This is a genomic window from Haloarcula salinisoli, from assembly GCF_019599405.1.
Classification (GTDB): Archaea; Halobacteriota; Halobacteria; order Halobacteriales; family Haloarculaceae; genus Haloarcula; species Haloarcula salinisoli.
In genome coordinates, this window is sequence record NZ_RKLQ01000001.1 from 1,542,810 (window position 1) to 1,732,736 (window position 189,927).

Sequence of the window (189,927 nt, forward strand, 5' to 3'; positions counted from 1 at the left end):
CGTGGGCGAAAAAGGCGCGAATCGCCGCTGCCGATTCGCGTGAAACCGCGCCTGCGGCGCGGTACGTTACTGGTAGTCCACTTCGCCGTCGCCCTCGCCGATCCAGGCGCCCCGGTCGGGCTCCCGTGATTCGAGCGGGTCGATGTCCTTGTACCACGGGACGTTTTTGAGTTGCTCCTTGTCGTAGGCGAACTCGTCTTTCGTGTCCGCGGTGAACTCGAAGTTCTGGGTCAGGAGGATAGCGTCGACGGGACAGACCTCCTCACACAGTCGGCAGTAGATACACTGGCCGATGTGGAGGTTGTACTGCTCGCCGTTGCGCTGGTCGTCCTGGACAATCTGGATGGTGTTGTTCGGGCAGACGTTCTCGCACTGCCGACACCAGATACACCGCTCCTGGCTGAACTTGTGGACGCCGCGGAAGCGGGGGCTCACCTCGGGGGCGACGTCAGGGTACTCCACCGTGAACGTCTCCCCGTCGAGGGCGTGTTTCATCGTCGTCGCCATGGATTTCATGATGCCAATCATTGGTATGTACCTCCAGTGGTCGCAAACGCGGCGCTCATCAGGCGATCACCCCGACGATAACCGCAGTCAGCAGCAGGTTCGCCAGCGAGAGCACGAGCATCCCCTTCCAGCCGATCTCGATGAGCTGGTCGATACGCACCCGTGGGACGGCCGAACGCGCCCACTGGGTAAAGAGGAAGACGCCCCAGATCTTGATGAGGAACCAGACGATGCCCGGCAGCACCGGACCGGCTGGTCCCCCGAGGAAGATGGTGGCGATAATGGCCCCACCGAGGAAGATGTGGATGAACTCGCCCAGGTAGATGAGGACGAAATACACCGAGGAGTACTCGGTCTGATAGCCGGCGACAATCTCCGTCGGTGCCTCCGGGATGTCGAAGGGGTTACGACCCACTTCGGCGAGGTTCGCAATCATAAACAGAGCGAACGCAAAGGGGTTGACGAAAGCGTACCACGACGGAATCGGGCCGACGAGCGTCTGGCTCTGGGCCGCGACAATCTCGCTCATCTGGAGCGAGCCGGCGAAGATGACCACGGAGGCCCCTGTCAGAATCAGGGGAATCTCGTAGGCAACGTTCTGTGCGACCGCGCGGAGCCCGCCGAGGAACGAGTACTTGTTGTTCGACGCGTAGCCGGCCATCACGAGCCCGACAGAGGCGATAGAGGCCGTCGCGAAGACGTACGCGAGGCCGACCTCGGGGTCGGCCAGGTGGATGCCGTTGCCCATCGGGATGACGGCGAACCCGAGCAGCGCGGAGCTGGCGATGACGAGCGGGGCCAGGTCCCAGGCCGGGCGGTCGACGCCGTCGGGAACGATGAGCTCCTTCGAGAGGAGCCGGACGGCGTCGGCCGGGATGATGAGCAGGCCGGCCGGGCCGACGCGATTGATGGCGATTCGGTCGGTGAACGCGGCCGTTATCTTCCGCTTCGCCCAGATCACCAGGGCCGTCTGGGTCAGCATCAGGCTGCCGATGAACGCGGCACCGATGAGGCTCATCAGCACCAACACGGGGACGCTGTTGGGGTCCAGACCAGCTAGTTCGGCCAGTGTCTCGGGAAGCGGTGCCGACACCGGCGCCATCAGCGGTCCACCTCCCCGAGCACGATGTCGAGGCTGCCCAGCGAGGCAATCATGTCAGGGATGTACTCGCCCTGGGACATCTCGGGCAGCGTCTGCAGGTTCGAGAAACACGGACTGCGAATCTTGAACCGGGCCGGCTTGTCTGTACCGTCCGAGCGGATGTAGATGCCGAGTTCGCCTTTCGCGGCCTCGACGGCGCGGTAAATCTCTCGGTCCGGGTCCGGGCGCAGCGTCCGGGGGACGTTAGCCTGAATCTCCCGGTCGTCCTCGGGCCACTGTTCGAGCAGGTCGACACACTGCTCGATGATGCGGGCCGACTCCTCGACCTCGCGCATCCGCACGAGGACGCGGCTGAAGTTGTCGCCGCCGGTCTCCGTGACGACGTTCCAGTCCAGTTCGTCGTAGTAGCCATAGGGGTCGTCCCGACGGAGGTCGTAGTCGACGCCCGAGCCGCGGGCGACGGGGCCGGTCGCCCCGTACGACTTGACCTTCTCCTCCGAGAGGACGCCGGTGTCCACACACCGCATCTGGAAGATTTCGTTGCCGGTGATGAGGTCGTGGTACTCCTCCAGCTTGTAGGGAAGCTCGTCGAGGAAGTCACGGACCTTCTCGAAGAACTCCTCGCGGGGCTCGGGCAGGTCCCAGGCCACGCCACCCAGCCGGAGGTAGTTGAACATAAGCCGCTGACCGGTGAGGTCTTCGAGGATGTTCTGGACGACTTCTCGGTCCCGGAACGCGTACTGGAAGACGGCGGTGAAGTCGCCGAAGACGTCCAGCGCGAACGTCCCGAGCGCGAGCATATGCGCCGCGATGCGACACAGCTCGGCGGACATCGTCCGGATGACCTGGGCGTACTCTGGGACCTCTATCTCCGCGAGGTCCTCGGCCGCACGCGCGTAGGCCCACTCGTTGAGGATACCCGCGGAGACGTAATCCCAGCGGTCGGGGTAGGGCATAATCTGGTGCCGGTAGGTCCCCTGCTGGCACATCTGTTCCTCACAGCGGTGCAGGTAGCCGATGTCCGGGTCGATGTCGGCAATCTGTTCGCCGTCCAGCACCGTCTTCACGTGGAGGACGCCGTGCGTGGCCGGGTGGTGGGGGCCGATGTTGACGAACATCGTGTCCGGGTCGTCCTCACTTCGGTGGTCGTCCTGCAGCGGGTTCGCGTGCTCTCGCAGCGAGACAATCTGGGGCTGGCTCTGGTTGTAGTCCTGACCGAGCGGGTGGCCCTGCCAGGTGTCGGGCAGCAGGATACGGCGGAGGTCCGGGTGGTCGTCGTAGTCGATGCCGACCAGGTCGTAGGCCTCGCGCTCGTGCCAGTCGGCGGTCTCGTAGACGCGGGCGCCCGACTGATTGTGCGGGTCATCTTTGGGCGAGGGGACGACGATGGACAGTTCCTGTGTCGGGTCGTCGTACTTCCGCAGGTGGTAGATAGACTCGTAGCGGTCGTCGTACTCCTGGGCCGTGACACAGGCACAGTGGTCGAAGCCAGCCTCGGTCTTCAGCGTCGAGAGGACGTCCTGTACTTCGTCGGGTCGGACGACAAAGCCCTCGGCGTTGACGTGGGTTTCGCGGTCTATCACGTGACCGCCCAGCAGGTCCGCCAGCGCGTCGTAGTCCAGCCCGTCGTCGGTGACGCCGATTTCAGTCGGTGTGGAGGGTTTCTCTAAGCTCATGGCGAATCGTCCCAGTTGTACCGCATCACGAGGTCGTCCTCGTCGATTTCGTCGGCGAGGTGCTGGACGAGTTCGTCCTGGTCCAGGTCGCCGAACTGTTCGAGCTCGTAGGGCTTGACCGTCACCGGCGAGGACTCGCCGTTGGCGATGCGCTCCTGAAGCTTGGCGACGCCGTAGACGAGCGCTTCGGGTCGCGGTGGGCAACCGGGGACGTGGATGTCGACCGGGATGACCTCCTCGGCGCCCTTGACGACGTTGTACCCTTCCTGGAACGGCCCGCCGGAGATGGTACACGACCCCATCGAGACGACGAACTTCGGCTCGGGCATCTGGTCGTACACCCGCTTCATGCGCGGGGCGAACTTCGAGACGATGGTCCCCGGGACGATGATGACGTCAGCCTGTCGCGGCGACGCCCGTGGCACACCTGCGCCGAAGCGGTCGAGGTCGTGTTTGATAGCGTAGGTGGCGATCATCTCGATGCTACAGCAGGCGATACCGAACTGCAGCATGAACATCGAGGAGCCACGGACCCAGTTCATGAACTGGTCGAACTTGGTGAGGATGAACGGCGTCGAGCCGAACGCCTCACGGAGCGTGGAGTTGAACCGGTCGTCTGTCCCCTCGCCCATCCGGGCTTCCTGGGTCGATACGTCCTTCACTGCTGGTGGTGTCTGGTCACTACTCATACGTGTCTGCCCCCTTCGTGGCGCGCGAACTGCGCACCCATCTGACTGCACCGTTGCGCCATGCCCAGCCGAGTCCGACGGCGAGGATACCGATGAAGGCGACCATCGGCAGGAGCGCTCTCGTCATCCCGACCGCGCTCACGGCGTCGCGGTAAATGACCGTCCACGGGAAGATGAGGACGGTCTCGATGTCGAAGACGACGAACAGCAGCGCGACCATGTAGTACTGGATATTGAACTTGATCTTCTGGCTGCTGCCAGTCGGCACCTCGCCGGACTCGTAGGTGGCGGTTTTGCCTTGTTCGGGGACGCTCGGTCGCAGCAGGCTCGAGACGACCATCATAGAGATGGGTATCGCGAGGGCTACGACGGCGAGCGCACCGATGGCAATCCATGGATTACTCATTCCGGAATCTCCTATCGTGCGAGGGTTAGGAGTACTCGCATATAAGGGTTGATAACCGCCACGGCGGCGGAATTCGGGCGCCTCGGAAGGTGACGCCCGTCTGTGCGACAACCCCCTATCAGGACCCCAGGAGTGAGGCCGTAGTATTATTACTCGCCGGCGTCCCAGTACTGGTCTTTGAACCCGGGCGTCCCGAGTTCGTGGAGGTCCCGTGAGACCTCGCCGACATCGGTCTGGAGCCCCCGATGATAGTCGACGAGCCGGTCGCGCAGTTCGTCGTGTTGTCGGGAGAGTATCTGGACCGCCGTCAGCGCCGCGTTGAACGATTTCCCGGCGTCGACGGCCGTGATGGGCGCGCCCTGTGGCATCCCGATGACTGAGTCGACGGACTTCTCCTGGACGGGAACGCCGATGACCGGCAGCGGATAGGCGATACTGGCGGTCATGTTGGGCAGGTCGGCCGACTTGCCGCCCGCACCCGCGATGATGACGTCGAGGCCGCGGTCCTCGGCCGTCTCCGCGTAGGCGTACATCAGGTCCGGTGTCCGGTGGGCCGAGCAGACGAACGTCTCGAACGTGAAGCGGCTATCGGGGGCATCGGTGTAGTCGGTCTGCTCCTCGAAGCCGAGTTCGTCCGCGAGCGCGGCGTAGGCGCCCGGTCGTTTCCCCTTCCCGCCGGCCATCGTCGGCAGGTCCGAGTCCGAACCCATGATGATGCCGACGTCGGGCGTCTCGTCGTTCGGACGGTCCATCTCGGCTTCCTCGTGAAGCTGGTCGATTATCGACTGCACGCTATCGGCGGTCATGGTCGGCCATCCACGCCGGCCGCACCTAATGCAAACGGTTTCGGCTGGCACCGGTCTGGAAAGGAAAACGCTCTTAGCCCGGAGTCACAACCCTGCGTACATGAGCAACGGGGACGACGAGACGGCGGACTCAGAGGCCGCCGACGAGGAAACCAGCGACGTGCCTGACACGACGGTCACCGCCGAGGAGCTCCAGGAACGGCTCGACGAGGCCAAACAGGAACTCGAAGCGGCCGAGACCGAGGCCGCTCTGGACGGCGTCGAGGAGCGCCTCGACAGCATCGAGAGCGACGTCGAAGGGCTCCCGGAACCGGACGAGGACGACGATGAGGCCGAGGACCCGGCCGAGGAAATCGAATCGCGCCTCTCCGACCTTCGGGACGACCTCGAAGCGCAGCGCGGCCCATACGCCGAGGACGTCGTCGGGATTCTCGAAGACGCACAGACGACCCTCACCGACAGCGAGTGGACCGACGACGGCGAGGAAGACGCCCTCGCCGCCGTCGAATCGTTCCTCGCCGAGGTGGCCGACTACGCGGAGGCCGAGGCCGGCGACAGTCCCGCCGACGCGGCCGACGCACTGGGTACCGTCGCCGAGGTCATCGAGGCAGAGTCGCTCGACCCGGACGCAGACGATGACAGTATCGCCGAGCTGCTGGCCGCTGCCGAAGGACTGGAAGAGGACCTCGAAGCCGCCGAGGTCTGGGGCGACCTTACCGTCCAGGAACAGCTCGACGCCAAGGGGTTCTACGACATCCTGACCAACGAGAACCGGAAGGACTTCCCGCCCGAGTGGAACGCCGCCAAGCTCCACGCCAGGGAGGGCAACCTCGAACTCGTCCTCTATGCGTTCGACAAGCTGGGCTCGGACTTCATGGAGGAGTACTTCCTCGACATCTTCTACCATCTCGGCAGCGACGCCGAACCGGCCTTCGAGAAGATGCACGAGCTGGCCCAGAAGCGCAACAAGGGTCCAATCGAAGTGCTCGGGAAGATCGGCGACGACCGTGCCTGCGAGACGCTCCACGAGTTCATCGAGGACGACGGCGACCCCGCGCTCCAGAAGGTCACGCTCCGCTCGCTGGGCGCCATCGGGAGTGAAACGTCGGTCCAGCCGGTCGCGAACCGCCTCGCGGCGGAGAGCGACGAAGTCCGCTCGGTTGCGGCGCGCGCGCTGGGCCTGCTGGGAGACACCCGCGCCGTCGAGCCCCTGGCCGACGTCCTCGAAGGGGACGACAGCGACGAGGTCCGGGCCTCTGCCGCGTGGGCGCTCCGCCAGATCGGTACCGAAGAGGCCCTCGAGGAGGCTGCCAAGTACACCGACGACCGCGCGTATCTCGTCCAGTCAGAGGCCGAGAAGGCAGCCGGCGCGTAAGCCAAATCCTTTTGAACCAGGGCGGGGCCAGCCCCGCCGATGCAATTTCGCCGTCTGCTCGTCGCCGTTCTCGTCTGCTGTGGGCTCGTGACCACCGGGTTCGTCGGCCCGCTCCCGGCCGCTGGCGACACCCCGGAATCACTGGCCGGGCCGGCTACCCTGGCCGCGGAATCGTCCGGGACCCAGAACACCCGCCCGGCCATCCACGCTATCTATCCGGACCCCGTCCGGGGCGGCGACCGCGGCGAGTTCGTCGTGCTCGCGCTCCCGAACGGCACCGCGCTCGGTCGCTTTGCGCTCACCGACGGCGACACGTCGGCGGCGCTCCCGAACCGAACGATGAGCGGCCGGGTCGCCGTGACCGACGCTCCAGAGAGCATCCGGAACCTCACTGACTATCCCGTCGTCGGGGTGGACAGCGCGCCGGCACTCGCAAACGGCGGTGACAGCGTCCGACTCATCCGGAACGATACCACCGTGGCGAACGTTCGCTACAGCGACGTCGAGGAGGGGGAACTGGGTGTCGTCGATGGGTCGTCGTTACGCTGGCGACCGCTCGGTGCGACCGACCGCCCCGTCGTCACAGGCGGCCCCGGCACAGTTCGGGCGTTCACGCTCCCGGACGCGCCGCAGGCTCCGCTCGCGCCGATACGGAACGCGTCCGCTCGTGTCTACCTCGCCGGCTACACGCTCACTTCGGAGCGGGTCGCCGACGCACTCATCGCCGCACAGCGGCGGGGCGCCGAGGTTCGGGTGCTGTTGGAGGGCGAGCCCGTTGGCGGGCGTACCCGCGTCGAGGCGAGCACGCTGGACCGACTCAGCGAGGCCGGTATCGAGGTTCGGGTCCTCGCCGGCCCGCGGGCGCGCTATCGCTACCATCACGCGAAGTACGCCGTCGCCGACGACCACGCGGTCGTCCTGACCGAGAACTGGAAGCCAGCGGGAACGGGCGGGAAGAGCAGTCGCGGCTGGGGCGTGACGACGAACCAGTCCCGGGTCGTCTCGGGGCTAGCCGAGACCTTCCGGGCTGACGCCGGCTGGCGCGACGCCGTGGCGTGGGCGGACTACCGCGAGGGGCGGTCGTTCCAGCGCGGGGAGTCGGCAAACGGCAGCTACCGGTCACGGTTCGACGCGACGACGGTCCCGGTCGAGCGGACCGAACTACTGGTGACACCTGACAACGCCCAGCGCTCGCTCGTCGCCGAAATCGACGCCGCCGACGACTCAATCGACGTGATTCAGCCGACCGTCGGCGGCTGGGAGGAACCCCTCATGCGGGCGCTCCGGCGGGCCGCGAAACGCGGTGTCGAGGTCCGGCTCCTCCTGAGTTCGGCGTGGTACGTCCGCGAAGAGAACCGGAAGACGGTCGAGCGGTTCAACGCGTGGGCCGACCGGACGGACTCGCCCCTGACGGCGAAAGTGGCTGACTCGGGGGACCGTTACGCGAAGATACACGCGAAGGGCGCGATAGTCGACGGCGACCGCGTCGTCCTGGGGAGCCTGAACTGGAACGAGCAGGCCGCGACGGTGAACCGCGAGGTACTGGTCGTGTTACACGGCACCGCCGTCGCCGACTACTTCGGGCGCGTGTTCGAGCGGGACTGGAACGGTGGCAAGCCGTCCCTCCCGCTGGGCATCGCGGCCGCCGTTCTGGGGGCACTGGTGGTCGCCGGCCTGGCCGCTCGGCGGGTGCGATTCACGGCCTAAGGTCCCGGGGTGTCCTGGGGGTTTCAGGCATGACAGTATAGCGATTGAAACGCAACAGACCTCGAATCCGTAGCGTTGTGTGAGTCCAAGTCACAAGGGGTACAGAGGTCCCAGCCTCGTCGACATCCCTGGTCGGACTGACCGGTATCGATGTTCAACCGTTCGCGTTCCGGTCCGTCGCATCCGCTCTGCAGTTCCGACTACAACTGTCACCCCCTGACAGAGACGGGCAAATGATAGCAAACCCCCGTGTCTGCGTCGAAGAGATGGGATCGCGGGGATGTGGGTATTTGCCAGGAGTATCGGGCACGGGTCAATAATTCCGGCCGATACGCTTGGTCCTTCGATTTCGACGCCACAGAATGGTAGTTACTCTTCTGACGAGCAGGTCTATTCTTACGACCGTGTTTACCCATATCAGTCCAAGATAGAGTAAAATTCCGAAAGCTAACGCTACAGAGACCGCAAGCAGAATAAATTCTGTGCTGCTAGAGTTGATAAAGTATCGGTACGCCTGAATTTCAGGAAAGGCCCACTGGAGGAACAGCCTGGTACTTATCGAATAAAAGGCGTAGATACCACTGATGAACCCGACAGCGGTCGTCATAGCATCGACAAAGTTGACACTTGAAGTCGTTCTAGTCGATGGCTTTCCGAGCGCTGCTAAGGCAACGTGAATTACTGCTGTTGCTCCGAAGAAGGTAATCAGGCATGGGAGCACAACGCCGCTCTCGATGACAACACGCGTTTGATTGACGTAGGCAGCGAAGATACCTTCATGAAAGGAAAGGTACCCTCCTAGGAGTGTGGCACCAACAATTATCAGAAGACCGGTCACGTAGAGCCACAGCGACTCGACGGTCTCTTCCGGCACGTTAGGCCTTGGTTCACGGGTATTAACGCTCACGTCTGTTCCTCCTCACCTAGTTCCGCTGCTATGACATTCAGGTCAGTGGTACTCCCGAGTGGTCCAGACTCGAACCGCCGTTGTTCGACTGCATCTCGAAAAAGACCGGACGCGGCGCCGAGAGATGCCCCGACGACCAGGCCGACCGGTCCACCTAATAGGGTCCCAGCAGCACCACCGGCCAGTACTCCCGCAACCAGTCGTCCCTCAGAGATGCTATCGACTTTGACATCGTCCAGCGTGAATAGCTCGTCATCGATTGCGAACTCGGTGCCGAGTATCGATTGCACTTCCTCCCACGTTTCCGGTTGGTCTTCAAATTCCAAGTATACTCTTTCGTCCGAACCTTCGATGAACAGTTGCATGACGTCCTCTAAAGGCAGTACGCAACCGGACATGATATATTGGTAATACTATATGGTTTTCAGGATCGTCGATTTTAAAGACGTTTACCCAGCACGTATCCCACGTTTTGGGACCCGTTTTCAAGACAGCAGGACTCAGAAGTGGGCCGCGGTGTTTGCCGAACTCAGCGAGGTTTAGGGGGCAGAACTACCGGTTCAGACGTCGTCGGGCAGCGCCGTCGAACTGGCCAGTTCCTCGTCGATTTCGGCGTCTGCCATCTTCTCGACCAGCGCGTCGATGACCTCGCCGCGCATCCCTTTGACGAACTTGATGGAGCCGACGACGAGGTGGCCGCCGCCGCTCACGCCGCCGCCGTCGACCTCCTCGGTCAGTTCCGTCACGTACTGTGGGATGTCGAGCCGGACGCCGTCAGACCGGAGGACCGCGAAGTCGGGGCCGTAGCCGATAGTGATGACGGGGTCGCCGGTCTCGGCGACCTTCGCGTCGTGAATCTCACCGGTCGTCTTCCCGGGTGCGGGGTAGGTAAAGCGGTAGGCGTGGTTCTCGACGTCGATCTGGTAGAGGTGGGCGCCGTTGTCCAGGCGTTCGTGCTCTACGTGTTCCATCGCGGCGTCGAGTTGCTGGTCGACGTCGCGTTCGGCCTTCTGGGCCAGCTGGTCGACGAGCTCGGTGTGGCGCTGTCGGTCGTCACAGTCGACGTTGAGCACGTCGGTGATGAGCTGTTCGCCCGAGCTGTAGCGCAGCCAGTGGGTCGCATAGTCGAGCGCCTCACCGATGTCGCGCAGGTCGCCCTCGTCGTACCCCTGCTCCTCTGCCAGCGCGAGATAGTCCGGCATCGCCTCGCCCTCTGAGCGGTCCGAGAGCCCGGCGACGGCGGGGACGTGCTGGAGTTCCTCGGAGAGGTCGGGCGCGATCATCCGCGCCAGCTCGACACACATCATCCCGGTCGTGATGCGGTAGTCCTCGTCGTGGAGGTAGGGGTTGACGTGCTCGGTGATGAGCGGCTCGACGGCCTCGGGGTCCGGGTGGTGGTGGTCGACGACGACCACGGGGATGTCGTAGTGACGGAGGTTCCGGTAGGCCGGCGTGTCCTCCTCGGTGGAGCCGTTGTCAAGCATCAAGACCATCGGGAGCTTCTGGCCGTGCCGGGTGCGGTCCTCCAGCGCGAAGTTGAGGTCTCGGGTGACGTCCTCCATCTCGTAATAGGGTGCCTTGCTCGGCAGCCGCTTGAGGAGGTGCTGGGGCGCGTCGCCGTCCTCGTAGTGGTCCGCGATGAACCGTTCGAGGGCGACCTGCAGCGGCACGCTCGCACAGAGGCCGTCGCCGTCGGCGTGGTGGCGCATCCGGATGGGGCGGCCCTCGAGGACGGTCTTTCGGAGTTCAGTGGCGACTTCTCGGAGGTCCTCCCACAGCTTCTCGAAGGCAGGCCACTCCACGAGCGGCTCGATGTCGGCGGGCTCGGCCGCCGCCTCGAGGGCGTCGTCGAGGGTGGCTTCGACCGCGTCGGCCGCCTCGCCGTCCAGTCGCGTCAGCGCGTCCACTTCCACCTGAACGCCGCCGTTGCGTTCCTCGGCCCGGCCGGAGACCCGGACGATGTCGTCGATTTCCACGTCGGGGTGGGCACGGACGCCGGCCTCCTCGAAGGCGGCACACGGGACGACGCCGGTGCCGTCGCGGACCTGGAAGATGGTCGGCCCGCCGGTCTGTTTAATCTGGACGACCTGTCCCTCGACGACGACGGTATCGCCCGTCGCGTCGGCGAGTCCGTCGACGTCGGCTGCGGTCCCGTGGGCGACGTGTTCGGTCTCGAACTCCGTCACGTCGACCTCCTCGAAGCTCATGTCGCCGTCCGAGCGGACCTCGCCCAGTTCGACGACGAGCTGGTCGCCCTCCTCGTAGGACCCCTGGAGGTTTGAGTCGTGGACGAGCCCGGAGACGGCGTCGGAGAGGTCGACGAAGACCCCGTAGTCGACGACCCCGTTGACCGTGGCCCGGTAGCGCGAGCCGACGTCGACGTCGTCAGCGGTACAGCCAGACGCTAAATCGTAGACGATGGCTCCCCCCTCGGGAGCCTCGGCACCGTCGTCGGTGCCAGTTGGCGAAGACATTTGCCGTCACTTCGATACTCGCCGGTTTGTACTCTTCGAAATCGCTGGCTAGCAAACGCCGGGTTCAGTACTGTCGAAACGGCCACTGTGGACGACAACCGCCAGAAAGCCCCCGGACTCTCAGCTCCCGCGGCTCGCTGCGCGCCGTAGGTGCTTGCTTCGCCGGGGTTCGCTGAGAGTCCGGCCCCTTTCAGTCCCACCCGTAGCCGGTTGGTCAGCCGGCATGGGTGGGGCTGAAAGGGGCGGCGGGCTGAACGAAGGCGGACGACGCAAGCACCGGAACGAACGTAGTGAGTGAGGAGCGCAGCGAGTCCCCGATTTCAGCCCGCCGGGGCTTTCTGGCGGTCCAACGGCTGAGTGTGACTCGTGTCAGTAGTATTCCGTCCGAGTCCTAGAGCGGAACCCTTAGAACCGGTCCGAACTACCCACCGAACATGGGGCTGTTTCGCTCGGGCGAGATTCTCGGTATCGCCGAGTCGGCACTGGACTTCGCGCGGGCCGCGTCCGAGGACACGCATCCGAACGAGTACATGGGACTGCTTCGGGGCGACAAGGCCCGAAAAGTCGGCCTGGACCGGGATGGGACCGTCCTGACGGACGTCCTCGTGATTCCGGGTACCGAGTCGGACCCGGTCAGTGCGACCCTCAAGACGAACATGGTGCCAAACGACATGCGCGCGGCGGGGTCGATTCACTCCCACCCCAACGGCGTCCTCCAGCCGAGCGACGCCGACCTGGCCACCTTCGGCCGGGGCGACGTCCACATCATCGTGGGGTATCCGTACGGACCCGGGGACTGGCAGGCCTTCGACAACGACGGCGAGCCGGTCGACCTGCCCGTACTGGACATCGACCCGCCCGAAGAGACGTTCTTCGACTTCGACCAGCACGACATCGACCAGGAACTGCGCGAGGAGGAGTGGGATTCGTGACCCCCGTCGTCGCGCAGGGCACCTTCGACCTGCTCCATCCCGGCCACGTCCACTATCTGCGGGACGCCGCCGAGATGGGCGAGGAGCTACACGTCATCATCGCCCGCTCTGAGAACGTCACGCACAAGGCGCCACCGGTGGTGCCCGACCAGCAGCGCCGGGAGATGGTGGCGGCGCTGAAACCCGTCGACGAGGCCCACCTGGGCCACCCCGAGGACATCTTCGTCCCCATCGAGCGCATCGACCCGGACGTCATCGCGCTGGGGTACGACCAGCACCACGACGAGGAGCGCCTGCAAGCGGCGCTCTCCGAGCGCGGTATCGACTGCGAGATTCGCCGGGCGAGCCCGCTGGACAGGGACGACCCCGAGCGGCTGCTCTCGACCGGGCGTATCATCGACCGGATTCTCGAAGAGCGGACCGACTAGTCGGTCCCGCTGGGGGATTGCTGCTGTGGTGAGGGACTCCCCGTCGAATTCCGTGGCGATTGCGTCCCGGTCGGCTCCCGTTTCGTAGGCGTCTGCGTCGGTCCCTCGACGGTGATAACCGCCGTCGAGACGGTGGTCTGTCCCGAGTCACCGGCCCTGGCTTCGACGGGAAGCGAGTAGTCTCCGGGCGCGGCTTTCGGGCCTATTTCGACGATGAACGACCCCGTCACCGTGCCGATGGGGGGCTCCCACAGTAGTTCCGGCGGGTACATCTCCCGGACCGAGGTCGGTCCGGGGTCGAAATCCCCCTGTGTCACCTGCCAGCCCGATGGGAGGGCGTCGACGCGGTACGTGAGTACACCGAGGCCTCGGGCCGTCAGCTCGACGCCGACAGCCTGCCCGGGAACGCCCTCGGCCCCAGTAGTCGTCAGTCCGAAGTCTCGTTCCGTTCCCTCGGCAGACCCGCCACAACCGGCGAGTGCGAGTGTGCCACCGGCGACCAGCGACAGCACTGCACGTCTGCTTGGCATACCAACCGTTCCGTATCCCACGGCAAAAACAGTTAGCTTTCTAATATTATCCTGCTCGGACGCCGCGTTGCTGGCCGTGCTCTTCGTCTCGATACCGGTCCCGTTCTTCGGCGACTCCTATCGCTGTCATCGCTACCGGGCACTACGGTAACACGGCTTTTCGACCGGAATTTACTTTATTTGTCTTTTCGGATGGCGAATTATATGCAAGACTGGGGGGGAACGTCGACGAAACGAGCCACCGTCGACGACGTGGAGTCGAAGTCGTACCGGTACATGGAGTGGGCGCTGATGACGCCGATCGCGTTGCTCGTCTTCGTCTCCATACCGTTGTTATTGATGGGGGGTCTGATCACGTTGGGGTACATCACCGGTTCAGATGTTTTGATAGGCGGTATATATATCGGATTTGGAACTATTTTGTTCTTCAGTTTATTTGTACTTCCCCTCCTCGCGATTGCACTGCTTGGGGCTGGGGCACTGACCACCGGTATTGCCGTCTACTCCGATGCCAAAACCCTCGAAACCGTGGACATCGACTGGCAACCAGACCCGGCCGTGTTCGGGCTCGGTACATTTTTCTTTCCACCGCTTGCCTTCTACTACCTCTACAAGCGTCACGAACACGTCGCCGACTGGGTCGATACCGGACGGTGGGGCGCTGTCGCCGCGGGGAGTCTGGTGCTGTCGACGCCGCTCATCGGTACTGGACTGGTCATCGAGATAGCAACTTACTGGTTTCCACACGCGCTGTTTCCAATCGCGCTGTTGCTTGCGAGCCTCGGTGTCATCCTATTGGCCCCGTTCCCGTACGCCATCTACCGCGACTCGACGTACGTTCGTCTGAACTCCAGCACGTGGCACCCGAACCCCGGCCTGACGCTCTCGCTGGCGTTTGCCTCCATGTTCCTCCTGCCCCCCACCTATCCCCTGTTTGGCGGGTGGTATCTGTACAAACGGCGAGAAGCCCTTCGGGCGGCCTGACTCCGCCGAACAACGAGTCGGCGTTAGATAAGGTCGTGTTCGGCCAGCCGGTCGACTGCTTCTTCGAGTCGCTCCTTGCTGTTGGCATACGAGATGCGAGCGTAGCCGGGCGTGCCAAAGGCGGTGCCCGGGACGGTCGCGACCTGTGCCTCCGAGATGGCCTTGTCACACCACTCGGTGTCGTCTCCATCCGGCGCTATTTCGGGCATCATGTAGAACGCGCCCTGGGGTTCCGGGACGTGGACGCCGTGGTCCTCGAACAGGCCCATCAGGAACTCCCGTCGCTCGGCGAAGGCCTGGCGCATCTCCTCGACTGCCTCGTCGGTGTTCGTGATAGCCTCGACGCCGGCGTGCTGGACGAAGTTCACCGCACAGGAGACCGAGTGCGAGTGGACCTTCCCGGCTTGGGAGACGAGCTCCTCGGGTCCGGCGAAGTAGCCGAGCCGCCAGCCGGTCATCGAGTAGGCCTTCGAGAAGCCGTTGAGCGTGACCGTTCGGTCTTCCATCCCATCCAGCGTCCCCAGCGAGACGGCTTCGACGCCGTCGTAAGTTATCTCCTTGTAAATCTCGTCGGAGATGACGGTGATATCGTGCTCGACGGCGAGGTCGCGGACCCCTTCGAGCGCGTCCTCGGAGTAGACCGCGCCGTGGGGGTTGCCCGGTGAGTTGACGACGAGCAGTTCCGTCTCGTCCGAGACGGCCTCGGCGAGGTCGTCGAGCGCTCCTTCGAGCTGGAAGTCGTGGGCCGCGGTGTCGACGCGAGTCAGGGTGCCGCCGGCGAGTTTCACCATCGCCTCGTAGGAGACCCACGCCGGGTCCAGCAGGGCGACCTCGTCACCGTCGTCGATGACGGTCTGGAATATCTCGTAGAGGGCCTGCTTGCCGCCGGGCGTGACGATGACGTTGTCAGCGTCGTACTGGGTCAGCCCGTCGTCGTGGAGCTTCGCCGCGATGGCCTCTTTGAGTTCCGGGATACCGTTCGAGGAGGTGTACCCGGTGTGGCCCGCATCGAGGGCGTCCTTGGCGGCGTCCTTGATGTTCTCGGGCGTGTCGAAGTCCGGTTCGCCGACACTCAGGTCGACCACGTCCTTGCCCTCGGCCTCCAGCTCGGCGGCCTTGTTGCTTATCGCGAGTGTCGCACTCGGCTCTACACGTCCGACCCGTGAAGCGAAGTCCATAGTCATAGTTTTGCGAGTTCGATGGCGCTCGTGACGGCCGACCCACCTTTGTGGGTTCGGGCCTCGGCTTCGTCCTTGCTCATGCCCGGCCCGATGATGCCCAGCGTAACGGGAGTGTCCCGTTCGAGGGAGACGTCTGTCAGCCCCCCAGCGGCGGCCTCGGTGATGACCTTGTCGTGGTCCGTGTCGCCCTCGATGACGACGCCCAGCACCGCGACGGCGTCGATATCCTCACGCCGCGCTAGCCGGTCGGCCGGAAGCGGCGTGTCGTAGGCCCCGGGGACCGAGAGCGTCTCGGCGATGGTCGCGCCCGCGTCCTCGGCGGCCGCGCGTGCCGACTCGTGCATCGCGTCGATTACGTCCCCATGTTTGTCGTACTGAGCGACGACCAGTCCGAGCTGCACCATACGCGGTGTGGGGACACTCGGGCGTAAAGAACTACCGTTCCGTGTCGGGAAACCAGAAAGATTCTAATCCTCGCTCGTCTTGCACCCGGTAATGTCTACGTCGTCCGGGGTGGTATCTGCCCTCCAGCAGTTCCGTCGCCGTGGCCAGTCCTGGCTCGACAGCGACGACCACGCGACGGTGAAACTGGTCGTCGCGATTACGCTGCTCGGTCTCGCGCTTCGTGTCGTCTCGCTGGGCTACCGCGTGGCCCACTTCGACGAGGGCCGGGTCGCGTACTGGGCCTGGCACTACGGTGATACGGGTAACTTCGCCTACCGCTACATCATCCACGGCCCCTTTATCCAGCACGTCGACCGGTGGCTGTTCGGGCTCATCGGGCCCTCGGACTTCGCGATGCGGCTGCCCGTCGCCGTCGTGGGCGGCCTGCTCCCCCTGACGGCGCTGCTCCTGCGGGAGCACCTGAACCGGAGCGAAATCGTCGCCCTGGCACTCCTGTTCACCCTCGACCCCGTCATGCTGTACTACTCGCGGTTCATGCGCAGCGACGTCCTCGTCGCGGCCTTCATGTTCACCGCCTTCGCCTTCCTCGTTCGGCTCTACGACACGCGGAAGGCCCGCTATATGTACGCGGCCGGCGTCTTTCTCGCGCTGGGCTTTGCCTCGAAGGAGAACGCGCTGGTCTACGTCGTGACGTGGCTCGGCGCGACCGGGCTCTTGCTGGCGAAGATTCTGGTCCTCCCAGACGGCTTTCGTGACGCGGCGACCTTCCTCGCCGAGGCACCCTCCCCGTCACGGGTACGCGACCGGCTCGTCGGTCGGGTGAAAGGCGACGTGGGCCGGGTCGTCGGCATCGTGCGGGGCTTCCGGGCGCGCCACGACGACGCCTGGCTCACCGCCGGCGCCTACGTCGGCCACATCGTCCTCGCACTGGTGGCCTTTGGGTTCGTTTCGCTGTTCTTCTACGCACCCCGTGGCGCCGGCATCGACGGTATCGAGAGCCACCCGGCTATCGCCGCGAGCGCGCCCGGCTACATCGGCTTCTGGGAGGGTATCACGAATCCGGCGCTGTTCCCGCAACTACTCGAAACCACTGTCGACCGCGTCGTAGACCAGTGGAGCAACTGGCTGCCCTCCGGCGAAGGGGGGTCTTCGGGGACGGGAGGGGAGTCTTTCTGGCCGTTTAGCGGTATGAAACCCTACGATACGTATATGAAGCACTTCTGGCCGTCGACCGCTGCGCTGGTGCAGGGGTCGCGTGCGGTGGCGGCACTGGCCGGCGTGGGCTACCTCCTCGACCGGCTGGGCATCACCACGCCTCGGCACCTGATTCCGTTCTGTTTCTACGCCGGTTTCGTCTCCATCTTCGGTTACCCGCTGGGGACCGACATCGGCGCGCCGTGGCTCGCGGTCCACATGGTCGTCCCGCTGGCGGTCCCGGCAGCAGTCGCGCTGGCCGCCGTCGTCCGCTGGGGCAGCCAGTCGCTGGCGACGGATGACCTGCCCAGCTTCGGCAGCGCCACGCTCGTCCTCTTTGCACTCTCTGTACTGGTCGCACAGGCGGGTGTGGGCCAGGTGTACACCAACACCACCGAGGACTCGAACCCGATGGTCCAGTACGCCCAGCCGAACGCGGAGCTCAAGGGTGAACTCCGCGAGATGGACCGGCTCGCGGCGGCCAACAACGGTTCGACCGACGTGGTGGTCTACTACGGCGAGTCCGGCAGCCAGCACGACCGCTACAACGCCTACGTCGGCCCTGACCGGAACAGCTGGGACGAGTCCTACCGGAACAACAAGCCGACCTGCATGATGTGGTACAACTCCCTGCCGCTGCCGTGGTACTTCGCCGCGGGCGATATGGACGTCGACTGCGAGAACAGCGAGCGGAATCTCGAATCGCTGGCGGACCAGCGCACCTCGCCGGTCATCATCACCCAGAACTTCGACCCGACGGTGCCCGAAGAAGAGCTACGGGCCGCCGGCTACGAGGGTGAGAGCTACCGGCTGCGCACCACCGGCGACCGGAACGTGTTCACGGTCTGGACGAACGAGGACGCCGTCGACAACGGGACGGCGGACTGACAAGCGCCGTCGACAACGGGACGGCGGACTGACAAGCCCCGTCGACAACGGGACGGCGAACTGACAACCGCCGTCGACAACGGGACGGCATAGTGCGAGCGGAACTCGAAGACTTAAGCGGGCCCCAGCGATAGAGCGTCGTATGACACGAACGTCGCCCGGCCCGACCGTGGGCGTGGTTGGCGGGGGGCAGCTCGGACGGATGCTCGGGGAAGCCGCGGCGCCGCTGGGCGTCGAGGTCGTCGTCGCCGACCCGACGCCTGACTGCCCGGCCGCACCGGTGGTGCGCGACCAGCTCGTCGGCGGGTTCGAGGACGAATCGACCTTCCGGGAACTGGCCGAGCGCGCCGACGTACTCACCTTCGAAATCGAACTGGCCGACCCGGACGTGCTCGAAGGGGTCGCCGAAGAGACCGACACGCCGGTCCATCCGGCGCCCGAGACCCTGCGGACCATCCAGGACAAGCTCGTCCAGAAGCGCCGGCTCGCCGAGGCCGGCGTGCCGGTCCCAGAGTTCCGCGGTGTCGACACGGCCGAGGAGCTTCGCGAGGCCTGCGACGAACTGGGCTATCCCGCCATGCTGAAGGCCCGCACCGGCGGCTACGACGGGCGGGGCAACGTCCCGGTCGGCGGTCCCGACGAGGTCGAGGCCGCGATGGCCGACATCGCCGGGCCGGCGATGGTCGAGGAGATGGTCGACTTCGAGCGCGAACTCGCGGTCATGGGCTGTCTGGGTGACGGCGAACGGGACACGTTCCCCGTCACCGAGACCGTCCACCGCGAGGAGATTCTCAGGGAGAGCGTCGCGCCGGCGCGAGCGAGCGCCGAGGTCCGGGACCGGGCCCAATCGGTCGCGATGGACGTCCTCGACGTGATGGAGGGCCGGGGCGTCTTCGGTATCGAGCTGTTCCAGACCAGCGACGACAGGATTCTGCTCAACGAGATAGCCCCCCGCCCCCACAACTCCGGGCACTGGACCATCGAGGGCTGTCACACCTCCCAGTTCGAACAGCACATCCGGGCGGTACTTGGCGACCCCCTCGGGACCACCGAAATTCGAGACCCAACGGTGTCGGCGAACATCCTCGGCGACGTCACCGAGCGCCAGGACGCGGTCATGCACGGCGAGGAGACGGCGCTCTCGACCGCGCGCGCCCACCTCCACTGGTACGGCAAGCGCGAGGTGTACGAGCTCCGGAAGATGGGCCATCTCACGCTGACCGGAGACGACAACGACGACCGCGCCACGCTGCTTGGGGACGTTCGGGACCTGCGCGACGGACTGACGTTTCAGAGCGAGTGAGACGGGTCGTTCCTCGAGCGAGGACAACAGTATCAGCCCGCACCGCAGAGGCCTGGTGATGGCTTGACCAACAGTCGAACGGCCCCTGATTTATTTTCCCGGATGTGATTTATTTTTTCGCCAGAGGCGAAATTTTTAAATCGGCGGTCGTTTATGGGTGTATTCAGATGCATGGAGTCGTGATGACAGGGCTGCGCTCGTTCGTTATCGAACAGCACGACCGCAGCACCTGGGAAGCAGTCAAAGACGCCGCGGGTATAGAGCGGAACCAGTTCACACGGATGGATGACTATCCCGACGAAGAGTTTCTGGGCATATATCAGGTCCTTCTGGACGAATCAGAGGCGACTGGTACGGAGCTCCAGCGGGAGTTCGGCCAGTTCCTCTTCGCCGAGATGGCGGAGATGTACGGCCGAATCTATTTCGACGACGAGTGGGGTGCGCTAGACCTGATAAACAACGTCGAGGAGACGATTCACCAGTCACTCAAGGCCCGCACCGACAGCGGTTTCACACCGCCGGAACTCGAGACGGAGCCGATCGGTGACGGCGGGGTAGCCGTTCTCTATCGGTCCGACCGGCAGCTCTGTGAGTTCGGCAAGGGGCTGCTGATGGGGACCGGCACGCATTACGAGACAGAGCTGACAATCGAGGAGCCACAGTGTATGAAAGACGGTGACGATATCTGCCGAATCGAGGTGCATCAGAATGAGTAACGGGAGAGACACGAATTCGAACGTGGTGACTCGTGGACTCGGTGCGCTTCGCGACGCGTTCACGGGTGGATCCGACGACGCCGAACAGACACAGACAGACGAAGACACCGCTCGAACCGGAGGTGACGAGCCGACCGCTCCCTCCAAGCGGACAGCCGAGGAGTACGCCGACACCATGCAGCAGTGTGCGGACGGTGACCTCACTGTTCGCATGGAGGGGCGAGGCGAAGACGAGGCGATGGACAGAATGGCAGATGAGTTCAACGAGATGGTCAGCGAACTGGAGAAGACGACGGACCATCTCAAATCGTACGTCGGCGAAGTCGAGGGAGCCGGTGTGGGCGTCGAGGAGAGCAGCGACACGGTCCGCAGGGCCAGCGATAACGTCATCGACTCCATGCAGACTATCTCCGGCGATATCGGGGCCCAACGCGAGCAGCTGCAGGCGGCATCCGAGACCATAGACGGGGTCGTAGCGGCCCTCGAAGAGGTCGCTGCGAGCCACCCCGACGCGGACATCGAGCCCCAGATAGCCCGTCTCGAAGAACAGGCCAGCGAGATTCGGGACGCCGCCAATATCGGTGAGGGGGTCCAGACCGAGACCCAGGTCGTCGGCGCAACGGTAGCAGAGCAGTCAGCGGAGCTCAACGACGTCTCCAGACGAGCGAACGACCTCCAGCGGTACGCCACGCCGCTCAGTGCCATCCTCGACCGGTTCAAGACGAACTCGGAAAACGAATCGTCCCTGTCGAACGAGAGCGCGGCGGTCGAGGAGTAGAGAAGCTACTTGCGGTACCGGTCCGACGACCGAGTCACGAGAGGTGTCCTGCTGCGGTGTCGTACGATAGGCGAATCGTTCCGATGACGATTCGAATGCGGAGCCACGTGACCGGGCGATATCGCTGTTTGCTCGATAATTCCCACGGCGAGATATGTCACTCAGGGTGGACGGCACCGAGCAAGACCGAGCGGCATTTGTCCGTCCGGAACCGAGCGTGCGTATGGAGCGACGGGCTTTCCTCCGGGCAGCGGTACCGACGGCAGCCGTCGGATTGGCTGGCTGTATCGGAGGCAGCACACCGACCGACTACGACGTGGGCATGGGTGCAAAGGAGTTCCGACCCGAGACCCTAGAGGTCACGGCCGGGACCACGGTCACCTGGCTCAACACGAACAAGCAGGGCCACTCGGTGACGGCCTACGAGAGCGAGCTCCCCGACGGCGCCGACTACTTCGCCTCGGGCGGATTCGACAGCGAGAAGGCCGCAGAGGACGCCTGGGGCAACAGCTCCGGCGGGACGCTGTTCGAGGGCCAGACGTTCGAACACACCTTCGAGGTGCCCGGGGAGTACCCCTACTTCTGTATCCCACACGAGCGGGGCGGGATGGTCGGCTCCGTCGTCGTGACCGGCGACCGGTCGACCACCGAGACGAGCAGCGCCACGAGGCCGACGGACGGCAACACGACCGCGCCGAACTGAGGGGGTTCGACAGCGCGGCCGCTCAGCGCTCGACAATAAAAAGGAAACTATCCGTCCTGAGCGGTTAGGCTTCGACGTCGACGTCGTCTTCGTCGACATCGACGGCCGTCTCCTCTTCGGCGGCGACTTCCTCTGGTCGGGCTTCGAGCGTGGTCTTCTGGATTTCGACGCGTCGGAGCGGGTAGATGTCCTTGGCCTCACCGTAGATGGCCGAGGAGAGGCGCCCCTCGACGACGCTGTCGATGACTTCCTCGAAGGTCCGGTCCTTGACCGTCTCTTCGACGAGGTCGATCATCGTGCGTCGGATGGCCTTCTCCTGGGAGGCGTCGGCCCGCTTCGTCGTGACGGCGACCGGCTGAATCTGGACGCGGTAGTCGTCCGTCGTCAGCACGGTGATGAAGGCCTCGACCTTCGAGGAGCCACGGCGGACGAGCGAGCGCAGGTAGTCCCGCGTCAGCTCGTGCTTGATGAACTCGGTGTAGGCCGTGTCGGATGCGACCTCGTTGATCTTGAACGTGAGTTTGGTGTTGTTCTCGCTGGCGTCGTTGTTCAGTTCGCCCAGCGTGGTCTCGATGGTGCGGCCGAGCACCTTGTCCGGTTCGTCTGCTGTGGTCTTACCGAGCGTCTCCCGGTCGAACTGCTCGGGAGCCTGCACGGTGTACCACCGTTTCTGCTGTTTGCGCTTGGAAACGCTTCGTTCACTCATGGTTGGATTGTGTTGTGTCAGTCGTAAGCTGTGCTGCGACGCGGAGGTTGACGACGTAGTCGTCGACGGTCGACTGGAGGCCGCTCGTGTTGTCGCGCTCGATAGTGGTGACCACTGTCTCGCCTTCGACGCGGGTGGTCATCTCGGCGGTGTTGTCCGGGCGGACGGCCGCGGCGATACGGTCGGCGCGGTCGGGCGAGCCGAATTCGGTCTCGAGTTCGGCTCGTCTCATACTGCCTCCCGGAACGCTTCGATGAGTTCCGACGTCGGAACGTCGAACTGTGCGCGGGCGCGGTCGCCCTGTCCCACCGTCTCACCGGCGATGTCATCGGTCGCGGCCCGCATGGTCGCGGCGACATCCCGGCCGTCTGTGGCGCGGGCGGCCGCCTCACCGTCGGTGACGACGAGGGCGACCGGCTCGGGCGCTTGGAAGTCCGCAACGAGGCGTGCGACGGTGCCCACGGGCATCGCGTCGCCGCGGGCGACGAACAGGCCGTCGTACCGGCCCGTGGTCGCGTCGGCGACGGCCCTGTGAGCGTCGCTGGCGTGTGTTCGCCAGGCCGAGAGCGCGTTCTCGCGAACGCCCTCGTGGCCCAGGGCGAGCGCGATGCCCGTGCCTGGCGCCTCACGGGCGACCGCGTCGAGCACGTCGGCGTAGCCGCCGACCGTCTCGAAGGGGCCGCCGGCGTAGGGGTGGAGTCCCCGAGCGACGGCGTCGGTCGCCCGCTCGGGAGCGTCCTCGGTGACCGCAAGGGCGACCATCGACGCGACGCGCCGGTGGCCGTCGTCGGTCAGGTCCGCGCTCGTGGTGGACGGGAGGTCCAGTTCGGCGAGGGCGGTCCGTGCCGCCTCGGCGTCGCCGGAGAACGGCCCCGACAGCAGTGTCGAGTGGGCCAGTCCGTCGGCGATATCCGCGACCGGGACGGCGAGTCCCGGGCGGCGCTCGAGGCCAGACCGCTCGGCGGCGTCGGCCACGGTTCCGTCCACGTCGCCGCCGGCGATCGTGCCGGCCAGCGCGAGGACGGGGTCGGGGCTGGCGCCGAGCTCGCGGGCGACGGCGAAGGCCGTCGCGGCCGGCTGCGCCGAGAGCGTGTGGTCGGCTGTGGAGTGGCCGGCACCGAGCGCGACAGTCACGTCGGCCTCTGTGGTCCGGTCGGGGTTGGCGAAGGGGCCGACGACGCTCGCCTGGAAGGGCGTGTCGTCGGCCGTCAGTGCCCGCGCCAGCACGCCCGTGCCGGCCAGCGAATCGCCGGTCGCGTCGCTGACGAGCCGCACGAAGGCGGACTCGTTGAGCGCGGCGGCGAGGTCACTGGGCGAGGGGGCTGGCGCCTGGTCCCGACCGGTAGCCGACATTACAGGAGCTGGACAGCTTTCTCGTAGCTGTAGGTGAAGTCCTCGTCGAGCTCGTCACCGCGGTAGTAGTCGACGAGCCGGCGAATCTTCGACTGCGTGTTCTGGAGCGCACGCTTGTTCTGGTGGTCGCCGGGGTTCTCGTCCATGTGGTCGCGCAGTCGGACGGCGCGTTTCATCAGGTTGCGGAGGTCCTCGGGGAAGTCCGGTTCGGCGTCGTTGTCCTCGAGAATCTCGGTGACCTTCTTGCCGGTCGCGAGCTTGACGTTCGGCACCGGGGTGCCCTGGACGCCTTCGTCGCGCAGTTTCAGGCCGATCTCGCTTGGCGAGTGACCCTGTTCGGCGAGTTCGACGACGCGCTCCTCGATGGCGTCTTCCTCGACGTCGCTCCACTCCGGGGGTTCGTCTGCCGCCGGCTTGTCCGAGTCGGACGAGCCGCGACGGCGTGTGTGCATTCGTGCCATAGTTTTCGTTGGAACCGCACGAACCGCTCGTCGCTGCCGGTAGCGAGGCGTATCGGCTGTAGGACGATTCCTACGATGCCAAACACGGCCGCAATCCCGAGCCGTGGAATCCCACGGCGTGTCAGATTTGCGGTCGTGCTGTTCCCATGGGATGGTCGTTGGTCCCGGGATTAAACCGTTTCCATCTCGATGTCGGACACCCGCCAGCGAGGCAGTATATATATCTACTGGCCATTATGCGTCTCGATAGAGAGTGTGTTTTTATACATAACCAACCTGATTTATAATATTAGTGCTACGTGGTGTGTCGGGTCGACGAGGGCAGAGCAGCCCGATAGCGCTGGTGCTAATCTTCGCACTGGTCATCGGTGCGACGACGGTGATGCTGGTGGTCGGCGGACTGGCCATAACGGACACGCAAGACCAACTGAACGCCCAGTCTGCCGAGAAAGCGATGACGCAACTGGATTCCCAGGCGTCACTCGTCGCACTGGGCCAATCGCAGCGTCAGGTGGTCGAATTCGGCACGGCAGGAGACGGTGACTACCGTCTGAACGAGACCGCCGGGCAGATGACGATTACGCACAGAACCCGGAGCGGCACCGATACCATACTGCAGAAAGACCTCGGCAAGGTCTACTACGAGGGCGGCGGCACCGAAATCGCGTATCAGGGCGGCGGCGTCTGGCGGTCGGACGGCGACGGGAACGCGGTGATGATCTCGCCACCGGAGTTCCACTACAGGGATGCGACCCTGACGCTTCCGGTCGTAACGGTCGATGGAGAGAACTACCTCGGTGACAGCGCGGCCATCACCAACAACGACACCCAGAAAGCCTATCCCGTCGGTGACGACGTGAACCCGGTGGACTCCGGACTCGTCACCGTCAGCGTCCAGAGCGAGTTCTATCGCGCGTGGGGGAACTACTTCCACGAGCGAACCTCCGGCTCAGTCGACTACGACCACGCCAACAATACGGCTACGGTGGCTCTCACCGTTGAGACCGAGGAACAGACGGTCGACGCGGGGGTGATCTCCGGCGGAACGGGGACCACAATCACGTACAAGAATAAAGGTGATTTCGATAGTTACAATTCCTCAGTAGGAGATTACGAGAGTTCAAACGGAGAGCGGGGCGCTATCTACACCGCAGGAAACATCGAGCTGAAAAATAAGGTGGATCTCCGGGGTAGTCTGATAGCAGAAGGCCAAATTACGTTTCAGGGGTCCAAGCAAACGATTACCGGAGACCTGGAGTACGTGGATGGAAACTTCGATGAAGCGAACGAAGGCGAACACGTCGAGGGGACAATATCGAAAGGGGCGGATGTTCCTGAGACCGTCGCGGTCGATGGTCTAATCGACGAGAAAGAAAGCGTTCTCACGTCCGACAACGACAACACCACCCATCCAAATACTATCGAGACTCTCAACACGGAATCGACCCGTACCTGTAACCCGTGTAATCTGACGGCAGGAGGATATTATCTGGAAAGTTTCGAACCTGGCTCCGGACAGACTGTGTACCTGAAACCGGAAGATGGAACGATCGATATGTATGTCGAGGGGGAGTTCGCTCCGGCAGATAACGTTCATATCGAGGTAATCGGAGACGGACGTGTCAACGTCTATCTCGACAAGGACCTGTCCCTCGGTAAGAACACGACGATAACGAACGACGGGGACGACGCGTCACAGTTCTGGATATATATGAATCCGGACCGTGACGCAGAGCTTCAGGGCGGGAGCAACGACCCCGATAACGTCGATTACACTGGTGTTATATATGGCCCCGGCCGTGGCGACCAGGCTGGTGTCGATATCAGTATCGACAACAACGACGATATTTTTGGCGCTGTCGTCGGTAATCTCTACGACGTGGCCAACAAAGGGAATATACATTACGACGAAGCTCTCACCGACACTACCGCGATTGCGGGGGGCGAGACCACGCGCCCCTCCCTGACCTACCTTCACATCTCGGAGAACAGCGTCAACGTCACGTCCGACTGAGGCCGGCGACACGCACGCCCAATCGGCGACGAACAGTTTCTCGACCCGGCTATCAGCGGTGGTAGTTCGGCCAGCGCGCTTATTATGCCCTATTTCGTTTACATACCTAATGCTACTCTGTTCGGGTCAGGGTGACCAGCGCCAGCCACGGGCACAATCCGGCCCACTCGGATTTCTGCTCGTCTTCGCGCTGGTCATCGCGGCGACGACGCTTATCGTAGCCCTCGGCGCGGGGGCCATCGGGGGGACACAGGAGACACTCGACGAGGAACGGGCCGAGAAGGCGATGACGCAATTCGACTCCCAGGCCGCGCTGGTCGCGCTCGGGAACTCTCAGGTCCAGCGGGTCGACCTCTCGTCGGGGCGAGCGAACTCCTACCAGGTCGAGGACGACGCCGGCCGGATGACGCTGTCGTACACGAACCAGACGAACGGGAACGAGACGACCATCTTCTCGAAACCGATGGGCCGAATCCGCTACCAGACCGACAACGGCGACAACATCGCCTACCAGGGCGGGGGTGTCTGGCGGTCCGACGGGAACGGCAACGCCGTCATGGTGTCACCGCCCGAGTTCCACTACCGCGACGCCACGCTGACATTGCCGCTGGTCACGGTCGGGTCCTCCGGGACCATCGGTGACCGAGCCGTCATCTCGAACGCGAAAACGACGCGGTACTTCCCGAACGGGACCAGAAACAGCGCCTACAGGAATCCGCTGGAGAACGCCCGCGTCGAGGTCTCCGTCACGAGCGACTACTACCGCGCGTGGGGGGAGTACTTCGAGACGCGGACCGACGGCCAGGTGGAGTTCAATCACTCGGCGAACAAGGTGACCCTGGCGCTGGTGACACCGCTGGAGAACACCAAGATCACCTCTGCGACGGCGAGCCTCTCCGCCAGCGGGACCTTCGAGATCAACGGTGCCGCCGGGAATCTCTGTGGCGCGAACGTCTACACCAATAGCTACAACTCCACCGGGACGGACAAGGGCTACTGCACCCAGGAGTCGGACGGCGACACGACCGGCGACGGGGACATCGTCTACGGGGGTGACGTGGATATCAGCGGTGGCGCCGGTGGCGGCTCCGGCGGCGACCTCCGTGGTGACGTGACCTCCGGTGGCAAAGTGTACGTCGGCAACGGCAACGGGAGCCCCGACATCGACGGCAATATTAGCCACACTGATGGGTGCGATAAATGCGAGGAAAACGACAAGATCACGGGGGAGCTAAACCAGATCAGCGGAATCGACAAGGCGCCATCGATCAACGGCATCGTCCAGACGCAGGTCAACGAGAGCGAGAAGAGCAACGACAACGCGGGCGCACCGATTACTGACGATACGCTCAATTACACCGCCGGGAGCGTCGAACTCTCCGCGGGCAGGTACTACCTGGAGGACATCACCGTCGCGAACGAAGACACAGTGACGCTCAACACCACCGAGGGCAACATCTTCATCGGTGTCCGTGAGAACGTCGAGCTCGCCGAGAACGCCACCATCGAGGTAGTCGGCGACGGTACCGTAAGTGTCTACGTACTCGGAGACGGCGGCCACGCGAGCCAGTTATCGATGGCCGCTTACAGCGAGGTCACGAATGCAGGCGACGATGCGCCCCAGTTCCGCATGTTCGGGCAGGACGACTTCACCGCGCGTATCGGTGACGGTGGCGGCGGGACCAATGGCCTGGCGAAGTACGTCGGTGTCATCTACGCGCCCCCAGGGACCAGCGGGACCGGGACTGTTACGCTGGAGAAAGGGACCATCTACGGGGGGGTACTCACCGGCACGACGACCATCGCCAACGGGAACGGCGGCTCCATCCACTACGACATGGCGCTGCGGACCACGCGTGTGCTGACCCAGAGCGAATCGATCATCCGCGTGACCTACATCCACGCCTCGACGAACGAGATACAGGTCGAAGACGGGTGACCCCGGCGGCTCTCTGTCGCCGTCCTCGCCGGACCAGCGCGCCACCATCCAGGTAGCGTCGACACACCTGACGCCGTCGTGGTCCCACAGCCCGTCGCTGGATGGGTTTCTGCGGCCAGGAGAGACTTAGCGGCCCTGGAACGCAAAGAGTCGAAGCGCAAAAGTGTGACAACGGGGCACCAGTCCGCAGGTAGCTGTCGTAGGAGCCGGCTGGTAGCGCCGTCAGGACTCGATGTCGACCTCGATGTCGTGGTAGACCACGTACGTCTGGTCGATGTTCCCAGAGTCGGGCACGGTACACTCGACCCCGGACGCCTGACAGTCGAAGCCAACAGACTCGAAGTAATCCCGCCAGAGCCCTGGCTGGGCGGTGTTTTGCAGCTCGACGGTGACGTCCTCAGCCGTGCCGTCGTACGCTACCGACGTGTCCTCCTTCTTCGTGCGGATGAGCACCGTCGACCCGCTGTAGACCTGGCGGTCGGGCCGGTTGAGACCGACCACAGAGATGAGGACGCGGTCCTCGGTGACGACGAACGGCGGGTCGGAGATTCGGAGCCCGCCGCCGTTGGAGGTGCGAAACACTGCCCCCGCTTCGTAGACGAGGTTTCTGCCCTCGTCACCGGTGTAGACGAGGGGGCGTATCTTCCACGACCGGTCCAGCACTGTGTCGGTCGAGTTGCGCACCGAGACGCGCATCGTGACGTTACTACCCGTTGCCAGCCTCGCCTGCCCGAGGCTGATCTCCGTGGCGCGGCTGGGCGCGTCGCGCCGGTGGACGTCGGCGACGTTGTCCGACAGCACGCTGAAGGCCTTCTGTGCGTTCGCCATCTGCTCGTCGTTGCGCGTCTCCTGGAGCGTGCTCAGCCCGCTCACGGAGACGATACCAACGGCGGAGACGACGAGCGCGAACACCAGCACGTAGCTGACCACCTCGCTGACAGCGCGCTCAGACATTGCGCACCTCCAGATGGTCGGCCCCTTGATCGTACCGAATCTGGATGTCACCACCCCTTGCTGAGGTCGCGCCGAGTGGGGTCTCGACTGTGAGACCGATTCGGACCGTCACGTCGGGCCGAGTTGTGTTCACCACGAGCGTCTGGTCGCTTGGCACCAGCGTGAGTTCGTAGCTCGCGCCGGTCACCCTGTTCGAGAGGGTCCGGTTCAGGGTGATTGTCGGGTCGTCCGAGTCAGCGGCCCTGACCAGCCGGTCCGAGCGTTCGACGTCAGCGGCGATTTGCTGGCCGACGACCCTGAGTTCGTCTCTGATGACCTGCTCGCGCTGGCTGTCGACGTAAGTCCCACCGGCGGTAATCAGCCCGGTGATGAGCAGCGTCGCGATAGCCAGGGCCAGCACGTAGCTCAGCGTCGTCGAGACCGCACGCACGTCAGACATCTGGCTCACCCGGGGCGACCCGAACGTCTGTCTCGTAGCGCAGGTCGGTCGTGAGATACGTGTACTCGACCGTCACGTCGTAGAGGGCCGTACTCGACTTTGGACCGTCGGACGCATCCGGGAGCAACTCGAGGTCGCCCCCATCGTAGACGACCAGCGAGAACGTCCCCGTTATCCCGTCGGCTTTGTCGAAGGAGATGTCGTAGCTGTCGTCCGTGCCGGGGGTCACCCCAGTCCCGGCACCGAAGTGGAAGTTCTCGCCAGACGGTGCGGTCCGGAGTGCGTCACACTCCTCGCCGTCGATAGTCCCACCAGTCACGTCGATTGTAATGCCCGTTCCCGGACTGTCTCTGGTGACCTCGCAGTCTTCGACGACAGTGGTCCCGCTGTCGTTTTTGAGCGTCCGGACGTGGACGGTGTCGCCGCCTGCGTCCCAGATGCGGGCGCGCCAACTGTTCTCGTCCCCGCTAGCGGCGCTGTCTTGGACCCGTATCTCGAACGGGTCGCTGGCGTCCGCAGTGATGGTGGACGCTTCGATGACGAACGCTCGCGTCCCGTTGGCGTCGTCGACCCGAGAGACGTTCCCGACCAGCTGGTAGCGTTCGTCGCCCGCCGCGTTCGTGAAACTCGAGTCGTTCGCCCGGTAGATGCGTGCGCCCTCTTTTTGCGACCCCGACTGATATGCGACGTTGACGACCCGTCCCGAGCGCGCAGACTGTCGCCCGGTCTGCTGAGAGAGTTGCCTGACACTGGCCTCCACCGCGCCGGTGAGGTCGGATTGGGAGCTGTTATTGTTTCGGTTTGCCGCTTCGATGCCCTCACCGACGTTTTCAGTTACGTCTGCCCGCATCGAGAGCGCGCCCTCACTGCCCGCTGTCTCGCCCCGGGTCGCCAGATTCTCGGTGAAGATGGCCGAATTGACGATGAGCGCCATCGCCACGAAGATGACCGCCAGCGCGAACGCGGCGATGAGGAGTATCTGCCCGCGGTCGTCCCGGCTCAGATTCGCCATGCAACCACCTCCACGCGCACTGTGTTGTAGAGGTTGTCCCCGGTGTCGGGCATCGGGTAGGTCATGTTCTCCGTGTTGAGCCGGGTCGAACTCGGGGTGCCGTCTGCATTGTACAGCGGGTCATCGTCCCACAGCGTCACGGTGTGTGTCGCCGTGACGGCGTTGTCCGTCGGAACACCGCTGTAGACGTACTGACGAGTGATGGGCCTGCCGTCGGCGTTCTGGAACCGGAAGTAGACGTTGTACGCGATACCGTTGCCGTTGAACGCCCGCTCCAGCATCGCCCCGAACCGGTTGTCGGGCGGACCACTCGTGTAGAACCGCTGGACGCCCGCGTTGTGGTAGCGCGACGAGCTATTGTTCCAGTAGAGGACTGCCGGTTTCAGTGCCCCCACCTCTGCCGCCGAAGCGAGAACCCCCTGGCCCGTTTCCCCCTGCTGATTCTCGATATGCTGGCTGGACGTACTCGCCGACAGCGGCGTCACGGCCGTCATCTGTAACGCGAAGATGAGACTCGACAACATGAGCAGTCCAGCGACCGTCGCCTCCAGTGTGTGTGCTTGCCCTCGCATCTTACCACATCTCCACGAACAGCGTCACGTCCTCGCCGTCGATTGTGACCACCCGGACCGACGTGACCGACGGTTGTGACGTCGGAACTGGGTTACCCCGTTCCAGGACCGTATCGCACGACCCATCCGACGACTCGACGAGTCCAGTATCGGGCTCGGTACTGTCCCAGCAGAGTGCTTCCTGGCCGTCCCCACCAGCCGTGAGATTCCCGCGGAGACTCACGTTGACCTGCTGGTACCCACTACTCAGACCGAGCTGTGTTCTGAGTGACCCACTGGAGAACCGGCAGTCCGACGGGCTGGATCCATTGAAGAACGCCTCGGTGCAGTAACTGTCCAGCACGTACGGCTCTCCCGGCTCCGCCAGGGCACCCTTCGACAGCTGGTCAGCGACACGATTCGACGTGACTGTCTCGTCCTGTGCGCTCGCAGTGAAGGGCGCGAGGATACCGGGGATAAACAGGAAAATGAACAGCAACACGGCTAGAAAGACGCTCACGCCGATTGCGAAATCGAGTGTGGTCTGTCCACGGTCGCTGGTCCGTCGGGAAGACCGACGGTCCTGTGGCTCGTCACCACACTGCGTACCCGTCTTTGTTGACCCGTTAGTACCCAACAACGCTTAAAAAAAGGACTGTCGTGTAGGTTATTATCTGTTGTGGCCGACGCAGTGGCTGTCCCCGGCGTGAACCGCCACCCATCTTGGCGAGCGTTGGGCCTGACGCTATCGTCGCCCAGTCAAAATAGCGCCACAATCCGTCGGTACGCCACTACCGACAGCACAGTCTCTCACTGTGTTGTCTTCGTGGCTACCGGTCGATGGTAACCCACGAGATATAGCCCGGTTTTACTTCCAGAGGACATATCGGAGACGTATCACGGAGGTTACGGAAGCAAAGTTACAGTTGCTGAGTGCTCCTCAGGCCAGATCGAAGATATTGACACTGGTGTCGATCGGATTCGTGGTGGGATCGAGCTGTGGCTGCCAGATGTCGACGCTCCTGGTCTCGGAGTCGTCACGAGTGCTCACCTCGATCTCGTCGACCGTGGGATTGTTCGCCGGGTCCCACGTGAGCGAGAACTCTTTGCTATCGCCCGGCCCAAGTGTGATATCCTCGAGTGCCAGTATCTGGTCCGACCCGGACGGCATGAGCGACACGAACTGGGTGTCCTCGACCGGGCCCCGATTGGTGATGTTCACCTGGACCGTCAACGGGCGTCCAGCGGCAACTCTATCACCCTGCCCGGTCGGGAACTCGATCGGCTCGACCTGGAAGTCGGGACCCTCGCTCTTGTTGACCGTGATATTGAACGAGCTCGCGTCGGCCACCGTCCGTAGCGTGATGTTTCTGTCGTCCGAGTCGGCGTCGCCGTAGGTCGTCTCCCAACGCAGGGTTATGTCTTCGCTCTGCTGCTCCCCGAGGTAGAGGTGGGTATAGTTGAGGATGGTTCCGTTCTCGTCTTGCAGGAACACGGTCTGGTTCGCCCCGATGCCGTCGTTCGTTATCGTCGCGGTGAACTCCACGTCGTCGAGTTCATCGACTTTCTTCGGGGCGGCTGAAGCGTCCTCTATCAGGAACTCCGAATCTTCGAGTTTCCGGACATCCAGCGGATCGGTCTTACCGAAGTCCTCTGTACTCACCGTGATTTCCGACTCGGTGAGATTGCTCGTGTTATCGCCCGGTCGGGTCTGCCAGTCCAGCTCGACGGTCGCATTTTCGTTGCCATCGAGGGCGAGTTCCGTGCTGTCTACGGGATTGCCCTCCGGGTCACGCAGGACGATGCGCTGTGTTTCGTCGATGTCCTGGGTGTTGTCGATCGTTGCGTTGACAGTGACCGAGTCGCCCTCGGTGACGTTGTCGGGCGCCTCTACCGATTCGACGATGAACCCACCCTCGGACTGCCAGGCGAAGATCGGGAAGCCCTCGTTGGTAATATTGCCTGTCTTCGGGTCGATGTCGTAGACCGGTTCCCAGATGTCCCAGTCGAGATTTGCCATCGTTCCCTCGGCGTCCTCTTTCGTGACGCCCGGATACTGGTCGTACCACGATTCGGGCTTGTCGTCCGGGAGCACCTGTGGCCCGGTCATTTCGTCGGCGTCGAGGTCGATGCTGTTGTCGTTCACGTTGTCACCGCCGTCGCCGACCGTCGGGCCGTCGGAGTAGACACTATTGTAGATAGTGTCTTCGGTGCCACTCGTCTCCCCGATTCGGCCGGCGATGCCGCCGACCTGCAAGGGGACGGTGAACTGCTCCCGCCCAATATCGTCGTCGTCAAAGAGCGCTCCTATGTCACCCTCCAGCGAGAGGTCCCCGTCGGCCCAGTACATCTGGCTGAGGTCACTGGGGTTGTTCGATGTCCACCCGGCGATACCTCCGACAGAGGACGGGCCGCTGACGTTCGCTCTCGAATAGCCGACCGAGAACTCCGTGTCATAGCCCATGCCGCCCAGGATACCACCGATACCGAGGTTCGGGCTCCCCTCACTGTCCTGCCATGGGTGCTTATCGCTGTGGTCGCCGACGACAATCGGTTCGTTGCCGGTAACCGTCGCCGTCGAGACGAGCTGGTTCGTCAGGTCGGCGTCGTGGCCGTGTCCAACGATCCCGCCCACTTGCTGGTACTTCGATTCGACGTGGCCGCTGACCGAAATGTTCCTGAACGTCCCACCGCCCCCACCGGCAACCCCGCCGACGACGGTCATTCCACGGACGTCAACATCGACGAGTTCGACGCTCTCGACAGTCGAACCCTCTCCGAGGTCGTCCGGGCCGGAGAACTTATCCGTAATCGCGAAGAGTCCGACGAACGCGGTGTTGTATCGGTCGATGGTCAGCCCCTCTATCTTGTAGCCCTGACCGTCGAAGGTCCCGCCGAAGGCATTGCCTCCAGCGCTACCGGCGCCCTCCTCGCCAATCGGGTCGAAGCCATCGCCCCCATTCCAGTGTTCCGTGCCGTAGGCGTCGATGTCGTTTTCCAGACGGTAATTCTTGTCGAGACCCTCCTGCTCGATACACTGGAGCTGGTCGACCGTCTCGATGAGGAGGTAACCGTCACTGTCCGTGTCGTAATCGACGTCGCTACAGTCCGGCCCGTCACGGACGACGACGATTCGCTCGGTCGCCTCGTCGTCCCTCGTCGAGACGGCGAGTTCGCCCGTCAGCGACCCGTTCCGGACAGTTACGTCGAAGGTCACGTCCTCGCTCTCATTGCCGGCAATCGTCGCAGCGGTAACACTACTGTTCTCGATATCCAGGGCTGAATCCGCCGCTGGTTCGAGGTCGGCGGTCGGGGTTCCTGCGACGTCACCGGTGTTGTTGATCGTCGCAGTCACACTGACCTCCTTGTCGAGGTCGCCCTCGTCGATATCGTCCGGGGCATCGATATCGGTGACCTCGAATTTCGCCTGGGTGTCGAAGGGCGTGGTGTCACTGTCGTCTGGGCTCCGGACTCGTACCTTGTTGTCGCCACGCTCAAGCTCGACCGGGCTGTCCCAGACCATCGTCACAGTAGTATCATTACCCTCGCCGACGAACACCTCTCTCGCATCGACGATCAGGCCGTCGGTCGTCTCCGTGTCCGCAACCAACAGGATTTGCTGTTTCCCGCCACCGTCACCACTGTTGGTCACGTCGACCGTCACGTTGAACGGTTTGCCCTCGCCAGCGGCGTCGTCGGTCCCGGTGATGTCGACCTGGAACTCCGGTGTGCCCTCTGCTTTTATCCTGTGGGTGTCGTTGGCGTCGAGGGCCTGCACTTCGAGTTCCTCGTCGAAGTCGGAGACTGGCGCGATCCAGGATAGTGTCACGTCTGTCACGTTATCTGAACCCGGCCCGGCGGCGTCGAGTCGGTCGATTTCCACCACGTTGACCGGTACCCCGTCCCCATTGAGGAGCGAGACTTTGGTATCTAGTACCGGAGCGTTCCCGTTGTTGCTGATTGTCGCGTTCACCTGGGCCTCGGTCCCGGGCGCCACCTCGTCAGGCGTCTCAGTTTCGTTGATATCGACGCTCAGATCGGTGTTACGGGCCTCTATCGAGAGGTTTGCCTCGTCGATGTCCTGGTTACCGACCCGTGCATAGAGCTTCGTTTCGTTCTCAGAGGCTGCGGTCCAGTTCATTGTCACCGAGACGGTCTCGCCCGTGTCGATGTCGCCATTGCTGATCGACTCGTTGGTCCTGAAATCGGCGACCCGCACGTTTCCGTCATCGTCCTCGACGAACAGCCCGACAGCGTGACCCCTCGTCGATTCGACCGCTCCGACGTTCTCGACCTCGACCTCGACGGTCTGGCGCTCCCCGACGACGGATTCGTAGTCGTCCTGCGTGAGGTTGATATCGAGGTCCGTCGGCATGTACCTCTCTGAGTTTTCGAGATTCGAGGCACACGTCTCGAGCTGTTCGAATACGCCGTCGACCTGTGAGCCGATGCGGTCGTCGGTGTATGCGACCACACAAATGCGAGTGTCTGCGTACGAACTGTTGAACGTGTACTCCTCGCTATCACTCCCGGACTTCTTGTAGGACTCTATCTGTGGTGGGTCCTCGGAGTCGTCCCAGCGCGGGGCTGCCCTCGAGCTGGGACCGCCCTCGATGGAGTTAGATATCTCCGTGACGTTTTTCCACTCGCCGTTTCCGCTTGGCGGAGTAAGGTCGTTGTTGTTCTGGGTGTGGATGACCCACTCTTCCCTGGACTCGTCGTAGAAGGCCAGTTGCTGTCCCTGATTCGCGTTCACATCCTGTCCGGAGATATTGAACGAGTTCTCACCGGTCCGTTCGATGGAAGAGTTTGCGCGTGGGTCGAAGCCTCTGGGAGCCTCACTCGCTGGGCCCACGTAGACGATCGGGTCCGGATAGGTCAGGAAGTCGGTCGTCCCCGTATCCTCGAAGGTCAACGTGACCTCGGTATCGTCAGCATCCATATCAGCAGGTTTCGGACTGACGGTCACGTCGGACAGCTCTTCCTCGGCGTAGGTTGCCCAGCCGAGGGCGTACTTGCTCTCGATGGTGACGGTGATGTCGACCGGAACGGTATACTCCGTGTTTTTGATATTCCAGGCGGGTGAGAGTTCGTTTCGAATCTCTTCCGACCGTTGTGTCGAATCTGCGACGTTTCGTCGGGCGACGAGTTCGTTACCCTCGTTGATACCCCTATTGCCTTTGAGAGTGGCGAACTGGAACGTGAGGAACTCTCCAGCCCTAGAAAGCGGTGGATTCGACCGAACGACCGCGTACGATGGCGAGGGGTACTCCCAGAAACCCCCACCCTGATAGACGAGTTTCTCGCCGTCGCTACTCTTGTACACCACCGCACCCAAATCTTGTTCGTAGCGGGTGACGTTCTTCTCGGTCAGATTCCTATACTCGTCGACCGTTTCGACTGTTATCTCGACAGACCCCTCCGATTCGTTGAAAGAGAGGTCAGAACCCGACCCCTCCGGGAAGCGCAAAGTCGTTTCGGACGACACCTCCGAGTTGTAGAGCCCGGAGAGACGGTCGTCCATCTCGTGGAAGGAGTCCCTCGTCAGGCTGTCTTGAGATTCGTCACTGATCGCCTGCAGGGCAGCACCCGCCAGTGCTACCGTCAAGACGGCACCGATAATAGTAATCGAGACCATGAGCACAGTCCCGACCAGCTCGGACTGTGCGCGATCTCTATCTTCCCAGAGCCCCATGATTAGGGTTAATAAAACACCGAAGCACATAATTATTACGGGTCGTTTTACATAATATAGAGCGCAGTCGAATACGGGACCGTATGGTCTCTGTGGCGGCTATCTACCACCATGTCTCACCTCAGGAGAGGTCGATGACGACGTGTCTTATGAGGAGCGACTCGTCGGCCTCCGCTTCGTATCTGTACGTACCGTTTTGCTCCCAGCCCGCCCGGTCCAGCGAGCGGGCCCACTGGTCTGGGTAGGCGGTCGCCGAAACATCGACCTGTACCGTGGCGCTGTCGCTCCCATCGAGGGAACCGTACCACTGTTGCTGTGCAGTGACGTTGGATTCGGCTACGATTCGGACTGTCTGGCCGGCATCTCTCGCGGGAGCGTCCTGTGGGACGTCGCCACGTGGATCTATCCCGTCTCCCTGTCTGGAACTACTACCACTGATGTCGATGGTGCCGCTTCGCTCACGGAGTGAGACGATAGTCACAATTACCGTCCCGTTGTTGGCGTACCATCGCGGTTCTCTCCGGAAGGTTCCGCCGTCGGACCGAAAGACAGCACCACTCTCGTACGCGAGCGTGACGTCCCGGTTCCCTCGCGAGACCCTGTGTTGCAGTGAGTTGATCTGGTAGGTGTCGTTGATACTGTCGGTGTCGACTCCCGTCCCTGTTACGTTCACCTGCAGTGAAGACTCCGTGACCCCGATATTCCCGCCGTTGAGCGCGAACTCCAGTTGGGTTATCGGAGCACCCTCCTGCAGTTCACTGAGGTCCGCAGCCGCCACCTCCATCGCCCGTTCGGAGGACTGGACCTGTTCGTAGTCGCGCAAATCGGTCAACTGGTCCAGCCCTGCTGTCGCGACCAGTGACCCCGACGCGATGACCACGGCAAAGATGAGCACGAACGCGAGCACGTCCGAGATACCGCGATCGTGCAATGGCAGACGTTTCAGGCCCCGAGACGCCCCGCACACGGTCGATTGATTACTGCGGTCACGTTTCATATCAGCATCCCCCAAATTTGATCGTCCCGTTCTGGCACTTGCTCATTTCCGGACTCGTACCCCTGGCGCTCGATTCCGCGACGCTGATACTCTTGGGCACTGGGTATATCGCGTCCCCGGTCAGCGCCTGTGATTTTATCCGGAGCGTCCAGGAGAACGCGTCGAACCTGCCGGCCCGCTGCTGGAAGGAGATCGTGTAGGTACTGCCGACGAGTCTCGATGGGTACTCGAGCTGAACTGTCGTCTCGCTGCTGGCAGTGGATTCGTGGATACGGTCGAGTCTGTCAGCCTGTGAGAGGACGTCCGCCCCGATTTCGTCGGCCTGTTGTCTCGCCACGCGCTCCTGCTGGCTTTCCAGCAAGCCTCCGGCACCGATTATCAATCCCGTCGTCAGAAGCGTCGTGATTCCGATCGCTATCGTGTAATTGAGCGTTATCGAGACGGCTCGGGAATCACTCCGGATCATGGGCTGGACTCCCCGTACAGGCGGAAGGTCGATCTGTGTGTGATGGATGGGTCGGTGTACTGCACGCGAAATGCCGGGTTGACGACAACGCCGTCGTACTGTTGTTGCCAGTCGAACGTATTCCCTTCTATATCAGTATCGATGGCCTCTACGCCCGAAATAGTGTACGTACCCTCGGCCTGGGAGCCGTTCTCGAACGTGAGGTTGAAAGTGTCCGGAACCCCGAGATCGAACTCGCCACAGATATCGGTGGCGTTCGACACCGTCCCGACGCCGCCAGTCGCATCGACTCGAATCGGGTACGCCAGGTCACAGTCCACGCCGGCGCCTTCGACACCGTCGTCGTCGAAGGTCAGTTTACCCCCACCACCCTCTACAACGACTTCGAACGGGGGGTCGGAGGCGTCTGGTCCATCGGTCACGTACATACTGAGTCGTGGGAGTCCATCGGCGGACTCGAGTACTGTCCAGTTCTGCTCACTCGGACTGTACCCCCTGTGCGTGAAATTCTGTGTACTGTTGTTCTGTCTGACCAGCATCCCCTCCTGGCTTCGACCCTCGACGTAGCTTACGCTGACAGCCGCCCCCGATTCGGAGGCAGACAGCGCGGCGTTGAGCTCACTGGTGTTGTTGACAACGTCGCCAAACGGGTCGTCGGGACCGCCGCTCTCCGCTGCGTAGGGCAACGCTTCGCCGGTCCGGTTCATCGACGTGTGGACCTGGAACAGTCGTTCCATATCGTCGGCGGCCTGCCCCTCGACACGCTCGATGTCACCGAGATTCGACGCCTGTCTCTCGGTGTTTACGTTCGCCGGGGCGTGCAGTGTGTTCAGCAGGACGACTGTCGTCAACACGGTGACCGCAAAGAGCACCGACATTATGAGGATCATCTGCCCCCGAGAACGTGTCGTCACCATGCGATTATCTTGACCCTCACTGCGTTGTAGACGTTGCTTACACCGTCGAAATCGGGATGACGGTCGATGTAGAACTGGTCATCTTCGGCGAGCGTCTGTCTGTCGGGGCCCCCAACGCATCTGTCACCACTCGTCCGACGGACCGGGTCGCTATTGTAGAGGGTGACCTGGCGGGACGCCGAGACGGCCCCACTTGGCGGACTGATCTCACCGGCGGGGTAGAGCCGGTTACGCACCAGGCTGTCGCCGTCCCGGTACTCGGCGAGGACGACGAACTCGTTGTTCTGTGCGAGCGTCTGATTCAACAGCACGCCAAACCCTGTGAGTGGATCGTTCGGGTTGGCGAGGCCGGGATCCGGCTCACCGGTCGGCGTCGCACAAGTAACAGTCGTCCGGAGTGCGTCACGGTCTGCGGCGGTCGCCAGAAGGTCCGAGACCTCTGTTTCGAGTCGGTCGGCCTGGGCGTCGTCGCCCCCCGTGGCGAGCGGTGCGATGTCGACGGCTTGCAGCGCCAGCACCACGGACGACAGAACGATTATTGCCCCGATGACCCCTTCGAGCGTGAACGCCTGGCCGCGCGTCTGACCGTCCCCAGTCATCAGCTCCACACCCTCACGATGATTCGGCAGCCCACCGCGCAGGCTGGCTCGCGTGTCGCGACCGTCCGGACACTCGTCGCCGTCCCGCCGGTCCCGGCGAAAGTATCCCCACCAGTAGTGACCTGCACACCCGAGCCAGTCTGTACGGTTACGTTGACCCGTTCACCGTCCGGTATCCCGGCGTTAGCTCTGAGCGTCCCGAAATCGTTTTGCAGTGACGCCTCCAGTTTAGTGCGATCGAGGATCCGTTCCTCGCCAGCGTAGGTGTGATTCGTGACGATGTTTTCTGCCAGCCGATCGGCCATCGACTGTTCGTCCGGACTTACCGCCGGCTCGAACGGGTCGAAGACCGCTGGAACGAGGGCGAACGTCCCCAAAATTGTAACGAGCACGAGGCTGATTCCGATCAGATAATCGACCGGCGTCTGTCCCCGCGAACTGCCGGTCTCGCTCCGGTTGCGTCTGTCCCTTCCAGACCGGGACGGTAATCGACCGCTCACCCAGGATCGGGCCGCAACACAGAGTTTGCCTCCGTTCGATGGTAAATTATCTATCATATTCAGTATCGCTGGAAACCGAGGATAAGCCGTCTCGAGGAGCCAACCCGCGAGCGAATTTCCGAACCCAGATGCTGATATCGCGTTCTCGCCGTAGCGGGTGCTGGCTGGATATCGACGGAGAAGCGGTGGCTCTCGTCGCTGGAAACTGCTATCGACCGGCCGGACGAATCGTCGCTCTCGCCACCGTCTACAGTGATTCTGTCCCGCTGGACGGGAGTCTTCAAATGGCCCCCTTTTGCCACCCCAGTATCTCGGAAGATGCCAGAACTGCCACCGGTGGCATTGATCAAACCCACACCGGTGTACCCAGCAATCCCAGCTCTGCTGTTCGACATAGTTTTCACCTATTTTCTATGGGATATAAATCTTTGGTAGAAAATATTACAATACGGAGAGTGGCTGATTCTACTTGCAGGGCGGTGGTGAACGGATAAACGCATGCTGCTTGCACCACTCTATTCCTGATGTCGTGAACGGAGCAAATCCGGTCAAGTGGATACGGACTCACCATCCATACCTGGGAAAGTTTGGGTCGCCGTCCCGCGGTCACCGAAGCTTCGATGGGTTTAATAAAGGCCGTCGGATATCCACTATTGCAAAGCGGGCTCGTAGATCAGGGGTAGATCACTCCCTTGGCATGGGAGAGGCCCCGGGTTCAAATCCCGGCGAGTCCATTTCCTTCGCTCACACCGTTCGCTCAGTCATGGGCTCGCCGACCATCGCCAACGCTTCGCGTTCGCTCAGTCCCGGCGAGTCCACTCGTATTGCGCCGCGAGCAAACTAGCGAGCGGCGCGAATCGTCCTCTCCGCCCGGATTTGAACACCTGGAACTCACAGCGCCAAGCGGAGCGAGTCGCCAGCGCCGCTGAAATCGCGGCCCCTAGCGGCTGGGCTCTCGGTCAGTTGGAACTTCGAACAGGCGAGGTGAAAACGGCCCGGTGTGGCTATCTCACCCGACAGCCATCCAGACGACCAGCGCAATCGTCGAGAGGATGACGGCGAATTTCACGCCCGCCAGCAGCTTCACTTCGCGGATATAGCCGGCGATGAACGACGACAGCAGCGCCTGTAGCGTGACCGCGTGGAAGAACAGCATCGACAGCGCGTTGGTGTCGATGGCCCCGCCGAACTGGCCACCGCCAGCGCCCGACCCTCCGGCACCGCTGGCCTGCTGGGTCAGCCCAGACATCACGTCGAGGAACTGCGTCTTCAGCAGTGCCATGACTCCGAGCAAGGTGAGGTAGGTCATGATGATGATGACCGTCTGCATCCGGGTTCGGGACTTGCGCGAGCGGTCGATGTCGTCCTGGTTTTCGGCGGCCTGGGCCGCCGTCGAGAGCACGTCCTGAATCTGACTGGAGGCCTCCTGGGCCTCCGCGATGAGCTTGACCGTTCGGGCCATCCGCGGGACGTGGTACTTGTTGTTGAACTCCCGCAGGGCGTCTTTGAGGCTGGTCCCGTAGTTCACCTTCGCGTGCATCGTCTCGAACTCGTCGGAGAGCTTGCCCGCAGAGGTCTCGGAGACGACCTTGATAGATTCGAGTAGGGTCATCCCGGTGTCGTTCGCGGAGGCGAGCTTCCGGAGGTTCTCCGAGAGGTTCCCGATGATGGCCTTCCGCGAGCGCTGGTTCCACTCGTAGAATACCGCGAGCGGGATGAAGTTGATGTACATCGGGACGTAGACCCAGAAGAACGTGCCGCTGACGGGGTTGGCTTCCATCCCGCTGATACTGAGCGGCGCTTCGCCAGCGACGATGCTCACGACCAGTGCCAGCACCGAGAGCGGAATCGTCAGTCCCAGCACCAGCATCGGGTGGTCGCGGAAGAACAGGTGGGGCTTCTTGAGTATCTGGACGAGTTCGTAGGTCCCCTCCCGGCCCTTGATGCGGTCGAAGACGCTGTAGGTCCCGGTGTAGGACTCGATGAGGCCGAGGTTGAACACCGCGATACCCTCGTCGACGACGACGTCTTCCTCGTCGGAGTTGGGTCGGAGGTAGCCGTCGCCGATGGCGTCCTGGGTCACCGTCGAGACCAGGACGAGGAAGGCGATGCCCGTCAGCGGGATGAGTCCGTAGACGGTGCCGTAGATGAGCATCTGCTGGGCGTTACCCATCATCGTCATGATGACGAGGATGATGATGAGCAAGAGCGGGAACAGCGAGAGGGTCATGTACATCTCGCCGAACAGCTCCAGGGTCTCCAGCATCTTCTCCTGTTCCTGCTTGGTCGTCCGCATGTGCTTTTCCTTCTGGTCTTCCAGGAAGGAGGTCATGTCCCCACCGGAGTTGATGATAGAGAGCATATCGGTGAGGAACTGCGACAGCTCGCCAGAGGGGGTCTGGATAGCCTGGTTGCGCACCGCAGTCCGGTAGTCGGTATCGAAATACTCAGTCTCCAGCACGATGGATTTGAACTCCTGGGCGACCTCACCGTAGGTGTCTTCGGCTTCGCCCATCGCCTCGAGGATTTCGAGCTGGTTCAGCCCACCGACGGAGAGGGCGTACATGAACGAGATAGCGTCCGAAAGGAGGATGTTGATTTCGCGTTCACGCGCACTGGCACGGAAGTAGGGTATCGAGACGAGCGAGCCAAAGCCCACGCCGAAGCCGATGGCTCCGAAGACCACACCGGTCACGAGGATAATGAAGGGGAGTTTCAGCGTGTCGATAATCGTCAGCAGCGTCTCGTTCTGTATCGTGATACCGATGAACGTCGGCGCGCCGCTGCCCGCGAAAAAGAGGCTCACCGCGATAAAGCCAAGCAGGCTCCCGACGAGCCAGAGCGCGACCCCGGCGATGATACCGACCGCGAGGGCTCGGGCGAGGAACATCTCGACGTTGTCGGCCATCCGGGCCTGGGCGAGTTTGTCCTCGACGCTATTGACGAACTCCCCTTCCTCGTCGAACAGCCGCTGGTAGGCCGGGTAGAAGGCATCGCCCAGGGCGCCACCGCTTGCGAGCTCCTTCTGGCGCTTCGTGTTCTGTCGCTTGCTCTGCGTGTCCAGACTCATCCACTATCGGCCTCCTTGCCGGCCTTCGGGACGAACTGGCCGAACTCCGTCACGTCGTCCTCGGTGTCGGTGTCTTCCAGCGCGTTGCCGTCCATCAGCGCGGAGACGATGTCCGGGGTGTCGCCGCTCTTGAACTTCCTGAACAGCGGCCCGGCGTTGTCCAGGACCTGTTTGGTCTCCTCGACCATCTCGGGCGGCGCGTCCGGTCGCGGGACCATCTCCTCTTTCTCGGGGTCGATATCTATCTTGACCGACTCCATCTCCCGGAGGTCCTCCAGGGAGCGCTCAAGCTGGTCGTTGGCGATGAGCGTCAGGATGGTCTCGGGGTCGTTGATAAAGGCCTGGATGGTCGCAGCGACCTCCGTGTAGGAGTTGAGCCCCTGCTCGATGAGATGGGCCAGGACGACTTTCCGCTTGAACAGTTCCTCGTCGAGTTTCTCCTGGGTCCACCCGCGGTCGAACTTGATCTCTTCTAAGGTGTTGGAGTTACCCATCTGGATGTACTCGTCCGTCTCTGCACGCCACTCGTAGACGTCCCGAACGTTGATCTCGTCGTTCTCGGCGGAGTACTCGTTGATCTCCGTGAGCGATTTGTTCCGGCGGACCTTGCTCCCGTCGACACGGGTCTGGGTCTGGATTGAGACGAGGTCAAGCGCCGTAAACAGCGTCTTCGAGACGTTGATGGGCTCTGTCGTGAACCGCTTGATGACCTCGCCGACGGAGTCGGCGTGGAAGGTGGTGTAGGTGGTGTGGCCGGTCGACATGACCTGGAACAGCGTCCGACCCTCCTCACCACGAATCTCACCCATGACGATGTAGTCTGGACGCTGGCGGAGCGCGGCCTCCAGCAGGTCGAACTCGTCGACGTCACCCTGGTCGTCGTCACCGAAGGATGGGCGAGTGACGCTTGCGACCCAGTTACGCTGGGGCAGTTCGACCTCGCGGGTGTCCTCGATGGAGACAATCTTGGAGTTCGACGGGATAAACAGCGAGACTGCGTTCAGGCTCGTCGTCTTCCCGGATGCCGTACCACCGGCGAAGATGAGGCTCTTGTTGTTCTCGATACAGAGCCAGAGGAACGCCATCTCGTCCAGCGAGAAGGTGTTCCAGTTGATGAGGTCGATCGGGGTGAACGGGACGTCCTTGAACTGACGGATGGTGTAGTTGGTCCCGTGGTCGGAAACCTCACGACCCAGCGTCAGCTGGGCACGCGAGCCGTCCGGGAGCGTGGCGTCGATCTGTGGCTGACGCTTGGAGATACCCTTCCCGGACCGCTGGGCGAGTTTGACGACGAAGTCGTCGAGCTCGGTCTCACCGTGTTCGACGTTCGAGATAATCTGCTCGTAGTCGGTGTGGTAGACGAACACCCGCGAGTTGTACCCGTCACAGGAGATGTCCTCGACGTTGATGTCGTGTTTGATGCCGTCGATGAGCCCGTAGCCGATGAAGTCCCGTTTGAGCGTGTACAGTAGCTTCTCGACCTGGTACTCGTTGAGCGTCGACGGGTCGTCCGCGAGGATAGCTGGTTCGGGCCGCACCGCGAGCCCGTCGAGCTGTCCAGTCACCTCCGGCACAGTCGTCTCGGTGTCGTTGAACATCTCCTTGAGCCCGTCGAGGAACCCGCCGCCGCCCGAGCTCGTCCCGGCGCCCGCACTGATGGAGTCCTTGTAGAGATCGTACCGCGAGAGGAGCTGTTCGGCTTCGCGCTGGATGACCTGTGCCCGGTCGGCGTTGGACCCTTTGACGATGACGTCGTCTTCGGAGTACTTGATGGCCGTCCTGAGTTTGCCCGAGAGGAAGCCCTGCAGGTCCTCTTCGATGGGGTTGAGATACGGTTCGATTACGTAGTACTTCTTCTCGTTTTCCTTCCGGGACTGGAAGATGATGGCGCAGGCGTACGGTTTGTTGACCCAGTACCGCTCCAGTTCTTTGAAGTGTGACTTCTTCGAGAGCGGCACGGCCTTCTCGAGGTCGTACCGGTTGACGACCGTCGTGTGGCCCTCCTGCGTGGAGAAGAACTCGTCTTCGTCTAGCTCGGGGTTGACGTCGACGGTGCGTTCGTCGACGAGTTCGTCCAGCTCGGAGGCCAAGTCCTCGGCTAGGGAGAGCCGGTTCTCCGTCTGCTCCGGCTCGAAACCGAGATACGACTCGCCCTCGAACGGGACGACGTTCCCCTGGTTGTCCCGGGGCTGGTCGCCGTTGTTCCACGGCTTGGCGCCGTCCTCGTAGTAGTACTCCTGTTTGAAGTGCTCCCAGGTGTACTCCCCCTTGGCGACGGGTGTCGTCTCCGGGTCGATGTACTCGGCGAACGGTTGGTTGACGCCCTTTGCGAGGCCGGCCGCGTCCTCGAGCTTGTCCGTGATGGTCTCGGGGTCGAACCCGAGATAGTCGGCTCGGTCGAACGGACCACCATCGTGGAGTTCACGTCGGAGGTCCTCCCACGTGTACTCCCCCACTGTCGCAGTCCGGTCGGGTGATGCGACCCCGTCATCGGTCCCGTCCGCACCTGATTTAGTATCCTCTATTGCCATTGTTGTTCACTTCACGCCCTGTGTAAAAAAGCTACTCGCCGGTTCGGCGCTGTCGTCCACACCGGTCAGTACGGAGTAGTGAGACACAGTATGCCCGTGTATCAACAGCAATCTTACTTAAACTTTCGCCACATATATTGCAGATGATAACTGACTGGGTCCGAGTTACGTTGCCAGTGGCTGTAGCGTGGTTACCAGATTAGGAGATGAACGACTCGATGCGGTTCATCGCGGTCTTGAGGTCGTCCAGCCCGGTCGCATACGAGACCCGGAGGTGGCCGTCACCGCCCTCCCCGAAGGCCGTACCGGGGACCACAGCCACTTTCTCTTCCTGCAGGAGCGCCTCGGCGAACTCGTCGGCGTCGTCCCACGGACACTCCGGGAAGGCATAGAAGGCACCCGAAGCGGGGAAACAGGAAATACCCATGTCCTCGAACCGCGAGAGGACGTAGTTACGACGGCGGTCGTACTGGGCGGTCATCTCCTGAACCTCGTCGAGGCAGCTGTCCAGCGCCTCGATGGCGGCGTGCTGGGCGGTCGTCGGTGCCGACAGCATCGTGTACTGGTGGATTCGGTTCATCGCCGTGATGGCGTCCTCGGGCCCCATCGCATAGCCCAGGCGAAAGCCCGTCATCGCGAAGGCCTTCGAGAAGCCGTTGAACACGATGGTCCGCTCGCGCATCCCGGGCAGTGTCGCGATCGAGGTGTGGTCGTGTTCGTAGGTCAGATCGGCGTATATCTCGTCGGCGAAGACGGCCAGATCGTGCTCCCGACAGAACGCCGCCACCTCGCGGAGCTCGTCGCCCGTCATCGTCGCCCCGGTGGGGTTGTTCGGGTAGCAGTAGACGAGCGCGTCGGCCTCGGCCGCGCCGGACTGTTCGAGGACCTCGCGGGTCAGCTTGAACTCGTCCTCGACGCGGGTGGGCACGTCGACGACGTCGACGCTCGCGAAGGTCGCTCCGGGGACGTAGGAGACGTAGCAGGGCTGGGCCACGGCCAGTTTGTCGCCGGGGTTCAACAGCGCGCGAAAGGCGAGGTCGAGCCCCTCGCTCGCACCCGCGGTGACGACCATCTCCTCGTCGGGGTCGTAGTCGAGGTCGTGCTGTGCCGACTCGAAGCGTGAGATGCGCTCGCGAAGCTCGCGTTTCCCCTTGTTGGCCGTATAGGAGGTCTGGCCACGTTCCAGCGACGTAATCGCGGCTTCACGGGCCGCCCACGGCGCGGAGAAGTCCGGCTCACCCACACCGAGCGAGATGATGTCGTCCATCTCTTCGGCCAGCTCGAAGAACCGGCGGATGCCCGACGGCGGCACGGCGTCGACCCGGTCGGCTGGCTCCAGTGTCATGGTGAGACCGACAGCCTGTCGTCGTCGTCGTGGTCGTCGAACTCCATGCCCTGCTCCTTGTAGGACTCCATGATGTAGTGGGTTACCGTCTGGGTGATTTCCGGGATGGGCGCTATCTTGTCGCTGATGAAGTGTGAGACCTCCCGCATCGAGTCGCCCTCGACGGTGAGGTCGAAGTCGTAGTCGCCGCTGACGAGCCGCAGCGAGGTCACCTCGGGGAACTTGGCGATGCGGTCGGCGATGTCGCCGTAGTTTGTCTCGCGGTCGAGTGCGACGTTGAGTTCGACGGTCGCCCGGACCCGCTCGCCGTCGGTCTTCAGGGCGTCCCAGTTGACGACGGCCTGATAGCCCGTGATGACACCGGCCTCTTCGAGCTCTGTGACGATGTCCTCGACCTCGCTCTCGGTGAACTCGGTCATGTGGGCGAGGTCCTCGGTAGTGTAGCGGGCATTTTCCTCCAGCAGGTCCAGAATCTCGCGTGGGCTGCTCATACAGAGGAGCGGGTAGTATCCGACAAAAGCCTTGCTCAACGCTGGCAAACAGTAACAGTGTGGGCAATCGAAACGGACGCGAGTTTTAATTGGGAGTAGTCCAACGAGTGGACAATGTTCGACGACGCGAACGACGAGCCCGAGACCGGCTGGGGCCACGTCGCTTCTCACGACGACGCGCCGGCCGTCATCGACACGCTCCTGCGGCTGGACCCGGAGACCACGTACACGAAGACCGAACTCAGCGACGAGGCCGGGGTCGCCCTGAAGTCCCTCTATCTCGACGGCACCCTCGACCACCTCGTCGAGATGGGCTTTCTGGAGAAACACGCCGACGAGGGCGAAGAGGCGCTGTTCAGCGTCGACACCGGGACCGATGTCTTCGAGGCCGCGGTCGCGTTCGACGACGCAGTCGCGGCCCGGCTGGACGAGTAGCAGCGAGCCCAGCCGGCTGCCCGCGCCGACGACGGAATCCGACCGTTCTTTGTCGGGGCCGTCTAACCACCGCCAACAGTGGTCTCGCAGTCCCGACTCGTCGTCGGCCTCGTCGGCGGCTCCCACCTGGTCAACCACGCCTATTTCATGCTGTTGCCGCCGATTTTCGGTCCGCTACGGGCAGACCTCGGTCTGACGGACGCCCAGCTTGGCATCGCGCTCGGGGTCGTCGGCGTCGTCGTGACGGCCCTGCAGCTACCCCTGGGGTCACTCTCGGACTCCCGGGGCCGGACGCCGGTGCTGGCAATCTCGCTTTCCTTCGGCGCGCTGGGAGCGCTCCTGACTGCCACCGCACAGAGCTACGCGTGGCTGCTCGGGGCGAGCGTCGTCACCGGGATTGGTATCGCGGGCCACCACCCGGCACACTACCCGCTCATCGGCGCGGCGACGACGGCCGAGACGCGGGGACGGGCCTACAGCGTGCACGGCTTTACCGGGGCGCTGGGCTTTGCCGCGCCGCCGGCCATCGTCGCGGCGACGGCGACGCTGGGTCTGGACTGGCGGCTGGCCATCGGTGCCATCGCCGCCGTCGGCACCCTCTATGCGGTCGCCTGCCTGCTGGCATTTGCCCGCTACGTGGACCGGGATATCACGCATCCGTCGAGCGAAGCGACGCCCTCCACAGCGGAGTCTCCGACAGCCAGTGACCCGCCTTTCACAACACGCGTTCGTCGGGAACTCCACCGGCTGCTTGCCTCGCCGCCCATCGTCGCACTCACGGTCCTGTGGTTTTGCACGTCGGCCGCGGGATGGGGTATCAAGCAGTACACCGCGACGCTGCTGTCGACGGGCTACGCGATTCCGGACTCGACTGCGAACTTCGCCGTCTCGGCGATGCTCACCGTCGGCGCGGTGCTCATCTTCGGGGGCGGCTGGCTCACCGACCGCCACGCGCCGGGCCCGGTGCTCGTCGGGGGCTACGCCGCACTCGCCGCCGTCGCCGGGCTGCTGGCGATTGGGTCGCTTCCGGTCCTCGGAGCGCTCGCGCTGGTGCTCGTCCTCTCGGCAACTGTCGACGGCAGCCGCCCCGCGAGAGCCGCCCTCGCCGACGCGCTTTCCGCCGAGGACTCCGCGGGCAAGAACTTCGGGCTGCTGACAATCGGTATCTCCGGCGGCGCTGCCGTCGCCCCGCCAGTGCTTTCGGTGGTCGTGGGCCGCTTCGGCGTCGGGGCGGCCTTCTGGGCCATCGCCGGGCTCGGCGTCGTCGCCATCGGACTGACCGGAGTGGTGCTATCGGTAGGCGGGCGGGCCGTCGCGAGGGACCCACAGCCCGGCGATTGAACGGGCCGGCCTCACCGTTTCGGTGTCGTGTTTGGTCACGAAAATCGAGTGCTAACAGCCAGAATGCCCCGACTGGCTCTGTGAGTCGATAGCTACTAGACTACCCACTGGCTGGCAGCCACGGACTTTTACAAGCCGACCGTGTAGGTTCACACACCATGGTCTCACTCGACTCCGAATCCGACGTGCTACAGCGCGGTGACAGCGCGCCGGCCTTCGAACTGGCGGGGGCCGACGGCGAGCTGTACGCGTTAGAGGACTTCGCCGTCTACGAGGCGCTGCTCGTCGTGTTCACCTGCAACCATTGCCCGTACGCCAAGGCCAAGATACCGGAGCTGAATCGGTTGGCCGAGGAGTACGACGACCTCGCCGTCGTCGGCATAAACTCGAACGACCCACAGGAGTACCCCGACGATTCCTTCGAACGGATGCAGGAGATCGTGGCCGACGGCACCGTGGACTACGACGCCTACCTCCACGACGCAGACCAGTCGGTCGCGGCCGCCTACGGCGCCCGCTGTACGCCCGACCCGTTCCTCTTCGACAACGACGACGGCGACTTCCGACTGGCCTACCACGGCCGCCTCGACGACGCCCCCAGCCCCGACGACGACCCAAGCGTTCGGGAGATGGCCGCCCACGTCGAGACGCTACTGTCCGGCGACGAGATAACCGCCGCGGAGAAGCCCTCGCGGGGCTGTTCCATCAAGTGGATGGACGGCAACGAGCCCGAGTACTGGGAGCTATAGCACGGCGGTTATGTCTGCCCTTCTGAAAAGTATTCTAAACGGAAACAACGACCGTTGTAATTTGCTGGGCAGGTTTATGTATCAGCCCATCGTCTATAATCATGGACTATGAAGAAACTCATCAACGACCCGGACGACGTGGTCGACGAGATGCTGGACGGAATGGTGGCCGCCTACCCGGACCAGGTGCGTCGACTTCCTGACACGAAGGTGCTTGTACGGGACGACGCCCCTGTTGACGGGAAAGTGGGCATCGTCAGCGGTGGTGGGAGCGGCCACGAGCCGACCCACGCGGGCTACCTCGGCGAGGGGATGCTCGACGGTGCGGCGGCCGGCGAAGTGTTCACGTCCCCGACAGCGGACGAACTCGAGGAGCTGGTGGGGGCGGCCGACAGCGGCGAGGGCGTCCTCATGGTCATCAAGAACTACGAGGGCGACGTGATGAACTTCGAGACCGCCGGCGAGATGGTCGAGATGGAGGGGACCGACGTGGCACAGGTCGTCGTCGACGACGACGTGGCCGTCGAGGACTCCCTGTACACCTCGGGCCGCCGTGGTGTCTGTGGGACCATCCTCGTCCACAAGGCCGCCGGCGCGAAGGCCGCCGAGGGCGCGGACCTCGACGAGGTCCAGCGGGTCGCCCAGAAGGTAATCGACAACGTCGGCACGATGGGGATGGCGCTCACGTCGTGTATCACACCGGAGAAGGGCGAGGCGACGTTCGACCTCCCCGAAGACGAGATCGAACTGGGCATCGGTATCCACGGCGAACCCGGCGTCGAGCGCACCGACGTCATGAGCGCCGACGAGATCACCGAGGAACTGACCCAGAACGTCCTGGAGGACCTCGACCTCGACGATGGCCAGGAAGTGATGACCATCGTCAACGGGATGGGCGGTACCCCGCAGATGGAGCTGTTCGTCGTCAACCGCAAGCTCCAGCAGATTCTGGGCGACCACGGCCTGGAGACCTGGGACGCCTGGGTGGGCGACTACATGACCTCCCTGGACATGGAGGGATGCTCTATCACGGTCTGTGCGGTCGACGAGGAGCTAAAGGAACTGCTCGGTGCGCCGGCCGAGACGCCGGCGCTGACGGTGAAATGAGCGACGAGGGCGAGGCGGTCGTCGCCGCGGTCGCGGCGGTCGCGGACCGACTGGAGACCGAGCGGTCCCACCTGACGGACCTCGACTCGGCTATCGGTGACGCGGACCACGGTGGGAACATGGCCCGCGGGTGGGCCGCCGCCGCGGAGGCCGTCGCCGAGCTCGACGACCCCGAGCCGATGGCCGTCGTCAAGACCGCCGGCAAGACACTCCTCTCGGAGGTCGGCGGCGCGTCGGGCCCGCTGTATGGCGGTTCGCTGGTCTTTGCCAGCCCCGAACTCGAAGACGGGCTCACGGCCGAGAGTAGCGTCGCGTTCGCGGAGACCTATCTGGAGAAAGTACAGGACCGCGGCGACGCCCGCGTCGGCGACAAGACGATGGTCGACGCGCTGGTGCCGGCGGTCCACACGTTCAAGAAGTCGGTCGAAGTCGACGATATGGAACCGGTCGCGGCGCTTTCGAAGGCCGTCGCCGCCGCCCAGCGCGGCGTGGACTTCACCGTCCCCATCCGGGCCTCGAAGGGCCGGGCCTCGTACCTTGGCTGGCGCTCGGTGGGCCACCAGGACCCCGGCGCCACCAGTACGCTGTACATCATGGAGGAGTTGCTCGACGTGGCCACGGCGTACGGCGAGGCCCCCGAGGAGCTACCTGACCACGCCGAGTCGCCGACCATCCCGGACGGCGAGGTGACCGAGGACTGATGGTCGGACTCGTCGTCGTCTCACACAGCCAGACGGCCGCCGACGGCATCGCCGAGGTGGCCGGCGAGATGGGTGGGGAGACGCGTATCGAGGCGGTCGGCGGTGACGGACAGGGCGGCTTCGGTACGGTCGCCGACAACATCGAGGCCGCTATCGAAGCGGCAGATGACGGGGACGGCGTCGTGGTGCTGGTCGACCTCGGAAGCGCCGTGATGAACGCGGAGGTCGCTATCGAGACGAGCGACGTCGAGGCGGTCATCGCCGACGCGCCGGTACTGGAGGGGACGGTCAACGCCGCCGTCACCGCGACCAGCCCGAAAGCCACCGTCGAGTCGGTCCGCGAGCAGGCCGAGGCGGCCCGCGGTGTCGAGAAGCTCTAGGTCTCCCCGTCTTCCGGCGTCGAAAGGACCGCTTCCAGCGCGTCCAGCGCCGCTTCCGCGTCGTCGCCCTCGGCGACGAGCCGGACCACCTCGCCGTGTTTCGCACCCAGTCCGGTCACCGAGAGCATACTGTTCGCGGGCACGAGTGTCCCGCTGTCGGCGAGTCCAACCTCGACCGTCGCGTCGTACTCGTTGACCGTCTGGACGAACTTCGATGCGGGTCGGGCGTGTAGCCCTGCCTCCGGGACGATTTCGACGTCTCGCTCCATTGTGTGACCTAAGGGCCGGGCGACCATTACTATAGGGGGGTCGCCAAACCGTTTAGTGGCCAGGTCGTCTGTAGTGTGTCGTGAGTCGGCCACTGGGATATCTGTCGGTCGTGCTGTCGCTGAGCTGTGCACTCGGCTACGTCGTCGTCCAGCAGTTCAGGGTCGACGCCGTCCTCCAGGGGGTCGGCCCCGGGCTCACCCTCGTTCTGAGCGAGGGGCTGTCGCTCGCGGCCATCGGCTTCGCGACGTATGGCTGTTACCGGCTCGTTCTCGCGGCGTTCGACCGGCGGACCCCCGACAAGCGCCGTCGCCACGACGCGCGCAACATCTTCCGGCTGGCCTTCGGCGTGGCGGGGACCATCGCCGTCCTCGGCGTCATCACCCAGCAATGGGTCGGCGTGCTGTTCTCGCTGGGTGTGGTCGGGTTCGCGGTGACGTTCGCGCTCCAGCAGCCGCTGTTCTCGCTCATCGGCTGGCTCTACATCATGGTCAAACGGCCCTACCAGGTCGGCGACCGGGTCGCCATCGAGGACTCGAAGGGCGACGTCGTCGAGGTCTCCTTCCTCGTGACGACACTGTGGGAGATAAACGGCGGGCTCGTCTCCTCGAACCAGCCCTCCGGCCGCATCGTCACCCTCCCCAACAGCGTCGTCCTCTCCTCACACGTCATGAACTACACCCGCGAGGACTTCCCGTTCGTCTGGAACGAGCTGTCGGTACAGGTGGCCTACGAGACCGACCTCGACTACGCGACCGAGCTGATGGCGACTATCGCGGACGACTACATGGGCGACGAGATGGCCGCTCGCATCGGCCGGTATCGCGAGCGGCTCTCGGAGACGCCGGTCGAACTCGAAGTGCAGGACCGCCCGTCGGTCAACGTCGTCCAGCAGGAGTCGTGGGTGGAGTTCCGTCTCAGGTACCTGGTCCACCCCCGCCGGGGCCAGCGGGTCCGCAACGAGCTGTACAAGCGGATTCTCACGGCGTTCAACGAGGAGCCCGACCGGGTGAAGTTCCCCGTGAGTCGGAACCGGTGACCGAGGATTTACCCGCCGACCGGTCACACGGCCGGTATGGACGAGACGCCACTCCCCGACGTGACCGAGCAGTTCGCCCGCACGCTCGCGCCGGAGCCCGACGAGATTATCGCTGAGATGGACGAGCGAGCCGACCGCGGTGGCTTTCCCACGGTGGGCCCGGCCGTCGGCGCGTGGCTCCGCCTGCTCGCCCGCCTGACCGACGCCGAGCGGGTCTTCGAGTTCGGCTCTGGCTTCGGGTACTCGGCGTACTGGATGGCGCCAGCGGTCGCTGCGGACGGCGAGATCGTGCTCACCGAAATCGACGCCGACGAACTCGACGACGCCCGCGAGTACTTCGAGCGGGGCGGCTACGCCGACCGCGCAGTCTTCGAACACGGGGACGCCATCGACATCGTCGACCGCTACGACGGCCCCTTCGACGTGGTCCTCGTCGACAATGAGAAAGGACGCTACACCGAGGCGTTCGAGGCCGTCCGCGAGAAGGTCCCCGTCGGGGGTGTCGTCGCCGCGGACAACGCCGTCGAGGCGGGGCCGCTGGAGTTTGCCGACATCCGGGCGTTGCTCGCCGGCGAGTCAGTGGAGACGAGCGACGCGAGCCGCGGTATCGCCGATTATCTCGACCACGTCCGGACTGACCCGGCCTTCGAGACCGGCTTGCTGCCACTCGGCGAGGGCGTCGCCGTCAGTGTTCGCGTGGACTGAGCGGCGCCACCGGAAGACCCAACCCGCTCTGTGCCCATAGTTGACATATGCCACCAGACTCCGAGACGGCGGCCGACAGATTCGGACTGGACGGGGCTGTCATCGAGCGCACGGCGAAAACGGCCGAGATGGACATCGAACGGCTGGTCGGGGTGCTAGACGTGCTACACGCCGAACTCATCGGCTGGCACTCGAATCTCGAACGGACCACGGAGTACGTCACCGTCGACGGCGTGCGAGCCTACCGCGTCGAGGCGGCCGTGTGGGACGAGTTCCTGTCGGCGTTCGACCTCGACTCCGACACCGAAGCGGCCGTCCGGTACGCCCACACCGAGCAGGCGAAGCTCATGTTCGCGAAGTCGGTCACCGGCGACGACAACTTCGACAGCGACGAGGCGGGCGTCGTCATCGGTATCGACACCGCCGAACAGTTCTGAACGGGGCGACGGATAGCCCACCGCGGCGACTCCGATTCTCGGCATCGAAAATGGGGGTGTATAGCTTATGTGGCAGGCCTCGCAACTTCGGGCCAACTGACCATGAGTTTGATGATAGATATACGGAAGCTCGGGCTCTTCAACAAGATGGCCAAGGAGGGGGGCAACACCGTCGCCAACCATCTGAGCCAGATGACAGGGATGGAGACGGAGATGGAGATTACGAAGATAAACTTCATCGACATCCCCGATATCAAGACCCACATCGGCGACGAGAAACAGATCGGCATCAGCATCGAGATGGTCGAGAAACCCCACGGCTACATCCTCTTTCTGTTCAACGCAAGGAGCGCGAAGGACCTCGCCCACGGCATGATCGGCGACATGGGCGAGACCAGCGACGAGGGGGGCTTTACGGATATGGAGCGCTCTGCGATTCAGGAGATTGGGAACATCATGACCAGCGGGTTCATCGACGGCTGGGCGAACGTGCTGGACACGACCATCGACATCTCGACGCCGAACTTCACCTTCGGCCCGGGGAGCGGGATGGTCGACCAGCTCGTCGGCGACCGCGACAACGACATGGCGCTGATGTTCGACTCCCGTGTCCACGCGCTCGACTCCGACATCAACGTCAAGGTGTACACGTTCCCCGAACTGGAGGAACTGGTCGGCCTGATGCAGGAAATCGAGGTCTGAAGAGCGGAACAACTCCGTTTCCCTCATTATTAATTTGCGGACTTTCTTGTGGGGCGGGCACTAGTATCATGTATGCCAGGAGGTTCCCCCCAGACGCTCCGACCGTTCCTGTGGCGTGCCCGTCAGCTGTACGCCGACACCGAGGTCGTCTCCCGAACCCACGAGGGCATCGTCAGGTACGACTACGACGGCTACGGCGACCGCGTCGCACAGCTGGCGAACGCGCTCGAAGCAGCAGGGTACGGTAACGGTGAGCGTATCGCCACGTTCTGCTGGAACCACCATCGCCACTTCGAGACGTACTTCGGCGTCCCGGGGATGGGCGCGCAACCGCACACCATCAATCCGCTGTTGCCCGATAAACACGTCCAGTACATCGTCGAGAACGCGGCCGACCGGACCGTCTTCGTCGACCAGTCGCTCCTGCCCAAACTAGAAGGGGCCGTCGCCGACGACCCCGACCCGTTCGAGACGGTCGAGCGCTACGTGGTGATGGGTGACTCGGTTCCCGAGACCGACTTAGAGACCGTCGCCTACGAGTCCTTTATCGGCGACCAGCCGACGACGTACGACTGGCCCGAGCTCGCCGAGGACCGGCCCGCGGGACTCTGTTACACCTCCGGTACGACCGGGCAGCCAAAGGGCGTCGAGTACACCCAGCAGATGCTCTGGTCGCACACGATGGGTATCCAGTCGCCACAGGGCATCCCGCTCGCGGACGACGACGTCGTCATGCCCGTCGTACCGATGTTCCACGTCAACGCGTGGGGGCTGCCGTTCTCGGCGACCGCCGGCGGCGCGAAACACGTCTACCCCGGACCCAAGCCGTCGCCGGAGGACCTCGCCGGCCTCATCGAGGACGAGGGCGTCACCGTCACCGCCGGGGTCCCGACGGTGTGGCTCGGGTTGATGGAGTACGTCGAGGAGCACGACGTCGACCTCTCCTCGCTCGACCGACTGGTGGTCGGGGGCAGCGCCGCGCCCGAAGCGATGATACGCTTCTTCGACGACCGCGGGGTCGAACTCGTCCACGCGTGGGGGATGACCGAGACGGCGCCGGTCGGGGCTGTCTCCCACGTCAAACACGGCCTCGCTGACACCGATTACGACACCAGACTGGAGAAGCGGCGCAAGCAGGGGCTGGTAGTGCCGGGCCTGGAGTTCAGGGTCGTCGACGACGAGGGCGAGGCGGTCCCCCACGACGGGGAGGCCTTCGGCGAACTCCACGTCCGCGGGCCCTGGGTCACCACGGAGTACTTCGCCCGGCCGGAGGCCACCGAAGCGGAGTTCGCCGACGGCTACCTCAAGACCGGCGACGTGGTGACGGTCGACCCCGACGGCTACATCGACATCGTCGACCGCGCCAAGGACGTCATCAAGAGCGGCGGCGAGTGGATATCCTCACAGGAACTGGAGAACGAACTGCTGGGCCACGACGCCGTCGCCGAGGCGGCAGTCATCGGCGTCCCCCACGAGCGCTGGCAGGAACGGCCGCTCGCGCTGGTCGTGCCGAGCGGGGCCGAGGAGGACTCGCTGTCCGACACGCTGCGGGAGTACATCCGTCAGAACTACCCGAACTGGTGGGTGCCGGACAACGTCGTCACCGTCGAGGAGATACCCAAGACCGCGACGGGGAAATTCGACAAGAAGGTGCTCCGAGACGAGTACGCCGACGAGTCGCTGGTCGAGGGGCGTGTCCCAGACGAGGCAGCCCCGGAGTAGGCGTCTCGGGGCTCGAAGGGCGGATCGCCAGCAGTCAACCCTCCGTGACCGAGGGCAGAAACAACTGCTGGGTGGTTTCCCCCAGTTTCACGAGGTATATGGTGACACCGCACATGGATAGGAGTATGGAGTTACTTTCGGAGTATCCGGTGCCGGAACACGCCCGCGACGTGAAAGCCGAGGCCCGCGAGTTCGCCAAGGAACACATCGAACCAGTGGCCGCCGACTACTACGAGTCCGGCGAGTACCCCTGGGAGGTCCTCGAAGCCGGGATGGACGCCGGCCTCGTCGCGCAGGACCTCGGCGAGGAGGTCGGTGGCAAGGGGTACGACCTCCAGCAGGTGCTGGCCATCGCGGAGGAGATGTATCGGGCCGACGCCGGCATCGCGCTGACGCTGCAGCTCGCGAGCTTCGGCGCCGAGATTGTCGAGGACCACGGCAGCGAGGCCCAGGCCGAGGAGTATCTCCGGCCCGTCGCCGAGAACGAACAGATAACCGGCCTCGCAGTGTCGGAACCCGAGACCGGCAGCGACCTCGCGGGGATGACCACCAGTGCCGAGAAGGACGGCGACGAGTGGGTCCTCAACGGCGAGAAGTACTGGATCGGCAACGGCGTCGAGGCCGACTGGGTCACGCTCTACGCGAAGACTGATGACGACCCGAACAACCGCTATGGCAACTACTCGATGTTCATCGTCCCGACGGACGTGGCAGGCTACGACGCCGAACACATCCCCGAGAAGATGGGCTTTCGGGCCTCGAAGCAGGCCCACATCGTCCTGGACGACTGTCGCATCCCCGAGGACCACCTGATAGGTGCCGAGGGTGCCGGCTTCTACATGCTCGCGGAGTTCTTCAACCACGGCCGAATCATCGTCGCCGGCCACGGCATCGGCCTCGCCGCCGCGGCCATCGAGGAAGCCTGGGAGTTCGTCCACGACCGTGAGGCCTTCGGCCGCACCGTCGACGAGTTCCAGGCCGTCCAGCACAAGCTCGCCGACATGCAACTGTCCTTCCAGTCGGCCCGCTCGCTCTCGTGGGACGCCGCCGAGCGCGTCGCCAATCAGGAGGATGCCGGCTACTGGGCCGCACTGGCGAAGACGGCCGGTACCGAGGCCGCGACGGAGTGTTCCCAGAAGGGAATGCAGCTCCACGGCGGTCGGTCGGTGCTCCTGGAGAACCGTATCTCGCGGGTGTTCCGTGACGCGCGGATTCCGGTTATCTACGAGGGCGCCAACGACATCCAGCGCAACCTCATCTATCGGCAGACGCCACAGTAATCAGCCCGTCAGTACGACATCTATATCCGCAAGGTCCCGCACCGGACCACGGTCGAAATTGTTCTTGTTGTGTGTGATGAACCTTCCACCTGCTTCCTGCGCTGTTGCCAGATTCAGGAGGTCGATTGGGTCGAGGGTTACACCCTGGGACTGCAGCTTCTCGTCGAGATACGCGGCTTCGAGGGCAGTGTCGACTGTGAACGGAAGGATTCTGTCGAAGCTAGACCGTAGATGCTGCAGTTCCTGCACCATATCGGTCCGACTGCCGTGGTACTGAAATGATTCCCACGCGACGTGGGCCGGAATTGTCCACTCGTCGGTACGGTACTGCTTGAGGTGCTGGACCACCGTTTGGTCCGAGTTGCGGAGCTTCACCAGGACGTCCCTGTCGAGGACGATCATCTACCGGCGGTTCTCCAGCGAGTTGTTCAATCGGTCACGGGCGTTGTCCATCCGCTCGACGTCGCTCTCGTCGACTGATGGCAGGGACTGTGCGATGGCTTCGACGTCTTTCTCGGTCCGGCTGAGACGGTCCAGCAGGTCGTTGAAGCTCTCGTCGTCCCGTTTGAGGTCCCGGAGCCGCTCTTTCACCTCGTCGCTGACGCGTATCGTGCTCATGTGTATACAGCCGCCTGTATGAGTTACGGTGACACGGCTGACCATACCAACTAGTTCGGACCCACCCTTTTCTTTTCAGCCAGTCTACACCCGGTATGGTACCTCCCGAAGTCACCGTCCTCGACCGCGGGCGCGTCATGGCCGACCGGAGCTTCGTCGTCGACGGGACGAGCGTCGCGACGGCCTCGAACCGCGAGCCCGACCACGAGTACGAGGAGTACGTCGTCTGGAACCTCCTCATCGAGACGCCCGAGCGCACGATACTGTGGGACACCGGCTCACATCCCGAGGCGGGCGAGGGCTACTGGCCCGCGCCGCTGTACGAGGCCTTCGCCCACGTCGACGCGGCCGACCATACCCTGGAGGGTGACCTCGCCGCGGCCGGTTACGCGCTCGACGACATCGACGCCGTAGTGATGAGCCACCTCCACCTGGACCACGCCGGCGGCCTCGTTAACTTCGCCGGGACGGACGTGCCTATCTACGTCCATCGCGAGGAACTCCCCTACGCCTACTACAGCGCCAGGACGACGGAGGGCTCTATCGCCTACCTGGCCAGCGACTTCGACCACGACCTCGACTGGGAGATAGTCCACGGTGACAGTTACCACCTCGCCGAGGGCGTCGAACTGCTGCACCTGCCCGGCCACACCCCAGGCCTCATGGGCGCGCTCATCGAGCGGGCGGGCGACCCGCTGCTCGTGGTGGGCGACGAGGCCTACGTCGAGGCCAACTACGCGGGCCAGTCGATGGCGACGAGCCTGCTGTGGAGCAACGCCGCCTGGCGCGAGAGCCTGGCGCGCTGTCGGGATATCGAACGGGAGACGGGCGCGGAGATTCTACTGGGCCACGACCTGTCGGTGTTCGAGTCAGTAGTCTAGACCGGCCGTATCGTCAATCGCTCGCCGTCGCGATTTCGGACCACCCACCGGTCCTCGTCGTGGTCCACGACGGTCCAGAGTCCGAACTGGAAGTGGAGTTCGAACTCGACGGCGTTGATACGCTGGTCGGTCTCGGCAATTCGGTACGCTGTCGCCGTGGCGACGGGACTGTTCACTGTTCGACCGTTCCGTACCGGGACACCAGATGGTCGACGATGTAGTCGACCGTAGCAGGGTCGTACGTCCAGAAGCCGTAGAACTCGCGGGGCTCGCGCTCCTCGGCCAGCAGCGCGCATTTCTGTGTGGTTGCCTCGTCGTCGGTCCCGTCGTCGAAGACGACGAACCACGACGTCGCTATCTCCTCGCTGCGGTCCAGATGGAGCTGGAACGTGCTGTGGGCCGGCGGGTCGATATCGGGCACCGCGTAGGCGTGGACGTCGACGGCCGAGTCGCCGAGTCGCTCGTACAGGTCCAGTTCGCCCTGTAGCGTCGAAAGCGTCTGGAAACCGGCGTACAGCGACCCCTCACCGACCCGCCAGGCGCGGTCCTCTATCTCACGGGAGGCCGCGACCATCCGTTCGATGGACCAGGAAGTAAACAGGGTCTCGTCCAGATGGTCGAGGAGACCGTGACCGGCGTCCTCGCCCAGCACGCGCTCGCGGTCGTCGAGTGAGTCGTAGAACGAGTCGATATCCGTCGCCGCGTAGACGCCGTCGCCGTCCGAGAGTGTGAGGAACTCGCCGGGGCGGCCGCTACCGGTCGTCTCCCGAACGACCCGGACGTTCCGGTCCGCAAAGCGGCCCCGGAGGTCGTCGGTGACCGACCCGTCGGCGTTGAACACCGTCAGGGTCTGCTCGTGGGCTTCAACGCCGGCGATGAGTTCGCTGAGCGACATTCACGTGGGCCGAGGCCCGGTACGGCATTAGGCCTTCCGACGAGTGCGACCGCGGTATCCACTGCCCAGCTGGCCAGTGAGATGCCACGCGGTCGCCAGTGTGACCGACCGCTTTCTCGAACCAGATCCGGAGCGATAACTGTCTGTACTCCAACTGTTTGGACGGTGCCGAAAACCCCGGAGATTAATCATCGTAGTTTACCCAGAATAGGGTGCCTTCGCCCGAATAATAACGATTAATAGGACTTGATGTAGTGGAAAATCTTTAGTCGTGGCCCCCCAACCTTCCGGTACGGCACCAGAGCTGGGGCCGAGGATTTCACAATGACAGACAACGAACTAATCTGGCGAATCGCTGGCGGTTCCGGTGACGGAATCGACTCGACCAGTCAGAACTTCGCGAAGGCCCTGATGCGTTCGGGACTTCACGTTTTCACACACCGGCATTACCCGTCTCGTATCCGCGGTGGCCACACGTACGTCGAAGTACGCGCGAAGGACGAGGATGTACAGTCACGCGGTGACGGCTACAACTTCCTGCTCGCCCTGGGTGACTCCTTCGCCCGGAACCCACAAGACGAGGCCTACTACGGCAAGGAAGAGCTGAAACCGCTGTACGAGAACTTCGACGACCTCCGCGAGGGCGGCGTCCTGCTGTACGACGAGGGGCTGCTCGACGAGGAAGACGTCGAGGAGATAGAGCTCGAAGAGGCCGCCGAGGAGAACGGCTGGCACGTGGTCCCGATGGACCTGCGTGGCATCGCCAAAGAGCACGGCCGAGAGATTATGCGCAACACGGCCGGTATCGGCGCGACCGCCGCCATCCTCGACATCGGCACCGAAGAGTTCGAGACGCTCATCGAGCAGAACATGGCCGGCGATATGCAGGAGGCCAACCTCGCAGTGCTCGAAGATGCCTACGAGGCCGCCTCCGAACTCGATATCGACCACGATATCGAGGTTCCGGAAGGCTCTCACGACGAAGAGCAGGTCATTCTCTCGGGTTCTAACGCTATCTCCTATGGCGCGCTCGACGAAGGCTGTCGGTTCATCTCGGGATACCCGATGACCCCGTGGACCGACGTCTTCACCATCATGTCCCAGCACCTGCCCGAGTTCGGCGGTATCTCCGAGCAGGTCGAGGACGAGATCGCTGCAGCCGCGCTCGCCCTCGGAGCCTCCCACATGGGAGTCAAGTCCATGTCCGGCTCCTCGGGCGGTGGGTTCGCCCTGATGTCCGAGCCGCTCGGACTGGCCGAGATGACCGAGACGCCGGTCGTCCTGGTCGAAGCGATGCGTGCCGGCCCCTCGACCGGGATGCCGACCAAGCCCGAACAGGCGGACCTGGAACACGTCCTGTACACGTCACAGGGCGACTCCGCACGGGTCGTGTTCGCGCCCGCGAACATCCGCGAGTGTTACACCCAGACACGCTCGGCGTTCCGCATCGCCTACGAGTACCAGATTCCGTCCATCGTCATCTACGACCAGAAGATTCAGGGCGAGCTCCGGAACCTGCCGGCGAGCCACTTCGACGAGGAGCCAAACGCCGACCCCGGCTCCGTCCTTACGGAGGAGGAGATTCAGGACGCCGCCCACCACGCGTCGGGCAAGTTCCAGCGGTTCCTCCACGAGCCCGAAGACGGCTCGAACGTGAGTCCACGCTCGGTGCCCGGCCAGAAGGACGGGCGTTACCTTGCGACCGGGAACGAGCACAACCCGTCGGGCCACATCAGCGAGGACCCCGACAACCGCATCGCCCAGATGGAGCGCCGTCTGAACAAGCTCGACGACATCCGCGCCGACCTCGACGAGAACACCTCTCACCAGACCTACTACGGCCCCGAAGACGCCGAGCACGGCGTCCTCGTCTGGGGGAGCCAGCAGGACACGGCCTTCGAGGCCGTCGACCGGCTCAACGAGAACGGCCACAGCGTGAAGGCCCTGGGCGTCTCCGACATGGCCCCGTACCCGGTCGAAGAGGTCTCCGAGTGGCTCGAGTCCGTCGACCAGGCGCTGGTCGTCGAGATGAACGCCACGGCCCAGTTCCGCGGGCTGACCCAGAAGGAGATCGGCAAGTACGGCGACAAGATGTCGAGCCTCCTGAAGTACAACGGCAACCCCTTCGAGCCCGCCGAGATCGTCGACGGGTTCGAGTCCAGCATCAACGGCGAGGAGCTCGCCGCGACCAACATGAAGTACCTGCCAGCGGCAGGTGACTAACCTATGAGTGCATTCAGCGCAATCGGAGAGGACCGAGAGATAGAGCGAGACGAGTTCACGCCAGGCATCGAGCCACAGGCCACCTGGTGCCCCGGCTGTGGGGACTTCGGTGTCCTGAAGGCGTTGAAACAGGCCATGCCCGAAGTGGGCAAGAACCCCGACGAGGTCGCCCTCTTTACGGGTATCGGCTGTTCCGGGAAGCTAAACAGCTACTTCAACAGCTACGGCTTCCACACCATCCACGGCCGCTCGCTGCCCGTCGCCCGGGCCGCGAAGCTGGCCAACCCCAAGATCGAGGTCATCGCCGCCGGCGGCGACGGTGACGGCTACGGTATCGGTGGCAACCACACCATCCACACCGCTCGTGAGAACCACGATATGACCTACATCGTGTTCAACAACGAGATCTTCGGGCTCACGAAGGGCCAGACCTCGCCGACCTCGCCGAAGGGTCACAAGTCCAAGACCCAGCCCCACGGCTCGGCGAAGTCGCCGATTCGACCCCTCAGCCAGCAGTTGAACGCCGGCGCGACCTACATCGCCCGCACCGCTGCTGTCAATCCGAACCAGGCCAAGGAGATCATCGCCGAGGCCATCGAGCACGACGGGTTCGCGCACATCGACTTCCTGACCCAGTGTCCGACCTGGAACAAGGACGCGAAACACTACGTCCCGTACACGGACGTCCAGCAGTCCGACGAGTTCGACTTCGACGTCTCGGACCGGGCGGAAGCCGCCGAGATGATGCGAAAGACCGAGGAGCGACTCTACGAGGGCGAAGTGCTGACCGGTCGGATGTACATCGAGGACGAGCGCCCGTCCTACGGGGCCGAGAAGCGTGCTATCGGCGAGATGCCCGAGGAACCGCTCGCAGAGCGGTACTTCGACGAGGACGCCGAGTGGGAGCGGACCTACGACAACCTCCTCCAGCACCACAAGTAACCCAGCCACCGCTGTGACCACGCAGTCGTCGGGACGCCCGCTGGCCCCACGTTTCGCGAAGTGAACGTGGGCCACGAGGACAGGCCGTGCGAGTTCTCGGCGGCCCGAAAGTGGGTTACTGATTCGGAACATATTTTTTCACCCACGGTAAATATCCATCTATGAGTGTCGAGTCTACGGAGCGTCGTATCCTGTCAGTCCTCGAAGAGGACGCGCAGGCATCATACGCCGAGATAGCCGACCGGGCAGAAGTCTCCAAGCCCACGGTCCGCAAATATATCAAGAAATTAGAGGAAGAAGGCGTCATCGTCGGCTACTCGGCCGATATCGACCCGAAGAAGCTCTCGGGGCAGTCTATCGCCATGGTCGGCATCGACGTGGCCAGCGAGCGCTACGTCGAGGCGACCCGCCAGCTCTCCGATATCGATGCCGTCGAGTCGCTTTACACCTCCAGTGGCGACCATATGTTGATGGCGGAGGTGCGTGCGACCGACGGGAACTCCCTTGCCGCCGTCATCGAGGACGAGATACTCGAACTCGACGGCGTGACGGCCGCCCACCCCTCTTTCTTGCAGGAACGGCTGAAGTAACGGGTTTTTAGACGCTCCGGACCAGAGAGGGCCTATGCCGTCTCGGTTGGTTGTTGGCGCCGGTTCGACAGCGAGAGCGATAATCCACGCAGTGAGCGGCGACCACAAGCAGCTACGCGTTCTCACGGACGACGGGCACCGCGCCGAGACGCTCCGCGAGGACGGTATCGCTGTCACCGTCACGGACGACATCGACCGGGCGGGGATGGCCGGGCTGGACATCACCCCGGCGACGGTGGTCGTCGCCACCGACGACCCGGCCGTCGCTGTCGACGCCGTGGAGACTGCTGCCGAGCTGTTCCCCGAGGCTTTCCTGCTGTGTTACAGCGGCTACGGGGCCAGCGACGCCCAGCGCAGTCGCCTCGACGCTGTCGCCGACCGGGTGGTCGACCCCGAAGCCGTCCTCACCGAGCGACTGCAACGGTGTGTTGGTGAGCCGGGCGCGCGCACCCGACAGCTCCAGCAGGTGCTTCGCGACATCGACGGCCACCTCGCTGTCGTCACACACGACAACCCCGACCCCGACGCTATCGCGAGCGCCGTCGCGCTTGGCGAACTCGCCGCCAGAGCCGGCTGTTCGGTGTCGCTGTGTTACTACGGCGATATCTCCCACCAGGAGAACCGCGCGTTCGTGAACCTGCTGGAGTACGACCTGGTGAACCTAGAGCCCGGCGACGACGCCGCGCTCGATGCCTACGACGGGTTCGCCCTGGTGGACCACTCACGACCCGGCGTCAACGACCAGCTCCCCCAGGACCTCCCGATAGACATCGTCATCGACCACCACCCGCCGCGACTCCCTGTCGAGGCGCGCTACGTCGACCTGCGCAGCGGCGTCGGCGCGACGAGTACGCTCCTGGTGGATTACTTCCAGCGGCTGGAGGTCGAACTGTCCGAGTCCATCGCGACCGGGCTGCTCTTTGGCATCCGTGTCGACACGAAGGACTTCCGCCGGGAGGTGTCGGCCGAAGACTTCGAAGCTGCCGCCCAGCTCGTCCAGCGAGCGGACATGGACGCTCTTCAGCGCATCGAGGACCCGAGCGTCAGCGGCGAGACGCTCGCTATCATCGGCCGCGCCATCGACAACCGGGATGAGGAGGGGTCAGTGTTGCTCTCCTGTGTCGGCGAGCTTTCGGACCGCGACGCGCTGGCACAGGCCGCCGACAAGCTGCTCGACCTCGAGGGAATCCACGCGACGATGGTGTACGGCGTTCTCGACGGGACGATTTACGTCTCGGCGCGGGCCCGCGGCGCCGATATCGACCTCGGCGAGGCCCTGCGGGACGCGTTCGGCCAGATAGGCTCCGCGGGCGGCCACGCTGATATGGCCGGCGCCCAGATAACCCTGGGCGTGCTCGACAGCGTCGACGACCGGGAGGAGTCGCTGCACAGTATCGTCAAATCTGTCGTCAACGACCGGTTCCTCGATGCGGTCCAGTCCCGGTCTCACCGGCTGCTGGGGCTGAACGGGCGCACGGAGTACGCGCCGGACGACTACGCCGGGCTGGCCCAACCCCAACCCGACGAACACGACAGCGGGTAGGCGAGTCTTTTTGCCACTCGCTGGGCAAGGGTCGGTGATGGAAGACTCGGGTCGACCGACGGTCGGGGAGTATATGACGCGCGACGTCGCGACCGTCGACCTCGACGACACCGTCGCGGAGGTGGCCAAACGCATCGCCGAGAGCGACGACTTCAGTGGCTTTCCCGTCACCGACGGGCGACACGTCGAGGGCTTTGTCAGCGCCAGAGACCTCCTGCTCGCCGAGGGCCACGAACCGATGTTCCGGGTGATGACCGAGGACATCATCGTCGCCGCCCCCGAGATGGCCGTCCAGGACGCCGCCCGCGTCATCCTCCGGTCGGGCATCCAGAAACTCCCGGTCGTCGACGACGCCGGCAACCTCGTGGGCATCATCTCCAACGCCGACGTCATCCGCTCACAGATAGAGCGTGCGACACCCGACAAGGTCGAGAAACTCTCGCGCACCCTCGCGAACATCCACGATATCACCACCCACGACGAGCGCCGGATGGTCGACCTCGCCGCGCTCACGCCGACCCAGCCGACGGTGTACGCCGACGAGCTGGAGGGGCGGGTGTACGAACTCGAACGCGGGCTGGCCGAGCCCCTGGTCGTCATCGACAACGACGGCCACCTCTATCTGGCCGACGGCCACCACCGGGTGAAGGCCGCCGAACGGCTCGACATCCGGGCGATGGAGGCCAACGTCATCGTGCTCGACGAGACCGTCGAACTGGGGATGGCCAAGACGGCCACCGAGGCCGGACTGGAGTGTATCGGCGACATCGAGGTCGTCGACTACGCCCGCCACCCGCTGGTGCAGACGACGGAGCGACTGCAAGAGTAGGGAGACGTCGACCGGCGGGAGACGTCTCCAAGACCGACGCGGCGACCATCGGGAGCCGCGGAGGTGCGGTGCTGTCCAGCCCGGCGCGAGACGTCTCCAAGACCGAAAGAAACCGTGGGCAGAACACACTTGTCAACAGCTACCGTACCACATGGTATGTACGACGACGAGGAACTCCGGGCGATACGGGAGGCAAAAGCCGACTGGGAAGAAGAGACCCTCGGCCCGGCCATGGACGCTTACGGGGAGCGGGGCGACCGATTCGCCACCGTCTCGAACCTCGACGTCGACCGTCTCTACACGCCGCTGGACGTCGCCGACACCGACTACGAGCGGGACCTTGGCTTTCCCGGCGAGGAACCGTACACGCGGGGCGTCTACCCGACGATGTACCGCGGGCGCCAGTGGACGATGCGGCAGTTCGCGGGCTTTGGCACCGCCGAGGAGACCAACGAGCGCTTTCACTACCTCGTCGACGAGGGCCAGACCGGCCTCTCGACCGCCTTCGATATGCCGACGCTGATGGGGCTGGACTCGGACGACCCGATGGCCGACGGCGAGGTCGGCAAGGAGGGCGTCGCGGTCGATACCCTCGACGACATGGACCGCCTGTTCGACGACATCGACCTCGCCGACGTCTCGACATCTTTCACCATCAACCCGAGCGCGCCCGTCGTCTACGCGATGTATCTGGCCCTGGCCGACCGGCGCGGCGTCCCACGCGAGCAGTTGCGGGGCACCCTCCAGAACGACATGTTCAAGGAGTTCATCGCACAGAAGGAGTGGGTCGTCGGCCCGGAGCCCTCCCTGAAGCTCGTCACCGACGTCATCGAGTTCGCCAGCCGGGAGACCCCGTCGTTCAAGCCGGTCTCGGTGTCGGGCTACCACATCCGCGAGGCGGGCGCGACCGCCGTCGAGGAACTGGCTTTCACGCTGGCCGACGGCTTCGCCTACGTCGAGGACTGCCTCGCGCGCGGGCTGGACGTGGACGACTTTGCCCCACAGCTGTCCTTTTTCTTCAACTCGCACAACGCCATCTTCGAGGAGGTAGCGAAGTTCCGGGCGGCCCGGCGTATCTACGCCCGCGCCATGGCCGAGTGGTACGACGCCGAGGCGGCGGCGAGCAAGCAACTGAAGTTCCACACACAGACCGCCGGGCAGTCACTGACCGCCCAGCAGCCCCTGAACAACGTCGTCCGTGTGACCATCCAGGCGCTTGCGGGCGTGTTGGGCGGGACCCAGAGTTTGCATACCAACAGCTTCGACGAGGCGCTGGCCCTGCCCTCCGAGCAGGCCGTCCGGGTCGCCCTGCGGACCCAGCAGATTATCGCCGAGGAGTCCGGCGCGGCCGACATCGTCGACCCGCTGGGCGGGAGCTTCGCCGTCGAGTCACTCACCGACGAGATAGAACGGAAGGCGATGGACCACATCGAACACATCCGCGACGAACTGGGCGACGGCTCGATGCGCGACGGTGTGCTCGCGGGTATCGAGCAGGGGTACTTCCAGCGGGCGATTCAGGATTCGGCCTACGAGTACCAGCAACGGGTCGAACGCGACGAGGAACTGGTCGTCGGCGTCAACGCCTACACGGTCGAGGAGGACCCCGAACCGGACGTGTTGACCGTCGACGAGGACGTACAGGAACGCCAACGCGAGCGGCTGGCAGCGGTCAGAGCCGGGCGAGACGACGACGCAGTGGCTGGGGCGCTTGCCGACGTAGCGGACGCCGTCGACGCCGACGAGAACGTGCTCCCGTCCGTCGTCGAGGCGGTGAAATCCCAGGCCACGATGGGCGAGATAATGGACGTGTTCAGGGAGCAGTTCGGCGAGTACCGCGAGACGCCGTGATTACTCCGGGTTCCGACGGCCGGCCGCGTCGTCGGTCCGGCGCGAGACGTAGATGACCAGCCCCAGCAGGACACCGAGCCCGACGCCGATAGTCACCATCCCGTACAGGGCCACGCCGAAGGGCGTTGGCGGCAAGGCGATGACGCCAAACAGTGCCGGCTCGAGGTCGGCGGGTCGAATCGACCCCAGGACAAAGCCCATCACCCCCGCCAGCGCGACGATGATGACGTATATCTGGACGACGACTTTCTCGCCGGGCGTCTCGCCGACCTCTTGACTCATAGGTTGGTTTGGGACGCGAGACGATTAGCCTTTTTCACTTCCGGCCCCAAGGCCGCGTATGTCACAGAAGGAACTCCTGTTTATCGTGCTTTCGGGCATCGCTATCATGATGTTCATCACCGCTATCGTGCTGGTCTCGGGTGCGAGCTGAGCCGCCCCAAACCTTATTTTCGCACCCACTGTCTGTGAAAGACAGTTCAGATGACAGCCGCCCCGCTCGACCTCCACAAGCGCGTCCGGCTCCCGCTGTTTGTCCTCCTCGGATTCGCGACCACCGGTGCGGCCTACTACACCGGAACGACCGGAGAATCGTTGCCGCTACTGGTCGCGGCCTCGGGGCTGGGGACGCTGCTGGTGCTCACGACCGATTACGAGCAACTCGAAGAGTAACGAAAAACGGCGTCGTCAGTTGTCGGCTTTCGGCTCACCGCCGTCGGAGCGGGGCTCCGACGAGGTTCGGTTCGCTTCGCTCACCTCACTGCCGTCAGAACGAGGTTCTGACGTAGTTCGCCTCAATCGTCCGATTTCGGCTCACCGCCGTCGGTCAGCGCAGATTTCTCGTCGTCCTCGCCGCCGTCGGTGATAGCCGTCTCCAGCTTGCGGTCGTACCACTCCCACTCCTTGTCGAGCATTCCGTCGCGCTCGAGGTTCCACGGGTCGCCGTCCTCTACCTTCGGCCCTTCGAGCCAGGACTGCAGCAGGTTCCAGACGAAGATGAGCTGGCCGACCAGCAGGATAAAGGCGCCAACCGTGGCCAGCAGGTGGTACGTGCTTACCTGTGCCAGCGGCGCGATGGCGCCGTCGAACTGGTAGGTCGCGTAGCGGCGCGGCATACCCAGATACCCCAGCGCCAGCATCGCGAAGAACGTGAGGTTGGTCCCGATCATCGAGAGCCAGAAGTGGGCCTTCCCGAGCGTGCGCTGGTACATCCGACCGGTGAAGACGGGGAACCAGTAGTAGATGCCCGCGAAGACGGCAAAGCCGATAGCGCCCATGACGATGTAGTGGAAGTGACCCACGACGTAGTAGGTGTCGTGCAGCACCAGGTCGACGGGGATTGCAGCGAGGAAGACGCCGGTGACACCGCCGATGATGAAGTTCGAGATGAAGCCGATACAGAACAGCATCGGGGTGGTCAGGCGCAGGCGGCCGTTCCACATCGTCGTAATCCAGTTGAACGTCTTGACGGCGCTGGGTATCGCGATAGCCAGCGAGACCGCCATAAAGGAGGCCCGCAGTCGCGGGTCCATCCCCGTCGAGAACATGTGGTGGGCCCACACGCCGAAGGAGAGCACGCCGATAGCCAGCGTGGAGTAGACGACGAACTTGAAGCCAAACAGCTTCCGGCCGGAGAACTTCGGCAGGATGAGACTGACCAGGCCCATCGGCGGGAGCACGAGGATGTACACCTCGGGGTGGCCGAAGAACCAGAACAGATGTTGCCACAGCAGCGGGCCGCCACCCTCCACGGCGAAGAACGTCGTCTGGAGGTTACGGTCCAGCAGCAACATCACGATAGCGCTGCCCAGCAGCGGGAAGGCAAAGAGGATGAGCGCCGACTGGGTGAGGATGGTCCACGAGAAGATATCGAGGTTCGCCCAGCTGACGTCCTCACCGCGCTCGGTGAAGACGGTCGCGATGAAGTTGATGGCACCCATCGTCGCGGCGACCCCCGAGAGGTGCAGCCCCAGCAGCATCAGGTCGACGCCGGGGTTGGCCTGCTCGACCGACAGGGGCGTGTACATCGTCCAGGCCGTCTGTGCCGGCTCGATCATGTTCTCGGTGACCGGCGCCAGGAAGAACCCGGCCCAGATGAGGAGGGCGGCGGGCGGGAGCAGCCAGAACGCGATGGCGTTGATACGCGGGAACGCCATGTCGTCGGCACCGATGAGCAGCGGGATGAAGTAGTTCGCAAAGGCCGCGATGATTGGCGTTCCGAACAGGAACAGCATCGTGATGCCGTGGCTCGTCAGGATTGAGTTGTACGCGTTCGCCCCCAGTATCGCTCCGCCCGGGGCGATGAGTTGGACGCGGATGAGCATCGCCATGATACCCCCGACGGCGAAGGCGATGATACCGTACAGCCCGTACAGCAATCCGATGTCTTTGTGGTCGACGGTCGTCAGCCAGCGGATGATACCCGCGGGTTTCTCCCGGTTGAGGACGGCGGCGTCCTCACCGGTCGCGGTGCCACCTCCGGCAAGCGGCGTGTACGACCGCCAGTTCTCGATGCGCGTGAGCAGCGCGATGATGCCGACGAGGAGGACGGCCATCAACCCCGTCAGCACTAGATCTCCTACAGCCATAGACGCACGTCAGGACTGAGTGATAATGAAAGGGGCGGTTCCGCCGGCCGGTTTGAGTCGTTACGCCTCGGGGAGCTCGTCGTCTTCGCCGGCCAGTTCCCCATCCTGGGACTCCTCGTCGTCCAGCGTACCGGTCGTGGCGTTCGGTTCCTCTATGGCGGCGTGGTCGGCCGCCTCCTCCGCGCCCTCGATGGCCTTGCCGGCGTAGTACGTCAGCACCGCCAGCAGCAGGAACATCGAGACCATCAGCGAGAACTGGAGCCCGCTGAAGACGGCGTCAAAGCCGAACGGATTCACGACCGCGAAGGCCGCGATGAAAAAGAGGATGATACCAAGCGGGATAACGTTGACAGTGAGGTCCAGCAGCGTGTCCTTGTCGAACCCGAACAGTTCCATATGTTGGGGGAATCGGAGTGGGACAGTAAATAGACTGGTGGTTTGCCTCAGACCTTGGTCTGTTCCATGACCGAGCCGACCCCGCCCATCGCCACCATCACGACGCCCGCGACCGCGACGGCGACGAGACGGGTGAGAACCGGCCCGTTACCGATGTTGGCGACCGTAATCGACGATATCGGGACGTACGCGACGGCCAGCCCCGCAGCGATGAGAGCCAGCACGACGCCGACGCCGACCATTGTCGGCCACGGCCGCGTTACGTAGCCCGACTCGGTGAGGATACCGGCGATGGAGCCGCCAAAGAGGATGAGTCCGAAGACGGCCACCGGAAAGAGGCCGATGAAGACGCCGATCTCAGAGAGGACAAGGCCCAGCGCGACGAACACCGGCCACGGACTCGCTGTCCGGTACTGGTCGCTCAATCCGGGTTGCTCTTCCATACCCGCAGTTAGGTGTGGGGCGTGATATGCCCATCGGACTCTCCTGCCGGTAAGTGGTACAGCTGGCCCGTGCCCAGGGTGGTTTCGTTCGCGTGTTCGCGCGGCGTCAGACGTGGCACAAACTATTTGTCTGCGATACGGCTTGGTGAAGGTAATGAGTATGCGTACGGTAGAGCTAGTATCCGAGTGGGACACGGTGCCCTTCGACGGCGGCTACGACGGACTCCAGTCCCTCTCCGACCAGGGTTTCTCCGGTGCCGTCACGACTGGCCCCACACAGCTTTTCATGCTGAACGGGACCGTCGTCGGCGTCCTCGAGGGCGATATCGAAGCCTTCGATGGCGCCGACGGCACCGCACGAGCAGCGCCACACGATGCATTACCTTTGCTGGTCGTGATGCAGGACCGGGCGGACAGCCCGCGGGCACAGTACTACACAGAGGACACGCCGATCTCGGACGTCGACCGGACGCTCGAAGACGGGAACTTCACCGGGTTTGTCGAGCTGTCCGAGAACGTGCTCTCGGGGGATTACTACATGGTCTACCACCAGGGGCGTTCGATGAGCGTCGCCTGGGTAGGGAACTCACAGCGGCTCATCACGGACGAGGAAGCCTTCGAACAGGCCGACGGCGAAGTGGGTATCTACAAGGTCATGCCGGCCGACATCGAGCCAGTCGAGATTCCCGAACCGACGACACCGACAGACGATACCGAGGAGGCGGTGGCTGGGTCGGCCACGGCGGTCGACGAACGAGCGGATGCGCCCGAGGAAACGGCGACAGCGGCGTCGGGCGAGACGACGACAGACAGCGCGCCAGCCGAGGAGGCGGCGGACCCGGCCAGCGATGCAGGTTCGGACTCGTCCGCCGACGACAGCGCGGCCACTGCGAGCGACCGGTCGGACCCGAGCGACGACGCCGGGTCCGGAACGGCGTCTGCCACGGACGTCTCCGAACGAGGGGGCGGCGCGGCCGGACCACCAGGGTCCAAAGCGGCCGGTGCGAGTCAGGGGGCGGCCGTCGACAGGACACAGCGCGACGAGACGGATACTACTGGGGCCGACAGCGGGACCACGGCGGAGGCGCCCGCCACCGACGCGGAGTCTGGGCCAACCGAACCGGCGAACCCTGCCCCGACCGAGACCGAGCCGACACCGAAAGACGGCGGGACGGCCGAGGCCAGGACCGAGACCGAGCCGACACCGAAAGACGGTGGGACAGCCGAGGCCAGGACCGAGACCGAGCCGACACCGAAAGACGGCGGGACGGCCGAGGCCAGGACAGAGCCCCCGGAGCCGTCCGGCGGCAGGACTACCCAGGCCGAGACGGCCGATTCCCCGACAGACAGGACCGGGACGGCATCGACGGACGAGGGAGTGGGAGACAGTCAGACCGCGGCCGGGGCGGTCGACAACGACGCGGTGAGCGACCTCGAAACCCGGTCGATTCCGTCGCTGGACCCCGAACGGTCCAGCTCCACGCCAGAGCAGACGACGCCCACGCAATCGACGACGGCGACGCAGTCGACATCGTCGGAGTCCCCGTCCGCCGAGTCCGCGTCGGCAGACAGTTCCTCGACGGCGGGAGCGGCTGACCCTGAGTCGACCGAGTCCCAGTCGGGGACCTCGGCAGCGACCCAGAAGTCACAGTCCCAGGACTCCCAGTCGACACCGTCCCCGGAGCTACAGGCGACGCTGGAGGAGCGCGAGGCCGAGATCGCGGAGCTGGAAGGCGAGATACGCGACCTCTCGGCGGAGAACGAAGATCTGGCCGCCGAACGCGACCGGCTGCTCGACGAGCTGGAGGAGGCCCGAGCGGAGATACGACGACTCGAAGAAGAGCTGGCAGCGGCCGGCGGGACCGCGCCGAGCGAGCAAACGCTCTCGGCGGCCGAGGCCATCGACGGGACGAACCTCTTCGTCCGCTACCACTCCAAGGGCGAGGCGACGCTGGAGACGGCCCAGAGCGGGAGCGCCGACAGAGCGTCGGTCGAGGAGAACCTCCGGCTGGAGTATCACACCCAGTTCGACGCCGACGAGGCGGTCGTCGACGGCGAGGCCTTCGAGGAGTTCCTCCACGGGAGCATCCAGTACCGCTTCGTCGACTGGCTCGTCCGGAACCTACTGTACGAGATACAGAGTACCGGGCACGAGAGCGCGATGGGCGTGCTCTACGACGCCATCCCGAAGGTCGACCGCGCCGAACTCAACGGGAAGGTGTCGGTGACCTACACCGAGGACGGCCAGGAACACCGCTCACAGGAGACCTTCGACGTGGTCGTCCGCGACCGGATGGGTAATCCGCTCGTGGTCGCCAACATCAACGACGCCCGCCAGCCCGCGACCGACGGGCAGATGACCGACATCGTCCGGAACGCAGAGCGAGTCGGGTCGGCCTCGGACTCGCTGGCGGCGGCGTTTCTCGTCACGAGCAGCTTCTTCGAACCGGAGGCGCTGGAGACGGCGAGGGAAGCCACGTCGAGTGGCCTGTTCAGTCGCGACAAACGCAAGAGCTTCGTCAACCTCTCGCGGAAGGGCGGCTACCACCTCTGTCTGCTCGAAGCGCGAAACAAGGAGTTCCACCTCGCCGTCCCGGAACTCTAGAAAAGAGGCCGCTTAGCTCTCTATCTCTGCGGCGTCGTCGATTTTCATTCCCTCGAGTTTGTCGATTATCTCGTCGATCTTCTCGTCGAGGTCGTCGACGAACTCGCCGGTCTGTTCTGTGGTAATCGCGCCCTGGCTGGAGGGCTCGATGAGATTCTCCTCTTCGAGAACGCGAAGGGAGTAGCGAACCTTGTGGTGTGGGTAGCCCGTCTCGTTGGACATCTTCACGATTCCGATAGGCTCGTTCTCTATTACCATGCGAAGCACCTGCAGATGGCGCTCCAGCATGTCGACTTCCTTCTCAAGCCTGTCTATCATGGCAATTGTTAACTTGTGTTGGGTGGGTTTAAAAGTTACCCTCGCACACCCGACCTTGCCGGTTTCACCGTACAGATGCGGGGCTCTTAAAACCGTCGTAACGTTTCACATGGGAGGTGTTGGCGTGTGCGAGCGTGGTGTGCGTGTCGCCGTCGGAGCGTTCGGGTGACCGCCGACCGCGGTCGGCGGGGCTGGCAATCGGGACTGTGAGACCGTAATCTGTTTATCATGGTGGACGGAACGTCCGGTCGATGACCGTAACCATCGTCGGCTCACAGCTCGGCGACGAGGGCAAGGGCGGCATCGTCGACCTGTACGGCGACGACGTGGACGTCGTCGCGCGGTATCAGGGCGGCGATAACGCCGGCCACACCGTCGTTCACGAGGGTGAGACCTACAAGCTCTCCCTCGTCCCGAGCGGAGCCATCCGCGGCAAGGTCGGCGTGCTGGGCAACGGCTGCGTCGTCAACCCGCGAACACTGTTCGACGAGCTAGACACACTCCAGGAGCGCGGTCTGGACCCGGACGTGCGTATCGCCGAGCGCGCGCATATCATCTTCCCGTTCCACCGCGTGCTCGACGGTATCGAAGAGCAAGTCAAGAGCGAATCCGACAGCGAAGTCGGCACCACGGGCCGGGGTATCGGCCCGACCTACGAGGACAAGGCCGGCCGCCGGGGCATCCGGGCCGGCGACCTGCTCCACCCCGACGTGCTCCGTGAGCGACTGGAGTACATCGTCCCGCAGAAACGCGCCGTCGTCGAGGACGTCTACGGCATGGACGTCGACGACCTGGAGAACCCCGAAGCGCTGGATGTCGAGGCCCTCTACGAGGAGTTCCGCGACTACGGTGAGCGCTTCGCCGAGGAGGACATGACGGTCAACGCCAGCGTCTTCCTCACCGAGAAGATGGCCGAGGGAAAGAACGTGATGCTCGAGGGCGCCCAGGGGACTACCATCGACATCGACCACGGGAACTACCCCTACGTAACCTCCTCGAACCCCACCGCGGGCGGCGCCACAACGGGCACCGGACTCAGCCCCGGCGTCGTCGGCGGCGGCGAGGTAATCGGTATCGTCAAGGCCTACCTGACCCGCGTCGGTAGCGGACCCCTGCCCACGGAGCTGGGCGGCGTCGTCGGCGACACGCCCGGCTACGAGGAACAGGGCCAAGGGGAAAACGAGGAACTCGCGACCCAGATTCGCGAGGAGGGCGGCGAGTACGGCACCGTCACCGGCCGGCCCCGACGGGTCGCCTGGCTCGACATGCCGATGTTGCGCCACGCCGCCCGCGTCTCGGGCTTTACCGGCCTCGCCATCAACCACCTCGACGTGCTGGCCGGTCTGGACGAGGTCAAAGTGGGCGACGCCTACCGGCTCGACGGCGAGGAGCTGCACACGCTGCCGGCCACCACCGAGGAGTGGGGCCGCTGCGAGGCGACGTACCGAACCTTCGACGGCTGGCCCGAAGTCGACTGGGGCTCGGCCGCCAGCGAGGGGTTCGAGGCGCTGCCCGAGAACGCTCGCGCATACGTCGAGTACATAGAGGACGAACTGGAGACGCCGGCCTACGCCATCGGCGTCGGTCCCGGCCGCGGCGAGACTATCGTCCGCGAGCGCCCATTCTAGGCACGGACGACGGGATTGTCGGCAGACAGTATCCTTTTATTCCTACCGCTCCGACCAGCGGGTATGAAAGAGGACCTGATGGACATCATCTGCTGTCCGCTGGACAAACACGACCTCGACCTCGACGTCGCGGAGCGCGACGACGAGGAGATTCTCTCGGGTACCCTCACCTGCACGGAGTGCGGTGAGCGCTTCCCTATCGAGGACGGCATCCCGAACCTCCTCCCGCCGGATATGCGCGAGGAAGCCCCCGCGTAACCGCCTGAAGGTTTTTCTTTCGGCGCGACTGACAGCCTAGGGTGTCCGACGCCCTGACTGTCCACGTCAATCGGGAGTCCCTCCACAGCCTGTCGGTCCCCGACAGCTTCGAGGCGAGCGACAGCTTCGACGTGGTGCTGGTCAACCACGGCGAGTCCACGCACGTCCACCTCCATCTCGACGACGCCCTCTCCGAACAGGCCGCCATCGAGGCCCCGAATCATCACGTCGAGGGCGGCGGGGAACGCACAGTCCGGGTGCGACGGACCGATGACGGTCGCGCCCGCGGGAACCTGAAAGTGGTCACCGCCTACGGTTCGACGACCCGCCTCGTCGACGTGGTGCTGACCGAGCCGGCGGCCACCGACGAGTCAGTCCAGGTCGACGAGGAGCTGGCGAAACCGCAACCACGGACCGACGACGGAGGGCTCTCGACCGTCGGGTCGGTTCCGCTGGGCCCCCTGCTGGCCGCGAGCGGGTTGGCCGTCGGGCTCGCGGTGGGTGCCGGGGCAGTCTTCGGCAGCGTCGTTGCAGTGGTCGCTTCGCTCACCGTTGCCCTCCTCATCATCGGTACCGTCGCCTGGCTGCTCGCAGCCCAGCCCTAGTCGTCGGTCTCGACACCGGCGAGGTTGCCGTCGTCGTCGAACAGCTTCGCCCGCAGGAACCGCGTGCGGTAGCGGTTCGCGCCGTCGTAGACGTCGGCCTCACGGATGTCCCCGGCCCGCCCGTCGGCGACGGCGTCTATTATCTCCTCGACCTGCTCTTTCTCGCTCGGGGTCAGTTCGAACTCGTAGGTCTGGGCCTGCTCGCCCTCCAGTTTCGTCCACTGGCGCGCGGCCGCGACGACCAGCGAGCAGGGCTCCCGGCAGGGAAACTCGCCGTCGCCGCCGTCTACGTCTAGCTCCGTCTCCTCGTCGTAGTCCCACTCGCGGCGTTTCAGGCACTGGGAGTCGTCACAGCAGGCCTCGGCGACCCAGTTGACGTGTTCGTACCCCTCGCCGCGGTCCCAGGTGCGGACGACCCCGTAGATGCCGGTCTGGCGTTCCACAGTCTCGTGCCAGTGGTCGACGTCGAGTTCGCCCTCGCGCTCGCGGTGCCAGTTCTGGACCGTCGCCGGGTAGAAAGCGTGGACGGCTTCCACGACGTCCGCGGGGTCGAGGTCGGGGAACTGCCAGCCGGTCTGTAGCGACGGCGCGGTCTTCAGCGGGCGATAGTCGCCGTCGTCGTCGTGCTTGGCGATTTCGCGCGCATCGAGGGGGTCCTCGTGGGCCGTCAGTCCGTCGGCGGGGGTCGCCGCGTCATCGACGTGTCGCAGGTCGTAGGTTCGACCGTAGTCACCGTCGAGGGAGACGGTGACCTGTAGCTGGCCCCACTCGGTCGCCAGGCCGTCGGCGAGCGCGTCGTAGCGTGCCGGGACTGTGTGCTCCTCGGCGCCTTCCAGCCAGCGCAGGAACGCCCACCGGGCGTCCGTCTGTGGCGCGACCGCGTGCCAGAAATACCAGTTCCCCACGTGAGGGTCCGCGGCCGCACTCTCTCGGAGAGCGGCCTCGTCGAGCCCGCTGGTCGCTTCGGCGGGTGTCTCGAACGTGTAGCCGTCCTCGCCGACCTCGACGCGGAGGCCGTCGAAGTCGATGCCGTCCGGCGCGGTAGCCACCAGCGCGTCCACCGGGTCCTCGTTCATACGGGACCACGGGACTGAGACAAAAAAAGCGAGTCGGTTCCCTCGGCAGTTGCCGCGGTGGGCCGGACGGGCCCAGTGGGTCAGTCGCCCGCCGCCGGCCCCGCGCCGCTCTCCCCGCGGACCTGCTCGATGGCCGCGCTCACGTCGGCTCCGGCCTCGGCTGCCCGCTCCAGGACGACGTCGGCCATCAGCGGCTCGGTGCCGACGGCGCCGGCGTACCAGATGTCGTGGCCGTCGACGGTCTCGGGAACGCCCCAGCCGCCGCGGTAGTCCTCACACAGCCCCATATCTTCGGGGATGTCCTCCTGGGTGTGGTAGCCGTCGGCGATAAAGAGGGGAACGACGACGATGTCGTCGCTCTCGAAGAAGTCGGTCACGTCGTCGACTTCGGGGTCCTCGTCCATGAACAGCGCCTTCACCTCGTCGAAGCGGTCCATCTCGGCGATGCGGTCGGCGTGGTACTCGATAGCCTTCGCGGAGTTCTCGTTGCGCTCGGTGCCGTGGCCGACGACCGCGAGGCCGACTCCCTCGCCCACGTCGGGGTCGTCGGTCACCGACTTCGCGCGCTGGACGATGACGTCACTCATCGAGTCGTGGGTACCGACCGGTCCGCAGTAGTGGACGGTCTGGCCGGTGTCGTCGGCGGTGAGCGTGGCGAAATCGGCGCTCGTACCGTCGGAGTCCCACAGCTCCGGGTCCCACTCGTCCAGACGGAACTCCCGCGGGATGACCTGCTCTGTGAAGTAGCCCTCCGAGATGAACAGCGGCACGAGATACACCTCCTCGGCGTCCACCGTCCGCAGCGCCTCCCGGAAGTGCGGTTCCTCCTTCCAGAAGGACTCTCTGACTTCGCTGAACGCGCCGGTCGCGCGGATGGTGTCCGCGTGTGCAAACGTGGGCGAGCTCGACTCGGCGTTCAGGTGCGAGCCGTGGGCGGCGATGACGAGCGCTTGGTCCATAGACGGCCGTTAGTACGAATCGGCCTTAGGGGCTTCGCCACGCACGCAGGACTGGACCTGACGAGACAACTCGGTTACGGCGCCCTACTCGTGGACGATTCTGGTCACGTGGCGCTGTCCCAGCGAGTCCGACTTGACCAGCCGAACGCCGAGCTCGTCGGCCAGCTCCGCGTCGGCGTCCCGCACCGTCCCAGTCGTCGCCAGCATCACGGTGTCGGTCCCGGCCGCCCCGGTGATACGGTCGCAGTGTTGGATACTGCTCCTGACCGTCCCGTCTTCGGGGCTGTGAACCACGATACCCATCAGTTCGTCCCCACACTCCGCGAGCAGGTCGAACGGGCCCGCGCCCTCGGGTCGAACGGTCCAGCCGGTCTCTGTAAGCACGTTGGTGACCATCTCCGTCACCGCCTCGACGACAGGCGGGTCCGTGGTGTCGCGCATCGTCGCCACGTTACGGAGTCGAACACCGAGGTCGGCGGCCAGTCGCGCGTCCCCGGGCCGGACCGTGCCGGTCGTCGCCAGCATCACGGTGTCGGTCCCGGCCGCGCCGGATATCGCGTCACAGCGTTTTATCAAACTGGGATCGATATGCCCGTCATCGGGACAGTTGACGACGACGCCGACCAGTTCGTCCTCGCGCTCGGCGAGCAGGTCGAACGGGCTCTCGGGCTGGGCTCCCCGGGCCCGCCAGTCGGTCTTCGCGAGCGCCTGCAGGATGTCGTCTATCGCAGTCTCCGTGTCCGGTTTGTCGGCGTCCTGTTCCGTGTCCGAACTCCCGGTCGACCCCGAGGACGTTGTCGGCGTGTCGGTTTCCATGGACCGCCCGGGCGTCGACTCGTCCATGGCCGGTATCAGCTCGGCCACCTGATCGCGTTCGAACGACTTCGCCGACCCGACAGTGCTGTCCAGCAACCCCCGTATCGACTGCGTAGCGGCACGCATCCGACCGGGTTCCCGACACGTATCGCTTCTGTCCTGTAGATAGGTGGCCACCCCGGAGAGCCCGCTGGCCGCCGTCTGAATCTTCCAGGTCGTGCCGTCGGCACGGTCGATAGTCAACGTCCCGGTTCGCCGTTTCTTCGTCGTGTCGACGTCTGCAATCGCTTCGATATCGAGCGTGAACTGTCGGTCGCCGCCCATCTTGCCGACCAGCGCGATGACCCGTCGGTCCGTCACGACCACGACGGTCTCGTACCGGCTATCCGGGAGGACGGTGCTGGTCGTCCCGTCCTGTATCGCGATACCCTGTCGCTGGTTCGTCAGGACGTACGCGACGGTCTCGTCGTCCTCGACAGCGTCTATCGCCGGCCGGTCTGCGAGATACTCGCCGGACCGGAAGCCGGTTTTGATGGTATTGGTGAGCGCCTCGGGGAGATTGTCCTCCCTATCGGTTACGTCGATAACTTGCCCCACATCGTTCACCCCAGTTGGCAGACGGTTCCCAGACCGTAGCCAGCCCAGTTGTCTAACGCATGAATTATACAGTATACAATAAATAACTTGGCTATCCAGGGGCCGTCTGCGGTGGACGGTGCTCTCGACTGCCCGTCACACCATCGGGAAGCGGCGAGCGCACACTCGAACACCGAGAGGTGCCGGTTGGATGGCCCGAGCCCGGCCACACTTTTGCCCCCTGCCCACCGAGAACGGGACATGTCACTTGCCGCCGCGACACGCGACGCCGTCCGCGAGCGCCCGTTCCTCTACGACGCGCTCGCCGCTGGCGTCGTCAACTACACCGCAGCCGCCAGAACGCTCGACGTGGACGGCGACACCGACGCCGTCGCCACCGCCTTGCGGCGTTTCGCAGACGAACTGGCCGACGAGCCGGGCTACGAGAGCGAGGCGCGGGTCTCGATGCAGAGTGGCCTCGGCCGCGTCGACGACGGTGACGCGCTCCTCGTGGTGGGCGAGACCCGCCTGGCCGGTGGCGCCGGCTCGCTGACCGGTATCGTCGCCAGCGGCGACCTCGAACCCGCGGCGCTCGGAGACACGCTCGGCCGACTTCGCGCGGCCGATATCGCCGTCGAAGCCGCCGGCGTCGGCGACGAGACCCTCGTGGTCGCGGTCGAACGACGCGACGGTCCCGACGCCCTCCGTGTCGTCGAGGCTGCCGTCGGTCGGTAGCCGGCGAACCGAACCACCCGCTTGGTGCCAGGTCGTTGGTCCGTCCCAGGCAGGAATGAAAGGGGCGGGCCGTTGCGCGAACCCCGGCGAAGTAAGCACCGCAGGGAGTGAAACGACCGAGGAGCACAGCGAGTCGCGGGAGCGCAACGGCCCGGGGCTTTCTGGCGGTTCAAATCACTGCGGTCCTCACGAACACTTGCAGAGTGAGAGCAAAAGACTCGTTCCGACGCCTTCAAGCGGCCCGATAGAGAGAAAACAGGTAATGACGCTGCGCGTGACGAACACGCTGACCGGCGAGACAGAGCCCTTCGAGCCACGTGACCCCGATTCGGTGTTGCTGTACTACTGCGGGCTCACCACGTCGGACCCGCCCCATCTGGGCCACGCCCGCGGGTGGGTCCACGTCGACGTCATCGCCCGGTGGCTGGAGTGGCTGGGGTACGACGTCCGCCACGTCGAGAACTTCACCGACGTCAACGAGAAAATCGTCGCCCGCGTCGGCGAGGACGGCGAGAGCGAGGCCGACGTCGCGCGCCACTACGTCCAGCAAGTCCTCACCGATATGCGGTCGCTGAACCTCGACCGCGCGGAGGTGTACCCGCGCGTCTCCGAGCACGTCCCGGAGATCATCTCGCTCGTGGAACGGCTCGTCGAGAGCGGCCACGCCTACGAGGTAGAGGGTTCCGTCTACTTCGACGTGACCAGCTTCGAAGCGTACGGCAAGCTCTCGGGCCAGTCGGTCGAGGACCTGCAGTCACAGGGAGAGACCACCGGTGAGAAACGGAACCCAGCGGACTTCGCCCTCTGGAAGGCCGGCGGCGTCGACCCCGAGGACATCGAAGACCACCAGCACCCCGAGGCCGCGCCCGCCGACGAGGCGTGCGAGACGGCCCAGACGTGGGACTCGCCGTGGGGCGAAGGCCGGCCCGGCTGGCACATCGAGTGTTCGGCGATGTCGATGGCCCATCTGGACGAGACCATCGACATCCACGTCGGCGGGCAGGACCTCGTCTTCCCTCACCACGAAAACGAGGTGGCCCAGAGCGAGGCCGCAACCGGGCAGCGCTTCGCCGACTACTGGCTCCACGTCCGCTTGCTGGAGACGAAAGGCGAGAAGATGTCCTCCTCGCTGGGGAACTTCTTCACCGTGAGCGCGGCCGTCGAGGAGTTCGGCCCGGACGTCCTTCGCACGTTCCTCCTGTCGACGGCCTACACCTCCAGAGCAACCTACAGCGAGGAGACCATCGGGGAAGCCCAGGAGCGCTGGGACCGCCTCCAGCGGGGCTACGAGCGCGCGGTCGAGGCCTGTGACGACGTCGACGCGTACGCCACCGTCACCCACGACGGGCTCCGAGCGGCCGTCGAGGACGCCCGCGAGACCTTCGAAGCGGCGATGAACGACGACTTCAACACCCGCGAGGCGATGACCGCGCTGCTCGACCTCACGGGCGAGGTCAACGCCTACGTCGACGACCGCGACGAGTACGACTACGTCGCGCTCCGGCGGGTCGTCGAGACCTTCGAGGAGTTCGGCGGCGGCGTCCTCGGTCTCGCTTTCGGCGAGAGCGGCGACGGGGGCGACGTGTCGCTGGCCGGCGATCTCGTCGAGCTCGTCCTCCAGGCCCGCGAGGACGAACGGGCGGCGGGCAACTACGAACGGGCCGACGAACTGCGGGACGAACTCGAAGCGCTGGGCGTCGAGGTTCAGGACACCGACGACGGACCGACCTACCGGCTCGGCGACGGCGGCTGACCGAACTGCTGGCTCGACGGCATTTCTTTCACTCGCGCCTGAGGCCACGAAACTTAAGAGGAAGAAAAATAGTCTGTGTTGGTATGCGACGTATCATTCTGACAGCTGTGGTAGCGCTGTTAGTTGTCTCCTCGGGCTGTGTGGGACTAATTACGGGCGAGACTGTGGAGTTCGAGGCCAACGATGCGTCGGTCGAGGACGCCGAAGTGGACTCGACCGACTACACGCTGAACAATTCTTCCGAACGCTCGATTACCCGGGACGTCAGCTTCCTGGGTCAGGAGCGGACCATCCGCATCGTGAATCAGCTGAACCGGCACACGAAAAACGGGACACTGGCCGAAGCGACGGGCAACGAGACGCTGGCCCTGGCCGTCGAGCGCGACCGAGTCGATGCGACGAACGTCCCGGATCTCGCACAGTTCGTCGTGGTCTCCTCACCGGGGGCGAAAGTGCTCGGTCAGACGCTCAACCCAGCGGCGAGCTGGTCCAACGAACGCATCCTCGAGCAGGTCGCTGACCAGACCGGGAAGCTGAACAACCTCGATAAAGAGGAGACGCGGACGGCAGAGTCACTTGGTGAGGACCGAAACGTCAGTGAGTTCAGCGCGACGACCAACATGAAGGGCAAGGAGGTCGACGTGCGGGCCCACGTCGTCAGCTACGAACACGAGGGTGACGTCATCATCGCCGTCGGGGTCCACCCCGAGGCGATGGACGAGGAGGATAACGTCGACGAGCTGCTCGAGGGTATCGAGCACAGCGGCGACTAAAAGAGCGCCACGTTTTTCGGTCTCAGACCAGCGCGTAGATCATCAGCAGGCAGAAGTAGATGACGACGAGTGCACCCAGTGCTCGCAGTCGGAAGTTCCCCAGCGCCGACTCCTCAGCCTCGTGGGCCGCCCGGAACGCCGCGACTTCGTCGTCGTCGAGCTGTGCCGGGTGGTCGAGCCCGCGATGCAGGGCGAGCCACTCCTCGCGAGCGAAGGGGCGCCCACAGTAGCGACACTCGTAGGTCTCTGCGTCCGCGGGGACGTCGTAGTCGTCGGTCATAGGTACGGGAGCGGCACCTCCGGTCGGGAGATAACCCATAGGCTCGTCATCGTGTAGAACACCATCACGGCGATGAAGGGGTACTGCGAGCGGACGGCCTGGAGCCGGGAGGGGAAGATGTCGTAGGCCGCGGCGTGGGCCACCCAGATGGCGACGAGGTGACCGAGGACGACGGCGGCGATACCGACACTACCGAACCAGCTCGGCGGCTCGTAGATGGGTACCGCGCCGGGGTCCGACAGCGGCGACAGGAGGGTGACCCACAGGGCCGGTGCGAGCACGAGGAAGTACCCCAGGTAGTGTGCGAGGTGGTAGCCCGCGGCGATGGCCAGAAGCGGCGGGGCAAAGCGCTCGGCGAGTTCGCTCTCGTCGAGATACGTGTCGGCGACCCGGCGACTCAGCCGGACGGCGAGCCAGTACGCGCCCAGGAAAAGTCCGAACCCGGCGGCCAGCGCCAGCGGGTAGAGCAGCTGTGGCGGGAGACCGGCCGCCACCAGCGGCGTCGTCAGGTCGGTGAAGGCGGGCGTCGTCACCAGCCCGTCGAAGGTGGTTCCCCACAGCAGGGCGATGACGAAGGCCACCTCGTCGCGGCCGTCGACCAGCCGCGGCGTCGAGAGGTCCATCCCGGGGAGTCGCAGTCGGAGGCCGCCATCGGCCCAGCCGATGGGCGCGACGCGGCCGTAGTAGCGGAACACACGTTCGACCGGGTCCGCCTCCGCGAACCACGTCTCCCGGCCGAAGACGACGGCCCCCGACAGCGTCAGCACGCTGTAGCCCACGATGGCGGTCGCCAGCAGGCGCGGGTCGTCGGCCAGCGGGCTCACGACTTCGAGCCAGATGAGCGCCAGCAGGCCGACGACGCTGGGCCAGGCGCCCGCGCGGGCGGGGTAGTCCCGCCCCAGCGACGGGAGCATTAGCGCGATGGTATCGAGTGGGTTCAGTATCCGCCAGGTGTTGCCGATGAGATACGCCGTCATGGCCAGTCCGGCCCACCAGCCGACCCACACCAGCAGGATGGCGAGGTTCGTCTGCGGGGTCGTCGGCCCGACAAAGCCGATGCCGAGGACGGTCACGTAGCCAGCGAGGCCGACGGCACGGGCAAGCAACACCGGGAGCCGCGAGTCACTTACCGTCAGCGGCACTCCCCAGTCGTGGATACGCTCGATGAACGACCGGTCGGTGACGAAGGAGGCCAGCAGGAACGAGGCACCGACGGCGGCCCCGCCCGTCGAGAGGAACAGCCACGTCGGCACCGTGATGGATTCGCGGCCGCCCCCTGCGAGACTCCCCCCGTGGGCCGAGACGGTCCCCGCCGCCAGCAGCAGCGACAGCGTCCCCGCCAGCCAGCCGACGACGCGGCGTCGACACGTGGTCATCAGCGGCCCTACGAGTCTCGGCCCCGTGTAGCTTCCGACATGGGCGTGGCGTGTGAGTCTCCACGGTTCACTACGTTCACCGTTCCACTTCGAGACGTCTCCCGTCGGTCAGCACCTCGCCTGTTCAGCGGGTCGCGAGGCTCCCCGCTCCACTTCGAGACGTCTCCCGTCGGTCGACGTCTCGCTCCGCTCCGCGGCTCCTGCCAGTCGCCGCTCCGCTTCGAGGTATCTCCCTTCGGTCGATACCTCGCTTGCTCCACGGGTCGCTACGCTCCCCGTTCCGCTTCGAAGTTCCTCCCAGCGGTCGGCACTTCGCATCCAATGGGATGGGCTTTTGATACTCCGTCCGTAAGGGAGCGATATGAGTACATCCGACGAACACGAGGGAGGGCACGAACACCACCTCCCAGCGACCGAGGACTGGCCACACGGCTTCGGTGAGGCGAGCTGGTGGCCCTTCATCACAGCCATCGGCGGGTCGGGGATATACGTCGGGGCGGCGCTGCTCGTCCTCGCGATGGGCGAGAGCGCGCTCGTGAGTACGACCATCGGTGCCGGTGTCACCGTCGGCAGCATCGGCCTGTTCCTGGCCGGCATCTACGGCTGGCTGTATCACGCCTTCGTCGTCGACTTCTGGGAGCGTGGCACCGACCACCACTCCGGACGCACGCTGAAGTTCGCGATGTTGCTGTTCCTTGGCTCCGAGGTGGCGACCTTCGGCGCCGGCTTCGTCTACTACTTCTTCGTCCGCGGAACGGACGTCTGGCTGGCCGCCGAAATCCCCGAGGTGTGGGGGTCGCTGGTGGTCGTCAACACCGTCATCCTCATCATCAGCTCCGTCACGCTGCACTACAGCCACGTGGCCCTGCGGAACGACAACCGCTCGGGCTTCCTGAAACTGCTCGCCGTGACCCTGCTCCTGGGCGTCATCTTCATCGGCGGGCAGGTCTACGAGTACTACGAGTTCATCGTCCACAAGGGCTTCACCATCGGTGAAGGTATCTACGGCTCGGCGTTCTACGGGCTGACCGGGCTCCACGGCCTGCACGTCACGATGGGCGCGGTCCTGCTGGGTATCGTCTTCGTCCGTGGCTGGTACGGACAGTACTCCGCCGAGCGCCACACCTCCGTCTCGACCGCCTCGATGTACTGGCACTTCGTCGACGTCGTCTGGGTGTTCCTGGTCGTCGTCCTCTACCTCGGCGCGAACGTGGTCTAACGCTTAAGCACGTTCCCCCCTCTTGATTTCTCATGGAAGAGTTAGACGTCAGCGACGGCTTCGACGTCCACGACTACCGCCACGGGCTGAAACTGCTCAAACAGGACCGCGGGACGATGACGCTGGAAAATCGCGAGGGGTTTGCCTGCCCGGCCTGTGGCGAGCCCTTCGAGCGCCTGTTCGTCAGCGAGCGACGGACCAACAGCTTCGGCAATCCGGGGGGGCCGTTCTGTCTCGCCCGGACCGACGAGTCCCTGCTCGTGCTGACACACTGACGCCGGGGTCACTCTTCCTGGACTGGTGAGCCGGCCTCGCGGGCGAGGGCGAGATACCGGGCCACGAACGCCTCGGGAGAGTCCGTGCCGACCGCGGACTCGACGAGCCTGTCCTCCAGCCCCTCACGCGGGCTGTGACAGCGCTCGCGGTCACAGGGCTTACAGAGGTACTCGAAGGATTTGTCCTCGCGGTCCCATCGGTCGCCGTACTTGTCGTATTCGCGGGCCGCCGAGCGCGCCACCGACTCCCCACAGGCGATACAGGTGACAGTCGACGACTCGCGGTGCCAGGCGTTCCGAAAGCTCATCGTTACACACGCACCTCCGTGGCTGACACAGCATCGGTGGTCGCCATGTCCGTGCGTTCACGCGTCCACACACTCGCTCTTGTGCCCCACCTTCGAGGTCCGCTTATAAATGATGGGGCACGCCGACATACCCGAGAGAGAGCGTCAGAGCCCTTTCGGGACACTGGACGAGAAATTAACAACGGAAGTTTATAACGAATTATCAGTTACATTCAAGAGATGCGCGCTGCTAGACTACACGAGTACACAGACGAGATGGAGGAGGGGCTCTCTATCGACGAGGTAGACGAGCCACAGGTCACAAACAGCGACGACGTCATCGTCGAGGTCGAGGGGGCGGGCTGGTGCCAGACGGACAACCACATCATCGAGGGGATGTGGGAGCAGTACGTCCCACAGCCGCTGCCGATGACACTGGGTCATGAGAACGCCGGTACCGTCGTCGCCGTCGGCGAGGAAGTCGAGCTGGTCGAGGAAGGGGACCAGGTAATCTGTCATCCGGTCCAGACCTGCGGTACCTGTCGCCCCTGTCGGCAGGGCGAGACGATGTACTGCGAGAACGACGCGTTCAACGGGCTGACGACGGACGGCGGCTTCGCGGACCTGCTGCACACGAGCGAGCGGTCGGTCATCCCGCTGCCCGACGGCGTCGATCCGGCCGATATCGCGCCCCACGCAGACGCCGGCATCACCGCGTACCACGCCGCAAAGAAGGCAGTCCGGGACCTCAACCCCGGCGACGCCGCGGTCGTCATCGGCGTCGGCGGGCTGGGCCACATCGGCCTCCAATGTATCGACGCGATGAGCGCCGCCGACATCGTCGGCGTGGATATCAAACAGTCCGCACGTGACCTCGCGGAGGAGCTGGGCGCTCACTACACCATCGACCCGACGAGCGAGGACGTAGCCAGCGAAATCGGGAGCATCACCGACGGCGTCGGCGCCGCACAGGTGCTTGACTTCGTCGGCGCCGACGAGACGACGTCCCTGGCGCCCGACATCTGTGCGGCCGGCGGCGACCACCACATCATCGGCTACGGCGGCCACATCCACGAACCGTCACAGGCGCTCGTCAACGGCGAGTTCGCCTTCCAGGGCAACATCGTCGGCCGCTACGCCGAACTGCAGGAGCTGGTTGCGCTTGTCGAACGCGGCGCTGTCGACCTCCACACCACGGAGTACGACCTCGAAGACGTCAACGACGTGGCGGTGAAACTCGAAGAACGGGAGATAGACGGTCGCGCGGTCATCATCCCCTGAGCAACACGGGCCCGGACGGAACCGCTATCAGCCAGTTCACACCCACCCTTTTCATCGCCGCCCTACTGTCTACAGGTATGCCCGCTCCGTCACAACTGGTCATCGGGGCGTTACAGACGGGCCCGGGCCCTGGCCCGCAACTAGAGCCGGTCGCGAACCCGTTCCTGAATCTGGTCGGGAGCGCTATCGGTGCCTTCCTCACCACGCTCGTCGTCGGGGCGATTCTGGTCGCCGTCGCGCCCGACTACACCGAGCGGAAGATGGCCACCCTGCTCGACGAGCCCATTAGTTCCTTCCTCTACGGGTTCGTCTCGCTGATTTTCTTCGCCCTCGTGATTTTCGTGCTCGCGATTACCATCGTCGGCATCATCGTCGCTATCCCGCTCGCAATCGTGCTGTACGTCGCCTGGGCGGTCGGCGGCGCCATCGCCTTCATCGCCATCGGCGAGCGGCTCGTCGGCCGCGGCGACGGCTGGGTGAAGCCGCTTCTGGTCGGGGCCGGTATCAACGGCGCGCTCACCCTGACCGGCATCGGCGGTATCGTCACGTTCGCCATCGGCGCAGCCGGCTTCGGGGCCGTGTTGCGTGACTATCTGGGGTGAACGGGTGTCGAAACCGATACATCCTTTGTGCGACCAGTCAAGCGAGACGTATCTGATGACTGGCGCGTTCACAGACAGGACACTGGCCGAGCATCGGCGTGTCTTCGAGAAGATCTGGTGGCAAAACCCGGAGCGACAGAACGGGACCTCCTCCTCCTGGTGGTTCTTTCTACTCTTCCCCGATGGTGAGGAAGGGTACGGTCCACGACAGCTCATGTTCTCGATAGCCGCCTGTATGGGTGAGTCGTGTCGTGTCAACGACCTCCCTCCCCTGAGTATGTCCCCGGACCGACCCATCACGGGCGGCGTGGACAGATTTAACGCGACGACGGTCGGGTGGGCAGGCGACGCCGACGTCGTCCACGACCACGTCGTCAAGCAGCCGGCCCAAGCGGTCCTCTCCCGCGACGAGAACCGTATCGAGGCCTGGGCAGAGGGCGAGGACGGCACCAGACGCGGCAGCGAGATAACAGGGACCTCGGACCCGCTGGGACTGCGAGCCCACGTCGTCGGCGACGATGCCGAGGCGGAGTTCGAGGCGTGGGGCGAACTCGATTCAAAGATGACCTCACCACACCACTCACTGGATATCGACACGCCGCTGGGTGGCGCCGAGGTCGTCGCCTGGCGCCAGATGGAGTTCGAAGGTGAGTTCGACCTGCCCGATGGAACGGAGACGCTCTCGGGGTCGTGTTACTTCCAGCGCGTCTGTTTCGACATGCCACTCGTCCCCTGGAAGTGGATCTGGGCCATCTTCCCCGACGGGACCTCCTTTTCGGCGTTGGTTCCGTTTCTGGGCCCGCAGCTGTTCCGGCGGGGCTACGAATTCTTCGACTCACGCAGGCTCGAACGGCTGACGATTCCGCTCAGACAGGCCGGATTCTGGCACTGGGGCTCCGGTGAGGACCACGTCGAGTTCGACAGAATCAGCATCGAGCCACTCCTCGAGAGCGGCGAGCACCCGGACTTCGACGTTCGCGTCGAGAACGATGCCGGCGATTACGTGACCTTCGTCGCACAGACCTACGGCCACGCGCGAAACTGGCTCGACCGCGACAGACTCGGTGGGCGGGTGTCGGCACACTGGAGCTACAACGAGTTCATGTTCCGCATGGCCGGCCTCGCCGGACGTGTGGGCGACAGACGCATCGACGAAGCATCGATGGGCACCGGATTCGGAACGCTGGAATACAGCACCGGCCTGGGTCTGTGAGCGACAGGTGCTCTCCTTCGGGGTTCTGAGCCGGGCGTCCGCTACGCATTGTTCGTCGTCGGTGATGGGATTGTGAACTACGGTCGGAGCGAAGCTCCTCCCTGATTCAAATCTCTATCTGGCTTTCGCTCCTCACGTTCGTTCGCGGTTACACCGCTCACGGTTCCGAGACGGTCGCTTCGCTCCCGTCTCGCTTTCGGAGCAGAAAGCCGGTGGAGGGATGTGAACATCATCTTCATAATCTCTTGTATCAATTTTAAGTTATCGGCATGACCGAAACGAGAGCCAAAGTCGAGTCCCTGCGTGAACGCATACAGGACTCCAGCGATATCTGCGAAGAGGACCGTGAGGCCCTCCTCGCGTTCAGTGATAGACTCTATCTGCTCAAATCGGAGTATACCGACTACCGACACGAGAAGCTGCTCCGTCACTGCACCCGAATAGCCGAGCAGGTCGGTGATCTCGCAGCGGCCCGCGAGAACCGCAACGCTGCCGAGGACATCGTTCGGTGGATTAACCAGACCTACGACAACGAATACACGAACCACGACTACCGGACGGCCCTCCGAATTTTCGGCCGTCGGACGACCGACTGCGACGGCACGCCTGAAAGCATCGATTGGGTTCCATCGGGAACATCGAACAGCCACGACCCGGTTCCCGATCCGGCAGAGATGCTGAAATGGGAAGAAGACGTGATTCCGATGACCGACGAAGCACGAAACTCCCGCGACGCCGCGCTCATAACGGTCGCCTTCGATGCAGGTGCTCGAAGCGGTGAACTGCAATCGCTCACCGTCGGAGACATTTCCGACGCGAAGCACGGCCTCCGTATCTTCGTGGACGGAAAAAAGGGACAGCGATCGGTTACACTGATCCCCAGCGTCCCCTACCTGCAGCGGTGGCTGAATGACCATCCCGGTAGTGACGACCCCGATGCGCCGCTCTGGTCGAAGCTCAGCGAGCCCGAAGAACTCACCTATCGACGGTTCCGGGCGATCTTCGACGATGTCGCGAAGCGAGCCGGCGTAACGAAGCCCGTCACGCCGACGAACTTCAGAAAGTCGAATGCCTCGTACCTCGCCGAGAAGGGGATGAACCAAGCCTACATCGAGGATCGCCAAGGACGAAAGCGAGGAAGTGATGCGACCGCCCACTATGTGGCTCGTTTCGGCGGCGAAGCCGAGAACGAGTACGCGCGAATGCAGGGCGTCGATATCGAAGAGGAAGAGCCCGAACCCCTCGGGCCAGTCAGCTGTCCACGGTGTGGTAAAGACACCCCGCGTCACGAGCCGACCTGCGTCTGGTGTAATCAGGCTCTCGACCACGCTGGAGTGCAGGCACTCGAAGACGAGGAAAGAGAAGTTCGGGACGCACTCTTCCGGTTTGCTCAAGAGAAGCCGGAGCTGATCCAGGACCTCCAGCGTGCCCGTGACTTCACGGACCTGATCGAAAACAACCCCGACCTCTTCGGAGACGCGCAGTCCTTTGCCGAAGCGCTGTCTGAAAATTAGCATCGAATCAGCTCGATTCGAGCTTGATCCGATTCAGTTGTTCTTGGACCTCTTCGACGCTGTCGACCTCGTCACAGTTAGCTAGCAGGGCGAGGGCGTAGGCGCGAGCCTCGTCGTTCCCGCACGCGAGAACTCTGCTAAGCATGTCACTGTTTTCGCGGACGAACTCACGCATCTCGTCCGTCGCACTCACCGCTGTTTCTCCAGAGCTTGCAGGACGCTGAGAGCGTGCCCTAGATACATCTGCCAATACTCAATCAGCGACTTGATCTCCGTGCGGGTGAGCGGCTCGCAGATCGTGCCCTGATAGTTCCTGCGGTCCTCCTGTATTTTTGCGATGAGCGCTAGCGAGTCTTCGGCCTGGGCCATGGCATCCCGATAGAGCTCTTGTTCAGAGGCTCGGGAGCCGGCTGCAAGGTCATAATCGATGCTGTCGCCGCAGATGTTGGTACTGTTTTCCATTGAGTCGAATGGCCGATGGGTGGCCAGTCCGACCGGGCGGAATAGATTGGTAGGCAATATCCGACGAAGCCGCCGGAACTGTTTTGTCGCTCCCCGATGGATGACTTAGTACAGGATCTGATCTATTCGGTCCGATCCATTCCTTCACACGCCGGCAACCGGTGTCCTTGGCCGGGATGGTTGCGGGCGTGGAACTGTACAGTGTCATAGTCGCTTCTCTACTCCGTACTCTCGACTGTTTCGTCGGGGTCGTACTGCGTGACCATCTTCTGGAGTAGCGAATCGTATGATTCGCCGCCTCGCTTCTGATCTTTCACCAGGCGACGCGTCGTGCGCGAACATGGGATCCGCGACTCTGTTGCCTTCGTCATCTCCTGTTCGATTACCACCACACACCATACCGATAAAGCTATTTCGGGTGTGAGTGTTGTATATTGTAGGCGGAAACCGACGAACTATGGATGAAGAAAACAGCCCGAGTGACGAGATCGAGGAATTCTCGAAGGACCATTCCATCTTCAATAGAGAGCAGAGTCTACCAAAGCGTCCGAGAGGAATACTCACACATGCAGATAGAGAGTATTTTTACGGACTACGCGAATACGCCCACGCCCAGTCCGAATCTAATCGGAAACGGGACATACGAGAGCGAGTTGTCAATGCCTTCCAGGACTACATCATCTTGTATAGACTCTTAGGCTCGGAAGAACGGGCGAATATATTCGAGGAGGGACTGGGTGAGTACTATCAGAACAATGCAATCCCTGCGATGATCGCATTTCTATATCTCGGGTTAGAGCAAGATAGCAGCCGGTTTGCAGAATTCATTGAGCAGGGTGTACTGATTGGCGCAAATGCTGAGCAATCAAACCGTTCGGAAGGTGAAGCAACCAACGTTGATGTCTCGATAGATATCGAATACGACCCCGATCTGAAGAAGCTTCAGGACAAACTCAGAAAAAACCCGAATCAGCTTGCTCCCTCTGAGATTGGAGTTCTCGCACGAGCAGGATTGTTGGATTCAGAGGATCTTGGACAGTTGAGAAAACCAGAAAAGCCGGATAATCTATCTCCAAATATTGATTTGAAAATTCCTTTCCGCGATATTGATTGAGGAAGATCTTTCTAAATCTACAACGGATGGAAACTGGGAGTCGATTCGAAATTGCGACTTTCAAAAAATTTGACGTTTGGTTTGCTGCTCTGTTCTTTACTTTCACCCTGGTATTCATAGAGTGATAAGGGAGTAGCTCGATCTGGTAAAATGCGCATGAATACAATACCAGATGGACTCTTAGCAGTTGACATTGAGACCGCAAGCCCACACAAAGAGCCAGGCCGAGATAACTTCCAAGATACATCCTATTTCGAACTCGTGGCTGTAGGACTCGGGCATCAGGCCGCCCCAGGCGAGACTGTAGAAACGGATGTACTATTCAGAGATGGAGGGTGGGACGACGAATCAACAAGCGATCTCCTCCAGCGCGTCGATGCTTGGTGTCGCGAGCGAGATGCAGACGGCATCCTCACACACAATGGGGAACGCTTCGATGAGATTCATCTGAAGGGATGGGCGCAACAAGTAACCGAACAGAGCCACTGGCCGGAAGCACACGAACGAATCAATTCTCTACTTTCTACTCAGATTGACCTGAACCCACTGGCAGTCGAAAGATACCAGCACCGTCTCGAATCTTGGCGAGATTCGGTCAAGCTCGAAGATGTTTGCGACTGGGAAGATGTCCCCGTGCCTGAGACGCATTATGATGACTACGCCATAGGAAAGCTATCACAGCATGAGGCGATTGATGAACCATACGTAACTAATGTTCATATCGGAGAGGTACTCGGTGAAGCATATGTCCAACACAAAATTCGGGACACAACCGAGACACAACAGTTTCAAGAGCTTGAACGTCTCCTCCAGCATTACACGGAAGCCGATATTGAGCCACTTTTTAAATTAGCGCGTCGGTTCAGTGGTGGTCAATAACTTCTCTCCGGAGAAATCAGAGCATAATGACTGACCAACAAGATATTCTGGTAATGGGCGATAATCATGGTGATGTAGACTCATTGGACCAGGTTATAGCAGACACCCAAGGTGAGCAGTTTGATTTTATCATCCACGTAGGAGATCTCACGAACACTTGGTTTGACGGAATAGAGACAGGAGTCGAACAATTACAATCCGTGGAGTCACGCTTGGTGGATTTAGCTGAACGGGCCAATGAAGATCTCCTCTACATCTATGGGAATCGAGACCACACGAGGGGGCCTGAATCAGAATATGTTTACGAGCGGTATGAACTAGATGTTGGAACCCATATACCAATAGACGGAGGCATAACTATCTCAGGGCAGAGATTCACCCAAGACCCGGAACTCGTGAGCGAGGACGATATTCTTGTGACTCACGGCGAGTGCGTGCCGATGCTGGATCACTTCGACGGACGAGCATACTTCTCGGGTCATGAACACACTGGTCGATACAAGGGCCCATGTCTCAATTCGGCCTTCCTCTATCGAACGGACGACCATGGGGGCGAACCGTTGATAGGAGGCTACTTTGTCGTGACTGTCGACGATGAACCACCCTTTGAGGTTGATTTTCGCAATCTCGCCCGGCTACAAAAGATAATGTGCCCCAAGCATTACGGGAGAGGGGTTCTATTTGCGCCAGATTTCCATGACTGTCAATTCTGCTATGACGGTGAACTACAACTTATGAAAGAGATGGCACAGTCTGCTTTCTACGGCATTACTCATCAAAACGAGCAAGATGCTGTCTCGGAAGACACATTAATAGAATATGCTGTTGGTCTGTATGAAAATTCACCTAGTGGTTTTGAAGACAAATTCACCCAATACGTGAATGAGCTGGGTCAGCATCCACTGGACCCTCTCCGTCGAGATGATGAGGACCGATTAGTCCGACCTACGGACTAACTTCTTCTAACAGATATGATGGGGGTAAAGACTCACATAAACAGCTGACACTATTTTGTTGGCATTTCTATTGCCAACCCCGTCACGTGTTCTCCGTTACCTCACGGAACCGGTCAGAGTATTCGCCGCGTCGTGTCGCATTGTCCGTTTTGAATCCCCTGAACCGTACCGTCGGAGGGTCCCTGTACTCCTCTCGAAGCTCGTACCAGTAACGGTTGTCCCCTTGATACAGGCAGAGAACCCAGTCTTCCTGCTTGGCGGGCTTCGTTGGAAGCTTCGCCGCACGAAAAGGACGCCTCTGGAATTGTTCTACCACAATGTTTTCCAGCCTTCGCGCGTCCTCAGGCGCGAAGAAAAGATATTTGCCGTGGTCGGATTCATCTGCCTCGCTTTCTGGCACATCGTGGTCTACGTCCTGATTGCCATTCCGATAGTATACCCATCCGCCATTTGTTATCCTCTGAATTTGATCTGGCAGACTCTCCAACGAACGTAACGAGTCGGGTCGAATCGCCTTGCGATGCTCGATGCAGTCTGAGACGTACGCGAGTGCTCTTTCACGGTACTCATCGCTCGGCTCTTTAGGTGGGTTGTCGACAAATTTTGTCAGCCGGTCGAACACATCTTCTGAGAGCGAGTCCTCTAATGTGGTCTTGAGTGCTTGCAGTCCTTGGTCGCTCGCCACCTTGGGCTGAGCGTGCAGATCGTCCACACCGGTAGGGGGCTCGGGTACTTTAACCATATATACAAAATACTCCGAGCTATCATTATTCTTGATACTTAAGCGTTTCAGATAGTAGACGTCCGATTCACCAGAACCGAAAAATAACCGCGTGCGTTTATTGACCCAACTAAGAGAAATCATTCGGACTCATAGCCAATTGACTTTATTTAATCCCCGTTCCTTTACAAATCCGAAAGATAGTTTTTATCGGCTACCTGTTGAAATGCTCCATAATGAATGACAGTAGTAAGACATCAGAAGCCGACAGGACTAGCCAAAGAAAAATCACATTGACAGATGCATACTTATTGGGGAGTAATCTCGATTACCTGAGGCTCGCTGGTGCCAATCAATGGGATATCGGTGGCCTGGAGCCAGAACTAGGTGGAGGATATATATTGAACGCTTTGCGGGAGTGTATTGATGTTCTTTCCGAGACAGACATTGATGCTCCTGTTGTCGATGAGATGGCAGAGTTTGGGGAGAAACTTTCAGAGGAATACAAGGCCAATTCGAATATCAATTCAGAGGATGGAAGGTTATTAGAGCAAAAAGCGAATACTTGGTTTGACAGTCTAATATCAGAACTTCGAAAAGAAAAAAGAATTGCTGTTAGAGAGCATGGGCTATTTGACGTCGAACGTGTACTGCGCCACCCCGAAGATTTATTTCGTGAAGAAACTTGGAATTGGCTTTCAGAGAGATGTCAGGATGATATTAGCCAAGCGTGTCGGTGCTTGGCTGTAGAATGCACGACTGCATCAGTTATGATTGCTTTGCGAGCAGTGGAGGACCGTCTAAGGATATGGTATGAAGCCAAATCCGAAAAAGAGCTTAATCGGGGTCCGTGGGGAACGGTCTTGGGCAATCTCTCAGAGGAATATAAACACGACAGTGACCGCCCTGCCGTGCTTACCGACTTATCTTATTTAAAGGATAGACGGAACGAAGTGTCACACCCGCAAGAATCACCTAATTGGTCAGAGGCTGAAGAAACAATATATAGGGTGAGAGGGACTATTGAACGTATTTATCAAGAACAGGAATAATCATAATTCTATTACACTTCTTCACCCGGGCTCGTGTGCATTGAGAGTATACTTACTGTATTTTGGAGGTGAGCAAGGGCTCCTACTAAGCACATGAGATCAGACTAAGCAGAAGTCATAAGCGTTGGCGCACATAAAATCTGTTATGAAAGTAGTTAATGACTTTAAATTAGCAATACGGCGACCTAATGGTGATATCCAGGAGATTGAAGTAGGTCAGGCAGTTCATCCCGACTCTGTCGAGAGTGTTATCATACCATTTAGCGCTCCGTGGAGCAGTAGTGGTCCCGAAGTCAGAGAGGTTCCACTCCAAGAGGTTGCCGGACAAGAAAGGCCCATGGGACAAGAGACCATTTATAATGGAATTGTTGAAGAAGATGTACCAAATGCCAGACAAACTTTTAAAATCATAGCAGAACTCTCGGAATACCCTTCAGGAAGTATGACATTGTATCAGCTTCGGCACACAGAGCAAGTCAGCTATGCGGATATCAGTGACCTGGTTGGATATAGCCAAATCAATTTATAATATCCTAAATACTTATAGACTGAAACTGTGAAAACAATGCGTTGTATTGATGAGTCGGTCAGTCACTCGACCTTCTCCACTGTTTGTATGAGTTAGAGGTCCAGCGCATACCCGAGTCACAGCAAGTGTCGATGGTTTTCAGGGTGGCGATGTTTGCTCTATCTGTTCTTGGAGGACACTGAGAAATTCCGGGTTGTAACCCTCATCGACGTGGTTCACATTCCATAATCCTGAATCGCGAATTTTCTCGCTTCGGCTGTATTGCCCTAACCATTGTTCTCGTTCATCAATCGGCGTACACTGGTGATTGCTCAGGAGGGCAATCACATTCTGTTCCAAGTAGGCGCGGTCGCTATCCGGTCCAGGTTCATCATCTACTTTGACCCAAAGGAAAGGCAGATCTCGAATGTAGTCGCTCACTCTCCGCTCCAACTCTAATTCTGTAAGGCGTTGATCCCGCCCTGCGCTTGACCCTACTCCCCAATCTGAATGCTCACCGTGGAGACCATCGCGCTCAATAATTGCTTCACCAATCCGCTTTCTAAAGACTGACCCGCGGTGATTTCCTCCACCTTCGTAGGTACCACGCTGGGCTCCTCGATGGGTCCGAAGTCTGTCCCAAAGAGCTGTCTGTGACCCTTGCGAAACCGCGTGGGTCCCTACCCGTGTTAACCGTAGTTGCTGACCTCGATATTCGTCTGGTGCGAAAAAGAAATAGATTCCCCGATTGGGCCAGTCCATATAGCCAGTACACTCTCCAAGTCGTTGCTTGCCACCGACCTGCTCTTCGAGTTCTGAGAGGAGAGCATAGAATCGGTCGATATCATCTGCTCTTATCATAGTCGCTCCTTGTACCATGCCTGCTTCTCTCCAATAGCTAAACCTTCGGTAGGTATCTCTATGGTGACTCCTGCGGATTCGATTAGCGGGAGAAGTTCATCGTAGTAGTCCTTGCCCGCGTGGAGGACCAGCGTAACATCCTCAAAGAGCAATCCCTGCCCATCTAGTTGCTTGGCCACCCTCTCAGCCCACTCACGCTTCTTCGCCACTCTTGCACCACTGAGTGTCTCGTCGTAAGGTTCGATAGGGTCTGCGTCAGGATTGATGAGGCCGTGTTTGGCTGAAAGAACCCACCACTCGTCGTGGTTTTGCTCTGCGTAGTCTCGCATCTTCTCGAAATAAGGAGACGTGTAGAGATTTCGCGGAGCGTCGGGTTCGTCCCGCTTGGTCTTGACACAACTAACGAGGCCAATTTCTTGACTCATTCTATAATCTCCCACGTGATGACAGCCCCCTGTTGATGTACTGGATGCCGTAATCCGTCGAAGTGAGCCACATTTCTGGTTTCTACCTCGAAATCATACCAGTATTCCACATCAAGGCAGAATTTCTCCCCAATACTTTTCGCACTCATTCGTTCGTATGGCTCATCGGTCGGTTCGTAGTATAGCCCAAGTAACCCTCCATACTCCTCAAAGTCTGCATCGCGAACCTTTTGAGCGTCGGTCAGCAGTGTCGAAGTCGTTTGCTCGGGAAAGGGGCTAAATGCTTTGGCAAAGCTGTTCGGGTCGATATTTCCGTTGTCATATCGGAAGCGAAGGAGCTTCGCTTCGACCGGGATTTCTGTCACCCCGCTCTTGATGAAGAGGTCTACTCGCTGGTCGCCGTTAGGATATGTTCGCTCAGTCTCGATGGAGTAGTTAGTATTATTTTCTACAGCATTTCGGAGCATCTCGACTTGTCTCTCTTCTTCGAATGGGCCAAGCCCTGGTTGCCAGCGACTATGTTCTGCCTCTGAATCGATTTCAGGTATGGCTTCAGCCAAATCATCTGCGAGTGATTTTAGTAGTATGCTCGTTTTCATTCTTATAGGTCCAACTGATCCTCTAATTTAATTAGCAGATTTCTGGTTTGGTCCACTCTCATAAGAATTTGGTTAGCGCGTTATAGGATTATGTGCTTCCGGTACGTGCAGAAGTAGTGGCACTGCTGTGTTTACTGCTCTTGAAAATGGGCTGATACTCGGACTTCTCTTCATTGAACGCTATCCGAATCGCTTGGCTAATCGCGTCGGATTTACCGCCATCGGCTCTCAACCGAGGTCCGGTATCGCAATCCGACCACAGTGGTGTTGAAGAGCTTGATCGTGGTCGGGTCCAATTCTTCCCTGGCGTCGTCGAGGTTCTCCCGGGACTCGATTAGGTGAGTCAGAGCGGCATCGATAACATCGGAATTCGGGGGATCGTCAGTCGGACCAGCAGCAACAATCGCCGACGCCTGTTCGAGTAATCGTTGCCGTTCGTCGGTCAGCCGGATCGTCGTTCGCTTTGTCGAACCCATCGTACTCTCTTCTTCGTATCGGAGATCCTAGAGTGTTATCCCAAGAACGGCACATAATTGGTCGGGGTCCGAGGAGAAATCGCCTCCAGACATTCTTGCTTGGTAGCCATCCGGATCTTATTGCTCGCGGCCTACAAGGGGGAGTCGACCAATGTAACCGTCCAACATGGTACAATGGGGTTCGCGGCGACCCGGATGGTCGGATCGTTCCCCTTCGGCCGGGGCGTAGTAGTCCGGCTGCCTGCCGATAGTTCTCGAAACCGGGAAGCATTAGCCGGGTTACACGGCCCCGGCTAATTGCTTCCGGAGACCGGGAAGTACTATTCAGGTTACTCGGTCATTCGGTCTTGGAGACCGGCCATAGCGCTTCAACTGCCCCGCCAATTGTTCCCGGGGATTGGGACGCAGTAGTCCGGCTGCCCTGCCAATCGTTCCGGGGCGCCGGGAGTGGTGAGCTCTGGTTCTTAGTTCTGGTTTAAATACTAATGTATGCGACTACTTCCAAGACCGTTCGTCTCGGGTAACTCAAGGTAGAATTGGTGATAAATAGCCGATTCGCTCGACCGACCCGGCTTGTCTCACCCGACCATCGACGATAGAATGTATGCATATACCCGGGTCTTTGCTTCCCCGGAACGTGCATACATCGAGGATTGTGAATACATCTATGTCTGACCCCGGGCAGTCGTAGCTTGATCACCGTTATAGAGGAGTTGGTCCAACCTCAACTCCAGCGGGGAGGAAGGCGGGCGTCTAGAAGCCTACCACGCCAACCAATTTCCGCAAGTCGAACACAACCTATTTTGCCAAGAAAGGGAAGAGCGAATCGTTCATCAACGACCGACAGGACCGGGCGCGAGGAAGTAAGGTGGCCCCTCACTACGTGGCGAGGTTCGGCGGTCATACTCGACGAGATACCTAACTATGCGTCTGCCTTTCCCGATTGAAAGGTTGGGATTGAATCTGAGGAGAGTAACAATTATTGGTATGTATCCAGAGTTTACTAAAAAGGTGACGTTGCCCGCCAATTCGAAGTTCCGAGTAGCAAGCGTGTTTTCAGGAGCCGGAGGGCTCGACCTTGGTTTCGCCCTGCCCTCCATATTTCAAACTGTATTTCACCTCGATAATGATTCGACTGCGATCAGAACACTTCGGGAGAACAAGGAGGAATGGTTCGATGCAGAAGCGACCATCGTCAATCGGGACATCGTAGAGTTCGTAAAAGAACTCCAGGATGGGACGGCCGAGGCTAACCTTGATGTAGACCCTGACATACTCGTCGGTGGCCCACCTTGCCAGCCGTTCTCTGCCGCCGCCCGCAGAACGGGGGGTACAAACGGTACAGAGAGTGAGGAGGGACGATTGTTTCTGGCCTACTGCGATTTACTTGAGGAGTGGGAACCCTCTGCGTTTCTCTTCGAGAACGTCTACGGAATAACCTCAAATGATGAGGATTGGGAACCGATCAAACAAGCCTTCGAAAATGCGGGTTACAAGGTGAAACCCAAAACTCTGGACACTGCCGATTATGGTGTTCCTCAACACCGGATAAGAACGTTCATAGTAGGAGTTAGAAAAGAATCGAACCGCGGATACCACTTTCCGAAGCCAACACATGGCCCAGAATCTGACGGGGGGCCTACGCTAAACACAGCCGGAGACGCGTTGTCAGGCCTCACAGTTGACGTGTGTGGTGATAAGTACTCGATGAATTCGAAACATGCCGACTTGTTGCCAGAAGTTCCTCCAGGCCTCAATTACAGCTTCTTCACTGAGAAGCTGGGCCATCCTAATCCAAGATTCGCTTGGAGGTCGAGGTTCTCGGACTTCCTCTACAAGGCGATTCCGAGTGAGCCGGTTAGAACATTAAAAGCTCAACCCGGGGGAGCAAATGGACCGTTCCATTGGGACAACAGACGTTTCACCGAGTCAGAATTGAAACGATTGCAGTCTTTCCCCGATAATTACCAGTTGGCTGGAAGCTACTCGAAGGTAGTTAGGCAGATTGGCAATTCAGTCCCGCCAAGGATGGCGTGCGTCCTCGCACGCAGTATGGCTGCGCAACTGTTTGACTGGATTCCGGAAATGGAGTGGGAAAGTCCCTTCCTTCCGTACCAGTCTCTGTCTGAACGGGCTGTTCCTGATCAACTTTCCGATAATGCCGAACTAAACTTCCGGAGCAGGAAGCGCACTCCGTTGAAGGTACGTACTCAGCGAGCTCAGAAGCGGCTCGGTGACCGAGCGGAGATTAATAAAGAGGTTGACCCAGAATGGATTACTCCTCGAGAGTATGAATTTGATTTGGGGGGCATAATTGAACTACTTGAGGAGGGATCATTTTATGAGGAGTTGCGAGAACGTCAGTATCTAGTAAATTCTCAGGTGGCCAATGGAACTCACTCGGTGGATATAACTGGTGTGAATGACACCTCCGGAGGAACGATTGAACTCAAGCTAGTATCCGACGAGGGTTATCTCTTACCTGCTATTGAGGCTGCTGAAATCAAAGTAGTAGCTGAGGGTGTCGAAGTGCCAGATTTATTCTCGATTTGGGCGGTTCTGATAGAGGACATCAGAGCACGTACTGATTATGAGCAACTAATGAGTGTTGTCGGGCACTATTCTTGTGCCCCTAGCAATTTCTCAACCCATATCTCGTTCAACGGGATATCTGCAAGCCCATTACGCCAGGTTGCAGAATTCTTCTCGAGCGAAAACCACTGCAATCGATACTTCACTATCAGTGAAATCGCGGATAGTGCGGGTATACCGCGGCCAGCGCTGGTAAATACATTGGAAAAACTGCGGGAACTGCGATACGATATCAGAACCCCCTCTACTCACTCTAACATTCAAAACTCTGAGTCTGGTGCCCCAGAGGTTCTCTGTACATATCCATTCCCGAACTTGGTTTCCGCCTCACCATTCGATATGGGTGCCGAGTTGACAGAAATTCGAACTCACATTCAGGAGGACGTACTAACCGGAAAAATGCCCACCACATCGGAGTAAACCAAATGTCGCGTATCTCGCTGACGAGATCGCTCGTCTCGTTCGTCAGTATCCTGCAGGTCACGCAGGGATTCTCTCCTCCGGACGGGGACCACTTCTCCCACGACCCAGCATAGGACACTCTGTTGACGCACTGATGTGTCTGGGCTGCTTGCTACCTCTGAATCCCTATCCGTCGAACCCGTAGGGGATCAGGCATCGGCTGTCGTCGAAGGCTTCCCTGAACATCGGCTTCTCCACGAAAGTCTTGCTTCGGGCGTTGATTTGCGTCGGCACGTCGTCGTGGTCCTCAGCCCATTCGCGGATGAACCCCACTCGAGCATATCACACTTCTCGGGAGGGTTGTTCTGGACCACGACGAAGTCTTCACAGGGAGCGATGTTGTGCCACTTCGGGATCTTGATCCCAGGAGGGAACTGGGCACATTTCAACTGGAGGAATAATTTCAACTACTTAGGTTAATCACGATTAGAAGATATCTGCTTACGATCGAATCCGCCGGCTACTCGTTCGACGTTGTGGAAATGTTCTGAATCCCGAAGCGATTCGAGCAACCCAATTAGTTCCCTGGCGGCAGCTCTTTCGAACCTAACTCCCAGCTCTAGATTTGAAAGAAAGCCTTGCCCGGTTACGTTTGCAGTTCCGAGATAAGCCTCCTCCTGATCAGTAGCCACGACCTTGGCATGGAAAGTTGACCAGCTCTCATCGTTGATATATTCATATAGTCTGACGTTGTTACCACAAGGAGAATCTAGCAAATGGTGGGTGAATTCCCGGTTGAATTCTCCATCTTGCCCACCATAGGTGAGATATCGCGTTACTAGAGATATCGAACTGCCACGGTCGACTGCTGACAACAATGCAGGTCGCAACCGCTCAAAAGCTTCAGCAGAAAGAAATGGGCTAACAATCCAGACGTGCGAAGATGCATTCTTGATTATGTCTAATACGCCTGTGAGTAGGTCATTGAAGCCGTCTGTGGAAAGTGCATCATCGTCAGGAAAGGTTGCTAACAAATCGACAGGGGGTGAGATCTCCTGGCGCTGCTGGAGCAGCTCCGCGGTGTAACCTATTGTCGGGAGGGCACGAGTTCGTGTACGAACTGCATCTGAACCAATGTATCTGTGATAACGGAGGTGATCGAGCAACTGTTCTAGTTCATGATTAGGAGCCTTGATTTCGACTTCGGCGCGCAGGCCATCGACGCTTACATTCGTATTTTGCTGTTGAAGATATCGGAGAGTGGTTCCAACGACTTCGTAGTCGTATGATCCAGAGAGATTCAGAAATGCTGACGCCGTTTCAACAAGCAGCTCTCTATCCATCGGTCCGCCATAATCAACCATATTAAATAGAGAGATAGCCGTCTATTTCTTCTCCGTCGCCCCCAGGTTTCCCTTCGTCAAACGGACCTCCGAAGAGAGTTGCCCGTCCGAGGTTGTGATTCGTATTATCTGTCGACATTGCTGGTAGGTAGAGACAATGCTCACAAGCCCCATTTTCGTCCGCATAGCAGACCCGATCGAGAGGGCAGGTTATCTGCTCCTGAAGTTGCGTATGGAACTGATCAAACCGTTCTTCAAACAGCGATAGCACAGTCCCGAGGGCTTGATCTGTGTCTGGACGTTTGTAGACGAGGAATGAAAGCGTATGCGGCATAAGCCGCTCAACCAAGCTTTCACGTTGATGTCCCGATAGGCTCCCCATCGTGTTCATAAATACGTGAGCATAGGTGTTGATCAATGAATAGATATGCCGAGAAATACATTGTCGCTCATTAGTCAGTAAGTGAGTGCCATCTCGGTCATCCACTAAGCTATCATATCGACCGGGAGCTGCTATACGATCGACGAACCACATTCGAGCATCGTCGGGACTCGGACGATTTGCATCCGTGATGACGTTGTTTTCGACCAGCCAGTCTAATACGAGTTCAGGATCTAATTTGACCAATACACCTTCCGCTCTCATTTCTTGGGCGTAGAACGTTGGGAACGGATCACTCTGTGTCGTGAATGTGTTGAGCTGTAGGTCAACTTGCTCGGAGTCGGAGGTATTGGCCCCGTCAGGATTGTCATTCTGAGCAGGACTTGCCTCAGTGTCAACAGCATCTCTTACATTTTGGGGTTCAGATTTGACACGTGTGTACCCATAAGTGACCGTTGTCAGTGGGATATCTTCGATCAAGTGAAGCTGCTCGATGTTGAGTGAGTTGAGAATTTCACGGTATGACGCTAATGTCGACTCTGTGAGGTGGGTATTCTCCGGAGATTCGATTAGTTCCTGAACCGAATTCGCTGTATAGTCACCTGTCGGCTGATATTCCTCATTTTTGGTCAGACTCAGAAATTCATAGCATTCCTGTGTAAGACTGGCTTTTTGTTGATCATCGAAACCGGACCTGTTTTCTAGCCAATCCTTGATATGCCTGCGATGTTCTTCTCTATCTGGGAGGAGTGCCGTTTTTGCTTGCTCTCGTGCGCGGCGTTCCTCATCCTCATCAGCCAACATGAATTCTTCAGTGCCGCCTAAGAGTTCGGCCGCTTTTTGCTTGATCTCGCTCTCAGTCGGATATTGAATATCTGTCGCAAGTACATAGTCACTGATGACCTTCGCACGATACCGGGTTCGATCAATATTCTCTAGTCCTTCCTGAGCATTAACAAAGTCCTCAGACTGAGGGTAGAAAACGCTCGAGTCAGTGTGGTTCGTGACCATCAGGTCATCATTGTCGCATGACGGGTCTGGGCAGCTCACATCAGTTGCCATAAACGGTATCGACTCCGAACAGCCCGGGTGGACACAGTGCCATTCCCAGCTAGACATCCGGGTCGTGGGACGATCCAGTTCCATATTGAGTTCTGTCCCATCATGTGTGTGTGTCGGGGCCCAGAGTTGGTCTATTGCTCCACATTCACAGATCGCGACGAATGGGAGCTGATCTGTGACCGATAATCTCTTATTACAATTATCACATGAAAAGAGGCTATCAGTGTCTAGACTTGCAATTTCACGCTCATCATTGTAATCAAATCGAAGAAACATACCACACTGGGAACACTCAAATGTTCTTGGATAGGTATGGTAGATAGCACCTCCAGGAACAACGATATCAACGTCATTGTAGAGATCGATGTCGAGTAACTCTTCTGAATTTGGCCATCTGTAGAGATGCTCCTTTACCCGCCCTATGAGGAAGTCTTCTGGAGCTTCGAGTTCAACATACTGTCCGGCCTCCGTTCGCCGGTCCACACTCCTGATTCGTCCACTTGCCTGAATTTGTGCGTGGTTCAGCGTATTTCCCGGAAGAAACTCATACTGGAATTTAGACAGAGAGCGGTCCATGTCTTCAACCATTATTGCCCACCTCGTACGAGTGCGTCGAGGAAATCATTTGTGTCGTCGAACGGTCGAACAGACCCTTGATCACCGATGTCCCGTAGGTTACGCATGGGCCCTTCATCCCGAGGAAATCCAGGAGTATTCATCTCACTTCCGAGTTCATTGTTCCAGATTGCCCACAGACGCCGTGTTTCCGATTCTAGGTATGTCCGAATATGATTAATAGAACGTGTTGCCGTATCAGTCCCGTAGAGCCGTTTAACCATCTCAATAGTCTTTTCTTTGGTGACATCCGGGTATTTCGAATCACGATGCATTATCTCATAGAAGTGATCTGCTGTCTGAACATTCAATCGCTCTTCTTCGCCATCGTCATTGACGTACATTGATCGCTCTCCATCAGTCGAATCCCAGTAGTATTTTGGACGGTAGTATTGCAGGAGGATACTCTTGAGAATTCCTGGGAAGGTCTGCTCTGCACCAAATTTGGCCCATCGGTCGATTGCAACCGGCTCAACCGAGCGATCAAGATGCTCATGGAGTGTCTCAAAGTACTTGTATCGATGGCGGTCTCGCTGATCAAACGGTCTGAAAAAGTCGATAACAAATCCGGGGGTCCCACTGGAGCGTCCGACACGAGAAGATGCTTGAATATACTGGAAAGTTTGTGATGGATACCCAAAGAAGACCATGAAATTAAATCTGGGATTATCGATACCGTGACCAACAAATGACGTACACGGGATAGTGTCAGTCCGGTTTTCGAATTCTTCAGGAGGATCAAGGAGCGTATCAAGTACTCCTGTCCCCTGTGTATCAGCGGTCAATTGTTGGATATTGAGAGGTCGATTGTAGCCCTCTGAAGCCATTTCATCGGCAATTTGCTTTCCGATGCTATTCCGATATGTGTCCTTCTCGCGCTTATTTGTGAAGTAGACAAGAGACGTTTCATACTTATCCAGAATATCGGTCTGAGTTTCTGCATCAAATGAGTCTGCCCAATCCGCTTCGTTAACAAGATTATTGATTTTAGATTCTACGATCTCGGATTTGGACGTTCCTGAACGGAGACTATACGACGTTTTTATTATATCTCGAACCACCTCTCCTGGAGTCGCGTCCTGGTAGTCCCGAATATTCTCGTGGTACTGCTTAATAAAGTCAAGAACAGCATAGAGGTGGGTTCGATTGTTCGGTGTGACGCCACCAAACTCTCGCTCGACTTCGCTTTCGCTAAGCTCACCGTAGTACGTTTCTCGAAGTTCAGGTCCGTCCTGAGGAAAGCGAACTGCGTCCTTCTGGAATAGATTTTGAATCTGGCGTTTGTATTTAGAGATTGTCGCTGTTGAGGTGAGAACTTTCGGCTCAACCCCACCCTCAATGCTTGGCTCATCTTGGTCTTGCCAAGCACTGGCCAGCTTACAGAATTCCAAGTATGCTGTTTCGTAGTGGCCGGCAAATGTTCCAAGTTCTTCATTCAACAGATGCACCTCGTCAATGAGGTGGAGAGACGGAATAGGATCAAAATATAGGGCATCCCGGTCGGCCCTTGTTCCAGGATCTAACTCCGACAGATTGTCCGACTCTTCACAGATATCCTTTTCTGGACATCGATCACTATAACCTGGCCCGTGAACAGAACACTGGGAAGTCATATTGCCGAAAATATTCGCAAACCGGGGCTGGAATCCCATGACAGAGACCTTATCAAGAGATCCAAGCAGAACTGATGGTAGATAGCGATACACGTCATGATCGACGACATAAAGCGGGAGACGCCCAACACAATCATCCCCGGTACAGAAGTGTTCTACTAGATTTCTTGCTTCGTCAAACTCAACTCTGACCTCAGAGTTACATAGAGGGCAGGCTGACACAACCTGACAATCATTTCTCACAGCCTGCTGCCGAGATAAATATAGTTTTCTTTTGTCCTCACCGATAGAATTGGGTGTATCTTGACCCCCGACGAAGAACCCGAGGGAGAACTCATCCCCGATTCCATTCAATCCAAACTCTTCAGAATCTGGTTCGCCGTCCGCTCGGCGGAACTCTTCTGCAACCAGGAGAGCCTTTAGGAACCGAGATTTCTGCTGAGACGAAAGTAATCTAAGGGGGAATCGGATCCAAGCGGAGACACCACGGTCCTTTCCTCGAATACGGTCAAAGAATAGCGTAGTAAGGACAATTCCGAGATATGCCTCTGTTTTCCCACCCCCAGTTGGGAACCATAGTACATCAGCATCATCGCTGAAGTCTGTTTCGTACTTATTTCGACGGTCTGCAGGATCACGAGCGACAATATCAGGTAGATTAGAAACAATATAAACGAGTTGAAAGAGCCGCCAACCATCGAATCCTTCATCGGTTGCGAGTTCACTATGGACTCGATGGTTTACTCGATTCATTAACTGGAATGCCCTTTTCGCTTCGTCATCATCAGCCAACATCTCAATACCGGCCTCAAAGCGATCGATCTCTACGTCACGGAATGCCTCGGCGTCGTCTTCAAATGCTCTAACTTCTTGAGGGGAATGGGTTTCCTCGAATTCTGCTTTCCGAGTCCCTGTCCAATCATTGTGATAGCTTCGCATCCCGCGGGCAATCGATCGGAGCGCCTCGATCGTCCCGTTGCCGGTAGTGCCAGCTAACGTCAAGAAGCGAGTATCATGTGTGTCCCTGAAATCGAATTCATAGACACTCGCTGTAGGGACAGCCGTCGTTTGGAGTTTGAACCATCCAGTCGGCGCCTCTATGTCACTATCCAACTCTGACGATTTCTCAATAGCCTGGTTACCCACAGAACAGTTGTGACCCTTCGCCCAGACCTCCTGACTAAACCGGTAATCTTCCGGGACTAGATCAAGTTCGTACGCTGCTACTGGGCCAGCGACTTCGATGACTGGGTTAAATACACACTCCTCTTTGGGTTCGCGTGCATCTGCATTAGGATCCCAGATCAATTCGGGCGTTCCCTCGCCTCTATGTGGGATGCTGAATCGATCTCCAAATGAGTTGAGTTCCAACCGTAGCCGAAGTTGATCCTCGGATTTCTCTGCTGTGAACTCGATCGGCCACGTGAGATTGCCGATTGGATGGTGCCGCAGTCGGTCTACTGCATCCTGATAACCGGATTCGGTGAGATTGTGTAACTCTAAATCACTCTCCTTAGGATCTAAGGTCGTGGTTGTCGGCTGTGTAATCCTACTCGCCTTCTCAAGCGCATCTTCAAGTTCAGCATGTAATTGTTGAGTTATTTGGGCTGCATCAGCTTGAAGCGATTCGAGACTGATTTCAGTCTCAAATGCAACATCTACCCGTCGGTAGAACGGGTCATCAAACGCATACGAATTCGCACTGCTGTTCTGCCGTTCGGCTGTATCGTCGCCCTCTTCCTCCGTTGCTGTTAGGTCTCGATATTCAGAGTAGGTCGGATAGGTCTGATAGTAGACTTCAAATTCAAGTAAGATCGGGTACTGCGTGGCAATGGGCTGGAAATCGAGTCCGATGGAATTCGGCTTTATTTCTGCACTCTTCGTAGATTCTTCGTCGTCACTCGGAGGAGTGAGGTTCGAGATATAGTAAGCCCGCTTGGGTTCCTCGGAGACGCAATATGGTTGATGATGGCCCCGAACTTGCTGCAGTGTCCGTTCTGCTAATGCAGTCCCAATCGATCGTTCAGCCGTGTTCCCGCCTTTAAAGTTTGACATTATATTTTATGTTTAATCGCTTGTTGACTCAGTAGTCTGTTGGTTCCCACTTTGGTTAGAAGACGTTTCTAGTTGATCAATGCCTTTGACCGTAAGCCGTTTAGTATCTTCGCGGATTCGCCGCCGAGTTACCTCATCATAATATTGGGACTGTGAGCTATCCGTTGTTGCGTCTAACTCATGCTCAATAAGCGGTCGAATTCGTCGGCCAATCTTGTTGTGGCGGTCGCGAATCCGTTGCGCCGCTTCATTGACATCAGTGGCTAGGGTTTCGAACATACTGGCATCGACGCCAGGTCGGCACAGTTGATAGACTCGCTTGATATCCTCAGGATCATCAGGCGCGATTGTCTTTCCGTACCGCCAGAGAGTAATCGTGACCGGGGAGGTGATATCCGATCCCATTTCCTGTAGCTGTTGTTGAAATTCCTTGACTATCCAATTCTCTTGTTCTAAGGTTCGGTTTAGTTGGTCCCTCCAACCTTCAACAAGATCAGTGTCCTCACGAATCCTTTCGCGTTCTTGGGCATGATCAATGACAATATCATAGATGTCATCTGCGATATCGTCAATAAGAAGGATCGTATCGCCTCTTTCCAGACTCTTCGCCCGGGTTCGGACGATATCACCTTCAGCAGGGGAATATTTCGTAACCCGAGAGAGCGGCGTAAGCGTAATTCGCTCGTGGTCCTCCTCGAATGTGAGTTTCAGACGTTCTGACGGCTCCGATTCATCATCGCTGTCTGTATTAGCAGGGTTGTTAACGGCCGATTCGTCACTAGACTCCTCCGAATCATTGCCGGCACCCCACAAAGAAGAGCTACTCATCAACTGGCTTGCGTCACCCCCATTCGTAGAGTTGGACGCAACTGGGCCTACACTCGTCACTTCAGATTCTATGTCATCCAGATCGATGGGCTCTCCGTCCAAGCTACCGCCACCAACAGTGTGCTCTTGTTGGGATACAGACTCCCCAGCAAGAGCCCTAGCTCGATGAATAATAAACTGGTTCAGGATTTTGTGATGTACGAATGCAACAGTCTCACTCCTCGGGAACTCATAATGGTTCGAATCCCGAGGAGCCACCCCAGCGTAGACAGTTCGACTGTCTTTGACTGGATCTATGTCTGATTTCGTTGTTAAGACAATATTCTCGGATTCTCCGACCGTGAAATCCCGTTCCTCCGCCGCTAGGATGAACGCTTCCTGGACACGTTTATTGCTGAATACAAACCGCGTGGGATTGTCTTGTTCCCGTGCCCGCTCCACTGCATTCAAGAGATAGTTTTGAAGTGGTTGCTCGTCGTTCAGGGTTGCTTCTAACTGGGTAGCTGTCTCAGTGAAGTTACGGATTCGACCACCACCATGACTAATTTGTTCTGCGATTAGATTCAGACGGTCGACTTGCTGCGGAATGGAGTCAAAGTATCCGTGGGACTTGCTCACGCGATTCCAGTATTTTGGCTTGACTGGCAATTGGGTTAACCGGTTATATAATCCGCCAACAACTTTGGGGGCAATATTTCGTTCCTGTAGTTCGATTTTCTTAGCAGCGAACTGTCGATGGAGATGGTCTACTTCTTCAGCGATGATACTATAGTAATCGTATGAGACGTCACCCACAGCAAGAAGATTCTCAATAATCGCTAATTTTGTGTCCAGGTTGACGGGTATCGACTCTATCGGAGAAGACTCTAGGTGAGTCGGGCGTATCTGAATCTGCTCGTCAGAGTGAGTCCGAGCTAGGTCATATCCCATTCCGTAGCCATCGGAGTCCCCAATAAATGCAACCCGTCCTTTCCCTGCAGCCGCGAACAGCTCTACTAATTGCCGTGCATATGTATCATGCCAACGCGGCGCTCGCAGGTCGATGATTATCCCTGCTGGGAGGGGTGTCCCGGATTCAATATCGAAATTAAACTGGCTATTAGCGGTGAAAATCCCCCAGCGGTTTTCCATCTCTGATAAAGAATTCACCACATAACGGGGAACGGGATCACTTCCCTCCTTGTACGTCGGGTTTGTCGTATCCCGATAGTGGAACCGGTCAAAAACGGTTGTATACCCTTGGCGGGGAAAAAGAAGAACAGGGAAGTTGCCACCACCACGATTGGGATGCTCGTCAAAAGCAAGAGCTACTGCCAGTCCAACCGGAATTGAATTTGAAGGGAACGAAGTCTCGATCAGGATACTCTCTTCAGATTCGATGTTTCTGACTGCACGCTCTGTCACTGCAGCTTCCACAGGGGAGAGCGTAAACCGATCACCGTCGACTCGGATATTTCCAGCCTGAAAGCCAGCAAGAGCTCCGCGAGAATAGCACTCACTCGCAAGGGATCCAATATTTTCAGGATCCATTAATCCATGTTGACAAGGTATCGCTATTCATTAAGTACTTACCACTTATTCAATTCCAAATTACATAATGATTTGGATTGCACATCTATTCAATATTCTGTCAGGTGCAATCATATATCGGCCTTCTCTATCATAGTTAGTACCTCAGTCTATTGAGGAAATTCTGGCAGTTTTAATCACTTATTCAAACAAATCATATGGCTAGCATGTTGACGAGAGTCCCGGTTGAAGCCCATTCTTGTTGATGACCGCGTTCTACAGAAGATCTAAGCCCAGACACTCGTCGACTATATGAAGACAGGGGCCATCAAATAGCACTCGCGCACATTCAAGACTCGAATCCGTGGAGTTCTCGATGACCTTCGATCACCTGCTGATCCGGCACTTTGTCGAGGCTTTTGGGTTCTAACAGTTGATTCCCTGCAAGAGATGCAACTTCCTCAGGAAGTTCACGCTCCGACCATTCGTTCACGGTCACGGTTCTATCGTCGGTTAGGCTGAACCACCCCGAGTCGAACGCCCAATGGTGGAGTTTACAGAGTGCGATTCCGTTCCGTACATCGTCGTCGCCGCCTTCCGACTTCGGATAGATGTGAGCGGCTTCTACTTCCGGATGCCCTGTTGGAGTTCGTCGAGACTGACCACAAACCGCACACGTGTAGTCATACTGCTGCTTCACTTCACGAGCAAAGGTGGTCGATCTCACTCGACGTCTACTTTCGGTATACTCGGGATCGTTGTCGATTAATAAAGGTGAGTCCTCATCTGGGTCGCTCACTTCCTCAGCCATTTCCTGGTACTCCTCCCAACTTGCTACCCCGAGCTTCTGCAGTTCGAACTTGTAGACCATCCGCGAACCGTCGCTCACATACCTGTAATTTTGAACGTCGACGAGGCCCTCGTATTCGTACTCGTCGACCCCTTCCTCACTTGTGAACAGATAGATGGGACGCAACTCAGATTCCGCCTCGATGAGCGCTCCGTTCGCATAGTCTGATGATTGGTCCCCCTTTTCCTCCTTACCCTCACCTTCGTAGATCAGTGTTCCATCGTCACGGTGTTGATCGTCGTAGATTTCCCCCGCATTAGAATTCAGGATGATAAATTTCCCCTCATCGCGAGTGCGGGGCGTTATTCCTTTGAACTGAAACCCGAAGTTCGCGCTAAAAACGTCGTCTACCTCTTCTTGAGACAGCCTTTCACCAATTTCTAATGGCCAGGATAGTGCAAAATCCACCATTCAACATTTAAATTGTTTGGCGGATGTATAAAATTGGCCGCTGACGGATTCTCTTCGAGGATGGGTGATGCGACGATCACGGCAATCGGCTTCGCGATGTTCTACCTCGCGATACGCGCACAATCTTCAGAAAACCGTCGAAGAGACACTCGTCTTCGAGAGTACCGCGGGAATTGTTGGTTCAGTCTCTTGACGCTCTTCGGTTTCGTTCGGCGGTCACTCAAATCCATTTATAATACATCGATGTCGTGAGCGTTCTGGGTCCGCAGATTGTTACGCTCTCGTGGAGCTCGGTAAGGGGCGCACATCCTATCCGTGTCGGCCCAGGATGCTAGGTCGAGACTTCGCCTAAACACAGTCCGACGGTCAGCGCGGCGTCTCTACTGGCCCCCACGAGTACGCCCTCGCGCCGACGGCCCTGATGGGCTCGAATTTTGGGCATCCGCAAAAGGCGCACGCACCCTGAATTCGCTTGCGGTTCGTTGTGCTAAGGCGGAGTATTTTGATTTTGTGCCCTTAGGCACACCCCTAAGAGAGAATCAAACCCCCCGGGTTGATTTTCGACGCGAGACGGATCGCTCGCGCTCTCGCGATAGTCCGGGAAACTGTCGGGAATTGGTCAAGTCGGGCCGGAAGAGGCTATTCTAACCGGTAAATAGAGCGTATAGCCAGTGTTGCCACTCACTGGTCACCCGGCTATCCGGGGTTCAGGTACTGCCAGGCGTTAGCGAGACTACCGTCGCTAAATCGAATTCTCGCCATGCGGTACCGCTGGGCTGGGAGTCCTGCATCCTCCCAGATCTCGAAGCCCTCCCGAATGACTCGACCGGCTCGCTGACCAGGAGCACCAAACCGCATTTCCATCCGTGCCTCACGCCGGCTGAGAGCATCGTCGATGTCGATACCATGTCGGGCGGCCCAAGCGATGAAGACGCTCATCGTCTCGTCCATGCCCTGCTGAGCAGTCCTGACAGCCTTCGCGCCTGCCTCGGCAGCGCGCTTCACAGCGTCTTCTGCCTCTGTGACGGCCTGGTGGACGAGATCAGCGATATGGCTCGACCGGAGACTTACTCGGGCGTATTCACGCTCCACTAAGTCCTCAATCCCGCGCAGCGCTCGGCGGACACTCTCAACGTGCCGACCGTGCTCATCAGCGATATCGGCTGGCGAAACTTCACCGCCGTCGGTGACGAGTGTCTGTAGGCTCTCCCACTGAACTGGACTGAGACCATCTGCGAGGTGGCGGATGACGACGCTCTCCTGAGTCGACCGTATCTCAGTCACGTCCAGTGCGATCACTTCCGGGCCGCTCTCTGTGGTTTTCGCGTCAAAGTACGCATCTGTGACGAAGATACCGGTCCCGTGCGTAGGGGCGATATCGAGCCCGGCATCAGCGAGGACCGACAGTAGCGTCTGGTCGAGCTCTCTCTGGAGCTGGTCGAGGTCGTCGGGTGTAACTCCAAGGGTCTCGTTCCACCGGCTCACTTGGTAGGACACACCCACCTTCGGATGTGCCAAGGGTGAGTCGCCAGACTGAGAGAGCGCGTGCCTCGCGTAGTAGTGTTTGATCTCCTTAGGGAGGGCATGGTCGGGGAAGACCTCGCGGACGCGTCGTGGGCCGAGCGTGACCGTGTGATAGTACCCTGGGAGATTACGCCCGTACTCGTCATCGTCGTTCTGTACGACTTTGCGGTATCCGGCACGATCGTTTTCCAGGAGGTGTGCCATCGAGGCGATCGGGCCATCACGGGCGTGGACCGGCCCGCTAGTTTCCTTAGCAAGACGGACGTACCGTTCGGCATCTTGGATGTTGCTGTACTCGTGTGGGACCTCGAAATAGTCACCTCGAACCCTGACAGCCGCAGCTGCTGATTGAAGCAATCGCTGGTAGCGCGCGAATTCGATATTCGACCCGGCGATTTTCACGTTGATAGCCTCTATAATCGGCTCCGGGACCGAATGCTCCGAGACATTTCCGTACTTGTTCTCGGTTTTCATTCCCTGCCAACGGGGAGCCAGGTGAGCATTGAAGTCTTGTTCACCGACTGGATCCTCATCTGGGTGACGAGCGACTTTCAGTCGAAACTCCCGCATCTCGTGGAGCCGCCACTCTGTCCCAGTCGGTAGTCGAGTACCCGGATGGACGATATTGCTCTCCTGGAAATACAGCTTCACGATCCACTGCTCCCCCTGGTCGGTGAATTCAGCGACTTGGCTGCCGTCGCCTGCTTTCACTCGTGAGTCGGCGGCGAAGTACGGGGCCAGCCCGTTCTCGTCGAACAGGAAGTTCGCGGAGAATTCGTGTGGGGCCGGCTCGATGTACCCCGTCACGCGCGACACCTCCATTTCCGGGCTGCGCGCAGCGACCGATATGGCCGATACGCGGGGCTACGGAAGGTGTATGGGGGATGTGAAGGAAACGGTCCAAGCCGGTGGAGGGATTTGAACCCTCGGCCTAATCCTTACGAAGGATTCGCTCTGCCAGTCTGAGCTACACCGGCGCGATGGCACACTCGACCAAGCACGCGTTGCGACAGCACGTCTACAGTGTGCCACTCGACAGTACAGGGTAGTGCCGATAACCGCAATAAGGATTGCGAATCGCTGCCGTTGTCAAGCTGGTTTCGTGCCGACGATGGTGACCGGCACGGGCGATTCCAGCAGGACCTGCTGGGAGACGCTGCCGAAGATGACCTTGCCGGTCGGGGAACGCTTTCGCGACCCCATGACGATGTGGTCGGCCTCGTGGTCTTCTGCCAGATCGAGGATCCCGTCGGCCGGCGGAAGACGAGCCGTTGCGAGGGTCACGTCGTAGCCGCGCTCTTCGAGGTAGTCCCGCGCGAGCGTGACAGTCTCGACCTCTTCGAGACCCTCAGGGTCGTCCGGGTCCTTGACGTCATCCGGCGGCAGCGCGTGAGTGACGATGACCTCGATGTTCGCCGCGTCTGTCGGCAGGTCCTCGACGAAGGCGGCCTGCCCGCGGGCTCGGTCCGGGTCCGTATCGACTGGGACGAGTATCCGGTACATGGTAATGGAGGGGACCGTCTGGTCCCGTTGACTGAAAATTCAATGGGGGACCCCGTAACTTTTGCCACTCCGTGCGTCACCGCCGTAATCGGGCGTCGATGACGACGTTGTGCTCGCCGGGGGCGTACGACCGGACGGTCCGGCGGGTCTCGACCGTCACCTCGTAGTCGGGCTCCGCCGCCGACCGTATCGCCCGCTCGCCCGGTCCGAACGGGTCCGTGTCGGGCTGGATGTCGTAGTAGTGTATCGTGCAGTCGTCGCCGGCCAGCTCGACCGCCGTCGCCAGAAACTCGTCGGCGCTGTGTGGCAGGTTCATCACGATACGGTCGGCCCACCCCTCGTAGTCGGCCGCGAGCTCTCGCACGTCGCCACAGAGGGCTGTGATGCGGTCCGCGACACCGTTGCGCGCTGCATTGTCCCGGAGATACTCGATAGCCCGCTCGTTGATGTCCGTTCCGACGCAGGTCCCACCGCGCTTTGCGAACGGCACGACGAAGGGGCCGACACCGGCGAACATATCGAACGCCTGCTCGCCCTCGCGGACCTGCTCGACCACGCGGTGGCGCTCGGTCGCCAGCCGCGGCGAGAAGTACACCTCGGCGAGGTCGAGTTCGAACGCACAGCCGTACTCCCGGTGGACGGCTTCGGTGGTATCACCGGCCAGAATCTCCCAGTCGCGGACCCGCTCGGTCCCCTTGATCTTCGAGGCACGGTTCAACACCCCCTCGACGGGCAGGTCCGACGCTACGATGGCGTCTGCGATTCGCTGGGCTCGCTCGGGGTCGTCCTCGTCGATGATGACCAGGTCCCCGAGCCGTTCGTAGCTCGGCGCAAAGCCCAGTTCGTCGGCCGGCATCGTCTGGCCCTCCCGGACCGGCGCGTCGAACTCCACGACGTCGAAGCTGTCCGGCACCAGAGTGGGGTCCGTCACTGGAACGTACAGCACCTCCTCCTCGACAGTGATATCGTAGCCGTCGTCGATGGCATCCGCCTCGGCCAATCGCTGGCGAGTCGCCTCGCCATCCGTGACTGGCACGCGAACGCAGGGAACGCCCATGCGCTCTCTCCCCCGTCGGTAGCGGTAAGCCTGACGCTTCGCGTCCTTTATCCCCCGGGCCGACCGACGGGGGGTATGCTCACTTTCGTCGGTCTCGGCCTCTACGACGAACGCTCGGTCACCATCGAAGGGCGCGACGCTATCAGCGACGCGGACCGCGTCTTCGCGGAGTTCTACACCAGCCGCCTCGTCGGGACGGACCTCGAGACACTGGAAGCGTTCCACGACACCGACATCGAGGTCCGTGACCGCGCCGGCGTCGAACAGGACCCCGAGCCAGTTCTCGACGCCGCACAGGGCGATAACGTCGTCTTCCTCACCGCCGGGGATACGATGGTCTCGACGACCCACACCGACCTGCGCATCCGTGCCGAAGAGCGCGGCATCGAGACCCGAATCGTCCACGGCACCACCGCTCAGACGGCAGCCGGCTCGCTCACCGGGCTCCAGAACTACCGCTTCGGGAAGGCCACGACCCTCCCGTTCGAGAAAGCCCACGGGGGGGACGGCGTCCCGGACAGCGTCGTCGCAACTATCGAAGACAACCGGGCGCGTGACCTCCACACGCTCGTCTATCTCGACATCAAGGTCGACGACCCACACTGGGCCGAGAGCGACGACACCTACATGACTGCCGACCAGGCTGCCGAACTGCTCGCCGCTGAGTTTCCCGACCAGCTGGCCGTCGTCGTTGCCCGCGCCGGGAGCCCCGACCCGCTGGTCGCCGCCGACACACTGTCGGCGCTCGCAAAACGAGACTTCGGCGACCCGCTCCATCTGCTGGTGATACCTGCACAGCTCCATCCGATAGAAGACGAGGCGCTTTCGGCTATCGCCGACGACTAGTCGTCGCTCGGGGTCGCGACGTCCTCCGGTTCACCGCTCTGGTCGAGCGCCGCCGTCAGGTCGTATTCGGTTCCCGTCACCAGGAAGAGGAGGTCCTCGACCAGCACGGTCACCTCCGGGAGTTCTTTGACCAGGAAGTACGTAATCGCGACGAGGGCGATGACCGACCCCGTCTGTGCGAGGATGCGGTCCGCGACGTAGTACGACACCATCTGGGGGTCCTCGACGCTGAACAGCGTCATCACAAGGTTCGGGAATATCTGCATACGCTGCTCGCCAAATGAGACGGCGATGAACACGTTTCGGACCAGATTCAACACGTAGATGACCGACACCGTCATCGCCAGCGCGCGGAGCTTCCGCCGCCACGGCGCCGCGACGGACAGGATACCGCCCACGAAGATGGCGATGCTACCGATGCCGGTACAGGCCAGGATTATCGTGTACGTTATCGGCTGGGAGTTCCCCTCGAACCAGAACGTGCTCCTGTGAGGATACGGTTTATCGACTATCGGAACGCCGTTGTACGACAGCCCGTCGACGAGGAGTGGGTCGACCCCCAGCAGCGACAGCAGGAACGCCGTCTGGTCAGCGACGGATTCGACGATGGCCTGGCGCAACGGGCCGATGGTGAGGAAGGGGACGTACACCAGCCCCATCAGCCCCACCGCTCGCGTGAGCACGAACAGCGAGTCCCGGCCCTGATACAGGTGATAGCCCGCCCAGACCGACAGCGGCACCGCCGCGAAACTCCCGATGCCCTCGATGAAGCTCTTCTGTGTCAGCGTGAAATGCGGGATGAGAACCAGCCAGAACGCCCCGAAGGCCACCCAGCCCGCCACGGCAACCCGGCGGGCCCACTCCACGTCGTACCGGGCCACGACAGCACTACCCAGAAACGCCGCGAGGACAACCCACATCAGCGGTTCCGACCAGACGAGCGGGTCAAAGGTTACCCCGCCAGCGGAGATGGTCGACTGAAGTACGGGGAGAGACATTGTGTTATCTTTGCCAATCCGGCCTAAATGCTTTATCCTTAGGTGTGCGGTGAGCGCACAGCGCAGCCGCTACTGGGTGAGCACGCAAAAAAGTTCGAAAGTCAAGGACGGGGCGGTCCCGTTAGTTGTTGCGTCGGACTGCGAGCAGCGCAGCAGCGACGAGCGCGATGAGAGCGAGTGCGGCCGTGAAGCCAGGCCCGCTACCACCGCTGGTGCCGGTCTCGGTCGCTTCGTCGGCAGTCTCGGTTGCCGTGTCGGTTGCCGTTGCCGTGTCCGTCATCGGCTCAGGCGTGTCGGTTGCCGTTGCCGTGTCCGTCGGCTCAGGCGTGTCCTGCGTGTCCGTGCCAGGCGTTTCCGTGCCCGGGTCGACCGGACCGTCGACGAGTCGGCCGTCGTATTCGTCGCCGGAGACAGCGATGATGCTCGCGGTGAACTCGGAGCCAGCGCTGTTCTCGCTGAAGTCAGCGACAGCGGTGAAGGTGCCGTCCTCCTGGACGACCGCTTCGGGCCGCTTCACGAACGGATCGCCGCTCGTGTCGCTGTCGAGCTCGAGTTCGAGCTCGGTGCCGGGTGCGAGGTTCGTCTCGCCGGTCACTTCCTGACCAGATGCGGCCTGGAGGACGATCTCGTCGTCCTCGTTGGTGTCGAGTTCAGCCTCGGCGTCTTCGACGTTGAAGTCACCTGTGACCGAAACGTCGTCGTCCACGAGATCGCTGTTCTCGTAGGCGGTGAAGTTCGCGGTGAACAGGTCACCGTCGTCGAAGTCGTACGGAGTGGTGCTCTCGAACGTGTCGACCATCGCGGTGCTGTCGACCACGACGAAGTGCTGGTCGTTCGCCTCGTCGTAGATGACGGAGTAGTTGTTCGAGCCGAGCTGACCGATGTCAAGCGCAGGCTCGTCAACGTTCGGGATCGGCTCGGACTCGAACTTCAGTCCGGCCGGGATGGTGCTGTCGTTCTGCTCGGAGATGTTACCGTAGATTGTAGTCGCATCGGCATTGGTGAGGATGCCGCCACGGTTCTCGAGAGCGCCCTCGAAACCGGAGCCCTGAACCTGCACGACGACCGTGTCGCCTGCTGCGACGGTGTCGGTCTGCGTGAGGTTGGTGCCGGTGTAGGCACCGATGTCCTCGGCGTCCTCGTCAGCGAGGTCGTCGTAGGTGTCTTCGGGTGCCGTCCAGATCTGCGTGCTGTCGACGGATGCTTCGCTCAGCTGGAGCGTTGCGCGGGCGTCAGCGTTTTCGCTGTCGACCGAGCTGACGAAGCCCTCGGTGACGAACATGTCGTAGCTGGTCGCGTCGAGGATGTCCCCGCCGTAGTAGCCGTTACCGGTGAGGTTCGAAGAGGACGTCACACTGACGTCCGTGTCGTCGTCGCCGCCGGTTACGACTTCAGCTCGCTCGTCGTAGTGGCCAGCGGTGAAGGTGTTGAATTCGACGTACGCGACGCCGTCCTCGTCATCGTCCGTGACTTCGGCAACGGCAGCGTAGCCGTTGGAATCCTGACCAATCTGGATCGTCGCCTCGTCCGTGTTGGACAGCTCGACGGTGATGTTCGCGATGTCACCGCGCTGTTCCACGAAGACGTTGTCACCGAAGTCGGCCTCTGCGGAGCCGGTATCGGTAACTTCGATGGTGTCAGTGTCGGATGCGTCAGTGTCCGTCACGTTCGCTTCGAACGTGTACGTGTCAGCGTTGATGTCGGTGAAGTTGAGGTCGAAGGTCCCATCAGCGGTGCCACTACCACTCTGGGTGACTTCGATGATGTCTTCATCCTCGTAGGTCGTAACGATGTTCGCGTTCTGGAAGATATCCCCGAGCTCGTCAGTGTCGAGGCCTTCAGCGCTGATGTTGACCGAGTAGTCATCTGCTCGGATGTCGGAGGTGACCTCGTAGTCGACGTCGGTGGAGCCGCCGTCGTTACCGACCGAGGAATCTTCGAACTCGGCGGAGAGGTCCATCGTGACGACCTCGAACTGGTCCGACGTGTTGACGCTACCGTCGGGAGCCAGCGAGGAGACCGTCCCGAAGCCATTCGGCCCAACGTTTATCGGCTGGCCACTCGGGTTGACGATGACGAAGTCGCCCTCGGAGAGCTGACCGTCCAGATCGAATTCGATTGTGTTGTCACCTTCCGAGTTGATCGAGCGGCGCAGAGTGCCCGGCTCATCGTCATCGTTCAGTTCTCGGACGCGATACACGGTGTTGTCTGATAGGCCCGTTACTCCGACGCTCTGCCCGGCGTAGTACGAACCTCCGGTTGTCAGAGGTTCACTATCAGCAGAGATATTTCCTGTTTGCGCAGCGGCACTCCCGGAAAGCGCGACGGTCCCGGCGAAAACCGAGAAAACCATCAGCGCAGCCAGGATCAGGCTACGAATCTTGTCTGTATTGTTTGTCATAGTTGTTGGTTGCTATCGGGCGGCGTCAGCCGTTTTCCACGTGGTCGGGACGTGGTCACCGCGACCACGCATAGACCGAACCGGTGTACTCACTTCTGGCGCCATGGGTAGGGGTACGGATGTAACCTACGTCGGATGTTATAAATGCTTTGTGGTCAAGGGTGTGGGATGACATAGTCCCCCACACCCGAATTCCAGGCATAGAGCCGCTCCTGTGCCAGTATAAGGCCTTTGTGGCTACCATCAAATATATGTCATACGCCCGTCTGACGGCGTGGGTTCAAGTACCAAGGTGAAGGCAGATTTCCACCGCTAGGCGGGCGCTGGCGGCCACTGGCAAACCGAGCGGTCACAGAGCAGCTTCAGGGTACATACTAGTTGTTCCCATAGCGTGCACGGCATAGCGTCGTTTACTCTCCGTCGGTGCTGGTACGAAAACGGTGGGCAGGCCCCTGCCACTGGTCGCTAAATCTCGCTACTCCTCCGCGGTTCCCTGCGGTCACCGCTCCGGTTCGAGATTTCTCGCAAGGCGAAAAATCTCGCTACTACTCTGGGGCTCACTTCGTTCGCCCCATCGACTCGAGGTCGTCGCTCTGGGCGACCTCGCTACTGCTTGCGGGCCACGCTGTTCTCCGTCGTCGGGCGGCTGTGCCGCCCGACTGCCCGAGGGACCTCCGGTCCCTCTCTGCTCGCAATCGGAGATACCTCCCGCTGGTCGGTATCTCCCTACTCCCTAACAATCTCGACTTCGTGACCCTGGGGGGTCTTCGTAAACGCGTAGCGGTCGTCACAGCTCTCGGGGTCGCGGTAGTCCTCGGCGTTGCGCTGCATGAGCGCCTCCCACGTGTCGTTGAGATCCTCGGTGCGAACCGCGACGTGGCCCCAGGCGTCGCCCATGTCGTAGCTGCGGCCGTCGTAGTTGTAGGTCAGCTCAACCGACATCGCCTCGTCGGCGGCGTCGCGAGGCTTCAGGAAGTACAGCGCAAAAGAGGAGTGCTCGGAACGGCGGAACATCTCGTAGTCCAGTTTCCGGGTGTACCAGCCGATAGCCTGGTCGGCGTCTTCCACCCGCAGCATGGTGTGGTCGAGGCTCCACTTCGCGCCGTGGTCGCGCTCGACGATTTCGACTTCGTGGCCGTCAGGGTCCTTGACGAAGGCATACGAGCCGCCACAGGAGTCGGGGTCGCGGTAGTCCTCGACGCCGGCGTCCATCAGCTCCTCGTAGGCGTCGTAGACGTCCTCGACCCGGACAGCGATGTGGCCCCACGCGTCCCCGTGCGTGTACGAGCGCCCGTCGTGATTGTACGTCAGTTCGAGCAGCGCGCCCTCCTCGTGGACGTCTTCGGGGCCGAGGAAGACGTTCGTGAACGTGTCGGCCTCCCAGCGGCCCTTCTCCTCGTAGTCGAGGTAGTCCTGATACCAGTCCAGAGACGCTTCGAGGTCTTCGACACGCATCATCGTATGGTCGAGTGTCAGCATGGTCGAACGGTCGGCCCGAACGGCGAAAAACGTACCGACAGCACCTGTCAGTCAGTCGTCGTCCGTCGTCCCATCGGTAGTGAACAGCGGCCAGTAGTACCACCAGACCGCCGCCAGAATCACGACCGTGCCGACGGGGAGGGCGACGTAGCCCGGCCGCCTGTTGAAGCCGAGGAAGACGCTGACCTGTGAGAGCGCCGCACCGACGAGCGCCAGCGCGGTGATGCGGGGGTCCTCGCGCCAGACCACACCGGAGACTGCACTCGCGAGCGCGAGCAGATACAGCAGGACGCCCGTCCGCCACGACTGGATGAACGATGGCACCCGGTCGGTGAATCTGAAGAAGAAGTCGTATATCGAGACGAACGAAGGCGGGTTCGTGTTGACCAGCCCGGCCGGGAACACCAGCGTCAGCTCACTCCCGATGACCAGCACTGTCCACGGGAACAGTCCCAGCAGGGCGACGACGACGAGGCGACGCCGCGAGTCAGCGACCATACCGGACCGGAGGACTGGAGACACTAATACTGCCGGCTGTCCCAAACAGACGAATTCGCCACCGAGGGTGGGGAATATCTTTGCGAACGTACAGCCGGCATTGTACGGGAGAGTAGTCACGCGCGTACGCGGGAGACCGCGAATTCGTTACCGCCGGGCGATGATACGGAGCACGTCCTCGTCGGCCAGTTCGTGGTCCCGACCGACCTGCTGTTCGTCGTGTTTCGCGCTCGGACCGGTGACACGGGCGAAGCGGAACCGGTCGTCGAAGCTCCCGCCCAGTTTCTCGCAGGCGTCGTCGACGGTAGCGCCTTCCCGGAGAATAAGGGGCTCTTCCCGGTCGACGCCCCGACCCGGCTTGTCCATGTAGATACGGATGAGCCCGAGTTCGTTCCAGATTCGCTCGACGAGTCCGTCCAGCCCCTTCTCCTTCTCGGCGCTGATGAAGATGGCGTCGTCGGGGTCGATATCGCGCTCTTCGAGCTCCGCCTCCACGGTCGGGAGATAGTCGGGCTCGATGAGGTCGGCCTTGTTGACCACGACGATGGAGGGCAGATAGACCCGGTTGTCCATCACGCCGTCGACGAGCCGGTCGATGTCGACGGACTCGCCGATGGTGACGTCGGCGTTGACGTAGCCGTGCTCGCGCAGGACGCCCTTGATGGTCTCCTCCTCCAGTTCGAGGTCGGCGGCCTTGTTTATCGAGAGGCCGTCTTTACCCTTCTTCCGGATGTTGACCCGCGGCGGCTCTGCGTCCAGGCGAATCTTGTTCTGGTACAGCTCCTCGCTCAGGCGGTCGTACTGGTCGATGTCGAAGACAGAGACCATGAAGACGATGAGGTCGGCGGTGCGGACGACCGACAGCACCTCCTGACCACCACCGCGTCCGCCCGCAGCGCCCTCGATGAGCCCCGGCACGTCGAGAATCTGGATGTTCGCCCCCTTGTGTTTGAGCATCCCCGGGTAGACGTCCAGCGTCGTGAACTCGTAGGCCCCCGTCTCCGATTCGGCGTTCGTCAGCGCGTTCAACAGCGTGGACTTCCCGACGCTCGGGAAGCCGACCAGGGCGACGGTGGCGTCGCCGTGTTTCTCGACGCCGTAGCCGCCGCCCCCACCCGAGCCGGACTGCTGTTCTAACTTCTCCTTTTTCTCCGCGAGCTTGGACTTCAGTCGACCGATATGCGCCTCTGTCGACTTGTTGTAGGGCGTACTGGCGATTTCGTCTTCGAGTTCCTGAATCTCGTCTTCGAGCCCCATTGTGTGTACGTCGGCCGCGCACACCGAATAAGGCTTTCTTCCCTGGCCGAGCCGTTCCATGACCCCCTTGATTACCATGGTTAATCCCCGAAGATTTCGACACACCTATACGACGCCCGCCACCAGCAAACGATAATGGTGAACGCGGACCGATTCCGTGACAGCACGCAGATTCTGTTACCTGCGGGTGCGCTCAACGGGATCCGTGACGAACTGGAAACCCGCTTTACCGTCACCGTACGGACCGAGGAGGAGCAGGTCCGTATCATCGGTTCGCCCGTCGAAATCAAAGACGCCGGCGACTTCCTCGCGATGAACGGCGTTACCTTCGCCTGAGAACCTTTTTCCGGTTCGGGTGCGCGCAGAGCGCGCACCGCTCACCGCAAAAACGTTCATGAAAAAGGCCGGAATCGCCGCGAGCGGCGATCCCGGGGAAACCGCTCACTTCGTTCGCGGTACTCCTGTGCCACACCACCGGCTGGACAGCTACCAGCGAGACTACCTCACCGTCCGTTTTCGGTTAGATGCCGGACAAGCTCCTCAGTGACCGCGGGACGCTCGTGGTGGACCCAGTGTGACGCGTCGGGGTACATCCGGAGTTCCCCATCGTCGCAGTAGTCGACGCTCTGTTGAGCCATGGACGGAGAGAGCGCGATATCGTCCTCGCCCCAGCAGATAAGCGTCGGCTGTGTGACAGTGGTCCGCTGGGGACTGTCCGACCGACGGAACCCCCGATACCAGTTGACCCTCGGTTCGACGCCGGTGTGTTGCCACGCCGTCCTGTAGCGCTCGATGGTCGCATCGTCGAACGTCCCCTCGTGTGACGTGTATTCGAGTGACTGGACCATGTTGGCCATGTCGTTGCGACCCAGAAGCCATTCTGGGAGTCTGGGAACCTGGTAGAACCAGACGTACCAGCTCCGAAGCATCTGTCGGGGGCTCGACCGGAGTGCCTTGCCGTAGACCGTCGGATGGGGGACGTTCAGGATTCCGAGGGTATCGACCATGGATGGGGACCCGAGCGCGAGGTGCCAGGCGACGAACCCACCGAAGTCGTGCCCGACGACGTGGGCCGACTCCTGCCCTTCGTCGTGGATTAGCGCACGGACATCAGCCGTCAGATTCGAGAGCCGATAGGCATCGATATCGTCGGGCGCGTCGCTCAGGTTACAGCCCCGCTGGTCCGGAACGACCACGCGGTAGCCTGCGTCGACGAGCGGGCCGATCTGGTCGCGCCAGCCGTACCAGAAATCGGGGTGGCCGTGCAGGAGGACGACCAGTGGGTCGTCGGGGTCACCCGCAGCGACGACGTGTAACTGCACGTCGTTGAGTTCGCGGTAGGAGGATTCGAGTCCCACCGAACCACGCAACGTTGCATCTGTGTCTGGAATCCTCGCTTTAGTTGCCATCGACGGTCAGTTGCGGGGCGACTCGGATTCGACTGGTGTCGGATAGTCTAGTGCATTTAAAAACGAGGGAGCCGCTGTAGGAGCCATGAAATACCTCCATCTGTCGCTGCAGTACGAACGGGAGGTCCAGCATCCGATGCAGCGACTCCTGACAGATTCCCAGGCGCTCGAGCGCAGTTGGCTCGTGACCTGGAACTTGCAGGGAACGGGCGACATCATCTATACCCTGTTCTATATCGTCGGCGACCGGGAGGTGTACAGAGAACACGTTGCCGAGGCCGAGGAGACAGTTCACTGCGATATCACACCTGTCGACGACCGGTCGTTCTACGCGTACGTTCGGGAGCGCGAGAAGGAAGTCTTCCAGCGCTTCCGGGCAGCGTTCGAACAGCCCTCAGTGGTTATCCTGCCCCCACTCGCGTACCGCCCCGAGGGGAGAGTCGACTTCGACGTCGGCGGCGAAGCTGCAGAACTGGCAGAAATTCTCGAGAACCTTCCCGATGAAATCACGGTCTCGGTGTCTGAGGTCGGCGAGTACGATTCCCGCCCGGGCGTTCCTGCAGTCGACCTCACGGCCCGGCAGCGTGAAGCGCTTCGAGCGGCAGCCGAGGTAGGGTACTACGAGTACCCGCGAACCGGGAATATCGCAGACGTGGCCGAGCGTCTCGACTGTGCGACGAGTACCGCATCGAACCATCTACAGAAGGCACAAGCACGGCTCGTCAGACAATTTATCTGAAACTGCAGAGCCCCCGACAGCCCTGCGTCGGTGAACAGTCGCGTCCGTAGCCCCACCACATCGTGTGTCGCCCTCACGCGGCTTCCCCCGAAACGCAATCCTTTAAACCGCCGAGAGGGATGCATCCTACATGGCTGGAACTATCGAAGTGCTCGTCCCCGGTGGGCAGGCCAATCCTGGCCCGCCCCTCGGTCCCGAGCTGGGTCCGACACCCGTGGACGTGCAGGCAGTCGTGCAGGACATCAACGACCAGACGGAAGCGTTCGACGGGACGGAAGTCCCTGTCACCGTCGACTACGACGACGACGGGAGCTTCGAGATAGAGGTCGGTGTCCCGCCGACGGCCGAACTCGTCAAGGACGAGGCCGGCTTCGACACCGGCAGCGGCGAGCCCCACGAGGAGTTCGTGGCGAATCTCACCGTCGACCAGGTCATGCAGATCGCCGAGCAGAAGCAGTCCGACCTGCTCGCCTACGACCTGAAAAACGCCGCCAAGGAAGTCGTCGGCACCTGCACCTCGCTGGGTGTCACCATCGAGGGCAACGACCCCCGCGAGTTCAAGGAGCGCATCGACGACGGCGAGTACGACGACGAGTTTGCAGCGCCCGCCTGAACGCGTCTCGAACGCACTCTGCGGTTTTCTCCGCTGTTTCCGGTCGTGAGCCACGTCTGTGCCCCTCGTAGCCACCCGGACTGGCGGTTCGACGGCTTTAAGTTCCCGATAGGCTTCTTGTCCGACGAGACAGGCATCCGCCTGTTTCACTGACCCGTAGAAGCCGTTTGGCGTACTACGGAGGTGAACAATGGCAGACCAGGAAATTGAGAACGCAGTCTCTCGCGCACTCGAAGAGGCACCTGAGCGGAACTTCCGCGAAACGGTCGACCTCGCCGTGAACCTGCGCGACTTAGACCTTAACGACCCGTCGAACCGCGTCGACGAGTCCGTCGTTCTTCCATCCGGTACCGGACAGGAGACCACCATTGTGGTCTTCGCCGAGGGCGAGACAGCCCTCCGGGCCGAGGAAGCAGCAGACGACGTACTCGACGAGGACGAACTCGCAGAGCTTGGCGACGACGATGACGCCGCCAAGGATCTGGCCGATGACACTGACTTCTTCATCGCGGAGAAGGGTATGATGCAGGACATCGGTCGCTATCTGGGGACCGTCCTCGGTCCGCGCGGGAAGATGCCGGAACCGCTCGACCCCGACGACGACGTCGTCGAGGTCGTCAACCGAATGAAAAACACCGTGCAGCTGCGCAGCGGCGAGCGTCGGACGTTCCACACCCGAGTGGGCGCCGAGGACATGTCCGCCGAGGACATCTCGGACAACATCGACGTCATCGTCCGCCGACTGCACGCCGACCTCGAGAAGGGGCCGCTCAACGTCGACACCATCTACGTGAAGACGACGATGGGCCCCGCCGTGGAGGTGGCCTGATATGAGCGCCGAAGGCGAGCGCAAGACAGAGACCATCCCGCAGTGGAAGCAGGAGGAAGTCGACGCCATCGTCGAGATGATCGAGTCCTACGACTCGGTCGGCGTCGTCAACATCGCCGGGATCCCGTCCCGACAGCTCCAGGATATGCGCCGTGACCTGCACGGCACCGCGGAGCTTCGCGTCTCCCGGAACACCCTGCTCGTTCGCGCGCTGGAAGAGGTCAACGACGGCCTCGAAGACCTGACCGAGCACATCGCCGGCCAGGTCGGGCTCATCGGCACCGACAGCAACCCGTTCTCGCTGTACCAGGAACTGGAAGCCTCGAAGACGCCCGCGCCCATCGGCGCCGGCGAAATCGCCCCGAACGACATCGTCGTGCCCGAGGGCGACACCGGCGTCGACCCCGGTCCGTTCGTCGGCGAACTCCAGTCCATCGGTGCGGACGCACGCATCCAGGAGGGGTCCATTCAGGTCCTCTCCGATTCGACCGTGCTCGACGCGGGCGAAGAGGTCTCACAGGACCTCGCGAACGTCCTCAACGAGCTCGGTATCGAGCCCAAGGAGGTCGGTCTCGACCTCCGCGGCGTCTTCTCCGACGGCGTGCTGTTTGCCCCCGAGGAGCTGGAACTCGACGTCGAGGAGTACGAGAGCGACATCGCCGCAGCCGCCAGCGGGGCGTTCAACCTCTCGGTCAACGCCGAGTACCCGACCGCGACCACGCTCCCGACGATGCTGCAGACCGCGACCGGCGACGCCAAGAGCCTCGCGCTCTCGGCCGCCATCGAGGACCCCGAGGTCGTCCCCGATCTCATCAGCAAGGCCGACGCACAGCTCCGTGCCCTGGCCACGCAGATCGACGACCCGGACGCGCTGCCCGAGGAACTCCAGGACGTGGAGGCCCCGGCGGCCACAGAGGAACAGGCTGACGACCAGACCGAGGACACCGACTCCGAGGACGCCGACGACGCCGAGGCCGAGACAGACGAGGCCGAGGACGACGATGACGACGACGCCGGCGACGCGCTCGGAGAGATGTTCTAACCACACCAACACAGAACAATGGAATACGTTTACGCTGCACTCATCCTGAACGAATCGGGCGAAGAAATCAACGAAGACAACCTCACCAACGTGCTCGAATCCGCCGGTGTCTCCGTCGAGGAGTCCCGCGTCAAGGCCCTCGTGGCCGCCCTCGAAGACGTCGACATCGAGGAGGCCGTCGAGCAGGCTGCCGCCGCACCGGTCGCGGCTGGCGGCGCCGCCGCGCCCGCCGAGGGTGGCGACGACGAGGCCGACCACGACGAGCCGTCCGAGGAAGAGGTCGCCGAAGCCGAAGCGGACGACGACGGCGACGACGACGGCGACGACGAGGCCGACGGCGAGGGCCTCGGCGAGCTGTTCGGTTAAATCGGCGCAAACGGACTCCGTCCCAACCAGTACTTTCTTTGACGCCGCCGGTTAGCGCCAGCGCTGTCCTCAGTGTGGGGCGACCGAGCGCGCGGGCGCACGGAGATTCATATGCGGAGGGGCGACCAGCCCCGGCCATGCTCCCGGTCAGATTCGCGGCCGACCCCGTCGGCGTCGCCGCCCTGCTCGCGGCCATCGCCGGCGGCATCGGCCTGGGGACCGTCAGCGGGCTGGTCCCCGGCCTGCACGCCAACACGCTCGCGCTCTTGCTGGCGGCGACGGCGGGGTCGGTGCCCGGCCCACGGGTCTACGTCGGCGCGGCGATGCTGGCCGCGGGGGTGACTCACACCTTTCTGGACGTGGTGCCGGCGCTTGCCCTGGGTGTCCCCGACCCGGCGATGGCCGCCGGCGCCCTGCCCAGTCACCGGCTGGTAATCGAGGGACGGGGCCGGGAGGCGCTGCGACTCTCGGCACTGGGGAGCGCCGGGGCAGTGGTGCTTGCGGTACCGCTTTCGGTCCCCATCACGTGGCTGATGGTCCGTCTCTACCCGCTCGTCACCGCACAGCTGCCGCTGGTGCTTGGCAGTATCGCGGGGCTGCTGGTGCTCTCGGAGCCGGGCTGGGACCGCCGAGTCGGCGCCCTGATGTCGCTGGGAGCGAGCGGCGGCCTCGGGCTCGCGGTACTCGACGCGCCGGTCGCGGGGGCCCTGCCCGTCGCGGACGTGCTGGTCCCGGTGTTCTCCGGGCTGTTCGGCGCGCCGGTGTTGCTGGCGGCCATCGAGGGTGAGGGCGTCCCGCCCCAGGCCGACGCGGCGGTGACGACACCCCGGCGCACCGTCGCTGTGCTGGCGACGGTCGGGACGCTGTGTGGCGCCGTCGTGGGGTATCTTCCCGGAGTCTCCAGTGCCGTCGCCGCGACGCTGGCACTGGGCCTGACCGCCCAGCGGGGCCCGCGAGCGTTCGTCGTGACGACCAGCGGCGTCAACACGGCGACGGCGGTCTTCGCCCTGTTCGCGCTGGTCGTCTTCGGTGACCCTCGAACCGGTGTGCTGGTCGCGCTCGACCGCGCGAGCGTCCCGCTCGCACTGCCCGCGTTGGTCGCCGCAGTCGCCATCTCGGCAGTCGTCGCCGCCGTGCTCGTGCCCCGGCTCGGGGACCGGTATCTCAGACGTATCGGACGACTGGACCCGGCCCGGCTGTCGGTCGGCGTGCTCGTCGGACTGCTCGTCCTCTCGGCCGTCTTCGCCGGCCCGCTCGGGGTCGGTATCTTCGCCGCCGCGACGCTGGTGGGCCATCTCCCACCGACGACGGGCTGTCGGCGGGCGACGCTCATGGGGGTGTTGCTGGTCCCGCTGGCGCTATAGATACTCTCGCCGGCGGAAGTGCAACAGCATGATGGCACCCATCAGAATCATGCCGAGCATCGCCGCGGGGTAGCCAAAGCGCCAGCCCAGCTCCGGCATGTTGTACGGGCCCCCGGCGAAGTTCATCCCGTAGATGCCGGCGACGAACGTCAGCGGGATGAAGATGGTCGCGACGACGGTCAGGACTTTCATCACCTCGTTGGTCGATTGGGAGACGGTGTTGAGATAGATGTCCCGCGCGCCGGAGACGAGGTCCCGGTAGGTCTCTGTCAGGTCGGCAATCTGGACGAGGTGGTCGTAGATATCCCGGAAGTACTTCTCCGTCTGGGGCTGGATCTGTTTCGGGTCGCCCCGTGCCAGCAGGCCGACGGCCTCGCGGGCCGGCCACACCTGCTTGCGGAAGGAGAGCAGGTCCCGGCGGACGTCGTTTATTTTCTCGATGGTCTCGCTGTCGGTCGAGACCGTCACTTCCTCCTCTATCTCCTCGATGTCGGTCTCGATCTCGTCGAGCAAGTCGAAGTACGCGTCGACGATGACGTCGATTGCACGACAGGCAGTGAAATCCGGGCCCCGCTGGAGCAGTCGCTCGTCGCCGCGTTCGGCCGCGTCCATCACGCGCTGTATCGGCCCCGGCGGGCCGGTCCCCAGCGTGACCACCCAGTCCCGACCGATGAAGATGCCGACCGGCCTGGTCGTCACCTCCTTCTCGAAGGTCGTTTCGCCGGGGGTGAGGCTGATGGCTTTCAGGAGGACGAAGGTGTACTCCCGGAACTCCTCGGTCTTGGCCCGCGCGTCGCCGCGCATATCCTCGATGGCGAGCGGGTGGAGGTCGAAGGCCGACTGGACCGCCGAGACCTCCTCGTCGCTCGCCTCGGCGACGTGGACCCAGGTCGTCCCGGCGGCCTGTCGCGCCTCGGTGAGGTCGTCGTAGGCGACCGCTTCCTCGCCGGCGTAGACCAGCGCCGATATCACGCGGCCGCCTCCGTGGCGTCGGACCGTCCGACCGCCAGCAGCGTCACGCCGACCATCACCGCCGTCAGGGAGAACGCTCGGCCGGGGTAGGCGACGGTCGCCCCCAGGAGGTAGCCGACCACCCCGCCGACGGTGAGGCCCAGTCCGAGGCCGGTCAGGGAGTTCATGCGCCCCAAATCGCCGTGGTGGAATAAAAACGTACTCCCGGATACCCTCCAGCTGTGCCAGCCCACAGTGTGAGCCTGCGGAGAAGCGACACGTTGATGGGCACAAGCGCCGGAAGCTTTCGGTATGGACCTGCGCGTCATCGACAAGTCGGAGACGGAGCTCTCTATCGAGATTGCGGGCGAAGACCACACATTCATGAACGTCATCAAAGGGGCGCTGCTGGAGACCGAAGGCGTCACCGCTGCGACCTACGACGTCAACCCCGAGCAGTCCGGTGGCCAGACCGACCCCGTCCTGACCATCAAGACGGCGTCGGACGTCGACGCCCTCGACGCCCTCGAAGCGGGCACCGACCGCGTCATCGAGAAGGCGGACAACCTCACCGAGGCGTTCGAGGCCGCGGCCTGATTAGCAGGAGACGGTAGTCACGTAGATATCGTCGTCCGGGGCGACGTGAATGTCGACGCCGATAGCCTCTCTGGTCTCCCTGTCACGCAACTGGTCGGCGACTGACTGCAGTGTTGTCATCGTGGTGTAGTCGTCGACCAGTTTACCCACCGACTGGGCGTCCCACTGGTAATCGTTGTCCGGTTCTTCGACCAGTTGGACCCCCTTGTCTACCGTCTCGGTCAGTATCGTGATACGACTGCCCCCGCAGTCGGGGTCGAACGGGTCGAGTTCGTCCGCCGTCGGCTCGTCCGCATCGGCGTAGACGGACTCGACTTGCCGCTTGTTGAAGTAGGTCGCCATCTGGTCGAGTGTCTCCCGGCGGTCGAGTCTGGAGACGTCTGACTCCTCGCGGTCCTCGTTGACCGTCTCGACGAACGCATCCTCCGCAGCGAACAGCGAGACGCCATTTATCGACTCGTTCTCGCCGGGAACGTCGGGCGGTTGCGGTGTGCCAATGCCGGGGAGGTCGATGACACCGACCATCCCCAGACCCAGGACGAGCCCGAGCATGCCGACCACGGCGAATCCTGCAACGTACTTCCGGTCGAGGATGTCGGCCCACCCCGTAGAACCCATCTCGTCGACGTCACCGTAGTCTACCTCTCGCTGTTCCAGCATCGCGTTACCACAGCGACTACACGGCGGTGAGTTCTTCTGGTGTTCCCGACCGCATTCGGTACAGGCCCACACAAGCGGCGTCGAATCGTCGGTATTCTCCGGTGACATTGGCACCACCGCCTTCTCGAACTCCCCGTGCCCGCAGTTGTCACAGGGCGGGTCGTTCTCCTCGTGTGGTTTCTCACACCACTTACACCGCCATTCCATGCGTTAATTGTACCCGATAGTCGGTAAAAATATACTCATTCCGACCCAATGGCCATGCCCCGACAGACTCAACAAACCACGTACGTGACGAAGATGGTGTCGTCGGGCGCGACGTGGACGTCGACGCCGACGGTGTCGCCGTCACTGAACGCGTTGCCCCGCTCGACGTAGCTGTCGACCAGCGTCGTCGCCAGCGCAGTCTCGTTCTGGAACTCGCTGACGGGCTGTCCCGTCCGCTCGGGCGCGACCCGGTAGCTGACAAGCGTCGGTCGGTCACACGGGAGCGCGAATCGGGTGATAGCCTCGCGGTCGGGACGCTCACCCTCGCCCGCGACGGCGGCCACGGTCGCCTTGTTGTAGTAGGCGGCGGCCTCGTCGCTGGTGGCGTTCCGGTCGAGCACGCCAGCGCCCTCGGCCTGGCGGCGCTCGTTCAGCTCGGCGACGTATGCGTCCTCGACCTCGGCCAGCGAGAGCCCGCCGACGCTGTCCCCACTGCCCGGCGCCTCGGGCACCTGCGGCGGTCCGTCGGGGCCGCCCAGGGTCGGCAGTGAGATGAGCCCGGCCACCGACAGCAAGAGGACGCCAAGCAGGAGCGCCACCACGGCGTAGCCGGCGACGTACTTCGGTTCGAGGACGTCGAGCCAGCGGGTGCCGATCTCGTCCAGGGGGTCCGTCTCCGGCGGCCCCTCACGGAGTTCGAGGTCGGCCCCGCCACAGCGCTTACACGGCGGGGAGTTGCGCTGGTGGGACCGGCCACAGTCCTGACATATCCAGACGGTCCCGCCGGGGACGACCTCGTGGTTGACCTGACGAACCGCCTTCTCGAAGCTGCCGTGCCCGCAGTTGTCACAGGGCGGGTCGTTCTCCTCGTGTGGTTTCTCGCACCACTCACACCGCCATTCCATCACTACCTCTAGGTGACCGAGCTACAAAGGCGTCGCGGCGTGGGCAGCCCCCGCCGCGGTCGCCGGCACGTATCGAATCGTTCGCGTCAGACATTTGTTGCAAATACTCCGGGCAGAGATGTTCCCGTGTACTTATCCTGTCACCTGTCGTGGCTAGGAACTAGATGAGAACCAGGTCAATGGGGGAGCCACAATCAGCCAGTCAGGCGGTAGTCGAAGCGGTCGCAGCACGGGCAGGCGTCGACCCGCTAGAGCTCGAGACGCCGCTGTACGACGCTATCGACCCAGACGAACTGGATGCCCTGCTCGAGGGAACGAACCGGGGCGGCCGCTCGCCGGTCGAGGTAACGCTGCGCTACAACGGGTATATGGTCACCGTCGACGGCGACCTGACGGTCACTATCACCGAGTGACTACAGGCGGACCGGAATCCCCTGCTCGTCGAGATACCGTTTGGTCTCCGCGATAGAGTACTCGCCGAAGTGGAAGATAGAGGCCGCCAGCCCGGCGTCGGCGCCGGCGTCGACAAACACCTCTTCCATGTCCTCTGGGCCACCACAGCCAGAGGAAGCGATAACCGGCGTCGAGACGGCGTCACAGACCGCTTTCATCAGCGGGATGTCGTAGCCGTCTTTGGTGCCGTCGGCGTCGATGGAGTTGACGAATATCTCCCCGGCGCCGCGGCGTTCGGCTTCCTTGGCCCACTCGACGGCGTCTAGACCAGTGCCCTCGCGGCCGCCCTTGACGGTACACTCGAACCAGCAGGACTCGCCGTCGACCTCGACGTACTGCTCGCCCTGCCCGTCGAAGCGACGACGCGCGTCCAGCGAGATGACGATACACTGACTGCCAAAGGCTGCAGCGCCTTCGTCGATGAGGTCCGGGTTCGCGATAGCGCCCGAATTTATCGAGACCTTGTCCGCGCCGGCCCGCAGCGTCTCCTTGATATCGTCGCGAGTCCGGATGCCACCGCCGACCGTGAGCGGGATGAAGACCTCGTCGGCAACGGCCGAGACGGTCTCGAGCATCGTCTCGCGGCCCTCCGCCGAGGCGGTGATGTCCAGAAAGACGAACTCGTCGGCCCCCGACTCGTTGTAGGCCTTTGCCATCTCCACCGGGTCGCCGGTGTACTCCAGGTCCTCGAAGTTCACGCCGGTGTAGACGGCCGCGTCCCCGTTCTCGTCGACGTCGACGTCGATACAGGGGATTATCCGCTTGGTGAGAGTCATTGAATACTCGTGGGTTCGCTACAGGGCCGTTTCATCGTTTCGACTGATACGGAATATTGTAGCGATTTACCGGTGATCGCCGGTCTCAGGACCGGTACGATACTACAATGTTCCGTCTGCCGCAACTACTCCATGGCGCCGGTGAGGACCTCGACTTCCTCGCCGTCGAAGGCCGTGTAGTAGAGGCGGATTTCGTAGATTTCGCCGCTAAAATACTGCCCGGGCGTCTCGCTGTCCCGTCCGATTCGCAAGTCGCCCATACTTATATTACCCGGAGAGTCATCGGTCCCTATCTTGCGCCCGTCGACGTACAGAGCCAGTTCGTCCTCGTCGAGAGTCCCGACGACCACGTGTTGCTCGCCCTCGCTGATGGTATCCTCGGTCTGGATACAGTTCCCGGCGGAACAGCCCCCGCCACCGCCCTTGTTTGCGAGGAACCGCACTCTGTGGGTATCCCCGTCAGCGTCCCACAGCGTCATCAGCCAGTTGTCGTCGCCGTCGATGTGTTCGACCAGCTCCTGGGCGTCGCCTCCCCCGTCCTGCCGGTATCTGATTGCGATAGTGTATTCGGTGACCCCCTCTTCGGGCGCCTCCAGGTCGGGCACGGCGACCGAGTCGTCGGTCCCATCGAACTGGAGCGAGCCGTCGTTCCACCCGGTGCCGCCCTCGAGGCTACCGTCGTTGTCGTTGCCCGACCGGTCCACGAGCGTCGTATCGCCGTTATCACCGTCGAAACGGTAGTACGCGATGAAGTCGCCGATTTCGGAGCGGTCCTCGACGGTCCGGTCGACCAGCACGGACTGCTCGCCGTCACGCGAGACGACCGTAATCCGATCGCCGGGAGCCGTCGGCAGCAGGACCGACTGGCCCGCGCTTTCGGGCCCGAACCTCGCCACGTCGCGGCCGTTGAGCCGGACGCTGACGGTCGTGCTGATAGCGCCGGGTGTCATCCGAAGCCCGGCCGGCGTCTGCTCGTAGTCGAACGTCGCCGTGGCCTGGGGCGCGCCGGTCCCGTCCAGAAATGTCAGGGCACCGAGCGCGACGACGCCGCCCACGACGACGACCACCCCTACCAGCAGTAACACTCCCACGACCGTGGAGGCCCCACGTGCCGAACCCCGGACCATACCCTGATATATCAATACCATACGCTAACCGTTTCGGTGGTTTCAGTGGTCGATATCCATCCACTACTCGCGGTCGGGAGCCAAAATCCGACAGTTACAGGTGGTCGCTTGCACATCATCAGGTATGGCAGACGACCACCACGACGAGGACCGGCCCGACTACGACCCCGAACACGTCGAACTGCCCGCGAAGGCCCCGCCGCTGCGCTCGACGGCCCCCCAGAGCGGCTTCACGATGGGACAGGTCGGACAGGGCGCCGTCGTCGCACTCGTCGGGCTGGCGCTGACGTTCGGCGTCGCGCTGGCGCTGGTCTGATTAGCCCACGAAGAGCCTGCTATCAGTGACTGTCTCAGGAACCAAGAGCGGCAGTATCACAGACTAATGGGATACAGACTGCGTCTCATCAAACAGATTCAGGGCGTCGTGATGGTGGTGGGCGGGTTCGTGTTTCTCGTAACGATGAATCCGCCGATCGAGATAGTGGCCCAACTCGCCCTCCTTACCGGACTGCTAACCATCGCTGGCGGATTTATCTATATCTTCTTTCCGGAGCTCGTCTGGGATACGGACCTTCTTTTCTGAGTATGGGTGCGAGCGGGCGAGCGGCCACATCTGTGGCACTGTCCCCGAAAACGTGTGTCCAGCTACAGGTTTGGCTCAGGCCAATTCGTCCTCGATAGTGTCCCGTAGCTCGGCTATCTCGGCCGCGTCGTAGTGGAGCCGGTCGTCGTTGACCGTGATTTCGAGGTGGTTCGAGCCGTCGGCCGCACCGATTTCGGTCACCGGGGCGACGCCGTCGAAGGCCTCACGGACCGCGGCCGGGTCGGTCGTCTCGAAGACGACGCGGCCGGGCTGTTCGTTGAACAGGAGCCGTTTTCGGGTCCCGCGGTCGACGGTCGAGAGGTCGACGCTGGCCCCGGCATCGTCGTGGACCATCTCGGCCAGCGTCACCGCGAGGCCACCGTGGCTCACGTCGTGGGAGGCAAGCACGTGGTCCTCGTCGGCCACCTCGGCGATGGTCTGGACGAGTCCCGTGGGGTCGGCCGGCAGTTCGGGGAAGGCGTCGGTCCCGCCAAAGAGGGCGGTGTACTCGGAGCCGCCCAGTCGCGGGTCGGCTTCGCCCTCCAGTGCGAGGTCACCGACGACGACGAGGGTCCCCTCGCCGGAGAGGTCCATCGGTGGGGCGTCGTACCCCTCCTTGACCCCCACCAGCGCGAGCGTCGGCGTCGGCGGGATGGGGCCTGTGGCCGAGTCGTTGTACAGCGAGACGTTCCCGCCGACGACCGGCACGTCGAGTTCACTGCACATGTCCGCCAAGCCGTCGACGATACCCTTGAAGCCGCCGTAGACGTCGGGCTTCTCGGGGTTGCCGCCGTTGAGGCAGTCGACCGCGGCGTGGGGGACCGCGCCCTTGGCGGCGACGTTCGTGGCGTTCTCCAGCGCGACGGCGCGAGCGCCTTCGTACGGCGCGGCGTCGGTCCAGTTGGGGTCCGCGCCGGCCGAGAAGGCCAGCCCGGTTCCGGACTCCCGAATCGCGAGCAGGGCGGCGTCGTCGCCGGGCAGCATACTCGTCCGGACCTGGACTTCGTGGTCGTACTGACGATACACCCATCGTTTCGAGGCGGTGTTCGGGCTGGCGACGATGCGGTCGAACGCTTCGTCCATCGCCATCGTCGGCAGGTCCCGCTCCTGAATCGGCGGCTCCTCGCTCGGGAGGTCGTTCATCGGTGCGCCCTCGCCGAGGAACTCGGCGTCCACGTCGACGACCGTCTCGCCCTCGAACGTGCAGACGTAGTTCGTGCCGGCTCCGGTGAGTTCGCCGATGACCGAACAGCCGAGGTCGTAGCGCTCGGCCAGTTCGGCCACGCGGTCGACGTTCTCCGGTCGGACCTCGTAGACCATCCGCTCCTGGCTCTCGGCCAGCAGATACTCCATGGCGTTCATGTTCGGCTCGCGCTCGTGGACGCGCTCTAGCTCGATGCGGGCACCCAGGCCGCCCTTCGCGACCAGTTCGGAGGAGGCCCCGCCCAGGCCAGCCGCGCCCAGGTCTCGGGCCGACTCTAGCAGCTCCTCGTCCAGCAGCGCCTCGTTGCACTCGATGAGCAGCTTCTCCGCGTAGGGGTCGCCGACCTGGACCGCCGGACGGTCCTCGGTCTCGGCGTCCTCGGCGAGGTCTTCGCTGGCAAAGGAGGCACCACCGAGACCGTCACGACCGGTCGAGTTCCCGACCAGGACCAGCTTGTTGCCCGGCTCCTGGGCCTCAGCGGTGATGGTCCGTTCGGGCTCCAGCAGGCCGATACAGGAGACGTTGACAAGCGGGTTGCCCTCGTAGTCCTCGTGGAATGCGACCGACCCAGTCACCGTGGGGACGCCGATACAGTTGCCGTAGTGGGAGATGCCCTCGACGACGCCCTCGAAGAGGTACTGGGAGTGTTCGCGCTCGAAATCGCCGAAGTACAGACAGTCGGCCAGCGCGATGGGGTAGGCACCCATCGAGAGAGTGTCCCGGACGATGCCACCGACGCCGGTGGCCGCCCCGTCGAACGGGTCGACGTAGGAGGGGTGGTTGTGGGACTCGACGCCCATCGTTATGTACATCTCGTCACCGTCGTAGGTCGGCAGAGAGACGACGGCGGCGTCGTCACCGGGACCGATGACGACCTGGTCACCCTCACTGTCGAAGGCGGTCAGGAGCGGACGCGAGGAGCGGTAGGCACAGTGCTCGCTCCAGAGGTTCTCGAAGAGCGCGGCCTCTGCTCGCGTCGGCTCCCGACCGATTTCCTCGACCACGATGTCGTGGTCGCTGTCGGACAGGCTCATTAGGTGTGCGTGGCCCCCGGCCGGCTAAATCGCTTTCCATGCGGGCGCGACATACCGTCGGTTGTAACGATCTTTCGGTGAGTTGCCGGGCCGGTGCTGGCAACTCACGGAGATGGCTTACAACCGACCGTATCAGTGACCGAATCAGTCGGTGGGCTCGGCGACCAGGCTGTCGACGTACGCCGTCCACCCCTGACGGAGGTCGTCATTGACGTCCATCTCGAGTGCGACGGCCATACCCGTCGACCCGTCGGCCGCCGCCAGCAGGAACGCGGCGGTCGCGCGTGGCTCGACGGGCCGGAACACACCCTGCTCGACCCCGGCGGCGACGATATCGGTCAGCGCGTCCAGACACGCCGTCTCCAGCTCCAGCAGCGGCGCCCGGAGCGTCTCGTTGTACGGCGCGTGCGAGAGCAGCTCCATGATGGCGACGGCGATACCAGCGTAGTCGTGTTCGGGGGTCCGAAAGAGGAAGTCACAGGCGTCACGCAACGCCGCTTCCGGGTCGTCGGCGTCGACCCCCAATAGGTCCTCGCTCAGGTAGTCGGCGGCGCGGTCGAGGAAGGCCGCAATCATCTCGTCTTTCGTGTCGAAGTAGTAGTAGAGCCCCGCCTCGCTGTTCTCGTACTCCTCGGCGATTTTCGCCGTGGTCAGCCGCTCGTAGCCGTGCTGAGCGAGGGCTCGCTGGACCGCGACGGCGACGCTCTCACGAGCGTCCGGGTCCATATCGGGGCTCGTCATACGACCAAGTATACGCTCAGTCGTTTGAGCGTTTCGTTGTTATGTGACAGGGCCTTTTTTCCGCTCGGTGCCGAAGGTGACATATGGTCCTCCCGCTGGAGATGGGGTGGCGCCATCTCCTCTTCGAGAACTGGCCCGTCGACCCGGCACTCATGGACTCGCACCTGCCCGAGCCGTTGACCCCGGACACACACGACGGGTCGGCGTGGCTGTCGGTGGTCCCCTTCACGAACGTCGATGTCCGGCCGAAGGGGCTCCCCCGGTGGGCCAGCGTGCCGTTACCCGAACTCAACGTTCGCACCTACGTCACGCGCGATGGTGTCCCGAGCGTCTACTTTTTCAGCCTCGACGCACAGGGCATCAGCAGCGTCGTCGGCGCGCGGCTCTTTCACCACCTGCCGTACTACTACGCGCGCATCTCGCTTTCGTGGACGGACGGTCGCGTCCAATTCAGCAGCCGGCGCAAACACCCGGGCGCGCGACCAGCCCACTACGAGGCGACCTACTGGCCGACCGGCGAGCCCTTCAGCGCCCCCGAGGACCCGCTGGGCGAGTTCCTCGTCGAGCGCTACCGGTTCTACACCGAGGCGCCGGACGGCACCCTCCGGTACACCGACGTCTCCCACGACCCGTGGACGCTGTATCCCGCAACCGCGGAGGTCGAGACCGACACGCTCTGCTCGGCGGACGGGTTCGACCGGCCCGACAGCGACCCGGTCTACTTCTACAGCCCGGGACTCGACGTGGTCGCCGAACCCAGCAGACTCGCTCCGTCGGAGGGCGAGCCGTGAGCGACGGTGGCGACCACCCCGTCTTGCTGTTCGACGGCGTCTGCAATCTCTGTAACGGCGTCGTCCAGTTTATCATCCCGCGTGACCCCGAGGGCCGAATCCGCTTCGCCCCGTTGCAGTCGGCGGCGGGGAAGGCGTTGCTGTCGGGCCACGGGCTCCCGCCGAGTGACCTCGACAGCGTCGTCCTCGTCGCGGACGGCGAGGTGTACCGGAAATCTAACGCGGTCATCCGTGTCGCCGAACTGCTCGGCTGGCCCTACCGCGCCGCGGCGGTGGGCCGCGCCGTTCCCGAATCGGTTCGAGACACGCTGTACGACGTCATCGCCGCCAACCGGTACGACGTGTTCGGCCGGAAGGACCAGTGTATGCTGCCCGACGACGACGTCAGTGACCGATTTCTCGACTAGTCGAAAAGCTCCAGTACGGTCCGGGCCGCCGCGGCCCTGTCGGCGGAATCGCACAGCCCTGCCCTCGGGGCCGCGAGCAGCCCGTCGACGAGGCGCTCGCTCAACGCCTCGACGGCGGCCCGTTGCTCGTCGGTGAGGTCGCCCTCTTCCCGCAGCTTTGACAGTGCCTGCTCCAGTTGCTCGGTCCTGACCGCCGCTGCTTCGCGGTCCAGCCGATCTCGCGCCGTCGCCACGCCGGTCGACTCCGGCTCGTCCTGTACTGCCATCGTCGGTCAGGTGCCAGCCAGGCGGTCCGAGTACAGCGAGTAGGTCATCACCAGGAACCCGGCCGCCGTGAAGATGCTCTCGACAGTGGTGCTCACCACGAGGGGGACCCCCGCGAGCTGGTTCAGGCTTCCCGCCAGCACCGCGCCGGCGGTGACCAGCCCGATACCCACCGAGAGGACCCGCATCGCCGTCGAGCCGGTACGTCTGTACGCTCTATGCGTCAGCGTCGTCACCACCACCCCACAGGCGAGGGTGAGTGTCTTGGCCGCCACCAGGAAGATCGTACTGAGCGAGGCCATCTTACGTGGTACTGCTACCCGCTGAAATAAATACGGTCGTCCGCGTTGTCAGAAACTGGGAACGCTAGCGCGCGTACAGCGAGTAGAGGATGACGCCGAGACCCACTGCGGTCATTGAACTGGAGATGAAGACGCTGGTGTAGAGCAGGTCCTCGGCGAAGTACATCTCCGCGACCAGGTCGAGCGCCCCTCCGAGTATCGCGCCGACGGTGATGACACCGAACCCCAGCGTGAGCCACCAGTGCTGTGCAGCGCCGGTCCGTCTGTAGGTCTTATACGAGAAGTACGTAATCAGCCCGCCCAGGACGAGGATGAGCGTCTTCGCGACAACGATACCAATCTGCGAGCTTGGGATGTGTACCATAGTTAGGTCTCCTTTCGAATTTCCGACCAGAGGTTCTCCAGGCGCTGGTCCGGCGACCGGGCCCGGTGAGCGATATCGACCTCGAACTCGCGAGCCTCGTCCAGCGCGATGACGACCTCCTCGAAGTCGATAGCGTAGCGGCTGGCGTGCTGGCCGTCCGACCGGACCTCGACGCCCTCGTACAGCAACGAGGAGTCCGTGAGCAGTTCCAGCTTCCGGTAGGTCGTCGAGAGCGGGACCCCGCTTGCCTCCGATATCTCGTTTGCGGTCATCGGTTCCGCCAGCACGCTGACGATCGACCGACAGTCCTCGTCGTCCAGCGCGTCGAGCACCGTCGTCAGTGTCGGCGTCTCCTCGTCGGCCACGGGGTCCCGGACCATCCTTGACAGGCGTTCTTGTCGCGACGGGTTTAGTCTCACCGGCTCGCCTGTCAGACTACCGCTATGTGGCGGTTTCGGCGATTTGACACGCTGATTCGTGGCCGCTGAATATAAACGATGCTGCGATTATCAGTGGCCGGGAACGGTTCCGTCGGTCCGGGAACGCCCATCGGAGGGTTTGACCCCCCGCCGAGAAATACCACCTATGACCGACCAAGCCGAGCCTCGCAGGCCCTCGGCGGGCCGGGTCGGGACACCCCCCGCCGGTTCCCAGTCGCTGAGAACGCACTGGCAGCGTTTTTTCCAGACGACCCCTGGCACCGGTATGGACACGCTGGAAACCGTCGACGCCCCGCGCGGAGACACCACTCGCGAGTGGGAAGTATTCTGCCGCGAGACCGAATCGGAGCCGCTCACCCACGTCGGCAGCGTGAGCGCACCGACGGCCGCCGTCGCCAGGGACCAGGCCGCGACGCTGTTCGGGCACGCGGCCACAGCGCTGTGGCTGTGCCCGGCCGACGAGACGGTCCGGGTCCAGGAGCAGGCGCTTGGCGTCGGTGAGACAACGGCAGCCGAGCCGGACGACAGTGAGTCGGCACCTACGATGGATGAAGACCGGATGAACGCCGAGACGCTGCGGGGTGAAGCCGAATGATATCCGTCTCCAAACTGCTGACTGGGCTGGACGCCGAGGGCGACGGGCTGCGGTACGACGCGGCCGAGGAGTCGACGAAGCGCCAGATACGGAATCGGAAACAGCGCCGCCCAGTCGTCGTCTGGAACGTCACCAAGCAGTGTAACCTCTACTGTGACCACTGCTACGCCGCCGCCGACACCGAGATCGCCGACGGGGAGCTGTCGACTGCCGAAGGGAAGGCACTCCTCGACGACCTCGCCGACTACGGCGCGCCAGTCGTCCTGTTCTCGGGTGGCGAACCTCTCGTCCGAGAGGACCTGGAAGAACTCGTCGCGTACGCGGCCGACGCCGGTATCAGGCCGGTGCTCTCGACGAACGGGACGCTGCTCACGCCCGGTCGGGCTCGGTCGCTCCGCGATGCGGGGCTGGCCTACGCCGGCGTCTCCGTCGACGGGCTGCCAGAGCGAAACGACGACTTTCGCGGCGTCGAAGGCGCCTTCGATGGCGCGCTCCAGGGAATCGAGAACTGCCTCGACGCCGGCCTGAAGACCGGCCTGCGCTACACCATCACCGAGCGCAACGCCGCCGACCTGGAGGGCGTGGTCGACGTGCTGACCGACGTCGGCGTCGACCGGTTCTGCTTCTATCACCTGGACTACGGCGGTCGGGGGACCGAAATCGTCGACGCGGACCTCTCGCCCGCGGACCGCCGCGAGGCCGTCACACAGGTCTGTGACATGACCCGCGAATATCACGCCCGTGGCGAGGAGATAGAGACGTTGCTGGTGGGCAACTACGCCGACGCAGCCTATCTGGTGGAGTACGCCCGGGAACACATGGGCGAGGCCCAGGCTCGACGGGTCTACGAGTACCTCCGGGTCAACGGCGGCGACCCGACCGGTGAACGGGTCGCCGACATCGACTACCAGGGGAACGTCCATCTCACGCAGTTCTGGCAGGGCTACTCGCTTGGGAACGTCCGGGACCGCTCCTTTGGCGCCATCTGGGAGGACGAGTCGAACCCGCTCCTGGGGGCGCTCCGCAATCGCGAGGCCCACCTCTCGGGGCGCTGTGCGGACTGCCGGTACGCCGAGGTGTGTCGCGGCGCCTCCCGGCTCCGTGCGCTGACGGTCGAGAACGACCCTTTCGCACCGGACCCGCAGTGCTATCTGACCGACGACGAGGTGCGTGGTTCGAGGCCCTTCGACGGGGTGGTGTCTGACTGAAACGCGGACCGGGGCGCTTTTGCCCCATCCATTGCTACCTCAGGGCGTGCTGTCGGTCGAGCTTCACACACACTCGTCGCTGTCCCACGACGGCCGGGACCCAATCGAGTTGCTCCTCGAACAGGCCCGCGCCGTGGGACTGGACGCCCTGGCCGTCACGGACCACGATGAGCTCGAAGCCAGCCTTCGGGCCGCCGAGCTGGCCCCTGACTACGGGCTGGTGGGTATCCCCGGGATGGAGGTCACCTGCGAGGCCGGACACGTCCTCGCGCTCGGTATCTCAGAGGCGATTCCGCCGGGGCTGTCCTTCGCCGCAACGCTCGACCGCATCCGCGAGCAGGGCGGGCTGGCCGTGGTTCCCCATCCGTTTCAGGAGTCACGCCACGGCGTCCTCGACAAGATATCCAAGGAGGAGCTCGCGACCGCCGACGCTATCGAGGTGTACAACTCCCGCCTGCTCACCGGGCGCTCGAACCGACAGGCCGAACGGTTCGCCAGACGGCGGGGGCTGCCGATGACAGCCGGCAGCGACGCCCACATCGCCGAGATGGTCGGACAGGCGGTGACGACGGTCGACGCCGACGAGGCGTCGGTCGCCGCGATTCTTTCCGCCATCCGCGAGGGACGGACCACCGTCGAGGGAGAACGAACGCCGTGGCGCATCAGCTTGCGGCAGGCTGCCGGCGGCGTCAAGCGCCGGATTACGGGCCGCCTGAACGGCTTGCTGGAGTGACCGATGCGGGGTGCACCGGAAGATATCGTTCGCGAGGCGCTGACTAGTGGCGACCCGCTACCCGGCACGACCGGCTTCGCCGGTGCGGTAGACGGCGTGCTGGTCAGGGACGTCCTCGGCCGGGAGCCGCTGTTCGTCGGGACCGACCCGGACAACGGGGACTGGAGCCACGATCTCGCCGACCTGACGGCGCCCCAGTTGTTCCCGGCCGGACGGGTACTGGGTACCGGCGAGCTTCGAGAGGCCTGGACGCTTCCCGACCCCGAGCCCTTCGACGACCGGGCGACCGCCGTCGAACACGTCCGTGAGGCCGTCGAGACGAGCGTCGACGCGGTCGAGACCGACGGCCTGGCCATCGCCTTCTCGGGTGGGGTGGACTCCGCACTGCTTGCCGCTCGCCTCGACGCGCCGCTGTACGTCGCCGGCTTCCCCGAGAGTCACGACGTCGAAGCAGCACGGTCGGCCGCCGACCTGCTGGACCGCGAACTTCGAGTCGTCGAACTCACCCACGACGCAATCGAGCGGGCGGTTCCCGAGATCGCTGCCGCGACGGGACGGACCGACGCGATGTCGGTCCAGATTGCCCTGCCGCTGTATCTCACGGCCGAGCGCGTCGCCGCTGACGGGTTCGACCGCCTCGCACTGGGCCAGGGCGCCGACGAGCTCTTTGGCGGCTACGCCAAGGTCGAGAAGGCACCCGAGGACCCCCGCGTCGAGGCCGACACTGTCCGGGGTGCCCAGCGGGAGGTCATCGACACGCTGCCGGACCAGCTCCCGCGGGACGTGCTGGCGCTGCGCGGGGCTGGGGTCGAGCCAGTGACACCGTTGCTCCACGACCGCGTGGTGTCCGTGGCGCTGCGGCTCGACGACCAGATGCTCGTCGACGGGGAGACCCGCAAGTGGGCGCTCCGACAGGCCGCGCTGGGGTCACTGCCCGAGGCTATCGCGATGCGGGACAAGAAGGCCGCCCAGTACGGTTCGCTGGCCGCACGCGAACTCGACCGGCTGGCCCGCCAGGCCGGCTACAAGCGCCGGATGGACGACCACGTCGGGCAGTACATCGACTCGCTCCTGTAGCGAACGGACGGCCAGCGGCGAGACACGGACCGGTCGGCCGCCGACGTAGCTAGGCCGGCCCGCGGCAGTTCTCAGCGCATAGGCGTGGGTGGTCACGTGCTCGTATTTGAAGCTACGGCCGGCGCCCAGCCACTGGGCTCTCTGCCACGAGTAATTAAATATAATTAGTTTTTAGTTCGGGCAGGTGGTAGAAAATCGCAAATGACAGTCGCTCGTCACGCAGAGACAGCTTCGACAGGCCAACAACAGTGCCAGGTCGTCCATCTGGACTGGAGGTGAACAGCCGTGGTACAGCACCGGCGGTCCCTCGTCAAGGCCGTCAGCTACCGGCTGTTCGCGACCTCTGTCGTCTTCGCCATCGCGTTCATCTTTACGGGTGAGCTGGGGTCGTCCGCGAAAATCGGACTCTCGGCGGCCGTCGCGAAGACGCTACTGTACTATCTCTGGGAGCGCCTCTGGACCGCCATCGACTGGGGGACCGAGCCGGCGTAGGTCAGCGGTCGCCGACGGTCTCGATGGCCCGTCGGCCGATTTCCACCACGTCCGCCGGAATCTCGTCGCTGCGGGCGCGCAGTTCCTCGGCGGTGAACCACGTCCAGTCCTCGGCCGGCTGTTCGCCGGGACCCGGATTGATGTCCCTGGCCGGCGCGGCGCCGTAGAAGATGAAATCGATGTGCTGGTGGCCCACCTCGCCGTTCTGGTCGACGTTGATATCCTCGACCAGGAAGTGCTGGGGCTGGGGAATCGACCGAACTGTCTCGCTCGTAATCGCCTCCTGTGGCGCGACGAGGTCGACTGCCATCCCTAGCTCCTCCGCTGTCTCCCGGAGTGCGGCTTCGTGGGGGAGTTCGTCCCGGTCGAGGTGACCGCCGGCGGGCAGCCACATCTCCAGCTTGTCGTGTTCGTGCAACGCGACGGCCCCGTCGTGGACGGCGTAGATAGTCGCGACGAAATGCCGAGTTGTCTCCATGGGCGCGTCGACGTGTCCAGGGGAAAACTGCGTTTCGGAGTGTCGTATCCGGTATAACGTATTCGTCCAGCAAAAGGCCGCGGTTAGTAGGTGCTCACTGAAGAGACCGAACCTAGGGGTGGACGCTGTCCTCGGCTTCCAGCAGCTCGTGGTAGCGGTTCCGAATCGTCACTTCGGAGATACTCGCGACCTCGCTGACCTCGCTCTGGGTGACCTTCTCGTTTGTCAGCAGCGAGGCGGCGTAGACGGCCGCCGCAGCGAGACCGACCGGCGATTTCCCGGAGTGAACGCCTTCCTCTTTGGCGTTCTGGAGAAGCTGTCGTGCGCGGCGTTCGACCTCCTCGGAGAGTTCCAGGTCGGAGGCAAAGCGGGGGACGTAGCTCTCGGGGTCGGCAGGCTGGATTTCCAGCGAGAGTTCCCGGACCACGTAGCGGTAGGTGCGGGCGATCTCGTCCTTGTCGACGCGGGAGACGTTAGCAATCTCGTCCAGCGAGCGGGGTGTCCCCGCCTGGCGGGCGGCGGCGTACAGCGACGCCGTCGAGACGCCCTCGATGGACCGGCCCGGCAGCAGGTCCTCGTCCAGCGCCCGGCGATAGATGACGCTCGCGGTCTCCCGGACGTTCTCGGGCAGCCCCAGCGCGGAGGCCATCCGGTCTATCTCACCGAGGGCCTGCTTGAGGTTGCGTTCTTTGGAGTCGCGGGTGCGGAAGCGTTCGTTCCAGGTCCGCAGGCGCTGCATCTTCTCGCGCTGGCGTGAGGACAGGGAGTTACCGTAGGCGTCCTTGTCCTGCCAGCCGATGTTGGTAGACAGCCCCTTGTCGTGCATCATGTTGGTCGTCGGGGCGCCGACGCGGGACTTCTGGTCTTTCTCTTTGGAGTCGAACGCGCGCCACTCGGGGCCTGGGTCGATTTCGTCTTCCTCGACGACCAGACCGCAGTCTTCACAGACAGTCTCGCCGCGTTCACTGTCGGAGAGCAGCGAGCCACCACATTCTGGACAGACCAGTGACTCGTCTTCCTCGGTCTGCTCCTCTTCGGTTTCGCGCTCACTCGTGTATCGACGGATGGTGGTATCGGTCATTGGTTGGGCGAACAGGCGGGTCTGGGGACCCGAGAAACGTCTCTTGTACCCTTCTGTTGTGGCCTGAGCAACTTAAAACTTTTCCCAAATCACAAAGCTATGATTTTGTTTTCCGAACCAGTGTTCGCGGTACCGGCGCAAATTACTGTTGCACGGTGAACCACCCCAAAGAGTTGGGCTCGCGGTTCCGAAACGCTTACCGCCGGGCCAGTACTCGAAAATCGCATGAGCGACAACGCTGTCGACGGCGACGAGGTCGCCCACATCGCCGACCTCGCCCGCATCGACTTAGAGGAGGCGGAGGTCGAGCGGTTCACCGAGCAGTTCGGCGAGATTCTGGCCGCGTTCGAGGCCCTCGACGAGGTGCCAGAGACCGAGCGCGAGGCCGACCTGACCAACGTGATGCGCCCCGACGAGGTCCGCGAGTGTCTGACCCAGGAGGAAGCGCTCCAGAACGCCCCCGACTCGGAAGCCGGACAGTTCAAAGGTCCGAAGGTGTCGTAGATGGGCGACTACAACGCCTACATCGCCACCGACACAATCGAGGGCACCGACGACGGCCCACTCGCCGGCCGCACCGTCGCGGTCAAGGACAACATCTCCACGAAAGACGTCCAGACGACCTGTGGCTCGGCGATGCTCGACGGCTACGTCCCGCCCTACGACGCGACGGTCGTCGAGCGGCTCAAAGACGCTGGCGCAACCATCCCCGGCAAGACGAACATGGACGAGTTCGGGATGGGGACGACCACGGAGACGTCGGCATACGGTGCCGTCGAGAACCCGGTGGCGGAGGGTCACGTTCCCGGGGGCTCCTCCGGTGGCTCCGCCGCGGTGGTCGCCGCCGGCGACGCGGACATGGCGCTTGGCTCCGACACCGGTGGCTCGATTCGCTGTCCCGCCGCGTTCTGCGGCGTCGTCGGTATCAAACCGACCTACGGGCTGGTCTCGCGGTACGGACTCGTGGCCTACGCCAACAGTCTCGAACAGATCGGTCCCATCGCCCCCTCCGTCGAGGACGCGGCCGAACTACTGGAGGTCATCGCCGGTCCCGACGAGCGCGACGGCACTACCCGCGATGCGACCGACCACGGGAGCGACTACGACTTCGCGGCGGCCGCCGACGGCGACGTGGACGGGCTCTCCATCGGCGTCCCGACCGAGCTCCTGGACGGGGCCGACGAGGCCGTCGTCGAGACGTTCTGGGATGCTATCGACGACCTCCAAGCACAGGGCGCGAGCTACCACGAGGTCACGCTGCCGAGCGTCGAACACGCCGTCGAGGCCTACTACGTCATCGCCATGAGTGAGGCGTCCTCGAACCTCGCTCGCTTCGACGGGGTCCGCTACGGCAAATCAGGCGGCGAAGGGAACTGGAACGAGAGTTTCGCGCAGGCCCGCGAGGAAGGCTTCGGCGAGGAGGTCAAACGCCGTGTCCTGCTTGGCACCTACGCGCTCTCGGCGGGCTACCACGACAAGTACTACAAGAAGGCCCAGGACGCCCGTGCGTGGGTCAAGCAGGACTTCGACGAGGCCCTTTCCGACGCCGACGTGCTCGCCTCACCGACGATGCCAGTGCCACCGATGAAACGCGGCGAGAGTCTGGACGACCCGCTGACGATGTATCTCGCCGACGCCAACACGACCCCGGTGAACCTGGCGAACCTGCCGGCTATCTCGGTTCCGGCCGGTGAGACCGACGACGGGCTCCCCGTCGGCCTCCAGCTCGTCGGGCCGGCCTTCGGTGAGAAGACGATTATCCGCGCGGGCAGCGCGCTGGCCTAATAACACCGAACTCGCGCCACCGGCGCGAGTTCGGCCTTTTTCGCCCACGTTTTTGCCGCGAGTGGTATCCACAGCGAACAGAGTGAGCGAGGATACCCGAGCGGGAAAAAGGTGGTTGCGCGAGAAGACGATTGTCCGGGCAGGCAGCGCGCTTCCCTGACGGCGCGACAGTCGAACTGGTACGTTTTTACGGGCCGACTCTCTCTGTCGGAGTATGAGCGCCCTCGACTTTATTCGCTGGCCGCTGGTGGCGAAATCCGTCGCCGCAGGTACCGGTCTCGGGAGCATCTACGGCGTCGCAACGGGTGATTTCGTCTTCGGTCTCGTACTGGGGGCCATGTCGGGCCTTGGCTTCGCCATCGGCCGGTCTTACACCTCGTAGCGACCGTCTCTGCTGACGTTTTCTTACCGCAGGACCGCGTCGTACACCTCGACCAGCCGGTCGACGGCGTGACCGACGCTGACCGTCTCGCGCCGGGCCAGGCAGTGGTCCCGAAGTGTCGCCCGCTCGTCGAGCACCCGCTCGATGGCGCGCTGGAACCCGTCCATGTCGCCCTCGTCGTAGCTGTAGCCGGTCTCGCCGTCGTCGATAGTGTCGCTGAGAGCGCCCGCGTCGACGCCGGCGACGGGCGTCCCACAGCAGTTGGCTTCCAGCGCGACCAGCCCCTGGGTCTCGACCGGGCTCGGGAAGGCAAAGACGTCGAGTGCCGCGTAGAAGGCCGGGAGCTCCTCACGGTCCAGAAAGCCCAGGAAGCGGACGTCGAGGTCGCTGGTCGCGGCCGCCGATTCGAGGTCCTCGCGGGCCGGCCCGTCGCCGCCGAAGACGACGGTCACGTCCAGCCCGGCACAGGCCGTGAGGATGTCTCCCAGACACTTCTCGTGGCCGTGTCGACCGGTGTAGCCCACCAGCGGGCCGTCGGGCAGGTCGTATCGCTCACGGAAGTCGTTGGCCTCGGGCGGGGCGAAAAAGTCCGTGTCGACACCGTTGGAGACGACCTCGACGGCCGTGTCGGCACCCAGCGTCCGGCGAACGTAGTCCGCGGTGCGCTCGGTCGGCGTGATGACGCGGTCGGCGCCGTCGAGATACCACCGCTCGTACTGCTCGGCGCTGGACTGGACGGCCGACTCGACGACGCCCGTCGTCGAGACGTATTCGGCGTACTCGCCGGTCGGGGTGTGATACGACGTCACGAGCGGCGCGTCTATCTTCCGGGCCAGACGCTTGCCGGCCATCCCCAGGCTGAAAGCGGTGTGGGCATGGACCACGTCGGCGTCGCGGACCTTGCTCGGTATCTGTGGCATCCCGAGCCGGTACCCCTCGTAGAACGGGAACGGGAGACTCCGGACTGGATACTCGCCAGCCACGGGGACGTGGTCGCTCTGCGGGTAGACCACGTCCATGCGGCCGCCGCGGGCCTGCCACTGGTCGCGCCACGTCTGGACCGTGTAGGTCACGCCGTTGACCGTCGGGAGGTAGGTGTCGGTGAACGCAGCGACCTGCGGCAGTGCCATGGCGACGGCGTAGACAGACCAGCGGCTAAACCCTTGCCATTGGCGGCTGGGGGACGAGCGGTGTATTTTTCACTGCTGACACGCAGCATGTGCCAATGGGCACAGACCGCTGGCTGCTGGCGTGGGCGCTTGGTTCGGTCGCACTCGGTGCGACCTCGCTGTTGATTCCGCTCTACTTCGTCACCATCGGCGGCAGCACGCTCCTGCTCGGAGTGCTGGCCGGGACCGCCGCCGCGGCCGGTGCGCCCGGTGCGCTGCTCTTTGGCCGGCTCGCCGACCGCGGCGGGTCGCGTCGGGTGCTCGTGCTGGTCGCACTCGGGCTGGCCGCCGCCGCTATCGCGGTCGTCTCGGCGACCGAGTCCGTCCCAGTCGTCATCGCCGGCAACGCCGTCCTGTGGTTCTCCGCGGGCGCGGCCGCGCCGGTGCTCACGCTGCTGGTCACGGTTGGCTCGCTCGAACGCGACTGGCCGAACCGCTTCGGGGCCCTCAACCGGTATCAGGGCTGGGGCTGGGCCGGCGGCCTCGTCCTCGGGCTCGCGTGGACGACACTGCTCTCGGGCCCGCTCGGCGTCGTCGCAGCCCAGCAGACGCTGCTGTGGGTCTGTGCGGGCATCACGGCTCTCGCCGCGGTGCTTTCCGCCAGGTGGCTCCCCGCCGAGCCGAGCGGTGCCAGCCAGCCGCGCCCGAGCCGCATCGCCCGCGCACTGGCCCGGTCGCGTCGACTCCCGGTGCGCAGCGCCACCCTCCCCATCGGGCCGGGACGGCTCTACTGGCTAACCCGGTCGCTCCACCCCCGCCAGCTCGCGGCCCGGCTCACGCCGTCGCTGTCGCTGTACTTCGTCGCCGTCCTCGCCGTGTTTACCGGCTTTGGCGTGTTCTGGGGGCCCCTGCCCTCGTATCTGGCCGGGACGCTCGGCTACAGCTCCGGCGTCGTCTTCGCCCTGTATCTGCTCTCCAGTCTGGGCTCGGCACTGTGTTACGGTCTCGCCGGGCGTCTCGCCGAGCGGTACGACGCCATCGGCCTCCAGACCACCGGCCTGCTCGGCCGAGCAGTGCTGCACCCGGCGGTCGCCGTCGTCGGGCTCGCGGTCCCCACCGGTGCCCTTGGGCTGCTTACCAACGGCGTCGTCTTCGTCGGCATCGGCGTCGCGTGGGCTGTCGTCGCTATCACCGCCGCAGCTATCGTCACCCGGCTCGCGCCCCCCGCGATACGTGGCGAGGCGCTCGGACTGTACACCGCGCTCTCGGGACTGGCGACGGGCTTGGGCTCGGTACTGGGCGGCTGGCTGGGCGGCTACAGCTTCACGCTCACGTTCGGCGTCGCCGGTGGGTTCGTCCTCGTCGGTACCGCACTCGTGGCGCTGCTCTGGCGGCGCGCCCCCGAAGACGCACCAACCGTCGCGACACCGAGTGAGAGCCTCTAGACCAGTCCCTCGTACACCTCGACCAGCCGGTCGCCGACGCGGTCGAGGCCGTGTTCGCGGGCCGTCGCCGTCGCGTTCTCGCCCAGGCGCTCACGCAGTTCGGGGTCTGCTTCGAGCCGTTCGAGCGCCTCGCGGAACTCCCCCTGGTCGCTGCAGATGAGACAGTCGTGGCCGTCCTCGTAGTACTCCCGGAAGACGGGGATATCCGAGAGGACGACGGCCTTCCCGCAGGCCATCGCCTCCAGGACGACGATACCCTGGTTCTCGACCTTCGAGGGGAAACAGAAGACGTCGCCCGCGCCGTAGGCCCCGCGGATGTCCTCGACCCAGCCGGTGAAGGTGACGTTCTCGGGCGGGTCGCTGGTCCACTTCCTGACCGCGTCGGAACCGTGTGGCCCGTCGTCGTAGGTGCCAAACCAGGCGAAATCGTAGTCCGTCTGCTCGGCCAGCTCGCAGAACGTCGTCAACCCCTTGCGCTCGAAGACGCTCCCGACGGCGAAGACGACCATCCCCTCCAGGTCGTAGCGGTCGCGGTACTCCTCGCGGTAGTTCTCGAACCCCTGCAACGGTTCGGTGTCGATACCGTTCGTCACGGACTCGATAGGGGCGTCGACGGGATAGTCCTCGAGGACACCCTTCGTGTACTCCGAGGGACACAGCACCTGGTCGGCCTGCGAGTAGAACCACTGCAGATACTCGCCAAGCGCCGGCGCGACCAGGTTCGAGCCGCGGAAGCTCCCCCGGAAGTCCTCGCGAGTGACGTGGGCGTGCAGGACGAGCGGGATATCGTTGCGCTTCGCGTGGCGGGCCACCGCGACCGACCCCGGACCGATCATGTTGCAGTGGGCGACGTCGTACGTCTCGAAGACCGGGTCGTCGAAGGCCAGCTTCCCGCCGACGGCCCACCCCGGATGGCCGTCCGTCCACGGGGACCGGACCACGTCGACACCGGCGTCGGCGAGCGCCTGGCGCTGGTGGTCGACCGAGGTGGCGATACCCGACCGGTCGAGCCGGTCTTCGAGTTCCAGATAGTTCAGGACGCGCACGACCGGTCGCTCACCGGCCGCGAGCAAAACGCTACCGCCTCGTCGGCGTTCGGAAGGTGTTTGGCCCCCGCGGCCGGACTCCCGACCGATGACAGACGAGGAGACCATCGCCCGCGAGCGCATCGAACGCCTGCAGTCGATGGCCCGCGAGGCCGTCCGCGAGAGGCGTGACGAGCGGGCCCGCGAGTACGTCCGGCGGGCACGCCGCATCGCCGAGCGGCACCGACTGCGCCTCCCGCGGGACTTTTCTCACTCTATCTGTCGCTCCTGCGATACGTTCCTCGTCCCCGGAAACAACGCCCGGGTGCGCACCCAGTCGGGCCACGTCGTCGTCACCTGTGACTGTGGGGAACAGGCACGCTATCCCTACGCATGACCCGTTGGTACGGGATTTAAATAACTCCATAGTCAGTGTCCGACTATGCCATCGAAATCTAGAAAACAGCGTATCCACGACCTCGACGCCACACTTCGAGTCGGCAAGAACGGAATCGAATCTGTCGCGGACGAACTCGGTAACCAGCTCGAGGACAGTCAGTTCGTGAAAGTGAAGTTCCTCCGTGCCGCTCGCGGCGGGACCACGACCGAGGAACTCGCCGACGACCTCGCCGACCACGTGTCCGCTGACGTCGTCCAGGTCCGCGGACACACGGCGGTGTTCGAGCGATAATGCAGGTCCCGGCGATTTCGGCGATACTCGACGATTTCCTGCCAGTTGGCGTCGCAGACACCATCGCGAGCCTCATCGTGTTCGTCGGGGCCTTCCTCGCCATTTACTTCGTCAGCAAGCTCGTGGTGACCCCGCTCCTCGACAGGTCGCTGGCGAGCCGCGAGCTCGATGCCCACGCGCGGAAACCGATACAGAAAGTCGCAAGCATCCTCATGTTGTTTGTCGCCGTCGCCGTCGCCTTCGGGATGGCTGGCTTCGAGGGGTTCCTGACATCGCTCGCGACCATCGGCGCCGCGGCCACGCTCGGTGTCGCCTTCGCGATGCAGGACGTGCTGAAGAACTTCGTCGCCGGCGTCTTCATCTTCACCGACAAACCGTTCCGCATCGGCGACTGGATAGAGTGGGACAGCAACTCGGGCGTCGTCGAAGACATCAGCCTCAGAGTCACCCGCGTTCGCACCTTCGACAACGAGCTCCTGACGGTACCGAACTCCAATCTGACCGACGACGTCATCAAAAACCCCGTCGCCAAGGACAAGCTCCGGCTGAAGTTCCTCTTTGGAATCAGCTACGACGACGACATCGACAAGGCGACCGACATCATCATGGAGGAGGCAGAGGCCCACGAGGGCATCCTCGCCGACCCCGAACCGTCGGTCCGCCTCACGGAACTGGGCGACTCCTCGGTCGGGCTGCAATCCCGCTTCTGGATTGACAACCCCAGCCGCGCCGACTGGGTCAAGACACGCGGCGAGTACGTCACGGCCGTCAAGCAGCGGTTCGACGAGGAGGACATCACCATCCCCTTCCCGAACCGCACTATCGGCGGCGGGCTGGAGATGGCCGGCCTCGACAGCGCGGTTACTGCGCAAGACTAGTTCGCTCGTTTATTCGAGGACGGATACGGTCCCCTCAAGCCTCCGTGTCGACCGGTTTCGCCGGCGACCCGTCGCTGCTATCGGCCATCCAGTAGCCGGTCGCCAGCCCGAAACCAGCCAGTCCGAGCCCGAGCATCGCAGCCCCGAAGGTGAAATCGCCCCCGACGGCGCTTCCGAGCATCATCCCGCCGAACGTGGCACCGCCGCCGAAGACGCCGGACGGGACCGACGGCACCGCGTCCCCCCAGACCAGTATCGGATAGCGGACACAGATTGCGGCCGTGAGGGCGTACGTGACGAAGATGCCAAGCAGTATGGTAACCGAGCGAGTCGTCAGTGCGACGAGAGCGGTGAGTGTGCCGGCAAACAGGACAGCGAGCACGTAGTGAACAGGGCGGCCCATGGGTGTCTCATCAATAGCGAGACACAAAGCCGTTCACACCGACACTACCGCAGTTCTCCGAGCAAGCCAGCTGACAGGCCAGGAGTGCGCTCTGTCGCACGACTCGGGGAAGGGCAGGATTGAAACAGGAGCATACCGCTCGCCGCTGGCGAGCGGTTTCCCCGGACGCGACTGCAAGGAGCGTCCGGCAGTTTTTCCCCAAGTTTTTGCGAGAGGGGTACCCGCAGCGAGCCGAAGGCTCGCGAGGATACCCCTCGACGTAAAAAGTGGTGGCGTATGAATGGAACGGACACCGGGATTGCCCGGCGTTCGGACGCGGGTAATCCCGTTTGCCTCCTCCACCCCGCGACCCCACGAGCGACGGGTGTTCGATGGTCCGCTGCTCACTTCCGTGCCTGGCGGGCTGCCATCGTTTAACCACGTGAGCGCATCCCTGCAGATGCGACCACGTGGACCGCCGTCCCCGTGGGACGAGGCTTCCACGTTGGCTCACGGGGTCCGCGTCCGTCTGACCGGACGCCCCCGGGTTCGGTCCCCGCTGATGACCATAGTGCGGGTACAGAGGGGGGCCAAACCCCCCGACCTAGTCCATCCTGAACTCCGCCACCGCACCATAAGGGCCTTTCGAAACTGGAAAACCGCACGCCGACGGGGGGCTGGCTCTCCGCGGGGCAGCCCCAAATCTCAGAGGAGGTCCAGCCCGACGGCAAACCAGACGGCGCCCAGTGGAATCGGGACGGCGGCGGTCACGACGGCCCAGCGGTGCTGTTCGATGAGCGTCGACTCGGTCAGCCCCAGCACCAGGCTGTTCGGGACAGTCGTCGCCCACAGGAGGGAGATACCGATAATAAAGACGCCCAGCACGAGCCCAGCGCCGGCAGCGAGACTGGGGTCTGTCCGGCCCTCGCGCCCGGCGGCGAGGACGATAATCGTAAGCAGTGCGAAGACGGCTGCGATAGCCGGTGAGAGCGCTCCGGCGCCGTAGTACGCGCCGACGGCGCTCGTCGTCTCGACGATGAGATACGGCACGACCAGAACCAGCAGGTAGGCGACACATCCGACGATACCGACCGTCGGGCCGGTCCGGAGCCCGTTCATACCCGCGCTGGGGCCGCGGGCGTCTTAACAGCGACGTTACGCTGGCGGCCTGAGGGCGACCGATGGCTGGCCTCGCCCGGCCTCTAGCGAAACCGGCAAATGGCCCCTGGACATACGCCGGGTATGGGCCTTGGTTCCACCACGAAGAAGCTCCAGAAGGTCGCCGACATGGCCGACGACCTCTACACGAAGCTGAACGAGCAACGAGAACAGCTTCAGGAGCTCCGGAGCACTGTCGAGGAGACCAGCGACCGCGTCGAGGATATCGACCGAGAACAGGCTGAACAGCGGGCGCTGCTCGAAGCTATCGCCGAGGAGCAGGGTCTCGATACGGACGCGATTCTCACCGAGGCAGTCATCGAGGACGCCGAGGCGACCGACGACTCCTCAACCGACGAGGCCGACACGACAGCAGAGAGCCAGTCCGCGCCCGAGACGACCGACTAGAGTGTCGCGGTCCGGGCGTCGGTGTCCGGCAGTGTCAGCGTCGCGGTCCCGTCGGCGTCGAGTTCGATAGTCCCGTCGAACAGCTGGTCGAGCGTGGAGAGGGTCTCAGCGTCGTGAGCAGTCGACTCGATGGTGTACAACCCCAGCCCGTCGACGTTCTCGACGCGGGAGGTGAACACGTGGAGGAACCGGAACACCGTCTGGAGGTTCGAGTACAGCAGCAGCGTCGTCAGTGAGTCGACCATGACGCGGTTGTGCTCGCGCTGTTGGTCAGTGTAAAACGACTGGATGAACTCCGAGAACTTGACGCCGATCTCGCTCAAGTCTCGCGGGGAGGATGCGTACGACGTCATGTCGATGTCGGTCGACCGGCCGATATGCTGGGAGACAGCGTCGACGATAGCGACCTCGGTCTCGCCGTCGACGAGGGGCCCGAACATATCGTGGACGCGGGCCGCACTGTCGCGCGTCGAGACGATAATCGTCCCCTCGTCGCGCCGGGCACCGACAGCGAGTGTCTCCATAGCCAGACTGCGCTTACCAGACAGTGGCGGTCCCGAAACCAGGAGATTCGTCCCCGGTGGAACCTGTGTGCCGCTGAACGGAGGACCAAGTTTGTACATAGACTGGGACGATAGGGCGGAAAGTACCACCAAGTGGCCCTGACATACATATAGATTTTTTGGCTTGCCTGGGTCGAAATTTACCATGTGACCAGATCACTGCCCCTGATTTATCCAGTGACAGCCGACCGCACAGTGTGTCGGACCCACATCGCCGATACGAATCGGTTGGTTTAAACCGAAACATCGGCCTATGTCTGAACACAGGGCGCTTAGCTCAGCCTGGACAGAGTGCTTGGCTTCGGACCAAACCGTCGGGGGTTCAAATCCCTCAGCGCCCGTAATTTCTGCGCGAACGACAGTGAGCGCTGAGGAGCGACTGCTGAGAGATTTGAACCCTGTCAGACGCGCAGCAGAGCGAGCAGTCTGGCTCCGGTTCAAATCCTGCAGCGCCCGTGAGTGCTGCATGAACGGTCGCCCGAGGGGCCGTTCCCACACAGTTATTTCCGTCGGGACACAGGAGCAGGTGTGACAGAGTGGCCACCGGCCGACCCCGCCGACGCTACGGCGGTCGCACAACACCGAGACGAACTGGTCGCAGCCGTCCGGGACCACGCGGGACAGATAGCCTACCAGCTGGCCCGCCTCCAGGGCGGGGACTACGGCTCCGCGACCATCGAGACAGACCGGGGCGAGTGGACCGTCAAGTACGAGGGTGGCGACCTGGAGTACCTGCGGTACGACCCGGGACGGGGCGACGAAGTGTACGTCATCTCGACCAAGCAACCGCCCGAGCCGGGGCCGTTGGCCGACGCGCTGGTCGACTACGACGCCTTCGTCGCGGGGTTCAACGACTTCGTCGCCACCCACGAGGGCGTCCTCGACGACGTCGCGACCGACTTTCCCGAGGTGGCGGCCACCGACGGCGTCGTCGCCGAGCGCGACCGCGTGCTCGACCGAATCCGGGACGTCTGTGACCGCATCGCTCGACAGCTCCAGCGCTACGAGGGCGGGGAGTACGGGACATTCACCGAGCGTGTCGACGGGACCCGCTGGGAGCTGAAGTGGGACGAGGACGGCGCGTCGTACCTCCGCGTCGGGGGTACCGGCGGGCTGTATCTGCTCTCGCAGTACGAGCCCCCGTCGGCGGCCGACATCCGCGAGTACGCGCCGCAGTTTTCGGCCTTCGTCAAAGCGTACAACGACCACGTCGCGGCGCTGGAGTCGGACCTGGAGACCGTCGAGCTGTAAATTGTCGTGTCGGTACATCTATACGCGGCGAGACCGGCAACCGAACGTGGATTCTAACGACGTCCGGGAGGCGTGGGCCGACCGGTCCGGCGAGTACTCGCCGACGTACTACGCCCACTACGGCCCGGACGAGACGAGCGAGTTGGTGCGGTCGAAGATTGCGACGTACTGCGGTGCGGAGGCCCGCGTACTGGAGGTCGGCTGTGGCGTCGGCCGACACCTCGCAGCGCTGGAAGACGCTGGCTTTGCGAACCTCGCGGGCGTCGACGTCAACGACGAGGCGCTGGCCGTGCTGGAAGAGACGTATCCGGACCTCGCGGCGGTGGGCGAGTTCCACGCGGCGACCATCGAGTCGTATCTCGACGGCGTCGAGAGGGACGCCTTCGACGCCGTCTTCTCCGTCGAGACACTGCAGCATATCCATCCCGACGAGACCTGGGTGTTCGAGGAACTGGCTCGAATCACCGGTGACCTCCTAATTACTGTCGAAAACGAGAGCGGCGAGTACGGCACCGCCAACCATGTCGACGACGAACTGCCGCTGTACTACCGGGACTGGCAATCGATATTTACCGGCCTCGGATTCGAGGAGGCGGAGGTAGTCGAGCGCAAGCGCGATACGGTGCGGGTGTTCCGTCAGTCTGAACAGTCTTGACACGAACGGCTGTCGAGGAGTTTCGTGTATCAGACCACAACTACGGTGTGAATCCAGTAGCGGGGACAGAGTTTGCAAGCAGCGACTGAGTCCGTGGGTACTGGCTACCGACGAGACGGTCAGTAGACCTCCTCACCACTGGCCCAGGACTCGATGACTTGCTCCAGCACGTCCTTGCTTATCTCGCCGTCTTTCCAGTCGAGGACGGCGATGTCGAGCCCCCGTGAGTCGATAACCCCGTTCGGATCGGCATACGACATCGTTTCCGTAATGAAGGTCGTGTTCGACGAAGTGTTCGTGGACGTGAGCGTCACGTTCTCGCCGACACCAGCCGCGTCGGTCGAATACGTGAAGTTGAGACGCCGAACCGCGTCGGGCTCGAGCGTGACGGTTCTGGTCGCGAGGGTGCCGTTCTCGTCGCTGAGTGTCAGTTCCTGAGTCGCTGTCTCATCACCACGATTGACTGCCCCCGCCGCTATCGTCATGTTGGTGCCGTTTTCGGGAATCACCGTCTCATCGGACAGGCCCACCACGATGCGCGCCGGTCCGAGTATGTCGACTCGCGTGGCGTTTTGGTCGGTTCGACTGCCGACGACCGCGTAGCGCGTACCGTTGTCGGCCACCGTCGTCGGGACCGAGAACTCGACGCTCGTCGACTCCCCACTGGCCAGCGTGAGTTCCGCCGAATCCGTTTCGACACCGTAGAGCGAGAACGTCACGTTCTGTGTCCCAGCGACGTCACCGGTGTTGTTGACGAGGGCAGTGGCCTCGAGTGACTCACCACCCTCGACAGAGGCGTTCGTCTCGGTGAGTTCGACCTCGAAACGTTCCTCGACCACTACCGCGGCACCCATACGCCTGAGGCCCAGCTGCGAGAGCGCGAGAAAGTTGGGTGGCTGTGACTACGCCTCTCTGACTTCCATCGTCATAGTGACGCGGCCTTCTTGACCAGAGTCTCCTGCGTCCCCGTAGTCGGAGTTGTCCACTACTAATCGATAGTTTCCGGAGTTCAGAGTTACCGTCCGAGACGCGCTTTGCTCGATACCTTCAGCGGTCCCGCCGGAGATAGACTCCGGCTGCTTGCTATCCCCTTCTATCATGTCTACGTATATCTCGAATTCTGACTGACTGAATAGGAAAACGTCGAAATCGGCCCAGGAGTCTAATTCGTTTTGAACCGACCACTCAAACGTCACTTCATTGTCGGGTTTGATAGAGTATTGATAGTAGCCGCTACGAGGCACGTCCCAAGTCTCTGTTAAGCTTTCTAGTATATCGTCATCAGATGAGTTTCCATTGTCTGAATCGTCAGCACCACTATCATCGCTATCATCAGACGTGCCGCCTGAGCACCCCGCTAAGCCTACGAGAGTGCCGCCAGTCAGAGCTAGTACACCGCGGCGTGTTCTTATTTTACGCCTCATAAAGACTAACTAGGTGTATTACATATCAGGTTAAAAATTTGTCCCCCGTTTCGCTACGGTGAACACTGTGCTGGCGTCGGGTATCGGTCCCGAGCCGTCGGGATGCACGGCCTCCAGGGCATTCGGGCCACGTCGTGTCGGTCGGCCGACGCTGACGTGAATCGGCGTCGGCCCTGACGACCCGACCCCGGGCACCCACAACTATCAGCCCAGCGACCGAACAGACGCGCACAGATGTACGACCACATTCTCGTGCCGACCGACGGGAGCGACCACGCCGACCGCGCGGCCGGCCACGCGGCGCTGCTGGCCGACGCGTTCGACGCGACGGTCCATCTGCTCACGGTCGTCGACATCGAGACGGCCGCGGGGCCGTTCTCGGCGGGCGGTGTCGACGACGACTACGTCGAGCAACGGACAGCCAGCGAGCGCGACGCACTGGCAGAGCGTGCGGCCAGAGTCGACGGCGACGTCGAGACGGCGGTGACGACGGGGCAGCCCTCGGAGGGGATACTCGAGTACGTCCGCGAGCACGAGGTCGACCTCGTGGTGATGGGGACCCACGGGCGCAGCGGGTTGCGGCGGTACCTCACCGGCAGTGTGGCCGAACGGGTGTTGCGACTGTCACCGGTGCCCGTGCTGACGGTGCGAGCCACCGAGGCAAGCGAGGTAGGCGACGGCTACGGTGACATCCTCGTACCGACAGACGGGAGCGGGCGGGCGACTGCCGCGGTGGCCCACGCGGTGGCGGTCGCGGACGCGTTCGGAGGCACTGTCCACGCCGTCAGTGTCGTCAACGTCGGGGACATCGCGACGGGCGCCGAGGTCAGCGTCCCGGCCGGGTTGCTCGAAGAGCTCGAGGCCGCGGCGACAGACGCGACCGAGGCCATCGCGACCGAGGCGGCGGCGGCCGGCGTGGAGGCCGTGACCGAAGTACGGACTGGACGGCCCAAGCACGACTTGCTGGAGTACGTCGCGGACCACGACGTCGACCTCGTGGTGATGGGCACCCACGGTCGAACGGGACTGGACAGAGTCTTGCTCGGGAGCACCGCGGAAGCGCTCGTCAGGCGCGCCGAGGTGCCGGTACTGACGGTGAGCCAGAACGGCAGTTAATCCCGAGCCCGCTCAAAACGACCCCTCGGCGCCGAGCAAGTCGTCGATGTCACGCCGGAGTCGCGTCTCCAGTGACGGCGTAATCCCGCCGACGCCGGGGCCCAGTTCCACCATGTCCTCGTCCTGTTCGTACCGGACGAGGTCGGCACTCGCGAGCTTCGGGAGGTGGTCGTGATACAGGGACATATACGTCTTGAGCCGCGTTTTCAGACACACATCCGGGCTGTCAGGTCGTTCCCAGACGGTCACCTGATGGGCGATATCCGGGAGCTTGAGCGGGTTCGCGTACAGGTGCAGACAGTAGAGCAGGTAGCGACGACGCCGGTTGGAAAGCAGTGTCTCGGCGTCGGGTACGTCCGATTGGTCGGCGAATCCACCCATCGTCAGTTCCCCCCGGTTACAGTGGCGGTCGGCCCGGTCCTGGCAACGCTATCGAAATGCGGTGTCTCCGTCACGGTACGACCAATGTCGTCCCACAGATGTTTTGTTATAGCACTCGAATTCGCGGTCCGCGTCAGGTAACGCGGTGTTTGATTCGGTAGGCACCGCTTACGCGACCCGAAGCGACAGGGCGGCCCGATCCGAGACCGCCCAATCTGGGGCACGGAGAACGGGTTTATTATGTCGGGAAACTAACTTCTTTTCGGGACCGGACAGCCGCCGGCGGTCTCTCACGGCGGGTGTCGACCACCCAATAAAAGTATGAGCCCTGATCCGGAACTCTCTGTTAGCAAACCACGGCGGCTCTGGGAGCTACTGGGCGACAGCGGGACGCTCACTATCGTCTGCCACGATAACCCCGACCCGGACTGTCTGGCCAGCGCCGTCGGTCTGGGCACCATCGCCGCCGCCGCGGGCATCGACGAGCGTCACATCCTCTACAGCGGAGAGATATCACACCAGCAAAACCGGGCGCTGGTGAACTTGCTCGACATAGAGCTGGAGCCGTTCCGCCCCGAGGTGGTCCGAAACCGTCCGCCCGAAGACCTGCTGGCCTTCGTCGACCACTCGATTCCCGGCGAGAACAATCGCGTCCCGCCCGAGACCAGTGTCGACATCGTCATCGACCACCATCCCGTGGACGAAATCTCGGCCCAGTTCGTCGACAACCGCGAGGCCGTGGGGGCGACTGCGACTATCATGACCGAGTACATCCGGGCGCTCCCGATAGAGCCGACGCCACGGGTCGCCACTGCCCTCCTCTTTGCCATCCGCCGGGAAACGCTCGACTTCCTTCGGGGCGTCACTCGCAACGAGTACGAGGCCGCCGCCTACCTCCACGAGTACAGCGAGACGAAGATGGTCCGACAGCTCTCGACGCCCGCCGTCAGCAGCGCGACCGTCGACACCATCGCCCACGCTATCGAGAACCGACAGGTCACTGGGTCGGTGCTCATCTCGCAGGTCGGCCGGACGAGCGAGCGCGACGCACTTCCCCAGGCCGCAGATTACCTGATGACCCTGGAAGGCGTCGAGACGACCATCGTCTTCGGGCTGGTCGAGAACACGATTCAGATAAGTGCCCGGTCGACCGACTCGCGGGTGCATATCGGGTCGGTGCTCGACAGTGCGTTCGACGACGTCGGCAGCGCGGGGGGCCACCGCGAGATGGCCGGCGGCACTATCGAACTGGGTATCTTCTCCGGGTACACCACCGACGACGCCCAGCTCATGGGTATTGTCGACCAGGTCATCACCGCGCGGCTGCTGAACGCGTTGAACATCGAGGACGCGGACGGCGGGTAACTATACGAAGCGGAACGTTTCGAGGTTCTTCGGGTTGAACGTCCGCATGTTGAACTTCTGGTACAGCGCCGAGGAGAGCTGGTTCGTGGAGCTCTCGTCGCCGTGGACACAGAGGACCTTCTCCGGGCGGGGATGCATCGTCTCGACGAACGTCTCCAGACCCTGCCGGTCAGCGTGGCCGGAGAAGCCGTCGACGGTCTCGATGTCCATCTTCAGGCTCACACGCTCGGCCCGGGGGCCACTCTTGTCGGACATCGTAATCTCGTCCTGGCCGCGCTGAATCTGGCGACCCAGCGTCCCCTCGGCCTGGTAGCCGACAAAGACCATCGTGTTGTCCGGGTCCCCACCCAGCAGGCGGAGCCAGGACATGACGGGCCCGCCGGTGACCATCCCCGAGGTAGTAAGTATGATGGCCGGTTCCTCGTCGACGATGTCCTGGCGCATCTCTTCGCCGCCGTCGACCTGCTGGAACTGCTCGGCGAGGAAGGGGTTGTCGTCGTCGTAGAGGATGCGGTTTCGCAGACTCTCGCGGAGATACTCGGGATAGGCTGTGTGGATGGCCGTCGCCTCCCGTATCATCCCGTCCAGATACACCGGCATCGTCGGGATATCGCCCGAGGACATCGCCTCCTCCAGGACGAGCATGAGCTCCTGGGAGCGACCGACCGCGAAGGCGGGAATCAGAATCTTCCCCTCTTTCTCGTAGGCCTCGTTGATGACGCGCTTGAGGACGCGCTCGGAGTCCTCCTGGTCGGTCTGGTAGTCGTTCTTGCCGCCGTAGGTGGACTCGAGGATGAGCGACTCCACACGGGGGAAGTCGTTGACCGCGCCGTCCAGTAGTCTGGTATCCTTGTAGTGGATGTCCCCGGAGAAGGCGACGTTGTATCGGCCCTCGCCGATGTGGAAGTGACACACCGCCGAGCCCAGGATGTGGCCGGCGTTGTGCATCGTGAGCTTGATATCGGGCGCGATGTCGGTGACGTTGCCAAACTCCAGCGGGATGGTGTGTTTCAGGGCGTCTCGGACCTGCTGGCTCTCGTATGGCGGAGCGCGACCCTCTTTCGCAGCGACGTCCAGATAGTCCAGCTGGAGCAGCCCCATCAGGTCACGGGTCGGTGCGGTGGTGTAGATGGGCCCGTCGTAGCCGTATTTGAACAGAATCGGGATGAGCGCGGAGTGGTCCAGGTGAGCGTGAGTCAGGACGACGGCGTCGATGGAGTTCGGTCCTGCTGCGAGGGCTTCCGGGACCTGGAGGTAGGGGACTTCGCCCTCGGCGCCCGGCTTGTCGCCGCAGTCGATGAGGATGCGCGACTCGGGCGTCGAGAGAATAAAGGACGCCCGGCCGACCTCGCGACAGCAGCCAAGCGTCGTCAGACGGACCCAGTCGTCGTCGGCCGTTTTCGGCCGGTTTATTTGGCGTCCGACCCGTTCCAGGATCTCCCGACGCTCGTTGCGCTCCTGTTTCAGGAAGTTCCGGACGTTCGAGACGGTGTTTGACTCCATCGGCGGCGTCCGGACGACTTCGGGCGTCCAGCCGACGCTCGCGGATATCTGGTCCAGTGTCTCGCCGTGGCGACCGATGACCCGCCCCGGCTTCTCGGCCTCGATGAACACCTCGCCGGTGTCCCCGTCGAAGTCCAGATTCTGGACCCCGGCGTCCTCGGGGATGGTGTCTTCGATGATGGCCTCTGCCTCCGCTTTGGGGACGAGTGCGTCCTGGGTCGGGCGGACGTTGATTCGTTTCCGGAGCGTCTGTGCCAGGTTCCGAACGATACCGTCACGCGTGGCCACCTCCTTGGCCTCTGGCGTGTAGATAACCAGTTCCGGCCCCTCGAAGGAGACAGATGCGATTGTGATATCGTCTGGCGTTTCGTCCTCGACCTGTGCTTTGATCTTCTCTAAGGTCTCGTCTGCAGTACTCATGAATGGGGGAAAGCGACGATTGGAGAGTCGGCCGTCCGAAAACGAACGGCTATCGAATGTCGTTGTCATACCGAAAGACAACCACAGATAAGAAACTTCCCCTCCCGGGAAATCGGGCCGTGACTCGCTACCATGGGCCGAGAGCCGGCCCTACCGACCAATTTTAGTAGCTGTCGCCGATGGCATTACACATGGGTTTTGGTAGCTACGACGAGTCCGAGCAGAAAGACCAGGACGTAGATACTGACGACAGCGACGGCGTCGCTGTCCACGAGAACGAACACGACGGGGACGTCTCCTTCGAAGTCGAAGGGTCGACCAGCGACCTCGTCGACAAACTCGGCGAGATGAAAGACGAGGAGTAGTTACGCGTTCAGCGTCTCGGCCAGGTCGTCGTTGTCGTCGAGCTGTTCCAGAATGTCGCTGCCGCCGACGAACTCCCCGTCGACGAACGTCTGGGGGATGGTCTCGCGGCCGCTGTATTCGGCCAGTTTCTCGCGGTAGGCCTCCGTCGCCGTCAGGACGTTCACCGTCGCTACGTCGTCGCGGTACTGTCCGATGAGGCCGAGTGCCTTTCGGGAGTAGCCACACTGGGGCATCATCTCGGTCCCTTTCATGAACAGGGCGACCTCGTTGTTCTCGATAGCCTCCTCGACGTTCGCGTGGGCCTCCTCGCGGGAGAGCTGCTCCGGTTCGAAGCTCATGGCTGCCTGTTACGGGGCGGGAGGGAAATGCGTACCGCTCACTCCGGCGTGCTGGTGGTCAACTCGATAGCGTGGATGTCCCGGGTGAGATGCTCGCCCAGCGCGTCGTGGACGAGCTGGTGCTGGTCGACCAGGGACTGTCCCTCGAAAGCCGGCGAGACGACATCGACCGCGTAATGGCTGTCGTCGTCAGGGTCACGCGGTGTGGTCACTGTCGCCGTCGCGTCCGGAATCTCCCGCTCGATGAGAGCTGCGACTTCGTCTGCGTTCATGTTCCCAGCAACGCCACAAGCGGCCAAAACAGTTGGGCTATCGATGCGGTTGGCAAGCGCGGGCCAGCCCCTGGCCGGTGTCAGCAATCCTCGGACTCGACAGCGGCCCTACCGTCGCCATACAGCACAATCGAGAGACAGCAATGCGTAAACTCGAGATGCGACTCCGCGTCCATCGACGGCACGAGTCGGTCGAGTGCGTCGGGGTCGACCGTCTCCGCTAGCGGTTCGACCTCCGTCGGATCGGCGTTCGTCGCGACGCTCAGGAGCCGAACAACGGCGACGCTGGGCGGCGTCTCACTCCAGTCGAACGTCTTGGAAATCGTCTGCCCGGTCCCACGTCCCCCATCCACACGCGAACTGCTGTTTTCCATACGAAACTCAGGTATAGCTTCAACCACATATAATTATATGATAGTGAGATGGTAAAATTAGTATCTAAACAGGAGATAGCCGTACTTGAACCTTACAAGTCAGCCCAGTAACGCTCGATGGGTCGGTTTCATACAGCGGCCCTCTACCACGCGTCGCCCGGCTGCCTCGGCTCGGGCCACCGCTTCGTCGTCGTGGATACCGAGCTGGAGCCAGATGACGGCGTCCTCGTCGTCCCGAGCGAGCGCCGCGTCGACGATATCGGCGACCTCCTCGCTCGGACGGAAGACGTCGACGATATCTACGTCACCAGGGACGTCAGCCAGACTGTCGTAACACTCCCGGTCGAAAATCTCGTCGGCGAAGGGGTTGACCGGGACGACGTCGTACCCCTGCTCGATGAGGTACTTCGGTATCTCGTGGGCGTCTTTTCCGGGCGTCGTCGAACAGCCGACGACTGCGACGCGGTCCAGGCCGAGTATCTCCCTGAGTTCGGCCTCGTCTGTGACAGGCATACCGAACGTTGTCCTCGCCCGAGGAAAATCATTTCGGCTGAGAGGACTCCGTCGACGATCACAGGACGAGACGGCCGCTAAATGGAATTTACTCGGGAATAACGATAGACAGATACCCGATACGAGCGGACCCCTCCCCTGACGCGTGCGGACTGGCCGAACCCGGCGAGTGACGCCGACAGGGTGTGCGTGCGAGCCGGCCGGCGCTCGGCAGCCCGGTGGTAGCGCGACGCGATATCTGATAAATTCTATGAAACGTCCCCTGGCCGGGAGCGTGATTTTCATCTGGAAATTACACCACGGTGGACCCAGTCACTGCGCGGTCAGACAGCCGAGCGCGACGCGGCCACTTGGACGGCGACGACGAGCAGGGCAGTCGATTCGACCGGAGAGAACGCGGTCGCCCCGTCTCTGGCAGGGCGAACCTGCCGGTACTGGTCGTGCCTGCGCCACAGGCCAGCCTGGTAGTACCATCCTTCGCTGACGATTCAGGCCGGTAACGGTACCGTTACCGCACAGCTATACACGCTCGCACCGAACTGTACGGTGACAGGAACGTCATGCCCACCAGAACGACCGATACAGACGAGGGGCTAGCACCGGCCGACGCCGACAGCTTCGAACGGTACAGCCACGTCAAGACCGACAGCGGTGAGATAATCTACGACACTGAACGCGACGACGCCTGGATTCAGGCCGACAGCGCACTCCTTCTAGACGAGTGGCGGTAGGGGCGGCCCTGGGACGGGACGGCCCCAGCGACGGTTCCGTCGGCCGCCCGACGCAATGTGCTTAACCGCCTGTAGTAGCTACGGAGTACCGATGAGCGACGGGGCGACGCAGGGGCACGATGCCTTCACGGAACTGGGGCCGGCGGTCAGGAGCGCACTCTCCGAGCGGGGCTTTTCGACGCCGACCGAACCACAGCGGAAGGCTATCCCGACCCTCACTCAGGGCCGGGACGCACTCGTCGTCGCACCCACCGGCACCGGGAAGACAGAGACGGCGATGCTCCCGGTGCTGGATGCCCTCGCCAGCGAGACCGACGACCGTTTCGGCATCGGTGCGCTGTACATCACGCCGCTGCGGGCCCTGAACCGCGATATGCGAGAGCGACTGGAGTGGTGGGGCGAGACACTCGGCCTCGAGGTCGACGTTCGCCACGGGGACACCACACAGTACCAGCGCGGCAAGCAGGCAGACGACCCGCCGGACGTACTGGTCACGACGCCGGAGACACTGCAGGCGATGCTGACGGGGTCGAAGCTGCGGGTAGCACTCGAAGACGTGGACCACGTCGTCGTCGACGAGGTCCACGAACTCGCCGCGGCCAAACGCGGCGCACAGCTGACCGTCGGGCTGGAGCGGCTACGGGAGGTCGCCGGCGAGTTCCAGCGCGTCGGCCTCTCCGCGACCGTCGGGGACCCCGACGCCGTGGGACAGTTCCTCACCGGCGGCCGTCCCTGCTCGATAATGGAGGTCGATATCGGGAGCCGTCTCGACGTCCGGGTCGTCCGCCCACAGGTCACCGACCGTGACGAACGGCTCTCCAGCGAACTCGTCACGGACGCCGAGACGGCCAGCCACGTCCGCTTTATCGACGACCTGATAGACGACCACGACTCCGTCCTGGTGTTCGTCAACACACGCCAGACAGCGGAGGCGCTGGGCTCGCGATTCAAGGAACTCGGCACGAACCTCGGGGTCCACCACGGCTCGCTGTCGAAGGAAGCGCGCATCGAGGTCGAGGACCAGTTCAAGGCCGGCGAGCTCGACGCGCTGCTGTGTACCTCCTCGATGGAACTCGGCATCGACGTGGGACGGGTCGACCACGTGGTCCAGTACGGCAGCCCGCGGCAGGTCTCCCGACTCGTCCAGCGGGTCGGTCGCGCGGGCCACCGCCGCGACCAGACATCTGCTGGGACGGTCGTCACGACGCACGCTGACGACACCCTCGAAGCGATGGCTATCGCGAGACAGGCCCGCGCCGGGGAGGTCGAACCGGCGGGAATCCACGACGGGAGCCTCGACACCGTGGCCAATCAGATAGCCGGACTGGTGATGGACACCGGCGAGATATCGGCGATGACGGCCTACACCGTCCTGACTCGCGCGTACCCGTTCCGTGACCTCGACGAGGCGCAGTTCAAATCGGTCGTCCGCGAACTCGCCCGCAACAACGTCGTCTGGCTGGACGAAGACCGCGACAGTCTGGAGAAGCGACGGGGCACCTGGCAGTACTTCTATCAGAACCTCTCGATGATTCCCGACGAGGCGACCTACGACGTCGAGGACGTCGCCTCCGGCAAACAGGTCGGAACACTGGACGAGCGGTTCGTCGTCAACTTCGCGACGCCCGGCGAGGTGTTCGTCCAGCGCGGGGAGATGTGGCGCATCACGACCATCGACGAGGAGGAAGAGACCGTCACCGTCTCGCCTATCGAGGACCCCGCCGGCGAAGTGCCGTCCTGGACCGGGTCGGAGATTCCAGTCCCGAAGGCCGTCGCGGGGGAAGTCGGCGAACTGCGGCGCGTCGCCGGGACGCAACTCCAGGACGGCGCGCCCGTCGACTCGGTCGCGAGTCACGTCGCCGCCCGCTACGACGCCGACGCCGAGACCGTCGCGGACGGTCTCTCGCAACTCGACGGCCACGAGGCCCCGATTCCGGACGAGAACACCGTCCTCGTGGAGTTCCAGGGTCGCGAAGTCGTCGTCAACGCCTGCCAGGGCCACAAGATAAACGAGACGCTCGGGCGCGTGCTATCGGCACTGCTCGGCCAGCGGGCGGGGTCGTCGGTCGCGATGGACGTCGACCCCTATCGCGTCGAACTCGAGGTTCCGCGGGGCATCACTGCCGGCGACGTAATCGAGGTACTAGAGGAGACAGACCCCGACCACCTGGCCGCGCTGGTCGAGCTGAGTCTGAAGAACGCCGACGCCTTGAAGTTCAAACTGGCCCAGGTCGCCACGAAGTTCGGCTCGCTGAAACGGTGGCGCGGCCGCGGCTCGACGGAGTTCGGTCGCGACCGCCTGCTCGCGGCGCTCGAAGACACGCCGATGTACGAGGAGGCCCTGCGCGAAGTCCGCCACGAGGACCTGGCCATCGCGGCGACGGCGGAGCTGCTCGCGGACCTCCAGTCGGGCCGTGTCGCCCTGGAGACGGTGAGCGAGCACACTCCCATCGGCACCGGCGGGCGCTCCTCGGGCCGGGAACTGCTCTCGCCGGAGAACGCCGACGCATCCGTCATCCAGACCGTCAAGGAACGCATCCAGAGCGACCGCGTCATCCTGCTGTGTCTGCACTGCAAGGAGTGGGACCGCAGACAGCAGGTCGGTCGGGTGCGCGACCAGCCCGAGTGTCCGGAGTGTGGCTCGACCCGTATCGCCGCCCTGAATCCGTGGGCCGACGAGGTGGTCGCAGCCGTTCGGGCCGACGACAAGGAAGACGAACAGGAAAAGATGACCGAGCGGGCCTACCGCTCGGGCTCGCTCGTCCAGACCCACGGCAAGCAGGCGGTCACTGCGCTGGCGGCCCGCGGCGTCGGCCCGCACAACGCCGCCCGCATCATCAACCGGCTGCGCGAGGACGAAGACGAGTTCTACCGGGACATCCTCAGGCAGGAACGCGAGTACGCGCGCACGCAATCTTTCTGGGATTGAGCAGAGCCAACGGCTCTGCGATGGTCGACAGACGACCGAAAGGAGTCTGTCGGGACTGAGTAGCGCTGAAGGCGCTACGAAGGCCGGAGGACCCGCCGCGTCCTCCGGAACTGAGCGAACGCACCGCGTTCGCGAAAGTCGAAAGACGCGTAGCGTCTTTCGGAAGTGAGTGGACTCGCAGAGTCCGCGAAAGACGACAGTCGACCGACGGGAGTCTGTCGGAACTGAGCAGAGCCGAAAGGCTCTGCGAAGGCCGGAGGACAGCGCGTCTCTCCATAGTGACCGGCGTGCCCGCGCCTTCAGCCGTCATCCCCCGACGCGTCGTCTTCAGGCTCGATACCCGCTCGCTCGTGGAGCGGCCCCGGTTCGCCGCGGGCCTGTCGAGCCGCCCGGCCAGCGACGCGGCGTGCCAGCAAGAGCGCGAGTGCCGCCGGGACCGCGAGGATGGCGACCGCGGTGGAGTTGCCCCCCAGCGCTGACGGCCCGGCCGAGACCACGTCGTACGCCACAGCGACGACGACCGCGGCGATACCCCCGACCACGAGATACAGCCCACGAGAGAGCACCGCGCTCGGATTCGGGAGCCGCGATAGCGCTGCCGCCGGCAGGAGCCAGCCGGCCAGTCCCAGTCCGACGAGCACCGTGGAGGGGAGGTCTGGGACGGCGATGACGGCCGCGTAGACGACGAGCGGCGCCACGGCGATACCGAGTGACAGCCCCGTCAACACGACCGCCCAGCGCGGCGTCGTCGCGCGCCCCGACTCGAAGGCCACGTCCATCCGTTCGTCGAGTAGCTCCACCACTTCCTCGGAGACCAGTTGCTCGTCACACTCCGGACAGTTCACCGCCGCCCGTTCCAGCTCGACGCCGCAGGCGGGACAGGCCAGCGGTCCGTCGCCGTCCGGCGGCTCGTCCCCACTCACCTCGGGCCCATCGTCCATGCCTCGCCGTACTGGCGCCAGGGGCTTGAGTGGTCCGGCGGCGGCATCCGCCACGGCTAAATCAGGGCCGCCCGTCGGCTCGCCCATGCGACTGGAGGAGTACTGGGGCATCGGCCCGAAGACGTCCGAGCTGTTGACCGAGGAACTGGGCGTCGAACGGGCCATCGCGGCCATCGAGTCGGCGGACACGCGCACGCTCACGTCGGCGGGGCTCTCGCGCGGTCGGGCGACGCGTATCCTCCGCCGGGCGACCGGCGCCGAGTCGATGGACCTGCTGGCCACTCGGGACACCCGCAACGTGTACAAAGAACTGCTGGACCTCGCCGAGGAGTACGCCGTCACGGCCGACGCGGCCGACCGCGTCCGCGTGCTGACGCCGCTGCCGACCCGCGAGCGGATGGACGACCGGCTGGACGACGTCCTTGCAGCCAGGGACACGTGGGCCGAACTCGACGACGGCGACCGCGAGGCGGTCCTTTCGGCCTTTGGGGACCACGACGGTGGCGGGGAACGGGCGGCCGTCGAGACGGCACTCGCACTGCAGGCCACCGGCGTCGACGACGGCGTCTTCGAACGGGTGGCGGCACTGGACGCCGACGCGCTCGACGATGCTCGGGCGGCACTCGCCGGGCTCGCGGGCGACGGCGACCGGGTGGGTGCGGGCGCCGACGGGGAACTCGACGCGCTTCGGGACCAGCTCGGCCAGGTCGAGGACCTCGCAGCGTCGACGCCCGACGTAGTCGAGGCCATCAAAGACGGCGCCCGGCGGCCCGACGAGTTCCAGGACGCACTGGTTCGACACGTCACCGGCGAGACGGGTATCGAGGGGGCACGCGTCAGAGACGCGATGCCGGAGGGCGCGACCGACGCGCGGGACTTCGTCGACGCCGCGCTCCGGGAACTGCGCCGGTCGCTCGGGACTGCCGTCGAGGAACGCGAGGACGCCGTCGCTGCGGAGCTGAGCGAAGCCCTCGAAGCCGCAGAACCGACCATCGACGCGGCCGTCTCGGCGGTCGGCGACCTCGCGCTCTCGGTGTCGCTGGCCCGCTTTGCCCTCGCCTACGACCTGCGACGGCCGACCTTCGTCGACCGCGACACGATCGCGGTCAAGCGGGCCCGCAACCTCGCGCTTGCCGACACTGAGGGGGTCCAGCCCGTCACCTACGCCATCGGCGACCACACGCTCGACATCGACCGCGCGAACGCCCCGCCCAGCGGCGACCGCGTGGCGGTGCTGACCGGGGCCAACTCCGGTGGGAAGACGACCCTGCTGGAGACGCTGTGTCAGGTGCAGCTGCTCGCCCAGATGGGGCTGCCCGTCCCCGCGGAGGCGGCGGAGGTCGGCATCGTCGACACCGTCGTCTTCCACCGCCGACACGCATCCTTCAACGCGGGGGTGCTGGAATCGACCCTGCGCTCGGTCGTCCCGCCGCTGTCGGGCGACGACCGGACGCTGATGCTGGTCGACGAGTTCGAGGCCATCACCGAGCCGGGGTCGGCCGCGAACCTGCTCCACGGTCTCGTGACACTCACCGTCGACCGGGCGGCGCTGGGCGTGTTCGTCACCCACCTGGCAGCCGACCTGGAGCCGTTACCCGACGTGGCCCGGACAGACGGCATCTTCGCCGAAGGACTGAACCAGGACCTCGAACTCCAGGTCGACTACCAGCCCCGCTTTGGCACCGTGGGCAAGTCCACGCCGGAGTTCATCGTCTCCCGGCTGGTCGCCAACGCCGGCGACCCCGTCGAGCGCAGCGGCTTCGAGACGCTGGCCCAGGCCGTCGGTGAGGAGGCCGTCCAGCGGACTCTCTCGGACGCGATGTGGTCCGGTGACGAGTGAGCGGGCGTAAGCCAAGGGTTCAGGTGGGTGGAGGGCGAACTATCCCGTGATGATAAAGCGCCTCCTGCCGGTCGGCTACGCGTGGATGGTCGTGCACGGACTGCTCTCGGTCTTTCTCCCGAAACAGGCCATCAAACTGAACGGGAAGCTCCTGCTCCGTGGGTACGAGAACCCCGGCGACCTCGAACCCAAGCAGTGGTACGTCCGTTCGACCCGCATCTCCGGGCTCGGGATGCTCGTCACCGGCGTGACGGGACTGCTGGCCGGCCAGCTCGCCGAGGATGAAGACGACGAGGAAGACGCGACCGAACTGCCCGACGAGTCGACCGACGACGAACCGGTCGAACTCGATATCTAGGCGTCTCCCACGGGGTCGACGGACTCGACCTCGTTGACTTGCGTGATACCGAACCCGTCGGTGAGCTGCGTCTCGACCGCCAAAGGGCGGGCCGACTCCGTCACGCCACCGCTGGCCGCCGCCGGCAGTTCGAGGACCACGGTGACGTCAGCATCGACGCGGATATCCGTATTACCTGGCCGCACGCTCGTCACCCGCTCGACGGTCACCGCACTGACCGCGTCGACGGCGTCGAGCACACCGGCGACGCCGCTGGTGAGGTCTTCGGTCCCGCCGCGGGGGACCCGCAGCGAGACGTCGGCCGATGCCTCGACGGTGGTAGTCGCATGGAGCGACATAGGCCGGCGGCCGGAGTCGAACCGGTCCAGCCGAGCTCGCCAGTCGAGCCCGCCGGCGCGTGGCCACTCGTCAGTGACCAGCGAGGAACGATACCTCACCGCAGTGGGCGTCGGGCGACGCCGTTCCACGGGTCGGTACGTCAGCGAGCGGGCAGGAACTGGCGGATGCGTCCAGCGCCATCCCGACCCGCAAAAGCGTCCCCACCGAGACCGGTCGTACAACCGGCCTCGAGGACCACCTGCGCTGTGCAGGCGGCGGGCACGTGATGGGTCGGAGTGGCGTGGTTCATCTGATACACCGCGTCAGTGTCCCTGACGTATCAAATTCTTCACGTGGGCATATATTAAGTATATTGCATATTTGGTAGCGAATACCAAGGCAAACTGCAGTAGGAACGCGCTGCAGGCGACGTTTCGAACGGGTATCAGCGCCGGATTCGCTCGCCGCAGTTCGGGCAGAAGGTCACCGATTCGCGGGGTATCTCCTCCCCGCAGCTCCCGCACTCGTCGTCCGAGCTGGTCGCCCCGTCGGGCGAGAAGATGGCGGTGTCGTCTATCCAGCCGTCGTCCTCTTGTTCCTCGCGCTCGCCCCGGACGGCAGCCATCGCCTCGTCGTCGTCCGGAATCGGTTCGTCCGTCGTGAACACGCGAGTGTGGGAGCTATCTTCGGTCGTGTTGGCGGTGGCCCCACTGGACTGTTTCTCAGTCGATTTGGCGTCAGTCGACGGCGAGTCCGTGGTCGCGGCGGCCGAGGCCCCGTTCGTCGAGGGTTCCGGCGGGCCGGGACGGGAGCTGTCGGCGACCGGCGGCATGATAGGGTAGCGCTGTTCGGCCCGCTTTACGGGGTTCGCGAGCGGGGCCTTCGCCCTGATCCGGCGGGCGAGGACTGCCTGTGTCACCAGGTAGAGCCCGGAGAGCAGCGCCGGCACGGCGACCAGATATCCCGTCGCAGTGCCGGGGGCGATACCCGCGGCACCGAGCCCCGTCTCAACCACCGTCCCGACACCGGCGTCCGTGACGCGTGTCCCGACCGGCCCCGGCAGGCCCGGCGCCTGGACCAGCCAGGCGGCGGCGAAGGCAGCGGTACTCACTGCTGACAGCGCCGTGAACAGGGGCCGATAGGAGAAACTGTACACGCGCCGGCCGAAGGCGACGGTCCTGACCAGCAGGTGGACGCTGGCGACTGTCATGACCACCAGAACCGGCGTGCGCGGGCCGACAGCGAGCGCCGCGGCCCCGGCCAGGAGCATAAGGACCCCCGACGGCGCTGGCAACACGCCGGGGTGGTCGATACTGTACTGACTCACAAGGTTACCACTCAGATTCGAGAGCTGTCGGTCGAGCAGCCAGGCAGCGCCCACAGCTGGCACGAGCAACCACGCGACAGCCGCGAGGACGACCAGTCCGGTGACCGCCGTTTGACCGACGGTCGTGAGACTCGTCGTGGCGAGCGCCGGTGCGAACGCATCGAGTGCGATACCCGTCCCTATCACCCACACCCCGTAGGTCACGTAGCCGGCGAGAACGCCGCCGACGAGCCACCACTCGGTAGCGAGCACGGCGACGGAACGTCGCAGTTCCTCGGCAGGCGGGCGGTCCGACATTACATGGCTGTTTCGCTGTGGGAGCTTAATTCGTGCGGGTCAGGGCGCCTGAACCGTCACCGAGGCGACACCCGACAGCTCCAGTTCGTCACCCGGTGCGACGACCTCGCGGTCGCCTTTCTTCAGGGTCTGCCCGTTGATCTGGGTGGGGTTGTCACCCAGGTCGAGCAGGTAGAAGCTGTTCTCTTCGCGGACAAAGCGCACGTGTTCGCGGTGGATTCGGACGGCTTCGTCGTCCGGACGGCCGGCCTCGGTGAGCGCAGCGCGAATCTCGCGCCCGACCGTGTCGCCGTCGTCGACGTGGATCTCTCGGCCCTCGACTTCGAGGACGAGCGACTCCGGCGTCTCGTCTGGGTCGTCGTCACTGGCTTCGAGTGCGTCGATGGCGTCGTGGTCGACGTCGCCCGCGCGGTAGGCGTCGAGGTCCTCGCCGCAGCTCACACAGAAGTTGTCCTCTGGTTCGACGTCGGCCTCACAGCTGGGACAGGCGTCGAGTTCGTCGGTCTCCTCGGCCGGGAGGTCCGAGACATCGGCCCCACACTCGACACAGAAGTTGGCCGCTGCGTCGAGGTCGACACCGCAGTCGGGACAGTCGATGACGTCCGGCTCGGCCTCCTCGTCGTCGGCATCCGTCGCGTCGGCCTCCTCGTCGTCGTCGGCATCCGTCGCGTCGGCCTCGACAGCGTCGGCGTCTTCGTCGACACCGTCGTCGACCTCCTCAGTCGCGTCGTCGTCGTCCGCGTCCGCAGCCACTGCGTCGTCGTCCTCGCCAGTGTCGTCGAGTGGGTCCTCGGCTGCCTCGACATCGTCCTCCTCAGGGGTGTCCCCGAGCGGGTCAGCTGCCTCGGCATCGTCCTCCTCGGCAGTGTCTTCAAGCGAGTCGGCGGCTGCCTCGGCATCGTCCTCCTCGGCGGCCCCGGCTTCGTCTGCATCGTCGGCTTCCTCCTCGGGTTCGTCGAAGAGGTCGACAGACTCGCTGTCCGCCTCTGCCTCCTGGGCCGGAGAGACGAAGCCGTCGTCCGGCTCATCGCTCCCCGAATCGGTGCTCTCTGCCTCTGTAGCGTCGGATTCGTTACTCCCTTCGGTGTACTGCCACTCACCGCACTCCGTGTTCGTACACCAGCCGCCTGCAACTGTAGGGTCGAATTCGTCCCCACAGATGGGACATTCGACTGATTGCTTGGTGCTCGCGTCTGACATAGTCCTTCATGAGCGGCTTTTGCGGGGAGAAATAAAACATTTCCCCCCGCTAATCTTCAGTAAGGATGACTGTATCTCTCTCTGAAAGGTCTACGTCGGGGTCGGCCGCGCGAACTGGGAGCCCCCCACTGGGGGTCGGCGGAAGTGTCTCGTCCTCGAACAGGAGCACCGAGATGTTGTCTTTGCCCCCGCGCTCGTTCGATATCGTCACGTACTCCCTGGCAGCGTCGTCCAGCGAGTCCGCCGAGAGCAGGACATCGCGTATCTCCTCGTCGGTGACGACAGCGTCGAGGACGGACTCGGCCATCTCCTCGGAGCGGTCGGACTCGATGTACTCCTCGTAGAGCTGTGGGGCGTCGGTCTGGGCGTCTATGAGCCCGTCGCTGGTCGCGAGCACGGTGTCTTCGGCGAACAGCCGGACCGACCGGGTGTCGACCTCGACCATCGCGCGGTCGGGGTCCTCGTGGCCGGAGCCGCCCAGCGCCCGCGTTATCTGATTCCCGTCGGGGTGGACGTGGGCCTCGACGTCGTCTATCTCGCCCTGGTCTGCCCACTCCTCGACGACGGCGTGGTCCTTGGTGAGCTGGACAATCTCCTCGCGGGCGTCGTTGACGAGATACGCCCGGCTGTCGCCGACCCACCCCAGGTGGAGCTGGCCGTCGACGAAGACGCCGGCGACGACCGTGGTGTACGCCTGTGTCCCCGACTCGTCGGCATAGCGGATAATCTCGCGGTGTGCCTTTATGATGGCGTTTTCCAGCCCGGTCTGGATATCCTCGGGACCCATCGTCTCCGGCTGGACGGCCGGCGGGATGTCGATGTCGAAATCCTGTGGGTGGCTCCGCGCCGCGTGGATGGCCACCGGCGCGAGGTTCTCGGCGACGACCGTCGTCGCGATGTAGGACGCCACGTCGCCCGCGTCGTGACCGCCCGCCCCGTCGGCCAGTACGAACACGCCCGCTGAGCGGTTTGCCGGCATCTCCGCCCGCTCGTCGTCGGCGTCGTCAGCCGCGTCCGCCTCGCCTTCTGTATCCCCGGCTTCGACCGCGCCGTCGGACTCCGGGTCGGCCTCCTCGCTGTCCTCGTCTGCGTCATCCACCTCTTGTTCCGAGTCGTCGGCTGCTGCGCCTGTGTCCGTCTCGGCCTCGTCGATGGCCGCAGCCACATCCGCCGGTTCGGCACCCGGCTCGCTGTCGGTCTCAGCGGGGTCGACCTCGTCCGACGTCGACTCCTCTGGCTCGTTCTCGGCCTCGTCGTCCGCTAACTCTGCCGCCCGCTCACGAATGCGGGACGGCCTCGTCTGCCCCAGATAGCCGTCCCGGTGGCCCTGTTCGAAGATGGTCACCGAGAGGCTGTCCTCGTTGATTCCCTGTCCGCGCTTCCGGTCGCCGATGTCGTAATTCGTGGTGTATCGCATTGTTACTCCGCTTTGAACTCGAACGTGACGCCGTAGGTCGGATGGACGAGCGAGATGAGGTCGCCGTCTGCCACCCGAATCGACTCCGGCGGCTCATTCCCGTGCCGGTCGGTGTAATCTTCGCCTTTCTCCTTGAGTCGGTCGCGACCGGCCCCACACAGCACCCGTTGCCAGCCCGACCCCTGCTGGACGAACGTCCCGTTGAGGCTCCGATCGACGAGATACCACTCGCCCCCCTCCGCCTCGAACTGTACCTGGACCGACGAGATGTACTCCCCCTGTGGGTCGTCGATGGTGATCGAGGCCGGCGGGCCGTTGGCCCCCTCGCGCCCGACGGTGTCGCCCGGCTCCACGGTGAACTGCTTTCCCGCCTGGATATACCGAATCGACGCCTTCGACGGTGGGGACGGGTCTTTCTCTTCGAGAACGTCCCGCAGCACGGTCGCGTTCCGGTAGCGATGGCGGTAGTCCGACTGGGTCGCCCGCTCGACGATCTCTGCCAGGTAGTCGTCGCAGTCGGCGCCGAAGTCGTGCGGGTTGACGCCGTCTTTCTTCGGCACCGACCCCTTCAGCAGGAAGAGCAGTATCTTCCCGATAGAGTAGACGTCGGACCACGGCCCCTGGCGCACGTCCGTCCGGCTGGCCTCCGCGACCTCGCGGGGTTTGAACGGCCCCAGGATGGTGGTCCCCTGGTTCCCCGTGGACGGGTCCCCCGTCGAGTCAAAGCCCGTCGCCGTGTTGAAGTCGATGAGCGTCGGCGTGATGTCGGGCTTCAACATGACGTTCTCGGGTTTCAGGTCCCGGTAGACGATTTCGTTCTCGTGGAGAAAGCCCATCGCGTCCGCGAGGTCGATACCGATCTGACGGACCTGCTCGCTGTCCGCGATAGGGCCGTGCTTGTCGATGACCTCGTCCAGCTCGAGGCCGCCCTCGACGAGTTCGACGACGAGGAAGGGGACGTCACGGAAGCGGACCTTGTCGTAGAGGTCCATCACGTTCTCGTGACCGCCCGCCGCGGCGATGCGCTCTAAGGACTCCGCCTCTTTCTCGAAGTACTCCTCGATGACGGACTCGTCGTTCTGTGACTCGGTGTAGTTCGGGTGTTTCAGCACGACCGTATCGCCGGTGTCCCGGTCGAGCGCTTTGTAGGCCTTCGCGAACCCGCCCTTGCCGAGGAACTCCTGAAGTTCGTACCGGCCGGCGATTGTGTCGCCCGGTTCGGGTTCCCACGGCATCGCTCAGGCCTCGATAGCTGTGGCCGCGACGCCCACGTGCGGCGCTGTCACTTCTGGATGCCCTCGTCGGTGACGATCTTCGTGGCCCGGCTCTGCTCCTCGCGGCCACCCTCCATGACGATCTGGGTCTGGCGCTCGGCGGACTGGACGGCCTCCGTATCGGCCCCGTGAATCCGGGTCATCTGCTCGATCTGGGTCTGGGCCTCGGCGACGTTGCCCTTGCCCAGCTCGGTCTGGATGACGGTCTGTTTGTGGTCAATGTCGATATCCTCGTTGTGCTGCTGGAGCAGCTCCTCGTCGTCGCTGTACTCCACCGAGAGGGTCGTCGTCGCCGTCTCGCCGCCCGCGGTCAGCGTCACGTCCGCGAGGCGATGCTCGCCCAGTGGTCGCGCCGGCGCGTGAATCTTCAGGACGACTCGCTGGGTCTCCCGGTCCAGCAGGTCGGGCAGCTTGATGACGGCGCTGTTGGCCGACCACTCCGGCGTGACCTCCTGGGTCTGGGGGAGCGCGCGGTACACCTCGCTGACCTCGACGCCGTCGGCGATGTCGAGTTCGAGTTCGGCGTCGGGGGCGACGACGCTGCCGGCCTCCTCGACGGCGTCGCCGAAGAACTGCTCGATGTCGCCCGACGCCTGCAGATGCGTCCAGTCGCCGCGGGCGACGCTTCCCAGCTTGCGGATGGTCTCGCTGCGGTAGTCCTCGCCGATACCCGCCGATTTGATGCGGATGCCGGCGCTGTCTATCTCGCGGGCTAGCGTCTCGAACTCCGGCGGGTCGTGGGTGTTGTCCTTGCCGTCCGAAAGCAGCAGGACGCGACGCGCGGTGTTCTTGTCCGATGGGAGGTCCTTGAGCGTGTCCGCCGCGGCCTGCAGGCCCTGGTACATGTCCGTCCCACCGCCGGCCTGAATGTCGTGGACCTTCTCGACGGCATCTTGACGGGAGATATCTCCCCAGCGGGTCGCGTCCAGCACCACGGTGACCTCGGTGTCGAACGCCACGATGGAGACGTAGTCGTCGTCGTTCAGCAGGCCAAAGACCCACTCGGCCCCGCCGCGAGCGCGGTCCATGTTCCCGCCCTCGTACATCGAGCCGCTCGAATCGATACAGAGTGCGATGTGTCGGACGGGCTCTACGTCCTGCTCGCCCGGTTCGACTTCGATTTCGGCGGTCAGCTTCGCTCCACCAGCGGGAACGTAGGGTCGATTCACGTCGGTCACGACGTTCGCTGTCATACTGCTAGGTCCATCTTGAGAGCTAGTTATAAGTTTTCCCTCCGTTGGTGGTGAAAACTCCGTAAACGGCGACTGTTCAATAATCCTTAATAGGATTACCCCATTCAGTTAATACATGACCGTCGTCAGCGTCTCCATGCCCGAATCGCTCCTCGAACGTATCGACGAGTTCGCCGACGAACACGGCTACACCGGCCGCAGCGAAATCATCCGGGAGGCCAGCCGTAATCTGCTCGGCGAGTTCGAGGACAAGCGCCTCGAAGGACGGGAGCTGATGGGTATCGTCACCGTCCTCTTCGACTACGACACCACCGCCGTCGAGGAGAAGATGATGCACCTGCGCCACGAACACGAGGGGCTGGTCGCCTCGAACTTCCACAGCCACGTCGGCGAACACCGCTGTATGGAGCTGTTCGTCCTTGAGGGGACACTCGAAGAGATATCGACGTTCGTGGGCAAGATCCGCGCGACCAAGGACACGCTTAACATCGACTACTCGGTCGTCCCCGTCGACGAGTTCGGGACGTTCACCGATATGGAGTAAGCGAGGCCGACCGTAGGAAGGCCTCGAAGCGAACCGGCCTCACGCCTCGACTTTCCGACCGACCCACAGCAACGTTCCGACCAGCGCGAGCACCGTCAGCGGGAGCAGCCACTGGAACAGGGTCAGGACGGTCGCGCTCGCCTGCAGGCCCAGGACGATGAGTATCGTCGGCCCGCAGCAGGCAAAGCCCGAGAGGATTCCAGGTAGTCCCGCCGCTGCGCCGGCGCCGGGGCCGAGTTTGCAGGCCGCGGGGCCCCGGTAGGCGACCAGCGAGACGGCCAGGTTCAGGCCGACGAGCAGGCCGAGCAGCGTTCCCAGCGCGATATTCAGCGGCGAGACGAGCAGCTCGACGGGCCCGACGACGGCCAGGGCGACCGGCTCCCACTGGAAGGGACCCCGCAACTGTAGCGCCCGCGTCAGGGGGTCGGCGACGACGGACAGCTCCAGCCCCGAAGGGCCAACTCCGAGGTGGCCGAGTCCGACGAGATAGACCAGCAGGTAGCCCAGCCCGGCGACAGCGGCGGTAGCGCGGCCGTCCCGTCTCGAGAGGGCGCCCCGGACCGCGACCCCACTCTGCCGGAGCAGGCCCAGTGCCCGGTTCCCGGCAGCCTCGCGGCCGCCGGCGGCCTCACCGGACATATGGAAGCTCCGGGTAGAACCCCGCCCAGGCGAACCACATCCCGTCGAAGGCGAGCACCCGCTCCAGCGGGAGCGCGTCCGATGCGTGGACCTCCCCGCCGACGCGGTAGCCGCCGTCGCCGGGCTCGACGCCGACACTGTCGGGGTTCGCGTAGACGTACCCCGTCGAAAGCGTCGCATCCGCCACGGCGACGTGGTCGGTCCCGTCGATGGAACCCGTCAGCACGCGCTCGGACAGCAGCGCTTGCTTGTCGAACGCGAGTGCGCCCGCGTCAGTCCGTGTCCCGATGACGACGCGCTTGGGCGGCACCCGGTCGTCCGACACCAGTGGCTCGAACAGCGTCTCATCGTTCGTGTAGTAGCCCCTCGGCGGGTTGTACTGGCCGTACGGGTCGGAGCCGTAACGGCGCTGGTATCCCGTCTCCTCGGTGAGGACGACGGTGTCCGGATGCGCCCCCCGCCACTCGCCCCACGTGGTCCAGACGACCCGGAACTCCGAGAGGGTCTCCCCCCTTCTGGGACCCCTGATGGCCGTCGCGACCACCTGTGGCCACCAGCTGTCCGTGTCCCGGTCGTACATCGTCAAGTTGGAGTTGACGAGCCGCCCCGAGACGCCGAAGGTCGTCTCCCCGCGCTCGAACCCCTGTGCGGTGCCGGTGAGTGGACAGTACGTCACCGCGACCGGGTCGCCGCCGACGGTGTCGTTGACAATCTCGTGGTGGACGAGGATGTACTGCGGGTAGGCCTTTGCCTCACCGCCGCGTTCGACGCCGAACACCACGTCGCCGTCGGCAAGCGACGCCGCGTCGGCCGGCTGGAACTCCGGCTCGTCCACGGAGGGGATACCGTCTTTCGGGACGCCGCCGTCCGTGATGTTCTCGTTCAGCACGTCGAGTTCGTGGCCGACGTAGAGGTCGCCCTCGGACGCCGGCGGGCCCGGCCCGCTCGGTGTCCCCCCGCCAGTCAGCCCGTCGACGACCCCGCCACAGCCCGCGAGGGCGGCCGCGCCGGCCGCCCCCAGCGCCCCGAGCCAGGCTCGGCGTGTGCGTTGCATAGCTCACGCTACGCCAGCCGTCCACAAAATCTCGCGGTGAGCCCTCAGTAACCGGGTTTAGGACTGGTCACTGACCAGCCCGGCGACCAGCTCGGCCACGGCCTCGAGCTCGTCCTCGTTGACGCCGTGGCCCATCCCCTCGTAGATGCGCTCGTCCAGGTCGCCGTTCAGCAGCTCGAACGCCTCGCTCGTCTCTTTGACCCGCTCCAGCGGGATGTGCGGGTCGACGTCGCTACAGCCGACGAACACCGGCGTCCCCTCGATATCACCCTCGTAGCTCGTCGGGTCGACGGTCTCGCCGATGAGTCCGCCCGACAGCGCCACCAGCCCGCCGTATCGCCGGGGGTTGCGCGCGACGTACTCGCTGGCGAGACAGGCACCCTGGGAAAAACCGAGCAGGAGGACGCGCTCGCGGTCGATACCGGCCGCAACCGCTCGCTCGACGGCGTCGTCGACGGCCTGCAATCCGGAACTGCGCCCCGGCTCGTTGCGCTCGACGGGCGCCAGGAAAGAGTTGGGGTACCAGGTGTTGCGAGCGGCCTGGGGTGCAAGCAGCGTCACACCCTCGCGGTGGACCTCCTCGCCCATCTGGACGATGCTCCGGGCCGTCGCGCCCCGACCGTGGACCAAGATCAAAGCCGCCGTCGCTTCGTCCAGTGGCGTGCCGGCGGTGACGAGCTGTTGGTCCTGATGTGGCCCGTCGGTCATGCGGACCTCCCGGCCGTCGCGTTCGTCGGTCGATAGCTGGCGTCACGTGCTACTTGGCAGGTCATACGCGTGCTAACGCCGGCAATCCATTTGAGTGACCGGTAACACGAACGCTACCGGCTACGACCGGAGGTGCAGTTCGATACCGTCCGGGTCAGTCACTCGAACGCCGTCCCTGGCCACCTCGACCGCGTAGCCTGCTCCTTCGAGTCGGTCGCACGCGGCGGTGACGGCATCTTCGGTCGGCAGGCAAAGTTCGAACCAGTCGAGGCCACGACCGCTCGCCGGTGTCGACCGCTCGTTCCAGACGTTCGCGCCCACGTGGTGGTGGTACTCGCCCGCCGCCAGAAAGAGCGCGCCGTCGTACGTGGTCCGGACTGTCATGCCCAGCGCGTCGTCGTAGAACGCGCGGGCGGCGTCGAGGTCGGTCACCTCCAGATGGACGTGACCCACGTCGGTCCCGGCTGGCACCGCAGCCTCGCCCGTGGCCGCCTGTCGAACCCCGGTCGCGTCAAGCGGCTCCGTCGCCATCCGGACCCCGCCGTCCGGTGTCTCCTCCCACGCCGACCGCGGGCGGTCCCAGTATATCTCGACGCCGTTCCCCGCCGGGTCCCGACAGTACAGTGCCTCACTGACGAGATGGTCGGCCGTCCCCGAGAGTCGCCACTGCCCCTCGAGTCGTTCCAGGGCATCACCCAGCCCACCCCGGGACGGGACCCGGAACGCAGTGTGGAAGAGGCCGGCCGCCGACCGCGGTCGCTCGGGCGTGCTCCGGTCCTCGCGGAGTTCCAGCAGCGCCGTCTCGCCGTCGCCCAGCACCGCTCGCTCGCCCGTGCGCTCGTGAACCACCAGGCCCACCACCGACTCGTAGAACTCGGTCACCTCGCCCAGATTTCTGACGGTCAGCGCGACGCGACCGACACCTGTCTCCGGCGGGAGCGACTCGTCGTCCATATCTACAGTTCACGCGAGACACGGATAGCGGTTGTGTCACTTCGATAAATGGTACCCCAAACGGCTTTCCCGCCCCCGCGCCCACGGCCGATATCGCATGGCCGACATCGACGCGCTCGTCGCCGAGCTGACCCGCACAGAGAAACTCGCGCTCGTTCGCGGAGCAGAAGACCCCGAGGGAACCGCGACCGGCTACCTCCCCGGCGTCCCGCGCCTCGACATCCCGCCGCTCCGGCTCGTCGACGGTCCACTCGGCATCCGCGCCGAGGGCGAACGGTCGACGGCCTTCCCCGCCACGCTCGCCGCCGCCGCGACGTTCGACCCCGACCTGGCCCGTGAACAGGGGGCCGCGATGGCTCGCGAGGCTCGCGCGCACGATCAGGACGCGCTGCTTGCGCCCGGGGTGAACGTGCTCCGCGTCCCCCACTGCGGTCGGAACTTCGAGTATCTCTCTGAGGACCCTGTGCTCGCCAGCGACTGCAGCCGCGCGCTCGTCGCCGGCATCGAATCCGAGGACGTGATAGCGACGGTCAAACACTTCGTCGCCAACAATCAGGAGACGGGCCGCACGACCGTCAGCGCCGACGTCCACGAGCGCACGCTCCGGGAGCTGTATCTCCCACCCTTCCGCGCCGCCGTCGAGGCCGGTGTCGGCTCGGTGATGACCGCGTACAATCGCGTCAACGGCACCCACATGAGCGACCACGAGCCCCTCCTCAGCGACGTCCTCAAAGACGAGTGGGGCTTTGCAGGCTACGTCGTCTCCGACTGGTACGGCCTCGAATCAACCGTCGGCGCGGCCAACGCCGGCCTCGACGTGGAGATGCCCGGTGTCCCGTCCGGTCCCGACGACCCCGACGAGGAGTTCGAGTGGCCCGACGGCATCCCGGACGGGACTCGCGCTGGCCTGTTCGGGGAGCCACTCGCCGCTGCCATCGACGACGGGTCGGTTCCCGCCGACCGGCTGGACGATATGGTCGCCCGCGTCCTCGGGCAGATGGCCCGTATCGGTCTGCTGGACGGCCGCGACCGACCCGGCGAACTGGACAGCGAGCGCCACCGCGACCTCGCCCGCGACGTCGCCGCCCGCGGGACCGTCCTGCTCGAGAACGACGGCGTCCTGCCCCTTTCCGACGACGCCGACGTGGCACTCGTCGGCCCCCACGTCCACGACGCCAAGCTCGGCGGCGGTGGCTCCTCGGAGACGACGCCGTTCCACTCGGTCAGCCCCGTCGACGGCCTCACCGACCGCGCCGGCGGACCCGTAACGAGCGCGCGCGGGATTCCGGAGATAGAGAACGTCTCGCTGTTCGACCTCCTGCCGTTCGTCGACAGCGGCCACGAAACCGACGATTCAGACGGCCCCGACGAAGAACCCTCGCTCGACGCCGCGGTCGCGGCCGCCGAGGACGCCGACGTCGCTATCGTCTGCGTGCGCGACGCGACCACGGAGGCCCGGGACCGCGACAGCCTCGCGCTCCCCGGGCGCCAGGACAAACTCGTCGAGGCGGTCGCCGCCGCCAACGACCGGACCGTCGTCGTCCTCCGAACCGGCGGGCCGGTCGAAACCCCCTGGCGCGACGACGTGGCCGCCGTCGTCGAACAGTGGTACCCCGGCCAGGCCGACGGCGCGGCACTGGCCGACGTCCTCTACGGCGACCGCGACCCCAGCGGGCGCCTCCCCGTCACGTTCGCGCCCGAGGAGTCCTATCCGACGAGCGACGAGCGCCGCTTCCCCGGCGTGGACGACGTCGCTCACTACGACGAGGGCGTCTTCGTCGGCTACCGCCACTTCGACGCGAGCGACGACGAGCCGACCTATCCCTTCGGTCACGGGCACTCCTACACGACCTTCGAGTACGGCGCCGCGACAGCTGTCAGCGATGCCACCGTCGAGGTCACTGTAGAGAACGTCGGGGACAGGGCCGGCCGAGACGTCGTCCAGGCGTACGTGCGACCTCCCGCCGTCGAAGGAATCGACCGTCCGGTGCGTGAGTTCGCCGGCGCACAGCCGGTCGCGCTCGACCCCGGGGAGTCCAGGACCGTTACGCTGGCACTCGACGAGCTCGCGCTCTCGCGGTACCAGGACGGCTGGACCGTCGACAGCGGCCGCTACACGGTCGAAGTTGGCCGCTCTGTTGCAGACATGCGCACGACGGTCACAATCGAGCGATAATCTGACCGTCGTGAGAAATTACTGAAAGACAGCGTTGCCACTCTGCATAAATACGAAAAGCCACCGGGGAGAGATGACTCTCCTCGGTGGCTAATGAATGGTGGCGGCGAATCGGATTTCCCAGAGGCTCGCGCACTCCAGTACTCACCGAAACGCTGGTGAGCTTATCTTCCGTGTTCGGGATGGGTACGGGAGGCAACCTCACCGCTATGGCCGCCTAACGCTGAGTCGTGGAGTCGAACCACGATGGTATACCGCTCTCAGTTGGCAGATGTATTGTACGTGCGATCCAGTTTGCGCCTGGACTCGCTCAGCTGACGAGCGGTTCGTCGGTGAATCGAGTCACAGTGCGTATGAATGATGGCTTTGAGTTGTTAGTGCTCGTGGGCTAAACGCCTCGTTACCTCGGCGCGTACACCCCAAGTCTATCGACCGCGTCTTCTACGCGGACTCTCGGCGGTGTCTCTTTTCCAAGTGGGTTTCGAGCTTAGATGCGTTCAGCTCTTACCCCGTGCTGCGTGGCTACCCGGCACGTGCTCTCTCGAACAACCGGTACACCAGTGGCAGCC

The 189,927-nt window shown here is 62.9% G+C and carries 196 protein-coding genes, 3 tRNA genes, 2 rRNA genes, 1 other RNA gene and 1 pseudogene; 91 read left to right on the top strand and 112 right to left on the bottom strand.

What is annotated here, in order from left to right:
* Positions 1 to 66 precede the first annotated feature (66 nt).
* The 6 genes from EGD98_RS08055 to EGD98_RS08080 all read right to left on the bottom strand — a co-directional run bounded on the left by EGD98_RS08055 (position 67) and on the right by EGD98_RS08080 (position 5,186).
* A complete protein-coding gene (locus tag EGD98_RS08055) occupies positions 67 to 528 on the bottom strand; it encodes a NuoI/complex I 23 kDa subunit family protein (RefSeq protein WP_220587819.1) in 462 nt (153 codons plus the stop codon).
* A gap of 37 nt (positions 529 to 565) precedes the next feature.
* Complete coding sequence (locus EGD98_RS08060) at positions 566 to 1,609, bottom strand: complex I subunit 1/NuoH family protein (RefSeq protein ID WP_220587820.1); 1,044 nt, start codon at positions 1,607 to 1,609, stop codon at positions 566 to 568.
* Positions 1,609 to 3,285, bottom strand: coding sequence for an NADH-quinone oxidoreductase subunit D (locus tag EGD98_RS08065; RefSeq protein ID WP_220587821.1), 1,677 nt, complete (start codon positions 3,283 to 3,285; stop codon positions 1,609 to 1,611). Before EGD98_RS08065 ends, EGD98_RS08060 begins: the two co-directional genes overlap by 1 nt.
* On the bottom strand, positions 3,282 to 3,974 hold the full coding sequence (locus EGD98_RS08070) for an NADH-quinone oxidoreductase subunit B (RefSeq protein ID WP_220587822.1): 693 nt from the start codon (positions 3,972 to 3,974) through the stop codon (positions 3,282 to 3,284). The genes EGD98_RS08065 and EGD98_RS08070 overlap by 4 nt, the downstream gene beginning before the upstream one ends.
* On the bottom strand, positions 3,967 to 4,380 hold the full coding sequence (locus tag EGD98_RS08075) for an NADH-quinone oxidoreductase subunit A (RefSeq protein WP_220587823.1): 414 nt from the start codon (positions 4,378 to 4,380) through the stop codon (positions 3,967 to 3,969). The genes EGD98_RS08070 and EGD98_RS08075 overlap by 8 nt, the downstream gene beginning before the upstream one ends.
* A gap of 149 nt (positions 4,381 to 4,529) precedes the next feature.
* Positions 4,530 to 5,186, bottom strand: coding sequence for an AIR carboxylase family protein (locus EGD98_RS08080; protein ID WP_220587824.1), 657 nt, complete (start codon positions 5,184 to 5,186; stop codon positions 4,530 to 4,532).
* Positions 5,187 to 5,286: 100 nt separating this feature from the next.
* On the opposite strand from EGD98_RS08080, the gene EGD98_RS08085 reads away from it, so the two are divergent.
* Entirely contained in the window at positions 5,287 to 6,561 is a 1,275-nt protein-coding gene (locus tag EGD98_RS08085; RefSeq protein WP_220587825.1) for a HEAT repeat domain-containing protein, read from the top strand.
* A gap of 39 nt (positions 6,562 to 6,600) precedes the next feature.
* Complete coding sequence (locus tag EGD98_RS08090; protein WP_220587826.1) at positions 6,601 to 8,268, top strand: phospholipase D-like domain-containing protein; 1,668 nt, start codon at positions 6,601 to 6,603, stop codon at positions 8,266 to 8,268.
* Positions 8,269 to 8,581: 313 nt separating this feature from the next.
* Here the strand turns inward: EGD98_RS08090 and EGD98_RS08095 are convergent, their stop codons facing one another.
* The 3 genes from EGD98_RS08095 to han form a co-directional block, all read right to left on the bottom strand.
* On the bottom strand, positions 8,582 to 9,175 hold the full coding sequence (locus tag EGD98_RS08095; RefSeq protein ID WP_220587827.1) for a hypothetical protein: 594 nt from the start codon (positions 9,173 to 9,175) through the stop codon (positions 8,582 to 8,584).
* Complete coding sequence (locus EGD98_RS08100) at positions 9,172 to 9,540, bottom strand: hypothetical protein (protein ID WP_220587828.1); 369 nt, start codon at positions 9,538 to 9,540, stop codon at positions 9,172 to 9,174. Before EGD98_RS08100 ends, EGD98_RS08095 begins: the two co-directional genes overlap by 4 nt.
* Before the next feature lie 195 nt (positions 9,541 to 9,735).
* Entirely contained in the window at positions 9,736 to 11,649 is a 1,914-nt protein-coding gene (han, locus tag EGD98_RS08105) for a Hef-associated nuclease (protein ID WP_220587829.1), read from the bottom strand.
* 434 nt (positions 11,650 to 12,083) lie between these two features.
* On the opposite strand from han, the gene EGD98_RS08110 reads away from it, so the two are divergent.
* Entirely contained in the window at positions 12,084 to 12,581 is a 498-nt protein-coding gene (locus tag EGD98_RS08110; RefSeq protein WP_220587830.1) for a Mov34/MPN/PAD-1 family protein, read from the top strand.
* Positions 12,578 to 13,009 carry an FAD synthase family protein gene (locus EGD98_RS08115; protein WP_220587831.1) on the top strand — a complete coding sequence of 144 codons (432 nt, stop codon included), beginning with the start codon at positions 12,578 to 12,580 and terminating at the stop codon, positions 13,007 to 13,009. Before EGD98_RS08110 ends, EGD98_RS08115 begins: the two co-directional genes overlap by 4 nt.
* Here EGD98_RS08115 and EGD98_RS08120 read toward each other — a convergent pair.
* Positions 13,006 to 13,539, bottom strand: coding sequence for a hypothetical protein (locus EGD98_RS08120; protein ID WP_220587832.1), 534 nt, complete (start codon positions 13,537 to 13,539; stop codon positions 13,006 to 13,008). The genes EGD98_RS08115 and EGD98_RS08120 overlap by 4 nt on opposite strands.
* 204 nt (positions 13,540 to 13,743) lie before the next feature.
* Here EGD98_RS08120 and EGD98_RS08125 point away from each other — a divergent pair, with 204 nt between their 5' ends.
* Positions 13,744 to 14,523: a hypothetical protein gene (locus EGD98_RS08125; RefSeq protein WP_220587833.1), complete on the top strand. Its 780-nt coding sequence runs from the start codon at positions 13,744 to 13,746 to the stop codon at positions 14,521 to 14,523.
* Between the two features lie 23 nt (positions 14,524 to 14,546).
* Here the strand turns inward: EGD98_RS08125 and EGD98_RS08130 are convergent, their stop codons facing one another.
* The gene (locus EGD98_RS08130; RefSeq protein WP_220587834.1) at positions 14,547 to 15,707 is read right to left on the bottom strand and encodes a pyridoxal phosphate-dependent aminotransferase; all 1,161 of its coding nucleotides are present in this window, start codon (positions 15,705 to 15,707) and stop codon (positions 14,547 to 14,549) included.
* A complete protein-coding gene (gene ribH, locus EGD98_RS08135) occupies positions 15,704 to 16,108 on the bottom strand; it encodes a 6,7-dimethyl-8-ribityllumazine synthase (protein ID WP_220587835.1) in 405 nt (134 codons plus the stop codon). The genes EGD98_RS08130 and ribH overlap by 4 nt, the downstream gene beginning before the upstream one ends.
* Positions 16,109 to 16,199: 91 nt before the next feature.
* Between ribH and EGD98_RS08140 the strand changes: the two genes are divergently transcribed.
* The 5 genes from EGD98_RS08140 to EGD98_RS08160 all read left to right on the top strand — a co-directional run bounded on the left by EGD98_RS08140 (position 16,200) and on the right by EGD98_RS08160 (position 21,691).
* A complete protein-coding gene (locus EGD98_RS08140) occupies positions 16,200 to 18,191 on the top strand; it encodes a flippase activity-associated protein Agl23 (protein WP_220587836.1) in 1,992 nt (663 codons plus the stop codon).
* A 142-nt stretch (positions 18,192 to 18,333) separates the two neighbouring features.
* Complete coding sequence (locus EGD98_RS08145; protein ID WP_220587837.1) at positions 18,334 to 19,494, top strand: 5-(carboxyamino)imidazole ribonucleotide synthase; 1,161 nt, start codon at positions 18,334 to 18,336, stop codon at positions 19,492 to 19,494.
* 167 nt (positions 19,495 to 19,661) lie between these two features.
* On the top strand, positions 19,662 to 20,210 hold the full coding sequence (locus tag EGD98_RS08150) for a heme NO-binding domain-containing protein (protein WP_220587838.1): 549 nt from the start codon (positions 19,662 to 19,664) through the stop codon (positions 20,208 to 20,210).
* Positions 20,203 to 20,988, top strand: coding sequence for a methyl-accepting chemotaxis protein (locus tag EGD98_RS08155; RefSeq protein WP_220587839.1), 786 nt, complete (start codon positions 20,203 to 20,205; stop codon positions 20,986 to 20,988). Before EGD98_RS08150 ends, EGD98_RS08155 begins: the two co-directional genes overlap by 8 nt.
* A 223-nt stretch (positions 20,989 to 21,211) precedes the next feature.
* On the top strand, positions 21,212 to 21,691 hold the full coding sequence (locus tag EGD98_RS08160) for a plastocyanin/azurin family copper-binding protein (protein ID WP_220587840.1): 480 nt from the start codon (positions 21,212 to 21,214) through the stop codon (positions 21,689 to 21,691).
* 64 nt (positions 21,692 to 21,755) lie between these two features.
* Here the strand turns inward: EGD98_RS08160 and EGD98_RS08165 are convergent, their stop codons facing one another.
* The 4 genes from EGD98_RS08165 to EGD98_RS08180 are packed head-to-tail and all read right to left on the bottom strand — an operon-like array spanning position 21,756 to position 24,211.
* Positions 21,756 to 22,397, bottom strand: coding sequence for a 30S ribosomal protein S3ae (locus EGD98_RS08165; RefSeq protein ID WP_220587841.1), 642 nt, complete (start codon positions 22,395 to 22,397; stop codon positions 21,756 to 21,758).
* Entirely contained in the window at positions 22,390 to 22,629 is a 240-nt protein-coding gene (locus tag EGD98_RS08170) for a KEOPS complex subunit Pcc1 (protein ID WP_220587842.1), read from the bottom strand. Before EGD98_RS08170 ends, EGD98_RS08165 begins: the two co-directional genes overlap by 8 nt.
* Positions 22,626 to 23,750 carry a hypothetical protein gene (locus EGD98_RS08175; RefSeq protein ID WP_220587843.1) on the bottom strand — a complete coding sequence of 375 codons (1,125 nt, stop codon included), beginning with the start codon at positions 23,748 to 23,750 and terminating at the stop codon, positions 22,626 to 22,628. Before EGD98_RS08175 ends, EGD98_RS08170 begins: the two co-directional genes overlap by 4 nt.
* Positions 23,750 to 24,211: a 30S ribosomal protein S15 gene (locus tag EGD98_RS08180; protein WP_220587844.1), complete on the bottom strand. Its 462-nt coding sequence runs from the start codon at positions 24,209 to 24,211 to the stop codon at positions 23,750 to 23,752. The genes EGD98_RS08175 and EGD98_RS08180 overlap by 1 nt, the downstream gene beginning before the upstream one ends.
* A 304-nt stretch (positions 24,212 to 24,515) precedes the next feature.
* On the opposite strand from EGD98_RS08180, the gene EGD98_RS08185 reads away from it, so the two are divergent.
* Complete coding sequence (locus EGD98_RS08185; RefSeq protein WP_425433344.1) at positions 24,516 to 26,225, top strand: DUF7289 family protein; 1,710 nt, start codon at positions 24,516 to 24,518, stop codon at positions 26,223 to 26,225.
* A gap of 109 nt (positions 26,226 to 26,334) precedes the next feature.
* Positions 26,335 to 28,164, top strand: a complete 1,830-nt coding sequence (locus tag EGD98_RS08190; RefSeq protein ID WP_220587846.1) for a DUF7289 family protein — start codon at positions 26,335 to 26,337, stop codon at positions 28,162 to 28,164.
* A gap of 222 nt (positions 28,165 to 28,386) precedes the next feature.
* On the opposite strand, the gene EGD98_RS08195 is transcribed toward EGD98_RS08190, so the two are convergent.
* The 11 genes from EGD98_RS08195 to EGD98_RS21250 all read right to left on the bottom strand — a co-directional run bounded on the left by EGD98_RS08195 (position 28,387) and on the right by EGD98_RS21250 (position 40,351).
* Positions 28,387 to 29,118, bottom strand: a complete 732-nt coding sequence (locus tag EGD98_RS08195) for a DUF7289 family protein (protein ID WP_220587847.1) — start codon at positions 29,116 to 29,118, stop codon at positions 28,387 to 28,389.
* On the bottom strand, positions 29,111 to 29,557 hold the full coding sequence (locus EGD98_RS08200; RefSeq protein ID WP_220587848.1) for a DUF7266 family protein: 447 nt from the start codon (positions 29,555 to 29,557) through the stop codon (positions 29,111 to 29,113). Before EGD98_RS08200 ends, EGD98_RS08195 begins: the two co-directional genes overlap by 8 nt.
* Positions 29,550 to 30,569: a DUF7261 family protein gene (locus EGD98_RS08205; protein ID WP_220587849.1), complete on the bottom strand. Its 1,020-nt coding sequence runs from the start codon at positions 30,567 to 30,569 to the stop codon at positions 29,550 to 29,552. Before EGD98_RS08205 ends, EGD98_RS08200 begins: the two co-directional genes overlap by 8 nt.
* A complete protein-coding gene (locus EGD98_RS08210; protein WP_220587850.1) occupies positions 30,557 to 31,141 on the bottom strand; it encodes a DUF7288 family protein in 585 nt (194 codons plus the stop codon). Before EGD98_RS08210 ends, EGD98_RS08205 begins: the two co-directional genes overlap by 13 nt.
* A 1-nt stretch (position 31,142) precedes the next feature.
* A complete protein-coding gene (locus EGD98_RS08215; RefSeq protein ID WP_220587851.1) occupies positions 31,143 to 31,640 on the bottom strand; it encodes a DUF7287 family protein in 498 nt (165 codons plus the stop codon).
* Between the two features lie 420 nt (positions 31,641 to 32,060).
* Positions 32,061 to 36,815, bottom strand: coding sequence for a DUF7289 family protein (locus tag EGD98_RS08220; protein WP_220587852.1), 4,755 nt, complete (start codon positions 36,813 to 36,815; stop codon positions 32,061 to 32,063).
* A 121-nt stretch (positions 36,816 to 36,936) separates the two neighbouring features.
* Positions 36,937 to 37,746, bottom strand: a complete 810-nt coding sequence (locus EGD98_RS08225; protein WP_220587853.1) for a DUF7289 family protein — start codon at positions 37,744 to 37,746, stop codon at positions 36,937 to 36,939.
* Positions 37,747 to 37,813: 67 nt separating this feature from the next.
* Positions 37,814 to 38,278, bottom strand: a complete 465-nt coding sequence (locus EGD98_RS08230; RefSeq protein ID WP_220587854.1) for a DUF7266 family protein — start codon at positions 38,276 to 38,278, stop codon at positions 37,814 to 37,816.
* Entirely contained in the window at positions 38,275 to 39,195 is a 921-nt protein-coding gene (locus EGD98_RS08235) for a hypothetical protein (protein ID WP_220587855.1), read from the bottom strand. The genes EGD98_RS08230 and EGD98_RS08235 overlap by 4 nt, the downstream gene beginning before the upstream one ends.
* Positions 39,189 to 39,794, bottom strand: a complete 606-nt coding sequence (locus EGD98_RS08240; RefSeq protein ID WP_220587856.1) for a DUF7288 family protein — start codon at positions 39,792 to 39,794, stop codon at positions 39,189 to 39,191. Before EGD98_RS08240 ends, EGD98_RS08235 begins: the two co-directional genes overlap by 7 nt.
* Entirely contained in the window at positions 39,794 to 40,351 is a 558-nt protein-coding gene (locus EGD98_RS21250; RefSeq protein WP_425433345.1) for a DUF7287 family protein, read from the bottom strand. The genes EGD98_RS08240 and EGD98_RS21250 overlap by 1 nt, the downstream gene beginning before the upstream one ends.
* A gap of 605 nt (positions 40,352 to 40,956) precedes the next feature.
* Here EGD98_RS21250 and EGD98_RS08250 point away from each other — a divergent pair.
* Positions 40,957 to 41,028: transfer RNA gene (locus EGD98_RS08250), tRNA-Ala, on the top strand.
* 275 nt (positions 41,029 to 41,303) lie between these two features.
* Here the strand turns inward: EGD98_RS08250 and EGD98_RS08255 are convergent.
* The 4 genes from EGD98_RS08255 to EGD98_RS08270 all read right to left on the bottom strand — a co-directional run bounded on the left by EGD98_RS08255 (position 41,304) and on the right by EGD98_RS08270 (position 47,731).
* A complete protein-coding gene (locus EGD98_RS08255) occupies positions 41,304 to 43,364 on the bottom strand; it encodes a type II secretion system F family protein (protein WP_220587858.1) in 2,061 nt (686 codons plus the stop codon).
* Positions 43,361 to 45,895: a type II/IV secretion system ATPase subunit gene (locus tag EGD98_RS08260; RefSeq protein WP_220587859.1), complete on the bottom strand. Its 2,535-nt coding sequence runs from the start codon at positions 45,893 to 45,895 to the stop codon at positions 43,361 to 43,363. Before EGD98_RS08260 ends, EGD98_RS08255 begins: the two co-directional genes overlap by 4 nt.
* 199 nt (positions 45,896 to 46,094) lie before the next feature.
* Positions 46,095 to 47,240 (bottom strand): pyridoxal phosphate-dependent aminotransferase, encoded by a 1,146-nt coding sequence (locus tag EGD98_RS08265; protein WP_220587860.1) that lies wholly within the window; start codon positions 47,238 to 47,240, stop codon positions 46,095 to 46,097.
* Complete coding sequence (locus EGD98_RS08270) at positions 47,237 to 47,731, bottom strand: Lrp/AsnC family transcriptional regulator (protein WP_220587861.1); 495 nt, start codon at positions 47,729 to 47,731, stop codon at positions 47,237 to 47,239. Before EGD98_RS08270 ends, EGD98_RS08265 begins: the two co-directional genes overlap by 4 nt.
* A gap of 114 nt (positions 47,732 to 47,845) precedes the next feature.
* Between EGD98_RS08270 and EGD98_RS08275 the strand changes: the two genes are divergently transcribed.
* From EGD98_RS08275 to EGD98_RS08300, 6 genes are all read left to right on the top strand, one after another.
* Positions 47,846 to 48,166 carry a hypothetical protein gene (locus EGD98_RS08275; RefSeq protein WP_220587862.1) on the top strand — a complete coding sequence of 107 codons (321 nt, stop codon included), beginning with the start codon at positions 47,846 to 47,848 and terminating at the stop codon, positions 48,164 to 48,166.
* 78 nt (positions 48,167 to 48,244) lie between these two features.
* The gene (locus EGD98_RS08280) at positions 48,245 to 49,507 is read left to right on the top strand and encodes an MFS transporter (RefSeq protein WP_220587863.1); all 1,263 of its coding nucleotides are present in this window, start codon (positions 48,245 to 48,247) and stop codon (positions 49,505 to 49,507) included.
* Positions 49,508 to 49,665: 158 nt separating this feature from the next.
* Positions 49,666 to 50,256, top strand: a complete 591-nt coding sequence (locus EGD98_RS08285) for a thioredoxin family protein (protein WP_220587864.1) — start codon at positions 49,666 to 49,668, stop codon at positions 50,254 to 50,256.
* A 108-nt stretch (positions 50,257 to 50,364) separates the two neighbouring features.
* A complete protein-coding gene (gene dhaK / locus EGD98_RS08290; RefSeq protein ID WP_220587865.1) occupies positions 50,365 to 51,363 on the top strand; it encodes a dihydroxyacetone kinase subunit DhaK in 999 nt (332 codons plus the stop codon).
* On the top strand, positions 51,360 to 52,064 hold the full coding sequence (gene dhaL, locus EGD98_RS08295; RefSeq protein WP_220587866.1) for a dihydroxyacetone kinase subunit DhaL: 705 nt from the start codon (positions 51,360 to 51,362) through the stop codon (positions 52,062 to 52,064). Before dhaK ends, dhaL begins: the two co-directional genes overlap by 4 nt.
* Positions 52,064 to 52,444, top strand: a complete 381-nt coding sequence (locus EGD98_RS08300; RefSeq protein WP_220587867.1) for a PTS-dependent dihydroxyacetone kinase phosphotransferase subunit DhaM — start codon at positions 52,064 to 52,066, stop codon at positions 52,442 to 52,444. The genes dhaL and EGD98_RS08300 overlap by 1 nt, the downstream gene beginning before the upstream one ends.
* Here EGD98_RS08300 and EGD98_RS08305 read toward each other — a convergent pair.
* Complete coding sequence (locus EGD98_RS08305) at positions 52,441 to 52,713, bottom strand: HPr family phosphocarrier protein (protein WP_220587868.1); 273 nt, start codon at positions 52,711 to 52,713, stop codon at positions 52,441 to 52,443. The two genes, EGD98_RS08300 and EGD98_RS08305, sit on opposite strands and share 4 nt — an antisense overlap.
* An 80-nt stretch (positions 52,714 to 52,793) precedes the next feature.
* Here EGD98_RS08305 and EGD98_RS08310 point away from each other — a divergent pair, with 80 nt between their 5' ends.
* The 6 genes from EGD98_RS08310 (at position 52,794) to EGD98_RS08335 (ending at position 58,596) form a co-directional block, all read left to right on the top strand.
* Positions 52,794 to 53,750 (top strand): mechanosensitive ion channel family protein, encoded by a 957-nt coding sequence (locus EGD98_RS08310; protein ID WP_220587869.1) that lies wholly within the window; start codon positions 52,794 to 52,796, stop codon positions 53,748 to 53,750.
* A gap of 36 nt (positions 53,751 to 53,786) precedes the next feature.
* Positions 53,787 to 54,455, top strand: coding sequence for an O-methyltransferase (locus EGD98_RS08315; protein ID WP_220587870.1), 669 nt, complete (start codon positions 53,787 to 53,789; stop codon positions 54,453 to 54,455).
* A gap of 47 nt (positions 54,456 to 54,502) precedes the next feature.
* Entirely contained in the window at positions 54,503 to 54,892 is a 390-nt protein-coding gene (locus EGD98_RS08320) for a DUF8048 family protein (RefSeq protein ID WP_220587871.1), read from the top strand.
* Positions 54,893 to 54,994: 102 nt separating this feature from the next.
* Positions 54,995 to 55,594, top strand: a complete 600-nt coding sequence (locus EGD98_RS08325; RefSeq protein ID WP_220587872.1) for a chemotaxis protein CheC — start codon at positions 54,995 to 54,997, stop codon at positions 55,592 to 55,594.
* Between the two features lie 72 nt (positions 55,595 to 55,666).
* Positions 55,667 to 57,316, top strand: a complete 1,650-nt coding sequence (locus EGD98_RS08330; protein ID WP_220587873.1) for a long-chain fatty acid--CoA ligase — start codon at positions 55,667 to 55,669, stop codon at positions 57,314 to 57,316.
* 125 nt (positions 57,317 to 57,441) lie between these two features.
* Positions 57,442 to 58,596 carry an acyl-CoA dehydrogenase family protein gene (locus tag EGD98_RS08335; protein ID WP_220587874.1) on the top strand — a complete coding sequence of 385 codons (1,155 nt, stop codon included), beginning with the start codon at positions 57,442 to 57,444 and terminating at the stop codon, positions 58,594 to 58,596.
* On the opposite strand, the gene EGD98_RS08340 is transcribed toward EGD98_RS08335, so the two are convergent.
* Both EGD98_RS08340 and EGD98_RS08345 read right to left on the bottom strand, forming a co-directional pair.
* Positions 58,597 to 58,998, bottom strand: a complete 402-nt coding sequence (locus EGD98_RS08340) for a type II toxin-antitoxin system VapC family toxin (RefSeq protein ID WP_220587875.1) — start codon at positions 58,996 to 58,998, stop codon at positions 58,597 to 58,599.
* The gene (locus EGD98_RS08345; protein WP_220587876.1) at positions 58,999 to 59,214 is read right to left on the bottom strand and encodes a DUF7557 family protein; all 216 of its coding nucleotides are present in this window, start codon (positions 59,212 to 59,214) and stop codon (positions 58,999 to 59,001) included.
* Between the two features lie 95 nt (positions 59,215 to 59,309).
* On the opposite strand from EGD98_RS08345, the gene EGD98_RS08350 reads away from it, so the two are divergent.
* Positions 59,310 to 60,095: an N-acyl homoserine lactonase family protein gene (locus EGD98_RS08350; RefSeq protein WP_220587877.1), complete on the top strand. Its 786-nt coding sequence runs from the start codon at positions 59,310 to 59,312 to the stop codon at positions 60,093 to 60,095.
* Here the strand turns inward: EGD98_RS08350 and EGD98_RS08355 are convergent.
* Together EGD98_RS08355 and EGD98_RS08360 are read right to left on the bottom strand one after the other, a co-directional pair.
* Complete coding sequence (locus tag EGD98_RS08355; protein ID WP_220587878.1) at positions 60,092 to 60,271, bottom strand: hypothetical protein; 180 nt, start codon at positions 60,269 to 60,271, stop codon at positions 60,092 to 60,094. The genes EGD98_RS08350 and EGD98_RS08355 overlap by 4 nt on opposite strands.
* On the bottom strand, positions 60,268 to 60,990 hold the full coding sequence (locus tag EGD98_RS08360) for a DICT sensory domain-containing protein (RefSeq protein WP_220587879.1): 723 nt from the start codon (positions 60,988 to 60,990) through the stop codon (positions 60,268 to 60,270). Before EGD98_RS08360 ends, EGD98_RS08355 begins: the two co-directional genes overlap by 4 nt.
* Positions 60,991 to 61,314: 324 nt before the next feature.
* Between EGD98_RS08360 and EGD98_RS08365 the strand changes: the two genes are divergently transcribed.
* The 6 genes from EGD98_RS08365 to EGD98_RS08390 all read left to right on the top strand — a co-directional run bounded on the left by EGD98_RS08365 (position 61,315) and on the right by EGD98_RS08390 (position 68,968).
* The gene (locus EGD98_RS08365; protein ID WP_220587880.1) at positions 61,315 to 63,213 is read left to right on the top strand and encodes a 2-oxoacid:acceptor oxidoreductase subunit alpha; all 1,899 of its coding nucleotides are present in this window, start codon (positions 61,315 to 61,317) and stop codon (positions 63,211 to 63,213) included.
* Between the two features lie 3 nt (positions 63,214 to 63,216).
* Positions 63,217 to 64,155: a thiamine pyrophosphate-dependent enzyme gene (locus EGD98_RS08370; protein ID WP_220587881.1), complete on the top strand. Its 939-nt coding sequence runs from the start codon at positions 63,217 to 63,219 to the stop codon at positions 64,153 to 64,155.
* Between the two features lie 161 nt (positions 64,156 to 64,316).
* On the top strand, positions 64,317 to 64,745 hold the full coding sequence (gene lrpA1, locus EGD98_RS08375) for an HTH-type transcriptional regulator LrpA1 (RefSeq protein WP_220587882.1): 429 nt from the start codon (positions 64,317 to 64,319) through the stop codon (positions 64,743 to 64,745).
* A gap of 34 nt (positions 64,746 to 64,779) precedes the next feature.
* Entirely contained in the window at positions 64,780 to 66,288 is a 1,509-nt protein-coding gene (locus EGD98_RS08380) for a DHHA1 domain-containing protein (protein ID WP_220587883.1), read from the top strand.
* 37 nt (positions 66,289 to 66,325) lie between these two features.
* A complete protein-coding gene (locus EGD98_RS08385; RefSeq protein ID WP_220587884.1) occupies positions 66,326 to 67,117 on the top strand; it encodes a CBS domain-containing protein in 792 nt (263 codons plus the stop codon).
* A 156-nt stretch (positions 67,118 to 67,273) separates the two neighbouring features.
* Positions 67,274 to 68,968, top strand: coding sequence for a methylmalonyl-CoA mutase family protein (locus tag EGD98_RS08390; RefSeq protein WP_220587885.1), 1,695 nt, complete (start codon positions 67,274 to 67,276; stop codon positions 68,966 to 68,968).
* On the opposite strand, the gene EGD98_RS08395 is transcribed toward EGD98_RS08390, so the two are convergent.
* A complete protein-coding gene (locus tag EGD98_RS08395) occupies positions 68,969 to 69,250 on the bottom strand; it encodes a DUF7520 family protein (RefSeq protein WP_220587886.1) in 282 nt (93 codons plus the stop codon).
* Between the two features lie 201 nt (positions 69,251 to 69,451).
* On the opposite strand from EGD98_RS08395, the gene EGD98_RS08400 reads away from it, so the two are divergent.
* Entirely contained in the window at positions 69,452 to 69,640 is a 189-nt protein-coding gene (locus tag EGD98_RS08400) for a hypothetical protein (protein WP_220587887.1), read from the top strand.
* 122 nt (positions 69,641 to 69,762) lie between these two features.
* On the opposite strand, the gene ctaD is transcribed toward EGD98_RS08400, so the two are convergent.
* The 3 genes from ctaD to EGD98_RS08415 are packed head-to-tail and all read right to left on the bottom strand — an operon-like array spanning position 69,763 to position 72,395.
* Positions 69,763 to 71,556, bottom strand: a complete 1,794-nt coding sequence (gene ctaD, locus EGD98_RS08405) for a cytochrome c oxidase subunit I (protein ID WP_220587888.1) — start codon at positions 71,554 to 71,556, stop codon at positions 69,763 to 69,765.
* 60 nt (positions 71,557 to 71,616) lie between these two features.
* Positions 71,617 to 71,952, bottom strand: a complete 336-nt coding sequence (locus tag EGD98_RS08410; protein WP_413229570.1) for a DUF6684 family protein — start codon at positions 71,950 to 71,952, stop codon at positions 71,617 to 71,619.
* Between the two features lie 47 nt (positions 71,953 to 71,999).
* Positions 72,000 to 72,395, bottom strand: coding sequence for a DUF7541 family protein (locus EGD98_RS08415; RefSeq protein ID WP_220587889.1), 396 nt, complete (start codon positions 72,393 to 72,395; stop codon positions 72,000 to 72,002).
* A gap of 154 nt (positions 72,396 to 72,549) precedes the next feature.
* Here EGD98_RS08415 and EGD98_RS08420 point away from each other — a divergent pair, with 154 nt between their 5' ends.
* On the top strand, positions 72,550 to 75,000 hold the full coding sequence (locus tag EGD98_RS08420) for a DUF7527 domain-containing protein (RefSeq protein WP_220587890.1): 2,451 nt from the start codon (positions 72,550 to 72,552) through the stop codon (positions 74,998 to 75,000).
* A 12-nt stretch (positions 75,001 to 75,012) separates the two neighbouring features.
* Here EGD98_RS08420 and EGD98_RS08425 read toward each other — a convergent pair whose 3' ends face one another.
* Positions 75,013 to 75,318: a hypothetical protein gene (locus EGD98_RS08425; protein ID WP_220587891.1), complete on the bottom strand. Its 306-nt coding sequence runs from the start codon at positions 75,316 to 75,318 to the stop codon at positions 75,013 to 75,015.
* Between the two features lie 251 nt (positions 75,319 to 75,569).
* On the opposite strand from EGD98_RS08425, the gene EGD98_RS08430 reads away from it, so the two are divergent.
* The 3 genes from EGD98_RS08430 to EGD98_RS08440 all read left to right on the top strand — a co-directional run bounded on the left by EGD98_RS08430 (position 75,570) and on the right by EGD98_RS08440 (position 77,809).
* Positions 75,570 to 76,946 (top strand): adenylosuccinate synthase, encoded by a 1,377-nt coding sequence (locus EGD98_RS08430; protein ID WP_220587892.1) that lies wholly within the window; start codon positions 75,570 to 75,572, stop codon positions 76,944 to 76,946.
* 63 nt (positions 76,947 to 77,009) lie between these two features.
* A complete protein-coding gene (locus EGD98_RS08435) occupies positions 77,010 to 77,204 on the top strand; it encodes a methytransferase partner Trm112 (RefSeq protein ID WP_220587893.1) in 195 nt (64 codons plus the stop codon).
* 41 nt (positions 77,205 to 77,245) lie between these two features.
* The gene (locus EGD98_RS08440; protein WP_220587894.1) at positions 77,246 to 77,809 is read left to right on the top strand and encodes a DUF7524 family protein; all 564 of its coding nucleotides are present in this window, start codon (positions 77,246 to 77,248) and stop codon (positions 77,807 to 77,809) included.
* Here the strand turns inward: EGD98_RS08440 and EGD98_RS08445 are convergent.
* From EGD98_RS08445 to EGD98_RS08455, 3 genes are all read right to left on the bottom strand, one after another.
* Entirely contained in the window at positions 77,806 to 78,885 is a 1,080-nt protein-coding gene (locus EGD98_RS08445; RefSeq protein WP_220587895.1) for a DR2241 family protein, read from the bottom strand. The genes EGD98_RS08440 and EGD98_RS08445 overlap by 4 nt on opposite strands.
* Positions 78,886 to 78,965: 80 nt before the next feature.
* Positions 78,966 to 79,844 (bottom strand): CbiX/SirB N-terminal domain-containing protein, encoded by an 879-nt coding sequence (locus tag EGD98_RS08450; RefSeq protein WP_220587896.1) that lies wholly within the window; start codon positions 79,842 to 79,844, stop codon positions 78,966 to 78,968.
* Between the two features lie 84 nt (positions 79,845 to 79,928).
* Positions 79,929 to 81,257: a hypothetical protein gene (locus EGD98_RS08455; RefSeq protein WP_220587897.1), complete on the bottom strand. Its 1,329-nt coding sequence runs from the start codon at positions 81,255 to 81,257 to the stop codon at positions 79,929 to 79,931.
* A 240-nt stretch (positions 81,258 to 81,497) separates the two neighbouring features.
* Here EGD98_RS08455 and EGD98_RS08460 point away from each other — a divergent pair, with 240 nt between their 5' ends.
* The 3 genes from EGD98_RS08460 to EGD98_RS08470 all read left to right on the top strand — a co-directional run bounded on the left by EGD98_RS08460 (position 81,498) and on the right by EGD98_RS08470 (position 84,497).
* Positions 81,498 to 81,971 carry a DUF7523 family protein gene (locus EGD98_RS08460; protein WP_220587898.1) on the top strand — a complete coding sequence of 158 codons (474 nt, stop codon included), beginning with the start codon at positions 81,498 to 81,500 and terminating at the stop codon, positions 81,969 to 81,971.
* A 262-nt stretch (positions 81,972 to 82,233) separates the two neighbouring features.
* Positions 82,234 to 83,724 (top strand): cysteine--tRNA ligase, encoded by a 1,491-nt coding sequence (cysS, locus tag EGD98_RS08465; protein ID WP_220587899.1) that lies wholly within the window; start codon positions 82,234 to 82,236, stop codon positions 83,722 to 83,724.
* An 83-nt stretch (positions 83,725 to 83,807) separates the two neighbouring features.
* Positions 83,808 to 84,497: a DUF6517 family protein gene (locus EGD98_RS08470; RefSeq protein WP_220587900.1), complete on the top strand. Its 690-nt coding sequence runs from the start codon at positions 83,808 to 83,810 to the stop codon at positions 84,495 to 84,497.
* Positions 84,498 to 84,519: 22 nt separating this feature from the next.
* Here EGD98_RS08470 and EGD98_RS08475 read toward each other — a convergent pair whose 3' ends face one another.
* Both EGD98_RS08475 and EGD98_RS08480 read right to left on the bottom strand, forming a co-directional pair.
* The gene (locus EGD98_RS08475; protein ID WP_220587901.1) at positions 84,520 to 84,777 is read right to left on the bottom strand and encodes a DUF7410 domain-containing protein; all 258 of its coding nucleotides are present in this window, start codon (positions 84,775 to 84,777) and stop codon (positions 84,520 to 84,522) included.
* Positions 84,774 to 86,153, bottom strand: a complete 1,380-nt coding sequence (locus EGD98_RS08480; protein ID WP_236039244.1) for a hypothetical protein — start codon at positions 86,151 to 86,153, stop codon at positions 84,774 to 84,776. Before EGD98_RS08480 ends, EGD98_RS08475 begins: the two co-directional genes overlap by 4 nt.
* 361 nt (positions 86,154 to 86,514) lie before the next feature.
* Here EGD98_RS08480 and EGD98_RS08485 point away from each other — a divergent pair, with 361 nt between their 5' ends.
* A complete protein-coding gene (locus EGD98_RS08485) occupies positions 86,515 to 87,372 on the top strand; it encodes a cytochrome c oxidase subunit 3 (RefSeq protein WP_220587902.1) in 858 nt (285 codons plus the stop codon).
* 32 nt (positions 87,373 to 87,404) lie between these two features.
* Positions 87,405 to 87,647 (top strand): DUF7385 family protein, encoded by a 243-nt coding sequence (locus tag EGD98_RS08490; RefSeq protein WP_220587903.1) that lies wholly within the window; start codon positions 87,405 to 87,407, stop codon positions 87,645 to 87,647.
* An 8-nt stretch (positions 87,648 to 87,655) separates the two neighbouring features.
* Here the strand turns inward: EGD98_RS08490 and EGD98_RS08495 are convergent, their stop codons facing one another.
* Positions 87,656 to 87,955 carry a DUF7562 family protein gene (locus EGD98_RS08495; protein ID WP_220587904.1) on the bottom strand — a complete coding sequence of 100 codons (300 nt, stop codon included), beginning with the start codon at positions 87,953 to 87,955 and terminating at the stop codon, positions 87,656 to 87,658.
* Between the two features lie 219 nt (positions 87,956 to 88,174).
* On the opposite strand from EGD98_RS08495, the gene EGD98_RS08500 reads away from it, so the two are divergent.
* The 4 genes from EGD98_RS08500 to EGD98_RS08515 all read left to right on the top strand — a co-directional run bounded on the left by EGD98_RS08500 (position 88,175) and on the right by EGD98_RS08515 (position 92,544).
* On the top strand, positions 88,175 to 89,215 hold the full coding sequence (locus EGD98_RS08500) for an NAD(P)-dependent alcohol dehydrogenase (RefSeq protein ID WP_220587905.1): 1,041 nt from the start codon (positions 88,175 to 88,177) through the stop codon (positions 89,213 to 89,215).
* Between the two features lie 77 nt (positions 89,216 to 89,292).
* Complete coding sequence (locus tag EGD98_RS08505; protein ID WP_236039245.1) at positions 89,293 to 89,817, top strand: DUF8173 domain-containing protein; 525 nt, start codon at positions 89,293 to 89,295, stop codon at positions 89,815 to 89,817.
* Positions 89,818 to 89,872: 55 nt separating this feature from the next.
* The gene (locus EGD98_RS08510) at positions 89,873 to 91,030 is read left to right on the top strand and encodes a hypothetical protein (protein WP_220587906.1); all 1,158 of its coding nucleotides are present in this window, start codon (positions 89,873 to 89,875) and stop codon (positions 91,028 to 91,030) included.
* Between the two features lie 269 nt (positions 91,031 to 91,299).
* Positions 91,300 to 92,544 carry a tyrosine-type recombinase/integrase gene (locus EGD98_RS08515; RefSeq protein ID WP_220587907.1) on the top strand — a complete coding sequence of 415 codons (1,245 nt, stop codon included), beginning with the start codon at positions 91,300 to 91,302 and terminating at the stop codon, positions 92,542 to 92,544.
* 7 nt (positions 92,545 to 92,551) lie between these two features.
* Here the strand turns inward: EGD98_RS08515 and EGD98_RS08520 are convergent, their stop codons facing one another.
* Positions 92,552 to 92,737 carry a hypothetical protein gene (locus EGD98_RS08520; RefSeq protein ID WP_220587908.1) on the bottom strand — a complete coding sequence of 62 codons (186 nt, stop codon included), beginning with the start codon at positions 92,735 to 92,737 and terminating at the stop codon, positions 92,552 to 92,554.
* Positions 92,734 to 93,006, bottom strand: coding sequence for a hypothetical protein (locus EGD98_RS08525; protein WP_220587909.1), 273 nt, complete (start codon positions 93,004 to 93,006; stop codon positions 92,734 to 92,736). The genes EGD98_RS08520 and EGD98_RS08525 overlap by 4 nt, the downstream gene beginning before the upstream one ends.
* A 457-nt stretch (positions 93,007 to 93,463) precedes the next feature.
* On the opposite strand from EGD98_RS08525, the gene EGD98_RS08530 reads away from it, so the two are divergent.
* The 3 genes from EGD98_RS08530 (at position 93,464) to EGD98_RS08540 (ending at position 95,955) form a co-directional block, all read left to right on the top strand.
* Positions 93,464 to 94,120 (top strand): DUF8102 family protein, encoded by a 657-nt coding sequence (locus EGD98_RS08530; RefSeq protein WP_220587910.1) that lies wholly within the window; start codon positions 93,464 to 93,466, stop codon positions 94,118 to 94,120.
* 156 nt (positions 94,121 to 94,276) lie between these two features.
* A complete protein-coding gene (locus EGD98_RS08535) occupies positions 94,277 to 94,999 on the top strand; it encodes a hypothetical protein (protein WP_220587911.1) in 723 nt (240 codons plus the stop codon).
* A 26-nt stretch (positions 95,000 to 95,025) separates the two neighbouring features.
* Positions 95,026 to 95,955, top strand: a complete 930-nt coding sequence (locus tag EGD98_RS08540; RefSeq protein WP_220587912.1) for a metallophosphoesterase — start codon at positions 95,026 to 95,028, stop codon at positions 95,953 to 95,955.
* 82 nt (positions 95,956 to 96,037) lie between these two features.
* On the opposite strand, the gene EGD98_RS08545 is transcribed toward EGD98_RS08540, so the two are convergent.
* Positions 96,038 to 96,697: a hypothetical protein gene (locus EGD98_RS08545; protein ID WP_220587913.1), complete on the bottom strand. Its 660-nt coding sequence runs from the start codon at positions 96,695 to 96,697 to the stop codon at positions 96,038 to 96,040.
* A gap of 215 nt (positions 96,698 to 96,912) precedes the next feature.
* Between EGD98_RS08545 and EGD98_RS08550 the strand changes: the two genes are divergently transcribed.
* A complete protein-coding gene (locus tag EGD98_RS08550) occupies positions 96,913 to 97,728 on the top strand; it encodes a hypothetical protein (RefSeq protein WP_220587914.1) in 816 nt (271 codons plus the stop codon).
* Between the two features lie 145 nt (positions 97,729 to 97,873).
* Complete coding sequence (locus tag EGD98_RS08555) at positions 97,874 to 98,257, top strand: hypothetical protein (protein WP_220587915.1); 384 nt, start codon at positions 97,874 to 97,876, stop codon at positions 98,255 to 98,257.
* Between the two features lie 138 nt (positions 98,258 to 98,395).
* Here the strand turns inward: EGD98_RS08555 and EGD98_RS21385 are convergent, their stop codons facing one another.
* The 4 genes from EGD98_RS21385 to EGD98_RS21255 form a co-directional block, all read right to left on the bottom strand.
* Entirely contained in the window at positions 98,396 to 99,115 is a 720-nt protein-coding gene (locus tag EGD98_RS21385) for a GIY-YIG domain-containing protein (protein ID WP_483867030.1), read from the bottom strand.
* Positions 99,094 to 99,522 carry a DUF6884 domain-containing protein gene (locus EGD98_RS08565; RefSeq protein WP_220587916.1) on the bottom strand — a complete coding sequence of 143 codons (429 nt, stop codon included), beginning with the start codon at positions 99,520 to 99,522 and terminating at the stop codon, positions 99,094 to 99,096. Before EGD98_RS08565 ends, EGD98_RS21385 begins: the two co-directional genes overlap by 22 nt.
* Positions 99,519 to 100,121: a transcriptional regulator gene (locus EGD98_RS08570; protein ID WP_220587917.1), complete on the bottom strand. Its 603-nt coding sequence runs from the start codon at positions 100,119 to 100,121 to the stop codon at positions 99,519 to 99,521. Before EGD98_RS08570 ends, EGD98_RS08565 begins: the two co-directional genes overlap by 4 nt.
* 212 nt (positions 100,122 to 100,333) lie before the next feature.
* A complete protein-coding gene (locus tag EGD98_RS21255) occupies positions 100,334 to 100,597 on the bottom strand; it encodes a DUF7386 family protein (protein ID WP_425433346.1) in 264 nt (87 codons plus the stop codon).
* A gap of 924 nt (positions 100,598 to 101,521) precedes the next feature.
* Between EGD98_RS21255 and EGD98_RS08575 the strand changes: the two genes are divergently transcribed.
* Complete coding sequence (locus tag EGD98_RS08575; protein WP_220587918.1) at positions 101,522 to 103,609, top strand: DNA cytosine methyltransferase; 2,088 nt, start codon at positions 101,522 to 101,524, stop codon at positions 103,607 to 103,609.
* A 168-nt stretch (positions 103,610 to 103,777) separates the two neighbouring features.
* Here EGD98_RS08575 and EGD98_RS21260 read toward each other — a convergent pair whose 3' ends face one another.
* The 10 genes from EGD98_RS21260 to EGD98_RS08625 form a co-directional block, all read right to left on the bottom strand.
* Positions 103,778 to 103,924, bottom strand: a complete 147-nt coding sequence (locus EGD98_RS21260; protein WP_220587919.1) for an SOS response-associated peptidase family protein — start codon at positions 103,922 to 103,924, stop codon at positions 103,778 to 103,780.
* A gap of 143 nt (positions 103,925 to 104,067) precedes the next feature.
* Positions 104,068 to 104,955: a phospholipase D-like domain-containing protein gene (locus tag EGD98_RS08585; RefSeq protein WP_220587920.1), complete on the bottom strand. Its 888-nt coding sequence runs from the start codon at positions 104,953 to 104,955 to the stop codon at positions 104,068 to 104,070.
* A 1-nt stretch (position 104,956) separates the two neighbouring features.
* Complete coding sequence (locus EGD98_RS08590) at positions 104,957 to 106,966, bottom strand: hypothetical protein (RefSeq protein ID WP_220587921.1); 2,010 nt, start codon at positions 106,964 to 106,966, stop codon at positions 104,957 to 104,959.
* Positions 106,966 to 110,661: a DEAD/DEAH box helicase family protein gene (locus EGD98_RS08595; RefSeq protein WP_220587922.1), complete on the bottom strand. Its 3,696-nt coding sequence runs from the start codon at positions 110,659 to 110,661 to the stop codon at positions 106,966 to 106,968. Before EGD98_RS08595 ends, EGD98_RS08590 begins: the two co-directional genes overlap by 1 nt.
* A 12-nt stretch (positions 110,662 to 110,673) precedes the next feature.
* Positions 110,674 to 113,019 carry a DrmE family protein gene (locus EGD98_RS08600; protein WP_220587923.1) on the bottom strand — a complete coding sequence of 782 codons (2,346 nt, stop codon included), beginning with the start codon at positions 113,017 to 113,019 and terminating at the stop codon, positions 110,674 to 110,676.
* Between the two features lie 328 nt (positions 113,020 to 113,347).
* Positions 113,348 to 114,259 carry an HNH endonuclease gene (locus EGD98_RS08605; protein ID WP_220587924.1) on the bottom strand — a complete coding sequence of 304 codons (912 nt, stop codon included), beginning with the start codon at positions 114,257 to 114,259 and terminating at the stop codon, positions 113,348 to 113,350.
* A gap of 696 nt (positions 114,260 to 114,955) precedes the next feature.
* On the bottom strand, positions 114,956 to 116,605 hold the full coding sequence (locus tag EGD98_RS08610; RefSeq protein ID WP_220587925.1) for a DUF7845 domain-containing protein: 1,650 nt from the start codon (positions 116,603 to 116,605) through the stop codon (positions 114,956 to 114,958).
* An 81-nt stretch (positions 116,606 to 116,686) separates the two neighbouring features.
* A tRNA-Thr gene (locus EGD98_RS08615) sits at positions 116,687 to 116,760 on the bottom strand.
* Between the two features lie 112 nt (positions 116,761 to 116,872).
* Entirely contained in the window at positions 116,873 to 117,286 is a 414-nt protein-coding gene (locus EGD98_RS08620; RefSeq protein WP_220587926.1) for a universal stress protein, read from the bottom strand.
* A gap of 76 nt (positions 117,287 to 117,362) precedes the next feature.
* Positions 117,363 to 118,343 (bottom strand): class I SAM-dependent methyltransferase, encoded by a 981-nt coding sequence (locus EGD98_RS08625; protein WP_220587927.1) that lies wholly within the window; start codon positions 118,341 to 118,343, stop codon positions 117,363 to 117,365.
* A 75-nt stretch (positions 118,344 to 118,418) separates the two neighbouring features.
* Here EGD98_RS08625 and dph5 point away from each other — a divergent pair, with 75 nt between their 5' ends.
* On the top strand, positions 118,419 to 119,189 hold the full coding sequence (gene dph5 / locus EGD98_RS08630) for a diphthine synthase (protein ID WP_220587928.1): 771 nt from the start codon (positions 118,419 to 118,421) through the stop codon (positions 119,187 to 119,189).
* Here dph5 and artA read toward each other — a convergent pair.
* From artA to EGD98_RS08660, 6 genes and pseudogenes are all read right to left on the bottom strand, one after another.
* Positions 119,186 to 120,187 (bottom strand): archaeosortase A, encoded by a 1,002-nt coding sequence (artA, locus tag EGD98_RS08635; RefSeq protein WP_220587929.1) that lies wholly within the window; start codon positions 120,185 to 120,187, stop codon positions 119,186 to 119,188. The two genes, dph5 and artA, sit on opposite strands and share 4 nt — an antisense overlap.
* A gap of 121 nt (positions 120,188 to 120,308) precedes the next feature.
* Positions 120,309 to 122,387: a DUF7827 domain-containing protein gene (locus EGD98_RS21145; protein ID WP_220588063.1), complete on the bottom strand. Its 2,079-nt coding sequence runs from the start codon at positions 122,385 to 122,387 to the stop codon at positions 120,309 to 120,311.
* A gap of 135 nt (positions 122,388 to 122,522) precedes the next feature.
* Positions 122,523 to 122,588: pseudogene (locus EGD98_RS21265) on the bottom strand (surface glycoprotein); the annotation flags it as partial.
* A 726-nt stretch (positions 122,589 to 123,314) separates the two neighbouring features.
* The gene (locus EGD98_RS08650; protein WP_220587930.1) at positions 123,315 to 124,067 is read right to left on the bottom strand and encodes a VOC family protein; all 753 of its coding nucleotides are present in this window, start codon (positions 124,065 to 124,067) and stop codon (positions 123,315 to 123,317) included.
* Positions 124,068 to 124,118: 51 nt separating this feature from the next.
* Positions 124,119 to 124,565: a TIGR04206 family protein gene (locus EGD98_RS08655; protein ID WP_220587931.1), complete on the bottom strand. Its 447-nt coding sequence runs from the start codon at positions 124,563 to 124,565 to the stop codon at positions 124,119 to 124,121.
* Positions 124,566 to 124,712: 147 nt separating this feature from the next.
* A complete protein-coding gene (locus EGD98_RS08660; RefSeq protein WP_220587932.1) occupies positions 124,713 to 125,822 on the bottom strand; it encodes an OBG GTPase family GTP-binding protein in 1,110 nt (369 codons plus the stop codon).
* A gap of 135 nt (positions 125,823 to 125,957) precedes the next feature.
* On the opposite strand from EGD98_RS08660, the gene EGD98_RS08665 reads away from it, so the two are divergent.
* Entirely contained in the window at positions 125,958 to 126,158 is a 201-nt protein-coding gene (locus EGD98_RS08665) for a VNG_1110C family protein (protein WP_220587933.1), read from the top strand.
* A 167-nt stretch (positions 126,159 to 126,325) separates the two neighbouring features.
* Here EGD98_RS08665 and EGD98_RS08670 read toward each other — a convergent pair whose 3' ends face one another.
* The gene (locus EGD98_RS08670; RefSeq protein ID WP_220587934.1) at positions 126,326 to 127,231 is read right to left on the bottom strand and encodes an alpha/beta fold hydrolase; all 906 of its coding nucleotides are present in this window, start codon (positions 127,229 to 127,231) and stop codon (positions 126,326 to 126,328) included.
* A gap of 85 nt (positions 127,232 to 127,316) precedes the next feature.
* Between EGD98_RS08670 and EGD98_RS08675 the strand changes: the two genes are divergently transcribed.
* The 6 genes from EGD98_RS08675 (at position 127,317) to EGD98_RS08700 (ending at position 132,184) form a co-directional block, all read left to right on the top strand.
* Positions 127,317 to 127,970: a helix-turn-helix domain-containing protein gene (locus tag EGD98_RS08675; RefSeq protein WP_236039247.1), complete on the top strand. Its 654-nt coding sequence runs from the start codon at positions 127,317 to 127,319 to the stop codon at positions 127,968 to 127,970.
* A gap of 130 nt (positions 127,971 to 128,100) precedes the next feature.
* Positions 128,101 to 128,583, top strand: coding sequence for a 50S ribosomal protein L11 (locus EGD98_RS08680; RefSeq protein ID WP_220587935.1), 483 nt, complete (start codon positions 128,101 to 128,103; stop codon positions 128,581 to 128,583).
* 190 nt (positions 128,584 to 128,773) lie between these two features.
* Positions 128,774 to 129,412, top strand: coding sequence for a 50S ribosomal protein L1 (locus EGD98_RS08685; protein WP_220587936.1), 639 nt, complete (start codon positions 128,774 to 128,776; stop codon positions 129,410 to 129,412).
* Between the two features lies 1 nt (position 129,413).
* The gene (locus EGD98_RS08690) at positions 129,414 to 130,454 is read left to right on the top strand and encodes a 50S ribosomal protein L10 (protein ID WP_220587937.1); all 1,041 of its coding nucleotides are present in this window, start codon (positions 129,414 to 129,416) and stop codon (positions 130,452 to 130,454) included.
* 18 nt (positions 130,455 to 130,472) lie between these two features.
* Positions 130,473 to 130,820 carry a 50S ribosomal protein P1 gene (gene rpl12p, locus EGD98_RS08695; RefSeq protein ID WP_220587938.1) on the top strand — a complete coding sequence of 116 codons (348 nt, stop codon included), beginning with the start codon at positions 130,473 to 130,475 and terminating at the stop codon, positions 130,818 to 130,820.
* 137 nt (positions 130,821 to 130,957) lie between these two features.
* Complete coding sequence (locus EGD98_RS08700; RefSeq protein ID WP_220587939.1) at positions 130,958 to 132,184, top strand: tripartite tricarboxylate transporter permease; 1,227 nt, start codon at positions 130,958 to 130,960, stop codon at positions 132,182 to 132,184.
* Here the strand turns inward: EGD98_RS08700 and corA are convergent.
* The gene (gene corA, locus EGD98_RS08705) at positions 132,179 to 133,156 is read right to left on the bottom strand and encodes a magnesium/cobalt transporter CorA (protein WP_220587940.1); all 978 of its coding nucleotides are present in this window, start codon (positions 133,154 to 133,156) and stop codon (positions 132,179 to 132,181) included. The two genes, EGD98_RS08700 and corA, sit on opposite strands and share 6 nt — an antisense overlap.
* Positions 133,153 to 133,323 (bottom strand): hypothetical protein, encoded by a 171-nt coding sequence (locus tag EGD98_RS08710; RefSeq protein WP_220587941.1) that lies wholly within the window; start codon positions 133,321 to 133,323, stop codon positions 133,153 to 133,155. Before EGD98_RS08710 ends, corA begins: the two co-directional genes overlap by 4 nt.
* Before the next feature lie 124 nt (positions 133,324 to 133,447).
* Between EGD98_RS08710 and EGD98_RS08715 the strand changes: the two genes are divergently transcribed.
* Complete coding sequence (locus EGD98_RS08715) at positions 133,448 to 133,732, top strand: DNA-directed RNA polymerase subunit L (RefSeq protein WP_220587942.1); 285 nt, start codon at positions 133,448 to 133,450, stop codon at positions 133,730 to 133,732.
* On the opposite strand, the gene EGD98_RS08720 is transcribed toward EGD98_RS08715, so the two are convergent.
* Together EGD98_RS08720 and EGD98_RS08725 are read right to left on the bottom strand one after the other, a co-directional pair.
* On the bottom strand, positions 133,733 to 134,599 hold the full coding sequence (locus EGD98_RS08720; protein ID WP_220587943.1) for a hypothetical protein: 867 nt from the start codon (positions 134,597 to 134,599) through the stop codon (positions 133,733 to 133,735).
* Between the two features lie 68 nt (positions 134,600 to 134,667).
* Positions 134,668 to 135,504, bottom strand: a complete 837-nt coding sequence (locus tag EGD98_RS08725; protein WP_220587944.1) for a hypothetical protein — start codon at positions 135,502 to 135,504, stop codon at positions 134,668 to 134,670.
* Positions 135,505 to 135,668: 164 nt separating this feature from the next.
* On the opposite strand from EGD98_RS08725, the gene EGD98_RS08730 reads away from it, so the two are divergent.
* Positions 135,669 to 135,917, top strand: a complete 249-nt coding sequence (locus tag EGD98_RS08730) for a HalOD1 output domain-containing protein (RefSeq protein ID WP_220587945.1) — start codon at positions 135,669 to 135,671, stop codon at positions 135,915 to 135,917.
* Here the strand turns inward: EGD98_RS08730 and hisF are convergent, their stop codons facing one another.
* Both hisF and EGD98_RS08740 read right to left on the bottom strand, forming a co-directional pair.
* Positions 135,918 to 136,733: an imidazole glycerol phosphate synthase subunit HisF gene (gene hisF / locus EGD98_RS08735; protein WP_220587946.1), complete on the bottom strand. Its 816-nt coding sequence runs from the start codon at positions 136,731 to 136,733 to the stop codon at positions 135,918 to 135,920. It abuts the gene before it with no gap.
* A gap of 125 nt (positions 136,734 to 136,858) precedes the next feature.
* Positions 136,859 to 137,860 (bottom strand): LamG-like jellyroll fold domain-containing protein, encoded by a 1,002-nt coding sequence (locus EGD98_RS08740; RefSeq protein WP_220587947.1) that lies wholly within the window; start codon positions 137,858 to 137,860, stop codon positions 136,859 to 136,861.
* A 124-nt stretch (positions 137,861 to 137,984) separates the two neighbouring features.
* Between EGD98_RS08740 and EGD98_RS08745 the strand changes: the two genes are divergently transcribed.
* Positions 137,985 to 138,176, top strand: a complete 192-nt coding sequence (locus EGD98_RS08745) for a DUF7550 family protein (protein ID WP_220587948.1) — start codon at positions 137,985 to 137,987, stop codon at positions 138,174 to 138,176.
* A gap of 66 nt (positions 138,177 to 138,242) precedes the next feature.
* Positions 138,243 to 138,443, top strand: coding sequence for a hypothetical protein (locus EGD98_RS08750; RefSeq protein WP_220587949.1), 201 nt, complete (start codon positions 138,243 to 138,245; stop codon positions 138,441 to 138,443).
* 75 nt (positions 138,444 to 138,518) lie between these two features.
* Here EGD98_RS08750 and purL read toward each other — a convergent pair whose 3' ends face one another.
* Both purL and EGD98_RS08760 read right to left on the bottom strand, forming a co-directional pair.
* On the bottom strand, positions 138,519 to 140,681 hold the full coding sequence (purL, locus tag EGD98_RS08755) for a phosphoribosylformylglycinamidine synthase subunit PurL (RefSeq protein WP_220587950.1): 2,163 nt from the start codon (positions 140,679 to 140,681) through the stop codon (positions 138,519 to 138,521).
* Positions 140,682 to 140,825: 144 nt separating this feature from the next.
* Complete coding sequence (locus EGD98_RS08760) at positions 140,826 to 141,422, bottom strand: TetR/AcrR family transcriptional regulator (RefSeq protein WP_220587951.1); 597 nt, start codon at positions 141,420 to 141,422, stop codon at positions 140,826 to 140,828.
* An 83-nt stretch (positions 141,423 to 141,505) separates the two neighbouring features.
* Here EGD98_RS08760 and EGD98_RS08765 point away from each other — a divergent pair, with 83 nt between their 5' ends.
* Positions 141,506 to 142,213, top strand: coding sequence for a YqjF family protein (locus EGD98_RS08765; RefSeq protein ID WP_220587952.1), 708 nt, complete (start codon positions 141,506 to 141,508; stop codon positions 142,211 to 142,213).
* Entirely contained in the window at positions 142,210 to 142,620 is a 411-nt protein-coding gene (locus tag EGD98_RS08770) for a thiol-disulfide oxidoreductase DCC family protein (protein ID WP_220587953.1), read from the top strand. Before EGD98_RS08765 ends, EGD98_RS08770 begins: the two co-directional genes overlap by 4 nt.
* Here EGD98_RS08770 and EGD98_RS08775 read toward each other — a convergent pair.
* The 4 genes from EGD98_RS08775 to EGD98_RS08790 form a co-directional block, all read right to left on the bottom strand.
* Positions 142,617 to 142,886, bottom strand: coding sequence for a glutamyl-tRNA reductase (locus tag EGD98_RS08775; RefSeq protein ID WP_220587954.1), 270 nt, complete (start codon positions 142,884 to 142,886; stop codon positions 142,617 to 142,619). The genes EGD98_RS08770 and EGD98_RS08775 overlap by 4 nt on opposite strands.
* Positions 142,887 to 142,892: 6 nt before the next feature.
* Positions 142,893 to 143,186 carry a DUF7521 family protein gene (locus EGD98_RS08780; RefSeq protein WP_220587955.1) on the bottom strand — a complete coding sequence of 98 codons (294 nt, stop codon included), beginning with the start codon at positions 143,184 to 143,186 and terminating at the stop codon, positions 142,893 to 142,895.
* A 64-nt stretch (positions 143,187 to 143,250) separates the two neighbouring features.
* A complete protein-coding gene (locus EGD98_RS08785; RefSeq protein WP_220587956.1) occupies positions 143,251 to 143,550 on the bottom strand; it encodes a DUF7521 family protein in 300 nt (99 codons plus the stop codon).
* A gap of 2 nt (positions 143,551 to 143,552) precedes the next feature.
* Positions 143,553 to 143,930 carry a winged helix-turn-helix domain-containing protein gene (locus tag EGD98_RS08790; RefSeq protein ID WP_220587957.1) on the bottom strand — a complete coding sequence of 126 codons (378 nt, stop codon included), beginning with the start codon at positions 143,928 to 143,930 and terminating at the stop codon, positions 143,553 to 143,555.
* Positions 143,931 to 144,255: 325 nt separating this feature from the next.
* Between EGD98_RS08790 and EGD98_RS08795 the strand changes: the two genes are divergently transcribed.
* The 5 genes from EGD98_RS08795 to EGD98_RS08815 all read left to right on the top strand — a co-directional run bounded on the left by EGD98_RS08795 (position 144,256) and on the right by EGD98_RS08815 (position 148,095).
* A complete protein-coding gene (locus EGD98_RS08795; protein WP_220587958.1) occupies positions 144,256 to 144,585 on the top strand; it encodes an Htur_1727 family rSAM-partnered candidate RiPP in 330 nt (109 codons plus the stop codon).
* Complete coding sequence (locus tag EGD98_RS08800; protein WP_220587959.1) at positions 144,582 to 145,793, top strand: TIGR04347 family pseudo-SAM/SPASM protein; 1,212 nt, start codon at positions 144,582 to 144,584, stop codon at positions 145,791 to 145,793. Before EGD98_RS08795 ends, EGD98_RS08800 begins: the two co-directional genes overlap by 4 nt.
* A gap of 46 nt (positions 145,794 to 145,839) precedes the next feature.
* Positions 145,840 to 146,526 (top strand): PHP domain-containing protein, encoded by a 687-nt coding sequence (locus EGD98_RS08805; protein ID WP_220587960.1) that lies wholly within the window; start codon positions 145,840 to 145,842, stop codon positions 146,524 to 146,526.
* Positions 146,527 to 146,529: 3 nt separating this feature from the next.
* Positions 146,530 to 147,603 (top strand): asparagine synthase C-terminal domain-containing protein, encoded by a 1,074-nt coding sequence (locus tag EGD98_RS08810; RefSeq protein ID WP_220587961.1) that lies wholly within the window; start codon positions 146,530 to 146,532, stop codon positions 147,601 to 147,603.
* Positions 147,604 to 147,888: 285 nt separating this feature from the next.
* Positions 147,889 to 148,095: a DUF2061 domain-containing protein gene (locus tag EGD98_RS08815; protein ID WP_220587962.1), complete on the top strand. Its 207-nt coding sequence runs from the start codon at positions 147,889 to 147,891 to the stop codon at positions 148,093 to 148,095.
* 1 nt (position 148,096) lies between these two features.
* Here the strand turns inward: EGD98_RS08815 and EGD98_RS08820 are convergent, their stop codons facing one another.
* Together EGD98_RS08820 and EGD98_RS08825 are read right to left on the bottom strand one after the other, a co-directional pair.
* Complete coding sequence (locus EGD98_RS08820) at positions 148,097 to 148,573, bottom strand: NUDIX domain-containing protein (protein WP_220587963.1); 477 nt, start codon at positions 148,571 to 148,573, stop codon at positions 148,097 to 148,099.
* A gap of 112 nt (positions 148,574 to 148,685) precedes the next feature.
* Complete coding sequence (locus tag EGD98_RS08825; protein WP_220587964.1) at positions 148,686 to 149,654, bottom strand: transcription initiation factor IIB; 969 nt, start codon at positions 149,652 to 149,654, stop codon at positions 148,686 to 148,688.
* A 225-nt stretch (positions 149,655 to 149,879) separates the two neighbouring features.
* Here EGD98_RS08825 and gatC point away from each other — a divergent pair, with 225 nt between their 5' ends.
* The 3 genes from gatC to EGD98_RS08840 all read left to right on the top strand — a co-directional run bounded on the left by gatC (position 149,880) and on the right by EGD98_RS08840 (position 151,821).
* Complete coding sequence (gatC, locus tag EGD98_RS08830) at positions 149,880 to 150,158, top strand: Asp-tRNA(Asn)/Glu-tRNA(Gln) amidotransferase subunit GatC (RefSeq protein ID WP_220587965.1); 279 nt, start codon at positions 149,880 to 149,882, stop codon at positions 150,156 to 150,158.
* A complete protein-coding gene (gatA, locus tag EGD98_RS08835; protein WP_220587966.1) occupies positions 150,159 to 151,439 on the top strand; it encodes an Asp-tRNA(Asn)/Glu-tRNA(Gln) amidotransferase subunit GatA in 1,281 nt (426 codons plus the stop codon).
* A 214-nt stretch (positions 151,440 to 151,653) separates the two neighbouring features.
* A complete protein-coding gene (locus EGD98_RS08840; protein ID WP_220587967.1) occupies positions 151,654 to 151,821 on the top strand; it encodes a hypothetical protein in 168 nt (55 codons plus the stop codon).
* Positions 151,822 to 151,844: 23 nt separating this feature from the next.
* Here EGD98_RS08840 and EGD98_RS08845 read toward each other — a convergent pair whose 3' ends face one another.
* Positions 151,845 to 152,951 carry a glycosyltransferase gene (locus tag EGD98_RS08845; protein WP_220587968.1) on the bottom strand — a complete coding sequence of 369 codons (1,107 nt, stop codon included), beginning with the start codon at positions 152,949 to 152,951 and terminating at the stop codon, positions 151,845 to 151,847.
* A 95-nt stretch (positions 152,952 to 153,046) separates the two neighbouring features.
* On the opposite strand from EGD98_RS08845, the gene EGD98_RS08850 reads away from it, so the two are divergent.
* A complete protein-coding gene (locus EGD98_RS08850) occupies positions 153,047 to 154,375 on the top strand; it encodes an MFS transporter (protein WP_220587969.1) in 1,329 nt (442 codons plus the stop codon).
* Here the strand turns inward: EGD98_RS08850 and EGD98_RS08855 are convergent.
* Positions 154,372 to 155,421, bottom strand: a complete 1,050-nt coding sequence (locus EGD98_RS08855) for a glycosyltransferase family 4 protein (protein ID WP_220587970.1) — start codon at positions 155,419 to 155,421, stop codon at positions 154,372 to 154,374. The genes EGD98_RS08850 and EGD98_RS08855 overlap by 4 nt on opposite strands.
* An 88-nt stretch (positions 155,422 to 155,509) precedes the next feature.
* Between EGD98_RS08855 and EGD98_RS08860 the strand changes: the two genes are divergently transcribed.
* The 3 genes from EGD98_RS08860 to EGD98_RS08870 are packed head-to-tail and all read left to right on the top strand — an operon-like array spanning position 155,510 to position 156,969.
* On the top strand, positions 155,510 to 155,797 hold the full coding sequence (locus EGD98_RS08860) for a ribonuclease P protein component 4 (protein ID WP_220587971.1): 288 nt from the start codon (positions 155,510 to 155,512) through the stop codon (positions 155,795 to 155,797).
* A 45-nt stretch (positions 155,798 to 155,842) separates the two neighbouring features.
* Entirely contained in the window at positions 155,843 to 156,091 is a 249-nt protein-coding gene (locus EGD98_RS08865; RefSeq protein WP_220587972.1) for a YhbY family RNA-binding protein, read from the top strand.
* Positions 156,091 to 156,969: a mechanosensitive ion channel family protein gene (locus tag EGD98_RS08870; protein ID WP_220587973.1), complete on the top strand. Its 879-nt coding sequence runs from the start codon at positions 156,091 to 156,093 to the stop codon at positions 156,967 to 156,969. Before EGD98_RS08865 ends, EGD98_RS08870 begins: the two co-directional genes overlap by 1 nt.
* A 34-nt stretch (positions 156,970 to 157,003) precedes the next feature.
* Here the strand turns inward: EGD98_RS08870 and EGD98_RS08875 are convergent, their stop codons facing one another.
* The 3 genes from EGD98_RS08875 to EGD98_RS08885 all read right to left on the bottom strand — a co-directional run bounded on the left by EGD98_RS08875 (position 157,004) and on the right by EGD98_RS08885 (position 158,470).
* Positions 157,004 to 157,372: a hypothetical protein gene (locus EGD98_RS08875; protein ID WP_220587974.1), complete on the bottom strand. Its 369-nt coding sequence runs from the start codon at positions 157,370 to 157,372 to the stop codon at positions 157,004 to 157,006.
* 283 nt (positions 157,373 to 157,655) lie between these two features.
* Positions 157,656 to 157,966: signal recognition particle sRNA (gene ffs / locus EGD98_RS08880), an RNA gene on the bottom strand.
* 90 nt (positions 157,967 to 158,056) lie between these two features.
* Positions 158,057 to 158,470 (bottom strand): DUF7548 family protein, encoded by a 414-nt coding sequence (locus EGD98_RS08885; protein ID WP_220587975.1) that lies wholly within the window; start codon positions 158,468 to 158,470, stop codon positions 158,057 to 158,059.
* Between the two features lie 123 nt (positions 158,471 to 158,593).
* On the opposite strand from EGD98_RS08885, the gene EGD98_RS08890 reads away from it, so the two are divergent.
* Complete coding sequence (locus tag EGD98_RS08890; RefSeq protein WP_220587976.1) at positions 158,594 to 158,917, top strand: DUF5798 family protein; 324 nt, start codon at positions 158,594 to 158,596, stop codon at positions 158,915 to 158,917.
* Here EGD98_RS08890 and EGD98_RS08895 read toward each other — a convergent pair.
* Positions 158,914 to 159,540: an RAD55 family ATPase gene (locus tag EGD98_RS08895; RefSeq protein WP_220587977.1), complete on the bottom strand. Its 627-nt coding sequence runs from the start codon at positions 159,538 to 159,540 to the stop codon at positions 158,914 to 158,916. The genes EGD98_RS08890 and EGD98_RS08895 overlap by 4 nt on opposite strands.
* Before the next feature lie 206 nt (positions 159,541 to 159,746).
* Here EGD98_RS08895 and EGD98_RS08900 point away from each other — a divergent pair.
* The 3 genes from EGD98_RS08900 to EGD98_RS08910 all read left to right on the top strand — a co-directional run bounded on the left by EGD98_RS08900 (position 159,747) and on the right by EGD98_RS08910 (position 161,386).
* A tRNA-Arg gene (locus EGD98_RS08900) sits at positions 159,747 to 159,821 on the top strand.
* Positions 159,822 to 160,008: 187 nt separating this feature from the next.
* Positions 160,009 to 160,731 (top strand): profilin-fold protein, encoded by a 723-nt coding sequence (locus EGD98_RS08905; RefSeq protein ID WP_220587978.1) that lies wholly within the window; start codon positions 160,009 to 160,011, stop codon positions 160,729 to 160,731.
* A gap of 46 nt (positions 160,732 to 160,777) precedes the next feature.
* Entirely contained in the window at positions 160,778 to 161,386 is a 609-nt protein-coding gene (locus EGD98_RS08910; RefSeq protein ID WP_220587979.1) for a class I SAM-dependent methyltransferase, read from the top strand.
* A gap of 119 nt (positions 161,387 to 161,505) precedes the next feature.
* Here EGD98_RS08910 and EGD98_RS08915 read toward each other — a convergent pair whose 3' ends face one another.
* The gene (locus EGD98_RS08915) at positions 161,506 to 162,240 is read right to left on the bottom strand and encodes a hypothetical protein (RefSeq protein ID WP_220587980.1); all 735 of its coding nucleotides are present in this window, start codon (positions 162,238 to 162,240) and stop codon (positions 161,506 to 161,508) included.
* A gap of 48 nt (positions 162,241 to 162,288) precedes the next feature.
* A complete protein-coding gene (locus EGD98_RS08920) occupies positions 162,289 to 162,810 on the bottom strand; it encodes a hypothetical protein (RefSeq protein ID WP_220587981.1) in 522 nt (173 codons plus the stop codon).
* 234 nt (positions 162,811 to 163,044) lie between these two features.
* On the opposite strand from EGD98_RS08920, the gene EGD98_RS08925 reads away from it, so the two are divergent.
* Positions 163,045 to 163,926, top strand: coding sequence for a universal stress protein (locus EGD98_RS08925; protein ID WP_220587982.1), 882 nt, complete (start codon positions 163,045 to 163,047; stop codon positions 163,924 to 163,926).
* 12 nt (positions 163,927 to 163,938) lie between these two features.
* On the opposite strand, the gene EGD98_RS08930 is transcribed toward EGD98_RS08925, so the two are convergent.
* Entirely contained in the window at positions 163,939 to 164,307 is a 369-nt protein-coding gene (locus EGD98_RS08930; protein ID WP_220587983.1) for a DUF7344 domain-containing protein, read from the bottom strand.
* Positions 164,308 to 164,628: 321 nt separating this feature from the next.
* On the opposite strand from EGD98_RS08930, the gene EGD98_RS08935 reads away from it, so the two are divergent.
* Positions 164,629 to 165,672 (top strand): DHH family phosphoesterase, encoded by a 1,044-nt coding sequence (locus EGD98_RS08935; RefSeq protein WP_220587984.1) that lies wholly within the window; start codon positions 164,629 to 164,631, stop codon positions 165,670 to 165,672.
* Here EGD98_RS08935 and EGD98_RS08940 read toward each other — a convergent pair whose 3' ends face one another.
* The gene (locus EGD98_RS08940; protein WP_220587985.1) at positions 165,673 to 167,595 is read right to left on the bottom strand and encodes a beta-CASP ribonuclease aCPSF1; all 1,923 of its coding nucleotides are present in this window, start codon (positions 167,593 to 167,595) and stop codon (positions 165,673 to 165,675) included. It lies immediately after the preceding gene.
* Positions 167,596 to 167,786: 191 nt separating this feature from the next.
* Between EGD98_RS08940 and EGD98_RS08945 the strand changes: the two genes are divergently transcribed.
* Positions 167,787 to 167,960, top strand: a complete 174-nt coding sequence (locus EGD98_RS08945; RefSeq protein WP_220587986.1) for a DUF5786 family protein — start codon at positions 167,787 to 167,789, stop codon at positions 167,958 to 167,960.
* Here EGD98_RS08945 and EGD98_RS08950 read toward each other — a convergent pair whose 3' ends face one another.
* The 4 genes from EGD98_RS08950 to EGD98_RS08965 all read right to left on the bottom strand — a co-directional run bounded on the left by EGD98_RS08950 (position 167,961) and on the right by EGD98_RS08965 (position 169,458).
* Positions 167,961 to 168,299: a glutaredoxin family protein gene (locus EGD98_RS08950; protein ID WP_220587987.1), complete on the bottom strand. Its 339-nt coding sequence runs from the start codon at positions 168,297 to 168,299 to the stop codon at positions 167,961 to 167,963.
* Between the two features lie 38 nt (positions 168,300 to 168,337).
* Positions 168,338 to 168,571 carry a BolA/IbaG family iron-sulfur metabolism protein gene (locus EGD98_RS08955; protein WP_220587988.1) on the bottom strand — a complete coding sequence of 78 codons (234 nt, stop codon included), beginning with the start codon at positions 168,569 to 168,571 and terminating at the stop codon, positions 168,338 to 168,340.
* Between the two features lie 80 nt (positions 168,572 to 168,651).
* Positions 168,652 to 168,945: a HalOD1 output domain-containing protein gene (locus EGD98_RS08960; protein WP_220587989.1), complete on the bottom strand. Its 294-nt coding sequence runs from the start codon at positions 168,943 to 168,945 to the stop codon at positions 168,652 to 168,654.
* A gap of 99 nt (positions 168,946 to 169,044) precedes the next feature.
* Entirely contained in the window at positions 169,045 to 169,458 is a 414-nt protein-coding gene (locus EGD98_RS08965) for a CoA-binding protein (RefSeq protein WP_220587990.1), read from the bottom strand.
* A 560-nt stretch (positions 169,459 to 170,018) separates the two neighbouring features.
* Between EGD98_RS08965 and EGD98_RS08970 the strand changes: the two genes are divergently transcribed.
* On the top strand, positions 170,019 to 170,189 hold the full coding sequence (locus EGD98_RS08970) for a DUF7331 family protein (protein WP_220587991.1): 171 nt from the start codon (positions 170,019 to 170,021) through the stop codon (positions 170,187 to 170,189).
* 91 nt (positions 170,190 to 170,280) lie between these two features.
* On the top strand, positions 170,281 to 173,118 hold the full coding sequence (locus tag EGD98_RS08975) for a DEAD/DEAH box helicase (protein ID WP_220587992.1): 2,838 nt from the start codon (positions 170,281 to 170,283) through the stop codon (positions 173,116 to 173,118).
* 299 nt (positions 173,119 to 173,417) lie between these two features.
* On the opposite strand, the gene EGD98_RS08980 is transcribed toward EGD98_RS08975, so the two are convergent.
* On the bottom strand, positions 173,418 to 174,059 hold the full coding sequence (locus EGD98_RS08980; protein ID WP_220587993.1) for a zinc ribbon domain-containing protein: 642 nt from the start codon (positions 174,057 to 174,059) through the stop codon (positions 173,418 to 173,420).
* A gap of 85 nt (positions 174,060 to 174,144) precedes the next feature.
* Between EGD98_RS08980 and EGD98_RS08985 the strand changes: the two genes are divergently transcribed.
* Positions 174,145 to 175,899, top strand: a complete 1,755-nt coding sequence (locus EGD98_RS08985) for a MutS-related protein (RefSeq protein WP_220587994.1) — start codon at positions 174,145 to 174,147, stop codon at positions 175,897 to 175,899.
* 49 nt (positions 175,900 to 175,948) lie between these two features.
* Complete coding sequence (locus EGD98_RS08990; RefSeq protein ID WP_220587995.1) at positions 175,949 to 176,257, top strand: DUF6199 family natural product biosynthesis protein; 309 nt, start codon at positions 175,949 to 175,951, stop codon at positions 176,255 to 176,257.
* Here the strand turns inward: EGD98_RS08990 and EGD98_RS08995 are convergent.
* The 6 genes from EGD98_RS08995 to EGD98_RS09020 form a co-directional block, all read right to left on the bottom strand.
* Positions 176,254 to 176,694, bottom strand: a complete 441-nt coding sequence (locus EGD98_RS08995) for a hypothetical protein (RefSeq protein ID WP_236039249.1) — start codon at positions 176,692 to 176,694, stop codon at positions 176,254 to 176,256. The genes EGD98_RS08990 and EGD98_RS08995 overlap by 4 nt on opposite strands.
* 326 nt (positions 176,695 to 177,020) lie before the next feature.
* A complete protein-coding gene (locus tag EGD98_RS09000; protein ID WP_220587996.1) occupies positions 177,021 to 178,199 on the bottom strand; it encodes a zinc ribbon domain-containing protein in 1,179 nt (392 codons plus the stop codon).
* Positions 178,200 to 178,238: 39 nt separating this feature from the next.
* The gene (locus tag EGD98_RS09005) at positions 178,239 to 179,399 is read right to left on the bottom strand and encodes a double zinc ribbon and FHA domain-containing protein (RefSeq protein WP_220587997.1); all 1,161 of its coding nucleotides are present in this window, start codon (positions 179,397 to 179,399) and stop codon (positions 178,239 to 178,241) included.
* A gap of 49 nt (positions 179,400 to 179,448) precedes the next feature.
* The gene (locus EGD98_RS09010) at positions 179,449 to 180,816 is read right to left on the bottom strand and encodes a protein phosphatase 2C domain-containing protein (RefSeq protein WP_220587998.1); all 1,368 of its coding nucleotides are present in this window, start codon (positions 180,814 to 180,816) and stop codon (positions 179,449 to 179,451) included.
* Between the two features lie 2 nt (positions 180,817 to 180,818).
* The gene (locus tag EGD98_RS09015) at positions 180,819 to 182,051 is read right to left on the bottom strand and encodes an FHA domain-containing serine/threonine-protein kinase (RefSeq protein ID WP_220587999.1); all 1,233 of its coding nucleotides are present in this window, start codon (positions 182,049 to 182,051) and stop codon (positions 180,819 to 180,821) included.
* A gap of 47 nt (positions 182,052 to 182,098) precedes the next feature.
* Positions 182,099 to 183,283: a vWA domain-containing protein gene (locus tag EGD98_RS09020; RefSeq protein ID WP_220588000.1), complete on the bottom strand. Its 1,185-nt coding sequence runs from the start codon at positions 183,281 to 183,283 to the stop codon at positions 182,099 to 182,101.
* A gap of 115 nt (positions 183,284 to 183,398) precedes the next feature.
* On the opposite strand from EGD98_RS09020, the gene EGD98_RS09025 reads away from it, so the two are divergent.
* On the top strand, positions 183,399 to 183,827 hold the full coding sequence (locus tag EGD98_RS09025; RefSeq protein ID WP_220588001.1) for a CopG family ribbon-helix-helix protein: 429 nt from the start codon (positions 183,399 to 183,401) through the stop codon (positions 183,825 to 183,827).
* Positions 183,828 to 183,866: 39 nt separating this feature from the next.
* On the opposite strand, the gene EGD98_RS09030 is transcribed toward EGD98_RS09025, so the two are convergent.
* The 4 genes from EGD98_RS09030 to EGD98_RS09045 form a co-directional block, all read right to left on the bottom strand.
* The gene (locus tag EGD98_RS09030) at positions 183,867 to 184,466 is read right to left on the bottom strand and encodes a hypothetical protein (RefSeq protein ID WP_220588002.1); all 600 of its coding nucleotides are present in this window, start codon (positions 184,464 to 184,466) and stop codon (positions 183,867 to 183,869) included.
* Positions 184,456 to 185,520 carry a DUF3179 domain-containing protein gene (locus tag EGD98_RS09035; protein ID WP_220588003.1) on the bottom strand — a complete coding sequence of 355 codons (1,065 nt, stop codon included), beginning with the start codon at positions 185,518 to 185,520 and terminating at the stop codon, positions 184,456 to 184,458. Before EGD98_RS09035 ends, EGD98_RS09030 begins: the two co-directional genes overlap by 11 nt.
* A 57-nt stretch (positions 185,521 to 185,577) precedes the next feature.
* Positions 185,578 to 186,228, bottom strand: coding sequence for an alpha/beta hydrolase (locus tag EGD98_RS09040; protein WP_220588004.1), 651 nt, complete (start codon positions 186,226 to 186,228; stop codon positions 185,578 to 185,580).
* Between the two features lie 120 nt (positions 186,229 to 186,348).
* The gene (locus EGD98_RS09045) at positions 186,349 to 187,182 is read right to left on the bottom strand and encodes a VOC family protein (protein WP_220588005.1); all 834 of its coding nucleotides are present in this window, start codon (positions 187,180 to 187,182) and stop codon (positions 186,349 to 186,351) included.
* Between the two features lie 97 nt (positions 187,183 to 187,279).
* On the opposite strand from EGD98_RS09045, the gene EGD98_RS09050 reads away from it, so the two are divergent.
* Positions 187,280 to 189,358 carry a beta-glucosidase gene (locus EGD98_RS09050; RefSeq protein WP_220588006.1) on the top strand — a complete coding sequence of 693 codons (2,079 nt, stop codon included), beginning with the start codon at positions 187,280 to 187,282 and terminating at the stop codon, positions 189,356 to 189,358.
* A gap of 98 nt (positions 189,359 to 189,456) precedes the next feature.
* On the opposite strand, the gene rrf is transcribed toward EGD98_RS09050, so the two are convergent.
* Both rrf and EGD98_RS09060 read right to left on the bottom strand, forming a co-directional pair.
* Positions 189,457 to 189,579 (bottom strand): 5S ribosomal RNA (gene rrf, locus EGD98_RS09055).
* A 133-nt stretch (positions 189,580 to 189,712) separates the two neighbouring features.
* Positions 189,713 to 189,927, bottom strand: a 23S ribosomal RNA gene (locus tag EGD98_RS09060); the annotation flags it as partial.

What these genes read in the sequence shown, in the direction of transcription:
- EGD98_RS08055 (WP_220587819.1), bottom strand. Translation starts at nt 528, where the DNA reads ATGATTGGCATCATGAAATCCATGGCGACGACGATGAAACACGCCCTC.
- EGD98_RS08060 (WP_220587820.1), bottom strand. Translation starts at nt 1,609, where the DNA reads ATGGCGCCGGTGTCGGCACCGCTTCCCGAGACACTGGCCGAACTAGCT.
- EGD98_RS08065 (WP_220587821.1), bottom strand. Translation starts at nt 3,285, where the DNA reads ATGAGCTTAGAGAAACCCTCCACACCGACTGAAATCGGCGTCACCGAC.
- EGD98_RS08070 (WP_220587822.1), bottom strand. Translation starts at nt 3,974, where the DNA reads ATGAGTAGTGACCAGACACCACCAGCAGTGAAGGACGTATCGACCCAG.
- EGD98_RS08075 (WP_220587823.1), bottom strand. Translation starts at nt 4,380, where the DNA reads ATGAGTAATCCATGGATTGCCATCGGTGCGCTCGCCGTCGTAGCCCTC.
- EGD98_RS08080 (WP_220587824.1), bottom strand. Translation starts at nt 5,186, where the DNA reads ATGACCGCCGATAGCGTGCAGTCGATAATCGACCAGCTTCACGAGGAA.
- EGD98_RS08085 (WP_220587825.1), top strand. Translation starts at nt 5,287, where the DNA reads ATGAGCAACGGGGACGACGAGACGGCGGACTCAGAGGCCGCCGACGAG.
- EGD98_RS08090 (WP_220587826.1), top strand. Translation starts at nt 6,601, where the DNA reads ATGCAATTTCGCCGTCTGCTCGTCGCCGTTCTCGTCTGCTGTGGGCTC.
- EGD98_RS08100 (WP_220587828.1), bottom strand. Translation starts at nt 9,540, where the DNA reads ATGCAACTGTTCATCGAAGGTTCGGACGAAAGAGTATACTTGGAATTT.
- han (WP_220587829.1), bottom strand. Translation starts at nt 11,649, where the DNA reads ATGTCTTCGCCAACTGGCACCGACGACGGTGCCGAGGCTCCCGAGGGG.
- EGD98_RS08110 (WP_220587830.1), top strand. Translation starts at nt 12,084, where the DNA reads ATGGGGCTGTTTCGCTCGGGCGAGATTCTCGGTATCGCCGAGTCGGCA.
- EGD98_RS08120 (WP_220587832.1), bottom strand. Translation starts at nt 13,539, where the DNA reads ATGCCAAGCAGACGTGCAGTGCTGTCGCTGGTCGCCGGTGGCACACTC.
- EGD98_RS08125 (WP_220587833.1), top strand. Translation starts at nt 13,744, where the DNA reads ATGCAAGACTGGGGGGGAACGTCGACGAAACGAGCCACCGTCGACGAC.
- EGD98_RS08130 (WP_220587834.1), bottom strand. Translation starts at nt 15,707, where the DNA reads ATGACTATGGACTTCGCTTCACGGGTCGGACGTGTAGAGCCGAGTGCG.
- ribH (WP_220587835.1), bottom strand. Translation starts at nt 16,108, where the DNA reads ATGGTGCAGCTCGGACTGGTCGTCGCTCAGTACGACAAACATGGGGAC.
- EGD98_RS08140 (WP_220587836.1), top strand. Translation starts at nt 16,200, where the DNA reads ATGTCTACGTCGTCCGGGGTGGTATCTGCCCTCCAGCAGTTCCGTCGC.
- EGD98_RS08145 (WP_220587837.1), top strand. Translation starts at nt 18,334, where the DNA reads ATGACACGAACGTCGCCCGGCCCGACCGTGGGCGTGGTTGGCGGGGGG.
- EGD98_RS08150 (WP_220587838.1), top strand. Translation starts at nt 19,662, where the DNA reads ATGCATGGAGTCGTGATGACAGGGCTGCGCTCGTTCGTTATCGAACAG.
- EGD98_RS08155 (WP_220587839.1), top strand. Translation starts at nt 20,203, where the DNA reads ATGAGTAACGGGAGAGACACGAATTCGAACGTGGTGACTCGTGGACTC.
- EGD98_RS08160 (WP_220587840.1), top strand. Translation starts at nt 21,212, where the DNA reads ATGGAGCGACGGGCTTTCCTCCGGGCAGCGGTACCGACGGCAGCCGTC.
- EGD98_RS08165 (WP_220587841.1), bottom strand. Translation starts at nt 22,397, where the DNA reads ATGAGTGAACGAAGCGTTTCCAAGCGCAAACAGCAGAAACGGTGGTAC.
- EGD98_RS08170 (WP_220587842.1), bottom strand. Translation starts at nt 22,629, where the DNA reads ATGAGACGAGCCGAACTCGAGACCGAATTCGGCTCGCCCGACCGCGCC.
- EGD98_RS08175 (WP_220587843.1), bottom strand. Translation starts at nt 23,750, where the DNA reads ATGTCGGCTACCGGTCGGGACCAGGCGCCAGCCCCCTCGCCCAGTGAC.
- EGD98_RS08180 (WP_220587844.1), bottom strand. Translation starts at nt 24,211, where the DNA reads ATGGCACGAATGCACACACGCCGTCGCGGCTCGTCCGACTCGGACAAG.
- EGD98_RS08190 (WP_220587846.1), top strand. Translation starts at nt 26,335, where the DNA reads ATGCTACTCTGTTCGGGTCAGGGTGACCAGCGCCAGCCACGGGCACAA.
- EGD98_RS08195 (WP_220587847.1), bottom strand. Translation starts at nt 29,118, where the DNA reads ATGTCTGAGCGCGCTGTCAGCGAGGTGGTCAGCTACGTGCTGGTGTTC.
- EGD98_RS08200 (WP_220587848.1), bottom strand. Translation starts at nt 29,557, where the DNA reads ATGTCTGACGTGCGTGCGGTCTCGACGACGCTGAGCTACGTGCTGGCC.
- EGD98_RS08205 (WP_220587849.1), bottom strand. Translation starts at nt 30,569, where the DNA reads ATGGCGAATCTGAGCCGGGACGACCGCGGGCAGATACTCCTCATCGCC.
- EGD98_RS08210 (WP_220587850.1), bottom strand. Translation starts at nt 31,141, where the DNA reads ATGCGAGGGCAAGCACACACACTGGAGGCGACGGTCGCTGGACTGCTC.
- EGD98_RS08220 (WP_220587852.1), bottom strand. Translation starts at nt 36,815, where the DNA reads ATGGGGCTCTGGGAAGATAGAGATCGCGCACAGTCCGAGCTGGTCGGG.
- EGD98_RS08230 (WP_220587854.1), bottom strand. Translation starts at nt 38,278, where the DNA reads ATGATCCGGAGTGATTCCCGAGCCGTCTCGATAACGCTCAATTACACG.
- EGD98_RS08235 (WP_220587855.1), bottom strand. Translation starts at nt 39,195, where the DNA reads ATGGTGACGACACGTTCTCGGGGGCAGATGATCCTCATAATGTCGGTG.
- EGD98_RS08240 (WP_220587856.1), bottom strand. Translation starts at nt 39,794, where the DNA reads ATGACTGGGGACGGTCAGACGCGCGGCCAGGCGTTCACGCTCGAAGGG.
- EGD98_RS21250 (WP_425433345.1), bottom strand. Translation starts at nt 40,351, where the DNA reads ATGATAGATAATTTACCATCGAACGGAGGCAAACTCTGTGTTGCGGCC.
- EGD98_RS08255 (WP_220587858.1), bottom strand. Translation starts at nt 43,364, where the DNA reads ATGAGTCTGGACACGCAGAGCAAGCGACAGAACACGAAGCGCCAGAAG.
- EGD98_RS08260 (WP_220587859.1), bottom strand. Translation starts at nt 45,895, where the DNA reads ATGGCAATAGAGGATACTAAATCAGGTGCGGACGGGACCGATGACGGG.
- EGD98_RS08265 (WP_220587860.1), bottom strand. Translation starts at nt 47,240, where the DNA reads ATGACACTGGAGCCAGCCGACCGGGTCGACGCCGTGCCGCCGTCGGGC.
- EGD98_RS08270 (WP_220587861.1), bottom strand. Translation starts at nt 47,731, where the DNA reads ATGAGCAGCCCACGCGAGATTCTGGACCTGCTGGAGGAAAATGCCCGC.
- EGD98_RS08275 (WP_220587862.1), top strand. Translation starts at nt 47,846, where the DNA reads ATGTTCGACGACGCGAACGACGAGCCCGAGACCGGCTGGGGCCACGTC.
- EGD98_RS08285 (WP_220587864.1), top strand. Translation starts at nt 49,666, where the DNA reads ATGGTCTCACTCGACTCCGAATCCGACGTGCTACAGCGCGGTGACAGC.
- dhaK (WP_220587865.1), top strand. Translation starts at nt 50,365, where the DNA reads ATGAAGAAACTCATCAACGACCCGGACGACGTGGTCGACGAGATGCTG.
- dhaL (WP_220587866.1), top strand. Translation starts at nt 51,360, where the DNA reads ATGAGCGACGAGGGCGAGGCGGTCGTCGCCGCGGTCGCGGCGGTCGCG.
- EGD98_RS08300 (WP_220587867.1), top strand. Translation starts at nt 52,064, where the DNA reads ATGGTCGGACTCGTCGTCGTCTCACACAGCCAGACGGCCGCCGACGGC.
- EGD98_RS08305 (WP_220587868.1), bottom strand. Translation starts at nt 52,713, where the DNA reads ATGGAGCGAGACGTCGAAATCGTCCCGGAGGCAGGGCTACACGCCCGA.
- EGD98_RS08315 (WP_220587870.1), top strand. Translation starts at nt 53,787, where the DNA reads ATGGACGAGACGCCACTCCCCGACGTGACCGAGCAGTTCGCCCGCACG.
- EGD98_RS08320 (WP_220587871.1), top strand. Translation starts at nt 54,503, where the DNA reads ATGCCACCAGACTCCGAGACGGCGGCCGACAGATTCGGACTGGACGGG.
- EGD98_RS08325 (WP_220587872.1), top strand. Translation starts at nt 54,995, where the DNA reads ATGAGTTTGATGATAGATATACGGAAGCTCGGGCTCTTCAACAAGATG.
- EGD98_RS08330 (WP_220587873.1), top strand. Translation starts at nt 55,667, where the DNA reads ATGCCAGGAGGTTCCCCCCAGACGCTCCGACCGTTCCTGTGGCGTGCC.
- EGD98_RS08335 (WP_220587874.1), top strand. Translation starts at nt 57,442, where the DNA reads ATGGAGTTACTTTCGGAGTATCCGGTGCCGGAACACGCCCGCGACGTG.
- EGD98_RS08340 (WP_220587875.1), bottom strand. Translation starts at nt 58,998, where the DNA reads ATGATCGTCCTCGACAGGGACGTCCTGGTGAAGCTCCGCAACTCGGAC.
- EGD98_RS08345 (WP_220587876.1), bottom strand. Translation starts at nt 59,214, where the DNA reads ATGAGCACGATACGCGTCAGCGACGAGGTGAAAGAGCGGCTCCGGGAC.
- EGD98_RS08350 (WP_220587877.1), top strand. Translation starts at nt 59,310, where the DNA reads ATGGTACCTCCCGAAGTCACCGTCCTCGACCGCGGGCGCGTCATGGCC.
- EGD98_RS08360 (WP_220587879.1), bottom strand. Translation starts at nt 60,990, where the DNA reads ATGTCGCTCAGCGAACTCATCGCCGGCGTTGAAGCCCACGAGCAGACC.
- EGD98_RS08365 (WP_220587880.1), top strand. Translation starts at nt 61,315, where the DNA reads ATGACAGACAACGAACTAATCTGGCGAATCGCTGGCGGTTCCGGTGAC.
- EGD98_RS08370 (WP_220587881.1), top strand. Translation starts at nt 63,217, where the DNA reads ATGAGTGCATTCAGCGCAATCGGAGAGGACCGAGAGATAGAGCGAGAC.
- lrpA1 (WP_220587882.1), top strand. Translation starts at nt 64,317, where the DNA reads ATGAGTGTCGAGTCTACGGAGCGTCGTATCCTGTCAGTCCTCGAAGAG.
- EGD98_RS08380 (WP_220587883.1), top strand. Translation starts at nt 64,780, where the DNA reads ATGCCGTCTCGGTTGGTTGTTGGCGCCGGTTCGACAGCGAGAGCGATA.
- EGD98_RS08385 (WP_220587884.1), top strand. Translation starts at nt 66,326, where the DNA reads ATGGAAGACTCGGGTCGACCGACGGTCGGGGAGTATATGACGCGCGAC.
- EGD98_RS08390 (WP_220587885.1), top strand. Translation starts at nt 67,274, where the DNA reads ATGTACGACGACGAGGAACTCCGGGCGATACGGGAGGCAAAAGCCGAC.
- EGD98_RS08395 (WP_220587886.1), bottom strand. Translation starts at nt 69,250, where the DNA reads ATGAGTCAAGAGGTCGGCGAGACGCCCGGCGAGAAAGTCGTCGTCCAG.
- EGD98_RS08400 (WP_220587887.1), top strand. Translation starts at nt 69,452, where the DNA reads ATGACAGCCGCCCCGCTCGACCTCCACAAGCGCGTCCGGCTCCCGCTG.
- ctaD (WP_220587888.1), bottom strand. Translation starts at nt 71,556, where the DNA reads ATGGCTGTAGGAGATCTAGTGCTGACGGGGTTGATGGCCGTCCTCCTC.
- EGD98_RS08410 (WP_413229570.1), bottom strand. Translation starts at nt 71,952, where the DNA reads ATGGAACTGTTCGGGTTCGACAAGGACACGCTGCTGGACCTCACTGTC.
- EGD98_RS08415 (WP_220587889.1), bottom strand. Translation starts at nt 72,395, where the DNA reads ATGGAAGAGCAACCCGGATTGAGCGACCAGTACCGGACAGCGAGTCCG.
- EGD98_RS08420 (WP_220587890.1), top strand. Translation starts at nt 72,550, where the DNA reads ATGAGTATGCGTACGGTAGAGCTAGTATCCGAGTGGGACACGGTGCCC.
- EGD98_RS08425 (WP_220587891.1), bottom strand. Translation starts at nt 75,318, where the DNA reads ATGATAGACAGGCTTGAGAAGGAAGTCGACATGCTGGAGCGCCATCTG.
- EGD98_RS08430 (WP_220587892.1), top strand. Translation starts at nt 75,570, where the DNA reads ATGACCGTAACCATCGTCGGCTCACAGCTCGGCGACGAGGGCAAGGGC.
- EGD98_RS08435 (WP_220587893.1), top strand. Translation starts at nt 77,010, where the DNA reads ATGAAAGAGGACCTGATGGACATCATCTGCTGTCCGCTGGACAAACAC.
- EGD98_RS08445 (WP_220587895.1), bottom strand. Translation starts at nt 78,885, where the DNA reads ATGAACGAGGACCCGGTGGACGCGCTGGTGGCTACCGCGCCGGACGGC.
- EGD98_RS08450 (WP_220587896.1), bottom strand. Translation starts at nt 79,844, where the DNA reads ATGGACCAAGCGCTCGTCATCGCCGCCCACGGCTCGCACCTGAACGCC.
- EGD98_RS08460 (WP_220587898.1), top strand. Translation starts at nt 81,498, where the DNA reads ATGTCACTTGCCGCCGCGACACGCGACGCCGTCCGCGAGCGCCCGTTC.
- cysS (WP_220587899.1), top strand. Translation starts at nt 82,234, where the DNA reads ATGACGCTGCGCGTGACGAACACGCTGACCGGCGAGACAGAGCCCTTC.
- EGD98_RS08470 (WP_220587900.1), top strand. Translation starts at nt 83,808, where the DNA reads ATGCGACGTATCATTCTGACAGCTGTGGTAGCGCTGTTAGTTGTCTCC.
- EGD98_RS08475 (WP_220587901.1), bottom strand. Translation starts at nt 84,777, where the DNA reads ATGACCGACGACTACGACGTCCCCGCGGACGCAGAGACCTACGAGTGT.
- EGD98_RS08480 (WP_236039244.1), bottom strand. Translation starts at nt 86,153, where the DNA reads ATGACCACGTGTCGACGCCGCGTCGTCGGCTGGCTGGCGGGGACGCTG.
- EGD98_RS08485 (WP_220587902.1), top strand. Translation starts at nt 86,515, where the DNA reads ATGAGTACATCCGACGAACACGAGGGAGGGCACGAACACCACCTCCCA.
- EGD98_RS08490 (WP_220587903.1), top strand. Translation starts at nt 87,405, where the DNA reads ATGGAAGAGTTAGACGTCAGCGACGGCTTCGACGTCCACGACTACCGC.
- EGD98_RS08495 (WP_220587904.1), bottom strand. Translation starts at nt 87,955, where the DNA reads ATGAGCTTTCGGAACGCCTGGCACCGCGAGTCGTCGACTGTCACCTGT.
- EGD98_RS08500 (WP_220587905.1), top strand. Translation starts at nt 88,175, where the DNA reads ATGCGCGCTGCTAGACTACACGAGTACACAGACGAGATGGAGGAGGGG.
- EGD98_RS08505 (WP_236039245.1), top strand. Translation starts at nt 89,293, where the DNA reads ATGCCCGCTCCGTCACAACTGGTCATCGGGGCGTTACAGACGGGCCCG.
- EGD98_RS08510 (WP_220587906.1), top strand. Translation starts at nt 89,873, where the DNA reads ATGACTGGCGCGTTCACAGACAGGACACTGGCCGAGCATCGGCGTGTC.
- EGD98_RS08515 (WP_220587907.1), top strand. Translation starts at nt 91,300, where the DNA reads ATGACCGAAACGAGAGCCAAAGTCGAGTCCCTGCGTGAACGCATACAG.
- EGD98_RS08525 (WP_220587909.1), bottom strand. Translation starts at nt 93,006, where the DNA reads ATGGAAAACAGTACCAACATCTGCGGCGACAGCATCGATTATGACCTT.
- EGD98_RS08530 (WP_220587910.1), top strand. Translation starts at nt 93,464, where the DNA reads ATGGATGAAGAAAACAGCCCGAGTGACGAGATCGAGGAATTCTCGAAG.
- EGD98_RS08535 (WP_220587911.1), top strand. Translation starts at nt 94,277, where the DNA reads ATGAATACAATACCAGATGGACTCTTAGCAGTTGACATTGAGACCGCA.
- EGD98_RS08540 (WP_220587912.1), top strand. Translation starts at nt 95,026, where the DNA reads ATGACTGACCAACAAGATATTCTGGTAATGGGCGATAATCATGGTGAT.
- EGD98_RS08545 (WP_220587913.1), bottom strand. Translation starts at nt 96,697, where the DNA reads ATGGTTAAAGTACCCGAGCCCCCTACCGGTGTGGACGATCTGCACGCT.
- EGD98_RS08550 (WP_220587914.1), top strand. Translation starts at nt 96,913, where the DNA reads ATGAATGACAGTAGTAAGACATCAGAAGCCGACAGGACTAGCCAAAGA.
- EGD98_RS08555 (WP_220587915.1), top strand. Translation starts at nt 97,874, where the DNA reads ATGAAAGTAGTTAATGACTTTAAATTAGCAATACGGCGACCTAATGGT.
- EGD98_RS21385 (WP_483867030.1), bottom strand. Translation starts at nt 99,115, where the DNA reads ATGGTACAAGGAGCGACTATGATAAGAGCAGATGATATCGACCGATTC.
- EGD98_RS08565 (WP_220587916.1), bottom strand. Translation starts at nt 99,522, where the DNA reads ATGAGTCAAGAAATTGGCCTCGTTAGTTGTGTCAAGACCAAGCGGGAC.
- EGD98_RS08570 (WP_220587917.1), bottom strand. Translation starts at nt 100,121, where the DNA reads ATGAAAACGAGCATACTACTAAAATCACTCGCAGATGATTTGGCTGAA.
- EGD98_RS21255 (WP_425433346.1), bottom strand. Translation starts at nt 100,597, where the DNA reads ATGGGTTCGACAAAGCGAACGACGATCCGGCTGACCGACGAACGGCAA.
- EGD98_RS08575 (WP_220587918.1), top strand. Translation starts at nt 101,522, where the DNA reads ATGCGTCTGCCTTTCCCGATTGAAAGGTTGGGATTGAATCTGAGGAGA.
- EGD98_RS08585 (WP_220587920.1), bottom strand. Translation starts at nt 104,955, where the DNA reads ATGGTTGATTATGGCGGACCGATGGATAGAGAGCTGCTTGTTGAAACG.
- EGD98_RS08590 (WP_220587921.1), bottom strand. Translation starts at nt 106,966, where the DNA reads ATGGTTGAAGACATGGACCGCTCTCTGTCTAAATTCCAGTATGAGTTT.
- EGD98_RS08595 (WP_220587922.1), bottom strand. Translation starts at nt 110,661, where the DNA reads ATGTCAAACTTTAAAGGCGGGAACACGGCTGAACGATCGATTGGGACT.
- EGD98_RS08600 (WP_220587923.1), bottom strand. Translation starts at nt 113,019, where the DNA reads ATGGATCCTGAAAATATTGGATCCCTTGCGAGTGAGTGCTATTCTCGC.
- EGD98_RS08605 (WP_220587924.1), bottom strand. Translation starts at nt 114,259, where the DNA reads ATGGTGGATTTTGCACTATCCTGGCCATTAGAAATTGGTGAAAGGCTG.
- EGD98_RS08610 (WP_220587925.1), bottom strand. Translation starts at nt 116,605, where the DNA reads ATGGAGGTGTCGCGCGTGACGGGGTACATCGAGCCGGCCCCACACGAA.
- EGD98_RS08620 (WP_220587926.1), bottom strand. Translation starts at nt 117,286, where the DNA reads ATGTACCGGATACTCGTCCCAGTCGATACGGACCCGGACCGAGCCCGC.
- EGD98_RS08625 (WP_220587927.1), bottom strand. Translation starts at nt 118,343, where the DNA reads ATGGGCGTTCCCTGCGTTCGCGTGCCAGTCACGGATGGCGAGGCGACT.
- dph5 (WP_220587928.1), top strand. Translation starts at nt 118,419, where the DNA reads ATGCTCACTTTCGTCGGTCTCGGCCTCTACGACGAACGCTCGGTCACC.
- artA (WP_220587929.1), bottom strand. Translation starts at nt 120,187, where the DNA reads ATGTCTCTCCCCGTACTTCAGTCGACCATCTCCGCTGGCGGGGTAACC.
- EGD98_RS08650 (WP_220587930.1), bottom strand. Translation starts at nt 124,067, where the DNA reads ATGCTGACACTCGACCATACGATGATGCGTGTCGAAGACCTCGAAGCG.
- EGD98_RS08655 (WP_220587931.1), bottom strand. Translation starts at nt 124,565, where the DNA reads ATGGTCGCTGACTCGCGGCGTCGCCTCGTCGTCGTCGCCCTGCTGGGA.
- EGD98_RS08660 (WP_220587932.1), bottom strand. Translation starts at nt 125,822, where the DNA reads ATGGGGCTCGAAGACGAGATTCAGGAACTCGAAGACGAAATCGCCAGT.
- EGD98_RS08665 (WP_220587933.1), top strand. Translation starts at nt 125,958, where the DNA reads ATGGTGAACGCGGACCGATTCCGTGACAGCACGCAGATTCTGTTACCT.
- EGD98_RS08670 (WP_220587934.1), bottom strand. Translation starts at nt 127,231, where the DNA reads ATGGCAACTAAAGCGAGGATTCCAGACACAGATGCAACGTTGCGTGGT.
- EGD98_RS08675 (WP_236039247.1), top strand. Translation starts at nt 127,317, where the DNA reads ATGAAATACCTCCATCTGTCGCTGCAGTACGAACGGGAGGTCCAGCAT.
- EGD98_RS08680 (WP_220587935.1), top strand. Translation starts at nt 128,101, where the DNA reads ATGGCTGGAACTATCGAAGTGCTCGTCCCCGGTGGGCAGGCCAATCCT.
- EGD98_RS08685 (WP_220587936.1), top strand. Translation starts at nt 128,774, where the DNA reads ATGGCAGACCAGGAAATTGAGAACGCAGTCTCTCGCGCACTCGAAGAG.
- EGD98_RS08690 (WP_220587937.1), top strand. Translation starts at nt 129,414, where the DNA reads ATGAGCGCCGAAGGCGAGCGCAAGACAGAGACCATCCCGCAGTGGAAG.
- rpl12p (WP_220587938.1), top strand. Translation starts at nt 130,473, where the DNA reads ATGGAATACGTTTACGCTGCACTCATCCTGAACGAATCGGGCGAAGAA.
- EGD98_RS08700 (WP_220587939.1), top strand. Translation starts at nt 130,958, where the DNA reads ATGCTCCCGGTCAGATTCGCGGCCGACCCCGTCGGCGTCGCCGCCCTG.
- EGD98_RS08710 (WP_220587941.1), bottom strand. Translation starts at nt 133,323, where the DNA reads ATGAACTCCCTGACCGGCCTCGGACTGGGCCTCACCGTCGGCGGGGTG.
- EGD98_RS08715 (WP_220587942.1), top strand. Translation starts at nt 133,448, where the DNA reads ATGGACCTGCGCGTCATCGACAAGTCGGAGACGGAGCTCTCTATCGAG.
- EGD98_RS08720 (WP_220587943.1), bottom strand. Translation starts at nt 134,599, where the DNA reads ATGGAATGGCGGTGTAAGTGGTGTGAGAAACCACACGAGGAGAACGAC.
- EGD98_RS08725 (WP_220587944.1), bottom strand. Translation starts at nt 135,504, where the DNA reads ATGGAATGGCGGTGTGAGTGGTGCGAGAAACCACACGAGGAGAACGAC.
- EGD98_RS08730 (WP_220587945.1), top strand. Translation starts at nt 135,669, where the DNA reads ATGAGAACCAGGTCAATGGGGGAGCCACAATCAGCCAGTCAGGCGGTA.
- hisF (WP_220587946.1), bottom strand. Translation starts at nt 136,733, where the DNA reads ATGACTCTCACCAAGCGGATAATCCCCTGTATCGACGTCGACGTCGAC.
- EGD98_RS08740 (WP_220587947.1), bottom strand. Translation starts at nt 137,860, where the DNA reads ATGGTCCGGGGTTCGGCACGTGGGGCCTCCACGGTCGTGGGAGTGTTA.
- EGD98_RS08745 (WP_220587948.1), top strand. Translation starts at nt 137,985, where the DNA reads ATGGCAGACGACCACCACGACGAGGACCGGCCCGACTACGACCCCGAA.
- EGD98_RS08750 (WP_220587949.1), top strand. Translation starts at nt 138,243, where the DNA reads ATGGGATACAGACTGCGTCTCATCAAACAGATTCAGGGCGTCGTGATG.
- purL (WP_220587950.1), bottom strand. Translation starts at nt 140,681, where the DNA reads ATGAGCCTGTCCGACAGCGACCACGACATCGTGGTCGAGGAAATCGGT.
- EGD98_RS08760 (WP_220587951.1), bottom strand. Translation starts at nt 141,422, where the DNA reads ATGACGAGCCCCGATATGGACCCGGACGCTCGTGAGAGCGTCGCCGTC.
- EGD98_RS08765 (WP_220587952.1), top strand. Translation starts at nt 141,506, where the DNA reads ATGGTCCTCCCGCTGGAGATGGGGTGGCGCCATCTCCTCTTCGAGAAC.
- EGD98_RS08775 (WP_220587954.1), bottom strand. Translation starts at nt 142,886, where the DNA reads ATGGCAGTACAGGACGAGCCGGAGTCGACCGGCGTGGCGACGGCGCGA.
- EGD98_RS08780 (WP_220587955.1), bottom strand. Translation starts at nt 143,186, where the DNA reads ATGGCCTCGCTCAGTACGATCTTCCTGGTGGCGGCCAAGACACTCACC.
- EGD98_RS08785 (WP_220587956.1), bottom strand. Translation starts at nt 143,550, where the DNA reads ATGGTACACATCCCAAGCTCGCAGATTGGTATCGTTGTCGCGAAGACG.
- EGD98_RS08790 (WP_220587957.1), bottom strand. Translation starts at nt 143,930, where the DNA reads ATGGTCCGGGACCCCGTGGCCGACGAGGAGACGCCGACACTGACGACG.
- EGD98_RS08795 (WP_220587958.1), top strand. Translation starts at nt 144,256, where the DNA reads ATGGACACGCTGGAAACCGTCGACGCCCCGCGCGGAGACACCACTCGC.
- EGD98_RS08800 (WP_220587959.1), top strand. Translation starts at nt 144,582, where the DNA reads ATGATATCCGTCTCCAAACTGCTGACTGGGCTGGACGCCGAGGGCGAC.
- EGD98_RS08810 (WP_220587961.1), top strand. Translation starts at nt 146,530, where the DNA reads ATGCGGGGTGCACCGGAAGATATCGTTCGCGAGGCGCTGACTAGTGGC.
- EGD98_RS08820 (WP_220587963.1), bottom strand. Translation starts at nt 148,573, where the DNA reads ATGGAGACAACTCGGCATTTCGTCGCGACTATCTACGCCGTCCACGAC.
- EGD98_RS08825 (WP_220587964.1), bottom strand. Translation starts at nt 149,654, where the DNA reads ATGACCGATACCACCATCCGTCGATACACGAGTGAGCGCGAAACCGAA.
- gatC (WP_220587965.1), top strand. Translation starts at nt 149,880, where the DNA reads ATGAGCGACAACGCTGTCGACGGCGACGAGGTCGCCCACATCGCCGAC.
- gatA (WP_220587966.1), top strand. Translation starts at nt 150,159, where the DNA reads ATGGGCGACTACAACGCCTACATCGCCACCGACACAATCGAGGGCACC.
- EGD98_RS08840 (WP_220587967.1), top strand. Translation starts at nt 151,654, where the DNA reads ATGAGCGCCCTCGACTTTATTCGCTGGCCGCTGGTGGCGAAATCCGTC.
- EGD98_RS08845 (WP_220587968.1), bottom strand. Translation starts at nt 152,951, where the DNA reads ATGGCACTGCCGCAGGTCGCTGCGTTCACCGACACCTACCTCCCGACG.
- EGD98_RS08850 (WP_220587969.1), top strand. Translation starts at nt 153,047, where the DNA reads ATGGGCACAGACCGCTGGCTGCTGGCGTGGGCGCTTGGTTCGGTCGCA.
- EGD98_RS08860 (WP_220587971.1), top strand. Translation starts at nt 155,510, where the DNA reads ATGACAGACGAGGAGACCATCGCCCGCGAGCGCATCGAACGCCTGCAG.
- EGD98_RS08865 (WP_220587972.1), top strand. Translation starts at nt 155,843, where the DNA reads ATGCCATCGAAATCTAGAAAACAGCGTATCCACGACCTCGACGCCACA.
- EGD98_RS08870 (WP_220587973.1), top strand. Translation starts at nt 156,091, where the DNA reads ATGCAGGTCCCGGCGATTTCGGCGATACTCGACGATTTCCTGCCAGTT.
- EGD98_RS08875 (WP_220587974.1), bottom strand. Translation starts at nt 157,372, where the DNA reads ATGGGCCGCCCTGTTCACTACGTGCTCGCTGTCCTGTTTGCCGGCACA.
- EGD98_RS08885 (WP_220587975.1), bottom strand. Translation starts at nt 158,470, where the DNA reads ATGAACGGGCTCCGGACCGGCCCGACGGTCGGTATCGTCGGATGTGTC.
- EGD98_RS08890 (WP_220587976.1), top strand. Translation starts at nt 158,594, where the DNA reads ATGGGCCTTGGTTCCACCACGAAGAAGCTCCAGAAGGTCGCCGACATG.
- EGD98_RS08895 (WP_220587977.1), bottom strand. Translation starts at nt 159,540, where the DNA reads ATGTACAAACTTGGTCCTCCGTTCAGCGGCACACAGGTTCCACCGGGG.
- EGD98_RS08915 (WP_220587980.1), bottom strand. Translation starts at nt 162,240, where the DNA reads ATGGGTGCCGCGGTAGTGGTCGAGGAACGTTTCGAGGTCGAACTCACC.
- EGD98_RS08920 (WP_220587981.1), bottom strand. Translation starts at nt 162,810, where the DNA reads ATGAGGCGTAAAATAAGAACACGCCGCGGTGTACTAGCTCTGACTGGC.
- EGD98_RS08925 (WP_220587982.1), top strand. Translation starts at nt 163,045, where the DNA reads ATGTACGACCACATTCTCGTGCCGACCGACGGGAGCGACCACGCCGAC.
- EGD98_RS08930 (WP_220587983.1), bottom strand. Translation starts at nt 164,307, where the DNA reads ATGGGTGGATTCGCCGACCAATCGGACGTACCCGACGCCGAGACACTG.
- EGD98_RS08935 (WP_220587984.1), top strand. Translation starts at nt 164,629, where the DNA reads ATGAGCCCTGATCCGGAACTCTCTGTTAGCAAACCACGGCGGCTCTGG.
- EGD98_RS08940 (WP_220587985.1), bottom strand. Translation starts at nt 167,595, where the DNA reads ATGAGTACTGCAGACGAGACCTTAGAGAAGATCAAAGCACAGGTCGAG.
- EGD98_RS08945 (WP_220587986.1), top strand. Translation starts at nt 167,787, where the DNA reads ATGGGTTTTGGTAGCTACGACGAGTCCGAGCAGAAAGACCAGGACGTA.
- EGD98_RS08950 (WP_220587987.1), bottom strand. Translation starts at nt 168,299, where the DNA reads ATGAGCTTCGAACCGGAGCAGCTCTCCCGCGAGGAGGCCCACGCGAAC.
- EGD98_RS08955 (WP_220587988.1), bottom strand. Translation starts at nt 168,571, where the DNA reads ATGAACGCAGACGAAGTCGCAGCTCTCATCGAGCGGGAGATTCCGGAC.
- EGD98_RS08960 (WP_220587989.1), bottom strand. Translation starts at nt 168,945, where the DNA reads ATGGAAAACAGCAGTTCGCGTGTGGATGGGGGACGTGGGACCGGGCAG.
- EGD98_RS08965 (WP_220587990.1), bottom strand. Translation starts at nt 169,458, where the DNA reads ATGCCTGTCACAGACGAGGCCGAACTCAGGGAGATACTCGGCCTGGAC.
- EGD98_RS08970 (WP_220587991.1), top strand. Translation starts at nt 170,019, where the DNA reads ATGCCCACCAGAACGACCGATACAGACGAGGGGCTAGCACCGGCCGAC.
- EGD98_RS08975 (WP_220587992.1), top strand. Translation starts at nt 170,281, where the DNA reads ATGAGCGACGGGGCGACGCAGGGGCACGATGCCTTCACGGAACTGGGG.
- EGD98_RS08980 (WP_220587993.1), bottom strand. Translation starts at nt 174,059, where the DNA reads ATGGACGATGGGCCCGAGGTGAGTGGGGACGAGCCGCCGGACGGCGAC.
- EGD98_RS08985 (WP_220587994.1), top strand. Translation starts at nt 174,145, where the DNA reads ATGCGACTGGAGGAGTACTGGGGCATCGGCCCGAAGACGTCCGAGCTG.
- EGD98_RS08990 (WP_220587995.1), top strand. Translation starts at nt 175,949, where the DNA reads ATGATAAAGCGCCTCCTGCCGGTCGGCTACGCGTGGATGGTCGTGCAC.
- EGD98_RS09000 (WP_220587996.1), bottom strand. Translation starts at nt 178,199, where the DNA reads ATGTCGGACCGCCCGCCTGCCGAGGAACTGCGACGTTCCGTCGCCGTG.
- EGD98_RS09005 (WP_220587997.1), bottom strand. Translation starts at nt 179,399, where the DNA reads ATGTCAGACGCGAGCACCAAGCAATCAGTCGAATGTCCCATCTGTGGG.
- EGD98_RS09010 (WP_220587998.1), bottom strand. Translation starts at nt 180,816, where the DNA reads ATGCGATACACCACGAATTACGACATCGGCGACCGGAAGCGCGGACAG.
- EGD98_RS09015 (WP_220587999.1), bottom strand. Translation starts at nt 182,051, where the DNA reads ATGCCGTGGGAACCCGAACCGGGCGACACAATCGCCGGCCGGTACGAA.
- EGD98_RS09020 (WP_220588000.1), bottom strand. Translation starts at nt 183,283, where the DNA reads ATGACAGCGAACGTCGTGACCGACGTGAATCGACCCTACGTTCCCGCT.
- EGD98_RS09025 (WP_220588001.1), top strand. Translation starts at nt 183,399, where the DNA reads ATGACCGTCGTCAGCGTCTCCATGCCCGAATCGCTCCTCGAACGTATC.
- EGD98_RS09030 (WP_220588002.1), bottom strand. Translation starts at nt 184,466, where the DNA reads ATGTCCGGTGAGGCCGCCGGCGGCCGCGAGGCTGCCGGGAACCGGGCA.
- EGD98_RS09035 (WP_220588003.1), bottom strand. Translation starts at nt 185,520, where the DNA reads ATGCAACGCACACGCCGAGCCTGGCTCGGGGCGCTGGGGGCGGCCGGC.
- EGD98_RS09040 (WP_220588004.1), bottom strand. Translation starts at nt 186,228, where the DNA reads ATGACCGACGGGCCACATCAGGACCAACAGCTCGTCACCGCCGGCACG.
- EGD98_RS09045 (WP_220588005.1), bottom strand. Translation starts at nt 187,182, where the DNA reads ATGGACGACGAGTCGCTCCCGCCGGAGACAGGTGTCGGTCGCGTCGCG.
- EGD98_RS09050 (WP_220588006.1), top strand. Translation starts at nt 187,280, where the DNA reads ATGGCCGACATCGACGCGCTCGTCGCCGAGCTGACCCGCACAGAGAAA.